Origin of the sequence: Streptomyces sp. NBC_01454 (assembly GCF_036227565.1) — a bacterium.
Taxonomy (GTDB): domain Bacteria; phylum Actinomycetota; class Actinomycetes; order Streptomycetales; family Streptomycetaceae; genus Streptomyces.
The window spans coordinates 3,588,606-3,819,291 of record NZ_CP109460.1 but is presented as its reverse complement, the minus strand read 5'-3'; the positions used below and the strand labels follow the sequence as shown (position 1 = coordinate 3,819,291).

The window sequence follows — 230,686 nt, the reverse complement described above, 5'->3', positions numbered from 1 at the left end:
CGGCGCGGAGACGGGACGGGGAGACGGGGCGCGGAGACGGGACGGGGAGGGTGAGCGGGTCAGATCAGGACCCGGGCCAGTGAGCCGAGCGCCGCGTCCAGTTCCTCGGCGGTGATGGTCAGCGGCGGGGCCAGCCGGATCGTCGAGCCGTGGGTGTCCTTGACCAGGATGCCCTCCTTCATCAGGCGTTCGCTGATCTCCCGGCCGGTGCCGAGCGCGGGGTCGATGTCCACGCCCGCCCACAGACCACGGGCGCGGAAACCGGTGACGCCCTTGCCGGTCAGCGCGGCCAGGCCGGTCCGCAGCCGTTCGCCGAGTTCGGCGGCGCGGCGCTGGAACTCGCCGGTGGCCAGCAGCTCGATCACGGCCGAACCGACCGCGGCCGCCAGGGGGTTGCCGCCGAAGGTCGAGCCGTGCTGGCCGGGGCCGAGCACACCGAGCACCTCGCGGCGGGCGACGACCGCGGAGACCGGGACGATGCCGCCGCCGAGGGCCTTGCCCAGCAGGAGCACATCGGGGACGACGGACTCGTGCTCGACGGCCAGGGTCTTGCCCGTGCGGCCCAGGCCGGACTGGATCTCGTCGGCGATGAGCAGACAGCCGGCCCGGCGGGTCAGTTCGCGCACGCCGGTGAGGTAGCCGTCGTCGGGGATGAGGACGCCGGCCTCGCCCTGGATCGGCTCGATCAGCACCGCGGCCGTGGTCTCGTCCACGGCCGCCTCCAGCGCGGCCAGGTCGTTGTAGGGGACGGTGCGGAAGCCGGGCGCGAAGGGGCCGAAGCCGGCGCGGGCCTCCTCGTCGTCGGAGAAGCCCACGATGGTGGTCGTGCGGCCGTGGAAGTTGCCGCCGGCCACCACGATCGTGGCCCGGTCCGCCGGGACGCCCTTGACGTCGTACGCCCACTTGCGGGCGACCTTGATGCCGCTCTCCACCGCCTCGGCGCCGGTGTTCATCGGCAGCACCATGTCCAGGCCGGTCAGCCCGGCGAGGCCCTCGGCGAAGCCGGCGAGCCGGTCGTTGTGGAACGCGCGGGAGGTCAGGGTCAGTTGATCCAGCTGGCGGTGCGCGGCATCGATCAGGGCCGGGTGCCGGTGGCCGAAGTTCAGCGCCGAGTAGCCGGCCAGCATGTCGAGGTAGCGGCGCCCCTCGACGTCCTCGACCCAGACGCCCTCGGCGCGCGCGACCACCACGGGCAGCGGGTGGTAGTTGTGCGCCAGAACCGGGCCCTCGGCCTGGATCAGCTCCGCGGACGAACGGGGAGCGAGCACCGCGGCGGTACGGGTGGGAGCGGTCATCAGCGGATCTCCTGGGTGCAGCACTTGATGCCACCGCCGGCCTTGTGGAACTCGGACAGGTCGACGGGGACGGGGACGTAGCCCCGGTCGGTGAGCCGGCCGATGAGGCCGGTCGCCTGCGGGGCGATGAACACATGGCGGCCGTCGGAGACGGAGTTGAGCCCGAAGGCCATGGCATCGTCCCGGGTGGCGAGCACCGCACGGGGGAAGAGCCGAGCGAGCACTTCGCGGCAGCCGGGCGAGAAGGCCTCGGGGTAGTACGCGATGTTCTCCTCGTCGAGCACGAAGAGCGCGGTGTCGAGGTGGTAGAAGTGCGGGTCCACCAGCTGGAGGCTGATGGTCGGCACCCCGAAGAACTCCTGTACCTCCTGATGGGCGGCGCGCGTGGTGCGAAATCCGGTGCCGGCCAGCACATAGGGGCCCGCCGGGACCAGATCGCCCTCGCCCTCGCACACCGACTCCGGACGGTAGACGTCGAAGCCGGCGGCCTTGAACCACGTCTCGTACGCGGTGGACTCCGGCCGCCGCTGCGGAGCGTGGAAGAGCGAGCCGAAGACCCGCCCGGCCATGACGAGGGCCGAATTCGCCGCGAACACCATGTCGGGCAGTCCGGGCACCGGCACCACGGCCTCCACCGTGTGCCCGTGCGCGCGGTAGGCGCCTGTCAGCGCCTCCCACTGCCGGGCCGCCAGCACGGTGTCGACCGGCGCGTCCGTGCGCATCCAGGGGTTGATGGCGTACCGCACATCGAAATGCCGGGGCTCGCAGACCAGAAAGCGCCGCGGGCGCGCAACACGACTCGTCGACACAGAAACATCCCTCCGCTCCTGCCCTGACAGACCGTAAAGGGTTGTCACCTGGGGTGTTTCCACGGTACGGAGCCGGGGATTCCGGCAACAAGCGGCAAATGCTGCGCACTGTCGCAGGAATGCTGCGTATCAATGGCTATTTCTGCACGATATCTGCGTCACCCTGATCGAAGGGGCCCCGGGCACCCGCCTCCGGGCTGTCCGGCAGCAGGTGGGACAGCACCATGTAGCTGACCGTCTTGCGGATGAAGGGTTCGGCCCGGATGCGTTCGAGCACCTCCTCGAAGTGCTCGACATCGTTCGCCCGCACATGCAGCAGTGCGTCGGCGCCCCCGGTGACGGTCATCGCCGCGGCGATCTCCGGATGGTTGCGGACGACCTCCGCGAGACGGCGGGGCGGGGCGGCGCTGTCGCAGTACACCTCGACGTACGCCTCGGTCAGCCAGCCCAGCGCGGAGGGCCGGACGGTGGCGCTGAACCCCGTGATCACCTCGTTCTCGCGCAGCCGGTCCACCCGCCGCTTCACCGCGGTGGCCGACAGCCCGATCGCGCCGCCGATCTCCGCGAAACTCGCCCGGCCGTTGTCGATCAGCGCCGCAATGATCTTGCGGTCGAGGTCGTCGAAGGGTGCGGCCTTGTGGGTCACTGGATCTCCCGTTGCATCCGGTCCCGCTGCGTCCTGCCCGGTCCGCCCGGTGGCGGTGGCCTCACGGTAGCGATACCGGCCGCCGGGTACGTGGGTGCACGGCGCCGCCCGGGCCCCGCATGGGATCCTGGTGCGTCATGGATCTGCCGGACGGACGGTGGACGGACGTGCGGCGATGACGAGGGTGCCCCGATGAGACTCTGCTTCCTGGTGGAGGAGCAGTACCGCCACGACGGCATGCCGCTGGACGTGATCCGCCAACTCGGCGCCTGGGGCCACCAGGTGGACGTGCTGTGGCCCGGCCGTTCGCTGATCTCCCTGTCCGAGGCGATACGTGCGGGCAGCCACGACGCCTGGGTCCTCAAGACCGTCTCCGGCGGCCCGGGCCTGACCCTGCTGGAGGCGGCGGCGTCCGCCGGGCTGACGACGGTGAACGACGTCCGGGCGATCCGGGGGGTGCGCGACAAGGCGCTGGCCGCGGTGATCGCCCGCGATACGGGGCTGCCGGTCCCCGTGACGTATGCGGCGGCCCGGCCCGAGGAGTTCGCGGAGATACCCGCGGCGGAGTTCCCGCTCGTGGTCAAGCCCGCGGACGGCAGCTCCGGGCGCGCCGTCCGGCTGGTGGCGACGCCGGAACGGCTGCGGGAGCCCGCGGCGGCCGGTGCGGCCGCCCCGGACGAAAGCGGCGGCGGGCTGCTCATCGCCCAGCCCTACGTCCCCAACTCCGGTACGGACCTGAAGGTCTACAGCGTCGCCGGTGAGCTGTACGCCACCGAACGGTGCTCGCCCCTGCACCCCGCGCACGCCGTCCGCGAACGCCAGGTACCGCTGACCGCCGAGGTCGCCCGGATCGCGGCCCGGATCGGTGAGGTCTTCGGCCTCGACCTCTACGGCGTCGACATCCTGCTCGGGCCCGACGGCCCGGTGGTCGTCGACATCAATGACTTTCCCAGCTTCCGTCAGGTGCCGGACGCGGTCGCCCGGGTGTCCGCCGCGGTGCTGGAACTCGCCCGGCGCGGGGCGGGCGGGCCCGGCGCCGGACGGGCGGCGGGGCAGCCTGTGGGGGCCGCCGCGCAGCCCCCGCGCACCGTGCCGACCGTCCCGCGCCCCGTCCGGCCCGCCGCACCCATCGGCGGCGGCCGGTGAGGGTCGGTCTGCTCACCGCCGACCCCGGCCATCCGCTGCTGGCCGCGGTCACCGCGCTGCTGCCGCCGGAGCACCACGTCGTCCCCCTGGACCCGGGCACCGCCACCGCGGGCCCCGGCCTCTTCCCGCTCGCCGATGTCTATCTGCTCAAGGCGCGCACGCCGCGGGCGCTGGCGCTCGCCGCCTTCCTGGAGGAGCACGGCGCCCCGGTGCTCAACTCCGCGGCGGCGACCGCCCGCTGCCAGGACCGCGTCGCGATGGCCGAGGTGGCCCGCGCGGCCGGGCTGCCGTTCGCCGCCACCACCGCGGTGACCACGGTCGGCCGGCTCGCGGCGGCCGGGGAGCCGGCCACCCCGCTGGTGCTCAAGAGCCGGTTCAGCCGGCGCCACGACCTGGTGGCCCGCGCCGACGGCGCCGCACGGCTGCGGGAGCTGGCCGTGGACTGGGCCGAGGAGCCGGTGGTGGTCCAGGAGTTCACCGCGAACAGCGGCTGGGACCACAAGCTGTGGGTGGTCGACGGCCGGCTCTTCGCCGGGCTGCGCCGCTCGGAGCTGGCCCCGGGCGGCCGCGGACCGACCCGGTCGCTGCCGGCCGGCGAACTGCCCGCGAGCTGGCGGGCCGCCGCGCTGCGGGCCGGCGAGGTCTTCGGCCTGGACGTCTACGGCGTGGACGTCCTGGACGCCGGCGGCGGCGCCCCGCTGCTCGTGGACATCAACGCCTTCCCCGGCATCCGCGGCCAGTCCGGCGCCCCGGAGGCGCTCGCCGGACTCGCCCTGCGCACCGCGGCGACCGGCCCCACGACCACCACGGGCGAAAGAAAACTGCCAGAAGTCAGCGGCAAATAAGCCCGGTTCGGAGCGCATCGAACCGAAGCGGCGTGGAGGCGGAAGCTCCTCCTCCATAAGGCCTAAGCCGCCGATCGCCGGGGTAGCGCTGCCCCCGTCAAGGGGGGCGCGGACCCGGCGCGCCTTCCTTCCGTGCGCAGGGAACTCGCAGGGAACTCGCAGAGAACTCGCAGGGAATGCGCAGGGAAACCGAAGGAAAGCCGAAGGAAAGAGGCCAGCAACGGTGTCGCAGCAGCCATTCGAATTGCCCCCCTTCTACACGCCCCACCCGGCGCGGCTGAACCCGCATCTGGCGGCGGCCCGTACGCACTCCCGGACGTGGGCGCGCCGGATGGGAATGCTGGAGGGCTCCGGCATCTGGGAGCAGCGGGACCTCGACGCCCACGACTACGCCCTGCTGTGTGCCTACACCCACCCGGACTGCGACGCGGACGCGCTCTCGCTGGTCACCGACTGGTACGTCTGGGTCTTCTTCTTCGACGACCACTTCCTGGAGAAGTTCAAGCGGTCGCTGGACCGGGCGGGCGGCAAGGAGTACCTCGACCGGCTGCCGGCGTTCATGCCGATGGACCTGTCCACGCCCGTTCCCGAGCCGGCCAACCCCGTCGAGGCGGGACTCGCCGACCTGTGGGCGCGCACCGTGCCGCACATGTCCATGGACTGGCGGCGGCGGTTCGCCGAGAGCACCGAGCATCTGCTCAACGAATCGCTCTGGGAACTGTCCAACATCGGCATCCACCGGGTGCCCAACCCCGTCGAGTACATCGAGATGCGCCGCAAGGTCGGTGGCGCGCCCTGGTCGGCGGGCCTGGTGGAGTACGCGACCGGCGCCGAGGTCCCCGCCGCCGTCGCCGGGTCCCGGCCGCTGCGGGTGCTGCGGGACACGTTCGCCGACGCCGTCCATCTGCGCAACGACCTCTTCTCCTACCAGCGGGAGACGGAGGAGGAGGGCGAGCTGAGCAATGGCGTCCTGGTGCTGGAGACCTTCCTGCACTGCACCACCCAGGAGGCCGCGGACTCCGTCAACGACCTGATCACCTCGCGGTTGCAGCAGTTCGAGAACACCGTCGTCACCGAACTCCCCGTGCTCTTCGCCGAGCAGGGCCTGGACGCGAAGTCCTGCGCGGACGTGCTGGCGTACGCCAAGGGGCTCCAGGACTGGCAGTCCGGCGGCCACGAATGGCACCTGCGCTCCAGCCGCTACATGAACGGCGGCGGATCCGCGGCCGGCACCGCGCCCACCTGGTCGCCCTTCTCCCTCGGCGGACCGGGCACCTCGGCGGCGGACCTGCGGACCGCCCTGGCCACGGCCGCCGCGCTCCGCCTGCGCAGTACCACCCATGTGCCGCACCCCAAGGTCGGCCCGTCCCGCATCCCCGAGATCCCCATGCCGTTCACCACCACCCTCAGCCCGCATCTGGCGGGCGCCCGGGGCCGGCTCGTCGCATGGGCGCACCGGATGGGCATGCTGCGGCCGCAGCCCGGTGTGCCGCTGTCCGACGTCTGGGACGAGCCCGCGATCATCCGCCACGATCTGGCGCTGTGCGCGGCCGGCCTGCACCCCGACGCCACCCCCGACCAACTCGACCTCGGCTCCGCCTGGCTGGCCTGGGGCACCTACGCGGACGACTACTACCCGCAGGTCTTCGGGCGGCCGCGCGACCTCGCCGCCGCGAAGGTGTGCACCGCGCGGCTGTCGTCCTTCATGCCCCTCGACCTCTCGGCCCCCGCACCGGAGCCGGTCAACGCCCTCGAACGCGGGCTGGCGGACCTGTGGTCCCGTACGGCGGGCCCGATGACCACCGAGGCGCGCCGGGTGTTCCGCGAGGCCGTCGACACGATGACGGCGAGCTGGCTCTGGGAGCTGGACAACCACGTCCAGAACCGGATCCCCGACCCCGTCGACTACATCGAGATGCGCCGGGCGACCTTCGGCTCGGAGCTCACCATGAGCCTGAGCCGCCTCGGCCACGGCCGGCAGGTCCCGCCGGAGGTCTACCGCACCGGCACCCTGCGCGCACTGGAGAACGCCGCCGCCGACTTCGCCTGCCTGCTGAACGACGTCTTCTCGTACCAGAAGGAGATCGAGTACGAGGGGGAGGTCCACAACGGAATCCTGGTCGTGCAGACCTTCTTCGGCTGCGACTACCCGGCCGCGCTGCACATCGTCCATGACCTCATGACCTCGCGCATGAACGAGTTCCGGCACGTCGCCGCCCACCAACTCCCCGTTGTCTGCGACGACTTCGACCTCTCCCCGGCGGCCCGCGCGACGCTTGACGGATACGTCCACGAGCTGGAGAACTGGATGGCCGGCATCCTCACCTGGCACCAGGGCTGCCGCCGCTACCGCGAGCCCGAACTGCGCCACCCGATGGGTTCGCCGGGGTGGCTGGGCGCACCTACCGGGCTGGGCACATCGGCGGCCCGCCTCAGCCGCGCGGCTGTGGGGGTGGGGGTGGGGTAGTCCGGGGGCTGGTCGGTGGGGGCGGCGGGCCGGCGGGGGTGGGGGAGCCACGCCGGTCGGCCGCCGGACGCCTCTCGACATGTCCTGCTGCGTGGTGAATATCCCTTATGAAGTGAATATTCTGATGGGGCGTCGGGAACCCCACATGGCGACATCCCGTAAGGGCCTGACCCGGGCCGTTCGGACCGCCGCCCGTGGCTGACGAGGAGTTCCGACTGTGCGACGCATGCCCGCTTTCCTTGGCGCCCTGGCCCTCACCGGGGCGTTCGTGGCGTTCGGCCCCCATGGCGCCCAGGCCGTGACCGGCATCATCACGTACCACACCCGCCCGGAAAACCGGCCGCACGAGATCCTCGACCCGGGTGACGACCACTGCTACGGAGTGGGGGACGGCTACGGCACGGTGGACAACGACACCCCCACCGACCTCGTCCTGTACAACGGGCGTGACTGCACCGGCTCCGTGGTGACCGTGGTGCCCAGCCGCGACTGGCGCAACGCCCGCTTCGGCAGCCTCCAGCTGAGCTCGGACGGCCCCCGCGAACCGGAGCCCTCCGATGACCCCGGCCCCTCGGACCGCCCGAACCCGTCCGACACCGCCGACCCGTCCGCCCGCCCGGACCCCGCACATCGCGCCGACCCGACGGATGACGACGACCCGTCCGACAACGGGGACCCGTCCGACAGCGGGGACCCCTCTGACGCCGGCGATCCGTCTGACAACGGCGACCCCGCCGACCCCGCCGACAGCGCCGACCCGTCGGACAACCCGGAGAGCCCCGCGAACCCGGAGGACCCGGACGGCACCCGGGGGACGAACAGCGCGCAGGGCCACGGGCAGGCCCAGGGGCACGGCCGGGTCCAGGGGCACGGAAAGGCGTAAGGGCACGGGAGGGCATAGGGGCACGGGCAGGGGCGGTCGGCTGTGTGACGGGGCAGGGGTGCGCGGGCCGATGGCGCCACGGTGCCGTGCGGCCGGCGTCCCCGGCCGTGCGGCTACCGCCCCGCCGTACGGCCCAGGAACTCCCGGAAGCTCCGTGGAGGGCGGCCCGTGAGGCGTTCGACGGTGTCGGTGACGCGGTCTTCGGCGCCGTCGGCGATGGCGCGGTCCAGCCCGGCCAGCAGGGCGGCGAACTCCGGGGGCACGGTGGCGGCCAGGCGCTCCTGGAATTGTGCGGAGGTGAGGGGGCGGTGGCGCACGGGCCTGCCGGTGACCTCGGTGACGAGGGCGGCGATGTCGTCGTAGCCGAGGGCCTGGGGGCCGGTGAGTATCAGGTCGCCGGCGGGGGCCGGTTCGTCGGTGAGGGCGTGGGCGGCCACGGCGGCGATGTCGTCCGCGTCGATGAAGCCGACGCGGCCGGTGCCGGTCGCGGTCAGCAAGACGCCATCGGTGCGGATGCTCTCCGCGTGCGGATGGTCGCCGGTGAAGTTCTGCATGAACCAGGAGGGCCGCAGGACCGCCCACTCGTCGACGTAGTCCGGTAGCGCCGCATGTACCCGGCCCACCCCCGGGCCTTGGGCGGGGAGGGCGGAGGAGCTGAGGAGCACGACGCGGCGCGCACCGGCCGTACGGGCCCGTTCGAGGAACGGCAGCATGACCGCGGCCGGGTCCGGGTCGCCGACGGGCGGGACGAGATAGAGCCGGGCGGCGCCCTGCAGGGCGGCGTCGTGGGTGGCGGGATCGTGCCAGTCGAAGGACACGGCCTCGGCGCCGGCTAGTTCGGGGGCGCGCCGGGCGGCGGCCCGGACGGGGTGGCCGAGTGCGGTGAGCCGGGGCACGAGGCGGCTGCCGGTGTTGCCGGTGGCGCCGGTGACCAGGATGGTCTCGCGGGCTACATCGGTCGGGGGCGGGGTGGTGTGGGGTGGTGTTGTGTGGGTCGGTGTCGTGGGGACTGGTGTCGTGTGGGCCGGGGTGGGGTGGGCCGGGGTGGGGTGGTCGGTCATGAGGCTCCGCCAGGGTGCGGGGTGGGGTGGGGGTGCTGTGCGCCGCCCGGGGAGGGCCGGGTCTTCGCTGCCTCCATGGAGGCCGGTATGCCCAGCGGGTTCCAGTAGTCGCGGTAGCGGGTGATGCGCCCGCCGGCGGCCGTCATCACGACGACGTAGTCCATCTCGTACGGTGCGCCGGTCGCCACGATCCGGCCGGTGGCGCGCATCTCGACGACGATGGTGTCCGGGCGCCCGGTCCGGTGGATCTCGACGTGGGGGAAGGCGTGGAGATCGATGTGATCGGGATAGTCCCGCAGATACGCGGCGATCGCCGCCCTGCCGTCCAGCCGCTTCGGATAGCCGTCCGGGGCGAAGGGGAACTCGAAGACGACATGGTCGTCGCACAGGGCCACCCAGCCGTCGATGTCCTTGTCCAGGAGCAGCCGCAGCCCGTGACGGTAGAGATCCGGCGGGGAGGTGTCCGGCGGGGAGGTGTCCGGCGGGGCCGCCGTGGGTGGCGCCGGCGCTCGGGATGCGGTGGGTGTCGTGTGGTCCTGGTGGGCGGCGTCGTTCATGGGGGTGCCTCGCCTCTACACTGACGGGAATGCAATGCGGACCAGCAGTCCGCTTGCCGTTGTCGAAACTATACGGACTGCCGGTCCGTTTCGTAAAGGGGAGGTCGGGAGGTCGTCATGGCCGAACGCAAGGCGCGCGCGGACGCGCTCCGCAACCGTGAGGCCGTCCTGACGGCGGCCGATGAGCTCTTCGCCCGCAGCGCCAGCCCCCGGAGCGTGTCGATGGACGACATCGCGGCGGCGGCCGGCGTCGGCAAGGGCACCCTCTTCCGCCGCTTCGGCGATCGCACCGGTCTGATCCGGGCGGTGTTCGAGGCGCGGATCGAGCCGCTGCGGCATGCCGTGGAGGAGGGGCCGGCGCCGCTCGGCCCGTCGGCCGCACCGCGTGACCGGGTGCCGGCGCTGCTCGACGCCCTCCTGCGCTTCAAGCTCGACCACCGTCATCTCTCCCTCGCCCTGGAGGAGGCCGGCAGCGGCAGCCCGTACGAGGGGGCGTCCTACGCGTGGTGGCACGGCGTGCTGCGGGAAACGCTGGAGCGGCTGCCGGATGTGGTGGACGGTGCGGCGGACGCTGAGGGGGGCGGTGAGGGGGGCGGTGAGAGCGACGGCGCGGAGAAGGGTGCGGGCGGGGGTGCGGTGGCCGGCCGCGCGGAGGACTGCGACTTCATGGCGCATGCCCTGCTGGCCGCCACCCGCGCCGATCTGGTCGAGTACCTCGCCGGCCAGGGCGGGTTGACGCCCGCGCGGATGCGGGCCCGGCTGGCCGCTTACGTGAGCCGGGTACTCGGCGGAGGGGCACTCGGTGGAGGGCGGGCGGCCTGACGCGGTCCTCCCCGTCCCGAAGTGGTCCTCCCGCCCTGCGGTCATCCCCGGGCGGGGTGGCCGGCCCAGCTGGTCAGCGCGTGGTTCCGCTCGGTGCGGCGGGCGGATACCGACGTGGTCGGTGGCCCAGGCGATATGGCCGTCGGGGCGGACGAGGATCTCCCGCACCCCGTCGAGGTCGGTGCGGTGGTCGTGCCGGGTGACGGTGGGGGGCCCGCGCCTCCCAGCCGCGGCGTACGGCCCGTTCCAGGTCCTCGTCGTCGCCCGCGAGGTCCAGCAGGACGAACCGGGCGGGCGGCAACAACGCTCCGCCCCGCGTCGCCGCCGCACCTGCCACCGTCCGGGCGATGTCGGGCATCCGCCGTCCTGCCAGGGGATCGCCGGAAGGCGGCCGGTAGGCCGGTGGGCCGTTGGGCCTGCGAGCGGACGGCCGACTGAAGCAACGGTGGGCCCGCGGAGGGACGTTGGTCGTGCTCCGGTCTGCCGGACAGCCACGGTGGCCCGCTTCGGCAGGGCGGCCCGCGCGGCAGGGCATCCCGCCCCGGCAGTGCATCCGGCCCCGGCAGGGCATCCCGCCCCGGTAGGGTGCGCGCCCTACCGCTGCACTCGCAGGAGAGCCGCGTCAGCCGGGCGGCATCAGCCCGGACAGCGTCGTCTCCACCAGGCCGCGGGCGTACGACGCGTCCAGCGGGCCCGGCCGGAACACCAGCCGGTACATCATCGGCGCCACGATGTGGTCCATGACCACTTCGGCGTCCGGGGCCTGTTCGCCCCGGTCGGCCGCGCGGGCGAGGATGACGCCCACCTGCTCGGCGGCGTAGGCCGAGCACTGACCCGCATGGCTGCCGTCCGGATCACCGGCGAGCGCGTCACGGATGTAGGCACGGCCCGGGGGCGAGGCCATCTCCTCCAGGAACTGCTCGGCCCAGGCCTCCAGATCGGTGCGCAGCGCTCCGTGATCGGTGGGCTCCGTCTCCGGGCGGAGGCGCTCGACGGCCACGTCGGACAGCAGCTCCTGGAGGTCTCCCCACCGGCGGTAGATCGTCGACGGGGTGACGCCGGCGCGGGCGGCGATCAGGGGAACGGTCAGCGCGGCACGGCCCTGTTCGGCCTCGAGGGCACGCACGGCTGCGTGCACCGATTCCTGGACGCGGGCGCTGCGCCCCCCGGGGCGGGACATCGGCCTGGGGCTCATGGCTCCACCTTACGGCTTAAGGCGAAGGAGTTGCTTCAAGGGGGGCGGGGGCGGCCAGGGAGTGACGGTGGAGACCCGCAGCTCGGGCTCCCCGGTCCGCACCGCGGCACCCACCCCGAGGTGCGGACCGGGGTAACCACCGCCGAAGCGCGGACGGGGCTACCCACTACCGGCGTGCGGGCCCTGGCACCCACCGCCGGGACCGTGTCTGCCGGGCGCGTGTGCGGGCGCATCAGGCGGCCACCGGAACCGGTCGGCCGACGCTGCCGGATGCGGCCTCGTAGGCGCGGCCCACCCGCAGTACCGTGGCCTCGTCGAAGGGCCGGCCCATCAGCTGGAGACCGGCCGGCAGCCCCGTGCCGTCCGGGCTGACGGGCAGGGACAGCGCGGGGATACCGGTGATGTTGGCGGGTGCGCAGAGCCTGACGTAGGCGTCGGAGACGGACTCCACCGAGCCGTCCGGCCACTGCACCGTCTCCTGTCCGGCCCTGACGGCGGGTATCGGCACGCTGGGGGCGGCGACCACATCGACCTGCTGGAACAGCTCGGCCCAGGCCTCGCGCATCAGGGCGCGGGAGCGCTGGGCGCGCAGATGGTCGCCCGCCGGGACGAGCGCGCCGGCCTCCAGCAGGACCCGGACGTCCTCGCCGTAGCGCTCCGGTACCGAGCGCAGCGTCCGCTCATGGGCGGCGGTCGCCTCGGGCACCATGAGCCCCCACTGGGTCGCCTGGAGGTAGCGGACCATCGGGATGTCGATGTCCACGAGTTCGGCTCCCTGCGCCCGCAGTTGGTCGATGGCCGCCCGCACCGAGGCCTCCACGCCGGGGTCCACGCGCTCGAAGTAGTGCTGACGGGGGATGCCTATGCGCAGCCCCGTCAGATCGGTGCTTTCGGGGGACAGGAAGTGCGCCGAGCGAGCCGCCGAAGCGCCGGCGCGGACGGCGGGGCCCGTGGTGTCCGCCGGGCCCGGGTCGCCGGGTGGGCCCTGGCGGCCGAGCAGGGCGGTGAGCACGAGGGCGGCGTCCTCGACCGTGCGGGTCAGCGGGCCGACGTGGTCCAGCGACCACGACAGCGAGGTCACACCCCGCAGCGGCAGCAGACCATAGGTGGGCTTGAGGCCCACCACGCCGTTCAGCGCCGCGGGGACCCGGATGGAGCCGCCGGTGTCCGTGCCGAGGGCGAAGGTGGCGGTTCCCGCGGCCACGGCGACGGCCGAACCGCCGCTCGATCCGCCGGCGACGCGGGTGTGGTCCCGTGCGTTGCGGGTCTGCGGTGTCGTGAGGCCGTAGCCGGATTCATGGGTGTGGGTCTTGCCCACCAGGACGGCACCGGCAGCCGAGAGCCGGGCGGCCACGGCGCTGTCCGTGGCCGGGGGGTGCGGCGCGCCGACTCGCGAACTGGCTGTCGTGGGAAGCCCGTTGGCGTCGATGAGGTCCTTCAGCCCGAACGGGATGCCGTGCAGGGGGCCGCGGTGCCGGCCCGCCACGATCTCCCGTTCCGCCCGCAGGGCCGACCGGCGCGCGGAGTCCGCGGCGAGGGTGACATACGCCCCCAGGCGGTCCTCCACCGCGCCGATCCGGCCGAGCACCGACTCGGTCAGTTCCACGGGGGAGAGCTCTCCCGCCTGGATGGCGGCGGCCGCGGCGGCCAGCGTCAACTCATACGGAAGCACGGGAGGTTCCTCCTGCCTGGTAGAGGGGAGCGGGCGGCGTCTGCCCGAGGTCCAGCTCGCGCAGGACGCCGAGGACGGAGTGGATGTGGTTCGCCGTGGCGGTCACGGCGGCGAGGCGGTCGTCCATCAGGGGGAGTCCGGCGCGGAGCGCCCAGCGGGCGCCTTCCTGCGGGGTGAGTTCTGCGGCGGTCATGCCCAGCCTTTCGGTCGGAGAGGCGGAGAGGCGGAGAGTTGGAGAATCGGAGAGTTGGAGAGGTGTCAGGGCAGGGAGCGGGGCGGCGGTAGTAGCGTCGGTCATCGCAAAAGCTAACTCTTTGCTTTAGTTCACCATAGGCGCTGGTGCGACTTAACGCAAAGGGTTTGCTTTTGCCTGTGGATGGAGAGGTCGGCCCGCCGGCCGCGGCGACTGGCTCAGCGCGACAGGAACTGCTGGCATTGGTACGGCCCGGCCCGTCCGTCCGCGCCGACGACGGTCACCTGCACCTTGTCCGGGCGGGTGCCGTGCAGCAGCACCTCTGCCCGGGCGACGGTGCAGACCAGTTGGCCCGTGCTCTGGTCCTGCGGGGAGCCGGCATAGTGGCCCGGGGCGTTGATGGTGACGTTGCCGCGGCGGGAGGTGGCGCTGAACGCCTGGTCCCGGGTGACCAGATTGGCCAGCCCGGCGGCGCGCTCCTCGGCGGTCGGGCCCGCCAGCAACAGCTTGAAGGCGGCGTTGAGGTCGGTGATCCTGGCATCGGGCCGGGACACCCCGCGGGGGCCGCTGTCGGAGGCGAAGTAGACCCGCATGCCCTGGGAGATCCCGGTGGGAGCCGCGCCGCCGTCCGTGACACCCGTGGGGCGGATACCGCATCCCGTGGCGGAGACGGCGAGCAGGCAGCAGACGGCGAGGGCGCGGGGGCGCGTCATGAGGCGGAGTCCGTACGGAGAGGGAGACGGAGGGTGAAGACCGCGCCGACGCCGGGCGCCGGGGGCGCGATCTCGATGGTGCCGCCGTGCAGACGGGCGTTCTCCAGCGCGATGGCCATCCCCAGGCCGCTGCCCTCGGAGCGGGCGCGGGCGCTGTCGGCCTTGTAGAAACGGTCGAAGACATGGCGGGCGGTCTCGGGGGCCAGCCCCGGGCCGTGGTCGGCGACGGCGACGGTCAGCCAGTCCTCGGCCGCCCGCACGGTGAGGGTCACCGGGGGCGCGCCGTGCCGCAGGGCGTTGCCGACGAGGTTGGCGACGATGACATCCAGACGTCGGCGGTCGGCCCGCGCCCGTATGCCCGGCGGCAGATCGGCCTCGACCCGATCGCTCCAGCCACGGGCCGCCAGCGTGGCGCGCACCGCCTCGGCCAGATCCAGTTCGTGCACGGTGAGTGCCACGGCCCGGGCGTCGAAGCGGGATATCTCGATGAGGTCGTCGACGAGCCGGGCGAGCTTGGCGGTCTCGGCGCTGACCGTACGGGCGGCGTGTGCGGTGTCCGGGGTGAGCTGGTCGGCGTCCTCCTCCAGGACGCTGGAGACCATGGTCATGGCGGCGAGCGGGGTACGCAGCTCATGGGAGACATCGGCGACGAAGCGCCGGGCCAGGGCCTCCTGTTCCCGCAGCTCGCCGACGCTGTGTTCCAGCGCGCCGGCCGTCTCGTTGAAGGTGTGGGCCAGCTCGGCCAGTTCGTCCCGCCCCTTCTCCTCGACCCGGATGGTCAGCTCGCCGGTGGCCAGCCGGCGGGTGGCCCGCGCCAGTCTGCGCACCGGCCGCAGCGCCGTACGGGCCGCGAGCAGGGCGAGCACGGCGGACAGCAGCACCACGGGCACCAGGCCGCCCTGCACGCTGCGCACCAGCTCGGCGGTGTCGCGTTCCTCCTCCGCCAGGGAGACGACCGCGTAGACCTCCACCCCGGAGGGCCGGGCCGCGCTGCCGTGACGAGCCGGTGCGTCGAGGCCGACCGGGGCGCCGAGGGCCAGCCAGGGCTGCCCGCCCTGTTCCACCCGCTGGATCGAGACCCTCGAGTGGCTGCGCACGGCCGCGCGGAGTGCGGGAGTGAGGCGGGTGCGGTCGGCGGACGGGGCGGAGACGGCGGTGATCTCGCGGTACCGGGCGACGACCAGCGAGCCGCGCAATCCGGACGACACCTCGTCGGCGAACCGGGCCAGGGACCGGGGATCGGCGGGGACGTCGAGCTCCGGCGACAGCCGCTCGACGCTGTTGCGGAAGTCGTCGACGGCGGCGCTCTGGGCCCGTTTGAGCACCGCCTCACGCGATTCCCGGTAGGCCAGCGCGGTCGCGGTGACCGCGCTGATCAGGGCGACCACGACGACGGTGACGATGAGCCGGCCGCGCAGGCCGCCGATGCGCGGCAGCCGCACACGGGCCGACGCGGCCCGCCGGCCGCCCGTCTTCGCGGCAGGCTCCGGTGTGGTGCTGTCCCCGGGGCTGGTCCTGGTGGCCCTCGTCATCGCATGCTCACAGCGGTCCGAAGCGATAGCCGAAGCCGCGCACGGTCTGGATGTAGCGGGGCTTGGCGGGGACGTCCTCCAGCTTGGCGCGCAGCCGGCCGACCGCCGCGTCCACCAGCCGGGAGTCGCCCAGGAAGTCGTGCTCCCAGACGAGTTCGAGGAGCTGTTCGCGGCTGAAGACGCGGCCGGGGGCGGCGGACAGTTCCAGCAGCAGCCGCAGCTCGGTGGGCGGGAGGGGGACGGGCGCGTCGTGCTTGGTGACCGTCAGACCGGCCCGGTCGATGACCAGCCCGGCGAAGTCGTCGCTGTCGGTGCGGGCGGCCGGCCCGGCCCGCCGGAGCGCCGCCCGGATCCGGGCCTCCAGCACCCGGCCGGTGATCGGCTTGACCACGTAATCGTCGGCGCCCGCCTCCAGCCCGCTGACCACGTCCAGATCGTCACCGCGCGAGGTGAGCATGATGATCGGCAGCTGGCTCCGGGCACGGATGCGCCGGCAGACCTCGAAGCCGTCGATGCCCGGCAGCATCAGATCGACCACCGCGATCTCGATGCCGCCGCCGCGCGGCCGGGACAGCAGCGTCAGCCCTTCCTCGCCGGTGGCGACGGCGTCGACCACGTGGCCGTGCCGGCGCAGCACCAGCTCCATTCCGTCCCGCACGGACGTGTCGTCCTCGACCAGCAGTACATGAGGCATGTGGCCGAGTATGGGCGACGTCCGCGCAGCTCAGGAGTTATCCACAGGGCGGGGGTGCGGTCCGGTGGCATTGTTACGTTCCCATCATGCGGCCATGGAACGACCACCAACTATCGGCCCGAAATTAGCCGCATGACCCCGCAGACATCCCCCCGCTCCCGAGCCGCGCGCCTCGCGCTGCTGATCGCCGTACCCGCCCTCGCCCTGACCACCGCCTGTGGCGGCACCCAGTCGTCGGACGAGGGCGTCGCCTCCGTCAGCAACGCGCCCTCGACCGACCGGAGCCAGGACGGCTCCGGCTCGTCGAGCTCCGCGGACCGGGGAAAGAGCGCCTTCTACGACGCACAGATGAAGTACGTCCAGTGCATGCGCAAGAACGTCGACAAGGACTTCCCCGACCCCAAGCTGAGCGGCTATCTCGACTGGACGAAGATCAACGAACTCCAGCAGAAGCCGGGCAACGAGGAGATCGCCAAGGGCGGTAAGGGCGGCGTCTGCACCGGCGACATGCTCAAGGCATCGAGGGAGGAGCCGCGCCGCGACGTCCAGAAGGAATACGAGTCGATGCTCGCGCACGCCAAGTGCATGCGCACCCATGGCGTCTCCAAGTTCACCAACCCGCAGCTCCAGGACGGCAATGTCATCCCGGGCGGGGACCCGAACCCCTCCTCGCCCGAGGTCTCCCCCGACTCGCCCGCGTACCAGCAGGCCCGCCAGGCGTGCAAGGACAAGCTCCTCGACGGACTGGACGGCATGCAGTGAGCAATCCCGCGAAGCGCCGCCGGGGCCTGATCGCCCTGGTCGCCGCGGTCACCGCGACCGGGGTGATCGCAGGCGTCATGCTCCTCACTCACAACGGCAACGACGCCGCGGCCGACGGCCGGCGCGCCAAGGGGCCGGCCACCACGACCGAGATCACCCGCACCGATCTGGCGGTGAGCAAGACCGTCGACGGACATCTCGACTACGCACAGCGCCGCGCGGTGAAGTCCCCCGTGGAGGGCACGGTCACCAAGGCCGCCCGGCCGGGGAGGACCGTGTCGCTCGGCCAGCCGCTGTACGAGCGTGACGCCCGGCCGGTGGTCCTCCTCTACGGCGCGACCCCGATGTTCCGCGCGATGAAGGTGGGCGACCGCGGTCCGGACGTCCTCCAACTGGAGCGCAACCTCCGTGACCTGGGCTTCGGCTCCCGGCTGTATGTGGACGTCCGCTATGACGCGGCGACCGAGGCCGCCGTCAAGGCGTGGCAGAAGTCCCTCGGCGTGATCGACGCGAACGGCCGGGTCGGTAAGGGGGACATCGTCTTCCAGCGCGGCCCGGTACGCGTGGTGGCCGCCGAAGCCGCCCTCTCCGACACGGTCGGCCCCTCCGACACGGTCCTGACGGTCGCCTCCACCAAGCCCGTCGTCCGGGCCTCGCTCGATGCCGCCGACCGGGCGCTGGCCACCAACGGCACCAAGGTGGAGGTCGCCATGCCCAGCGGAGGCACCCGGCAGGGGAAGGTCAGCGGCCTGGCCTCGCCCGAGAGCGCGCACTCCGGCGAGGGCGCGGCCGGCGGCGGTTCCGATGCCCCCTCCGCGGGCGAGGACGTCGAGGTCGAGGTCACGCTCGACGGCGGCGCCAAGCCCGGGCAGAAGGACCAGCAGGGCACCCTGAGCGTGAAGTTCGTCAGCGAAAGCCGCAAGAACGTGCTGACGGTTCCGGTCGACGCGGTCGTCGCGCTGCGCGAGGGCGGCTACGGCCTGGAGGTGGTCCAGGGCGCCACGTCCCACATGGTGCCGGTCACCACCGGTCTGTCGGCCGACGGCCGGATCGAGGTCAGCGGACCGGGACTGGCCGAGGGCATGAAGGTCGGAGCGGCCGAGCAATGACCCCAGCCGTGATCGAACTGCGGGCGGCCACGAAGTCCTATCCGGGCGGGGTCCACGCCCTGCGAGGCGTGGACCTGCGGGTGGCGCGGGGCGAACTGCTCGCCATCGTCGGCCCGTCCGGCTCCGGCAAATCCACCCTCCTCAACCTCCTCGGCACCCTCGACCGGGCCACCTCGGGCGAGGTCCGGGTGGCCGGGCACGACGTGAGCCGGCTGTCCGACGCCCAGCTCTCCGCACTCCGCGCCCGCCACATCGGCTTCGTCTTCCAGCACTTCCACCTCGCCCCCGGCCGCACCGCCCAGGACAACGTCGCCGACGGCCTGCTCTACGACGGGACGGGGCTGCGCGAGCGCCGCTCGCGCGCCCGCACGGCCCTGGAAGAGGTGGGGCTCGGCCACCGCACCGGCCACCTCGCCCATCAGCTCTCCGGCGGCGAGAAGCAGCGGGTGGCCATCGCCCGTGCGCTGGTCGGCGAGCCCGATCTGCTGCTCGCCGACGAGCCGACCGGCGCACTGGACTCCGCCTCCGGCGCACGGGTCATGCACCTCCTCCGCGCGCTGCATGCGGCAGGACGGACCGTCTGCGTCATCACCCACGACCACGAGATCGCCGAGTCGCTGCCCCGCCGGATCCGCTTCCGGGACGGCGAGATCGTCGACGACTCCGGTGCCGCTGTCGCCACCGGCTCCCCTCCGGAGCGGGCTCCCCTACCCGGCTCCCCGTCGGAGCACACCGAGGAGGTGACCCCATGAGCGGCCCCACACTGCGGGCGGCCCGGCTCTCCCCGGCCGATGTGCTGCGGGTCGGCGCCGAGGGCCTGCGCAGCCGCCGCACCCGCGTCGTCCTGTCCGCCCTCGGCATCGCGATCGGCATCGCCACCATGGTCGCCGTCGTCGGACTGTCCACCTCCAGCCGCGCCGACCTGCTCGCCCGCCTGGACCGGCTGGGCACCAATCTGCTCACCGCGGAGGCGGGCAAAGACGCCCTCGGCCAGGACGTGAAGCTCCCCAAGAGCGCCGTGGCGATGGTCCAGCGGATCGGCCCCGTCGAACACGCCACCGCCACCGGCGCGGTCAACGCCCGGGTGCGGCGCAGCGACGTCGTACCGGAGGAGCTGGCCTCGGGGGTCACGGTCCAGGCCGCCCGCCCCGACCTGCTCACGGCCCTCAACGCCCGTACGAGCCAGGGGAGCTGGCTCAACCGTGCCAGTGAACGACTGCCCACCGTCGTGCTCGGTTCGGTGGCCGCGGACCGCCTCGGGGTGACCGCGCCCGGCGCGAAGATCCTGCTCAACGACCGGTGGTACGTCGTCACCGGCCTCCTCGCCCCCGTCGAGCTGGTGCCCACCCTGGACCGCGTCGCGCTGGTCGGATACCCCTCCGCCGAACGCTACTTGGGTTTCGACGGCCATCCCACCACGCTCTTCGAGCGCTCCACGGATGCCTCGGTGGAGGCGGTCCGGGGGGTCCTGGCCCGCACGGTCAACCCGGGCGACGAGGGCTCGGTGAAGGTCTCGCGCCCCTCCGACGCGCTGGCCGCCAAGGCCGCCACCGACAAGGGGCTGACGACGCTGATGCTGGGGCTGGGCGCGGTGGCGCTGCTCGTCGGCGGCGTGGGCGTGGCCAACACCATGGTGATCTCGGTGCTGGAGCGCCGCCAGGAGATCGGCCTGCGCCGCGCCCTCGGGGCGACCAGAGGCTCGATCCGCCTCCAGTTCCTCACCGAGTCCCTGCTGTTGTCGGCGCTCGGCGGGCTGGTGGGCGCGGCCCTCGGCGCCGCCGCCACGGTCGCCTTCGCCCGCGCCCAGGGGTGGACCGCGGTCGTACCCCCCTGGTCCCTGGCGGGCGGACTCGGCGCCACCCTGCTGATCGGCGTCATCGCCGGCCTCTATCCGGCCATCCGCGCCTCCCGCCTCCACCCGACGGTGGCACTCAGCGCAACCTGACCCCTGCCGGGGACCCCCGCGGCGCCGCTCCCGCCCATCCGTCAGCGGCGCCGCGGAGGGGTTCGCCGGGATGGTGGGGGAGCACGGCGGACCCGGCTCCCCGTGCACAGCGACGGGTGAGGTGCGGTGACTGACGGTGCACGGCGCCGCTGCTGTCGGCGCCGTGACTGACGGTATGCCGCGCGGAACGCTGTGCGAGAAGCCGCCCGGCAAGTCCGGCGGAACCGGGCGGCACGGCCGGATGCGACACCGCCACCACCCCCCGCCCCGCCAGGCCGAACGGCAGCCGTCCGCGCCCCGACCAGCCCCGACTTCCCTCAACTGACCACTCGTGACCGGGTGAAATTCCGGTCGCCGGGCCCCTCCGCCCCCTCCGGCAGCTGCCGTCGAGGGGGGTAAATCGGTATCCGGAGAGCAACCGCCCAACACTCTTCGTCACGTTTGAGAAGAATATTGGCTTATGTCTGAATTTTCACGCAAATTTCCTTGTTGGACGCAGGTGAGCGTCGTAGCTTGGGAGTTGTCGTAGCCGGTATCGGTTCGACAACAAGGAACACTCTATGAGGAGGCGAAGATGAGCTTCCGTAAGGTCTTCCCGAGAAGGCGCAGGCGCGACCATGACCGCCGTGACCACGGCCGCGGGTACGACGACTGCGGGCGCGGACGCCGCAGGCGGAACGGACGAGACCGGGACCGCGAGCGCGGTTACTGACGCAAACCCCTGAGTTCGAGGCTGGCTCGCGTACCGCGCGGGTCCGCCTCGTCTGTTAGGGGGCCGTGCCACGTGGTCCCGGTCAACAGCCGAAGCAGCAGCGACGAGATGAGTCGCGACCATGCACCTGCGCAGCTCACGCCGGCGCCGAGAGCGCCTCGAAGCGCCTCAACGAGGTGCGGAACCACCACCCGTTGGACGGGGTTCCCCCCTGCCGGACAGGGATCCTGACGACTACGGAGACCGTGCCGACTCCGGTCTCCCGGGGGCCGATACACGGACACGGGGGCGACGGTCCTCGGACACGGACAACGTGTTCCACAGCCTCGTCGTCGACACCTCGATCCGTACCCGGCGGGTGGGCTTCAAGGAGGCCGTACGCCGCTTCTGGCCGCTGACCCGCGGCGACCGGCGCTGGATCGTCCTGGTCTGTCTGAGCGCCATCGTGGCCGCGCTGGCGGAGACCGCGGCCATCCTGCTCTTCGCCGAACTCACCGACAACGCCCTGCAGAAGGGCTCGGTCAGCGCCTTCTGGGGGCCCGCCGGACTGTGGCTCGCGGTGGCCGTCGCCGGCGCGATCGTGGGATATCTGGGCAACTCGCTCGCCGCCTGGACGGCCGAACGCTTCGTGATGCGGCTCAGGGCACGGCTCTTCGCACATCTGCAGAAGCTGCCGCCGCACTTCTTCCAGCGCAACCGCCGGGGTGACCTGGTCGAGCGGATGACCGGCGATGTGGACGCCATCGAGCAACTGGTGGTCACCGGTCTCGTCCAGGCGGTCTCGGCCGGCTTCGCCGTCCTTTTCTATGCCGGTGCCGCGCTCTGGCTGCGCTGGGACCTGGCGCTCGCCACCTTCGCCCTCGCCCCGCTGTTCCTGATCGCCGCCAGCCGTTTCACCAGCCGGGTCAAGGAGGTGTCCCGCCGCGAACGCGTCGCGGACGGCGCGATCACCTCCGTCGTGGAGGAGGGGCTGGTCAACGTCGTCCTGACGCAGGCCTACAACCGGCAGCGCGACGAACAGGCACGGCTCCGCCGGGAGGCGCGCCGCTGGCTGCGGGCCTCGGTGACCAGCGCCCGCCTCAACGAGCTGTACGGGCAGCTGGTCGAGGTCCTCGAAACATTCTGTGTCCTCGCGATCATCGGCCTGGGCGCCTGGGAGATCTCCGCCGGGCGGATGACACTGGGCCAGCTCCTGGCCTTCGCCGCCTTCATCGGCTACCTCTACCCGCCGATCCGCGGACTGGGCCAGCTCGGACTGACGGTCACCGAGGCGACCGCCGGAGCCGAGCGGCTGCTGGAGATCCTCGACGCCCGGCCCGCCGTCACCGACCCGGAGCCCTCCGCCGTCGTGCCGGCGCCGAAGCGCGCGGTCGGCGCGGTCGAGGCCTGCCGGGTCGGCTTCCGCTACCCCGGCAACAAGGACGAAGCCCTCCACGACTTCTCGTTCACCGCGGTACCCGGGGAACTCGTGTGCATCACCGGCCCCAGCGGCGCCGGGAAGTCCACCCTGGCCGCCCTGCTCCTGCGGTTCTACGACCCGGACACCGGCAGCATCCGGCTCGACGGCATCCCCCTGAACCGGCTGCCCCTCGCCCAGATACGCAGCAACATCACCCTGCTGCCCCAGGAGACCCTCGTGCTGCACGACACCGTGGAGGAGAACATCGCCTGCGGGCGCGACGTCACCCACCACGACGTCATCCGCGCCGCCCGGGCCGCCGACGCCCACACCTTCATCACCGCCCTCCCCGACGGCTACGAGACCGTCATCGCCCCCGGCACCTCCCGGCTCTCCGGCGGTCAGCTGCAGCGCATCGCCATCGCCCGCGCCATGCTGCGCAACGCGCCCGTACTCCTCCTCGACGAGCCCACCACCGGCCTGGACACCCTCGCCGCCCAGCGCATCCTCGGGCCGCTGCGGCGCCTCGCCGAAGGCCGCACCACCCTCGTGATCACGCACGATCTGGCCCTTGCTGCGGACGCCGACCGCATCCTGGTCCTGGACAAGGGGCGCCTGGTGGAATCCGGCACCCACGCTCAACTCCTCGCCCAACGCGGCCTGTACGCCACGCTGTTCCACACCCGCCCCCCGCACCACAACGGCACCGTGCACGCCTCACCCACCGTCCGGCCCCTCACCGACGGCGACCGACGGGCCGGGTGACGGGCGGGCAGGGGGACGGCCGGGCCGGGTGACGGACGCTGACGCGTGTCTCCGCCGGAGGAGAGCCGGTGCCTGCCACCCCCGGAGACCCGGCGCCTGCCACCGCAGGAGATGACGCCCCGCGCCGGGACCCGCGGGCACCACCCCCTCCGTCACCCGTGGTACACGGGGTGACACACAGCGCGTCGGTCCCGTCAGGCCCGCCTCCCGGGCCCAAGATGGTCCCGTGAACCAGGAGCGCGCGTGACGAGGCCGGCCGCAGCCGGGAGTGACAGCGCCGCCGGAGCCCGCCACCTTCGCCGGGCGGTCGGGTTCTGGGGGCTGATGTTCATCTCCCTGGGATCGATCATCGGCTCCGGCTGGCTGCTGGGTGCCCTCACCACCGCCGTCATCGCCGGACCGGCGTCACTGGTCTCCTGGGTGCTCGCCTCGGCGATGCTCGCCGTGCTCGCGCTGGCCCACGCGGAGCTGGGCGCCACCTACCCGATTGCGGGCGGCACCGCCCGATTCCCCTTCTTCGCCTTCGGCCCGCTGGTGGGCTTCACGGCGGGCTGGATGTCCTGGCTGCGGTCGGTCCTGATCTCGCCGATCGAAGTCGAGGCCACGCTCTCCTACCTGGACCGCATCGGCTGGGTCCGCGACCGGGTGCAGATGCTGCACCCGAACGGCACCCTCACCGCCGCGGGCCTGGTCATCGGCACCTGCTTCATGCTGCTGTTCACCGTCATCAACGTCCTCGGCGTCCGACTGCTGTCCGGGATCAACTCGGTCACCGCCGTGGTGAAGACCGCGGTACCGCTGCTGACCGTGGTGGTGCTGATGACGCTGTCCTTCCACGGCTCGAACTTCACCGCGGGCGGCGGCTTCGCACCGCACGGGGCGCACGGCGTCTTCGCGGCGCTGCCCGCTGGAGTGGTGTTCGCGCTGCTGGGTTTCGAGCAGGCCATCCAACTCGCCGGTGAGGCACGCGATCCACAGCGCGACGTCTCCCGCGCGGTGATCGTGGCCATGGCGATCGGCACCGGGCTCTACCTCCTGCTGCAGGTCGCCTTCATCGCCGCCCTGGACCCCAGCGTCCTCACCCACAGCTGGGACAACCCGGTGGGCAAGGGCAACTTCGGCCCCTACGCCACCCTCGCCACCGCCATCGGGGCCGGCTGGCTGGCGACCATCCTCTACGTCGACGCCGTGATCTCCCCGGCGGGCACCGGCCTGGTCTACATGGCCGGCGCCGCCCGGCTCACGTACGCCATGGGCCGCGAGCGGGTCCTGCCCCGGCCCCTCACCCAGCTCGGCCGCAGCCGCGTGCCCGTCGTCTCGACGCTCCTGGCCTTCGTGGTCGGCGAGCTGGCCTTCCTGCCCTTCCCCAGCTGGCAGGCCCTGGTCGGCCTGGTCACCTCGGCTGCGGCGATCATGTACGCCTTCGCGCCGGTGTCCCTGCACGCGCTGCGCGCACGCGACGGCGGCCGCCACCGCCCCTACCGCCTGCCCCGCGGCTCCGTCATGGCCCCCGCAGGGTTCGTCTTCGCCAACTTGATTTTCTACTGGTCCGGTTACGAGGCGGACTGGAAACTCGGCCTCGCCGCCCTGCTCGGCTTCGCCGTCCTCGCCCTCACCCGCCGCGGCATCCCGGTGGCCGAACGCAGCGGCCTGCGCGCCAGATCGGCCGTCTGGATCTGGCCCTGGCTGGGCGGCATGGTCCTCATCGGCCGCTTGGGACGCTACGGCGGCATCCGCGCCCTGCCGGCCTGGTGGGACCTGATCATCGTGATCGTCTTCAGCCTCGTCATCTTCTACACCGCCGTGCGTCTCGCGATGCCGCCCGAGGCGGTGGACGCAGCCGTCACACGCGAGGAGGAGGGCGAGTCGGTACCCTCATCGACCACTTCCGGACGCTGAGGGGCCGGTCTCAGGACTTGTAGCGGCTCTCGATCTCCTTCATCACTTCGCACACGATGTCCGTCTCCTGCTGGATGTCGGACAGCCGCTGCCGGCGGTCCTCCTCCGTCAGGTACGCGTCGAAGTCCCGTTCCGCCCGCGCCACACTCTCGTCGGTCCACTCCTTGCACGCGTCGCAGGCCGCCTCGACCCAGTCGTGCTGGAGCTCGATCTCCCTGTTCACTCCCCGCATCCCGGCCCGGAGATCGCCCAGCGGGACGACGAGCCGCGAGAAGTGATGGAACGAGCGCTGGAGGAGATGCAGCCGGCCCGCATCCGTCAGGGCGGCTATTCGCTTACTCCGGTTCAATTCCGAGGAGGGGACGGTGGCGAGCTTGGAGAAGTCGGCGACATGTGTACCGCCGCGCACCTCACGGTTGCGCAAGTTGGCGAGCGGCATCACCGAATACCGGCTTTTCCAATGACGATCCCATGCGTCGTCACCGTCCAGTACCTTTTTGCCGCTGAACTCCTCGACGGCGATCATCGTGACCTGCTCCACGAGGGCCGCGCGCTTCCGCATCGTGCAGGGATGCAGAAAAAGCATGCCCATGGTGCTTTCCAGGCCCGGTAAGTCGACGTTTTCGAAGATGTCGCCCTGATGCCACGGAAGACATAGCGGAGGGGCGTCCTCGTCTACATCGGGGACGCCCCTGTAGGCGTACAGCTCGCCGATGCATGGAATCTGGTCGAGCTGTTCCGCCATGCACGCCTCCGTCAACTTCGAGGCCGGAGCGATGGCCTTCCGTCCTCGGCAATGAATACTTCGTACTCACTCTTGTGGGTACTGCTCCACTCGGGCAGCAGTCGCTCCAACAGAGTAGCCGGTTGTTCGTCTCCTGCCCCCAGTTCGAGCAAATCCACTGCGGTGAGAGGCGTATAGAGATCGAGGGGAGTGACGGTGTACCCGTCAAGGACGGGAAGCGTGATCCACTGAGCGGGATCTGCCACGCCCGCTTCGCCGAGGATCCGGAGAAATGCGACCAGCCCGGCGAGATTATCTCTGTTCTCAGGAGTCACACCGCCGGCTCTACGCCACTTTCGCAACGCCGGCACACTCACCCCGAGCATCCGGGACATCGCCACCCACGAAAGGCCCTGCTCCGTCGACAGTTCACGGAGCATGTCCGCAACCGACAGCGACCGGGCCAGTTCCTGCCGCTTTTCCTGCAGCCACTTCCTGCGGTGGTCCTGGCGTCCCCGCTCGAGCCGCCGGTGGCGCATGCGCAGCCGCTGGCTGTCTTCGCGCCACTGCGCATCCAGTGACTGATAGCTGGTGTAACTCTGTTGCTCCGCGGCCCACTCGGCGCGTGGCCGGATGCTGTCCGCCACGGCCCGCAAGACATCTAAGTCGATGCGCCCTCTTGCCCTCGGATCATTCATGCGGATCCCCCCTGAAATGTTTCCTCGCGCGCTCCGTGATCGATGCCTGGAACAGTTCGCCGGCGGGGCGGTGAAGTCGATCGCAGATCTTGAGGATCTGCTCGGGATCGAACTTCACGGGCTCGCTCGGATCCCAGAAGCTGTCGATGTCGAGAGCGAAGAACCTGCTGTTTTCCGGCTCCGTGCTTTTCTTCCGTCCTACTGCCACGTCCCGGTCGACGATGGTGGTGCCGATGACATCGCCATAGCGAAATCCGGTCCAGTAGTCGTCCTCGAGATGGAAGAGCACATGACCCATGGAGCCCGCCGCATGCCCTCTCGGCAAAAGCCCCTGGCCTGCCAGCAGGGAATCGGATACCCACGTCGGCCAATCAGGATCTTTCGTGGTGTCTCCCGGTACGCGAATCTCATTCACGTAGCGGACGCCGACCCGGCGGACCATGGCCTCCGGAACGCTTTCCGCCAGCGCCGTCAGCGCCACTCCGAGCAACGCGTCAAATTTCTCGAACTGCGAATAGGCGGTCGTATCCACCGTCAGTGCGCTGGCCTTGAGAAGGGCGGAAGCCTCGGAGTCGGCGGTGAGCGCGCGGATGGCCGGCAAGACTTGCGGAGGAATGTCTTCATCGACCTCCTCCAGCTTCACGGCGAGTGCGCGCTCCTGCTGAAGCAGCGGAAAGCTCTGCCGGACACCCTCGGCGAATGCGTCGCGCACTGCGGGCTGGTTGACCCGTGGCTCATAGGAAAGGGTGATCTCAGCTGTCACATAGACCAGTGGTGCGTGGAGGAAGACCTCGCGTCCCGGATACATTGAGAGCGCTCACCCCTTCACCTGCCTAGCTGTCTGAACCGTGCCGGACTAGCCTGTTCCCGTGGCACCAGCACCCCGCATGAGATCGTGTGGCCCACTGCGCCACCGCGGCTGTAACCAGAACTGTAACCAGTTTGGGGTGCCGCTGCACCAGAAGAACGAGACATTCACTCAATCGCAACGTCGAAATCCCGCCACCTGAGATCTCGGCGATCTGTTTCTCCGGGTCCTGCGCGCGGTTCCAACGCCCCTGACCTGCCCTTTCCCGTAGGTGAGGCCGCTTTCGGGACGGTGTTCGCGATTCGAACCCGAGGTCGCCACTTCGTGGTGCACGGGGCACGCGGCGGAGCGTGAGCGAGGGCAGGGGGCGCGGCGGTCCGGCGGAGGAAGCCGTTCCGCGGCGGAGAACCCTCGCTACCGCTTCGGCAGCCGGCGCTGCGCCCACAGTTTGACGTCCTTCCACTCCCTCGGGAGCTCGGCGAAGACGTCCCGGCCGTCGTCCGCCGCCTCCGCCACGAGGGCGGCAAGGTCCGGCGTCCGGCTCAGGAACAGCGGATCGCGGGCCCGTACGGCGGCCCGTACGGCCAGGAACGAGACCGGTGGCTCCGGGACCATGCGGCCGCGGTGGTCGGTGACCTGATCGCCCAGCGGGAACTTCCCGAACATCACCCCGACCGGGCCGTAGAGGTTCTTCAGCGCCCAGTGCGGCCACGCCAGCACCTCCCGGCCGGCGCCGAAGACCGCGATGTTCTCGCAGGCCAGCGCACCGCGGGGGCTGTTCAGCCGGGTCCGGACCCACTCCGCGGCCCGCACCCCGGCACGGAAGACCTCCGCCTCGACATCCGGCGGGTCCCCGGCCGCCTCGTACACCGTCCACGTCGTCAGCCCGTGCTCCACGGAGGGGGCGAGATAGGGGCAGTGGACGGACATCGCCCGCACATAGTCCGTGATCTCCACCGTCGTGGGGCGGGTGGTGCGGCTCTCGACGAGCCGGAGCGCGCCGGCGGCGGGGCGGTGCGCCCCGTCCGTGTCCACGGCGGTCATCGGGCGGCCACGTCCTGCTGTGGGAGAGGGAGGGTGTGCACGGTTCAGCCCTTCGGTCGTTGCGGAGGAACGGGGGTGTCCGGGCGGCCGCCGATCGTTCGGTGGGGCGGCGTTCAGCGCTCCCCGGCGCCGGCCGGGGGGTGGGGCGGCACGGTCAGCAGTGGCTTGAAGTAGTCCTTGGGGTGCGGCTCGCCGATCAGCCGGCCGTCGGCCTCGACCCAGGCGTGGGCCGCGAAGGGATGGGTGCGCACACCGGTGCACCAGGTGGGCCACACGCCGCGGGCCCGGCACAGCAGGGCGGTGGCGAGGGAACGCTGCAGACAGTTCTGCCCCGCACAGCGCAGGCTCACCGAGACGACCTGGTCGCGTGCCCGCTGAGCCTGGCCGGCACCGGCCGGTGCCGCCCCGCGGCGGGCGAATTCGAGGACGGCGCGCAGCCGTGCGGGCTTGAGGCGGGCGAGCGGCCGGGCGACCCCGACGGCCAGCAGCGGCAGCAGCCTGCGCCGCAGGGGGAGCCGGGCCCGCTGGTCCAGCGCCATGGACTGGCTCATGTGGCCACCGTCAGTTCGGCGGTGCGCAGTTGCCCGACCACCGCGGCGACGTCGTGCCGGGCCCGCTGCGGGTCGATGCCGTGGGCGGCGGCGAGGCCGGCGGCGATGGTCTCGGGGGTGTCTCCGTCCAGCAGGCGGTGCAGTACGCGGCTGCCGGTGACATTGAGCTGCCAGTAGCGGCCGGTGCGCTGATGCAGCAGCACCGTGCCGTCGTCGGTGTCCGTCATGGAGACGTCGGGATGGAGCCGCATAGGGGTCAGACCTCCGAAGTGACAGTGCCGTTGCCGGTACGGGGGGTGGTGCCGTGGTCGGCGGCGGTGCGCAGCCAGGTCTCGCAGCCGAGCAGGCTCTCCAGGGCCTGGGCGGTGGTGTTGTCCGGCTGCGGCCGGGCCAGCCGCAGCCGGAGCGCGGCGGTGTCGATCAGACCGCGGGCCGCCAGCGCGGAATCGGCGAACAGGTCCAAAACGGCGGGCAGGTTGCGGCGCAGCCCCCGTCTGATGTCCTCGCCGAACTCGCCTTTGGTGGACCGCGCCCGGATCGCGTCCGGCACGATGCCGTGCATCGCATCGGCCAGCAGGGGCTTGTACCGCCAGGGCCCGGCGTGTTCGTGTGCCGGTACGCGGAGCACGGCGTCGAGGACGGTGTCGTCCAGATACGGCATGTCCAGCTCCACCCCGGACTCGGCGTACAGCCCCGCCAGCAACCGGTAACTGACCGTATTTGAACGGATCATGAGCACCATCGTGTGGGTGGCGAGGTCCTCGGCGAGGGGTCGCGCACGGTCGGCGGCGCGGCGCAGTGCGTCCCGGGCCAGCGCGACGCCGTCGGGAGTCATCCAGGGCGCCGCACGTACGGGGCCCAGGCCCCAGCCCAGCGCGGGGCGCCGCAGGGGCGGGCGGGGCTCGGTCAGCAGCTCGGCCTGGTCGCGCCACCACGAGGGGAGACTTCCCGGCTGCGCGAGCGCGGCGAGCGTCGCCTTCAGCGGCCAGCGTTTCAACGCGCAGTGCGCCCGTACGTGCTGGAGGGCCGTCATCGGATGACGGCGCAGCAACGCGTGCAGATAGGACGGCATCGGGGAGAACAACTCGTCGCCGCCGTGCCCCGCCAGATGCCGGCGGGACCCGCGGTCCGCGAGCAGCCGGGCGCCCCGGCGGATCCGGGCGGTCGCACGCGTCAGCGAGATGGGCTCCTCGGCGGACACCGCGCGCCCGGGGTCGGCGAAGATCTCGGGGAGTTCGTGCTGCGGCACGACGAGGTGCTCGGCACGGTCGAGCAGCCGCGACGCATGCCCGGCGTAGGCCGCGTCGTCGTTGCCCGCGTCGGCCTCGCCCCAACGGAAGGTCAGCAGCCGGGGCGTGTGCCGGGCCGCCAGAAAACACAGGGACGTCGAATCCAGCCCGCCGGACAGATCTGCGCTCAACCGGCCTTCGCGGGGCGCACTGCGGTCCACCACGGAGGTCAGGGCGTCCCGTACCGCCGCTGTTCCGTCGCGCAGCGACCGGTCCGGCTTCGGCGGACGCCACCACACCGCTTCCCGGTCCCGGTTGCCGTCCCACAGCAGACAGTTCTCCGGGGCGAGCGTGCCGATGCCCGACCATGCGCTGCGCGCGTTGGCCGGATAGGGCACCTGCAACCCGCAGGCGACATGCAGCGCCAGCGTTTCCTCGTCCACCGGGGCCCCGGTCATCGCGGCGAGGACATCGGACCGGTCCGCGGCGACCCGCACCCCGTGCACCCGGGTGTGGAAGACGCGGCGCAGCCCGGAGGCGCTGCCCTGGACCCGGACCTCCCCGTTCACCGAGGCCACGAGATGGCAGGACCCGAGCAGCGAGGGAACGGCCCGCTCCACATCGGACATCCGGGAGACGCGGGCGGCGAGCCGCGTCAGCCCGTCATCCGTGACCGGGCACGACCCGAGCACGGCCAGCCGTACCGGCCCCGCCGCGGCCACCCGCACCTGATCGCGGGACCACTCGCCGACCAGCCACGGCCGCCCGGAGGCGTGCGCGAGCACTCCGGCCTGCGCGAACGGCACGAGCGACCGGAGCTCCGCACCGTCGGCGGTGTCCGGCAGGACCACGAACCCAGCACTCAACTGCGCCATCCCCCCGCCGGCCCCCTGGCCGAAGAGCGCGCCGCGCGGAAGCACCGAATGCCTCGACGCCGCGGCGGGCCGGAGCCCTCATGAATGAAGAAGGAGACCGGGCTCCACACAGGCAGGCCCGGCTCCCCCCGTCGGTCACTACTTCCGGCAGACGGTTTACCAGTAGTAGTTGAAGAACCAATCGGGCGACGTGCCATGCCAGTTGCCCAGGGTGTCTTCGGTGAACTCGCCGACCTCGACCAGCATCGGCGGAATGTATTCCGTGGGCGCCTGCTCGGACTGCTCGGGCATTGCCACCTCCGTTTTTTGCCACCAGCAATACGGACTTGTGATTGCGGAACGTAGCACCGGGCCGAACATCGCCTCTGTGATCTGGATCACATGAACTACCCAGTGGAATGCAAGCAGTTCGCAAGAAAACCAGCTCCGTGTATGCGCCACCCACAAAACCGGAAGACGAAAAAAGGCGGGTCCGGCGCGCCGCGGGTACCCCCACGTGAGTGAACGGCGCGGCGCGGCGGTGCCGGCCCCGGACCCGGGCCCCACCTCGCTCGTGCGGCGACCGGGCCTTGCCGCAGTGAGGGCGCACTCCCGGCTCACTCCGCCGGCGCACCGGAATCGGACCGCCGGGCATTCTCACCCCGCTCGTGACCGTCGTGTGCGAGCGCCCGGGAAAGCGCGGCCGCGCCGTACCGGTACGCCCGCGGGTTCAGCACGGCCGATGCCGGTTGCCGCCACGCATCGGGCAGACAATTCCCTCCCCGCACTCCTCCCTCCGGCATCTACCCGGCAGACCCCGCCCCGGCCTCACGACGAGATCGAGCCACCCACCGACAAACCGTCGAACGGGAAAACCCGCAAAACCCGTTCGACGGTTTACCGTGGCCCACTCCAGGAATTCCCGGACGCGCCACCGGAATCGACGATGCCGGAATCCCCCAGGGGGACTGTCAGAAGCGCACCGAGCGATCCCGGGTGACGGTCGGAACGGCGAGCACGGCATCGAACGCCGCGGGGATCGGGACGCGCTGCACCGAACTCTGCATCCGGATCCGGTGCAGCAGTGGCGCCCCTTGAGCGTCCCGCGGTGACCGGCGCAGGTCGGACAGGGTGATCCCGTCGCCCCGTCCGGCGTCGATGAGCGCGGCCTCGACGCTGCCGGGCTCTGGCGGCCCGAGCTGCGCCTCGGCGAGACTGAAGCCGGCGTCGAGGCTGTCGTCGGGATACCTCTCCGGAACTGACCTCACCACCACGGCGCGCCCAGGCCGTCAGCCGGGATGGCCTGGGCTCTCGCCAGAACTTTCTCGTCGAGGGCCCCCACAAGGGCACGCAACTCGCGCGCACTCTTCCTGGGCAGCGCGTGCAGCACGACCTCGAGGTGGCTGCGGAATCCGACGCCGTAACACCCGCACTCAAGGATGCCGCAATCAGACGCTTCGAGTTGGTCCACGAGTTGCCTGACAGGGCCCTGGGCAAGTGCCTTCCAGTGCCAGAACGCTTCTTCCGTGGCTCCGGGCCAGAAGCGGGTGCGTTCCAGCTTACGGAGGTCCGCTTGGCAGGCCCCTGAAAGACGATCAATGAACGGGTACCGCCGCCTCGGACGGTGGAGCGGAACTTCGCCCCGCAGGGCTGACGGGCGCCTACGCGGCATTGCCCTTTCGGTCGTCGGTCATGGAGGCAAGGTACGGAACCACGTGTCAGGCGGCCACCACATTTCCGATGGTGTCCCGTCGTGCGCTGGGCCGGTGTTGATCCCGCCGGGCGACAGACCGCGAAGTGCCTCGTAGAGATCGCTTTGACGGAGCGATCGGCGTCGAGAGCCATGGCCTCCTGATCGCCGGAGACTTTCCGGATCTCCCCAACGGTCCACCCGGCCGGTAGCCGCGCGCCAGCCAGCCATGCGGCGATCATGAAACCTACTCGGCGGGTCGGGCGCCGCGTCGACGGTGAGCTTCTCGATCCAACCGACTTCGGTCCGACTACGCGCACGGATGCGGGGACGACCCCTGCGGACGGAAGCCGGCTACTGCCTCCAGCGGGGGCAGACCTCTGCTGCTCCTCGGCGGTCCGATCGTCCTGCTCGGCGCGATCTCGCGATCTTGGGGTGGGATCCCGGGGGAGCCCTGGGAGCCCTGGAAGCCCGGGGAGCGGCCCGGATGCGCGCTCGGCACCTGCGCCTCACCGGGCTGATGCCCGGAAGGCCACGCAGCAATTCCAGGGACGCTCCGGGCATCGCGCGCGGCCGGCTGTGACGAGCACCGAGACGAGCACCGAGACGAGAGCGGCGACAGAGAACGGCGACGGAGAACGTCGAAGGGCCCCACCGCAAGCGGTGGGGCCCTTCGACGTATTGCCCGGTGAGAGCAATGGCGGAGGATACGAGATTCGAACTCGTGAGGGGTTGCCCCCAACACGCTTTCCAAGCGTGCGCCCTAGGCCACTAGGCGAATCCTCCGCCGCAAACAATACAAGACGTTGGGGAGTGCTCGCGAACATGATCCGCAGGAGGGGGCCCGCGAGGGGGCGGGGTGGGTCGGGGGCGGGGGTACGGGTCGTTTCCCGGGCCGGGGATCCGCTACTGTGGTGCGCAGCCCCTCACGTGGCGCTATCTGACTGAACTCCCCCAGGGCCGGAAGGCAGCAAGGGTAGGTCGGCTCTGGCGGGTGCGTGGGGGGCGCTTGCGTTTGCGGGCCGGTCGGTTGTCAGTGCGGGCCGATATCGTCGTATGCGTGTCGTCCCTCGCGCTGTACCGCCGCTACCGCCCCGAGACCTTCGCCGAGGTCATCGGGCAAGAGCACGTGACTGATCCGCTGCAGCAGGCATTGCGGAACAATCGCGTCAATCACGCCTATCTGTTCAGTGGGCCGCGTGGCTGCGGCAAGACGACGAGCGCGCGGATCCTGGCGCGCTGCCTCAACTGTGAGGAAGGTCCCACCCCCACGCCCTGCGGGACGTGCCAGTCGTGCGTGGACCTGGCCAGGAACGGCCGGGGCTCGATCGATGTGATCGAGATCGACGCGGCGTCGCACGGTGGCGTGGACGACGCCCGTGAGCTGCGGGAGAAGGCCTTCTTCGGGCCGGCGAGCAGCCGGTACAAGATCTACATCATCGATGAGGCGCACATGGTGACCTCGGCGGGCTTCAACGCCCTGCTGAAGGTCGTCGAGGAGCCGCCGGAGCATCTGAAGTTCATCTTCGCGACCACCGAGCCCGAGAAGGTCATCGGGACGATCCGGTCGCGTACGCATCACTACCCCTTCCGTCTGGTGCCGCCCGGGACGCTGCGCGAGTACCTGGCTCAGGTGTGCGGGCAGGAGGACATCCCGGTCGCGGACGGTGTGCTTCCGCTGGTGGTGCGCGCCGGTGCCGGGTCGGTGCGTGACTCGATGTCCGTGATGGACCAGCTGCTCGCCGGTGCCGCATCCGACGGTGTGACCTATGCCATGGCGACGGCGCTGCTGGGCTACACCGACGGGTCGCTGCTGGATTCGATCGTGGAGGCCTTCGCCGCGGGGGACGGGGCGGCGGCCTTCGAGGTCGTGGACCGGGTCATCGAGGGTGGCAACGACCCGCGGCGCTTCGTGGCGGACCTGCTGGAGCGGCTGCGGGATCTGGTGATCCTGGCGGCCGTGCCGGACGCGGGGGAGAAGGGGCTGATCGATGCCCCCGCCGATGTCGTGGAGCGGATGACGGCGCAGGCGTCCGTCTTCGGGGCGGCGGAGCTGAGCCGGGCCGCCGACCTGGTCAATACGGGCCTGACGGAGATGCGCGGGGCGACCTCGCCGCGGCTGCAGCTGGAGCTCATCTGCGCGCGGGTGCTGCTGCCGGCGGCGTACGACGACGAGCGGTCGGTGCAGGCGCGGCTCGACCGGCTGGAGCGGGGTGCCGGTGCCGCGCTGCTGGGCGGAGCCGGTGGTGCGGGCGGCGCTGCGGGCCACGGAGGAGACCTGGGGCCGGGGGCCCCGCCGGTGGTGGCGTCCGGTGGCGGGCCCGCAGCGGGCTATGTGCCGGGGCCGGAGGCGCATCCGGCGATGCCGGCCGCCGGCCCGTCCGGTCCGGCCGCGGCGCGCGCCGCGGTCCGGGGCGCGGCGAGCGGCGGCCAGGGGGGCGGCGTGGCCGCTCCGGGGCCGCAGACGGCAGGAACGGCGGCGTCCGGCGCCCCGGCGGCCGTACCCGGCGGTGAACAGCCGAGCGGCCCCGCGGGGACGCAGCAGGCTGCCCCGGCGGAGGCGCAGCAGCCCCCTGGGCAGGACGACGGCCCTGCGGGTGCGGCCACCCGGCCCGGGGCCTGGCCGGGCGGTACGGCCAAGGGCAACGGCGCCGGCAGCGGAAGCACGGCGGGCGGGTCCGGCGGGGGCGCCGGACGGCAGCCCGGCGGCTGGCCCACGGCCGTGGCACCGGGGCAGGGCGGGGCGCCCGCCGCGTCCGGGCCCCCCGCCGCGTCCGCACCGCCGGCCGGCCCGCCCGCGCCCGCAGCGCAGCAGTCCACCCCGCAGGCCGGTACGGCCCCGGGAGCGGCGCATGGTGCCGCCCAGGTACGGCAGATGTGGCCGGACATCCTGGAAGCGGTGAAGGACCGCCGGCGCTTCACCTGGATCCTGCTGAGCCAGAACGCCCAGGTCTCCGGCTTCGACGGCACGACGCTGCAGATCGGCTTCCCCAACGCCGGCGCCCGCGACAGCTTCGCCAACGGCGGCAGCGAGGACGTCCTCAAGGATGTGCTGGCCGAGCGGTTCCAGCTGCAGTGGCGGGTAGAGGCGATCGTCGACCCGTCGGGCGGCGCCGGCCCGCCGGCCGGTGGTGCCCCCCGCGGCGGCGGTGGCGGCGGCTTCGGCGGCGGAGCGCCCGCCGCCCCGCAGCAGGGCGCCCCGCAACCCCCGCCGCAGCAGGGCGGCCCGGCCGGGCCCCCGTCGTCCGGGGGCGGGTACGGACCGGGCGGTGAAGCAACCGGCGGTGGCGGCGGAGGCGGCAGCCAGGGCGCGCGGATGGCCCGGGAGGCCGTGTCGCCGGCGGCGTCCGCGGGCGGCGGCCAGGGCGGGCCTGTGGCGGAGCCCTCGTACACGCCGCCGGAGCCCCCGCCGACGTCGATCGAGTACGACATGCCGGCCGAGGACGACGCCGATCTCGTCGACTCCGCGCTCAGCGGCCACGACCTGATCGTCCGCGAGCTCGGTGCGACGGTGCTCGAAGAGTTCAACAACGAGTAGACGGCGCCCACAAGCGCCCCGGACCAGCCGCTGAGCAGGTCAGCAGACGTCCACCGGACGTACATCCGTGCTCCTCCCTACGGCGTAGGGCGCGGGGCCCGTGAAACACGTAGGCTCGGGCTACCGCACCAATCGTTGTCGTATGGCAGGAGTCACGTCGTGATCCCCGGTGGTCAGCCCAATATGCAGCAGCTGCTTCAGCAGGCCCAGAAGATGCAGCAGGATCTCGCGGCCGCCCAGCAGGAACTCGCGGAGACACCCGTCGAGGGCTCCGCGGGCGGCGGCCTGGTCAAGGCCACGGTGACCGGCTCCGGTGAGCTCACGGGCCTGGTCATCGACCCCAAGGCGGTCGACACCGACTCCGCGGAGGAGACGGCCGAGACGATCGCCGACCTCATCCTGGCGGCGGTCCGGGACGCCAACGCCAGCGCCCAGCAGCTGCAGCAGCAGAAGCTCGGCCCGCTCGCCCAGGGTCTGGGCGGTGGCGGGATCCCCGGTCTCCCCTTCTGAGGAGTAGCCAACTAGCGTACGCAGCACGGCAGAAGAGAAAGAAGACGTTCCGTGTATGAAGGCGTGGTTCAGGACCTGATCGACGAGCTGGGCAGGCTGCCCGGCGTCGGTCCCAAGAGCGCGCAGCGGATCGCCTTCCACATTCTTCAGGCCGAGCCGACCGATGTCCGCCGGCTCGCGAACGCGCTGATGGAGGTCAAGGCGAAGGTCCGGTTCTGCGGCACCTGCGGCAATGTGGCGCAGGAGGAGCAGTGCCGGGTCTGCCTGGACCCGAGGCGCGATCCGGCGGTCATCTGCGTCGTGGAGGAGCCCAAGGACGTCGTGGCGATCGAGCGGACCCGTGAGTTCCGCGGTCGCTACCACGTCCTCGGTGGGGCGATCAGCCCGATCGAGGGCGTGGGCCCCGACGACCTGCGGATCAGGGAACTGCTGGCCAGGCTCGCGGACGGCACCGTCACCGAGCTGATTTTGGCCACCGACCCGAATCTGGAGGGCGAGGCCACGGCCACCTATCTGGCCCGCATGATCAAACCCATGGGCCTGAGAGTGACGCGACTGGCCAGCGGACTGCCGGTCGGGGGCGATCTGGAGTACGCGGACGAGGTCACGCTCGGGCGGGCCTTCGAAGGGAGGAGACTTCTCGATGTCTGATGCCACGCTGCACAACGCGACACAGGACCCGGACGACTTCGCCGTATCGATCTCCGACTCGATCGAGAGCTTCATCGTTGCGGTGACCGAGGTCGCCAAGGGTGACGAGCCGGACAGCGCGGTGCCCTTCCTGCTGCTGGAGATCTCCCAGCTGCTGCTGACCGGCGGCCGCCTGGGGGCTCACGAGGACTTCGTTCCCGACGAGCGGTACGAGCCGGACATCGGCCCGGAACCGGACGTCGACGAGCTGCGCGAGCGCTTCGCGACCCTGCTCGAACCGGTGGACGTCTACTCCGAGGTCTTCGACCCGTACGTGCCGCGCAGCGAGCCGGTCGCCAGCCGGATCTCCGACGACCTGGCCGACATCATCACCGATCTGCGCCACGGCCTGGCGCACTACCGCGCGGGCCGGGTCAGCGAGGCCCTGTGGTGGTGGCAGTTCTCCTACCTTTCCAACTGGGGCCCGACCGCCTCGGCCGCCCTGCGCGCGCTGCAGTCGCTGGTCGCCCACGTACGCCTCGACCAGCCGCTGGTCGAGCTGGACGGCCTGGACACCGACAGCGACGTCACCGCCGACGAGGAGCGGCTCGCCGAGGAGGCCGGCAAGGTCATGGCGGCCGAGATCGCGGGCCCGCTGGGGCTGCGGGGAAGCTGACCCCGGGGGCGGGCGCCGGGGCCGTGAGCCCCGTCCGCCGTCCGCCGCCAGGTCCGCGCTCCCCGTCCGCCGTCCGCCGCCGGGGCGCACGAGGCGCCTGGCGCCGGCTCTCCCGTGATGCCTCGCGCCGTGGCCGGACCCTGTGAGCTGGGTTACGTTTTCGTGTGTACCGGGCTGGAGCGGGCATGTGCTCGCCGGGCAGGCGCAACGGTGCGCCGTGTGGATACCGCCGTGGGACGCGGAACTCACGAGTTCAGGTGGCCATGGTGATCAAGCCGATCACGGTGGTCAAACAGTGAGTCACGCGTCTCAGGATGCGGTATCAGCAGGGCGGACTCCGCTTGCTCGTTAGACTGAGCCGACCGCAGTACCCCCATTTCCGGGGGTCCGGGAGGAAACTCCCGATGAGACAGTTGCGAGGAGCGCACGTGGGCCTTGTCGTGCAGAAGTACGGCGGCTCATCCGTTGCGGATGCCGAGGGCATCAAGCGCGTTGCCAAGCGAGTCGTCGAGGCCAAGAAGAACGGCAACCAGGTTGTCGTGGTGGTTTCGGCGATGGGCGACACGACGGACGAGCTGATCGATCTCGCGCAGGAAGTGTCCCCGATTCCGTCGGGGCGCGAGTTCGACATGCTGCTGACCGCCGGAGAGCGGATCTCCATGGCCCTGCTGGCGATGGCGATCAAAAACCTCGGTCACGAGGCGCAGTCCTTCACCGGTAGCCAGGCCGGTGTCATCACCGATTCCGTGCACAACAAGGCACGGATCATCGATGTCACGCCGGGCCGTATCAAGACCTCCGTCGACGAGGGCAACATCGCCATCGTCGCCGGCTTCCAGGGCGTGTCCCAGGACAAGAAGGACATCACGACGCTGGGCCGCGGCGGGTCGGACACGACCGCCGTCGCGCTGGCGGCCGCCCTGGACGCCGATGTCTGTGAGATCTACACCGATGTGGACGGTGTCTTCACCTCCGACCCGCGGGTCGTGAAGAAGGCCCGGAAGATCGACTGGATCTCCTTCGAGGACATGCTGGAGCTGGCCAGCTCCGGATCCAAGGTGCTGCTGCACCGCTGCGTCGAGTACGCACGCCGTTACAACATCCCGATCCATGTCCGTTCGTCCTTCTCGGGACTGCAGGGCACGTGGGTCAGCAACGAACCGCAAGGGGACCAGCCGATGGAGCAGGCAATCATCTCGGGCGTCGCACATGACACCTCCGAGGCGAAGGTCACGGTCGTCGGAGTCCCGGACAAGCCGGGCGAGGCCGCGCGCATCTTCCGTGCGATCGCGGACTCCGAGGTCAACATCGACATGGTCGTGCAGAACGTGTCCGCCGCGTCGACCGGTCTGACCGACATCTCCTTCACGCTGCCCAAGACGGAGGGCCGTAAGGCCGTCGCGGCCCTGGAGAAGACCCGTGCGGCGGTCGGCTTCGACTCGCTGCGCTACGACGACCAGATCGCCAAGATCTCCCTGGTCGGCGCCGGTATGAAGACCAACCCGGGCGTCACGGCGACCTTCTTCGAGGCGCTGTCGAACGCGGGCGTGAACATCGAGCTCATCTCGACCTCCGAGATCCGCATCTCGGTCGTCACCCGCGCCGATGACGTGAACGAGGCCGTGCGCGCCGTCCACACCGCCTTCGGACTCGACACCGACAGTGACGAGGCCGTGGTCTATGGCGGCACCGGGCGATGATTCCGGCCGAGGCGGGCCGTCCGTCCCACGCTGACACGGCGGGGGCGGACGCCCGCTCGGCCGCCAGGCCACAGCTCGCCGTCGTCGGTGCCACGGGCACCGTCGGCGGCGTTCTGCTGGGCATCCTCTCCGAGCGGGCCGACATCTGGGGCGAGATCCGGCTGATCGCCTCCCCCCGCTCGGCCGGCCGCAAGCTGACCGTGCGGGGCACGGAGGTCGAGGTCGTCGCGCTGAGCGAGGAGGCCTTCGACGGTATCGACGTGGCGATGTTCGACGTCCCCGACGAGGTCTCCGCGCGCTGGGCGCCGGTCGCGGTGTCCAAGGGCGTGGTGGTCGTGGACAACTCCGGCGCGTTCCGGATGGCCCCGGACGTGCCGCTGGTCGTCCCCGAGGTCAATGCGCACACGGCCCGGGTGCGCCCGCGCGGCATCATCGCCAACCCGAACTGCACGACGCTCTCGATGATCGTCGCGCTGGGGGCGCTGCATGCCGAGTACGGGCTGAGCGAGCTGATCGTCTCCTCCTACCAGGCCGTTTCCGGGGTGGGGAAGGCCGGCATCGACACCTTGCGGGGGCAGCTGTCCGCGGTGTCCGGCACGGAGCTGGGGACCGCACCCGGCGATGTGCGAAGGGCCGCCGGGGACACGCTGGGGCCGTTCCCGGCGCCGATCGCGCTCAATGTGGTGCCCTGGGCCGGCTCGCTCCAGGAGGACGGCTGGTCCTCCGAGGAGCTCAAGATCCGCAACGAGTCCCGCAAGATCCTCGGGCTGCCGGACCTGCCGGTCACCGCGACCTGCGTACGGGTGCCGGTGATCACGACCCACTCGCTGACCGTGCACGCCCGTTTCGAGAACGAGGTCACGGTCCGCGGCGCCCACGAGATCCTGGCCGCGGCGCCCGGAGTGGTCCTGTGCGACGATCCGGGCGAGGACGAGTACCCCACCCCGTCCGATGTCGTCGGTACGGATCCGACCTGGGTCGGGCGGGTGCGCCGTTCGCTGGACGACCCGCGGGCGCTGGAGCTGTTCGTGTGCGGGGACAATCTGCGCAAGGGGGCGGCGCTGAACACCGCGCAGCTGGGGGAGCTGGTGGCGGCGGAGCTGCGGGGGCGGCACTCCCGGAGGTAGGGGAGCGAGTCCGGGCTCGGGCCCTGTGGAGTACGCGACTTGGCGGGATCGGTCGCCGTACGCGGGCCGTCTGGGAGATACTTTGCGGAGCGTGTGAAGATTATGTGAGCGAATCGCCAGCACCCCGCTCTTGATCTGGGCTGACGATCCGTTCGACCATGCGCTCCCCGCCCCACTGCAACCGGCAGTTGGACGGGGTGCGTCATCGTGGCCGCCTTCAGGGGTGGCTCGGGGGATCCGCGGGCCGCAGAGTGAGTTCCGGACGGCGGGGCATGCGCGTCGGGGTAAACAGGGCATTCAGGAAGAGCTGGTACGCATGAGGGCATTTGATGCATCGTCAAAAGCGGTGCCTTGCGCGTACAACCCTTGTGGGGGGAAGCGTGTCCAACAAGCGTGGCAGAGGTACTCGGATTCACCATCGCCCCAGCGGGCGCAGCGGCAGGTGCGGCAGTGTGCCCGCCGCGTTCCCGTGCGGCCGGGAGCATGCCGGTGATCGCTCCCTGGCCCACCGCGCGTCCCGCACAGATCCCTCCTCAACGCGGGGACTCTGACGACGCGATGGCAGCGGGCACCACGGTCGACCACCTCACCGAGACCTATCGCGCGCACTACCGCTCCCTGCTCGGGCTCGCCGCGCTGCTCCTCGACGACACCGCCTCCTGCGAGGACGTCGTCCAGGAGGCCTTCATCCGCGTGCACTCCGCGCGTGGACGGGTGCGCGACCCCGAGAAGACCCTCGCCTACCTCCGGCAGACCGTCGTCAACCTCTCGCGCTCCGCGCTGCGCCGCCGCATCCTCGGGCTCAAGCTGCTCTCCAAGCCGATGCCCGACATGGCGAGCGCCGAGGAGGGCGCGTACGACCTGCTGGAGCGGGACCAGCTGATCCAGGCGATGCGCGGCCTCCAGCGCCGGCAGCGTGAGGTGCTGGTGCTGCGCTATTTCGCCGATATGACCGAGGCGCAGGTCGCCGAGACGCTGGGCATATCGCTCGGCTCCGTCAAGGCCTACGGGTCGCGGGGCATCGCGGCGCTCCGCGTCGCGATGGAGACTCCGGCATGAACGGCACCACGTCCGGCCGGTACGACCCGTTCGACTCGCGCGGCGCGCACGAGGCGAGCCCCCCGCTCACCTCAAACACCCCGATCACCCTGAGAAACCCCGGCACTTCACCTCACCCCACAGATCTCATGCACCACCGCACTCCCCATGGCAACCGGCTCGCCCCGACCGGCCCCCCGCCGCCCGGCGCCCCGTACGGCTCCCCTGACGAGCACCGGCGCCCGGGCTCTCCCGGCGCGGAGGGGCGGCATGGCCCGGGCGGCCTGGCCGTCGCGCGGGGCAGGCCCGGCGAGACGGTGCGGGGGCTGTGTGCGGCGCGTACGGCACAGGGCCCCGGGGGCGGCGGACCCGAGGACGGCCACCGGCGCGGCGCCCCGTGCGGGACAGGCGCGAATTCCGGCCAAGAATCCGGCAACGGCGATGACATCGGTGTCGTGGCCGGCGCACCGGACACCGCCGCCGCACCGCACACGGCAGACACCGGTGGCGCGGCCGACCACTGCGCGTACGACGGACACGGCAGGCGCGCCTACGACGGCGACGAGGGTCACGCCTACGACAGCCGCGGCAGCCGGGCCTACGACGACGATGACACTCATGCCTACGACCGCGCGGCGTTCGACGGCAGCGCCTTCGGAGGCGGCGGCTTCGGAGGCGGGAGCGGCGGCTCCGGCGAGGGGCCCGGCTCCGGCCATCCCACGGGCGGCTTCGGCGGCGAGGACGACCTGCGGCGGCTGCTGCAGTCCCGCGTCGGCGACCTCGAACCGTCACCGGACGCACTGGAGCAGCTGCGCCGCGCCGTGCCCGCCCGCCGGCAGCGCCGCCGCCATGCCGTGGTGGGCGCGGCGGCCGCGCTGCTGCTCGGCGGCACGTCCATCCCCGCCATGGTCCATGTGGCGAACCTCGCCGACAGCTCCGGGGAGCGGCCCGCCAATGCGGCGAGCAGCCAGCACACCCAGGGCAGCGACGAGGGCGCGCACGGCGAGGGCACCGAGCAGGCCGGGCCCCGGCAGCCCGGCGTGGACGGCGGGCTGCCGGGCGCGGACCGGCACGGCGGCAGGGACCGGTCCGCGGGCAAGAACGGCGCGGGCCACGGAGCGGGCGCCGGCACCCCCGCGCCGGACGAGACGATGGACGTCACCTCACCGGTCTGCGGGCGCGAACAGCTCGGCCAGGGCACCAGCACGGTCGGCACGGCGGACTCCGCGGGCCGCATCTACGGCGCGTTCCGGGTGGTCAACACCTCCAGCACCGCCTGCTCCGTGGAGGGCGGCGGCACCGTCGGCGTGGTCGCACGGGGCTCCACGAACCCCGACCGCATCCATGTCGTCGACCACACCTCCGGCGATGAAGCCACCGGTCTGCCCGACCCGGCCACCACCCCTGACCAGCTGGTTCTCAAGCCGGGGGAGTCGTACGAGGTGAAGTTCGCCTGGATCCCGCAATCGGGCGGCGGCACCACCGGCTGCGTCAACCCCGGGCCCTCACCGACTCCCGAACCCACCAAGGACGCCGGCCAGTCCGCGGACACCGGGTCCACGGCGGCGGGCGACGGCGGCGGCCAGGCGGGCGGCGACACGGGCTCCGGCGACAGCGGGGCCGCGGCCGGAGGCATCGTCCTCAGCCACACCCCGGAGGCCGGCGAGCCCGCGGCGGCCGACGCCAAGGTCACGGACGCGTGCGCCGGGACGGTGTACCGGACGGAAGCGCTGGCGGCTCCGCGCTAGGTGGGGGCCGGCGGGGGAAGGGCCAGGTCCCGGTGGGCGGGGCCGGGTGCGGAGGGGGCGGTGCGGCCCGGCCGCGTGGGCCCCGTACCGTTAATGGCGTGTACCGGTTCCTGCTGACCCCGCGGTGGTGGGGAATCAACGTGTTCGCCGTACTGGCGATTCCGCTCTGCATCTTCATGGGGAGCTGGCAGCTGAGCCGCTTCGAGGGCCGCGTCCAGAGCCACCAGCAGCAGGAGAGCCGCTCCGCCCGCGCCAAGGCGGCGGCCGCGCGCCCGGTGGAGCGTCTGCTCCCCGTCGACACGGTGACCTCCGGCCGCCAGGCCAGCGCCCGCGGGCGCTATGACGCCGCCCACCAACTGCTCGTACCGGACCGCACCCTGAAGGACAAGCGCGGCGAGCGGCAGGGCTTCTACGTTCTTGATCTGCTGCGTACGGACGGCGGCAAGGCGCTCCCGGTCGTACGCGGCTGGCTGCCCGGCGACGCCGGTTCGACGGCCGACACGGCGAAGGTGCCCGCGCCGCCCAAGGGCGAGGTGACGGTCACCGGAGCGCTGCAGGCCTCCGAGAACCAGGGCACCGACGGCGTGCAGGCCGGCGGCGGGCTGCCGCAGGGACAGCTCGGCATGATCAGTGCGGCGTCGCTGGTCAACATCGTGCCGTACACGGTCTACGACGCATGGATCACACAGACCGACCCCCGGGCGCCGTTGCGCGCCGTGCCGCCGGCCGCCGCCGAGGGCAGTGGGCTGGACCTCAAGGCCTTCCAGAACCTCGGCTACACCGGCGAGTGGTTCGTCTTCGCGGGCTTCGTGGTCTTCATGTGGTTCCGCCTCTTCCGCCGCGACGCCGAAGCCGCCAAGGACGCGGCGCTGGGCATCGTGCCGGAGGGGGACGGCGGGCCGGACGGCGGGGGAATCGGTGTGGGAGACGGTGCGGGAGCCGGTGCGGGTGTGGCCCCGTCCGGCGCCGGGGCCTCGTCCGAGGCCGAGCAGGGGAGCGACCAGGCTGACAGCCCGGGTGACGGCCCGGGTGACGGCCGGGCCGAGGAGCGGGGCGAGACGGCGCGGGCCGGGCAGGTCTGAGGCCGGGCGACTGTCGCTGCTGCAACGATGTTGCACCTGGTCAGAGGGCGTACCACGGCAGTAGCTGCAATGGGGCTGCCGTGCCACGGTAGGCCGTATGGCAGGCAATCACACTCACCCGCACGGCCATGAGCACGCGCGCCGTGACCACCGCCTCGATGATCACGTGCACGGTGGCCGCCATGATGACGTCGACGCAGGTCGTCGCCCTGGTCCCGAGCAGGCGTCCGGGCCTCAGCCGCCGCACCGTGCCCGTCGCTGGTCGCGGATGCGCCACCGGCTCGCCCACATGGTCACCCCGCACAGCCATGCGTCCACGGACAAGGTCGACGCCGCGATGGAGACCTCGCGCGAGGGCCTGCGCACCCTGTGGCTCTCGCTGGGCATCCTGGGCCTGACCAGCGTGATCCAACTGGTGGTCGTCGCGCTGTCGGGGTCGGTGGCGCTGCTCGGCGACACCATCCACAATGCCGCCGACGCGCTGACCGCCGTGCCGCTGGGCATCGCCTTCGTGCTCGGCAGACGGGCCGCGAACCGCCGCTACACCTATGGCTACGGCCGTGCCGAGGACCTCGCGGGTATCGCCATCGTGCTCACGATCGCCGCCTCCTCGGCGCTGGCCGGCTACGAAGCCGTGGACCGGCTGCTGGACCCCCGCGAGGTCACCCATCTGTGGGCCGTGGCCGCGGCCGCCGTGGTGGGGTTCCTCGGCAACGAGTGGGTGGCTCGCTACCGCATCCGCACCGGCCGCAGGATCGGCTCGGCCGCCCTCGTCGCCGACGGTCTGCACGCCCGTACCGACGGTTTCACCTCGCTCGCCGTCCTTCTCGGCGCGGGCGGCGCGGCCCTCGGGTGGCGGGCGGCCGACCCCCTCATCGGCCTGCTGATCACCGCTGCCATCCTCGTGGTGCTGCGCGACGCGGCCCGGGAGGTCTACCGGCGGCTGATGGACTCCGTCGACCCCGAGATCATCGACGCCGCCGAGGACGCGCTGCGTGGCGTGGACGGTGTCCGCGATATCGGACAGGTCCGGATGCGCTGGATCGGCCATACCCTGCGTGCCGAGGCCGATATCGTCGTCGACTCCCGGCTGACCGTGGTGCAGGCGCATGCATTCGCCGTCGCCGCCGAACACGCCCTCCTCCACGCCGTCCCCCGCCTCACCGCGGCGACCGTCCACACCGACCACACCAGCAACGGCACGGACCCGCATGCGGTGTTGGCTCATCATGGGGAGGGGGTGGGGTGGGGTGAGGTGAACTGAGCTGAGCTGAGCTGGCCGGTTCGGTTGCTTTCCCCCTCCCACCCTCCTCCACCACCACCTGCCCATGGCCGGCTTACGGCCTGGGCCGGCTACGGCCTGGGCCGGCCCAGGCCCAGCCAGGCCCCGGCCAAAGCTCAGTCCCAGCGCAGCCGACCATCCCCGTCGGCAGCTGCCCGAACCGCACCCTCCGACCCCACTCGCCCGCCCCGCAGTCGACGCACGCAGACGCGGGGGCCCCAGCCGAGTCGCTAGTCCTTCGCGCTCACATGGCGCTGGGCGAAGTCGAGTTCCAGGCGGACCTGCTTGATGCGTTCCTCCACGACGAGGGAGCCATGGCCGGCGTCGTAGCGGTAGACCTCGTGGGGATGGCCGCGGCCCTCCAGACGCTTCACGTAGTTCTCCACCTGCTGGATCGGGCACCGCGGGTCGTTGACGCCCGCCGAGATGTACACCGGCGCCCGCACCGCGTCCACATAGGTCAGCGGCGACGACGCCTCGAAGCGCTCCGGGACCTCCTCAGGGGTGCCGCCCAGCAGGGTCCGGTCCATGGCCTTGAGGGCTTCCATCTCGTCGTTGTACGCCGTGACGTAGTCCGCGACCGGGACCGCCGCCAGGCCCACCGCCCAGGCCTCCGGCTGGGTGCCGAGCCCCAGCAGCGTCAGATAGCCGCCCCATGAGCCGCCCGCCAGTACCAGTCGCTCCGGGTCCGACAGACCGGAGGAGACCGCCCACTCGCGTACCGCTGCGATGTCCTCCAGCTCGATCAGTCCGACGCGATGCTTGAGCGCATCCGTCCAGGCGCGGCCATAGCCGGTCGAACCGCGGTAGTTGACGCGGACGACCGCGAAGCCGTGGTCGACCCACGCCGCGGGCGACGAAGCGAAAGCGTCGCTGTCGTGCCAGGTCGGACCACCGTGTATGTCGAACACCGTCGGGAAGGGACCCTCGCCTGCGGGCTGCTGCACCAGCGCATGGATACGGCCGCCCGGGCCCTCCACCCAGACGTCGCGCACCGGGACCGACCCGGGGGCCTTCATACCGGGCGGGTCCAGCACGACCTTGCCGCTCGTCGAGCGCACCTCCGGGGGCTGCGCCGCCGACGACCACAGGAACTCCACCGTGCCGTCCGGGCGGGCCGTCGCACCCGAGACCGTGCCGGCCGGGGTCTCGACCCGGGTCAGCGGACGTCCGGCCGCCGATCCCGCAGCCCCGCCCGGCTCGCCCAGCTCATAGCGCCACAGCTCGCTGCGGGCCTGGTACTCGTGCTCCACCAGCAGGGCGGACCCGTCGGGGCACCAGTCGGCGCCCACATCTCCGGGCAGATCGATCTCCAGGGCGGTCTCCACCCCGGTGAGCGGGTCCCAGATCATCGGCTCCCAACGGCCCCTGCGCTGATGTCCGACCAGCAGCCTGGCGTCCCCGTCGACCGGGGCGAAGCCCATCACGGACAGGCCCAGCTCCTGGGTCCCGCCGTCGGTGTCGTCGAGCTCGGCGACCGTGGAGCCGTCGGGCCTGACGACGCGGATCGCGGAGTGCATCGCATCGCCGTGCTCGGTGTGCTCCAGGGCGATCAGGGAGCCGTCGTGAGAAAGATCGCCGACGCCTGCGGATTCGCGGTGCCGGTAGATCTCCACCGGAGGCTCTCCGGGCCGTACGACATGGACCGTGGAGCCCTCCTCATCCGTGGAGCATCCGACGACCACGGTCCCGTCCCGGCCGATCGCCAGCCCTCCCGAATAGGCGGCGGCGACCCCCGGGGTGGCCGGCTCATCCGGGCCGCCCTCGAAGGGCTGCCGCATCCAGACGCCGAACTCGTCGCCGTCGGTGTCCGAGAACCACCAGATCCACCGGCCGTCCGGCGACAGCGTCCCGTCCGTCGTGCCGTTCGGCCGGTCGGTGACCTGCCGCTGCTCGCCGGTCGACCGGTCCCAGGAGTACAGCTCGAAGGTGCCGGTGGCGTTCGAGACGAACAGGGAACGGGCCGGGGCGTCCTCGGCCCAGTCCGGCAGCCCGATCCGCGGCGCACGGAAGCGCTTCTCCCAGTCCGGCATCGCGTCCACCGCGCCGCCGGAGCCCGCCGCCGACCCCTCCGCTCCCGCTATGGGGCCTGCCGCATCTGTCGCCCCGGGCCCCTGGTGGGTATCGGTCGGCAAAGGCTTCGGGTCGGTGGCGTGAGCTGGGCCTGCGGTCGTCTCGTCAGTCATGAGCCCATTCTGCGCCCGGCGTCGCGGATCCGTCGGCGAGGGTCACCAGGCTGTGGACAACTTCGCCGAATGCGACAACGTACGGGCCCTGACGACGGGCGGGAGGTTCATCGCGCGAGGTGGAACGAGCGCGTCGACGGCGCCACCGGGTACGGGAGCCGCATCGGGCGCGGCCCCGGCACCCGACCGCCGGTCGGTGACCGGAGACCGGTGGCGCGCCCCCGGCGGTGAGGGGACCGACGGTCTCGTGGCACACCACCGGTAACGGGGCGTCAGCGGCCTGTCAGTGCACCTCGCCAGCATGGTGACGCAGGCGATGCCGGACAGCACATTCCTCCGTACATTCCTCCGTAGGTTGGCGATCACGTGTCGAAGACTTTGGGCCGCTCCGTCGCGGCCGGAGCGGCGGGCGGGCGCGCTTCGGGGGACACCGCGGCGGATGCCGCCGCCCGCATCCCGCGCTGGACCGCACCCGGGGCCGGTGCGCCGCCCGCCGTGCCGGCCGCCGACATCGTCCTCCCCCCGCGGCTGACCGCCCGGCTGCAAGCGGTCGCCGAGGAGAGCGCCGCCCCGCTGGACGCCGTGCTGTTGGCCGCCCACCTCAGGGTGGTTGCCGCGCTCACCTCCCGGCAGGAGCCGGTCACCGGGTACGTGCCCGCGGGCGGCGACCCGGCCGCGCCGCACCCGGTCGGCGCGAGCGGGGTGCTGCGAACCACCTGGCGCGAACTCATCGGCCAGGCCGGGCAGGGCTGCCGGCCGCCCGGCACGGAAGGTGGGCCGGGCGGCGGCATCCCGCCGCGTCCCGAGTCCGTCCTCGACCTGTCCGACACCGATCCGGCGGAGGCCCCCGAGGACACCCCGGCGCTGTGGGTGCGTATCGCGGTGCACGCCGGCGGCGTGGTCGTGACGGCCCGGTCCCGTAGCGACGTCATGACCGACGATCAGCTGACCAGGATCGTCGGCTACCACGGCCGGGCCCTGGAGCTGCTGGCCGCGCACCCGGACGCCCCTGCGGGGGAGCGCAGCCTGCTCGCCGAGGATGAACGACACTTCCAGATCTACGGGCTGGCCGGCCCGGCGGAGCCCTCCGACGGACGGCTGTTCGTCGAGCGGTTCGAGGAGCAGGTCCGGCGGACCCCGGATGCGGTCGCGGTCACGCACCGCAGCCGGACCTGGACGTACCGCCGGCTCGACGCCCACGCCCAACGGATCGCGCACGCCCTGCGGGCCGACGGCCTCGCCGACGAGGACGTGGTGGCCGTCGTCATGGAGCGCGGCCTGGAGTGGGCGGCTGCCACCCTCGGCGTGTTCAAGGCCGGCGGCTGCTATCTCCCCGTGCAGCCGGACTTCCCGCCCGCCCGGATCGCCGCCCAACTCGACGGCGTCGACTGCCGGTTCGTGCTGGGGGCCGGTCCCACGGCACCCCCCGCGCCCGACGGCGCCGGCCGGCGCCGGACACTGGACGCCGCCGCCCTGTGCGCCGATGACCCCGCTGCGGGCGGGGGCGTACGCCCGGCCACGGACACCACCGCCGCCCCCGGACGGCGCACGGCACCCGACCGGCTCGCGTACATCTACTTCACCTCGGGCTCCACCGGCACGCCCAAGGGTGTGATGTGCGAGCACGCCGGGCTGCTCAACCACCTGCTGATGAAGGTGACGGACCTCGGCATCGGGCCCGGTGCGGTGGTGGCGCAAACTGCCGCTCAGTCGTTGGACATCTCGCTGTGGCAGCTCGTCGCACCGCTGCTGACCGGCGGCAGCGCCCGCATCGTGGATACCGACGTACTGCTGGACGTGGACCGCTTCCTCACCGAACTCACCGCCGCGCGGGCCACCGTCGTCCAGCTCGTCCCGTCCTACTTCGACGCGCTGATCACGGCCCTGGAACGGCACCCCCGCGACCTTGGCGCGCTACGCGTGGTCTCGGTGACCGGCGAGGAGCTCAAACGGGACCTGGTGCGCCGGTGGTTCGCCTGCCGGCCGGACATCCGGCTGGTCAACGCGTACGGCGCGACAGAGGTCTCGGACGACACCATGCACGAGATCCTCGACCGGGTGCCCGACCGAGGGTTCGTCACGCTCGGCCGGATGCGCCGCAACGTGCGCGGCTACGTCCTCGACGAACAGGGCGGCCTGGCCCCGCTCGGTGCCACCGGGGAGATCGTCTTCTCCGGCGTCGCGGTCGGCCGCGGCTACGTCAACGATCCGGAACGCACCCGGGCGGCCTTCGTCCCCGACCCGTTCCGGCCGGGCCAACGGATGTACCGCACGGGCGACTTCGGGCGCTGGCTGCCCGAGGGCCGGCTGCAGTTCCTCGGCCGCCGCGACCAGCAGGTCAAGATCCGCGGATATCGCATCGAGACCGGTGAGGTCGAGAACGGGCTGTTGGCCGTCGACGGGGTGAAGGACGCGGTGGTCGTCGCCTCCGCCGGCAGCGACCGGCACAAGGTGCTGGTCGCCTTCCTCGTCGGCACCGGCCGCCCCGACACCGGCCGGCTCCGCGACGTCCTCGCCGGCCACCTCCCGGACTATCTGATCCCCACCTACTGCCACTGGCTGGACGCCCTGCCCGTCAGCGAGAACGGCAAGGTCGACCGCAAGGCGCTCACCGAGCTGGCCGGCACCCTCGGCCATGCCGACGCCACCGGCGCCGCCCCCGCCACTCCCACCGAACAGCGCCTCGCGATGGCCTGGGCCGAGGCCCTGAACGCGCCGCTGCAGTGCATCGGGCGGACCGACAACTTCTTCGCACTGGGCGGCACCTCGCTCTCCGCGACCTGGCTCGTGGTCAAACTCGACCGGCTCGTCTCCCTGGCCCGGATCGTCGCCCACCCCGTCCTTGCCGACCTGGCTGCCGTCATCGACGCGGGCGACGGCACCGCACCGGACGACACCGCGGCACCGCTGCTGCGGTCGCTGACCGTCGCGCTCCCGGACCGCACCGCACCGGCCGGGCGCCTGGTCTGCTTCCCCGGCGCCGGCGGGAACGCCGTCAACTTCCTCGCCCTCGCCCGGGAACTCGCCCCCTGCGGAGTCGAGGTGTACGGCGTCGAACTGCCGGGCCACGACTTCGTGCCCGGCCCGCAGGACCTGGTGGACGTGGCGGAGGCCGCCCGCCGGGTGCACCAGGAGCTGCGGCGGCTGCCCGGCGCACCGCTGCTGCTGTGGGGCCAGGGGGAGGGCGCCGCACACGCCCTGGCACTGGCCCGGCTGCTTCAGGACGGTCCCGGCGCCCCCCGCCGGGTCTTCGTCGGCGGCGCCGCCCCCGGCCGGGCGGCCGGACTGCCGGAGCGGATGGAACGGGTCCGCGCCATGAGCGACCAGGAGGTCACCGCGGCCCTGCTCCGCGAGGGCGCCTACGTGGAGTTCGACGGGCTCAAGCCCGAACGGGCCCGGCTGATGGGCCCCGCCTACCGGCACGACGTCCACTCGGCGGGACGCTTCCTGCTGGCCGCCTGGCAGCACCCCGCGGCCCACCGCATCACCGCGCCCCTCGCACTCGTCGTGGCCGCCGGCGCCCCCGACGGCACCCCGCCCGGTGCCCACGCCCACGGGGACTGGCAGCTCCTCTCCGACGACGTCACCCACCACGAACTGGACTCCGGCAGACCGCACTTCCTCCGCACCCGGGCGGCCGACGCCAAGGAGCTGGTGCTGGCCGCGCTGGCCGCGCCGACCGCGCCGGCCTCGCCCGTTCCGGCCCCGGTGCCGTCGCGCCCCGCCCCTCCGTCCCTGTGAGACCCCTTCGTACCCGTGAGGAAACCATGCCCAACGACGATGTGACGGCGCCCCGTGGCGGCGGGCCGGGCGGGCTGACAGGGCGGATCGCGTCCGGCCCGGACGCCCTGCTGCGCGCCGAGGTGCTCGAACCGCAGCTCCGCTTCGAGATCGACGCCCTGCTGCCCGGATACGTCCAGCTGGAGAAGGTGTTGCTGCTGGAGTACCGGCGGCTCGGGCTGATGGACGGCGCACAGGTCGGCGCCGTCGCCGACCTCCTCGACCGCGTCACCCCCGAGGCCATCGAGCAGGAGGCCGGGGAGAGCATGAGCGACATCGCCTTCACCCTGGAGCGCTACGTCTCCCGCCGGCTGGCCGAGGTGCCGCCCGCCTGGCACGTGGACCGCAGCCGCAACGACCTGCAGGCCACCGCCCAGCTGATGTACGGCCGCGGCCGGCTGCTGGACAGCGCCGAGGCGCTGCTGGAGTTCGGCCGCACCGCGCACCGGCTGGCCGTCCGGGGCGCCGGACTGGTGATGCCCGGCTACACCCATCTGCAGCCGGCGCAGGTGATCAGCCCCGGCTTCTACTTCGCCGCGCTGTGCGACCAGGTGCTGCACACCCTGGACCGGCTGGACGCGGTGTACCGCACGGCCAGCGCCTCCCCGATGGGCGCCGGGGCCATGGCCGGACAGGAACTGTCCTGGGACCGGGCCCGGATGGCCCGGCTGCTGGGCTTCACCGAGGTACGCCGGCATGCGCTGCGCGCCGTGGCGCAGCGCGACTGGGCGCTGGAGGCCTGCGCGGAGTTCTCCCTGCTCGGCGTGGCCCTGAGCCGGTTCGTCACCGACCTGATGACCTGGGGCGGCGCCGGCTACGGCTTCGTCGACCTGCCGGACCACTGGTCGGGCATCTCCTCCGCGATGCCGCAGAAGAAGAACTACCCGGTCCTGGAACGCATCCGCGCGCGTACGGCGCACCTGAGCGCCGCCTACACCGACATCGCCACCGGCCAGCGGAACACCCCGTACAGCAACTCCGTAGAGGTCTCCAAAGAGGCCAACGCGGGGGTGCCGGCCGCTTTCGACGCCTTCGGGTCGGTGCTGCGGCTGTTCGGCGCGGTGCTGGAGAACCTGGAGCTCCGGGCGGACCGGATGCGGGCGGCCTGCGAGAGCGAGTACCTGGGCGGCTTCACCCTCGCCAATCTCCTGACCCTGCGCGCCGGGGTGCCCTGGCGCACCTCCCAGGTCGTCGCCGGGCGCTACATCGTGCGGGCCGTCGAGCGCGGACTCTCGCCCGCCGAGCCGGACGGGCCGCTGCTGGATGCCCTGCTGGCCGACGAGGGCCACCGGGCCGACGACGCCGCCGGGCTGCTGGCGCAGGCGATGAGCGTGCCGGGCGGCCTCGCCGCCAAGTGCTCCGACGGCTCGACCGGCCCGGAGGCCGTACGGTCCCTGCTCGCCGACCAGGAGGCCGCCATCGACGTGGTGGCGGAGCGCTGGCGCGCCCGGCGCGCGGACCTCGCGGAGGCGGCGACCGGTCTGGACCGGCTGCTGGCCGGACCGGAGGGGCGGCATTAGTGGCGACGGTCCCTGACGGAGCGGTGCAGGACGTCCTCGGGCGCCGGGAGGCCCCGTACGCGGCGGTGACCGGGATGAGCACCGCGTCCGGCACCTTCGGCGAGCTGCTGCAGGGTGTCCTGCCGGCGGAGAACACCGACTTCCTGGTCACCCTGCCGATCGCCCGCTGGGCCCGGGTGACGTTCCACGGCACGCCCGGCACCGACGCGCTGACGGTGTACCCGGCCCACAAGCGCAAGGCGCTCCGGCTCGCCCGAATGATCACGCAGTCGTCGGCCACGCCGATGGGCGGGGTGCTGACGATCGAGAGCACCCTGCCCGAGGGCAAGGGGCTGGCCAGCTCCTCCGCCGACCTCGTGGCGACGGCGCGCGCGGTGGCCAACGCGCTGGGGGAGCCGATGCCGCCCCGGCGGATCGAGTCGCTGCTGGCCGAGATCGAGCCGACCGACGGCGTCCTCTACCCGGGCATCGTGGCGTTCTACCACCGGCGGGTGGCGCTGCACTCCGAACTGGGGTCGCTGCCGTCGATGACCGTGGTGGGCGCCGACGAGGGCGGCGAGATCGACACCGTCGCCTTCAACCGCATCCCCAAACCGTTCTCGGCCGCCGACCGCGTGGAGTACGCCCGGCTGCTGGAACGGATCAGCACGGCGGTGGCCGGCGCCGACCTCGCCGAGGTGGGCGCGGTGGCCACCCGCAGCGCCCTGATGAACCAAGTGCTGCGTCCCAAACGGACGTTGGAACCGATGATCGAGATGTGCCGGCAGGTCGGCGGGCTCGGTGTGGTGATCGGCCACAGCGGCACGAGCCTCGGGGTGCTGCTGGACACCACCGATCCCTCCTACCCGCAACGGGTGGTGGACGCCGCGAGCGCGTGCTCCGAGCTCGTCGGCAACGTGACGGTCTATCGGACCTTGAGCTTCGACCGATGACGTCCGGAGCGGTGGCGGCCGGGCGCAGGGACGGGAAGAGAGAGCGCACATGCTGAGCCAGAACGTGATCGAGGCCATCGGCCATACGCCGCTGGTGCGCCTGCGGTTGGGTGCCGAGCGGGGCGTCGCGGTCTACGCCAAGCTGGAGATGAACAACCTGTTCGCGATGAAGGACAGGGTGGGCAAGCAGATCATCACCGAGGCGCGCCGGACCGGTGCGCTGGCCGAGGGCGCCCCGATCGTGGAGAGCTCCTCGGGCACCATGGCCCTGGGCGTCGCCCTGGTGGGCACCTCGCTCGGCCATCCGGTGCACATCGTCACCGACCCGCGGATCGACCGGATCACGCTGGCCAAGCTGGAGGCGCTGGGCTGCGAGGTGCACGTGGTGGCTGCGATGGACGACCGCGGCTGGCAGGGCGCCCGGCTGACCCGGCTGCGGGAGATCATGGACCGGAATCCGGGGGCGTTCTGGCCGCGGCAGTACGAGAACCCGGAGAACTCCGCCGCCTACCGGCACCTCGCCGGGGAGCTCCTCGCCGACCTGGAGTCGGTGGATGTCCTGGTCGGCGCGGTGGGCAGCGGCGGCTCGCTGTGCGGCACGTCGCGGGTGCTGCGCGAGTCCCTGCCCCAGCTGTACGTGGTCGGGGTGGACTGCGTCGGCAGCGTGCTGTTCGGCCAGCCCGATCGGCCCAAGCGGCTGCAGAGCGGGCTCGGCAACAGCCTGCACCCGAAGAACCTGGACCACGACCTGATCGACGAGGTCCACTGGCTCAACGACCGTGAGGCGTTCGGGGCCACCCGGGACCTGGCCCGCGAGGAGAAGCTGTTCGCCGGCAACACCTCCGGCTCGGTGTACCGGGTGCTGGGCGCCATGGCCGCCCGGGCCACCCCGGGCTCGACCGTCGTGGGCATCTTCCCGGACCGCGGGGACCGCTACGCCGACACCGTGCACAGCGCCGCGCACTGGGCCGAGCAGAACCTGGAGCGGCTGCCGCTGGCCACGGTGCCGCGGCAGGTGCTCGACGGCACCGAGGTGCACAGCTGGTCGTTCCGCCGCAACCGCGCGGATGCCCCGCGCCCGGCGTTCGTCTTCGTCGAGTCCAACACCACCGGGACCGGGATGCTGGCCCTGCGGATCGCGGCGGAGTCCGGCTACGAGCCGGTCCTCGCGACCGCCGACTCCACCCGCTACGCCGGGCTGGCGGAGACCGGCGCCACGGTCGTGGACTGCGACACCAACGACCCCAACGACACCGACGACCCCGACGCGCTGGTCCGTGCGGTGACCAAGGCGATCGAACCCGGGAGCATCGCCGGGGTGTCCACCACCAGCGAGTTCTACCTGGTGGCGGCGGCCGCGCTGGCCCACGCGGTGGGGCTGCCCGCGGAACGGGCGGAGGCGATAGCCGGCTGCCGGAACAAGGGCGAACTGCGTCGCACCCTGGAGCGGGCCGGCATCGGCCAGCCGGACTTCGCGGTGGTGCAGGACGGGCCGTCCGCCGCCCGGGCGGCCGCCCGCCTCGGCACGCCCTGCGTGGTCAAGCCGGTCGACGACTCCGGCTCGACACGGGTGCGCCGCTGTGACTCCGCGGAGCAGGCGGCGGCGCTCGCCGAGGAGATCGTGGCCGTCCGGACCAACGGGCGCGGCCAGCCGACGGCCGGTCAGGCTTTGGTCGAGGAGTACCTGGACGGCCCCGAATACAGCGTGGAGATGTTCGGGATCGACGGCCGGCACCAGCTCATCGGCATCACCGAGAAGACCGTCACCGGTGCCCCGCACTTCGTGGAGTCCCGGCACCTCGTGCCGGCCGAGCTGCCCGAAGAGGCGGCGCGGGAGATGGCCGAGGCGGTGACGGCCGCACTGGCCGCGACCGGCCTGACCCGCGGGCCGAGCCACACCGAGGTCAAGCGGACCGCGTCCGGCAGCGCCGTCGTCGAGATCAACCCGCGGCTCGCCGGCGGTCTCATCCCCGAGCTCTACCGCCTGGCCACCGGCGTCGACCTGCTCGCCGCACAGGTGGGGTACGCCACCGGCGCCACCCCGGTGCTGCCCGACGGCATCCGGCGGCACGCCGGCATCCAGTTCATCCTGCCCACCGAGGAAGGGGTCCTGGAGCGCGTCACCGGAGTGGCGGAGGCCCGGGCCGTCCCCGGCGTGGAGCGGGTGACCGTCACCGCCGCCGAGGGCCGCCGGGTCGCCCCGCCCACGGACGCGTACGGGCGGATCGGCCACATCGTCGCGGTCGGCGACACCCGGGCCGAGGTCACCGAGGCCCTGGAACGAGCCGCTGCGCTGGTCCGTTTGCACGTGGCCTGACCGTCACGTGTTCGCCCTTCCCGCCCGTGTGGTCGTCTCACCGTGGCGCCTGCGGCGGGCTGGTCCGCCGCAGGCGCCACGGCGCTGTGGGCTGCGGGTACGGGCGTCCGGGGTAGGGGCCCCCGGACTGCTTCGCCATGCCTCCGGGCCGCCTCTCCCACCGGCCCCCACCCTCCCGTGGGTGGGTGAAGAAAAGACCGGTGGGGGCGGGCCCGGTGGTCCCCCGCGGCCAGCGAACGCCGGTCCCTGCGGACAGTGAACGCCGGTCCCTGCGGACAGTGAACAGACGGCCTCCACCCGCACCGGCCGCTTCACTCCCCCTCACGGGAGGGGCCGCGCCGCGGGACACGGTCCGGAGGAGCGGCACCGCCCCCCCCACACACATCCGCGACAGGCGCAACGGCGACCAGCAACCGCGGTGGGACAGCCGCGCACGTGCGGGGCCCGTCGCCGGCGCAATGGCGATTAACCCCTACGGGGGGGCCGGCCGCGCACGTACGGGTGCGGCCGAGCGCAGCGGAACGCCTCAAGTGCCCCACCTACCAACGGGTTTGTTTCCGAAGCCCGATTGACGCGACCTCATTCACATGTAATGTGTGGCTGACAGGTAGAAGTCAGGTGCGACGCGAGTAAGGGGATGGAGTCAGTGGAGAAACAGTCGGTCACTGTGAGGGTGGCGAGCTGGAGCGCGGCGCATCCCTGGCGGGCAATCGTCGGGTGGTTCCTCTTCGTGGCGCTGTGCCTGGCCGCGTCCGCTGTCGCGGGGACGCACAGCGCCACCACGGAGGACTACCGGGTGGGCAAGGCCGGGCAGGCCGAGGCGATCGCGACCCAGGGCGGCCTGCAGCGCCGGCCGGTCGAGCAGATCGTCATCGACTCCCCGTCCGGTGCGCTGAACGAGGCGGCGGCCCGCGCGGCCGCCGCCGACGTCACCGCCCGGATGCACAAGCTGCCGGAGGTTGACGGGGTCGAGAAGCCGGTCCTGTCCAAGAACCACAAGGTCCTCAGGGTCCAGGTGGTCATGAACGGCGAGGAACTCGCGGCGCGCAAGCACGTCGACCCGCTGGTCGCGCAGACCGCGGCGGTACAGAAGAGCCACCCCGGCGTGCGGGTCCAGGAGACCGGCGGCCCGTCCATGAGCAAGGGCCTCGACCAGCAGCGCGGTGACGACCTCGCGTTCTCCGAGATGCTCACCCTGCCGGTCACCGTCATCACCCTGATGATCGCCTTCGGCTCGGTGATCGCGGCCGGTGTCCCCGTCCTGCTGGCGCTCTCCTCGATCGCCGCCGCCATGGGCCTGTCCGCCCTGGCCTCGCATGTGCTGCCGGACGCCGGCGTGGGCAACAACATCATCCTGCTCATCGGCATGGCCGTCGGCGTCGACTACTCGCTCTTCTACCTCAAGCGGGACCGCGAGGAGCGGGCCCGGGCCGGCGGCAGGCTCGGCTCGGAGGCCATCGTGCAGCTGGCCGCGGCGACCGCCGGCCGGGCCATCGTGGTCTCCGGCCTCGCAGTGATCGTCTCGACCGCGACGCTCTACCTCGCCACCGACGTCATCTTCTCCTCGCTGGCGACCGGCACCATCATCGTCGTGCTCGTCGCCATGGCCAGCTCACTGACCGTGCTGCCCGCCCTGCTGACCAAGCTCGGGGCCCGCGCCGAGCGCCGTGACGCCCGCCGCGCGGCCGAGGGCAAGCGGAACCGGGACCACGCCGGCACCGGCAAGGTGTGGAGCACCATGCTGCGGCCCGCCACCCGGCGTCCGGGCATCACCCTGGTGGTCTCGGTGCTCATCATGCTGGGCCTCGCGGCCCCCGCGCTCGGACTGAAGCTGAGCGTGCTGGGCAAGGACACCTTCTCCCGCAAGATCCCCGCGGTGCAGACCTACGACCGGCTGACCGCCGCGTTCCCGGAGATGCTGGTCCAGCACCAGGTCGTGGTGCGGGCCGACGCGGACCGTTCACCGCAGGTGGTGAAGGCGCTGGAGGACCTCACCCGGCGCGCCCAGGCCGACCCGTTGTTCGCCCATGGCGTCCCCTTCACGCTGAGCACCTCGACGGACCACCGCGTCAGCAGCCTGATGCTCTCCGTGCCGATCAAGCCCAGCTCGTCCAAGGCGCTCGACTCGCTCGCCCACCTCCGCGACGACTACCTCCCCGCCACGGTCGGCAAGGTGCCCGGCACCGAGGCGTACGTCACCGGTGACATCGCCCGTGACTCCGACTACCTCGACCACCAGAATTCCAAGCTCCCGCTCGTCGTCGGCTTCCTGCTGCTGGTGACGTTCCTGGTGACGGTGGTGACCTTCCGCTCGGTGGTCATCGGCCTGATCGGCATCGCGCTCAACCTGCTCTCGGCGGCCGCCGCGTTCGGTCTGCTGGTGGTGGTCTTCCAGGGCCAGTGGGCACAGGGCCTCCTCGACTTCCACTCCACCGGCGCGATCGGGTCCCGGGTTCCGCTCTTCCTGTTCGTCATCCTCTTCGGGCTGTCGATGGACTACCAGGTCTTCGTGGTCAGCCGGATCAGGGAGGCGGCGCTGCGCGGCCTGGACACCCGTAAGGCCGTGCTGGACGGAATCGGCAGCTCCGCGGGCGTGGTGACCAGCGCCGCGGTCGTCATGGTCACCGTCTTCGCCAGCTTCGTCTTCCTCAACCTGGTCGAGATGAAGCAGATGGGCTTCGTCCTCGCGGTCGCGGTCCTGCTGGACGCGTTCATCGTGCGCATCATGATCCTTCCGTCGGTGCTGACCCTGCTGGGCAACGCGAGCTGGTGGCCGTCCCGCGGTATGCGCCGGGCGCAGTCCCAACCAACCGGTACGGCTGATTCCACCGTGCGTGATCTTCGCCAAACGCAGGAAACCGGGCGCTTCTGAACCACGGCTGCCGGTCACGGCAGCTATGCGATCGGCCTTCCACCCCCGGGAAGGCCAGGTGCTGGGCCGCTCCCTCCGAGCGGCCCAGCACTCGTTTCCGCGTGACGGTGCCCGAGGGCCATACCTGCACAGGTATGGAAGAACCGACGGGATGGTATTTCCCAGGGGTGTGTCGACGGGCCAGGATTTGGCTCAGTCGAAGACGGGGGTAAAAAGGTGGAGATCCACATACTTGGTTCACTCGCTCTGACTCAGGACACCCAGCGGTGGGGAGTGGCATCGAAGCGGGTGAGTTCCGTGCTCGCCCTGCTCGCCCTGACACCGGGACAGCCGGTCCCCTTCGACCAGCTCGTGGACGAACTGTGGGGTGACGGACGGATCGCCAACGCGAAGAACGCCCTGCAGGCGAACGTCACCCGGCTGCGTAAGCTCCTGGCGTCCATCACGGGAAGGCGAGGCGGCGACCTCGTCCGCACGGTCGGCGGCGGCTACCTGCTCGACGTTCCGGCCGAATCGGTGGACGCGCACCGCTTCCTCACGCTGGCCGACCGGGGCGCTGCCCTGGTCGCGCGGGACGCCGCGCCGGCGGCCGAAGTGCTGGAACAGGCGTTGGGCATGTGGCGGGGGCCGGCGCTGCTGGACATCTGCGAAGGGTTCCGTTGCCGCACCGAGGCGGCGCAGTTGGACGAACGCCGGCTCACCGCCTACGAGGACCTGATCACCGCGAAGCTGGCGGTCGGCGCGGAGCGGGTGTCGGTCCCGGAGCTGCGCCATCTCGCCGTCGAGCACCCCGGTCGGGAGCGCCTCAGCGAGCTGCTGATGCTGGCGCTCTACCGCGACGGCCGGCAGACCGAGGCGCTGGAGGTCTTCCACGGAACGCGCCGGCGCCTGGCGAACGACCTGGGCCTGGAGCCGGGACGCTCGTTGCACGAGATCTACCAGGCGATCCTCAAGCAGGACGAGATCCTCGGGAGCCCGCGTCGGTCCCTGGCGCTCACCGGCTGACCGGTGCCGTGAAAATCCGTGGACGCGCCTGAGAGCCGCGGATAGGATGCGACCCACGGGGCGTAGAGGGCGGTCTGGCGTGCGCCTCAATGTGTGACACATGTGATGCGTGTGTCCGGGGGAGCCAGGGGGGCCGACCTGCAATGCACGTCGAGTTACGGCATGCCCGACTCGTGGCAGGTATTGCGACCGCCAAGAGTATATCCAAGGCGGCTGCACAGCTCAACCTTCCGCAGCCCGCACTCTCGGCCCAACTCCGGCGCATCGAGCGCGAGTTAGGCGGCGACATCTTCGTACGGTCGCACGCCGGCGTGGTCCCGACCCCGCTCGGCGAGCGGCTGATCCCGATGCTCGTCGACCTCGCCCGGCGGGGGGACGCCTTCCTCGCCGAGGTGGCCGCGCAGAGCACCAACACCGTGCGGATCGGCAACGTGGAGTGGACGCCGCCCACGCTGCGCGAGGCGATCGCCGCCTCACTGCCGGCCGCCGAGGTGCAGACCGAGACGGTGGATCCGGCCGACGCGATGGACGCGGTCAGCGAGGGCCTGCTCACGCTGGCGCTGGTGCCCAACGTGTCGAGCCGTCCGCCGGCCGACACCGGAAAGGTCCCGCTCAGCACGGCCGTTGTGGTCCGCGAGCCGGTCTGGCTCGCGCTGCCGCCCGGCCACCGGCTGTCCGGGAAGGAACCGGTCGACGGCACGCAGGTGCACTCGCTCGAGTGGGTGCGCTATGCGCGGGGCCACTGGTTCCACGACGTCGAGGAGGCGGCGTTCGCCGACCTCGTCGACGGCCGCCCCACGTCGGTGCACCGGGTGCGCGGCCACCACGAGGCGATGAGCTGGGTCCGGGACGCCGGAGTGGCCGCGCTCACCACCCCGACCGGCGCCACCAAGGACATCCGTCTGGTGCCGATCGCCGACGCCCACACCTGTGAACTGCTGCTGGTGTGGCGCAGCGAGTCGATCGGCCGGACGACACTGTGGCGGCTGGTCGAGAGCGTGCGCCGCTATTACTGCGAGTACGCGCGCACCATCCCGCGCTACTGGTCCTGGATGACGGGACACCCCGAGGAGTTCCGCGAGGTCGCGCAGTTCCTGTCCGGCAAGCCCCTGCCCCTGCCCAGCGCCGTTTGAGGACGGAACTGCCTGAAGTCGGCGGGAATCCGCGTCAGTTCACGGTCAGCCAGCTGTCAGGCCGTTGCTCCAGCATCGTGCGCATGACTACTGAAGCCACCAGCGCCGTACGGCGTGCCCAGATCAAGGACATCATCTGCGACATCCTGGAGATCGAGCCCGCCGACATGACCGACACCAGTCGGTTCAAGGAGGACCACGAGGCCGACTCGATGGGTGCCATCGAAATCCTCTCCTCCCTCGAGCGTGCCTTCGCGATCGACCTGGACCAGAGCGTGCTGGCCCGGATGGTCAACCTCGATGCCGTGGTCATCGTCGTCGACGAGGCCGTGGCCGCCAAGTAGCCGGCGCTGCCCGCCTCGGGGCCGTCCGGGGCCGGGCGTGAGGGACTGGAGTGCAGGGTGTACGACAACGATCAGCGGCCCCGCCAGGTGGTGATCACCGGACTCGGCCTGGTCACCAGCATCGGCCTCGGGGTCGAGGAGTTCCTGGCCGGCCTGCGGGCCGGCCGCAGCGGGGCCAAGCCCATCACCGCGTTCGACACCGCCGGTTTCGCCCACTCCTTCGGGTGCGAGGTCACCAACTTCGACCCGGCGGAGTGGATCCACGGCGTCGAGCCGGACGAGCTGGGCCGGGCCACCCAGTTCTCCGTTGCGGCGGCCAACATGGCGGTCGCGGACGCCGGGATCGGCCCGGCGGAGCTGCGCGGCCGGCGGGCGATGGTGTCGGTCGGCACCACCGACGCGGAGTCCCGCGACCTGGATGTGCTGGCCGGCGAGCAGCTCGACCGGGGCCCGGAACAGCTCTCCCGGCAGGTGGTGCGGCGTGCGCACGCCAGCCGGCTGTCCTCCAGCATCGTCCGTGAGCTCGGGCTGGTCGACGTCGAGGCGCTGACCATCCCCACCGCCTGTGCGGCCGGCAACTACGCGATCGGCAGCGGCTACGACGCGATCCGGGCCGGCGACGTCGACGTGGCGCTGTGCGGCGGGGCGGACGCGGTGTGCCGCAAGACCTTCGCCGGCTTCTACCGGCTGGGCACCATCGCGCCCGAGGTGTGCCAGCCCTTCGACCGGGACCGCAAGGGCATCCTCACCGGCGAGGGCGCGGGCATCTTGATGATGGAGAGCCTGGAGTCCGCGCAGGCGCGCGGTGCCCGGATCTACGCCGAGGTCCTCGGCTATGGGCTGAACTGCGACGCCCACCACCCCGTGGCGCCGGATCAGGACAGCCTCGCCCGGTGCATGGCGCTGGCCCACCGCAACGCCGGGATCACCGCGGGGGACGTCGACTTCATCTCGGCCCACGGCACCGGCACCAGGGCGAACGACGTGACCGAGGCCGGCGCCATCCGGCAGGTCTTCGACGCGCCGCCCCCGACCGTCTCCATCAAGTCGATGGTGGGGCACAGCATGGGCGCGGCCAGCGCCCTGGGCTCGGCGGCCTGCGCACTGGCCATCGCCGAGGGTTTCATCCCGCCCACGATCAACCACCGGGAGACCGACCCGGACTGCGGCGTCGACTGCGTGCCCAACCACGCGCGGCCGGCCGAACTCTCGGTGGTGCAGAACAACGCGCTCGCCTTCGCGGGCAACAACGCCGTGCTCATCCTGGGACGGCACCGGGAGGCTGTCTGATGTCCGCACTGGTCTTCTCCACCTGGTCGGCGGTGTCCCCGTTCGGGGTGGGCAGCGAGCCGTTCCGTGCCGGGATACGGGCCGGCCGCAGCGCCGTCGCGGACCTCGACCCGCAGACCCACCCCGGGCCGTTCGCGCAGGCTGCGCTGGTGCCGGACTTCAGCGCCGCCGCGTACGTCGGCAAGAAGGGCACCCGCACCATGGACCGGGTCACCGCCATCGCGGTGACCGCCGTCGGCCGGCTGCTGACCGACGGCGGACCGGAACTGATCGCCCGGCCCGAGGAGACCGGGCTGGTCCTGGGCACCGGCTCGGGCAGCGTGCAGAGCATCATGGACTTCACCCGCGACTCGCTCGTCGGGGAACGCCCGTACCACGTCGACCCGGCGCGCTTCCCGAACACGGTGATGAACCGGGCCGCCGGGCAGAGCGCGATCTGGCACGGCATCAAGGGCCCGAACACCACCATCGCCGGCGGCCGGCTGACCGGCCTGACCGCGCTGAGCTACGCCGCCCGGCTGCACCGCGGCGGGCACTGCGCGCGGGTGCTGTGCGGGGCGGCGGAGGAGTACTCCGTGCAGCGGGCCTGGCTGGAGTGGCACGGCCGGGACGGAGACGACCGGCGGACCCCGCTCGGCGAGGGCGGTGCGGTCTTCCTGCTGGAGGCCGCCGAGGACGCCCGGGCCGCCGGGCGGCCCGTGGGTGCCCGCCTGCTGACCACCCGTTTCCGGGCCTTCGGCACACCGGCCGGGGCCCGCGGGGCGCTGGCCGAGTGCATCCGCGACGCCCTGAAGCAGGCCGGGGCGTCGGCCGGGGACGTCCGGCTGGTGGCCCCGGTGGAGACCGGCGGGGTGCTCGCCGGTGTCGAGGAGGCAGCGGTCGGCGACGCGCTGGGCGCCGCGGCCCGGCCCAGGTGGCTGGGCAGCCGGGCGCTGCTGGGCGACACCTCGGCGGCGGCCGCGAGCCTGCAGTTCGCCGCGGTCCTGACGGTGCTCGAAGAGGAAGCCGCCGCACCCGGGGGACTCGCGCTGGTGACGGCGGTCGACCGGGACGGAACGGCCGGCTGCGCGCTGCTCGCCGCCCCGACGAATGAGGAGAAGTGAACGTGGAGACAACTGCCCGCAGGGTCGCGCTGGTCACCGGGGGCTCCCGGGGCATCGGACGGCACGTGGTCACCCGGCTCGCGCGGGACGGTTTCGACGTCGCCTTGTGCTACCGGTCCGACGAGGACGCCGCGCAGTCCGTGGCGAAGGAGGCCGAACAGGAGGGCGCGGCGGTGTTCACCGCCCGCACCGACGTCGCCGACGCCACCGCGGTACGCGGCTTCGTCAAGGCCACCGAAAAGGCGCTCGGCCCACTGCACGCGGTGGTCTCCTGCGCCGGCATCGTCCGGGACAACCCGCTGGTGATGTTGTCCGAGGAGGACTGGGACGCGGTGCTGCGCACCAACCTGGACGGCACCTACCACCTGTGCAAGGCAGCGGTCTTCTCGATGATGAAGCGCCGGGCCGGGACCGTGGTGACGATGTCCTCCGTCGCGGGCGTGTACGGCAACGCGACGCAGACCAACTACTCCGCGTCCAAGGCCGGGATCATCGGGTTCACCAAGGCGCTGGCCAAGGAGTCCGGCCGCTACGGCGTGCGGGCCAACGCCGTCGCGCCCGGCTTCATCGACACCGACATGCTCTCCGGGCTCGCGGAGGAGCACACCCGGACGATGACCGAGCGGATCCCGCTCGGCCGCCTCGGCCGCCCCCAGGAGGTGGCCGACCTGGTGTCGTTCCTGGTCTCCGACCGCGCCTCGTACATCACCGGACAAGTCTTCGGCGTCGACGGCGGCCTGGTCGTCTGAACCGGGCGCGGGCCCCCGCGCGGCCCGCCCCGTCGTACCCAGAAATCGGATGTGGGGTAGCAGCATGCCCAAGAACAAGACACCGCGGTTCTACTTCTCCCTGCGCAGCCCGTACTCCTGGCTGGCTTACGGGGACCTGATGGCACGCCATCCCGAGCTGGTCGACCGGCTGCAGTGGCTGCCGTTCTTCGAGCCGGACGAGGTCAGCGCCCGGCTGCTCCAGGAGCGCGGCGGCACGTTCCCGTACTCGGAGATGTCCCGGGCGAAGAACATGTACGTACTCCAGGACATCGGCCGGATCACCAAGTCCCGTGGCATCACGGTCAATTGGCCGGTGGACAAGGACCCGGTCTGGGAGGTCCCGCACCTGGGCTACCTGGTGGCCGCGCGGGAGGGCCGGGGCCACGACTACATCGCCGCGGTCTACCGGGCCAGATTTGGCGAGGGCCGCAACGTCTGCGACCCGGAGACGATCGCGGACATCGGCCGCGCACTGGGCCTCGACCCCGAGATCATCTCCCATGCCAAGGACGACCAGGACCTGCGTGCCCAGGGTGTGGACATCCTGATGGACGTCTGCAAGGACGGCGTCTTCGGGGTGCCGTTCTTCGTGCGGGGCTTCACCCGGTACTGGGGACTGGACCGCCTCGACGCCTTCGTGGCGCACCTGCGCGACAAGGAGCCGGCGGGGTCCGCGCCGCCCGCCGCCGTCGCCGGCGCGATCGGCATCGGCCGGTCGGCCGACGACGGGCACGCGGGCGGCTGCGGCTGACCGGCCGCCCGCGCGGACCGTCAGTTCTCGGTCAGTGCGCTGTCAGCGCACTCGGACACCATCGAAGACGACGCTGCCCCCTGCCGCCCCGGACAGCCGGCGAGGGGCAGTACGCGTGCGTGGCTCGGGACGGGGTGGCACGGATGCCACCCGCCCGGACCACAGCCGCCCTCCGTGCCTCCGGACGCCGCACCGCGCCCGTGGGGTGACGTCGGCTACGGCGGCACGGACCTGATGAACCTTTCCGAGGGGATTGCAATGACGCGTGTGCCGACGGCCGGCTTGCCGCTCACCGCTGGCCAGAACGACATCTGGTTCGACGAAAAGCTCACCGGCGGCGGTGCCACGTACAACACCGCGATCTACTGGGACATCAAGGGTCCGCTGGACCAGGAACGGTTCGCGGCCGCGCTGGCCCGGCTCGCCGAGGAGTCGGAGTGCCTGCGGGTCCGCTTCTTCGAGGTGGACGGGGAGCCCCGGCAGGTCGTCGAGGAACTCGACCGGCTGCCGCTGACCGTCACCGACGTCTCCGCCGCCGCCGACCCGGTGGCGGCGGCCCGCGAGGCCATCCGTGCCGATCTGCGGGTGCCGTTCACGGTGGGCGGTGAGGTGCCGCTGTTCCGGCTGAGTGTGTTCACGCTCGCCGAGGACCGCACGTTCTTCTGCCTCCTCAACCACCACCTGGTCTCCGACGGCTTCAGCTACGTCATCTACTGGCAGCGGCTCTCCGCGATCTACGAGGCGATGACGGCCGGCACCTCCCTCGACGAGGGCCGGTTCGCGCCGCTGACCACGCTGATCGAGGCCGAGGCGGCCTACGCCGGCTCCCCGCGCCACGAGCGGGACAAGGCGTACTGGGCGGAGCACTTCACCGACGCCCCCGAGCTGGTGACCCTGGCCCGCCGGGACGCCGAACCGGCCCAGTCGTTCCTGCGCGAGGAGACCGTCCTTTCCGAGGAACTCGCCGAGCGGCTGCGGGCGGTGGCCTGGGACGCCAGGGTGACCTGGCAGACCGTGCTGGTCGCCGCGCTCGGCGCGTATACCCAGCGGATGACCGGCGCCACGGACGTGCTGCTGTCGCTGCCGGTCACCGCTCGGGTCGGCGCCACCATGCAGAACATCCCCGGCATGGTCGTGAACTACCTGCCGCTGCGGATGCGGATCAGCCCCGGCACGACCCGGGGCGCGCTGCTGGCCGCCGCGCACAAGGAGGTCACCGGGGCGCTCAAGCACCAGCGCTACCGGGTCAGCAAGGTGCGGCGCGAGATGCGGCTCGGCAGCGACGACCGGCGCCCGTTCGGCCCGTTCCTCAACATGATGCCGCAGATCGAGAAGCTGGCCATCGGGCCCTGCGAGGCGGTCCTGTACAGCCCGTCGACCGGGCTGGTGGACGACCTGGAGTTCACCGTCGCGGACAAGGGCGCGGCCGGCGTCGGCGTCGACCTCAGCGCCAACGAGAGCCGCTACGACCGCGACGAGGTCCGCGGGCACCTGGCGCGGTTCATCGGCTACCTCGGCCGCTTCGTGACCGCCGGCGCCGACGACCGGCTGGGCGCACTGGAGCTGCTGGCGCCCGGCGAGGACGAGCGGCTCACCCGGGTGCTCACCGGCCCGGAGCGGCGCGAGCCCTACCTCGGCGTCGTCGAGCGGGTACGCGCCCGGGCCGCCGAACGGCCCACCGCCGTCGCGGTGACCGACGACACCGGCAGCCTCACCTACGCCCAGCTCACCGGCCGCGCCAGCGCGCTCTCCCGGCGGCTCGGCGGGACCGGTCTGGTGGCCGTACTGGCCGAGCCCGGGCGGGACTTCGTCGTCACCGAGCTGGGCGTGCTGGGCGCCGGACGCGCCTTCCTGCCCCTCGACGCGCGCTCGCCGCACGCCCGGCTGACCGCGTTGCTGGCCGACAGCGGCGCGACCTGCCTGGTGGCCGACCCCGCCAACCGGGAGCTGGCCGGGCGGTTGGCCGGCGAGGCCGGACGGGAGATCGACCTGCTGGTCCTGGACGGCGCCGAGGACGCACCGGACGCCGTGGCCCCGGTCGTCGGCGGGCCCGCGGACCTGGCGTACGTCATCTTCACCTCCGGGTCCACGGGCAAGCCCAAGGGCGCGATGGTGCAGCGCGGCGGGATGATCAACCACCTGCTGGCCAAGGTCGAAGAGCTCTCCCTCACCCGCGCGGACAGCCTGGTGCACAACGCCCCGGTCACCTTCGACATCACGGTGTGGCAGACGCTGACCACCCTGCTGGTCGGCGGGCGCGTCCGGGTGGTGAGCCGGGAGACCGCGGCCGACCCGGACGCCCTGTTCGGCGTCATCGGCGACGAGAGCCTGACCGTGCTGGAGGTGGTCCCGTCCCTGCTGCGCGCCACCCTCGACGCCTGGGACACCACCGGCCACGCCCCACGGTTGCCCGGTCTGCGCTGGATGATCTCCAACGGTGAGGCGCTCGCCCCCGAGCTGTGCGACCGCTGGTTCGCCGGCTACCCGGCGATCCCGTTGGTCAACATGTACGGGCCCACCGAGTGCTCGGACGACGTGACGCACGCCTACGTCCGCCACGGCGACGTCCTGGACGGGGTGTTCGTCCCGATCGGCCGACCGCTGCGCAACACCCTGCTGTACGTCCTGGGCGACGAACTGCGGCCGGTGCCGCAGGGCGTGCCCGGTGAACTCTTCATCGGTGGCGCCGGGGTGGGCCGCGGCTACCTCGCCGACCCGCGCCGCACCGCCACCACCTTCGTGCCCGATCCGTTCGTGGGCGGCGGGGCGCGGATGTACCGGACCGGCGACCGGGTGGTGCTGCGCGCCGACGGGCAGCTGGACTTCATCGAGCGCCGCGACCACCAGGTCAAGATCCGCGGCCACCGGATCGAGCTGGGCGAGATCGAGACCGCGCTGCGGGCCCTGCCGGGCGTCTCGGACGCGGTGGTGATCGCGGGCGATGACCAGGCCGGACACAAGCGGCTGCTCGGCTACTTCGTGCCCGAGCACGACGGCCCCGACACCGTGGCGGTCCGCGACGGACTGGCCCGCGTGCTGCCCGGCTACATGGTCCCGGCGGCCCTGGTGCCCCTGGACCGGCTGCCGCTGACCGCGCACGGCAAGGTCGACCGCAAGGCCCTGCCCACCCCCGACTTCGCGGCCCCGGCCCCGGCCCCGTCCTCGGCCGCCTCCTCGGTCCCCGAGGCCCTGCGCGGCCCGGCGGAGGAGACCATCGGGCGGGTGCTGGCCGAGGTGCTCGGACTGCCGTCGGTCGGCCGGGACGACAGCTTCTTCGCCCTGGGCGGCGACAGCATCAGCTCCATCCAGGTGGTCAGCCGGGCCCGCAGGGCCGGTCTGGTCATCACCTCCCGTGACGTGTTCCTGCACCGCACCCCGGCGGCGATCGCGGCGGCCGCCCAGCCGGTCGAGGCGCGGACGCCGGTGGCCGCACAGGACGGCGTCGGCGAGATCGAGCTGACCCCGATCGTCGACCAGCTGCGCGAGGATCTCGGCGAACTGCCCGACCCCACCCGCGAGTTCGCCCAGTACGTCACCGTCGCCGTGCCCGCCGGGACCGACCCCGAGCGGCTCACCACGGCCCTGCAGGCGCTGATGGATGCCCACGACACCCTGCGGATGCGGCTGGTGGCCCCGGCTCCCGGACTGTGGTCCCTGGAGGTGCTGCCCGCCGGTGCGGTGCGCGCCGCGGACGCCGTCAGCCGGGTGGACGTCTCCGGGGCCGACGACGACCCGCTGCCCGCACAGCTGGCCGCCGCCCGCGGCCGGCTGAGCCCCGAGGGCGGGCTGATGCTGCAGGCGGTCCTCCTCGACGCGGGCCCCGACCGGCCCGGCCGGCTGCTGCTGGTCGTCCACCACCTGGCCGTGGACGGGGTGTCCTGGCGCATCCTGCTGCCCGACCTGCAGGCCGCCTGGAGCGACGTGGCCGCCGGCCGCACGGTGCGGCTCGACCCGGTCGCCACGTCCTACCGCGGCTGGGCCAAGGCGCTCTCGGAACAGGCCCGCACCGCGCAGCGGGTCGGCGAACTGGCCCACTGGACCGCGCAGGTGGCCGGCGACGCCCCGGCGCTCGGCGCGCGCCTGCTGGACCCGTCCCGGGACACCTGCGCCACCGCCGGCGAGGTGCGGATCGAGCTGTCGCCCGAGCGGACCGCCGCGCTGCTCACCACCGTCCCGGCGGTCTTCCACGCCGAGGTGAACGAGGTCCTGCTGACCGGCCTGGCACTGGCGGTCGCCGACTGGCGGCGCGGGCGCGGGGCGCCCGCCGCCCGGACCGTGATCGAGCTGGAGGGGCACGGCCGTGAGCCGGTCGCCGGCGAGCTCGACCTCTCCCGCACCGTCGGATGGTTCACCAGCGTCTTCCCGGTCGCCTTGGACCTCGGCGACCTCGGCGACCTCGGCGACCTCGACCGCAACGAGCTGCGGGACGCCGGGCCCGGCTTCGGCACCGCGCTCAAGCGCATCAAGGAGCAGTTGCGCGCCGTCCCCGGCCACGGCATCGGCTACGGCCTGCTGCGGCACCTGAACCCGCAGGCCGCCCGGGTGCTCGCGCGGCACGCCGTTCCGCAGATCGGCTTCAACTACCTGGGCCGGTTCACCGTCGGCACCGGGGAGGCCTGGCAGATGGCGGCCGGCGCCTCCGGCCAGACCGCACACCCGGACACCCCGCTGCGTTACCCGGTCGAGGTCGTCTCCGTCACCGAGGACCGCCCCGGAGGGCCGGTGCTCGCGGCCACCTGGACGTACGCCGGCGGGCTGCTGGCGGAGGACGACGTCCGGGAGATCGCCGAGGGCTGGTTCCGCGCCCTGGAGCAGCTCGCCGAGCACGCGCGGAAGCCCGGTGCCGGCGGCCGGACCCCGTCCGAATTCCCGCTGGTCACCGTGGCCCAGAGCGAGATCGAGGACTACGAGCGCGAGGTCGAGGGGCTGACGGACATCCTGCCGCTGTCCCCGCTGCAGCGCGGCCTGCTGTTCCAGGCCGAGTTCGACCGGCACGGGATGGACGCCTACACCCTGCAGGTCCTCATGGACATCGCCGGGCCGCTGGACAAGGCCGCCCTGCGCCGCGCGGTGGCCGCGCTGCTGGAGCGCAACGACGCCCTGCGGGCCTGCTTCCGCGACCGTGACGCCGGCGACCCCGTCCAGCTGATCCCCGGATCCGTCGAACTGCCCTGGTCCGAGGTCGACCTGACCGGGCTCGCGGAGGACGAGCGGGAGGCCGAGGCCGTCCGGCTGACCGACCAGGAGTGGCTGCGCCGCTTCGACGTGGCCGAGCCGCCGCTGACCCGTTTCACGGTGTACGAGCTGGGCCCGGACCGCTACCGGGTGGTGTGGACCGCGCACCACATCCTCGTCGACGGCTGGTCCCTGTCGGCCGTGCTGGCGCACGAGCTGGTCGTCCTGTGGTCCAACGGCGCGGACGCCTCCGCGCTGCCGCCGGTCGCCTCCGTCCGCGGATACCTGCAGTGGTCCGGGGAGCAGGACAAGGAGGCCGCACGGACGGCCTGGCGGCAGGAACTGGCCGGGGTGGCCGAGCCCACCCGGCTCGGCCCCGCCGACCGCGCCCGCGTCGAGACGCTGCCGGAGACCTGGACCGTCGAACTGCCCGAGGAGCTGACGGCCGCGCTGACCTCGTGGGCCCACGCCCGCGGCCTGACCATGAACACGGTGGCCCAGGGCGCCTGGGCGGTGGCCCTCGGCCGGCTGACCGGCCGCGGCGACGTCACCTTCGGCGCAGTCGTCTCCGGGCGCCCCGCCGAGCTGGCGGGCGTGGAGCAGATGGTCGGCTCGTTCATGCACACGCTGCCGGTGCGGGTGACCCTCACCCCGCAGACCACCCTGGAAGAGATGCTGGTCGACCTGCAGGCGCGCCGGCTCGCGCTGGAACCGCACCAGCACCTGGGGCTGGCCGAGGTGCAGCAGGGCGCCGGCCTCGGCGAACTCTTCGACACCGTGGTGAGCTTCCACAACTACCCCACCGGTGTGCTCGACGGCATCGGCGAGCGCATCCCCGGCCTGTCCATGCTGGCGTGGCAGGCCCGGGTGATCGCCGAATACCCGCTGGCGCTCGGGGTGTTCCCCGGCGAGCGGATGCGCCTGGAGGCGCAGTACCGCTCCGACGTGTTCGACGCCCCGCAGGTCGAGACGGTCGTCCAGCGGTTCGTCCATGTCCTGCGGGCCCTGGTCGCCGCCCCCGGCGCACGGCTGGGCTCGGTCGACGCGCTGGGCGACGACGAGCGCCGACAGCTGCTCGGCGCCTGGGCCGGCAGCACCGCGCCGGCCGCCTCGCGTCCCGCCACCGAGGTCTTCGAGGAGCACGCCGCCCGGACCCCCGACGCCACCGCCGTGGTGTACGGGGACGGCGGTGAGGAGTTGGCCTACCGGGACCTCAATGCCCGCGCCAACCGGCTCGCCCGGCTGCTGATCGACCGCGGGGTCGGCCCCGAGGACGTGGTCGCGGTGGCCCTGCCGCGGTCGGCCACGATGGTGGTGGCCGCGCTCGCGGTCCTCAAGGCCGGCGCCGCCTACCTCCCGGTCGACTCCGCGTACCCCGCGGACCGGATCGCGTACATGCTGGACGACGCCCGTCCGGTGGCCCTGCTGACCACTGAGGAGATCCTGGGCCGGCTGCCCGACGGGAGGGACGCGGTGGCGGTGGACGCCGCCGGCACCGTCGCGGAACTGGCGCAGTGCTCCGGCGACGATGTCACCGACGCCGAGCGCCGCGCCCCGCTGGACGCCCGCCACCCCGCCTACGTCATCTACACCTCCGGATCCACCGGGCGCCCCAAGGGCGTCGTCGTGGAGCACACCGGCATGCTGGCGATGGTCGCGAGCCTGGTGGAGCGGTTCGGCCTGGACAGCGAGACCCGGGTGCTGCAGTTCGCCTCGTTCAGCTTCGACGCGTCGGTCTGGGAGATCATGCTGGCGCTGCTCAACGGCGGCACGCTGGTGATCGCCGACGAGGAGTGCCGCACCCCGGGCCGGCCGCTGGTCGACCTGATCCACCACGCCCGGGTCAACCTGGCCGGCCTGCCGCCGGTGGTCGTCAACGGCCTCCCCGAGGGCAGCACGCTCCCGGCCGACCTGCGCCTGGCGGTCGCCGGTGAGGCCGTGCCCGCCGAGACCGTCGAGCGCTGGGCCTCCCACGTGCGGCTGTACAACGGCTACGGCCCGACCGAGGCCGTGGTCAGCTCGACGGTCAGCGGCCCGCTGGCCGGCTCCGGCCGGCCGCCGATCGGCCGCCCCACCTCCGCGCACCGCGTCTACGTCCTCGACCGTGACCTGGCGCCGGCCGCGGTGGGCGTGACCGGGGAGCTGTATGTGGCGGGCGGCCTCGCCCGCGGCTACCTGGACCGCACCGGGCTGACCGCCCAGCGGTTCGTGGCCGACCCGTACGGCGCACCGGGCGAGCGGATGTACCGCACCGGCGACCTGGTGCGGTGGCTGGAGGACGGCGAACTCGACTACGTCGGCCGCGCCGACGACCAGGTCCAGCTACGCGGCTTCCGCATCGAGCTCGGCGAGATCTCCTCGGCCCTGCTCGCCCAGGAGGGCGTCGCCCAGGCCGTGGTGGACGTGCGCGAGGAAGCGGGCGGCGACCGCCGGCTGGTGGCGTACGTGGTCCTCACGGACAAGGAAGCGGTCGCCGACGGGCTGCGCGAGCAGCTCGCCGGGGCGCTGCCCGACTACATGGTCCCCGCCGCCGTGGTGGCGCTCCCCGACATGCCGCTCACGCCGCAGGGCAAGCTGGACCGCAAGGCGCTGCCCGCGCCGGAGCTGCACACCGCGCCGCGGGGCCGGGAGCCGCGCAACCCGGCGGAGGCGATCCTCTGCGGCCTGTTCGCCGATGTGCTCGGCCTGGACCGGGTCACCATCGACGACGACTTCTTCGACCTCGGCGGCCACTCGCTGCTGGCTACCCGGCTGGTCAGCCGGGCCCGCGCGGCACTGGGCGTCGAGCTGCCGATCCGCGCCCTGTTCGAGGCGCGGACCGTGGCCGCCCTGGCCGGTCAGCTGGACTCCGCCGACGCCGCCCGCCCGGCGCTGGTACCGGCCCGCGTCCAGGACGGTGACCGCGGCCGGCCGCTGTCCTTCGCCCAGCAGCGGCTGTGGTTCCTCAACCGCCGCGAGGGCAGGGCCACCGGCACCTACAACTCGCCGATGACCTTCCGGCTCACCGGGCGGCTGCATGCCGACGCCCTGCGGGAGGCACTGCGCGACGTCGCGGGCCGGCACCAGGTGCTGCGCACCGTGATCCCGGAGCACGACGGCCGGCCCGCGCTGCGGGTGCTGGACGCAGCCGCCGGCGGCCCGGCGCTGAAGGTCCGGTCGCTGCCGGCGGACGGCCTGGCCGCCGCCCTCGCCGCCGAGTACGACCTCGGCTTCGACCTGACCGTCGAACCGCCGCTGCGGGTACGGCTGTTCACCCTCGGCAAGGACGAACACGTCCTGCTGCTGGTCCTCCACCACATCGCCTTCGACGGCTGGTCGATGGCGCCGCTGCTGGGCGACCTGTCTGCCGCCTACCGGGCGCGCTGCGCCGGCCGGGCGCCCGAGTGGGCACCGCTCCCGGTGCAGTACGCGGACTACGCGGTCTGGGAGCGGGAGCTGCTCGGCTCCCCGGACGATGCCACCAGCCACGTCTCCCGGCAGCTGGCGTACTGGAAGGAAACGCTGGCCCGGCTGCCCGAGGAGCTGGCCCTGCCGACCGACTTCCCGCGGCCGGCGGTGAGCGGCAACGCGGGCGGTGAGTTGATGTTCGGGCTGGACGCCGGGCTCTACGCCACGCTGGTGGCGATCGCCCGCCGGGCCGGCGTCACCGAATTCATGGTGCTGCAGGCCGCGTTCGCGGCCCTGCTCACCCGGCTCGGCGCGGGCACCGACGTCCCGCTGGGCACCTCGGTGGCCGGCCGGACCGACGACGCCCTGGGTGACCTGGTCGGCTTCTTCGTCAACTCCCTGGTGCTGCGCACCGACACCGCGGGCGACCCGACGTTCACCGAGCTGCTGGCCCGGGTCCGGGAGACCGACCTGGCCGCCTACTCGCACCAAGACGTGCCGTTCGAGCAGATCGTCGACGCCCTCAACCCGGCCCGCTCGCTGGCCCGGCACCCGCTGTTCCAGGTCATGCTGACGCTGCAGAACAACGAGGACGCGCCGCTGGTGCTGCCCGGTCTGACGGTGCGCCCCGAGTTCGTCCCGTCCGGCCGGATCAAGGTCGACCTGTCCCTGCAGCTGCTGGAGTGGCCCGAGGACGGCTCCATGCGGGGTCTGCTCGGCTACAGCACCGACCTGTTCACCCGGGCCGCCGCCGAGCGCGTCGTGGCGGGCTTCACCCGGCTGCTGGCGGCGGTGGCCGCCGACCCGGACATCCGGCTGAGCCGGGTGGACGTCCTGGGCGAGGAGGAACGGGAGCGGGTGCTCGGCGCCTGGAACGCCACCGCCCGTGAGGTGCCGGAGGCCACCCTGCCGGAGCTGTTCGCCGCCCAGGCGGCCCGCACCCCGGACGCCACCGCGGTCCACGCCGAGTCCGGGTCCCTCAGCTACGCGGAGCTCGACGCCCGGTCGAACCGGCTGGCCCGCCACCTGATCGAAGCCGGCGCCGGCCCGGAGACGACCGTGGCGGTCGCCCTGCCCCGGTCCCCCGAGGCGGTCGTCGCCGTGCTCGGTGTGCTCAAGTCCGGCGCGGCCTACCTGCCGGTCGAGACCGACGAGCCCGTCGAGCGGGTCAAGCGGATGTTCGCCGAGGCCGCGCCGCTGCGGGTGGTCACCACCGCCGGTCTGGTCCGCCGGATGCTCGCCGCCGGGACACCGCCGGTGGCGCTCGACGGGCCCGCGGTGACCGGGACGTCGGCGGATCCGCTGACCGCGGCGGACCGGCGGCACCCGCTGCTCCCCGCGCACCCGGCCTATGTGATCTACACCGCCGGCGCGGGCGGCCGCCCCCGGGGCACGGTCGTCGAGCACCGGGCGGTGGTCAACTACCTCGCCTGGGCCCGGGAGACCTACCGCTCCGCGTCCGGCGACGCGCTGCTGACCACCTCGCTGTCCTTCGACGTCTCGATAACCGGGCTGTTCCTGCCGCTGACCACGGGCGGCACGGTGCGCCTCGGCGAACTGGCCGAGGGTGACGCCGTGGCCGGGGCGGGCGCCGCGTTCTTCAAGGGCACCCCGAGCCACCTGGCGGTGCTCGACGTGCTGCCCGACGGCTGCTCGCCGACCGGTGAACTGGTCCTCGCCGACGAGCCGGTGGCGGCCGACCAGCTGGACGAGTGGCGCAAGGCCCACCCCCAGGTGCGGGTGCTGACCGAGTTCGGCCCGACAGAGGCCACGGTGGGCGCCGTCGCCGGGGCCGTGGAGCCCGGCCAGGAGACCGGCACCGGCACCCTGCCGCTGGGCCGGCCGATCGCAAACGTCCGGGCGTATGTGCTCAACCCCTGGCTGGGGCCGGTCGGACCCGGTGTGACCGGTGAGCTCTACCTCGCCGGTGCGGGCCTGGCCCGCGGCTACGCCGGCAGCCCGGCGCCCACCGCCGAACGGTTCGTCGCCTGCCCCTACGGCCCGGCCGGGTCCCGGATGTTCCGTACCGGTGACCTGGTGAAGTGGGATGCGAACGGCAGCCTGCGGTACGTGGGCCGGTCGGACGACCAGGTGCGCATCCGCGGCTACCGGGTCGGTCTCGGCGAGATCGAGTCCGTGCTGTCGCGGGAGGCCGCCGTGGAGCGGGCGGTGGTCGTGGCCCGCGAGGACCGCCGGGGCGACGTCCGGCTGGTGGCCTATGTGGTGCCCGGCGAGGGAGCCACGGTGGACACCGCCGCACTCGCCCGGTCCGCCGCCACGTCGCTCGCCGCCTACCTGGTGCCGTCCGCCTTCGTGGCGCTCGACGCCCTCCCACTGACCGCCGATGGCCGGGTGGACCGCGCCGCGCTGCCCGCGCCGGAGGCGGCGAAGGAGGCGCCCGGGACCGCGCCGCGCGACGGGACCGAGGCGGCGCTGCACGGCGTGGTCGCCGAGGTGCTGGGCCTGCCCCGGTTCGGCGTCGAGCAAAACTTCTTCGACGTCGGCATGGACAGCATGAAGTCGCTGAGGCTGGTCAGCGGGGCGCGGAACGCCGGTTTGGAGATCACCGTCGCCGATGTCTTCGTACACCAGAACGTGGCCGCCCTCGCCGAGGTCTGCCGCCCCGGGCCGCTCGCCTCCGCACCCGCGACCACCGCGGCGACCGCGGGTACGGCCGGGACGCCGGAGCCGCACAGCGGTGCGGAGGTGATGGCCGGGGCGCTCGGCGCCTCCGCGGAGCTGGAGCTGTCCGACCCGTTCAGCGCGATGCTGTGCATCAGGCCGACCGGCAGCCGCCCCCCGGTGTTCTGCATCCACGGCGGTGTCGGGTTCAGCCTGCCCTACCTGCCGCTCGCCCGGCACCTCGGTGCCGAGCACCCGATCTACGGCATCCAGGCCCCCTGCGTGGTGGACTACGCGCCGCTGCCCGCCTCCGTCGAGGAGGCCGCCGCCGACTACCTGCAGATGATCAAGAAGGTGCGGCCGGAGGGCCCGTACCACCTGCTCGGCTGGTCGTTCGGCGGCACCATCGCCTACGAGATGGCGGTGCAGCTGCGGGCCGCCGGCGAGGAGGTCGGGGTGCTGTCCGTCCTGGACGCCTATCCGCGCACCGGGGTGCCCGACGACCGCGAGGAACAGTCGCTCTTCGCCTGGCTGCTGGAGGGCATCGGCCACGACCGCGCCGAGTTCGGCGACCGGGACCTGAGCGTCCAGGACATCTTCGAGACCCTGCGCCGCGACCACAGCCCGTTGGCGGAGATGGGGGAGCGCCGGATGGCCCGGATGGTCGACCTGATGGCCCACCACCAGACGCTCAAGTCGCTGTACGCGCCCGGTCGTTATGACGGCAGGATGCAGCTCTTCGTCTCCGAGTCGCCGCTCTCCGACGGCGAGCGGACGCACAAGGTCGGGCTGTGGAAGCCGGTCTTCGACGGGCCGATGGACGTCCACCACGTCGCCTGCACCCACGACGAGATGATGAGCCGCGGGCCGCTGAACGAGATCGGCCCGGCCGTCACCGCCGAACTGGACCGCTGGCACGCCGAGCACGAAGGCGGGCGGTCATGACGACGGCGGTGGCACCCCGGCCCGCTCCCGCGGCGGCGCTCCTCACGGAGGTCGCCGCGGTGACCGGGCGCCGGCTGCGGCACCTGCGGCGGGCGCCCGCCCGGGTGCTGGGCGTCGCGCTCAGCCCGCTGGTCAGCATGGTCATGCTCGGCTACCTGTTCCGCGACTCCATCAGCCTGCCGGCCGGCGGCTCGTACGGGGAGTACGTGTTCGCCGGCGGCGCGGTCCAGGTCGCCCTGGCCTGTGTGGGGCCGACCGCGGTCTCCGTGGCGCTGGACCTCCAGGGCGGGATGACCGACCGGTTCCGGTCGCTGCCGATCAGCCGGTCCGCGGTGCTCTTCGGGCACACCCTGGCCGACCTCCTGGTCGGGCTGCTGGGGCTGACCGTCGTCACCGGCGCCGGGCTGCTGCTCGGCTGGCGCCCGAACTCCGGGCCGCTGCGGGTCCTGGCGGGCTTCGCGCTGATCGCGGTGTTCGTCTACGCCATGCTCTGGCTGGGCGTGCTGTTCGCGTTGACCCTGCGCAACGTGGAGACGATCAGCGTGATCACGCCGTTCGTGGTGATCGTGCTGCCCTTCCTGTCGAACGCGTTCCTGGCCCCGCAGAACATCCCGTCGCTGATCCGGCCGGTCGCGGAGTGGAACCCGGTCAGCGCCGTGATCGCCTGCTGCCGCCGGTTGTGGGGTAACCCCGCGACGGCCGGCGGCACCTTCCCAGCCGACCACCCGTGGGTGGTGGCCGGGGTGTCACTGGGCCTGCTCCTCGCCCTCTGCTCCCTGGTGAGTCTCCGCCGATACCGCACCGCAGGCGCCTGATCCGCAGTCCTGGAGGAAGACAGCACATGAAGCCCCAACTACGGTCGACCGCGGACGACCTGGCCACGGTGGACCTCACCGATCCGCAGACGTTCCTCGACGTGGACCTCGCGGACATGTGGCGCAGGTTCCGGGCCGAGCACCCCGTCTTCTGGCACCGGGCCACCGATCGTGGCCCCGGGTTCTGGGTGATCTCCACCTACGAGGACGTGGTCACCCTCTACCGCGACAACAAGCAGTTCACCTCCGAGCGCGGCAACGTCCTGGCGACCCTGCTGCAGGGGGAGGACTCCGCCTCGCGCAAGATGCTCGCCGTCACCGACGGCGCCCGGCACCGCGAGATCCGCAACCTGATGCTCAAGTCCTTCTCACCCCGGGTGCTGGAGCCGGTGGTGGCCGGTGTGCACGAGCGGACCCGGGCGCTGGTCGCCGGGGCCCTCGCCCACGGCGAACTGGACTTCGTCACCGATGTGGCCGACCACATCCCCATCAACACCATCGGCGACCTCATGGACGTCCCGCAGGGGGACCGCGAGCAGCTCGTCGCCTGGAACACCCAGACGCTCTCCCGGCACAGCGCCGACGACAGCGAGATGGAGGAGTGGATGGCGCGCAACGAGATCCTCCTCTACTTCTCCGACCTCGCCGCCCGCCGCCGGCGCCACCCCGGCGACGACGTGATCAGCGCGCTGGCCACCGCCACCCTCGACGGCGAGCTGCTCAGCGAGGACGAGATCGTCTTCAACTGCTACAGCCTGATCCTGGGCGGCGACGAGTCCAGCCGGATGTCCTCCGTCGGCGGACTGATCGCCCTGTCCGAACACCCCGACCAGTGGCGGGCGTTGAAGTCCGGCGCGGTCGACGTGGACAGCGCCACCGAGGAGGTGCTGCGCTGGACCACCCCCGCCATGCACTTCGGGCGCCGGGCGCTGGTGGACGTCCCGCTGCGGGACGTGACCATCAAGGCCGGTGACGTGGTCAGCCTGTGGAACAGCTCGGCGAACTTCGACGAGACCGTCTTCACCGACCCGCACGTCTTCGACCTGGCCCGCACGTCCAACAAGCACGTCGCCTTCGGACACGGCCCGCACTTCTGCCTCGGCGCCTTCCTCGGCCGCGTCCATGTGAACGCCATGCTCGACGCGCTGCGTACCCAGGTCGCGGACATCCACCTGGCCGGCCCGCCCAAGCGGCTCTTCTCGAACTTCGTCAACGGCTACAGCGGACTGCGGGTCGCGCTCACCGCCGAGCCGGCTGTGGAGGGGAGCGTCGCATGAGTGTCGACACCATCGGCATCGGTGCCATCCACTGCCTGCTGTCCGACACCAAGGTGCCGGTCGAGGAGCTCCCCGAATTCGGGATGCTGGACGCCGACACCGCCGCGTTCGCGCGCGGCAGCGGCGTACGGACCGTCAGCGTTTTCGACGAGACCGAGCAGGCGCCGCTCGCCGCCCGGGCCTGCCAGGAGCTGTACGCCGCACACCCCGGCGAACCGGACGCCCTGCTGCTGGTGGGCCCCCGCGCGCCGGACGTGCTGCTCGGCTCGGACGTCTGCCGGGTGCAGAGCGAAGCCAAACTGACCTCCGCGTTCGCCTTCACCGTCGACGGCCTGGGCTGCACCGGGTCCAGCGCGGCGTGGGCCCTGGCCCGGGACCTGCTGCGTGCCGACCCGGCCCGTGAGCAGATCGTGATCGCGCACGCCAGCCGCCCCACCGGGGTGGACCGGATCCGCTTCCCGGTCACCGTCATCGGCGACGCCGCCTACGCGATGACCCTGGTCCGCGGCGGCCGGCCGGTACTGCGGGCGCACCGCCAGGAGACCGACGGCAGCTTCCACGACCTCTTCCGCGTCGACTACAAGGACGCTCCCTGGTACGAGTGGCGTGAGGTGTGCCAGGACCCTTCGCGCTACCGCTTCGGACTGGCCACCCTCAGCTCCCGCAAGCTCGGCGCGCTGGTGGAGCAGGTCCTCGCGGACGCCGGAGTGAGCCGCGACCGGGTCAAGACCACGCTGATGCAGAACGTCACCGCCGCCGCCTACGACTTCTACGCCACCCTGCTCGGCCTGACCATTCACCCGGTCTGCGGCGAAAACCTCGCCGAATACGGGCACTTGGGCGCCATGGACGTGGTGCTGAACCTCGACGCCCTGCTGACCGGCGGCGGACTGCAGCAGGGCGACCTGGTGCTGGTGCTCAACAACAGCCCGGTGGCCGCCTGGGCGGTGACCCTGTGGGAGGTCTGAGCAGCAGCCCCGCACCCACCCGGACCGCGCCCCCCGACCACGGAGACAACTGATGGACTTTGCACCCACGCCGGAACAGCAGGCGCTGCGCGACAAGGTCGTCCGGTTCGCCCGGGAGAACCTCGGCGCCAGGGCGGCCGAACACGACCGCAACGCCACCTTTGACGAGGCCGGCTGGCAGGCCTGCGCCGACTTCGGCGTCCTGGGCTGGCCGATCAGGAAGGAGTACGGCGGCGGCGGGCTGGATCCGCTGACCGCGATCATGGCCTACGAGGCGCTCGGCGAGGGCTGCGTGGACAACGGCCTGGTCTTCGCGATCAACAACCACCTCTTCGCCTGCGCCGTCTACCTCGCCGACCACGGCACCGAGGAGCAGCGCCGGCGCTGGTTGCCCTCGCTGTGCGACGGTTCGCTGGTCGGCGCACACGCCCTCTCGGAGCCGGAGGCCGGCTCCGACATGCTCTCGCTCACCACCACCGCCGAGCGCGACGGCGACACCTACGTGCTGAACGGGACGAAGAAGTTCATCAGCAACGGGCCGCGCGCCGACCTGTTCATCGTCTTCGCCCGCACCGCCACGGACGGTGCCCCGCAGCGCGCCGTCACCGCCTTCGTCGTGCCGGCGGACACCCCCGGACTCACCGCCCGGGACATCCCCAAGGCGGGCCTGCGCGGCACCCTGATGGGCGAGATCGCCTTCGAGGGCTGCGTGGTCGGCGAGGACCAGCGGCTGGGCGCCGAGGGCGCCGGGTACCAGCTGTTCACCGCCACCATGGAGTGGGAACGCGGCTTCATGTTCGCCAGCCAGGTCGGGGTGATGAGCCGGCTGCTGGACCGCTGCGTCTCGCACGCCGCGAGCCGCCGCCAGTTCGGCCGCGCCATCGGCTCGTTCCAGTCCGTCTCGAACAAGATCGCCGACATGCGGGTCCGGCTGGAGCTGTCCCGGCTGATGCTCTACAAGGTCGGCTGGCTGCGCTCCCAGGGCCGGCTCGCGATGCACGAGGCCTCGATGCTCAAGCTCTACGTCAGCGAGAGCCTGAAGACCACCGCCCTGGACGCCATGCAGATCCACGGCGCCCGGGGCTACACCGAGGAGCTCGGCATCGAGCGCGAGGTGCGCGACGTGCTGGCCGGCACGATCTACGGCGGCACCTCGGACATCCAGCGGTCCATCATCGCCGGCCTGCTGGGCCTGCCCACCGCGGCGTAAGGACGAGAGGCAGCCGACATGCACTCCTACCAACTCGACCTCGACGAACCGGTCTCGGGGGCACACCTCGATGAGCTGAACCGACGGGTCTACTACATCTCCGAGGCCATCACCGGCTTCCGGCTGGTCGCCGCCGAGGGCCCCGGCGGGGACGAGGTCGGCGCCGTCGTGGTGACCACCGAGCACCCCGTCGACGCCGAGGCGCTGGGCAAGAAGCTCCGGCACGTCGTCGACACCGAGGTACGTCCCCAACTGCGCACGCCCCCCAAGGTGCTGTGGCGTTCGCCCTCCGACCGCGTCCCGCGCCCCGACACGTTCGCCGGGCTGCTGGCCGACGGCGTGGTGCACGAGATCGGCCCGGGGCAGGTGGCGCTCGGCGCCCCGGCCCTGGCGGCGCTGGACGCGCTGGACGGACTGCTGCACGACATCATCCGCGCGGAGTTCGGCGCGCGGGAGTACCGCTACCCGACGCTGTTGCCGGTCACCGCGCTGCACCGCAGCGGCTACCTCTCCTCGTTCCCGCAGCACATGATGTTCGCCGCCCGGCTCGACGGGGACGTCGACACCTACCGTGCCTTCGCCGAGGAGGTCGGGGCGCGGGAGACCATCGGGGACCGGGTGCTGCACCGCTGCGCGCCGGTGGACCGGGTCCTGCCGCCCACGATGTGCTACCACACCTTCGACCAGTTCGCCGGCGCCACCCTGCCGGACGAGAACACCGTGGTCACCGCCAAGGGCGGCTCTTTTCGGCACGAGTCCCGCTACCACCGCACGCTGGAGCGGCTCGCGGACTTCACCATCCGCGAGACGGTCTTCCTCGGCACGGCGGAGTTCGTCCGCGAGGCCCGCGACCGGTTCCGCCGACGCGCCGTCGAACTGGTCGAACGGCTCGATCTGGCCGGCCGGTGCGAGGTGGCGAGCGACCCGTTCTTCGCCGGGGCGGCGACCGCCGCGCAGGTCTCCTCGCAGCGGCTGCTGGAGCTCAAGCACGAACTCCACCTGGACGTGGGCCCCGGGGACAGCATCTCGGTCGGCTCGTTCAACCTGCACGAAAAGCACTTCGGTGACGCCTTCGGCATCAAGGGCCCCGACGGCGGCACGGTCCACTCCGCCTGCGTCGGGTTCGGCCTGGAGCGGCTCACCTACGCCCTGCTGTGCCAGTACGGATGGGACGTCGACGACTGGCCGGCGCCGCTCGCCGAGCGGTGCCGGACCACACCACCCCGCACACCACAACCGCCCGAGGGAATGTGATGACTGAGACCAGCCAGATCCGGCGCGTGGGAGTACTCGGTGCCGGCACGATGGGCATCGGCGGTGCCCATGCCTTCGCGGCGGCCGGGCTGTCGGTGGTGCTCGTGGACACCACCGACGAGGCCCTGGACCGGGCCCGCGAGCTGATCGGGGAGAACGCCCGGCTGTACGGGATGCTCGACCGCAAGCTCGCCGCCGACACCCCCGACGAGGTGCTCGCCCGCATCGAGTTCCGCACCGGCCTCGAGGGGCTCGCGGACGCCGACTTCGTCGTCGAGAACGTCACCGAGAACTGGGACATCAAGGAGAAGCTCTACCGGGAGATGGACGCTGTCGCCCCGGAGCACTGTGTCTTCGGCGTGAACACCTCGGCCATCCCGATCACCAAGATGGCCTCGGTGACCACACGCCAGGACCGGGTGGTCGGGACCCATCTGATGAACCCGGTGCCGCTGAAGAAGCTCGTCGAGGTGATCCGGGGGTTTCACACCTCGCCGGAGACGATCGAGCTGACCCGCGGGCTGTTCTGGACGATCGGCCAGGACATCGTGGTGGTCGAGGACTCCTCGGGCTTCGTCACCAACCGCGTCGCGATGCTCAGCGTCAACGAGGCGATCCTCCTGCTGCAGGACAACGTCGCGCAGGCCGGCGACATCGACCGGCTCTTCCGGCAGTGCCTGGGCCACCAGATGGGCCCGCTGGAGACGGCAGACCTGATCGGCCTGGACACCGTCATGTACTCGTTGGAGGTCCTCCTGGACAACTTCAACGACTCCAAGTTCGCCCCGGCGCCGCTCCTGCGCAAGCTGGTCGCCGCCGGCCGACTCGGCCGCAAGAGCGGCCACGGCTTCTATTCGTACGAGCCGGCCATCGCCGGGAACAAGGCAGGTGCCTGATGACAGACGACATCGTCAAGACCGTCCGCGGCTTCATCTCCGAGCATGTCCGGGACACCGAACTCACCGACGACCACGACATCTTCGCGACCGGCAGCGTCAGCTCGCTGTTCGCCGTGCAGCTGGTGATGTGGGTCGAGCGGACCTTCGGGGTCGCGGTGCAGCCCACCGACCTGGACATCGAGAACTTCCGCACGGTGAACGACGTGGCGCGCTTCGTGGTGTCCCGTCAGTCGGCCACTCCCGCGTAGCACGGAGGTTTCAGGGCGCGGTCAGTGCGGTGTCAGCGGGCCTCGACACGATGTTTCGCGTCGAGGCCCGCTGTGGCCTTCCCCTCAGATCTGGAGAGCGCGACGTGACGAACCCCTTTGACGACCAGGACGGCACGTTCCTCGTACTCGTCAACGGCGAGGGCCAGCACAGCCTGTGGCCCGCCTTCGCCGAGGTGCCGGACGGATGGACGGTGTCCTTGGGCGAGAGCAGCCGGGAAGCCGCCCTGGCCCATGTGGAGGAGCACTGGACCGATCTGCGGCCCAGCAGCCTCCGCGAGCCCGCCGCCGGCCACGGCGCCTGACCGCGTCCCGGCCGGCCGGCGAGAGACGTGGAAACCGCGATCCGGGCCGAGGGCCTGCGCAAGCGCTTCAAGGACCACCAGGCCCTCGACGGCGTTGACCTCTCCGTTGCGACGGGCACCGTCCTGGGACTGCTGGGCCCGAACGGAGCCGGCAAGACCACCACGGTACGGGTGCTCAGCACCCTGCTCGCACCGGACGGCGGCCGCGCCGAGGTGGCCGGCTTCGACGTGGCCCGGCAGCCCGCCGAGGTCCGCCGGCGGATCGGCCTGGCCGGCCAGTACGCGGCCGTCGACGGCCTGCTCACCGGCCGGGAGAACCTCGTGCTGATCGGCGTGCTGCTCCACCTGGGCCGGCGGGCCGCCCGGCAGCGCGCCGAGGAACTCCTCGCGCGCTTCGACCTGACCGGCGCCGCCGACCGGCCCACCCGCACCTACTCCGGCGGTATGCGCCGTCGGCTCGACCTGGCGGCCTGCCTGGTCGCCGCGCCCTCGGTGCTCTTCCTTGACGAGCCCACCACCGGTCTGGACCCGGTGAGCCGGATGTCGCTGTGGAGCGCCGTGCGCGAACTGGTGGCGGACGGGGTGACCGTCCTGCTGACCACTCAATACCTGGAAGAGGCCGATTACCTGGCCGACCGCATCGCGGTCGTCGACACCGGACGGGTCATCGCCGAGGGCACACCGGACGACCTCAAGCGATCCGTCGGCCCGGACCGGCTGGAGATCCGCGTGGTGGGCGACGGCGCGGTCGGCCACGCCCTCACGGCCCTGGGCACGGACGCGGCCGAAGAGCCCGCCGTGGACCCGGGAAAGGGCGTCATCTCCCTGCGGCTCGTCGACGGAATGGGCACTATCGCCGCCGCCGCGACCGCACTCGAAAAGGCCGGCGTGACCGTCGCGGATTTCGCCGTGCGCCGGCCCACTCTCGACGACGCCTTCGCCGAACTCACCGGGCGGAGCGTGGGCTGATCCGGCCGGCTCCGGCCGGTACGGAAGGTGATTCCCCCCGTCGGCTGCCCCGGTGGGGTGGACGCCATACAAAGTAACTACGGGGACGACGGGGGAACCGTAATGCAGAGAATTCATTTCACGGCACCGGATCTGGGGAGAACCCGCCTGCGGACCACCGCAGGACCGGAAATCGAGGCGGGCCTGGCCCGTGAATTGTTCGCCCGCGGCGCCGGCCACGTGTACGCACGGTGGCGCCGCCAGGTGTACCGCCGGCTGCGGGCCAGGGCGGGCGCCCAGCCGTCGGTGGCATCGACCCCGGCCGACTTCTGGCGGGCCGCGGTGGCCCCGTACTGGAGCCGGGTGCTGGCCTACTGCGAGGCCGAGTGCGACGCCCGCGGCCGGATGCTGATGGCGGGCGGGGTGGAGCAGCTGCTCGCCGGCCTGGGGCGCCGGGCTCACTGGAACGGCCAGGTTCTGGAGCTCCCCGACGGCCTGGACGAGGACATTCATCTCGGTGGCAGGGGCCTGGTGCTCAGCCCCTCGGTCTTCCTCGGCCACCGCCCCGCCCGGCTCTTCCACGGCGACCGGCAGCGCGGGACGGAACGGCCGGGCGGCCCCGCCGCCCCGGCCGTCCTGGTGTTCGCCGCGCCGCCGGACGCCGAGCAGTCCGGCGTCCTGTGGGGCGAGACCGTTGTCTCCTCGCAGGCGCTCGGCGCCTTGGTGGGCCGGACCCGGGCGGCGGCCCTGCGCGAGCTGCGGGCGTCGTGCACCACCGGGCAGCTCGCCGACCGGCTGGGCATCTCCGCGCCCTGCGCCAGCCAGCACACCGCCGTACTCCGGGAGTCCGGGCTGATCACCACCCTGCGGGTGCGCAACACCGTGCTGCACTCGGTGACCCCGCTGGGGATGGCGCTGCTGGACGGCAAGGTCGTGGATCCCGCGGTCATCGCTGCCGCCCGGTCCCTCGGGCCGGCGCCGGCCGTGCCGTCGCCGGCCGGCGCCTGAGCGGCGTCCGCAACCGCGCACAGCCGCCGCCCGGCCGGGCGGCGGCTACCGGTCCTCCGGGCCCACCGGCCATGCCCGGTACTTCCGCCTGCCGTAGACCAGTGGCTGCCGGTCCGGGTACGGGGTGACCCGCAGGATGTCGCCGAAGACCACGAGGTGGTCCCCGCTGCGGTGCCGGTCGCTCACCCGGCAGTCCGCGATGGCGTGCGCGTCGTGGAACAGGTGCGGCCCTGCCGCGTACGGATCGTCCGCGTCGTGCTGCCAGCGCACCCGGTCGAACCGGTCGGGCGCGCCCGAGGCGAACAGCTCGGCGACCTGCCGTGCCGCCCCGTGCAGCAGGTTCACCGCGAAGTGGCCGGAGTTCAGGGCGGCTTCCAGGGTCGGGCTGCCGATCCGCAGGCAGACCAGCAGGGTCGGTGGGGCCAGCGTGACGCTGCACACCGAGGAGATGGTCATCCCGCGGGGGGTGCCGGCGTGGTCGACGGCGGTGAGCACGGCGACCCCGGTGGGGAAGCCGCTCATCATGGCGCGCTGGCCCTCGGCGACGGCCGCCGCCGGAAGCGGGGCGGTCGGCTGCGCGGGGTCGGTCAGCTGGGTCAGTTCGGTCATGGGGGACGCTCCTGGGACGACGGACACGGCGCCGTACCGGCCACGGGGGCCCGGCACGGCGCCGGCGGGCTCAGTGGCGCATGTGAGTGAAGTACTCGTACTGCGACGGGAGCTGGTCGATGAGGGTCGCGGCCCGGTCGTGCACCGCCTGGAACTCCTTCTGCGCTGCTGTCTCGTCGGCCAGCGCGAGGGCGGGGGAGGGCTTGAGGTCGATGCCGCCCATCCCGAGCAGGATGCACATGTAGGAGTACGGCGGCAGCCCGTGGTAGTACGGGAAGACCGACTCGCTGTCCGGCAGCTGGTGCTTCCAGTGCTCGATCCGCTCGGCCAGGCCGTCCGGCAGCGGACGGGTCTTGGTGTCCTTCCAGTACTGCGTGTCGTTGCGGGCGGCGGCCGCGTAGTGCAGTGCCAGGAACTCGCGGACACCGTCCATCACGTTGGCGACGGAGCTGTTGTAGCTGCCGCGCTGCACCTCGTTCCAGTCCGGACCGGGGAAGTTCTTGACCAGCTGCTCCGCGGCGTGGTGGATGAAGAAGATGCCGGTGGACTCCAGCGGCTCGACGAAGCCGCTGGTCAGGCCGATGCCCACGCAGTTGTTGACCCAGGAGCGGTTGCTGCGACCGATGCGCATCTTGATGTGGTTGGCCTCGACCTCGGCGGCCGACGGACCGACGAACTCCCGCAGGGTGCGCTCGGCCTCGTCCGCGGAGAGGTAGTCGCTGGCGTAGACGTAGCCGGTGCCGATCCGGCCGTAGAGCGGGATGGTCCAGGTCCACCCCGCGTCCTGGGCGGTGGCGGTGGTGCAGGGCCGGATGCCCCTCTTCTCCATGTCCTGCGGCACCTGCAGCGCGACCGCGCTGTCGTTGGGCAGGGTGTCCTGGTAGGAGATGAAGGGCTCCTGCAGGGCCTTGTTGAGCAACAGTCCGCGGAAGCCCGTGCAGTCGATGAAGAGGTCACCCTCCAGCTCGCCGTGCTCGGCGGTCACCACGCTCTTGATCCAACCGCGCTCGTCGAGGGTGACGTCCTTGACGTCGTCGACGAGGTGCTTGGCGCCGCGGTCCACCGTGTACGTGGTGAGGTACTTGGCCAGCAGCGCGGCCTCGAAGTGGTACGCGTACGGGAACTGGGTCTTGCCCTGGTGCTCCGACATCGTCAGGCCCTCGGGCTCGGCCGCGCGCTCGTCGTACGGCTGGGAGAGCATCGCGCCGTTGAGGTGGCGCGGGCTGCGCTCCGCGTCGCAGATGTTGGCCATCACGAAGCAGTCTGCGTCGAAGCGGTCGGTGCGGCCGTTCTTCAGCCACCAGTCGGTCAGCGGGAAGCCGTCGACCGACCGCATCTGTTCGAACGGGTGGTAGAAGTGGTGGCCGGGCTTCCGCCAGTTCTCGAAGCGGACCGCGAGCTTGTACGTGGCGTTGCACGCCGGCATCCAGTCGGATTCCTTGAGACCGAGGAACTCGAAGAAGTGCCGGATGTCGCTGAAGGTGGCCTCACCGACACCAATGGTGCCGACCTTTCCGGATTCGACGAGGGTGATGTCGATCCGGTCACCGAATGCTGCCTTGAGATACGACGCGGTCATCCAGCCGGCTGTACCGCCACCCACGATCACGACTCTATTGAGCATTGGGAAACTCCAATTCCGCGACAAGACGGTGTTGAGAGGCTTCAACGCCATAAGAGCGAGCGTAGGTTTCACAAGACTTCGCCCACCACGTTGTTAAGTGGTGGGCGAAGTTCGCAGGTGATGTGGGCGAGTTATTTTCGGGTCAGGTCATTCCCGGGTGCCGACCGCCGCCGAGGGCCGGGTGCGAAGCGCCATCCTGGCCGACAACAGGGTGGCTCCCAGGGTCAGGACGAGCGCGAACGCGACCACGGTGATCACGATCGAGGGCGGCCCGGCGGGCAGGGCCCGGTCGAGCACCGCGTAGCTGAGCGGAACCAGCGTCGCGGCCGCGACCAGCAGGCCCAGCGCGATCCCGGCGAACGCGGTGAGCAGTGCCTCCACCGTCATCATCCGCATGACCTGGGCGCGGGTGGCGCCGATGAGCCGCTGGAGGGTGAACTCCCGGCGCCGCTCGGCGGTCGCCATCACCAGGGTGTTCACCAGGGCGATGACCGCATAGCCGACGACCATGGCGACCAGGAGGTAGGCCACCCAGGTCTGGGTGTCGTTCTGCTTGACCTGGGCGGTGACCAGCGACGACCGGTCGACCGCGTGCAGTCCGGGTGTCCCCGAGCCGGGGCCGGTGAGCTCGGCGGCCAGCCGCGCGGCGTCGGTGCCGGGCCTGGCGGATACCAGCACCTGCGGCACCACGCCCTTGGTGGTGTGCGCGGTGACGACCGTGGCGGGCATCAACACGGTGCCGTAGCCGCGCCGTTCGCCGACCGTGGCCACCAGCCGGGGCTCGACCTTGGTGCCGTCGCCCATGCGCATCGGGATCCGCTCACCGAGCCGGTGCCCCCCGGCTGCCGACTCGGGCAATGCCACGGTGTCGCCGCGCAGCCCGGCGAGGCTGCCGCTCACCGCGCGGACCGCGGTGGTCCGCTCGATGCCCTCCGGCGAGACGCCGTTGATCTGCACCGGCGTGCCCTTCGGCTTCTGGCCCTTGCCGTTGTAGCCGGCCCACTCGGCCTTCGACGGTTCCAGGAAGCCGGAGCTGGGCACGTAGGCGGACGCCGCCGCCACCCCGGGCCGTTGTGCGACCCGGTCCACCAGGGAGTCCGGCACCCCGCCGGTCGCCGAGGTGAGCACCAGGTCGGCCCGGAGGTTGTCCTTGAACGCCTGCTGGGCGCCCTCGCTCTGCGTGGTCTGGAGGTAGATCAGCGCGGTGGCCAGGCCGGTGGCGAGCATGACCGGCATGACCGCGCCGGCCAGCCGGACCGCGCGGGCCTTGGCGTTGAGGAGGGCCAGCTGCCCGGCGAAGCCGGTGACCGCCCGCAGCGGCCAGTGCAGCAGCGCTGTCATCAGCTTGGTCAGGCCGGGCCCCAGCAGGCCGAACGCCGCGGCCCACAGCATCGCCGCGGGCGTCGCCGCGCTGCCGGCCTTCGCCCCGTCCATCTGCGCCGTGACCAGGGCGAGCGCAGCGCCGCCGGCCAGGCAGAGCAGGGCCACGAGCAGCCGGATCCAGTTCAACCAGCGCCGCTGCACCGACGCTTCGGCCAGCGCCTCGGTCGGGCGGGTGCGGGCGGCACCGCGGGCTGCGATGTACGCCGCCCCGAGGGCGGTCAGCAGCGCCGCGCCGCCGCCCGCGATCATCGGAAGCCAGCCGGCCCGGTACATCACCACATCCGGCACCACACCGCCGTCCACGAACCGGCCCAGCAGCCACTTGCCCAGTGGCGGTCCGGGCAGGCAGGCCAGCGCGGTGGCGAAGACGGCGACGGTGAAGGTCTCGGCCAGGACCATCCGCCGGACCTGACCCGGTGTCGAGCCGATCGCGCGCAGCAGCGCCATCTGCCGTTGCCGCTGCTGGAGCGACAGGCCGAGCGTGCTGGCCACCACGAAGACCGTGACCATCGCGCCCAGTCCGCCGAAGACCGCGGACATCGACACCAGGTTCTTGCCGCGGGTGACGACGTCGGGGAACTCGGCCCGGCCCCGCTCGTCGCCGGTCAGCACCGCGACCGGCGCGCCCTTGAAGGCACCTGCGAGCGCGGACCGCACCTGCTCGGGATCCGTGCCGGGGTCGGTGAGCACCCCGATGGAGTCGACCTTGCCCCGCTGGGGCGCGTACCGCGCCGCGTCGGTGTCGGAGAGGAACACCGTCGCGGCCTCGCCGGGCCCGTCCACCAGCGCGGTCACCTCGTACGGGTGGACGGAGCCGTGGACGCCGAGGGCGATCCGGTCGCCGACGCCGGCCCCGGCCTTCGCGGCCAGCCGGGAGTCCACCGCCAGCTGCCCCGCAGCGGTCGGCGCGCTGCCCTTGACCAGGCGGTACGGCCCGAGCCGGGCGGAGGCCCAGCCGTGGCCGGTGGCGGTGGCGCCGCCCTTGCCGCCCTTCGGGACCAGGGCGACGGGCATCGAGAGGTCGGGCACCGCGGCCCGGACGCCGGGCACCGCCGCGGCCTTGCGCACATCGGAGGCGGCCGGCCGGACCCGCTCCTGGAAGACCTTGTTCGACCCGGGGTAGTTCTGGTCCCCGGTGAGGACGACCTGCGCGGCCCCGAGCCGTTGCGGCGCGGCCAGTCCGCGCAGCCCGGTCTCCAGCAGTCCGCCGCATGCGATCACGATCGAGGCGCCGAAGAACAGGGCGATGAAGGAGGCGATGAAGCCGCCCTTGTGGAACCGCAGGGAGCGCAGCGCGAGGCCGATCATCGGGCCGCTCCGTGCTGGCGCCCTGTGCTGCCGCCCTGTGCCGTCTGCTCGTCGGCCCAGGCGCCGAGGTGGGTCATGCGCTCGGCGACCAGGTCCGCGGTCGGGCGCTCCAGGGCGTCGACGATCCGGCCGTCGGCGAGGAAGAGGGTGCGGTCCGCGTGCGCGGCGGCCACCGGGTCGTGGGTGACCATCACGATGGTCTGCCCGGCCCATTGGACGGCCTCCCGCAGCAGGGTGAGGACGTCCCGGGCGGTGCGGGTGTCCAGGGCGCCGGTCGGCTCGTCACCGAAGACCACGGCGGGCCTGGTGACCAGGGCGCGGGCGATCGCCACGCGCTGCTGCTGGCCGCCGGAGAGCTCGCCGGGGCGGTGCTTTTGACGTGCGGCGAGGCCGACGCGCTCGATGACCTCGTCGACCTCGGATGCCTTGGCGCGGCGACCCGCGAGCCGTAAGGGAAGGGTGACGTTGTCCCGCACGCTCAGCGAGGGCATCAGGTTGAACGCCTGGAAGACGAAACCGACGCGCTCGCGCCGGAGTTTGGTCAACTCCCGCTCCTTGAGCCGGGACAGCTCCACGCCGTCCAGCTGGACCGTGCCGGAGGTCGGCCGGTCCAGCCCCGCGGCACAGTGCAGGAAGGTGCTCTTGCCGGATCCGGAGGGGCCCATCACCGCGGTGAAGGTGCCCCGTCGCAGGCCGATGCTGACCCCGTCCAGCGCGGCCACCTTGTTCTTGCCGCCGCCGTAGACCTTGTACACGGAGTCCAGATGGACGACGGCGTCAGCCGGCCCGCCCTGTGTTCGGTTCATGGGCTTCCCAATCAGATGTCGGTTCTGTGGAAGTGCGGGTGCGACGTCCGCTCCGTGCGGAGAGCGGACCGGGACGAGCGAGCACGCCCTTGATCTGCGCGAGCGGGTCACCGGGCGGACGGAGCACTGCCTGGGCGACGGCCAGGTGCAGTCGTGCGGCGGTCACGAGGAGCCGGGCGGCGAGGGGAAGCAGGACGAGGGCGACGGCCCCGACGGCCAGCGCTCCGGGCAGGGTGTCGATCGCGAGGAGGGCGTGACCCTGTCCTGCCGATCCGCCGGAGACGGTCACGGCCCAGTACCACAGCGGCAGGGTGAGGAGGCCGAGCAGCACCAGCCAGACGACGAGGGCGAGGAGGTCCAGCAACAGCAGGGGAGGGAAGAGGAGGATGAGGTAGGCGCAGTCCCGGACGATCGCGGGATCGGCGCAGCGGGCCTTGAGGCGGGCGGTCAGACCCGGCTCCGTGACCTCCTGGTAGCGGTACGGGATCGGCCGGTCGATCAGCAGCGCGCGACCCCGTTCGACCTGCGCACAGCCGCGGATCACCCACGCCGAGCCGACGACCAGCGGCACCGTGACGGTGAATTGGCTCAGCACCACCCCGCCCAGGAAGGCCGCCGTGGCCACCGCGAAGAGCACGCCGCCGGCCACGAGGTAGCTTGCGAGGTAGCCGGCAGCGAGCCAGGGAGCCGCCGATAAGGGCAGTGTGAGCAGTGAGCCGGGGAGACGCAGCCGGCCCGGGGGCAGACTGATCACTCGATCCTCCGCAGCATCTCGTCGATCGACCCCACCCGGGCCTTCAGCTCGGCCAACTCGGCCTGCAAGGACTCCTGTCGGGCCACCGCTTCCTCGGCGAGCTTGCGGTAGGAGGCCATGGCGACGGCGTCGGCGCGGTGGCGTTGCAGTCTGAAGTGCGAGACCACCGCCGCCGTGATTCCTCCGACGACGATCAAGACGATGGCGATGGCGACGATGGCGCCGGTCATGTCCGGGTCCCCCTCATAACGTTCTAACCCTTCTCATCGGTCGGCCCGTCCGCCTCGTGTGCCTGTTCCTCGTCCGCCCGGAGGACGTCCAGGATCGTCTGCACGTTGAGCTGCACCTCGAACGGAGCCAGCTCGAAGTACTTCAGAGCCTTCCCGTCGTCGGAGAGTTCCAGACTGCCCACGACCAGGCCGGCCTTCTCCAGGCGTTCGAGGTGCATGTAGAGCAGGGGGCGGGACATGCCCAGCTGGCGGGCCAGTTCACTGACGTACATCCGGCCGTCGGCGAGCCCCGCGATGGCCCGGAGACGCTGCGCGTGGCCCACCGCGGCGAGAAAGGTGAGCAGCTCCTCGCTGTTCAACGTCCACCTCCCCGAATGCCGGACTGTATGTGTAAGTCAAATCTTTCACATGGCGAGAAAGGCTGTCAAACCCCTCCGGGGCCCGCGCGGAAGCCCCGCGCGCAGGTCCGCGGCGGGGCGCGGGCGGGCGTGGTCGGGGGCGTCGCCGGGGTGGTGGCGGCGGTGCCCGCGGGGGGGGGCGTGCTCCGAGGCGTCCGGTCCGCGGTTCCGGGGGCGCTTGCGGAGGCGCCGGTGAGGTCCCGGAGCAGCCGCACCGGGCGCCCGACGCCCTACAAGCGCGTCCCGGTGGCCGCCCAGGAGGTCGCCCCCGGGCCGCCCCCCGGGCCCGTCTCAAGGGTCACCGCACACGCCAGCACGAGGCCGCTCCCCACCAGCCAACGCCCCGCGAACTCCCTCGGGGCACCAGCTCTTTCGGGCGGCGGAGCGGCCAGGACGCGGGCGCGGAGGGTGCCGTCGGGCAGCAGTGAGACCAGTGCCCCGTCGAAGCCGAGCCAGCTCCCGGTGACCGGGAACCACGCCTTGTAGACGGCCTCCTTGGCGCAGAACAGCAGCCGGTCCCAGTGCACGCCGGGCTCCCGCCGGGCGAGCCCGGCGAGCCGCGCCCGCTCCTCGGGCAGCCCGATGTGCCGCAGGACGCCGTCCGGCAGTGGCTCATGGGGCTCCGCGTCGATGCCGAGGGTGAGCACCTGGGAGCGGCGCGCCACGGCCGCGGCCCGGTAGCCGGCGCAGTGGGTCATGCTGCCGACGACGCCGTCCGGCCACCGCGGGGCGCCCCGGACGCCCGGTAGCAGCGGCACCGGCGGCAGGCCCAATACGCCGAGGGCGCGACGCGCGCAGTGCCGCACCGTGGTGAACTCACGCCGGCGGGCCTCGCCGGCCCCGACCAGCGCGGCCCGCTCCCCGGGGAACAGGCGGGCGTCGGCAGGGTCCCCGAAGGACTCGACGGCCGCGACGGCCCCAGGAAACATCTCGTCGATCACGTGGCCGCCTTGCACTGGGGGACAGCGGGGCCCGCGGGCACGGGGGCTCCTACCGGGGAGCGGAGGTGAACTCGGGCGCCTCCCGTGCGGACGCGCCGGCCCGCTCCTGATCGTGCGGGGCGGGCACCGGCTCGACCGCGTCCGGCCCGAGGAGCCGGAGCATCGGCCGGGTCATCATGGTCGTGATCAGCGCGACGATGGTGAGGATGCTGAGCAGCCGCTGGTCGATGATGCCGGCCTGGTAGCCGATCTGCAGGATGACCAGTTCCGTCAGACCGCGGGAGTTGAGCAGCCAGCCGAGCGCCAGGGCCGGCCGCACCCGCATTCCGGTGAGGACGGCGGACAGCGTGGGCCCGAGCACCTTGGTGACGACGCCCAGCACCAGCAGCGTCACCAGGGCCAGCGCCGACGACCGGTCGAAGTGCAGCGACCCCAGGTCGATGCTCAGCCCGAAGCCGAAGAAGAAGAACGGGAGCAGCACGGTCTTGGCCGTACTGGAGAGCCGGTCGGCGACCCGGGCCGCCCGCGCGCTGCCCACCGGCCAGGCCAGCCCGACCAGCAGCGCCCCGATCAGCTGGTGCACCCCGACGATCGTCGTCAGCGTGGACGTCGCGGCGATCCCGACGGCGAGCAGCACCATCGTGGTCGCATCGCCCTCACCGCCGGCGCCGCCCTCACCGGCCGCCGACCGGGACCGCACCCAGCGGGCCAGGCCCAGCCGCAGCGGCCCCAGGAACACCACGGTGATGCCCGCGGCGATCAGCGCGTTCCACAGCACGCCGGCCGGGCTGCTCCCGTGCAGCCCCGCCAGGATTCCGGTGAGCACCAGCCACACCGCACCGTCCCCGACCGCCGCCGCGAAGAGGCTCAACTGCCCCTGCCGGGTCCCGGTGATGCCCAGGTCGGTCAGGATGCGGGCCAGCACCGGGAACGCGGTGACGCTCAGCGCACACCCCACGAACAGCACGAACGCCATGGGGTCGGCGCTCCGCCCCAGGAAGTCGTGCACCAGCGGCACGGCCGCCGCGGTCCCCGCCGCGAACGGCAGCAGCAACGAGGACTTGCTCACCAGCAGCGCCTGCGGCCCGTTGCCCCGCAGCCGCATCCCGGTCAGCTCCCGCCCGACCCCGAACATGAAGAAGATCAGGCCGATCTGGGCCAGACCGTCCAGCATCGGCAGGGTGTCCTTCGGGAACAGCCAGTGCCCGGCCACCGGCGCGTACCGTCCCAGCAGCGTCGGCCCCAGCGCGATCCCGGCACAGATCTCACCGATCACCCGCGGCTGGCCCAGCCGGTCGGCCAGCAGCCCGCCCAGGTAGGCGACGACGAGGATGACCGCCACCGCGAGGAAGAAGTGCCCGGTCTTGTCGAGCCCGTGCGCCGCTTCCAGGGTCCCCTTGCCCGACGCCTGGCCCGTCACCGCGTCCGTCGCCGCCCAGAGGATCACCGCCAGGGGCGCCACCACCATCAACGCGGCCGCGGCGAACCGCCCCTTGCCGAACCCGACTTCCGCTCGCACTTCCGTACCCCCGTGTCCCGTGACCTTCGCTCGCGGACACCGGCGGTTCTGCCGGCGGTCCTTCCGGCGCCGCCTACCGGCTTCCGGTCCTCTCCTCCCGCTCCTCGGCGCACGCCTCCCGCACCAGCGCGTACGGCGGCGCGTCGGCCAGGTAGAAGTGCCCGCCGGGCACCATCCGCCGGACGAAGGGGCCCTCGGTGAGCCGTGCCCACTCCCCGGCCTGCGCAGGCGTCACCCGGGGGTCGCTCTCGCCGGCCACCGCGGTGACCGGACACGCCAGCGGTACGCCCACCCGGTGCCCGTAGGCACCCAGCATCCGGAAGTCGCCCTTCACGTACGGCAGGATCAGCTCGCGGAACATCGGGTTGTCCAGCAGCTCGGTGTCGGTGCCGCCGAGCTCCACCAGCGTCGCGACGACCGTCTCGTCGTTCATCGCCGCCGCCTTGGCATCCCGTCGCACCAGGTGTGCGGCACGGGCGCCCGACACGAACAGGTGCGTCGGCCCCCCTCCCGAGGCCTCCAGCGCGCGGGCCGTCTCGTAGGCCACCACGGCGCCCATGCTGTGTCCGAACAGCGCCGTGGGCCGGTCCATCAGCGGCCGGACCGCCTCCGCGATCTCCTCCGCCATCGCCACCAGGTCCGTGGCCACCGGCTCCCCGAACCGGTCCGCGCGCCCCGGGTAGCAGACCGCGTGCACCTCGAACTCGGGCAGCCCCTTGCGCCACTCCCGGAAGAAGAACGACGAGCCGCCCGCGTGCGGGAAGCAGATCAGCCGCTGAGCGGCGAACGGCCGGTTCTCACTGCATTCCGTCCAGGCCATGGACAGCCTCCCGCCCGTCACCGCCGACCACTCTCGGCTCCGCCACCACAGACACCGCCCATTGGACCAAGTACCTGCTGACAGCCTGCTGACAGCACCCCGAGGCCGCCGCGTCACGGAGGTACGTCCCGCGACGCGCCTCGGTGGCCGGCAGCGCGTCGTGCCACTGCGGTGACCTCGTTCGTGCCGGCGGGACGCTTCGGCCACGCCCTAGTTCAGGAACAGTCCCCAGGCGCCGTCGAGTGACCAGGTCTGCCAGCTCATGGCCGGCAACGCGGCGAGGGAGATCAGCCCCATCATCAGGTTCTGCCCCTGCTCCGCCCAGTCGTGGATCATCAGCACGAGGTAGATCAGGTTGAGCACGGCCCCGGCGACCAGGGCTATCGGTGTCAGGAAGCCCACGATCAGCCCGAGGCCGAGAGCGAGTTCCGCGTAGGCGACGAGAGATGCCATCAGTCGTGGGTGGGGCTTCACGACGCGGTCGAAGCTCCTGCGCACCGCGGGCCACCGGTGATCCGCCGCGATGCCGGCCGCCCAGGTGATGCCGCCACCGGCGAACCAGGTCTTCTTGTCCTTGTGGCGCCAGCTCTCCAGCCACCACAGCCCGAGGCCGATACGGAGGACGGCGAACCACTCGGCACCGCTGAGCCAGATCGTGTGCATGCTGCCCCCTCGCCTCACCCATTGACTGACGATGTGTCAGTTCAGCGGACACCGTGCGATCACGCAAGGGGTGGAGTTCCCGGCCGCGCCTTGTCGTCGAAGGGGGCAGCCCATAACCTCAGAACTGATGGACCGTCAGAAATCGTTCCGGAGTGTGAGGGTGTGACGCGCCGGCGGGCAGTTGGGGGTACAGCGTGAGCAGCAGCAGCGGCACGGCGGAGCTACCCAAGGTCATCAGCGTGGACGATCACGTGATCGAGCCCGCGCACCTCTTCGAGACCTGGCTTCCGAAGAAGTACCGCGACAAGGGGCCGAAGCCCTTCACCGCCGGCATCGGGGAGCTGGCGTACGTCGGGGGGAAGTACCGGTTCACCACGGATCCCGAGGGCCAGCTCACGGACTGGTGGCAGTACGAGGGGCTGATCTTCCCGTACAAGCGCATCATCGCCGCCGTGGGCTTCTCGCGCGACGAGATGACGCTGGACGGGATCACCCGGGAGCAGATGCGCCGCGGATGCTGGGACCCCAAGGCCCGGCTGGCGGACATGGACCTCAACCACGTGGAGGCGTCGCTCTGCTTTCCCACGTTTCCGCGCTTCTGCGGCCAGACGTTCGCCGAGGCCGAGGACAAGGAGGTCGGGCTCGCCTGCGTCCGGGCCTACAACGACTGGATGGTGGAGGAGTGGTGCGGGGACAGCGGCGGCCGGCTGATTCCGCTGTGCCTCATCCCGCTGTGGGACATCGACCTCGCCGTCGCCGAGATCAGGCGCAACGCGGCGCGCGGCGTACGGGCGGTGACCTTCAGCGAGATCCCTACGTATCTGGGGCTGCCGTCCATCCATTGCGGGTACTGGGATCCGTTCTTCGCCGCGTGCGAGGAGACCGGCACCGTCGTGAACATGCACATCGGGTCGTCGTCACAGATGCCGGCGGCCTCGCCGGACGCACCTCCGGCGGTGCAGGCCTCACTGAGCTTCAACAACGCCATGGCGTCGATGATGGACTTCCTGTTCAGTGGCGTCCTGGTGAAGTTCCCACGGCTGAAGCTCGCCTACAGCGAAGGGCAGATGGGCTGGATTCCGTACGCCCTGGAGCGCGCCGACGACGTCTGGGAGCAGCACCGGGCGTGGGGCGGGGTGAAGGACCTGATCCCCGAGCCGCCGTCGTCGTACTACTACCGGCAGATCTTCTGCTGCTTCTTCCGGGACAAGCACGGCGTCGAGGCGATCGAGACCGTGGGCGTCAACAATGCGACGTTCGAGACCGACTACCCCCACGTCGACTCGACCTGGCCGCACACGAAGCAGGTGGCCGCCGAGCACGTGACGGGCCTCCCGGAGGACGTGACCTACAAAATCCTGCGCGGAAATGCGATCCGCATGCTGGAACTGCCCTTCGATCAAGGGTGATCGGCCGGGCGGGGCGCGGGGCCCCGTCCGGCGTCGCGTCCAGGGGGAGGTCTGTCCGTCACCATGCCCACCCGATCTCCCGGAAGAAACGCACCTCGGATCGGCGAGTCCGGTACCGGCGCACGACATAGAAATGCCCGACCGCTGGCGACGGGGGATGCACCAGCGATCGGGCTGGGGGCAACACTAACAAGGCTGCTTGTGCGGCGGGAGCCAACTTCCCAACTGCAATGACGTGTTGTGACCGGGATCACGCGGCGTGGCCCCTCGGGGGTCGGAAACAGGGGCCGAGGGGTCGTACAGGGGGCGGCGATCGGAATCATTCCGTCCGGTACCGGCGCAAACCGGCCTCGGCCGTGTCTCGGCCCGGTTACCCGCCGCACAGGGGCGCGTACGAGAGACGGGGCAGGTATTCGTGCCATTTCTCCGGTGTCAGCACGCCCCGGGTGGTCGAGCAGATGCGGCGGATCGCCTCGTCGGAGTCCAGGTCCCACAGCCGCACGGAATCGGCGCCGCTCGACACCCCGAGCAGGTGGGTCGTGGGGCTGAACGACAGGAAACTGCCGGTCTTGGCGTCGGGGCTCATCGATGGGCCGAGGGGAGCGGCCCTGGAGGGGCGGGTGACGTTCCAGAGCTGGACCCGGTCGTCGTTGCCGCCGCTGGCCAGGGTGCGGCCGTCCGGGCTGAACGTCAGCGACACGATGGCTTCGGTGTGGCCCTTGAGGGTGGAGAGCCCGGTGGCTTTGCGGGGGTCGGTGACGTTCCAGAGCCGGACGGTGTTGTCGTCGCTGCCGCTGGCCAGGGTGTGGCCGTCCGGACTGTAGGCGAGCATGTTGACGGGTCCCAGGTGCCCCTTGAGGGGTGCGCCGAGCGGGGCGGCATGCCGCGGGTCGGCCACCCTCCAGAGCCGGACCGTGGCATCCGCGCTGCCGCTGGCGAGCGTGCGGCCGTCCGGACTGAAGACGAGGGAGTTGACGTAGCCCGTGTGGCCGGCGAGCGGCGCGCCGAGCGGACGCATGCGGGACGGGGCGCTGACGTCCCACAGCTGAAGGGTGCGGTCGTCGTGGGCGGTTGCCAGCGTGCGCCCGTCCGGGCTGTAGGCCAGCGCGCCGGCGCCCGCATAGCGCGTCCGCAGCGCGACGGGCGGCCCGCAGGGGCCGGGCCGGGCCGGGTCGGTGACATTCCACAGCCGCACCGCGTGGTCTCCCGTCAGCACCGCGAGCGTGTGGCCGTCGGGGGAGAAGGCCATTGACCGCACGCCACCCTTCCCGGGTGTGAACGGTGCGCCCAGCAGGACGGGCCGGTGGGGAGCCCGCACATTCCACAGCCGCACCCGGCCGTCGCGCGCGGCCGTGGCGAGCACCCGCCCGTCCGGGCGGAACGCCCCGATGCGGCCGATCATGTCCGACGCCGGTATCGACCACAGGCGGGCCTTGTTGTCGCCACTCCCGGTGGCGAGGGTGCGTCCGTCGGGGCTGAAGCTCACGGCGTACATCTCGCCGCTGCTGCCCGCGAGCGGCTCGCCGACCTGCGACGGGTACGCCGGATTGCGGACGTTCCACACGCTCGCGGTGCTGTCCGCGCTGCCGGCGGCGAGCATCGTTCCGTCGGGGCTGAAGGACACCGACCACACGGGGCCGGTGTGGCCGGTCAGGGGCGCACCGAGCGGTTTCGCGCGCCGTGGCGCGGCCACGTCCCAGAGCCGGATGGTGTCGTCCGCGCTGCCGCTGGCGAGGGTGCGGCCGTCGGGGCTGAAGGCCACGGAGTGCACGGTGCCCCCGTGGCCCGTCAACACCCGGTCGACCGGTGTCGGATGACGCCGATCGGCCATGTCCCACAGCCTGATCGTGTCGTCGTCGCCACCGGCCGCCAGCGTCCGTCCGTCGGGGCTGAACGCCACGGAGCGCACGGCGTCGGTGGGGCCGGTCAGGACGGCGAGCGGCCTCGGCCGGTGCGGGCCGCTCATGTCCCACAGGCGGACCGTGTGGTCTTCGTCGGCGGCGGCCAGCGTGCGTCCGTCCGGGCTGAAGGCGAGCAGGTAGACCGAGCCGCCGTGGCCGGCCAGGGGCGCGCCGACCGGGCGCGGGTGGCCGGGGTCCCGCACGTCCCACAGCCGGATCGTGCCGTCGTCCGAAGCGCTGGCGAGGGTGTGTCCGTCCGGGCTGAAGACCGCGGTGCTCACCCAGCTCGTGTGGCCGGTCAGGGGCTTGCCCAGGGGTTCGGGGCGAGCCGGGTCCGCCACGTCCCACAGCCTGACGGTGCGGTCGTAGCTCGCGGTGGCCAGGATCCGACCGTTCGGGCTGAACGAGGTGAGGTAGACGGCGCCGGTGTGGCCGAGAAGCGGCGTGGCCAGCGGCGCGTTCACCGTCGAGATCAACCGGTTGTCGGTGCCCGTGTCGTCCGGCCGCAAATGGTGTGCCACCAGGTCGAGCCGGGCGGACAACGACGGATCCGTGTACTGGGCGCGATCGGCTTCGGCGAGCACCTGCGCGAACACCGCGTCGTCCCGCTGCCGCCACGCGACCACCGCCGCCCCGGCGGCCACCACCGCCAGGACGGCCAGTGCCGCCACCGCACCGCGGCTGATCCGGACCGTGCGCCTGCGCAGCCTGACCGAAGCGGCCAGGAATTCCACCGTGCTCCGGGTCAAAAAGGTGTCACCGGCGGACTGTGCCCAGGTGCGGGCCTGTTCCAGCCGCGAACCCCGGTAGAGCAGCGAGGTGTCGCGGTGCGAGCCCTCCCAGGCCCTGCCGTCCTCCTCCAGCCGCTGGCGCAGCAGGTTGCCGTTCCGGTCCTCGTCGATCCAGTCGCGCAGACGGGGCCAGGCGTGCAGCAGCGCTTCATGGGTGATCTCCACGGCCTCCGCGTCGAGGGTCACCAGCCGGGCGTGCACCAGCGCTTCGAGCGATTCCGCCGTCTTGCGGGGGTCCGTGGACTCCTCCGCCAGTTGGCGCCGCGTCCCCCGCCTGCGGGTGGCCTGGGTGTCTTCGCTCAGCCGGACCAGTCGGAGCAGGAGCAGTCTCGCGGCCGTGCGTGCGGCCGGGTCGAGGCCGGACCAGGCCCGCTCGGCGGTCGCCGCCACCGCTCCCTGGATGCCGCCCGCCGCGCGGTAGCCGGCCAGCGTCAGCCGTCCGGCCTTGCGCCGCTGCCAGGTGGCGAGCAGGGCGTGGGAGAGGAGCGGCAGCGCCCCCGCGTCGTGCGCGCCGCTGATTCCGTCGGCGCTCACCTCCCGGACGATCAGCTCCGCCAGCCCCGGTTCGAGTTCCAGTCCCACCGCCTTGGCCGGACCGGTCACCGCTTCGCGCAACTCCGCGGCGGTCAGCGGCCCGAGCACCATGTGCCGGTGCTGCAGCGCATCGGCCAGTTCGGGATAGCCCAGACACTGCTCGTAGAAGTCGGCGCGGATGCCGAGGATGACGAGGACGGGGGCCGGGTCACCCGGGCCGGCGGGCGTGCACGCGGCGTGCAGGAGCTGGATGAACGTGCGCCTGCTCGCCTCGTCGGAGCAGAGTGTGAAGGTCTCCTCGAACTGATCCACGAGGAGGACCGGACGGGCCCCGGAGGACGTGGCGCGTCGCCCCCATGCCGCGGCGGCCTCCCGCACCGCCTGCGCGCGGTGCGGGGTACGGGACTCCTTCCCCGCTGGTTCCCGCGCGGCGGTGGCGACGGGTGCCAGCTCCGGTATCCGGCGGGTCAGCTCCGCGAGCGGATCGGCGCCCGGCACCAGCCGCACGACCTCCCTGGCCCGGCCGTTCCCGTCGCCCAGGGCGCCGCTTCGCACGGCGGGCACCAGGCCGGCGTTCAACAGCGAGGACTTCCCCGCCCCCGAGGCGCCCACGAGCATGACCAGACCGCCCGACTCCTGCGCCGCGCGGAGCTGGGCAACGAGGGCAGCGGTACTCCGCTCCCGTCCGAAGAACCACCGGGCGTCGTGCTGACGGTAGGCGGCCAGCCCCCGGTAGGGGCACACACCGGGCACGGCGGGGGCCTCGGCCGGGATGCGCGCCTCGTCCTCCGCGGAGGACGCGGCACGGTCGCCGACCGCGCGCTCCCACAACAGCTGCCACTGCGCCAGGTCGTAGAGGCCCGCGGACACCGGCGCGGGTCGCACACGCCGTGCCTGGGGGATCAGGACGTGCAGCACCGCGGCGAGGGCGGCGAACTGGGCAGGCACGTTCCTGGCCCGCCGCCAGTCGCTGATCCGCTGCACGGACACCCGCACCGGCCGCCCTCGTTCGTCGACCCGTTGAAGCCGGACGACCGCTTCGGCCACCTTCTTGAGGGGAGGGTTGCCGGCCTCCTTGTACAGCAGCGCGAGACGTTCCGCGAAGGCCGTGCGTGCCCCTGAGTCGGAACTCAAGGTCTCCACTCCTTACTTCCCCCCGCGCCTGGACATCCGGACCGGAAAACTCACCTTATCTGGCTGACCTGCGACGATGCCGTCGGCCCGATGCCGGAAGCTCCTCGGGGGGAGCCACACCTGACAGGATCACGACGCAGCAGCGCAACAATGCGGCGTCGCCCTCACAGGCCACAGCCCGGCGCTCGGAAAGACAACCCCTGGGGCGAGGTCTCGTAGCTTCCGCCGGAGTGACGCCGGCGGTCACGGTCCCGGCGCAGGAGCGTGCGACCCCGTGGCGCGCCGGTCCCGCCCGGGGACTGCCGCCGCGCCGACCACGGGTCCCGCCATGCTCGATCCGCGCCGGTACGGGGGGCGCGGATCGGCGCAGCCGCGCCCTTCGGTACCGGTCCCCACGAGGGGAGGGACCGGCACCGAACGGCGCGGCGTGGGGGAGGACGTGCGGTCCCGGACGCCGTGGCGGTCAAGTGCTCCTCGGACGGGCGGCGTTGTCTCCGCCTGCCGGCTGTGGCGCGGATCACTTCGATGTCGTGCCCGGCGCGCGAGGAAAAGCCCCTGAAGGAGCGTCAGCGGGTGGCGCTCGCGGGCGCGCATGTCACGTTCCGCTCCCCGCCTTCTTCCAGACCTTCTCCCCGGCCTTCTCCCCCACCCGAGCGGAGAACGCATCAGGCCCGGTTTCCGTTTCCGGAAACCGGGCCTGATCTGCTACTTCTCAGTCGGGGTGGCGGGATTTGAACCCACGACCTCTTCGTCCCGAACTAAGTACGGACAACGTCGTGACCAGGCGGTTTCTGCTCCGGTGCAGGTCAGGGCGTTGTTTTGCGTTGGTCTCGGGCAGTGGCCGGTGGACCGCTTTTCTTGATCCACTCCCCGCTCACTCCCCGGGGAGTCACTGGCGAAGACGCCCTCTCAGCGGACCGAAGAGCCTGCCGTCAGCCGCACAGAACCTGAAGTGCACGGCTCAGTCAGAAGTGGAGCATCGACAGCACTTCACTACTTCGGACGCCGATGTCCACGCTCGGCACGGACTCGCCCGGGCGGATCCAGCCTGCCTGCGTAGCAGCGGAGACGGCGTCTGCCTCAGCCACATCCGCAGCGGCGTTCAGTTCCTCGCGAGCCCCGCCATAGGGTGCTCCTGCCGCTGCCCCCGCCGCTTGCGACGCTTTGAAGGCAGCCTTCAGAGCAAGCTCAAGCGCGGCGCCGGCATGGTCGGTGTCGGCTGCAACGAGTTGACCCATCTGGGAGGCCTGCGCGGCGGCCGCGGCCGCATTCCTGGCGCAACGCGATTCTGCTGCTGCGTCGGCGGAGTTCTCGGCGAACACCGCAAGGGCTTGAGCTGCCACACGAGCAGCGTGGGCGGCTTTCCAGACTGCGTCTGCGTGACCGTCGGATGCGTGCTGCTCGACGTACCGGCTGAGTGCCGCCGCCCGAGCCGCAGCGCTCTCCGCGCGCGCGGCATGGCCCTTCCTGAGGGCCGCAGCCGCTGCCTGCTGTTCGCCTTCGTTGCGCTCAGTCATCGGCCTACTCCCTGTCTGTCATCGGACAGCCCGCTGAATGCCGGTACCCCGCGCGCAGGCGCATTTGCCGAAGGGGTCGACGAGGCGTCTGGCAGGGTGGCAGCTCGCCGCTCAATAGGCCAGAGATTCACGGGTGTTCAGCGTGTTTCACTGGAAGGAATCAGGAGTTCCGCTGTTGCGGGGGGAGCAGGAGGTCCCGTTGAGGGTGATGTTCACCCGTGACGCTGCCGCTGACTCCGAGGTCTTCGCGTGCGGCATCGTGGAATGCGTTGATCGTTGCGAAGACAATGCGGTTTCGATCTCGCCACTCGGCCAGGGTGCCGGTGACCTTGCCGTTTGCCTGCCAGTCCAGCTGCAGGGCCACCTCGTTCAGCTTGTGTGCTGCCTCAATGACGTTGTCGCCGGCGAGGAGCATGATGCGTTCGAAGACGCGACCCCTGAGGCGGGCCGCATCATGCAACTCGGCGAGTATCTCGCGGTCGGTCTGGTCGCTCTCACGGAGGCCTTCCCTGGCCTCGTAGAGCTGCACAGACAGGAAGATGCACGCGCGCACAACATCTATGTAGTTCTCGTAGGCCGCCAGCTTCCGTTCGTCCCAGCGAACGGAGCGTTCGTGTTTCTTGCGGCTGCGCTCCATGAACCACGTGGTCAGGTGAGTGCTCAATGCGCCGAGCAGCACAGCTGCGATCGTGATGAGCTGGCCGCCCGTGTCCACCGGTTCCCCCTGGTCAGCCGTACTCCTGAAGATGACTGCACGATCGTACGGGCGTCTGCGTTGGGGCGGGGGAGGAACCCTGAAACAGGGGGGTGTCACTCCCGGTCACGGTCGTTTGCGGCTCAACGAAGCGGTCTGTGACGCTGTGACCGGTGTGACAGGCCCCAATGTTTCAGCATCTGATGATGGACTTCCTGTTCAGCGGCGTGCAGTTCGTTCTTGGGGAGCACCCCCGCGTGTGCGGGGAGCAGTACCACCGGGGTGGTGGCGACTGTCGTGGTTCGGGACCATCCCCGCGGACGCGGGGAGCAGCCGGGGTAGGCCTTGCCACCCCCGCCGAGACCGGGACCATCTCCGCGGACGCGGGGAGCAGCGGTCTTAGCCGGACGACCCGACCCGCGGTGCGGGACCATCCCCGCGCGTGCGGGGAGCAGGACATCGTCACCGAGTGGGACACCGACACCACGGGACCCTCCCCGCGCGTGCGGGGAGCAGAGCCCCAGAGAGTCCCGGTCCCCGCCGTCGGTGGGACCATCCCCGCGGACGCGGGGAGCAGGGGTCGAACTCCACGGCGCGGGGATTGGCGCCGGGATCATCCCCGCGGACGCGGGGAGCAGCGGGACTTCGGCAACTCCACCCAGGGCGTCCTGGGACCATCCCCGCGTGTGCGGGGAGCAGGCCGGCGCCCTGGGCGGTCGGATCGACGCGGTGGGACCATCCACCGCGGGCGCGGGGAAACAGATCACGACCAGGTTATTCCTGTTGAGGTGGACGGGACCATCCCCGCGGGCACGGGGAGCAGCCGGCCGCACGCAACTCCGGTCACTGTGCAGGGGGACCATCCCGCAGGCGCGGGGAGCAGTTGCCCGACCCGAGCCCGCCCAGGGCAAGGCTGGGAACATCCCCGCGGGCGCGGGGAGCAGATCACCGCCGAGGTCGCCGAGGTCGCCAAGGCGGGACCATCCCCGCGGGCGCGGGGAGCAGCCGGTCTACAACCCCGACACCGGCCAGAACGAGGGACCATCCCCGCGGGCGCGGGGAGCAGGAAGTGCAGGACATTCGGATGAGCGCGGCGCAGGGACCATCCCCGCGGGCGCGGGGAGCAGCGCCCAGGACTATGCGCGGCGGCTCAACCCCAGGGACCATCCCCGCGGACGCGGGGAGCAGGGCAAGGCCGGCATCGTCAGGCAGCTGGAGCGGGGACCATCCCCGCGGACGCGGGGAGCAGTCGACTTCGAGAACGGGGGTGCTCGTGCTGGTGGGACCATCCCCGCGGACGCGGGGAGCAGTCTTCGTGACCTGCATCGTTACACGCGCACGACACGGTTTTGAACCACTTTCACCAACTCCGACATTCAGGGCATCCACGTCGTTCCAGTTCGTCTGGGCGCTCTTAACCGCGCACTGCCGGCGTGGAGCTCTGGCGATCCCCGCGGGCGCGGGGAGCAGACCTCGTCGAGCCGCGTGAACTCGTCGAAGCTGGGACCATCCCCGCGCGTGCAGGGAGCAGACGATGGGCGCGTTTCTGTCTCTGCGGTCGGCGGGACCATCCCCGCACGTGCGGGGAGCAGTCGGCGCCGGTCGCCTGGGCGGTGAGGATGGCGGGAACATCCCCGCGGGTGCGGGGAGCAGTGCAGGACCTTGAAGCGAACGGACGGCTCGGGGGGACCATCCCGGCGGACGCGGGGAGCAGGCGCCGCTCCTCATCGCGATGCCGTCGGCGTTGGGACCATCCCCGCGGGCGCGGGGAGCAGACCGCCACCCGGCAGAGCGCCGCAGCCGTCCAGGGACCATCCCCGCGGACGCGGGGAGCAGCCATCAAGCCCGAGTTCTTCACATCGCTCACCGGGACCATCCCCGCGGACGCGGGGAGCAGTCAGGGTCGAGATCGAGGTAGGTCTCGTAGTCGGGAACATCCCCGCGGGCGCGGGGAGCAGTTGAGGAGCTGCGGGCCCGGGAGCTGGAACTGGGGACCATCCCCGCGGGTGCGGGGAGCAGAACTTCAAGGGCGACCTCTCGTACTGCGCCGAGGGACCATCCCCGCGCATGCGGGGAGCAGACACCCGAACCGCCCCCGCCACCAGACGAAGAGGGACCATCCCCGCGCATGCGGGGAGCAGCCTGTGCCAGCGCGCGGCAGCTTGCCTCGGGCGGGACCATCCCCGCGCATGCGGGGAGCAGAGGCTCTGGACGAGTCCGATCTCTACCCCGACGGGACCATCCCCGCGCATGCGGGGAGCAGAGGCTCTGGACGAGTCCGATCTCTACCCCGACGGGACCATCCCCGCGCATGCGGGGAGCAGACTTCGTGACCTGCATCGTTACACGCGCACGACACGGATTTGAACCACTTCCACCGACTCCGGCATTCATGACATTCACGTTGTTCCAGTCCAGTTGGGCGCTCTCAACAGCGCACTGCCAGCGTGGAGCTCGAGCGATCCCCGCGGGCGCGGGGAGCAAGCGGCGATCGTGACGTGCCTGGTGCTGGACCTCGGACCATCCCCGCGGACGCGGGGAGCAGGACGGCCGAGGCGAGGCCGACCACCAAGCCGCGGGAACATCCCCGCGGCCGCGGGGAGCAGGTCGGGTCGCTCTTCTCGACCGATCCCCAGATGGGAACATCCCCGCGGGTGCGGGGAGCAGGTGAGGACAACGTTCGCAGCCTGAAGCCAGACGGGACCAACCCCGCGGGCGCGGGGAGCAGACAACACGGACTCATGGCAACCGCACCGACGCGGGACCATCCCCGCGGGCGCGGGGAGCAGCGGTGCACCGTGCGAGGGTCGGCGTGCATCGAAGGACCATCCCCGCGCGTGCGGGGAGCAGGCCAGCAAGCAAGCCGCCATCACCGCCCACCAGGGACCATCCCCGCGCGTGCGGGGAGCAGTCTTCGTGACCTGCATCGTTACACGCGCACAACGCGGATTTGAACCACTTTCACCAACTCCGGAATCCATGACATTCACGTCGTTCCAGCTCAGCTGGGCGCTCTTAACGGCGCACCGCCGGCGTGGAGCTCGGGCGATCCCCGCGGGCGCGGGCAGCAGTCGCGGATGACGGCGGCCGCGGCCACCTTGTCGGGACCATCCCCGCGGGCGCGGGGAGCAGTCGTCGAGGACGCCGCCGCCGTAGGTGCGGATGGGGCCATCCCCGCGGATGCGGGGAGCAGGAACGACCGATCGGGATGCCGGGGAAGGTGGAGGGAACATCCCCGCGGGTGCGGGGAGCAGTCTTCGTGACCTGCATCGTTACACGCGCACAACGCGGATTTGAACCACTTTCACCAACTCCAACATTCATGACATTCGCGTCGTTCCATTTCAGCTGGGCGCCTTTAACGGCGCACCGCCGGCGTGGAGCTCGGGCGATCCCCGCGGGCGCGGGGAGCAGGCGGAGAGGACCGTGCTGATCCCACACCGGATGGGGCCATCCCCGCGCGGGCGGGGAACAGCTCGTCCACCAGGAGCAGTCCCTGGCCGGACCGGGAACATCCCCGCGGGCGCGGGGAGCAGGCTACTTGCGCATGCTGACGCCAGCCTCCGCAGGGTCCACCCCCGCGCGTGCGGGGAGCAGGTGAGCAGCCGACGCGCTCCTGTGCGCGCGGTGGGTTCATCCCCGCGGGCACGGGGAGCAGGGGCGCCCGTGGTCGGTTGCCTACCCGGCCGGGGGAACATCCCCGCGGGCGCGGGGAGCAGGGCGATCCACGACACGAACCACTGCAGGTGGTTGGGAACATCCCCGCGGGAGCGGGGAGCAGTGGGGCCTGGAGCTCGCGATGGACCTGAGCCGGGGACCATCCCCGCGCGTGCGGGGAGCAGGTCACCTCGCTCCACTCGTTGCGCCGGACGATGGGACCATCCCCGTAGGCGCGGGGAGCAGCCCGCACTCTTCGAGCGGGGCAGCGTGACGGTGGGACCATCCCCGCGGGCACGGGGAGCAGAGCAGTTTGGCGGTCGGATCGTAGCGATTGCCGGGACCATCCCCGCACATGCGGCGAGCAGATGCTCGAGAGGATTCCACCTGGCATCGTGACGGGACCATCCCCGCGCGGGCGGGGAGCAGCCCAACGTGGCGACAGGCATCTTCGCCTTCCAGGGACCATCCCCGCGCGGGTGGGGAGCAGAACGCGTCGACCTCCGGCCGTCGGCGGTCGGAGGGGCCCCGCGGGCGCGGGGAGCAGCACGGGGTTGCGACATACGTACGCCACACCGCGGGAACATCCCGGGCGCGGGAGCAGTGCACCAGGGCCACGGACAGGCGTTGCGCGACGGGAACATCCCGGCGGGCGCGGGGAGCAGCCGGGACCTCGGCCAGCGTGGCGCTGTTCCCCGGGAACATCCCCGCGGGTGCGGGGAGCAGCCGCTGACCTGTCTGCGGCGGACGCGACGACGGACGTTACCGCAGAAGCAGCAGGCCGGTGGAGTAGGCACGGGCTTTGCCGATGCCAGCAGCGAGGGTGGAGGTCAGGGCGGTCGGGTCGGTGACGGTGAGTTGGCCGGCGATTTCGGCGCGGGCGACTTTGAGGTTGCGGCGTTTGGGGTGTGCTGAGCCGATGGTGGGGAGCATGCGTACGGCAAGTTTGGTGGAGTCGGTGGTGGCGCCGATGCGGGTGATGCCGTTGGGGGCGGTCGGGGGTTGCCCAGGGGCTTGTAGGCGGTCGGTGAACCACTTGCTGACGTGGGTGGGGGTCTTGTGGGCCAAGCGGCGGGAGCGTCCGTCGGGGGTTTTGTTGCCGGGGCGGTGGTGGATGGGGTTGACGACGGTGCGGAAGCCGTAGGTGTCGCCGGCGCGGATGGTCATGTCGACGGGGAGGGTTTTGGGCTTGTCGACGAGGGCATCGGTGGGGATTTGTGACCAGTCGGCGGGTGTGCGGTGTTGGACGACAAGAACGAGGCGATCGTTCTTGAGGTCGACGGTCCAGGTGGAGAGGACGCCCATCGCGGCGCGGGGGCCCTGCTCTTCGATGGGAACCCAGCCGTAGAAGCCGCACATGACGGTGCGGTGCATCTCGTGGACGTCGAGCATCGATTTGAGGGCGAAGGGGTGCTGGGTGTCGAACTGGAGGATGCTGTGGTGGGCGACGAATCGGGCGTCCTGGGGGGTGTTGTTGTCGGTCACGGCAGCAAGTCCTCGAGGCTAATCGTGTTGGTGGTGGTGATGGGGGTGCGGGTTTCCCAGCGGGGGGCGTGGGTGCGGAGCGCGTAGTCGACGGGCTGGTCGTTGAGGCGGGTGGCGCCTGGGGTGTGTGGTTCGGCTTCGATCCAGGCCGTCAGCCTCGTCGGCGGCAAGGGAGCGGTGCGGTGGGGCTGGGTGGGGTCGTAGGCGGCGGGGTTGGGTGTGGGGCTGGCGGCGGTGAGGGCCTCGAGGATCGTTCCGGGGTGTACGCCGGCAGCGATGCTGCCGGTTGGGGGGCAGGATTTGCGGCCGAGCCAGAGAAGTCGCTCGGGGGCTTCGAGGGCCGCGGCCAGGTCCTGAAGGAGGTCGTGGTCGGGGTGTTCGAGGGCGGCGAGGAATACCGCGTCGGACAGGTACCAGCGGGTGGACAGCACTGCTGAGCGGTCGACAGCCCCGGCGACCAGTGCCCCGCCGCGGGTGGGGGCGATGCCTTTGGGGGCCCCGTACCAGCCGGTGAGCGCCACGGCGACGTCGTGGCCGAAGGGGTGGGTGCTGGTCGTTTCGTCAAGGTCGGGGAGTTTGGATGCGTGCTTCGCTGCGCGGGTGGGGTCGGTGATGAGGTCTCGGGGGCGAAGGGGATATGAGCCGGCCCCGGTGACGTGGTAGTCGCTGATCATCGTGCCAGGCCGGTCAATACGGACGCCGTAGCGGAGTTCAGCCAGTTTGCCGAGGGGGGCGGTGCGGTCGAGGCCGAGGGCAGCGGCGCACAGTCCGATGACACCGGACTTGGTGGGGTGGCTGTGGGTGTCGCGGCGGTCGAACCTGGAGGAGTCACCCCAGGCTTGGAGCGGGCCTGCCAGGCGCAAGAGGAGTGTGTGGATGGTGGCCATGGGTGATGGGGCACGGTCCGGTGGTTGATGCCGGGGCGCGCCTTTCCTCCTTCGGGCAGTCGGGGCTGGGCTTCCCCACTGAGCGGGGAGCGGGGGTGTGCGCCATCCACGGGGCTTGTGGGCGAGGGCGGGGTCGTCCCTACGGAGGCAGGGAGGTGTGATGACTAGTTGGTGGGCAGCTCGTCGATGCGGTTGACGGGGATTCCCGTCAGTTTTCCGGCCTGGGTGAGCTCGTCGATCAGCTCGTCGATGTCGAGGTCGTAGGAGAGGATGCGGCCGGGGTTGGCGTCGTCGCGGCGGCTTGTGATGAGCCGGTGGTGGGCGAGGAGGCGCTTGGCTGCGGCGATGGTTGCGGTCCCGTCGACTTTCTCGTCGATGGCCTTGCAGAAGGCTCCGCTGTAGTTGAAGGGGCGCTTGCCGTCGAAGACGAGGGTGATGGACGGGAGGGCGCCTGTGCTCGCCGTGGAGTTCCTCTTTGCCTGCGGCATCGCGTTGACGAAGGCGTCGATCAGTTCCTTCTCAGCTGCCTGAGCTGCGGTTTCGCAGGATTCTGGGGCCATGCCGGCGGCTGCGAGGCTGAGGCGGAGCTTGCGGCGGTCGAGGACGGTGTGGCGGTAGAAGACGCCGGAGATCAGTGCCTGGTAGCCCGTCATGCCGGCGCCTGCGTTGTCGGCGGCGTCGAGGTAGTCGAGAGCGGTGGCGTTCTCCTTGCGGATGAGCTTGGCGTCGTCGGCTGCGGCGTAGAAGTCGTCGGTCTGCTCTGCGGCGTGGACGGTGAAGGTGTGGGCGGTCTGGATGGCGCCGTCGACATTCGGGGAGTCGGCGATCTCGGCGAGGAAGCGGCCGTAGAGGGCGATGTCGATGGCGTCGCGGGGGGCGAGGGCGGTGAGGACCTGGGCGCGGAGGTCGCCGGGGAGGGGCGGGAACTTGGTTCCTTCCGTCTCCTTGGAGTCGGTGGCCTCGGGGGTCTCATCGGGGTCGGTCTTCTTCTTCCGGCCCTTGGCCGGCTTCTTGGCTGCTTCTTCGGCCTGGGTGAACTCGGCGTACCACGGGGTGAGGGTGTCGCGGTGGGTGTTGATGAGGACTGCGATGTGGTGGTCCGCGTCCTGGGGGGCGAAGAGAAGGACTTGGGTGAGGTCCCTGGTGGTGTCCTTGTCGCCGAACTTCAGGCCGGTCGCGGTCAGGACGGCGCGCGCGTAGTTCATCGCTTCGGTGCGGTCCCAGCCGTGGGTGGTGGCGAGCTGGTTGCGGGTGAGGCGGCCCCATTCGCGGGTGCGGACGCCCATGGTGTAGCCGGCGAGGTGTCCTTCGCCGGTGTTGGCGCGGTCGCGGGCATGGGTGCGGTCGGCGCGGCGTTCGGCCTGGGAGGTGATGAGGTTGCGGGCCTCGCCGCCGTAGACGATCTCCTTGGGCATTCCGTTTTCGTCGCGGACGGGGAGGACGGCGACGAGGGGGATGAGCGCGTGCATGGACAGGTATTGGTGTCCAGCGAAGGTCGCGGGGATGGTGGTGGTCACTTTGCGGCTCCGTTCTCGGTGGTCTTGGCCTTGTTGGACGTGTAGGTGGGGGTGAAGAAGTCGGCCCCCCACTGGTCTGCGATCGGGTCGGGGTCGGTCAGCCAGGCGGTGAGGTCGTCGGCGAGCCGTTGCCAGTTGGGGGCGGCGGCGTCGCAGGAGCGGAGGCGTTCGACGGCGTGTTGGAGGTGGCGCCAGGGGATGCGGCGGGAGGAGGCGAGGAGGCGGTGCATGATGCGGACGGCGCCTTCGTTCTTGCGTCCTCGGCCGGCGGCGGTGCCGATGCGGGCGCAGGCGGCGCCCATGGTGCCGAGGCCCGGCATGGCTTTGTCGCGGGTGGAGCCGCGGTGGTAAACGGCGAAGAGGAAGGCGACCTGGCGGTAGACGTCGCGCTGGTCGCGCGTGGCGTCGGGGCCCGAGAAGCTGGCGGCGATCATGCCGGGTACGGTGCGGGCCTTGGGGCGGCGGAGGTCGGCCAGGGGGCCGTTCTGGTTGCCTCGGACGAGGCTGGTGAGCCAGTCGGAGAGCTGCTTGGCGGGGGCCCGCTCGTCTTCGGATTCCGCGCTCGGCGGGGCGAGGGGCTCGTCGAGGTCGAACAGGGCGGGCGGTTCGTCAGGCATGGGCGGCCTCCTTGAGCACGAGGGGGGCTGTCTTGTTGGTGAGGACCGTTTGCAGGCGCTTGGTGGCTTCTGCTCTCGCCTGCCGGGCGGTCGCGGACGAGGGCATGGAGCGCAGCCGTTCGGCCAGTACGCGTCGGCTCGTGGTGGTGATGGCTCGTGCGTAGGTGGTGAGGGCCTCTGATGCCGTGGTGCCGTTGGCGACGTCGTCCATGAGGGTGTGGAAGAGGTCGCCAGCTTCGGCGTAGAGGAGTGGGGAGCCGTTGAAGCGGGCGAGCTGGGCCGGCTTGTCGGCTGGTTTGGGGTTGGGGTAAGCGATCTCGCGGGCGGTGCTCGCGGCGGCGTAGAGGGCCTTGGCGGCGTGTTCGGCGACTTGGGAGCCGGTGGTGGAGGCGTGGTGGAGTGCCGCCTGGCGTGCGGGGATGAGGGGGAAGGTGTCGCTGAGCCAGCACATGGCCTTGGTCTGGCGGGCGACGATGCCGACGGCCCACAGGCTGGTGCGGTAGTTGCCGAGTTGGGCGAGGCGGCTGTAGAGGTCGGTGCCCTTCTCCTTCGGTGCGACGGCCGCGTAGAGGGCGTGGGCCTCGCGCCATAGGGCTCGCGTCTCGCTGGCCTTGAGGAAGGTGCGGTAGGTCGTGCCGTCCTTGGTGGCTTTCTCCTCCACGATGGCGTCTTGCAGATGCTGGGCGGGGAGGTCCTTGAGGAGCTCGCCGGCGGCGACCAGGACCCGGTCGACGGCGATCGTTCCGTCTTCGCGGTCGACGGGGTGCAGGAGGATGGAGCGGCCGAGGACGGTGTGCAGGTCGGCAGGGCCGTCGACGGCTCGCATCGCCTTGTCCTTGGTGCCGGTGAAGGCGCGCCGGGGGCGGCCGTCGGTCCAGGAGTAGTTCAGGTTCCCCTGCTTGTCTTTCGGGGTGGGGGTGAGGTTTAGGCGCAGGGTGTCGGCGAGGGTGTCGCCGCAGGCCAGGACCCTTACACGGGCGTTGAGTCGGCCGACTGCCTGGTTGGGCAGGGCGGGGCCGAGCCAGTCTGCTTTGGCTTTTGCCTTTCCGCCGAGCCCGTAGGCGTGCTGGGTGAGCATCGCTCGGAAGGCCTGGTCTACGGGCAGGGGCTGTGCGGCGTGCAGGTGCCGGTGGTCGAAGAGCTGGTTGTAGTCCGCGGCGTGCTCGATCACGAGCTGAGCGGGGCCGACGCCATGGGAGTTCATCCAGGGGGCGAGGAGCCTGTTCTGGCCCAGGGGCCGCTTGGGGTGGAACAGGTCCCACCTGTCGGCAGGGTCCTCGGCCAGCCGCGCGGCGGCCGGGGCCAGTGAGGTCTGGCCCTCTACCCAGTCGCACCACTCGTCCTCGTCGGCGGGGCAGTGCTCAAACGCGTGGATGATGCCGAGCAGGTATTCGATGATCGCGATGGTCTCGCCGGGCGTCGAGCCGCAAATCGCCTTGATCCGGTCGGCTTCGGTCAGAACTTGGACCAGATTCATCAGTTGCGGTTGGACTCGGTCGGTTGTCAGTGCCGGGATGCATGCTGTGGTCCGCGGGTCCCAGGGACGTCGTGCTGTCTGCACCCTCCACCTCCTTCCGTTTTAAAGAGAAGTATTCGTTGGACTCATGTAGCGTCGGCGCCAAAACCGTACAGCAGCAAAGGAGTTGGGGTGGATCGAACTCAAAAGAATGCTCCGAAGCCGTGGCTGTGGGTCGTCGGCAAGACCGACCTCCGCCGAGCCAGCCGCGCGACGGGCGGTCCCCTGTGGAATCCGCTGTTCGCCCACATGCTGGATACCGCGGCCTGCGCGGAGGCCCTGTGGGACCACTACCTGCCGCCCTTCACCCGCACCAGGCTCGCCGAAGCCTTCGGCGGCGGAGAGGAGGCTCTGGCGAAGAAGGTGGTGATGGTCCTCGCCGCCCTGCACGACCTGGGCAAGGCCGCACCCTGTTTCCTCCGCATGGTCGGCGACTCCTACCGGGGCGAAGACCCCGAACTCGACCAGGCCAGCCAGGACTGGCGACGGCAGGCCCGCGCCGCGGGCCTGCCCCTCCCCGATGACGCCCAGATGGCCGGAGCGCCGTGGGCGCGGCACGAACACATCACCGCCGAAGCTCTTCCGCGGATCCTGGGCTGCGAGTGCCGGCGCCGATGCGGCGGGGCCGGCCGCTACAACAACGCTGCGAAGGGCCTGCACGCTGCCGCGGACATCCTCGGCGGGCACCACGGGCACATCCCGAACCCGGCGACGGTGCAAAGCGCCTACCCGGCCACGGCCGCCGAGACGGCCGGCGACGGCTGGGAGCCGGTGCACCAGGACCTGGTCGACGCGGTGCTGGAGACCATCGGGATCGGCCGCGACGAGTTCGCAGCAGTGCTGCGGCCGCAGCGGCCCTCGGCGATACCCCTGGCTCTCGGGCTGATCGTGATCTCTGACTGGCTCGCCTCCGACGAGACCCGGTTCCCCTACCGCCGGCTCGGCACCGCTTGCTCCGGCTGGTGGAAGACCGCACGGGATCAGGCCCACCAGGCGATCGACGACCTGCGTCTCAAGGCGTGGCCGACGGCGCCCGGCGGCTGGCCCGAGCTATTCCCCGACACCCCGACGCCGCGTCCGTTCCAGGCCGCCGGACTCGCCGCACTCCCGACGACGGGCCCGGTGATGATGCTCGTCGAATCGGACACCGGATCGGGCAAGACCAAGCTCGCGCTCGCCGCGGCGCACCACGTGGCACAGGTGACCGGCGCCGGTGGGGTGTATCAAGCCATGCCCACCCGAGCCTCAGCCGGTCAAGTCGCTGGCGTGTTGGAGGACTTCCTGCGCTTCGCTCTGCCACCGGGCGTGAAAGCGCCCCTCGCGGTAGTTCACGGGACCGCCAAGGCGGACAGCAGAGTCCACGCGCTGCTCGACGCCGGCGAGAAGGCAAAAGCAGAGGCCGAGACCGACCTGTTCGATCTGACGTCATTCATGGGGCTGGCCATGAGCGGGGAGTCCGAGCCAGAACGAGGGAGCGCGGTGCTGGACGAGTGGTACCTGCGCCGGTGGCTCGGGCTGGTGTCCCCGTTCGCGGTGGGAACCGTTGACCAGATCGTGCTGGGGTCGCAGCGCTCCAAGCACTGGGCGGTGCGGTTGTTTGGGCTGTGCACGAAGACCGTCATCATCGACGAAGCCCACGCCTATGAGCTATATCAACAGCGCCTGCTGGATGCCGCCGTCGCGTGGCTGGCGGATGCCGGCACGTCGGTGGTGGTGCTGTCCGCCACGTTGCCAACGGTGATCCGCACTTCGCTGACCGAGGCCTGGTGCAAGGGGCACCGGGTGAAGGCAACCGACAGTGGGGCAGCCGGCCCGATCACCGTCATCGACGCCCAAGGCTTCGTGACCCGCACCGGTCCCACGGAGGCGGTGCCGTCATTGTGGACAGCAATTGACCTGCAGCCGGATCCCGGCCCCGAGGCTCTGGCCGAGGACATCATCTCCCGAGTAGAGCACGGAGGCGTACTGGCCGTGCTGCGTACGCGGGTTGATCCCTGCGTGGAGCTCTTCGAACTGGTCCGGAAGAAGACCGCCGCGCGCGGCTGGGACCCGCACGAGGTGGTGCTCCTGCACAGTCGCTTCATGCCCCGGGACAGGCAGCCTCTGGAACAAACGATCGAGGGAAAGCTCGGCCCGAATCCCGACAACAAGGCGAAGCCGAATCCCAGCCGCCCCAAGCGAATGATCGTCATCGCCACCCAGGTCATCGAGCAGTCCCTGGACATCGACTTCGATCTCCTGATCACCGACCTCGCCCCCACCGACCTCCTGATCCAGCGCCGCGGACGCGTCCACCGGCACAAGCCAAATGACGAACAGCGCCCCAGCTGGTGCTGGCACGAGCAGCTGCTCCACGACGGCACGCCACTGCACATGCCGAAGATGCAGGTGCTGTGGAAGCCGGGCATCGACGGCCTGCCCGTCGTCGAGCCCCCGGAGAAGGGAAGGACGGCCCCGGCGAACCTGGACGGACTCGTCTACAGCCCCTATCCGCTCCTGGCCAGCTGGCGCGTCATCAAGCACAAGCAAGGCGCGAACGGCCTCACGATCCTCAACACCCCAGCGGATAGCGCGGAGCTGATCGAAGCCGTCTACGGCGAGCGGCAGATCTCCGCCGGGACGGCAGGCCAGCTGCTGGACCGTGCCTGGGCCGCGTGGCAAGCCAACCTCACCGACGAGGACCAGGAAGCCCAAGCCCGCATCATCGCCCCCTACGACGCGGACGGCACGCCGGTCAGGATGAGTCAACTGGCAAGCGGCGAAGACATCGGGGACGGAGAAACCGAAGGGGCCGGGCTGCGGGGCATCAAGGCCCTTTCACGACTCGGCGAACCGACGATCAACGCGATCGCGCTCTACCAGCAGCCCGACGACACCCTCACCTACGACCCCAAGGGACAGCAGGCCACCGACCTGCGATACCGAGGCGCCCAACGAACCATGAGGGAGAAGACGCTCTACCGAAAGCAGCAGACCGACCTCATGCTCAACACATTGCCGATACCGGCACACTGGTTCACCGGAAAGAAGTCCCTCCCCCCACCCCGGACCTGGCCCATCCTTGACCACCCGCCAGTACGCCGGTCCCCGGTAGCCATCCTGGCTCCGGACGGCACGTGCCTCAGCGGACCACTGGGCATCCGATACAGCCCCATGACTGGACTCGAACAGATCTAGCATCAAGCAGCCCCCAGTGCGTCGCAGCACCCTGGCCTCCGACCACACCTGACTGACAAGTAAACTCCAGCCCCGCAGTCAGAAACGACTGATCCCCATGTCAATGGGGATGGACCAGAATACTTCTCATTCGGTCCATGTTCCTCGCACCCGCGGGGATGATCCCGAGTACATCCGCATCAAGCGGGAGCGCCGCGTCTGCTCCCCGCGCCCGCGGGGATGGTCCCGCCGAGGTCATTTCGTACGATGCGCAAAGCAACTGCTCCCCGCACGCGCGGGGATGGTCCCTCGGGCCGGTTTCCTGGGGCCGGTCTCCCATGCTGCTCCCCGCGCCCGCGGGGATGGTCCCGAGCTGCTGAACCACTGGCTCGAACGCGCTAACTGCTCCTCGCGCCCGCGGGGATGTTCCCGTGCCCTTCGGCTGGTACACGCGGTCCGATAACCGATCCCCACGCCCGCGGGGATCGCCCGAGCTCCAGGCTGGCGGTGCGCGGTTAAGAGCGCCCAGCTGAAATGGAACGACGCGAATGTCATGAATGCCGGAGTTGGTGAAAGTGGTTCAAAAACGTGTCGCTCGCGTGTAACGATGCAGGTCACGAAGACTGCTCCCCGCACGCGCGGGGATGGACCCCACTACAAGTCCAGCAAGAACACCGACGTCATCTGCTCCCCGCACGCGCGGGGATGGACCCCAGGCCCTGGGCGCGGTCCGCATCACCGCCGCCTGCTCCTCGCACGCGCGGGGATGGACCCCCCGGAAGCCGTGCACCGATGGCTGTTGATGACTGCTCCCCGCACGCGCGGGGATGGACCCGACAAATGGATCACCCTGGAGAGCGGCGAAAGCTGCTCCCCGCACGCGCGGGGATGGACCCGCGCAGACGAGCGACAAGGCCCTGGCCAAGCACTGCTCCCCGCACGCGCGGGGATGGACCCCACATCGAGCACGTCTCCCACTGGGCCGCCCACTGCTCCCCGCACGCGCGGGGATGGACCCGAGTGGTGGCTCGGCCGCCCGACCTGCCACCGCTGCTCCCCGCACCCGCGGGGATGGCCCCCCCCGGCCAGGTGCCGCAACAAGGGGTGGTGGCCTGCTCCCCGCACGCGCGGGGATGGACCCCGCTTCGGAGTGCTCTTGGGTATCCCTGTGAGTCTGCTCCCCGCACGCGCGGGGATGGACCCCCGCACTCCTCGACCCGAAAATCAAGGGGCACTGCTCCCCGCACGCGCGGGGATGGACCCACGGCGCTGACCAAGGCCGACAACCTGGCCAGCTGCTTCCCGCACGCGCGGGGATGGACCCGATGGATGGGCTGCCGGTCTCGAGGAGGCGGCCTGCCCCCCGCACACGCGGGGATGGACCCTCCTTGGCCGGGCGGTGCAGCTGGTGAATGGCCTGCTCCCCGCACGCGCGGGGATGGTCCCGCGTCGAGCACAACACCGGCGAGGTTACCCGGCTGCTCCCCGCGCCCGCGGGGATGGTCCCGTACGCAACACGGTCCCCATCACTGACCGGGAACGGGATCCGCACGTGCCGTGCTGCCGTCGACGCGCACCTTCGAGGGCGGGGCCGAACGGGTGAGCGCGGTTCCCAGTCGGCGCGATATCGTGGAGCGCCTGATGACCGCTGATTTCCATGATCTGGCAGGAGTGCCCCGCGTGGCTGAGGACCCGATCGCGCAGAGCGAGATCTCCGCTCTCACCCGTCGTTTCGAGCAGGGTCAGGAGACCGCAGACCGTGAGTTCGGGATCGTCAAGTCGGATCTCACCGCGGTGCGGCTCCAGGTGGGGAACCTGGACCAAAAGGTGGGCGGCCTGGACGAGAAGGTGAGCCAGCTCGCCGAAGAGATGCGAGGCTTGAACGCCAAGATCGACCGAAACCAGGCCCAGATCGTCGAGCTACTGACCGCCCTGGTCGGCAAGGATCCGAACGAGAACTGATCATCTTTTCGTGGTCGGTACGGGCGTCACCGCGTACCGGATGACGAGCTGATCCCAACGGATACAGAATGCTGCCCGGACCTCGCAGGTCCGGGCAGCATTTTCGTTGGCCAGACGGTGCGGGCTGGCCGCGGTGGAGGTGTTGGTGCAGCGGGGTGCGAGGCGGCCGGGTGTAGGCGCACCGGGCTGGTGTGCCCGAGTTCGACGGCGGCGGCCACCACACCCCGCCCCGGACGGATGCTGAGGGGCGGCGCCCTGAGTGGTCTGTGCATACCGTCGAGTCATGCGATCGCTCTGGCAGGGAACGGTCTCCTTCGGCCTGGTCGCACTGCCCGTGAACCTGTTCGCGGCAACCGAAGACCACGGCCCTGGCCTCCATCTCGTGCATGCCGCCGACGGCGGTCGCATCCGCCACCGTCGGGTGTGCGAGCTGGACGGCCGTGAAGTCGGGCCGGAGGAGACCGCCCGCGGCTGGGAGGCACCCGATGGCCGCACAGTGGTCATCCAAGACGCCGACCTGGAAGCTCTACCGCTGCCCACAAAGCGAGTGATCGATGTCCTGGGTTTCGTCGACGACGCTGAGGTCGACCCACTGCTGTACGCCCGCCCGTACTGGGTGGGCGCCCACGGCCCCGGAGCCCAGCGACCGTATGCCCTGCTGGTCGAAGCCCTGGCCCGGTCCGGCCGGCTCGCGGTGTGCAAGGTGGCCTTGAGGTCCCGGGAGCGGCTGGCCGTCCTGCGGCCGCGGACCGGGATCCTGGTGCTGCACACGCTGCACTGGCCTGAGGAGATCCGTGACCCCGGCGACCTGTCCAGCCCGGCACCGACTACCGAGCGGGAGCTGGAGATCGCCGAGCTGCTGATGACCGAGATGGCGGGTGTCGACCTCGGCGAGCTGCGCGACGACTATGCCCAGGCGCTGAACCTCCTTGTGGACACCCTCGCCGCCGGCCACAGGGCAGAGCCGCTGCTTGAGCCGCAGCCGCCGGTGGACCTGATGGCCGCGCTGGAGGAATCCGTGCGCGACACCCGGCGCGCCCGCAACGGGAGCCACGGTTAGCAGAATTCCCGCGAAGCGTCTATTCCGCTTTTGTTCGATTTCTTTCAATCCGCGTAATTGGCGCATCTCGCATGCGGCGCAGGGTGGCGAACCCTGGCGAATCCCATGGGCGCAGGAAAGCGGCCGTTATGCGCGGGCACATGCCATAAGAATGTTCATCGGATGGCTGTGGCGTGGTGCCCCATCCGGCTGCCCCGATGCCGGGCAGCTCCCGTTCTGCCTGACACGAGCGCAAAGGAGCGCGGCGCACACCGAAGCCGAAGTGTGCGTTGACCTGCAATGATTCACTTTCTGACACAGGCTTGGCCCGAGTACATCGCCGGTCTCGGCGTCGCAACGACCATCTGGATCGTCACCCAGGCCGCCACGGCGGTGCGGCGCCGGCGCCGACGGCGCCCCGCGTCCGAACTGCCGCAGATCCCTGACCAGAGCAGCGAGTAGCTATTTCTTGTTTCCGTTTTCCAGTTTCCGGAGCAGTAACTTTGATGTCTTCAGAGAAAGTCGTCCGAGAGACGACAAAGAGCGTCATCCGGCAGACGACACCGCCCGAACATCCCGAAGCAGAATCCAATCGCCATTACGCCTGGCAGCACCTGCGAACCCTGCAGCCTCCGCCAGAGGACGAGTGGGCCGGCGAGCTGGCCAGAACCGTCACCACACTCCGCACCAGCGGGCTCCTGAGCGACGTGGCGGCCAAGTACGACCACGTCACCCGGCTCATCGAGCGCCACGCTGCGGACGAGGCCACGGAGACGGACCTGCTCGCCGCGCTCCTGGTGCTTCGGACGCTGCGCGACAAGCTGCAGCTCGATGAGGGACGCATCATCGGCGCGGTGCGCGCCAAGAAGGTCACATGGGCGCGGGTGGCCACCGCGCTGGAGATGCGCACCCGCCAGTCCGCCGAGCGCCGTTACCTGCAACTGCGCACCGACCTCGACGACTCCTACGGCGACTCCCTGAACCAGGCCGATCGCGTGGATTACTACCGGTCCCAGCGCGACCGCCGCGCCGAGGCCCTGTGGGCCGACCGGCACCAGGACGAGATCGTCGCCCTGGCCGCCCGGCTCCTGGCCGTCCCCGATCTGCAGCAGCGCGCCGACCGGTCCGCCAACGCGGCGAGCGCCAACGCTCGGGCTGCCGAACTCGCCGAGAAGGCCGGCACGCCCCTTCCGGCGCCCGTCCGTATGCCCTGGCCTGGCCTGCTCGCAGAGTGCCTGAGGGACCGCACCGACGCGGCTTCGCCGACCCCCGCGGAGCAGAAGCGGATGCACATGCTCTTCGGCCTCATCGGACACGCCGTCGACCCCAGTTATATCGACCTGAGCGACCACGACGACATCGTCCGCGACATCCGTCAGCTCTACCGCGACGCCGGCCCCGCCGCCCCCCGCGTCCGCTACGAGCGCCGGCCGAGCCACAGGAGGTAGGAGCGCAGCGACAGTGGAAGACCTGCCGCGCGGGCCCTGCTGCAGTGCGGTTGCCGGATCTTCCCGAGCGCTGGGCCTTGGTCGACGGTCTGTGCAAGCTGTGCCGGGAGGGGGCTCAGGACCTCCCCGCGGGGGCGCCGGGGATATTCAATCCCCTCGACAGCCCACGAGTTGGCCAAGAGCAGCCCGCCTGAGGGTCAGAAGTGGGCATGGACACCTGTTGTTCACCGCTTGCTTCTACCCGCATAGACCCCGCGCTGGTGACATGGCGTCAAGTGCCTGGGATTCCGCCGGGCCCAACCACGGAGACCCCCCATGCGATCGACACACCGACTCGCCTCCGCGGCCACCGCCATCGCGCTGACCGCCGCAGGACTCATCCTCACCACCGGCAGCGCCCACGCCGCCACCTGCTCCCAGTCCCACCTGCCGCTGCCCGACGCCACCTGCCAGCCCGGTGCCTACAACCCCAACGTCACCCAGTCCACGATCAAATCGACGATCTGCGTGCCAGGCTGGACCAAGACCGTCCGACCGCCGGTCTCCTACACCACCCCGCTGAAAATCAAGCAGATCGGCGAGTACGGCTACTCCGACACCAACACCGCCGACTACGAGGAAGACCACCTCGTCCCCCTCGAACTGGGCGGCGCACCCCGCGACCCGAAGAACCTGTGGCCAGAGCCCCGCTACGGCAAGCAGCCGGCCGCCAGCAAGGACTCCGTGGAGAACAAGCTGAAGGTTGCCGTGTGCAACGGCACCGTCAAACTCGACGCCGCGCGCAGCGCCATTGCCACCGACTGGACCACCGCCCTGGCCAAGGTCGGCATCCGCTGACACCCGCCCCGATCACGCCAGCGCCCACGCGGCCGTGGTCGACGAACGCGAACAGCGGATGGGGGTCGAACATCTTCGTCCAGGTCGTGACGGCGCCCTCCTGTGCGTGATGGCCAAGGCGTTCGCCTGGATGGATCGCTACACGCTCGCCACGAAACTGGTGAACGAGCTCGTTGAGGCCGCCGACGAGAAGCAGCTGAACAAGACCATCGCCCGCTACGGCCGCGTCGAACTTTGGTGTATTGACGGGTGGCCTACAAGGCTCGGGTGAGCAGGCCCCGACGGTGTATCGGCCGTTCGCTTGACTCGGCACCATTGGAGCTCGGTGCCGCAGTCAAGAGAGGGGAATCATGACGAGCGACCAGAAAGCTCTGGCTCAGCGGGGGGATGTCCTGTCGATCTATGCGGAGTTTCTGACGGGCTCACCTACCTGTGTAGACGTCTGGGAGTGGCTGGATCGGGCGAAGGCCGCCGGCGAGCCCCGCTCGACCGAGAGCACCCTCCTCCTGCAGGAGCTCCTGGACCATCTGACCGCCCCCGGCATGGACCCGGATTGGCATGAAGTTGGCACGCACGCTGTCTTCCAGATCCGGGTCTTCGGGGGACCCAACAACACGGGAATCATCACCGCGGCGGCAACCGTTGCAGGGATGACCGTGACCGCCGCGGTTCTACCTTTCCTGCAATCGCTCGCCACACAGGCCGGCCAGCGAGCGTTCGAAGCAGCACGGGCGACCAGCCGCCGCATGATTAGCCGGTATGCAGCCGATGCCCCTGCCATCCACCGGAGGGCGCAGGTGGTCGTCGAAGAGACGGCTGCTGGTCTGCGCTTCATCGTGCCACCGCGTCTCCCCGACACTGCGTTAGCTGCCCTGGCCTCAACCGATCTCGAAGCCCTAGCGGCCCCTGCCGAGGCCAGCGGAACCGTGACCATCTACTGGGACGAGGAAGCGGAGCAGTGGCGACGCCACGTCACCAATGGCTGAGCAGGTGGTGTGGCGGGCCAGCCGGGCACTACTGCCCTGCTGGCCCGCCGTCATCGAAGAGGTGCGCGTCACCTCGGGACAATGGCGCCGGGGGCAGTGTGTACCCGCAGCCGCACGAGCCCTACCGCGAGACCTCGCCCGCTCACCGTGGTGCACCGGATGGAAGCCATCCGCGGCGTCTTCCTCTCCGACCAGGTCACACCCGGGATCCGGGAGTGACCAGCTCCCGCACCGACCAGGCCTCGCCGACGGGCACCACGCCAGACACGGCGCCGTACCGTCGTTACCAGAGAGAGCCGAACCAGGTCGGGGTAATGATGAAGGACCAGCACAGCCAGGCGGGCCGCCTGCGAGTACACACCGGTGCTGAACCTCCTGACGAGGCGGAGATGGGGCAGACCGGGGCGCGGTCAGCTGAGCTGCGATCCGCGCTTGACGGCATCCGCAGCATCCGCAACCTCACCAACCTCGGATCCGACCCGGGTGCGCGCCCCGCCGAGTGGGAGCAGCGCCGGCTGCTGCGCACGGTGAGCCTGCTGCTGGAAGCCGAAGGCCTTCCCCCGTCGGCCGTCGACCGGGCCGGCGAGCCGGTGCGGACCGGATACCGCACCAGCGAAGGCGACCAGGCCGGGCAGGTCCAGGTGCGCTGGGTGGGACCGCGGGGGAGTGGCGCCCGCTACCAGGAACAGGAGCAGCTCCAGCGCTGCCAGGCGGTGCTGCGCAGCTGGGGCTTCGAGACTGTGGAGGTCCGTGGCCCCGGCGGCCGCCGCTACCTGGAGGTCGAGGCCGGGCTTGGTTGAAGGCGGTCCACGAGAACGCCTCCGATGCGCGGCACCGCCTCTAACAGGCCCGTCTCACAGTTCCCGGGGGACGCGGCTGCGTTGATGTCCTTCGACGACACTGCCACGAGCTCGCAGCGGCCGGCGGTGACGAGTCCGTCGGCGTGGGAGTTGGCACGCTCGCGAGCGGCGGTGAAGCCAGGTGGTCGGCGGCGTGGCCCCCCGCGGGGCTTCACCATGCGCCCCCTGGTTTGCTTCCCGCGCCCTCTGCCGTACGCCGGCTCTGACAGGCTGCCGCCGAACGATGCAAAGAAGTCCCCGCACCACTCCGGGGTGCGGGGACTTCTGCTGGCCGGGCTGCGGAGCCGCCCGGAGCTCGTTCGTCAGGCCGGATTTTGGTGCTTTTCCTTCATCTCCACGGCGCCGGAAGATGCATTGATATGGACGAGCACGCTTGATCGCTCGCAGGTGACCATGATGCGCCAAACGGCATGCCAGTTCGAGCCTTTTTGCACAGCCATCAATTCGCCCACTTCGACCTTTTGGCATCCTGGCACAGAACTCTTGGCGAGCTTGAGTGCCTTTTGCTTGTTGATGTGAGTGGGAGGGACCGAGACATCGGATGCTTTGCGCGTCGAGAGTTGAGACACGTGCCCCGTGCGATCGATCTGGACGTCCAGTCGCATAGGCATGAGTACGGCATCTCGATGCCTCCGCCAACTAACGAGCCAGCCCAGGGCGGCCTTGTCGCCGACTGGCGAGATTTCGATTTCACTGTCTCGAATAGCCCACGGGAAATGCGCCTCGGCGTATATGGTAGCAGTCTGCTTCGCCTGCATCGAATTTGTGACCTGCGCTGGCGCTCCGGGTACTGGAAAACCGGACGGCTTCCCACTGTTCGACATGTCCAGGCTGGCCGTGATCTCATTGCGTTCTGGCCAATTTATTTGGACGAACCCCACTGGCAGACTCGCCATGACAGTTCCACTGTCAGAATCTGGGGAGGATGAGAATTGCACGTTGCCAACCGCGTAGTGATTTCCGAATGCCTCGTGGACGGCCTTGGCAACGGCATTGCGCTGATCGCCGGCCGCTGCCCCTACCGCCTCAGTAGCTTTCACAGAATGCGGCTGGATAGAGGTCACCCAGACTGCCCCAAGAATCACAGAGAAGGTCACGCACGTGATTGCTGCCCCCAGGCCACGAATTCGCCAGGGGGGCGCGTCGCTTTTCTGAAATCGCACGATAAGGAACGCTATAAACGCACCCAGCAAGCTACCAGTAGAATTAGATACGAAGTCGCTGGTGTCGCATGCTCTTCCGATGGCGGGCAGCGCGCCTTGCGTGGTCTCGATCACGGCTGAGAGGGCCACTCCGCAGGCGAAGGGGGGAAGGAACCTGCGCGCTACGAGTACGCCCATGAAGCCCACTGGCGCGAACATGAGGCAGTTCAATATGCCCTGCTCGGTACCGAAGGGTTCGAGGAGCTTGAGATTTACAACGCACCTGCCTGACCCTTGGCTGCCGCCCGTGGTCCACAGCGTCAAGAGACTCACACTCAGCATCGAAGTGCACCAGAGCGCCAGTGAAAGCGGGCGATCCGTTCTCTTCTTCGAGGCGAGAAGGACCACCATAAAGAAGACCAGGCAAATAGCGGTGGCGGTAAGGGTGAATGCTGTATGGCCTTTGAAGACGGCTTCAAGCATGGACAGCTCCCCTGGGATGGTTCTGTGAACGTGCGGCGCCCCCCGGCGATTTCCGCAAGGGGGCGCGTTAGGCATCACGGCGCAGTCCCGTGAAACCTTGAGCTGGCCGACTAACCCTCAATGAGAATGGTCCGTACCAGCATGAAAAACGTCAGCACTTCCTGGTGGGAGGGGTCTGATAAGTGGTTCCACCGGAAAGGAGAAGGCCAACGTCAGGGCTGCAAGACGCTGAAGGGGACCAATGCGCCGAGGCGATCAGCGAAGTGCTGCAAGTCTTGGTCCCACTCCAGTGGTTTGAACCACTCCGGAGATAGCCGACCTTGCAGGAAACGGAACCGCCTGCCGTCTTGTCGTATGAGACGTCGATGTAGGTTCCCTTGCTCGTCGAGTTCATGAGCAGAACGCCATTACCGAGCGACGTACACACGTCCCAGTTCGTGATGTACCCGTCGTGCGGGCAGCTGTAGGACGAGGCGGACGCCTTAGCCATTCCCGGCTTTGCCTCTGCGGCACTTGCGCTGGCGGCGGTCATGAAAGGCACAAGAGTAACGACAGACGCAATGGCAGCTGCCACGCGATAGCGCGAGTTCACAATTCCCCCCGATTCTTTACACCGTCTTTACGGCGGGCATGATTCTAACACGTGTTCGATCTTGCTGTGGGAGTAATTTCGGCCATCACGTGTCTCGTTGTGACTGAGTTCTTCAGACGGCCCGGATGCCGGCCAGGTCGCCCTGCTTGCCTCCCCTTCGATCAGCCCTGTGACGCGACCGGGGGCCGACCGTCATGCGGCCGGCACCCGGGGTGCTCCGTGAGGTCCTGGGCTTGTCAGCCCTCGAAGTAGTTGGACTTGTCCGAGTCGTTGAACACCTGGCGGCCCAGGGTGATGGGGGCACCTGGTGGGTGCTGACCTGCGGCGCGAAGCCGCCGGTGCTCGGCGCCGTGTGGTGGCGGTGGTCTGCGCGGCCATGGCCGGTCTCCCTTGTCATCGGTGATTTCGATGCGCGGCACCGCCTGCCTCCTCGGTGATCGGTCTTAGGGGGACAGGCGCAGGTGCCAGCCAGCCGGGCCCTGGCCGTCGCCTGCGGGGACGAGGGCTGGGGTATAGGTCTCAGGGGCCGGGCGGCCGGCCTTGTCCCAGGCTGTGAGCCAGTCCCGCAGGGCGAAAAGCGAGGGGGAGTTCGAGCTGTCGGCGAGGATCACGCCGTCCTGCTGGATCACTGCGGCGCTCTCGTTTGTGGAGTGGCCGATGGCCCACAGGTCCGGTCGGAGCCCGGCCATCGTGAGCTGTGGGTTGCCCAGGGCGGCGGCGAAGGTGCGCCAGCTGGGCCAGTCGACGTCAACGTCTCCGCCCTCGTACGGCTCGGTGTGCTCGGCGTTCAGGAGCCTGTCCAGGGCGGTGCGGGCACCGGTGTGCAGCCGGTCGTCCTGTGCGCGCCAGGCGAGGGAGATCCAGGAGGGGCCGGGGACGCGGTGCTCCCAGTCCACCCACCGGCCGGGAAGGTCGAGGTCGCCCTTGGGGGAGGCGGTCGCCTCGATATACCCCCCGGTGAACACCGCCTCCACCACGGGCTCGCCGTCGCGGACGCGGACCTTGGCGACCACCGTCATGTTGGGCACGTCGGCGATCGGCAGCGGCGCGACGATCAGTCCGTCGTCGGCGACCTGGTCCGTCCATGCTTTCGGCAGCAGCGGTGGGGTGCACCAGGCCACCACCCGGTCGTACGGGGCTCGCTCAAGGAAGCCGGCTGTGCCGTCGGCAGTGTGGCACCGGATGTTCTCCAGGCCCCGTTCGTGGTGGATGACGTTGGCCCAGCGGGTCAGGTAGTGGTCGATGTCGAGGCTGGTCACTTCACCTTCGGGGCCGACGAGTTGGGAGATGAGCCCGCCGGAGTAGCCGGAGCCTGTGCCGTACTCGGCGACGCGCATGTGCTGTCGGAGGTCGAGGGTCGTGAGTTCGCGGTGGATGACGACGGGGTTGGAGCGGTGCGGGGTGGGCCCGCGGCCCTCGTGGTGGGTGTAGTGGCGCTCGGGGACTTGCTCGGCGGCCAAGGCGACGGTGTTCACGGTTCGGCTCCTTACTGGGTTGGGTACGCGTATGCGACAACTGGCCCGGACGGGTGAAGGACACGGCGCCGGAGGGCGGGGCTGGGGTCAGACCGTCAGGGCGGTGTGGTGGTGCCAGCCGGCCTCGGTGTACTCGCCCACCGGGCCGTCTTCGGGCAGTTCGGCCCAGGCGTGGTATTCCACCGGCGGCGGGGCGAACCGCACTCCCACGCACCAGTGCAGGCGGCGCCCGAGAAGGGCGGCGGCCAGGACCGCGCCGAGCGAGGTCTCCATGCAGGCAGCGCGTCCCGGCCACAGCCGGCTGGTGTGCCGCGCCGCTTCGACCAGAGCCTCCGCCTGCGCTGCGGTCAGCGGGCGGCGTCCTGCCCGCCGGGCCCAGCGCACGGTGCGGAGGGTGTGGCGGAAGGGCAGCCGCAGCAGCACCAGGGCCAGTGCGAGGCCGGCCGCTGCAGCGCAGCGTTCGAGGAAGGTGCCGATGCGGATGGTGGAGTACGCCTCCATGCTCGTCATCGCCACCACCTGCACCAGTGGCGACCGCGGCGCGGAGATTCCGTGGCGGCGAGGCCCTGCGCGGTGAGCGCGGCGGCGACAGTACGGACGTCTGCGGCGGCCTGCTCGAAGCCGATGCCGTAGCGGGTGGCGTACTGCCGGGCGGCCTCTGCTTCGGTGGCGCCCGCCAGCAGGAGCATCACGGCGGCGGACGCGGTCGGGGTCAGGTGCGTCCAGCGTCCGGTGCGCTCGTCCAGGAGGGCGCCGCCCTCGTCGGTGAGGACCGGATGGGTGCTCTCACGCAGTCGCCACATGGGAGTTCACCTCCCACCAGGCCGGGGCGGTCTCCAGCTGCCGCAGCCACACTTCGGCGGCGACAGCGAGGTGCAGGGCGCCCTGGGCGGTGGGCTGTCCGAGCGCGGCCCGCTGGAGCATCGAGGTCACCGGCGTCTCGGTGACCAGGCCGGCTGCGGCCAGCCGCGAGGAGGGGCCGAGCAAATCCCGTAACACGGAGGCGTGTTCGCGCAGGCCGGCGTAGGCGAGGGCGTTGAAGCCGCCCTTCGTCACCCGCGACAGAACGAAGGGCGGCAGCACGCCGGCCTGGGCGAACGCTTCACCCAGCAGCGGTTTGTAGCGGCCCGGGGCGCCGCGCTGATCGGCAGGCACGGCCAGGCAGGCCCGGATGACCTCGTTGTCCAGGAACGGGGCGGCGACCTCGATGCCGCGCCCGGCGAACGCGATGTCACGCCATCCGGTGGTGTCCGACCCGACCCGCGCGAGGTCCTGGCGGTCCGCCCATGCCGCCAGCCGGGCGGGTCCGTCGGTCAGTTCGGCGGCGACATCGAGGGCGCTCGCGAGGCGGTCGCGGACATCGGGGCTCATCCAGTCGGCGGTTGCCAGCAGCGGCGTCCAGGCCACCGGCCGCTCTGCCTGCGGCACCCACGGGCGCGAAGGACGCCGAAGTTCGGCAGCTGTCTGCCGCCAGGCCCCGGCCAGGCCCGTACGGGCTGCCGGGCGGGCCCGCCGCAGCAGGGCCAGGGCGGAGGTGTGCCGCAGCCGGGCGTGGGCCTGCGCGTGTTGCCAGGCGCGGCGGTGCTGCCGCTCGCGCAGCAGGTCGGCCAGATACGCCGAAGGCGCGGACAGTACCGCGTCCCCGGCCGCCCCGGTCAGATGCACGCCCGCGGGCTGACGTGCGGCGACGGTGTCCAGGACGGTGCGCTTGATGGCGGCCGTCACCACGTACGCGTTCGGGACGTCGGTGACCGGCAGCGCCGAGAGGTCCTCAAGGCCGGCGTAGTAGACGGTGTCCGGGCTCCCGGGCACCGTACGGTGGGCGAGGCCCGGCACCGCGGCCGCGGTGCGGACCGCGTAGGCCAGGTCGTCGTCCCGCAGGCGTGCGTCGGCGAACGTCACCGCGGTCACTGGCCCGCGCTGGGCGGCCAGGCAGGCCAGAGCGGTGGAGTCCAGCCCCGCCAGATCCGCGCTGACCGGCCGGCCGTCACACCGTGTGCCGACGGCCTCGGTGAGTGCGGCCCGCACCGTCGGCGCGGCATCGCGCAGATCCACCAGCTCGTACTCGGCCGGCTCGTACCGAACGGCGCACGCGCCTTCCGGGGTGATCAGCAGCAGGTGCCCGGTCGGCACCCGGCTCACCGACCGGAACAGGCTCCACTGCCCCAGGACATCCGGCTGGGCCAGGGCCAGGTGGGCTGCCAGCGCAGTGGGATCGGGCGGAGCCCCGTCCAGCGCCGCTAAAGCTGCGGCGGAGGTCGACCACCATGTCCCGGCGCCGTCGGTCCGCCAGTACACCGGGTGCTGACCGGCCAGGTCACCGATCACCGCCAGCACCTCGCCGCTGCGGGCGATCGTCAGGTAGGAGCCGGGCCAGCGGGTCAGCGCTCGCCATTCTTTCGCCCGCGCCACCGGCAGGGCACGCTCCAACTGGTCTTTGTCGGCTCCGCATTCGCCGATCACCGCGAGCGCGACGGGGCCTTGGCCCACGGCGCGGACCCGTGCCCCCGGCCACCCGACCGCCCATGCTCCGTCCAGACCCGGCACCGCCCGGCCCCCGGCTGGCAGCCGGTCGTGCCCGGTGCCGCCGTACCATCCCGCGCTCCACCTCATCGGGCCTCTCCCATCTACGCGTTCGTCGAAAGGCGGAGGCGCCGGGCCGCCCCTTCCCGTGCCCCAGCACAGGAACGGACAGGCCCGGCGCCTCCTGGTGCCGGGGCCGGCCGTGGCGCTCATTGCCTGCCGGCCCCGGCAGTCCGCGGACTCAGGCGTTCTTGTACTGGGTGTCGTCGGCGGTGTCGAAGGTGTTGGTGCCCAGCGTCACCTCGACGACGTCGCCGGCGTCCAGGACGACCGGCGTGCTGTAGACGGGGGTGGTGTTCTGCTCCATGATCGAAACCTCCAGGTTTTGTGTCCCCCGCGCCCTCCAGTGGGCGCGAGGCAGACGGCCGTACCGGGCGGAACGGCAGGGCCGGGGAAACCGCTTTGGCCCCCGCCGCTCGGCCTGATGAACAGTCAACCCATGGCACGGGTAGGGCGGTACGGTGGCGGGCAGGGCAAGCGGTATATCGGGTATACGGGCAGGTGCTCCCATGGCCACGCGCACGCCAAACCAGCAGCTCAAAGGGCTCGTCGCCGAGTCCGGCTTGACCTATGCAGCCGTGGCCAAGGCGGTGCGCGCGGTGGCCGCCGAATGCGGCACGTCTTTACGGACCAACAAGTCGACCGTCGAGCACTGGATCGCCGGCGTTACCCCCCAGGGCGACACCGGCCGTTACCTCGCCGTCGCGTTGTCCAGGCGCCTCGGCCGCCTGCTCACCCCGGCCGACCTCGGATTAGCTGAGCCTGAGGAGGATGACAGCATCGGGCTGGCCCTCGGGGCCGACCCGATCGACGCCCTGCTGCCGATGTGGAGGTTCGAGTTGGACCGGCGCCGTTTCCTCACATCCTCCGCGTACTCGGTGGCCGCCGCTGCTCTGCCCCTGACCTACGTGCAGGAGATCGCCGACCGCACCGCTGCGGCCCGCTCCGGTCAGGCCGTCGGCATGGCCGAAGTCGCCGCCGTGCGCGACATGGTGCGCGTCTTCTCCGAGATGGACGAACGCCACGGCGGTCAACACGGCCGCAGCGCGCTCGTGCAGTACCTGCGCGACGACGTCGCCCCCCTGTGCCGGGGGCGCTTCCGCACAGGGGAAATCCGCCAGCACATGCTCTCCGCCGCCTCCCGCGGCGTGCACCTGCTGGGCTGGAAGTCCTACGACGCAGGCCAGCAAGGACTCGCGCAGCGCTATTACCTTCAGTCCTACGCACTCGCCGTCGAATCCGACGTCACCGGGCACGACGGGTTCGTGATGCGCACGATGGCCATGCAAGGGCTCAAGCTGCACCGGCCCGAACACTGCCTCGGCCTGGCCGAGACAGGACTCAATCGCGCCAAGGGCAAAGTCGATACCCAGACGGAATCCCTCTTCCGTGTCGTCCACGCCCACACCCTGGCCAAGGCCGGACAGCGCACGACCGCCCTCGCCGAAGCCGAGCGCGCGAGCGCCCTGCTGACCGCCGGCCCCGGCGACGCAGTGCCGTTCTGGGCCCTGGCCTGGGGACCTCCGGCCGCCTCGGTGTACTCGCGCAACGCCAAGGTCTACGAAACGCTCGGCGATCACCGGACCGCCGCCGAGCAGTACGGCCACGCCGCCGCCGCCCGCCCCGCCGGTACCTACGCGAGGATCGTCGCCCTGGACCTGGTCGCCGGCGCCGAAATGCAGCTCAAGCGCGGCCAGATCGAGCAAGCGTGCGCCACCTGGAACCGGGCCCTGGACCACATGGACGGCGTACGGTCCGTTCGCACCCGTAAGGCCGTCACCCGCATGCGCGGCGACCTCGCCCGCTTCCGCACCCGCGGCGTACGCTGCACAGCCGAACTAGACGAACGCGCCATCGACTTCCTCGCCAGCGCCTGACGTGAGCTACCCAGTCCCGCCGATCGAGCCCGATGGCGGACAACCACATCGACAGCATGGTGCTCGCCCTGCGCCCCGGCGTGCTCCTGGCCCGGCACGACGGCATCCGGGACCTGATGCCCGAACCGCTGCGCTCGTGGCGCTACATCGTGCCGCCGGAGCCGGACGCGGGCGCGTTCCCGGTCCACGACGACTACGAGGACCTGGTCCTCACCAGCCCCTGCATCGACCTCAACGTGCTCTCTGCGACGAACGCACGAGGAGTGCACCGGCCTGGCCAAGCTCCTGGAGACCGAGGGCCTCGACGTGGCGCCCGTACGCCACCGGCACAGGGGGTTGTTCGGGGGTGGGTTCCACTGCTTCACCCACACACCGCGCCGGCGGCTTCGAGGACTACCTGTCGTGACCCGCCCGGGCGTGCTGCTGCTGGAACAGGCCGTCACCTGATGGTGACGGCCTCCAGCATTCATCCCAGGGCCATCGACGCCGTCCCACTGGAATGGCAGGCGTTTTGCACGCCGTCAGCAGCTGGCGGTGGAGCGGTGTGCGATCTGGGCGCGGTAAGGGGCCGGGCTGGTCAGACGGCAGTGAGGTGCCCTCGACCAGCGTGCCTCGGCCATCGTGCCGGGCAGGTTCAACAGCCAGCTGGCTCTGCTCGGCGGTCTCGATCGTCATCCACGAGTCCGGGCCGTCCTCGACTCGCCCGCTCTTCCCTATCAGCCACGCCCTGCCGGAGCGGATCGCCGCCCAGCAGCCGGGGCTGCGCAGTGGGGCGGCTGTAGGATCGAGCCGCAATGGCAAAGATGTTCGATTTTCCGCGTGACCTGGTGGACGCCCAGCTGGAGCTGCGCAGCGTGCAGTCGGAGCTGTCCGCCCTGTACAAGCGCTTGCCGTGGTCGGTGGTGCCTCTGCCGAGGTGGACGCATACCAGGGAGGGCGGCCGCTACTGCGAGTCCAAGCGCCCGGACTCCTCAGGCTGGACCGACGAGGAAAAGCAGCAGGTCAGCGACTTGCGTGCTCGTCAGATGCAGCTCGTCACCCATATCTTCGTCCACGGCTTCTGGGCCTCGTGCCCGGACCCGGTCACCGCGCGCTCCGCACTCAAGCACGTCTCGGAACCGGCACCGTCGAACCGAGATGAATGACAAGGGCGACTTCACGCCCGACGTCTCGCGCCCCCAGGCAGACGTCACGCTCCCGAATGGCCAGCACCTGCAGGCGGCGGTGGTCCGCCGGCGCCGGGACCGCTCGGGCGTGTGGTGGTACGACCTGGAAATCGAGCTGCCCGACCGAGTCGACCGCCGCCACGGGCCGGCCCTGACATCGCGCACGGTCACCTTCTGCGCCCCGTACCCCGTCGTCCAGCGGATTGAGGGGGAGGACTACAGCAGCCTCGATCTCCCGCCGCCCGAGGAGCGCAAGCGCTGGCGCCTGTCCCCGCCGCCCCCCGGCGATTCCTGGGCTGACGCCTGCCTCCACCGCCCCGACTGCGCGCAGGCGCAGTCGTCGGGTGGCATGGTGACCGACCAGGAGGCGCTGGAGGCACTCGCCGGGCCGGACGTCACCGTGTCGTGTCTGGTGTGTCGCCCCGACACCGTCCTGCAGCACGGTCGCTGATAGGACGGGCCCCCGTATCAGGGTGCGAGGCAGCTCCTGGCGTACCGCGGTGGCGCGGTTCCCGGGACGCTGATCTCTTCGCTGCTGCGCAGCGGGGGTGAGGGATAGCGTGTCCGTGGACTCTACGGAAGGCGGGCGCGTGATCATGTCTCCCTCGGATGTGCTGACCACCCTAGGGGCCCGCTATGTGCGTAATGCGCCGCTGTCGCTGGCGAAGGCCCAGATGGCAGAGCACTGGCTCAACCCGCGCCTTCGAGAACACCCTCGGCGCCGGGTCGTCCGGTCTGCGGCTGGGGACGCCTTCGCCGTCGACACCAAGGACCTGATTCAGCGGTACCTCTACCTCTTCGGGGTGTGGGAGCCGCACATGTCCCACTGGCTGGAGACCCGACTGGAGCCGGGCGACGTCTTTGTGGACGTCGGGGCCAACATCGGCGTCTTTTCCGTGCTCGGCTCCCGCCTCGTCGGCAGCACCGGCAGCGTGGTGGCGATCGAAGCGTCCCCCACCTTCCACCGCCGGGTGCTTCAGCATGCAGAGCTCAACCACTGCGAGAACATCCGCGCGGCCAATGTGGCGGTCTCCGACGAGCGCAAGACACTGACCTTCGTGCTGGCCAGCTCGAACAACATGGGTGCCAACTCGATCGTCCCGTACGACGGGTCGGCAGAGTCCAGCTTCGAGATGGAGGCGTTCTCCATAGCCGACGTTCTGACGCCGGACGAGGTCGCCAGGGCCCGTGTGATCAAGATTGACGTCGAGGGTGCAGAGGGGAGCGTCGTCCGCGGCCTGGAGCCGCTACTCGGCGAGCTTCGGACGGATGTCGAGATCGCCCTGGAGATCACCCCGGACCGGATGGAACTGCTCGGCGACTCGGCCGAGGAGCTGCTGGAGACCATGCGCAAGCACGGCTTCCACATGTACCGACTCCCCACCGACTACTCGCCTGTCAGCTACCCCCGCGCGATCCGCCACCCCGTGCCTCCCATTCGTTGGCGAGATCGGATCCTGGGGGAGACGGAGCTGATCTTCTCGCGAGTCGATGCCGAGATGCTGCGCTGACCTGCCTGACCTGGTTCTCTGGGATCCGGCCAACCGCGAGCCACGATCCGGCAGGATCGGGCTGCAGATCGGAATGAGCTGACGACAGGAGGAGCCAGAGCCAGGGGCGAATCGCCGGAGCGAAACCCCAGCCCCGCCGCTGCCGCACGTCAGCTGACGCGAAGTGGCCCGGTCCCTGACGGATCAGGAACCGGGCCACAGGGCAGCATCAAGCTGTCCGAGGTCGCCGTTCTCAGCAGGGCAGTTACCGCGTCAGCCGATCACCAACGCAACGGGTAGAGTTGCCCACCCGCGCACTCCGGGCACCGAACGCGCCGGGTGTGCCGGCATGGGTAGCAGCCGTCGAAGCCGAAGCACTCGGGGCACCAGACTTCCCGGTGGCCGGCGCAGAGGCCGCAGATTTCCGAGTGGCCGGCGCGGAGGGCGGCCTGCCGGGTGGCCCCTCCACCGACTCGGTTCAGACTCGTCGGCGTGGCCATCAGAACGACTCCGGGGGGAGCTTCGGGCCTTCTTCTTCGGGATCCTGGCCCTCCTCCTTATCCCGCAGAATGGGAAGCCGCCCCCCACGGCTTTCTGCGACGAGCAGCACGTCGACAAGAGCCTCACGCATCCGCCTCAGGGCGAACCGCAGCGATTGTGCGTCGGCGTGCGGATCCTCCAATACCGCCATTGCGGCGTCCAGGACTTGCTCGGCTGCGTCGGTCTGAACCTTCTCGATATTGTCCGCCAGTCGCGCCACGTTGCTGTTGGCGTCGTCAGTGCTGAGGTAGCAGCGATTGCCACTGGGGCTGTGCCACGTCAGCAGCCGCAGACTGTCCGTGGTCGCAGCAGCCTTTGGCCACGCCTGTGGGCCGTTCTCGTCCTCGTGACTGGTCACGCTGCCTCCAACTTGGGCGCCGGTGCCCGATCGTCGAAGTGCACCTCGGCGTTGAACCCCGGAAGGACGATGCGAGCGAGCTCGACGACGCGGGCCTCGGCATCGAGGGAGACCCGCTCGATCTCCATGACCGGTGCACCGGATCCGATGGCCAGGGTCCTCGTCTCTTCCGGGCTCGGGAGACGAGAGGCCACACGCGTTCGCGTCTCGGCGATATGAACGCCTACCTGCGCGAGTGCCTCCCGTACGTCCTCGCCGGTCGGGGTAGCGTCGTGTACGGAGATATCGATCGTGCCGACCGAGTGGGGCACGTAGATCAACGTCAGGCTGCAGGGGTCAGTTCGGTAGTGCCCCTGGTAGCGGTACTCGGCCAGGGCACTGCCGACTGGCAGCCCGAGAAGCGCGGCCTGGTCGTCACTGGCGTTCACGTTCCGCTGGCTGACACTGACCTGCAGCGCGGCATTCGTGTCGGCGATGCGGTCCGCCGTGCGGCTTCCGGCGCTGTAGGCGATGAGCCCCGACTGATGCCGGACGAAGTTCCCACGTCCGTGAAGACGGATCAGCAGCCCCTCGTTCTCGATCTGGGCCAGAGCGATCCGGACCGTGGGCCGGCTGGCCCGGTACTGCTCCATCAATGCGGTCTCCGGAGGGATCGGAGTACCAGGGGCGTAGGTGCCGCGCTTGATGCTGCGGCGCAGGTCATTCGCGATGTGCACGTGACGGTTCTGGGCCATCGGCAGTCACCACCTTCTGGCTGCCCGGACCACGGTCAGCCGAGTCTTGGAGTGCATGTTCAGGACCTCGCCCGTGGTGAAGCGCAATGCCTTGTCCTGGGCGTGCAACTCGATGAGGTTCAGGACCTGGAACGCCTGGCCGCCGATGTGCAGGACGTCGCCGGGGCGGATCGTGCCGGACGTGACTTCGGTCGTCTGGCCGACGACTCCGGCCTTGGGGGGCGTCATGCCGTCTCCCCCCTCGCCGTTCCGCCGACCTGAGAGGGAACAGGGCGCAGGTGGCACGCGCCGGGCGGGTGGGACAGTGCGGTCGATTCATCGCAGGTCTCGTGCTGACCGATCCGGCAGGCTGCCGAGTGATACACGTGAACGCGGCGCTGAACAGCGGTCACCGTTCACCCCCATCCGTTGCGCCGAGTTGTCTGTATCCCTTGCCGTCTGGTCAGTGGTGCAACACGGCAGATAGCGTTGAACACGCTGATTAGCTCCCTAAAGCTGAAGGCCATGCCCCCGGACACTCGTGTGTCGCGGGGGTCTTTCTGATGGAGGCGTGGGCGGTGAGGCCGTTCTTTTTGCTGACGAGCCCCCACCTGCCGCCCCAGCCGGCGACCATCCCCAGAAGCTCGTAGAGCTGATTCCAGTCCTCGGCCGGCAGTGGCCTTCTGACCTCCATCTCCACGACGACGTACTCGCCGTGGTCGTACCGATGTGGGCTGAATCCGGCGGCGCTGAGGCTCGCCATCAGTTCGTCTGCTCGTGCATCTGCAGTGCACAAGGGCGTTCCTCCGGTGCCGCTGGATCCCACTAACTTACCTAGACGTCCAGCCTATAGCTAGACGTCTAGATTAGAGGTAGTGGTCTAGATTTTCCATATGCGAGAGCAGGCGTCTTACCTTCGGATCGCCGACGACCTCCGTCGGCGCATTGCCGATCAAGAGTGGGCTTCGGGCGAGCAGCTGCCGTCGCGAGCGGCGCTCGCTCGGGAATTCGGCGTCAGCGGCGCGATCATCCGGCGGGCTCAGGAAGCCCTCATCACGGATGGAGTGCTGGAGGGCCGTGCAGGCTCAGGAACGTACGTAGCCGCGCAACGGAAGCGCTGCCGCATGGCCCGCTTCCAGACGACATATCAGGCGGGAGCGGGCTACAGGGGACCTGACCTGGGAGTGCTTGGCGAGGGGGAAACCTGGGAAGGGCGCAGCGATGTCATGACGCCAGCTCCGGCGGAGATCGCTGCGCGCCTCGGCGTCGACGAGGGCGCCTACTGCGTCCGGACGGCCTATGAGCACCTGGTTGACGACAAGCCCGTGTACCTGACGACGAGTTGGGAGCCGTACGACGTCACGAAGGGCTCACTCGTGGTACTGCCTGACGGCGGCCCGCTGGCCGGCGCCGGTGTGGTGCGGCGCATGGCCGAACTCGGCATCTCGGTCACACGCACACAGGAGCGCTCCGAGCCAGGAACGACGAACGCCGAGGAGGCGCACCTCCTCGGCGTTCAGCGCGGCACGCCCTGCACTCGCATCGAGCGGTCCTTCTACAGCGATGACGGGCGGGCCGTTGAGACAGCGGACATCGTCGTCCCGTCCGTGCTCTGTGAGATCGTGTACGAGCTTCCTGTCAATCGGAGCTGACCGGGTATCGCCACTGGAAGTAGTCGAGGGCGCGGGCTCGCGCTTCCACGACGGCCATGCGGGCATCACGCTCGCTGGCATCCACGTGCGCGTCCTGGCCGGTCGCCTGCCCCTCCCACTTGCGGTAGAGAAGCCCGACCTCGGAGGAGAACCAGCCGCGGGCAACAGAGTTGAGGGCCAGGAGGAGGCCCGTGTCCTCGGAGGCCGGAAGGGCCATCCATCCGCCGAGCGCCAGGAGTAGATCCCGCCGGACGAACAGGGTCGCAGGGTGTACCGAGGCTCGGTAGCTGTGCTCGGCCCAGTAGTCGATGACAGTCTGACGCTCGATGGGTCCGGGCTCGGGGTCTCCGGGGAACCCCACGGTTGAACCGTCCGGCATCAGATCCAGTACGCGGGACGTCGCCCACCCGATGGTGGGGTCCGCTTCGAGCGCCGCCAGGTCCCGCGCGAGCGCGCCCGGGGGGAGTTGGTCATCGGCGTCCAGGACCTTCACATACTCGCCATCGGCGTTGGCGAGCGCCATCATGCGTGCGACGCCGGGCCCGCCATGGCGTCCCTGACGGAAGGTGATCCGCTCGTCGTCAGGCACGTGCGGGCGGACCTGTTCTGTCTGGCCGTCTTCCTGGATCAGCCAGTGCCAATCCCACCCCTCAGGTAGCTCCTGGTCACACAGAGACTTGTATGCATCGGGGAGAAAGTGCGCCGAGGGGGCGTGAACGGCCGTGACGATAATGATGCGCCGGCTCACGGCTCACCACCTTTCCAAGTGAGTCGTGAAGAGCATTTCTGTGCGGTCCCCGGGAAACGTGACGTCCGACAACTCGACGACGCGGTCTTTGGTGTCGTACTGCGTCTTGCGGAGCACAAGCACCGCGGTGCCCGGCGGCAGGCCGAGCTCCTCGGCTTCCTCGGAGGTAGGGGGGCGGGCGGTGATGCGCTCCTCGATGCGGTCGATCTCGATGCCCACGGTGTGGAGCTGGTTCATCGTGCCGCCCGGCCACGGCTCCTTCGTCTCGTCCAGGAGATCCGGGTTGGACTCGACGAGGCTTCGAATCAAGTACGAGGTCACCAGGCTGAAGGGCTCGCGTTCGGCGCTGTACCGAGTCCGGTAGGTGCGCTCCACGAGCGGTGTGCCCTCGGCGACACCCATCGCCTTACTGACTTCCTTGGCGGCCTTGATGTCGCGGTAGGTGGCGTGGAAGACGAGGTCGTTGATTTCCAAGCCCGTGTCGTGCTCAGTCGCGCCTGTTTCGAGGCGTTGCTCCTCGGGAGCGAGGGCACGTTCCTTCTCCCACTGGTGTCGCGCGTTGTCGCGGAGGACGGGGGTGCGTGGCCGGCGCACGAACGTGCCGATGCCGTGGCGCTTCTCAATAAGCCCCTCGGCCTGGAGCACGCGCAGGGCCTGTTGGACCGTTGGCCCGCTCCGGCCGCTGCTCTTGACGAGGTCGGCCTCGGAGGGCAGGCGATCGCCAGGGCCGTACTGGCCTGCGCGAATCTGCTCGCGAAGGTTGTCCGCAATCTTCTCGTAGGCCTTCGCCATCCGAACTCACCGTCCTGTCGTTCTCTGCCACTCAGCATACGGCTCCTAAAGAGGTCTTGACGAGTGGTGGTGTCGTACCCCATAGTCATGGGAACTCCTAAAGAGGTCTTGAGATCAAGACCTCTTTAGGAGAGGAGTGCCCGAAGGAAAGCCCGAGGGGGTGAGTACGGAGGAAGCACCTGTGGATTCAGAACTCAACAGCGTGACAACTCGACGGGGCGAGACTCCCTGTCCCCGTGACGGCCGGGTGAGGACCGTCCGGCGGCCACTTCCTGCGCGTCAGCTCTGGAGAACGGTCCCGGGGATCACCCTCCATTCCTGGAGGTCAGTCCCGGGGGCGCCACCTGATTCGCGCCGCCCTGCTTGCGTCAGAGCAGTGACGATGACGCGCCCGAACCTCCGGCTCGGGGCCGCGTCTGCCGTGCCAACGGCAGACGCGGCGAAGCCCGGATTCCCCTACTTCCCATGAGGAGACCTTGATGTACCTCGCTGTTGGGGACGTCGTTCGGGACCGCAGAGACCTGGCCCTCGGGATAGTTGCCCGCGTCTACAACGTGGACCGTCGCATCGTCCTGACGGTGCCGGGCAGCGTCCCGCGCGCCGTCTTCTCCGAGGACCTGGACGTTGTCAGCCGCTACACGCCACCGACGACGAACCGCCTCCGCTTGATGGGCACATTCTTCTTCCTTCTGGCGCTGCTCGCCGCGTACGTCGCGGCCCACTCCGTCCACGCGCTGGGCGGAAACGGCCTGTTGATGGTGCTGGCAGCCCTCGGCGGCTACGAGCTCTTCGAGATCGGCTTCCGCTGGTACCAGAGGCTGACCGGTCCCCGACGCTTTCGCGTCTGATCCCACCAAGCACTTCAGCCGGCCGCGGCGGCCGACGGGTCAAATCAGCCCGCCGCGCTGGCTCCCCCATCCCGACCAGGAGCCAGGAGAGATACATGCGTATTTATATCGGCCACCAGGAGGCCGCGACCGCTGCCGAGTTCGTCGAGCTGGCCGGTGGCATTGCCGCCGACCTTCCCGACGAACTGCAGGACCTGCTCTTCAGTGAGGACAGCACGGACGACTTCCGGAATCTGTTCCTGGGCTGGCCCGGCGAGTCCGACGAGGACCGCAAGGCCCGCGAACTCGCCGCCAAGGACGTCCTCGGCGAGCTCCTGGAGGCCGGCCGAGGCGACGAGATTGAGCGGGTGAACGCCGCGTACGCGGCTCAGCTCGTCTGCGTCGCGAACCTTCGGAACCAGACCAAGAGCGCGCGCCTGAGCAGGATGCGGAAGGCGGCCTGAGCGTGACGACAGCGCAGACCGTCGAAGCGCACCCATTGAGCCAAAGCGAGAGACTGCTGCTCTGGGGTGTGATCCTCGCGGGAGCGGGGGTGGGAGCTCTCGGGCTCGCGTCCTCGTACAACTCCGTCGGCAGAGCCGCCTCGTCATGGGGGTTCTCGGAGCCGTGGATGCTTCCGATCGGAATCGACATCGCGATCCCTGTTTTCACGGCGGCCCGGCTACTGCTGATCCGGCTCGGCATGCCGCTTGCGTGGGTGCACTTCGCTCCGTGGGCGCTGACTCTCGTCACGTGCTGGCTGAACGTCGCTGCCGGCGACTCCGTCTCCGCGAAGATCGCGCATGGGTCCATGCCGCTGATCTGGGTGGGGCTGAGCGAGATCGCCGCGCATGTCTACGCGGTACGGATCGGCGTCGCGACCGGGAAGCGCATGGAGCGCATCCGGCGGTCCCGGTGGTTCATCGCTCCCTGGACGACGACGATGCTGTGGCGACGCATGGTCCTGTGGGAGCTGACCGACTATCGCAAGGCCCTGAGCCTGGAGAAGGATCGACTCCTCCTCCGTGCCGAGTTCCGTCAGGCCTACGGGTCGGGCTGGCGCTGGAAGGCGCCGCGCCGGGATCTCGTACTCCTCAAATTGGGTGCGTTGACGCCCGGCGGGATGGCCCCGCCCGACGAGAAGGACGAGCAAGAGTCGGGCGATGAGCTGGGGCCCCGGCAGGAAACGCCCAGGCGCCGCCGCCCCGCACGCCAGGACAGGAACAACCCGCGCATGACGTGGGAGCAGGCGCTCGACAAAGCCCGTTTGGAGACGGCCGGTTGGCCGTACGGGCGTCTGGACGCCGAGCCGATCCGCAAGGCCATCGGATGCAGTCAGGAGCGCTCCCGACAGCTTCGGGACGTCCTCCGGACGGAGCGCGAGCCAGAGGAAACCGCCAGCTTGGGCGCTTGATCCGGACCGGCTCGCTCGCTTTCAGCACAGGGCCCGCCCGCTGCTTTGGCGGGTAGGGGCGGGCCCTGGCCATACCTCCCGTACAGGAAGGAAGTGCCAGTGAATCACGAGGACAACGACGGCTCGGAGCGCGAGCTTTTCGCGCATCTGGAGAAGGAGATGAAGGACGCCGCCTCCGGCGGGTCCGCGTTCGACTTCATCAACCGTTGGTCAGGGAAGCCGGACTCCGGCACAGAGCCCGACCCTGAGCCGACCGAGGCCGACCCGAGCAAGGTCGTGAACGTCGACCGCGCTGGCGGTCCGTCGGGCCCGACCCTGATGGACCGGGTGAGTGGCGCGAAGCGTCGGCCAGTCATCCCCAAGTGGACGCGCTCGGTTGATGAGTTCAAGCAGGCGGGTCAGGGAGTCCTGAAGTACGCGTGGCACATCGCCTCATATCACGCGATCCGCACGCCGTGGTACGCGACGAGGCTCATGCTGCAGTCTCCGCTCGGCGCCGCCCGCTTCGTGGGCGAGAGTCTGCGGTGGATGAAGGACGCGGAGGGCGACGTCTTCCGCAAGGAGGCGGCCGCACACGCGGACATCGACCGCTATCTGAAGCTCTCCCGGCAGCGTGACCGGCGCGTCCGCTGGCGGACGGCCGTCGGGGTCGCCGCCTCGATCATGGGCGTGACCACCGTGCTTGCCGTGTACGTCCTGGCCCCGGACTGGCTCCTCGCCACGGTCGGCGTCTCAGCGGCGCTCGCCCTCGGCTGGCTCGGCCAGCCTGCGGATGCTCCGGTTGTCCACAGGTCTGTGGAGATCCCCAAGGCCACGAAGCTCACCAGTGACATCGTGCTCCGTGCGCTGGGATCGCTCGGCATCCCGGCCATCAATCAGGCGCAGTCCCGGGGCGAGGACGGCTTCAACTTCACCTCGCCGATCACGCGGGACGGCCCCGGCTGGCTGGCCGAAGGCGACCTTCCGTACGGCGTGACGGTGACGGACGTGGCCGACCGTCGGGAGAAGCTCGCGTCGGGCCTGCGCCGGCCGCTCGGCTGTGTCTGGCCTGAGTCGGTGCCCGACGAGCACACCGGCCGACTCCGGCTCTGGGTCGGCGATCAGGACATGTCGCAGACGACCACTGCGAAGTGGCCGCTCGCCACGTCGGGCGGCGTGGACCTCTTCAAGCCCGTCAAGTGGGGGACTGACCAGCGGGGACGCTGGGTCGGCATCACCCTGATGTTCATCGCGGGCATCATCGGCGCCATCCCGCGCATGGGCAAGACATTCCTCCTGCGCCTCCTTCTCCTGATCGCGGCACTCGACGTCCGAGCCGAGATCCACACGTACGACCTGAAGGGGACCGGCGATCTCGACAGCGTCGGCGATCGAGTGGCCTACCGGCACCGGGCTGGCGAGGAGATTGAGGACATCGAGTACGCCATTGCAGACATGCGCGAGCTGCAGGGCGAGCTTCGCCGCCGCGCGAAAGTGATCCGCTCGTTGCCGCGCGACCTCTGCCCGGAATCGAAGGTGACCACGGAGCTCGCCTCCCGGAGGTCGCTCGGCCTGCACCCGATCGCCATCGGCGTCGACGAGTGTCAGATCTGGTTCGAGCACTCCAAATACGGTGCGGAGTTCAAGGAAATCTGCACCGACCTGGTCAAGCGCGGACCGGCGACCGGCATCGTCCTTCTCCTGGCCACGCAGCGCCCCGACAAGGACTCCATTCCGACCGCGATCAGCGCCAACGCCTCGGCCCGGTGGTGCCTCAAAGTCATGGGCCAGATCGAGAACGACATGGTGCTCGGCACCGGCTCCTACAAGCGTGGCGTCCGCGCCAACATGTTCGCCTGGGGCGACAAGGGCATCTGCTACTTCCTTGGCGAGGGAGCCGACGCCCGCATCGTCCGCTCGGCCTTCATCGACGCCGTGGAAGCGGACCGCATCGCCCTCCGCGCGCGTGGTCTGCGCGAGCGCGCCGGTACCCTCGCCGGCCACGCGCTCGGCGAGCTGCCGGACGTCGAGCCGGTCCACGCGAGCGACGTCCTCAGCGACGTCCTGGCCGTCGTTCCCGCTGAGGAGCCGAAGGTCTGGTCCGAGACACTCCTTGGCCGGCTCGCTGAGCTCCGCCCCGAGATCTACGGGGAATGGACGCTCGAACAGCTCGCCGCCGGGCTCAAGCCGCACGGTATCCGTACCGGCCAGGTCTGGGGTACGGCCGAGGACGGCAAGGGCGTCAACCGGCGTGGCATCAAGCGCGCCGATCTCCTCAAGGCGGTCGCAGAACGTGACGGAAGCGCCGAAGCCGCGTAGTAGATCCGCCCGCTAGACCTAGCGGCCGCCCCCGCTAGGTCTAGCACCCCTGCTAGCTCCACGCGCGGCTTCTGACCTGCGAACTAGTTCCTAGCGCCATCTCTCCAGCACTTCCCGAATCCTGCCCTGAGGGGGGTTTTCCACGATGCACGCATTCTCGTACCTGCCCGGCCTTCTCTTCATCACGCTCTGTTACGCGGCTGTCTGTGCGGCAAGCCCGTTCGGCTCCTGCCGCAAGTGCAAGGGGTGGGGTTCGAAGGTCAAGGTCAGCCGCTTCTCCGGCCGTCTCAAGCGGGGAAGGTCCTGCCGTCGCTGCGACGGCTACGGGTACCGCCTGCGCATAGGCCGGCGCGCCTACAACGCCTTCTCCCGCCTGCGCCGTGAAGGCACCCGCTGATGCGCGCGCTCCTTCGGCTCGTCCTGCTCGGCGCCGCGCTAGCGCTGCTGCTCACCTCCTATCCCACCCGATGACCACGAATGGAGACCCAGTGGTTCTCTCCGTTTCGCTCCTTCTCCTCTTCGGCCTCTTCCTCGCCGTGCTGATCAAGTTCAAGGCGGTCGGGCCCGGCTCTGCCTTCGTCGGCGTGATGTTCGGCTACTACCTCGCCGCCAGCCCGGCCAGCCCCGCCATCGACGAACTCATGGCGTCGCTCGGCCACTTCCTCGGCAGCTTTTGACCCTCAGCTCCGCCCGACACCGACCTCAGGGGAACTCACATGACTCACACGAACTCCTCGGCCCCGCCCCGCATATCGCTCATGGCCTCCGGCGAGCTCCGCGACGCACTGACCGCGATCGAGGAAGGCAAGGGCCCTGCCGCCATCGCCGCCTTGATGGCCATCGACACCGAGTCCTGGCACGCCATCGAGCACCGGCTTGCCGGTGTGATCGGCAGCGACCTGCGTGAACTCCTTTTCGCTGCCGCTGAGCCTCCCGCCAGCAAGCCGAAGTTGGTCTGACGCTTCCCTGTGCTGCCCGTCCGGCACCGGTTGGAGGGGCCGCGCAGAGGGACGGACAGCCCGGCCCCGTTCACCCGTGGAGGACTTCATGCCCAAGCCCGCGCTCGCGTGGTTCCTCAGTCTGTCCGACAGCGTCCACGCGCTTGGCGCTGCTGCTCGTGAGTACCGCATGGCACACCAGGCTGCGCAGTCCAGCGCCTGGTCCTACGACCTGGCGCGCCTCTGCCCTCAAGCCGGCGCAATGAGCGTCGCTGGCCGCGACTACATCCGCCCGCACGATGACTCGGTCATGAGGGTCAAGGCCCTCCACGACCGTGTAGAGACCGAGGCCAAGAACCTGTACGAGAACGCCTCCCTGGCCTACGCGTACGGCACGGCCGCCGCCGTGAACGCCGTGCTCAGGGGGAAGCAGCCCACACATGTCGAACTCGGCCGCCGGGACGGCATGTACGAGATCCGAGCTGGCCTGCTGCCCGACTTCCAAGGCGCGCTCGACCAGTACATCGGCGGCCCGAACCTCGTCACTCTCCGAGAGATCGTCACCGAGCATCAGCGGGCCGACCTCGCTGTCCGAGACTTCGCCTTCTACGAGGACCTGTCGGACTACAAGAGCACGGAACTGACCGACGCCTCCGAATACGCCGCCGGTCTGGCTGCCGCCGCGTACCAGTACGGCGAAGCGGTCGAGCGCGCCCTCCACTACGTACTCATCGGCGCCAAGACGCCCCGCACCACTGAGGAAGCCAGTTGATCGCTGATCCGCACCGCCCTCTGCCCGACGACGCCTACGCCAGCGCTCCGACCATCTGCCAGGAGCTCTGCCTGATCGCGGAGGCCACTGACTCGCGTCCGTCCGACGTCAGCAAGGACCGCGAGTTCCGGCTTCGCAAGGCCGCGCTCCTGGACCGCGTCGCGCTGCGGGAACTCGCTCATGGCGATGCCCGCGCCGCGGCCGACGCCGACGAGGCCGCGACGGTCGCTGCCGAGTGGCTCATCGAGTACGACATCCGGCACCGCGGCTTGAGCCGCAAGGGGCAGGACCTGGTCCTCTCCGAGGACTACCGGAACTACGTCCGTACCGAGTACCTGGCCTGGATTCGCTCACAGGCCGCATGAATGTGCCCGGAGCAGCGGCCGACGGGTCAACGAAGCCCGCTGCTCCGGTCCTCCCATCCCAACCAGGAATCAGGAGGTGTCCTCAGGATGCCCTACAACTCCCCTGGCTCGCTGCGTCACGCCGCACTCGCTGCGGCCGAGCGCGGCTGGCGCATCTTCCCCCTCGTCCCGGGTGCCAAGCGCCCGGCCGTCCGCTCGTGGGAACAGCGCGCCACGACCGACACGGACCGTATCGCCCGCTGCTGGACTTCGGGCGCGTACAACATCGGCATCGCGACGGGCCCGTCACGGCTCGTTGTCGTCGACCTGGACGTGCCTAAGCACGACCAGGACGTGCCGCCCGCTGGCACGCCGGCGACCGTGACGAGCGGCGCTGACGCCCTGGCCGAGCTCGCCGAGCAGCACGGCCAGCCGTGGCCCGGCGACACGTACACCATCCGCACGGCCAGCGGCGGCACCCACCTCTACTTCGAGACCCCGGAGAGCATGAGCCTGCGGAACACTGCTGGGACCCTCGGCTGGAAGATCGACACGCGCGCGGGCGGCGGCTACGTAGTCGGCACCGGCAGCATGGTTGCCGACACCGCGTACACGCTCGCAAGCAATGCCGATGTGGCCCCGCTTCCCGAGTGGTTGAAGAAGCTCCTCGCACCGGCCCCGCTGCCGCCTCAGCGTCCCGTCCGCGTGCCGTTGATTGCGGAAGGCCGTCGGGGCGCGTATTTGACCTTCGTCGTCAACGCCGAGCGTGAGCGGGTCACGGGCGCCCCCGAGGGGCACCGCAACAACGCCCTCTACGAAGCCTCGATCGCCCTCGGGCAGCTCGTCGCGGGCGGTGAGCTCTGCACGGCCTTCGTCACTGAGCACCTGACCCAGGCTGCGCTCCTCGTCGGCCTCGGCGAGATCGAGGCCCGTCGCACCATCGCCTCCGGCTTCCGCGCCGGTGCCAAGCGCCCGCGGACGTTCGAGCAGGGGAGTGCGGCATGAATCTCGACATCCAGGAGACGTACTTCGGCTGGGCCGAACTGCAGCACACGCAGGGCTGCGCTCGCCCGGCATGGACCGCCGAGGTGCGCGAGGGCAGCGCCTATCGCGCGTCGTACGGGAGCGCGACCGTCCGGCACGAGTGCGTCAACGAAGACTGCGACCACGGCAGCTCCTACTCGCGTACGACGGTGCGCCTGATCTGTGCTTCGTGCCATGCGGCCCACCTGGTCTGCGGCGAGACCCGCAGCATGCACCACACAACGACGAGGACGACCGGCATCGGCGAGATTCCTCGCCGAAAGGCCGGCCTGTACGTCTGGCCCGGTGAGCCCTGGTTCGACGAGGAGCCGCATCAGTGGCTCGTGACGCTGGACAAGCCGCACCGGATCGCGCCCACGGACGCTGTCGGGGAGATCCACCAGGTGCGCGGCGCACGCGGTGGCACGCAGTACGCCGCGTGCGCGGTGCCCGGCATGGATGGCCAGTACGGCAGTGCCTACGGTCGTGACCGCATTCGGTGGAGCCGTGCGGAGGAAGGACTCCGCTCTCTCGCCGCTGCAGCGAAGTGGATCGCGGCACAGCACAACGACGTCGAGGACGGCACGGCGTGACCCAGAACGACCACTACGGCACGAACGCTCCGTTCCAGGTACAGCCGACCGGACCGGAACCTCACCCTCTCCAGCCCGCACAGCAGCGCATCCGCACGGCGTGGACTGCGGACGAACTGATGAGCATGGAGTTCCCGGAGCCCAAGTGGGCCGTCCCCGGGCTCCTCTCCGAGGGTGTCAACCTCCTGGCCGGTCCGCCGAAGGTAGGCAAGTCCTGGCTCTCCCTCGGTCTGGCCCTCTCGGTCGCGGCTGGCGGACAGGCCATGGACAGCGTCCCGGTAGAGGGCGGGCCGGTCCTGTACCTCGCCCTTGAGGACACTCCGCGCCGGCTGCAGACCCGCATGCGGAAGGTCCTCGGGGGCGACCGGGCACCTTCCACGCTCACCCTGGCGACGTCGTGTCCGCCGCTGCCGCAGGGCGGGGCCGAGCAGATCGCCCAGTGGTGCGCACGGAACCCGGAGGCCCGGATGATCGTGATCGACGTCTTCGCGAAGATGCGCGGGACGTCGGCACCGGGCTCCTCGGCGTACGACGCCGACTACGCGGCCGTCGGCCACGCGAAGAGGATCGCGGACTATTACGGAATCGCGATGGTCCTGGTCCACCACGTCCGCAAGGCCGGCTCGGACGACTTCCTCGCCGAGGTCTCCGGCACGAACGGCCTCGCCGGCGCCGCGGACGCGACGCTCGTCCTCAAGCGCTCGCGCGGCCAGGCGGACGGCGTCCTGCACGTCACCGGCCGCGATGTCGACGAGGCCGAGTATGCGCTCCGCTTCTACGCGGAAGCGGGTACGTGGCAGCTCCTCGAAGGCCCCGCCGCCGACCACACGATCAGCGACAGTCGCGCGACGATCCTGCGGTACGTCCGCGAGAACCCCGGAGCCGCACCGAAGCAGATCGCCGAGGGGACCGGGCTCGTGTCTGACCTCGTACGGCAGACCTGCTCGCGCATGGCGAAGGATGTCCAGCTCATCCGCAAGGACGGCGGGTACGTCGTACCGAGCGAGAACGGGGGACAGGGATGACGAGTCACACCAGTCACAGTGTCACCGCAGTCACTGTCACGGACGGCCCGCCGCTGCCGCACCTGTACCGGCCGGCGGAGGTTGCTGAGGCTCTCGGTGTCTCCGAGTGGTGGGTGAAGGAGCAGGCCCGAAAGGGCCGCATTCCCTTCACCCGCCTCGGCGGCGGCTACCGCTTCACCGCCGATCACTACGCCGAGATCATCAGCGTCTTCGAAGAGCGCCCGCGCCGCGCTTCTGCACCTGCTCCTGAACCAGTTCCCGCTCAGGTCCCGCGTCGTCTGAAGGCGAGCCTCGCAGGGGCCACCCGACTGAGGTCCAAGAGTCCTCGCCGTGCCAAGCCCGCCTTCGCAGCGGCCTGAACCGAGAGCAGGGAGAAGAGAGTTGGGCTTCGGAGAGAAGCGGGGCACTTGGTATCGCGGGCGGTACTGGATTGGACCGGGTGTCCTTCGGACCGTGCAGGATGCCGACGGCAGGACAGTGCGCTTCACGACCAAGCGGGAAGCCGCAAAGGCAGCGAACGACCTCGAAGCGAAGGTCAGGGAAGGGAAGTGGAGGGACCCTAACACCGGGAAGGAGACCTTCGGCGAGTACGTGAACCGCTGGTATGAGGCGCAGGAACTCGCAGCCTCCACCATGCAGAACTACAAGCGACACATCGAGGAGCACCTTCTCCCGGCATTCGAGGAGAAGACGATCTCGGACATAGATCGCGCGGACATCGCGAACTGGGAGAGGAAGGAGCGCGAACTCTCCTACGCCGCATCGAGCATCAAGACGTGGCGGGGGACGCTCCACACGATCCTTGCCGATGCGGTCGAGGAAGGGCTCCGCGACGAGAACCCAGCGACGAAACGTAGGGGACGTGGAAAGCGGGCGGGAAGATCGCGCAACCGCGCTCCGGAGAAGGCGGTGACGGATGCCCTCGGCATCCTGCTCATCTCCGAGCGAGCCGCCCTCCTGGCGGGGCGGGACGACGAGTTCGTGGCGATGGTCCTCAAGGGCTACACCGGCATGCGCTGGGGCGAGATCGTGGGCCTGGAGAAGAGGTTCGTGCGAGCCCAGACGCTCCGGATCGAGTGGCAGCTCTACGAGCTCGACTCCGGGGAGTTGCACCGATGCCCGCCCAAGGAGGACTCGTATCGGGACATCGACGTGATGCCGTGGCTGCTCGATCTGGTTGCTGGGCACATCACCCGCAGCAAGCCGCAGCCGTGTCCCTGCCACGGGCTCACGTACGTTTTCCGTGGCCTGCGTGAGTCCAACCACTCCGTGCGCCAGACCGGGCCCAAGCTCGTAGACGTGGCCCGTCTGGCGGGAGTGTCTACGGGCACGGTGTCCAACGTGCTCAACCGGCCGGCGACGGTCGCGGAAGAGACCCGGGTCAAGGTCGTCACGGCGATGTCGGAGCTCGGCTACGTCCGAAGCGGTCCCGCCGGCGCTCCCGCACCGCATTGGAGGCGCAATGGGTTCGCCACGTGGCTGTTCCAACCTGCCTCTACGGGGTGGTACCCGAAGAAGGCGCCGCAAGAAGCGCATTCGGTACCGGTGAGTGCAGGCCCGTGGCCGGGGCTCCCCGTCCGCGGCAGGAACGCATCCGGACGGGCCGAGGCGTGCTGGCTCCCAATCGCCAAGGGCCTTACGCCACACGGCCTCCGGCACACCCACAAGACCGTCATGGAGGACCTGGGGACGCCACCGAAGCTCATGGACGAGCGCCTCGGGCACGAGGACGGTTCCGTTCAGGCCCGGTACACACACATCACGGCAGGGATGCGTCGGCGCCTTCTGGAGGCGCTCACCGAACAGTGGGAGGAGGCGCTCGATGCGAGGCTTGCTCTGAATCCGCGGTCGGCGGTCGGGGCGCTCGATGAGTTGCTGAGGAAGCGTCTGCAGTAGGCGCGACAAAGGGCCGTTCTCCCTCGGGAGGACGGCCCCTTTTTTTGCGTTGTGCGGCCGAGGCTGAGCTGACTCGGCGCAGAGGCCACGTGGGCCGCTCACTCCCCGCCTCACTCCCGGGAGTGGGATTTCCATGATCCACTCCCCGCTCACTCCCAGATGCGACCCGGGAAGTAAGTCAGGTCCGGTTTCCCTAAACGGAAACCGGACCTGACTTGGTGTTCCTTCAGTCGGGGTGGCGGGATTTGAACCCACGACCTCTTCGTCCCGAACGAAGCGCGCTGCCAAGCTGCGCTACACCCCGAAGCAACGAGCTCTACTTTAGCGGACCGATCCCCTTAGGTGAAATCCGGTTCCCGCGGAGCCGGGGAGCGGGCCTGACCTGGTCGATCCCGATGACGATCAAGGGGAGGAGGCAGCCGGCCAGTCCGATGGTGAGCGCGAGGGCGGCGCCGGGCGGCGGGGCTCCGGCGGTGGCGGGGAAGGCGAGGGCGAAGGCGAGGTAGAGCAGGGGGTAGGCCGGCCATTGCCAGGCGCAGGCCGCGCGGAAGCCGCGGGGCGCCGTCAGCAGGAGCCAGTCGGCGAGGGCGGCCAAAGGGATGACGGCGTAGAGGAGCTGGTGCGCGAGGGCTTGGGGGACGGTGGGGGCGGTGGCGTGCGGCAGGGCGAAGGCCGTGGAGTCGGCGGCGGGGAAGGCGTAGTGGAGGACGGCGGGGAGGAAGAGGAAGGGGAGCAGCGCGCCGGTGAGACGCGGGCTCACCGCGCGGCGGCCGGTCCAGGCGCGGTGGGCCGAGCCGGCGAAGACCAGAGCGGCGGCGAGGTGTGCCTGCACGGGAAAGCGGGCGAGGAGCGCGGCCGGGGCGGTGGCGCCGGCGGCCGCGAGGAACGGGCCGGTCAGGGCGGCCACGCTGAGGAGGACACGGAAGGCGGCCGCCCGGGGGCGGCGGATCCTGGGGGCGACGGCCGCCGCCGGGGTACGGGCGGCGGCGCCGGCGGGGCCGGTGGCGTGACGCGTGGACTGCGAGGTCCGGGTGGGGTCGGACATTCCTCCACGTTACGGCGATGATCAGCGAGCGGGGGAGCCCCCGTCCGGCAAAACTCCGGTCCGGGGGAGCCCGTGGCAGGCCCTTCGCCCTCCGGAGGAAGGGCCGGAACGAGCAGGGGCGTGGATTCCCGGGCCCCGGACGGCGTCAGCGCCCCGGCGGACCGCGTCAGCGCCCCGACCGCCTCAGTCCCCCGACCGTGTCAGCCCGTACGGCGTCACTTGCCCGCGCCGCTCGCGTTCACCGACCGCCCACGCCGCTCTGACCTTGGCCGATCCCGGCGTCGTCCTACCTCCCCCGGCCCTCAGGCCCGCTCCGTCAGCGTCAGCAGGGTGGCCTCCGGGGGGCAGGCGAAGCGGACCGGGGTGTAGCGGTTGGTGCCGCAGCCGGCGGAGACGTGGAGGTAGGAGGTGTGGCCGCCGGCGGTGTGGGTGGATAGGCCCTTCACCCGGTCGGTGTCGATGTCGCAATTGGTGACAAGGGCCCCGTAGAAGGGGATGCAGAGCTGGCCGCCGTGGGTGTGGCCGGCCAGGACCAGCGGGTAGCCGTCCGCGGTGAAGGCGTCCAGGGAGCGCAGATAGGGGGCGTGGACGACGGCCAGGGAGAGGTCGGCGCCGGATTCCGGGCCGCCGGCGACCTCGGCGTAGTGGTCACGCTTGATGTGCGGGTCGTCCAGGCCGGTCAGGGCGATCTCGATGCCCTCCAGCTTGAGGCGGCCGCGGGAATTGGACAGGCCGACCCAGCCGGCCGCGTCGAACGCGTCGCGCAGGTCCTCCCACGGGTTGTGGACCGCCCCCACGACGGGCGCGTTGCCGTTGAGACCGTGCCGCCCCCTGACCCGCTCGACCAGATAGCGCGCGGGGTTGCGCAGCTTGGGGCCGTAGTAGTCGTTGGAGCCGAAGACGTAGGCGCCGGGGAACTCCATCAGCGGGCCCAGCGCGTCCAGCGTCTCGGGGACGCCTTCCGTGTCGGAGAGGTTGTCGCCCGTGTTGACGACGAAGTCGGGGCGCAGCCCGGCGAGCGACTGCAGCCAGCGCTGCTTCTTGCGCTGTCCGCTGACCATGTGGATGTCGGAGACCTGCAGGACGCGCAACGGCCGCATGCCACGGGGCAGTACGGGCACGGTCACGCGCCGCAGGCGGAAGGAGCGGACTTCGAAGCCGGCGGCGTAGGTCAGGCCGGCTGCGCCGACTGCGGTCAGGGCCAGGGGTACTCCGTATCGCGCGCGCATGGTTCCATCGTCGCAGAGTGACGGGGGTGGGCGCAGCGCACGGGCGGGGAGGGGTCCGCCGGGTGGGGGTAGGGCGGTCGCCCGGCGGGAAAAGGCGCGGCGGTTGTCGGTGGGTGGGGGCATACTCGACGGCATGACCACGCTCAAGTCCAAGTTGCGGGATGACCTCACCGTCGCGATCAAGGCGCGCGATGAGCTGCGGTCCTCCACCCTCCGCCTCACGCTGACCGCGATCCAGAAGGAGGAGGTCGCGGGCACCGTCGCACGCGAGCTGTCCGACGACGAGGTCGAGAAGATCATCGCGCGGGAGGCGAAGAAGCGCCGGGAGGCCGCGGACGCCTTTTCCCAGGCCGGCCGCGCCGAGCAGGCCGAGCGGGAGCGCGCCGAGGGCGAGGTGCTCGCGGAGTATCTGCCCCAGCAGCTGACCGACGACGAGCTGGAGCGGCTGGTCGCGGCCGCCGTGGCGGAGGCCAAGGGCGGCGGCGCCGAGGGGCCGCGGGCGATGGGTGCCGTCATGAAGATCGTCAACCCCCAGGTGGCCGGCCGCGCCGAGGGTGGCCGGGTGGCCGCGGTGGTGAAGAAGCTGCTGGCCGGCTGAGCGGCCGCGGCGGTTCCGCCGGAAAGCCGAGGGGCGCCCCCGTGGTGGGGGCGCCCCTCGCTGCGTGCCGTACGCCAACCGGCGTCGGCGCCTGTCCTACGGGCCAACCGGCCGTCTACCAGCCGCCGTTACCGCCGCCCAGAATGTCCGGGAAGCCGGGGATGTGCCAGCCGCCGCCCGGCTTCTTGCCGTGGCCGCCCTGGCCGGGCTTGTGCTTGCCGGGGCCCTTGTCGCCGTCGTCGCCCTGGCTCTTGTCCTTGACGGGATCGTCGATCGGGACGGTGGGCAGGGCGGGCGCCGGCCGGCCGTCCAGGGCGCCGGTCATCGCGTCCCGCCAGATGGGGCCGGGGGTGTCGGCGCCGTAGACCTTGTCGTGGGGGACGCCGCCGATGGTGATGTCGTACATCTTGCGCTTGTGCTGCGGGTCGCCGACCCAGACCGCACCGGCCGCGTTCGGGGTGTAGCCGACGAACCAGGCGGCGTAGCGGCTGTCGCTGGTGCCGGTCTTGCCGGCGCTGTCCCGGCCGTGGAGACCGGCCTCCTTGCCGGTGCCGTCCTCGACCACGCCCTTGAGCAGGGTGTTTATCGTGTCCGCGGTCTTCTTGGACATCGCGCTGCGGCAGCTGGTCTGCGGGACCTTCATCGCCCGGCCCCGCGCATCGGTGATCGACTCGATGGCGACGGGGGAGCAGTACTCACCGCCGTTGGCGAAGGCGGCGTAGCCGGCGGCCATGGTCAGCGGGGACATCTCCTGCACACCGAGGGTCATCGACGGCACCTGCTGGAGCGGCTTGCCGTCCGCCCGCTCGATGCCCATCTTCTGCGCCATCTTCACCGCGGGGCAGATGCCCATGTCGCTGATCAGCTGCACGAAGTAGGTGTTGACCGACTTCGCGGTCGCCTCCTTCATGCCGTACGGGCCGACCTCTTCCTTGTTCTCGTTCTGCGTGGTGTCGGTGCCCTGCCACTCGCCGTCGCAGGTCTGGACCGGGCTCGGGTACGGCATCCGGTACGGCGAGGGGTACTCCTGCTCGGGGCTGGTCCCCTGCTCCAGCGCGGCCGCCGCGATCACCGGCTTGAAGGTCGAGCCGGGCTGGTAGCCGGCGCCCCCGCCCATGCGGTGATCGACCGAGAGGTTGATCACGGTCTGGTGTGCACCGAAGCCGTAGGGGCGCGACTGGCCCATGCCGAGGATCTTGCCGGTGCCCGGCTCGACGATGCTGGCGGCACCGGCGACCGGGTCGTCGTCGTAGACGTGCTCGCCGAGCGAGGCCTGGATCGACTTCTGGGTCTGGGGATCGAGGGTGGTGCGGATGGTCATGCCGCCCTCGTTCCAGCGCTGCGCACGGATCTTCCGGGTCTTCCCGAAGGACTTGTCGCCGAGGAAGGTCTTGCGGATGTAGTCGCAGAAGAAGCCGGCGCCGTCGGTGGCGGTGATGCAGCCGTTCTTGGGGCGGCTGACCGCCAGCTTGATCGGCTTCTTGGCGGCCGCGTCGGCCTGCGCCTGGGTGATGTCCTTGAGGTCGGCCATCCGCTGCAGGACGGTGTTCCGCCGCCGGGTGGCCTCCTGCGGGTCGTTGAGCGGGTCATAGCGGCTGGGCGACTGGACGAGGCCGGCCAGCAGCGCCGACTCCTGCAGATTCAGGTCCTTGGCGTGCTTGCTGAAGTAACGCTGGGCGGCCGCCTCGACGCCGTAGGCCTGCTGCCCGAAGAACGTGATGTTGAGGTAGTTCTGCAGGATCTTGCGCTTGCCGAGCTCTTTCTCGACCTGGATCGCGTACTTGAGCTCTTTGATCTTGCGGCCGATGGTCTGCTGGGTGGCCTGCGCGACCTTGTCCGGGTCGTCGCCCGCCTCCTCGATGAAGACGTTCTTCACATACTGCTGGGTCAGCGTCGAGGCGCCCTGGGAGACACCGCCCGACTGGGCGTTCTTGTTGACCGCCCGCAGGATGCCCTTCAGGTCGATGGCACCGTGCTGGTAGAAGCGCGCGTCCTCGATCGCCACGATCGCCTTCTGGATGTACGGCGACATGTCCTTGATGCCGACGACCGTGCGGTCACGGGAGTAGACCTTGGCGATTTCACCGCCGTCGGCGTCCAGAATCCTGGTCCGCTGGCTGAGCGGTGGGGTCTTGAGGTTCGCCGGGATGCCGTCGAAGCCCTCGACGGTTCCCTTGGCGGTGAGGCCGAGCGCCCCGGCCGCCGGGAGCGCGAGACCGGCGAGTACCGCTCCGGCCAGGACGCTGACACCGAGGAACTTGGCGGCCTGCTGCGTCTTGGACAGACCTCCGCCATCGCGCTTCTTAGGCATGAGGGCACCCTACGTTCTCAATCCGCCGGACAGGGGTGCACCTGTTCGTTTAGCCTGTTCTCGGCTGCCCAGCTGAACGGTTACGCGTGAGTTCGTCAACCCCCACTCCTCGCGGACCGCATCTCCACGTGTCCCCGTATGACGGTAAATCTCCCGTGTCAGGGCGGTGAACTGTCCCGCCTTGGGCGCAAAGTGAGGTATGCCCTGCGGTCACTCCGTTGGGTGATCTGCCGCATACGCATAGTCCGTTCGGGCCATTCAAGATTGGGCCCGAAGGGGGTGTTGCGCCCTGCCTGCCTTCCGTAACGTCCTCAACTGGCAACGGTGAATATGCCGCTTGCCGCCGTGGGGGAGCCTCGATTCGGGAGAGGACGGCGCCAGCATGAGCTGGGTAACCGACTGGAGTGCACAGGCAGCCTGCCGCACTACCGATCCGGATGAACTGTTCGTTCAGGGAGCGGCGCAGAACCGCGCCAAGGCGGTGTGCACCGGATGCCCGGTGCGCACGGAGTGCCTGGCCGACGCCCTGGACAACCGGGTGGAGTTCGGAGTGTGGGGCGGGATGACCGAACGCGAGCGGAGGGCGCTGCTGCGTCGCCGCCCGACCGTGACGTCATGGCGCCGGCTGCTGGAGACAGCGCGTACGGAGTACGAGCGCAGCACGGGCATCCTGTCCGTGGACTGTGAGGACGAGATGTTCGACGAGTTCGCCGCGGTCGGGTAGCGGCGCCGGCCGGGAAACCGGGAAACCGGGAGCACCGGGAGAACGGGGAGAGCCGGTTGAACTTGGCCGAGAACGTTCGGCTGATGGCTCGGTCCGGTCGTTGGGCCCGGTGGTGGGCGAGCGGTTGAAGGGGTGGGTGGCTGAGCCGGCGTACGTACGGCTCAGTCGTCGGCGTCGTTGAGCCCTCGATGTCGTTGAGGCAGCGGCGTTGAGTCGTCGCTGTCGTTCAGTCGTCGGCGCCGTTCAGTCGTCGGCGCCGTTCAGTCATCGGTGTCCGTGAGGTTCAGCGCCAGACGGTCGCCGATGGCACGCAGTCCCGCGAGGTCATGGACGTCGCCGGGCAGCGCGGCGACCTCCGTCACCGGAACCTCGGGATGCAGCGCGGTGAAGCGGTCCCGCGTGCGCCGTTCGCGTGCGAGTACCTGCATGCGTTCCGCGTGCAGTCGGAGCAGCCCGGCGGCCAGTTGCGCTGCCGAGGCCGAGGTGGGTGTCACATGCTCCGCCGCGGCGGGGGAGGGGCCGCCGGCGGTACGTGGTCCAGCCTTCCCGCCGTCGAGATCCACAATGCCCTCGGCTTCAAGATTATTTTCTGCGTGGGCGGCGGACGGTGTGGGGGTGTCCCCGGCGTCCGCGCCATCCGCATGGGTGTCCTCGGCCCGCTGGTCCGTCAGTGCCTCCGCGGCGGCCAGTGCGCGCTCGGCGCTGAGTTGGGACGCGCCGCTGCCGTGCACGCGGTTCAGCACCAGGCCGGCCAGCGGCATCTGCTCTGCGGCCAGCCGCTCGACGAAGTACGCCGCCTCGCGCAGCGCGTCCCGCTCCGGCGCGGCGACCACGAGGAACGCGGTGCCGGGAGCCTGCAGCAGCCGGTACGTCGCGTCCGCGCGGGTGCGAAAGCCGCCGAACATGGTGTCCATGGCGGCCACGAACGTCTGTACATCCCGCAGGAGTTGGCCGCCCATGAGCTTGCTGAGGGTGCCGGTCATCATCGACATGCCGACGTTGAGGAACTTCATGCCGGCCCGGCCGCCGACCTTCGCCGGGGCCATCAGCACCCGGATGAACTTGCCGTCCAGGAAGGAGCCGAGGCGCTTGGGAGCGTCCAGGAAGTCCAGCGCGGAGCGGCTCGGCGGGGTGTCGACGATGATCAGATCCCACTCGTCGTTCGCGCGGAGCTGGCCGAGCTTCTCCATGGCCATGTACTCCTGCGTGCCCGCGAAACCGGCCGACAGGGACTGGTAGAAGGGGTTCTCCAGGATCGCGCGGGACCGGTCGGCGTCCGCATGGCCCTCGACGATCTCGTCGAAGGTGCGCTTCATGTCCAGCATCATCGCGTGGAGTTCGCCGCCCGTGGACTCGTCGACGCCCTTGACCTGGCGCGGGACGTTGTCCAGCTCGGAGATGCCCATGGACTGGGCCAGCCGCCGGGCCGGGTCGATGGTCAGCACGACGACCCTGCGGCCGCGCTCGGCGGCGCGCACGCCCAGCGCCGCGGCGGTCGTCGTCTTGCCGACACCGCCCGAGCCGCAGCACACCACGATGCGGGTGTGCGGGTCGTCGATCAGGGCATCGACCTCGAGCCGCGGGGCCGAGGCGTCCAGCGTCGTGGTGTCCGCGGTCATATGGGCCCCTGTTTCCGCAGGTCTCTCGCCAGGTGGTAGAGCCCGGCGAGGTCCACTCCCTCGGGGAGCAGCTCCAACTCGTAGGTGGGCAGGCCGATTGCGGTCAGTTCGGCGTACTCGGCGCGCTCCAGCTCCACCCGCTCGGCGTGTTCGCGCGCCTGCTCCAGCAGGGGGTCGATCAGCCGGTCCGCCAGCCCGCCGCGGCGGGCGCCGCCCAGACCGGCCTGGGAGAGTGCCTTGGCGACGCCCGCACGGGCGCCGCGGGCGGCGATGTCGAGGTCGCCGTTGTCCAGCAGCGCCGGGCGGGTCATGTTGATGACGATGCCGCCCACGGGGATGCCGGCGGCGCGCAGCTCCGCGACGCCGTCCGCGGTCTCCTGGACCGGCATCTCCTCCAGGAGCGTCACCAGATGCACCGCGGTCTCCGGTGATTTGAGGACGCGCATCACGGCCTGCGCCTGATTGTGGATCGGCCCGATCTTCGCCAGGCCGGCCACCTCGTCGTTGACGTTCAGGAAGCGGGTGATGCGGCCGGTCGGCGGGGCGTCCATCACCACGGCGTCGTAGACGAACCTGCCGTTCTTGTCCTTGCGGCGGACGGCCTCGCACGCCTTGCCGGTCAGCAGGACGTCCCGCAGGCCCGGCGCGATGGTCGTGGCGAAGTCGATCGCGCCGAGCTTCTTCAGCGCCCGGCCCGCGCTGCCGAGCTTGTAGAACATCTGGAGGTAGTCCAGAAGGGCGCGTTCGGCATCGATGGCGAGGGCGTGGACCTCGCCGCCCGCGCGTCTGCCGCCGCCCCGGGGTGCCTCGCCACCGGACCCGGTCCCGGCGGCGACCCGGAGCGCCGCGCCGTCCGACGCCGGAGCCACCGCGATCTTGCGTTCCTCGTAGGGAAGCGCTTCTGTTTCGAACAGCTGGGCAATGCCCTGCCGGCCCTCGACCTCGACCAGGAGGGTACGGCGTCCCTCGGTGGCCAGGGCGAGGGCGAGGGCGGCGGCGACCGTGGTCTTGCCGGTGCCGCCCTTGCCGCTGACGACATGGAGCCTGCTCACGCCAAGGAGCCTAACCAGTCTGCGTCCCGACTACGCCCGGGATGGCGCCTGGGACACCCCGGAGATCCGGCCGCGGTGCGTCGGGGACGGGTCAGGGATGTGCCGTAGGGGTCGGGTGACGGGCTCGCGGACACCGCGTGGGACGGGCGGGGACGGGCCGCGGCACACGGCGTCCACCGCCGCCGTGGACAGGTATTACGCTCGCCCCATGACCAAGTGGGAATACGCAACCGTGCCGCTCCTCGTGCACGCGACGAAGCAGATTCTGGACACCTGGGGCGAGGACGGCTGGGAGCTGGTCCAGGTCGTTCCGGGCCCCAACAACCCCGAGCAGCTGGTGGCCTACCTGAAGCGGGAGAAGCAGGCGTGAGCGCGGTGGAGGAGAAGATCGCGGCGCTCGGTCTGACGCTGCCGCAGGTCGTGCCCCCGCTGGCCGCCTACCAGCCCGCCGTGCGCTCCGGCGCCTATGTGCACACCTCCGGCCAGCTGCCGATGGTCGACGGCGCGCTGCCGGCCACCGGCAAGGTCGGCGCCGAGGTCGGCGCGGAGCAGGCCAAGGAACTCGCCGCGACCTGTGCGCTCAACGCGCTGGCCGCCGTGAAGTCCGTCGTCGGCGACCTCGACAAGATCCAGCGCGTGGTCAAGGTCGTCGGTTTCGTCGCCTCCGCGCCGGACTTCACCGGTCAGCCGGGCGTGCTCAACGGCGCCAGCGAGCTGCTGGGCGAGATCCTCGGCGACAAGGGCGTGCACGCCCGGTCCGCGGTGGGCGTGGCGGTGCTGCCGCTCGACTCGCCCGTCGAGGTCGAGATCCAGGTGGAGATCGCCGAATAGTCCCGTCATGGGGGCGGTGACGTCCGCCCCGTGTGCCGTGCCCCGGAGGGCCCCGCGTCAGCAGGGGCCCTCCGGCGCGAAAGTGGCCCTCGAACATCCGCGCGCGAGCGCATAGCATCCGGCCATGGCGTCCACGACCAACGGCCAGTGGTACCCGCCGGAGTGGCCGGACCGCATCCGGGCACTCGCGAACGGCGAGCTGACCCCTGCCGAGCCCCGCAGGGCCGCGACCGTTCTGCTGCTGCGGGACTCCGCCGCCGGCGGCCCCGCCGTCCACATGCTGCGCAGACGCACCTCCATGGCCTTCGCCGGGGGCGCGTACGCCTATCCGGGCGGGTCCGTCGATCCGCGGGACGCACGCCCGGTGGCCTGGGCCGGTCCCTCGCGCGCCCAGTGGGCGGTCCGTATGGGCGTCGATCCGGCCACCGCACAGACCATCGTCTGCGCCGCGGTCCGCGAGACGTTCGAGGAGACGGGCGTGCTGCTCGCCGGCGCCTCGGCCGACACGGTCGTCGCCGACACCAGGGGCGAGGACTGGGAGGCGGACCGCGCCGCCCTCATCGCCCACGAGCTGTCCTTCGCCGACTTCCTGGGCCGCCGCGGACTGGTCCTGCGCTCCGACCTGCTGGGCGCCTGGGCCCGCTGGATCACCCCGGAGTTCGAGCCGCGGCGCTACGACACCTGGTTCTTCGTCGCGGAGCTCCCCGAGGGCCAGCGGACCCTCCCCCAAGGACCGGAGGCAAGCCCCCAGACCTCACGCCCTTCGACACCGAGCGCCTCCACCGAGGCGGATCTCGCGGTCTGGATCCGGCCACAGGAGGCGGCCGACGGCTACGACCGCGGCGAGCTGCTGATGATGCCGCCGACCATCGCGACGCTGCGCGGGCTCCAGCCGTACGCCACCGCCGCCGACGCGCTGGCAGCCGCCAAGGCCCAGGACCTGACGCCGGTGCTGGCGCGGGCCCGGATCGTGGGCGACGAGATCGAGCTGAGCTGGCCGGGGCACGACGAATTCACCAAGCACATCACGCAGACGGACACGGGATCCGGTGCTCTTGGGGGCCCCGACGGCCCCTCGGACCGCCCCGGCCCTTCGGGAGGGACCCCCGCATGACCGAACCGACCGCTCTTCCCGGCCGGCCGCGTGGCGGGGCCCTCTCCGGGCAGGCCACCGCGCGCGCCCACTGTGTGCTGGCCCCGAACCCCTCGCCGATGACGCTGGACGGCACCAACACCTGGATCGTCGCCGAACCGGACTCCGACCTCGCCGTCGTCATCGACCCCGGGCCGCTCGACGAGGGCCACCTCCAGGCCGTCATCGACACCGCCGAGCAGGCCGGCAAGCGCATCGCACTGACCCTGCTGACCCACGGTCACCCGGACCACGCCGACGGCGCCGCCCGCTTCGCCGAGCTGACCCGTTCGGCCGTGCGGGCGCTCGACCCGACGCTGCGCCTGGGCGGGGAGGGGCTCGACGCGGGCGATGTCATCACCACCGGAGGCTTGGAGCTGCGGGTGGTGCCCACCCCGGGCCACACCGCGGACTCGCTCTCCTTCCACCTCCCGGCCGATCGCGCGGTCCTCACCGGCGACACGGTCCTGGGGCGCGGCACCACGATGGTCGCCCACCCCGACGGACGGCTGGGCGACTATCTCGACTCGCTGCGCCGGCTGCGCGCGCTCACCGTCGACGACGGGGTGGCGACGGTCCTGCCGGGCCACGGACCGGTGCTGAACGACGCCCAGGGGGCCGTGGAGTTCTATCTGGCGCACCGCGCGCACCGGCTCGCCCAGGTGGAGACCGCCGTCGAGGCCGGCCACCACACGCCCGGGGAGATCGTCGCGAGCGTGTACGCCGATGTCGACCGCTCCCTGTGGCCGGCCGCAGAGCTGTCGGTCCGGGCACAGCTGGACTACCTGGGCGAACACGGACTGATCGACGGCTGACGCCCCGGTCGGCGGCAGCCCCCCGGCGGCGAGGCGCCGTCAGTGGTCCCCCGGACGGGGCGCCTTCGCCCCGTGGACGGCCAGGTATGCGCCGGCCAGCCAGGGGGCGAGGCCGGCGAGCAGCTCGTCCAGCAGCTCCGGGTGGGCGGCGGGCGTCCGGGCGGCGCGGGCGGCGGCGCGCATCTGCCCGGCCCACGCCGGGTAGTAGCGGCCGAAGACCTCCGCGGACTCGGTGAGGTCACTGGTCCAGCCGCCCCAGCGCGGCATGACCAGGGTGAACCCGGTGCGCACGAGCCGCCGCGCCACGCCCCGGGTCAGCCGGGTACGCGCGGCCTCCGTGGTGGCCGCGGCGGCCCGCTCGCGCAGTCGTGGCAGGTCGCGGAAGAGAGCGCCGTTGGTCTCGCGGGCGAGGAGCGAGGTGGGGCGGTAGCGGGGCAGCCGGGCGGCGAGATCCGGGCCGCCGAGCGGGGTGCACAGGCAGGCCACGAACCACCCCAGGTCGTGGCGCTCCAGCTCGCTCAGCAGCCGGGCCGCGCTGAACAGCAGGATGCCCACACCGTTGATCTGCGGAAAGGCGGTGTCGAGGTCCTCCTCGACGGCGCGGGCGGCGGCGTGATCGGCGTCGGTGGGCTCCGCCCGCAGGGCGAGCAGCGCATCGAGGTCGGAGACCCCGGGGACGGCGGTGCCGCGCGGGACGCTGCCGAAGAGATAGCTGCTGTGCAGGCGCTCCGGGCCGAAATGCGCGCCGAGCCGGTCACCGAGCCCCGCCACGACGGGCGCGAACCGCGCGGACACGCGGTCCAGGGAGCCTTCCCGTACGAAGTAGCCGTCCTCGTCCAGTCCGGTGCCGTGGGTCATGGGCGCCACTATGGCGAAGCGGCCGGCGGCGCCGCGAGCGGTTAACGGTCCCGGGGCGGGCAGGGCGGACGCGCGGTACCGGGGCCGCCGCGCGTCCTGACGGCCCCGGTGCGCGGTTCGGCAATGACGAAGGGCCCCGCCGGAGCGGGGCCCTTCCAGGCAGTCCGTGCGCCGGGTCAGCGCGAGCGCTTGGCCAGCCGCTCGACGTCCAGCAGGATCACGGCGCGCGCCTCCAGGCGCAGCCAGCCGCGGCCCGCGAAGTCCGCGAGCGCCTTGTTGACCGTCTCGCGGGAGGCGCCCACCAGCTGGGCCAGCTCCTCCTGCGTCAGGTCGTGCACGACATGGATGCCCTCCTCGGACTGCACACCGAAGCGGCGCGACAGGTCGAGCAGGGCGCGGGCCACCCGGCCCGGCACATCCGAGAAGACCAGGTCGGACATCTGGTCGTTGGTCTTGCGCAGCCGGCGGGCGACCGCCCGCAGCAGCGCCGTGGCAACCTCCGGGCGGGCATTCAGCCAGGGCTGGAGGTCGCCGTGCCCCAGACCGAGGAGCTTGACCTCGGTGAGGGCGGAAGCGGTGGCTGTGCGCGGGCCCGGGTCGAAGAGCGAGAGCTCTCCGATCAGCTCCCCGGGGCCGAGGACGGCGAGCATGTTCTCCCGGCCGTCGGGGGAGGTGCGGTGCAGCTTCACCTTGCCCTCGGTGACCACGTACAGGCGGTCGCCGGGGTCCCCTTCGTGGAACAGGGCGTCGCCGCGGGCGAGCGTGACCTCTCCCATTGAGGCGCGCAGCTCGGCCGCCTGCTCGTCATCGAGCGCCGCGAAGAGCGGTGCGCGCCGCAGAACGTCGTCCACGAGATCTCTCCTTGTCGACATGCTCCGGGGGACTGTGGTCCCCATCATGCCGGAATGCAAAACAGTGCGATCAATCACAAGTTTGCCGGACCGGTGCCCCGAGCCATAAGGCAGGGGGCCGATTGGAGTCACGAATACCGGCGATCAAGCCGGATGTCGGTGGCTGGCCTTAGTCTGGCCGAGTGTCCAATACGCCGGTGAGAGCAGAGGACTGGGGGGCCGGTCGAGTGAGCGCAGGACGTGATTCCGCTGTGGGCGAACAGTCGTCCGGTCGCGCCTCGGATTCGGATGAACGTAACAAATCAACCTCCGGCGACGCGTCCGTCCGGAAGCCCGCCGTCCGGATGCCCGGCGCGTCGCGACCGTCGGCGCAGGACACCACCGCACCGACCGCCGCCGAGAAGAGCCCGGTAGGCAAGAGCTCGGCAGGGAAGAAGGCCGCCGTGAACGAAACCCCCGAGAAGCCGGCGGCCGCCAAGAAGGCCGTGGCGAAGACGACCGCAGCCAAGAAGACCGCAGCCAAGAAGACCGCAGCCAAGAAGACCGCAGCGAAGAAGGCCGTGGCGAAGAAGACCGCGGCCGGGACATCCGCCCCCGCCAAGAAGGTGACGGCGAAGTCGGCTGCCAAGACGGCCGCCGGGAAGCCCCCCGCCAAGAAGACCCCCGCGCGCAAGCCCGAGTCCCGGGTCGCCATGGTGCGGCGGGCCCGCCGGATCAACCGTGAGCTCGCCGAGCTGTATCCGTACGCCCACCCCGAGCTGGACTTCACCAACCCCTTCGAGCTGCTGGTCGCCACGGTCCTGTCCGCGCAGACCACCGACCTGAGGGTCAACCAGACCACCCCGCGGCTGTTCGCGGTCTGCCCGACGCCCGAGGACATGGCCGCCATGGACCCGGAGCGGCTGGAGGAGCTGATCCGCCCGACCGGCTTCTTCCGGGCCAAGGCGAAATCGCTGCTGGGCCTGTCCGCGGCGCTGCGCGACCGCTTCGGCGGCGAGGTGCCGGGCCGCCTGGAGGACCTCGTCACCCTCCCCGGGGTCGGCCGCAAGACCGCCAATGTGGTGCTGGGCAACGCCTTCGGCGTCCCCGGCATCACCGTCGACACCCACTTCGGCCGCCTCGCCCGCCGCTTCGGCTGGACCACCGCGGAGGACGCCGAGAAGGTCGAGGCGGACGTCGCCGAGATCTTCCCCAAGAGCGAGTGGACGATGCTCTCGCACCGCGTCGTCTTCCACGGCCGCCGCGTCTGCCACTCCCGCAAGCCCGCCTGCGGCGCCTGCGCCATCGCCCCGCTGTGCCCCGCGTACGGCGAGGGCGAGACGGACCCGGAGAAGGCGAAGAAGCTGCTGAAGTATGAGCTGGGTGGCCGGCCGGGGCAGCGGCTGAAGCCGCCGGCCGACTATCCGGGGCAGCCCGCGCCCCCGATGGCGCCCCCGGCGGCCGCCCCGTGAGGGCAGCCGTCCAGAGGTGACCGACGATCCACGCCAGGCCTGAGGGGGCGCGTATGAGAAGTGCACGGGAGCAGCGGTACGACGAGGAGGCGGGCATGCGTGACGCGGCGTCCGGTCCGGAGGTCCCGGTCTCCGCCGACGGCCTGCCCGACTGGCTGGCCCCGGTGGCCCGCGCGGCCGCCACGGTCCAGCCGCGCCAGCTCAGCCACTTTCTGCCGCCGGAGAGCGGCGGCCGGCAGTCCGCGGTGCTGATCCTCTTCGGCCACGGCCCCCGCGGCCCCGAGCTGCTCCTGATGGAGCGCGCCGGCACCCTGCGCTCCCATGCGGGTCAGCCCTCCTTCCCCGGCGGCGCCCTCGACCCGCAGGACGGTGACGCCGACGGGCCCGGCCCGGTGCGGGCGGCACTGCGCGAGGCCCGGGAGGAGACCGGCCTCGATCCGTCCGGGGTGCAGGTCTTCGGGGTGCTGCCGCGGCTCTACATCCCCGTCAGCGGCTTCGTGGTGACACCCGTGTTGGGGTGGTGGCGCCGGCCGAGCCCCGTCGGCGCGGTCGACCAGGCGGAGACCGCACGGGTGTTCACGGTTCCCGTGGCGGATCTCACGGACCCGGCGCATCGTGTGACGACGCGCCATCCCAGCGGCCACACCGGGCCCGCATTCCTTGTCGAGAATGCTCTGGTCTGGGGCTTTACGGCCGGAGTGATCGACCGGATCCTGCATTACGCGGGCTGGGAGATTCCGTGGGACCGTGACAAGGCGGTCCCACTCGACTGGCGCTCGTGAGACGGTGTCCGGCGTGAACGTCCTGGACATCCTGCTGCTGGTCGCGGCCGTGTGGTTCGCGATCGTCGGCTATCGGCAAGGTTTTGTCGTCGGCATCCTGTCCGTGATCGGCTTCCTCGGAGGCGGCCTGATCGCGGTCTATCTGCTGCCCGTGATCTGGAACGAGGTCACCGGCGATGCCACACCCGGTACCTTCGCGGCCATCGCGGCGGTCGCCATCGTCATCGTGTGCGCATCCGTGGGCCAGGCGCTCACCACCCATCTGGGCAACAAGCTGCGCCGCCACATCACCTGGTCGCCGGCCAGAGCCCTGGACGCGACCGGCGGCGCGCTGGTCAACGTCCTGGCGATGCTGCTGGTCGCCTGGCTGATCGGCTCGGCGCTGGCCGGTACGTCCCTGCCGACGCTCGGCAAGGAGGTCCGCAACTCCAAGGTGCTGCTGGGCGTGTCCCGGGTGATGCCCCAGCAGGCCAGCACGTGGTTCGCCGACTTCTCCTCGGTCCTCGCCCAGAACGGCTTCCCGCAGGTCTTCACGCCGTTCTCCAACGAGCCGATCAACAATGTGCCCGCGCCCGACCCGCAGCTGGTCACCAGCCCGGTGGCGGCGCAGGCCCGGCGCAGCATCGTCAAGGTCGTCGGTACGGCTCCCGGTTGCGGCAAGGTCCTCGAGGGCAGCGGCTTCGTCTTCGGCCGGCACCGCGTGATGACGAACGCCCATGTCGTCGGCGGGGTGCGCCAGCCGACCGTCCAGGTGGGCGGCGAAGGCCGCACGTACGACGCCAGGGTCGTGCTCTACGACTGGCAGCGCGACATCGCGGTCCTGGACGTGCCGCAGCTGAACGCCCCGGCACTACGGTTCGCCGGCCCGGACGCGCGCAGCGGCAACAGCGCTATCGTCGCCGGCTTCCCGGAGAACGGTGGCTATGACGTCCGCGCCGCCCGTATCCGCGGCCGTATCCAGGCGAACGGCCCGGACATCTACCACCGCGCCACGGTCCGCCGCGATGTCTACTCCCTCTACGCCACGGTCCGGCAGGGCAACTCCGGCGGCCCGCTGCTCACCCCGAAGGGTGAGGTCTACGGCGTCGTCTTCGCGAAGTCGCTGGACGACTCGCACACCGGTTATGCCCTGACCGCGGACGAGATCCGTGCGGACATCGCCAAGGGGCGTACGGCCGAGCAGCAGGTCGACAGCCAGGGCTGCGCGATCTGAGTCCGCGGGGGCGGCAGGCCGGGCGCGGTGCTTTCCGCGCCCGCCGGCGGGCCGGGGGTGTGTCAGGTGCGGGGATGGCGTAGTCGCGCGCTCATCCAGCGCGCTCTGCGGCGCAGGATCCGCGGGATGCCCATCGGGTGCGCCGGGTCGGGGGACGGTCCGGACCCGAGGTCCGGGGTTCCCCTGTCCTGAGTACCCACTGCAGCGGCACTGCTGCGGCGGTTGCGTGCCACGTCACGGTAGTCGTGCGTCCAGCCCATACTTTCGACTCTGCCCCTGGCCCAAGGTCGGTAACCGCCTCGGGGACGGCCAATTGGCCTATGCGCCGGGCAATTGGCTGTTCGTCATACGAGCGTTCGAGAGCGGGGTGCGGGTGCCCCGTTCAGCCGTGCGGTCCGCCCGCCCGGCGGGGCGCGGAAGTAGGGACGAACCGGGCGGAACGGGGGCCTCAACGGTGCGGCCCGGGGCGTGTGTTGCCCCGGGCCGCACGCCGTACGCGGCTCGTCAGCGGTCCGGTTCCGGGTCCTTCAGCCAGTTGATCAGCTCCGTGGAGAACGCCACCGGGTCCTCCTCGTGCGGGAAGTGCCCCAGGCCGTCGAACAGCCGCCAGCGGTAGGGCGCCTCGACGTACTGACCGGAGCCGGCCGCGCTGCGGGTGCGCATCACCGGGTCCAGAGAACCGTGCAGATGCAGCGTCGGCACGCGGACCGGCCGCTTCATCCGGCGGTTGAACTGGATCCCGTCGGGGCGGGCCAGCGACCGCACCATCCAGCGGTAGGGCTCGATCGAGCAGTGTGCCGTCGAGGGGATGCTCATCGCCCGCCGGTAGACCGCGAGCGCGTCCTCGTCCGGCTGCCGGGGACCGGACCAGTCGCGGATCATCCGGCCCACCAGCTCCGCGTCATCCGCCGTCAGCCGGCGCTCCGGCAGCCAGGGCCGCTGGAAGTTCCAGATGTGCGAACTCCGGGCGCTCTGCCGGACGTCGGCGAGCATCGCCGAGCGCCAGCGGCGCGGATGCGGCATCGAGGCCACGGCCAGCCGGCGCACCAGCTTGGGCCGCATCACCGCCGCCGTCCACGCGAGATAGCCGCCCAGGTCGTGCCCGACGAGCGCGGCGTCCGGTTCCCCCAGGGACCGTATGACGCCGGTGATGTCCAGGGCGAGGTTCGCCGGGTCGTAGCCGCGTGGGGTGCGGTCGCTGCCGCCGACCCCCCGCAGGTCCATGGCCACCGCGCGGAAGCCCGCCTCGGCCAGCGCCGGGAGCTGGTGCCGCCAGGTCCACCAGAACTGCGGGAAGCCGTGCAGGAGCAGCACCAGCGGGCCGTCGCCCATCTCCGCGATGTGGAAGCGGGCGCCGTTGGCCGCGACGTCACGGTGGGACACCGCTTTCCCGCCGGGGACGTCGAGCCGGACGACCGAGGCGGTGCTGTCAGGGGCTGTCATACCGATGAGCGTGTCACAGACTCCAGCATCGGGTGTTCCACCGGCGCCACACGCGGGTGCGGCTTGGCCTTCTGGAGCACCGCCGCGGTCTCCTTGGCGGAGCTGATGGAGCGCTCCGGCTTCTTGATCTTCTTCATCTTCGCCACCGCGAGGAGGGCCAGCAGCCCGGCGACGACCAGGAAGGCGCCGCCGACGATCAGGAAGGACCAGGCGAGCCCGAGGCCGAGGTTGTGGATGCCGTACGCCGCCGCGAAGCTCAGCACCGGCAGCGCGAACAGCGCCAGCGCGCCCGCCACCGTGAACGCGGCACCGCCGATGCCCGCCCGCTTGGCGTCCTGCCGGAACTCCGCCTTGGCCAGCGCGATCTCGTCGTGCAGCAGCGCGGACATCTCGGCCGTGGCCGTGGCCATCAGCTGTCCGAGGCTGCGTTCCGTGCCGTTGTCGGCTGCGCTCATCGCCGTCTCCCTCTTCTCGTCACCCGGAAGCAAAGCCTCTCAGATCATGCCGGACCATCGTCTCCGGCGTGCGTGCCGGAGGCCAGTTCGGCAAGCCGCCGGTGTTCGGCGGCCTTGGCTTCGTGGATGGCGGCCATCCGCAGGTGGTAGTCGGGCTTGTCGAGTTCGTAGATGTCCGGGATGCCGTCCTGGTCCTCGTCCCGCTCCTCGTCCTCGCACAGTTTCTTGTACTTGGTGTTGCGGACCTTGAGGAGGATGCCGGCGAAGACGGCCGCCAGCAGCGAGCCGATCAGCACCGATGCCTTGATCTCGTCGGTCAGGACCGGGTTTTTGGAGAAGGCGAGTTCGCCGATGAGCAGGGAGACGGTGAAGCCGATACCGGCCAGGGAGGCGACGGCGAAGACATCCGGCCACTTGAGGTCGGGGTTGAGCTGGGCCTTGGTGAAGCGGGCGGTGCACCAGGTGCCGCCGAAGATGCCGAACGTCTTGCCCACCACCAGGCCCAGCACCACGCCGAGCGTCTCCGGCCGGGTGAAGACGTCGTGGACCGCGCCGCCGGACAGGGACACGCCCGCGGAGAACAGGGCGAACAGCGGTACCGCGAAGCCGGCCGAGAGCGGGCGGACCAGATGCTCGATGTGCTCGCCGGGGGAGTGGGCCTCGCCCTCGCGCCGGGTGCAGCGCAGCATCAGGCCCATCGCGACGCCGGCGATGGTGGCATGCACCCCGCTGTTCTCCATCAGGGCCCAGATGACCAGGGCGAGCGGGACATAGACGTACCAGCCCCGGACGCCCTTGCGCAGCAGCAGGTAGAAGAGCACCAGGCCGGCGACGGAGAGCCCGAGCGCCACGAAGTTGATCGTCGAGGTGAAGAAGACCGCGATGATCAGGATCGCGAAGAGATCGTCGACGACCGCGAGGGTCAGCAGAAAGGCGCGCAGCGCGGCGGGCAGGGACGTGCCGATCACGGCCAGGACGGCGAGGGCGAAGGCGATGTCGGTGGCGGTGGGGACCGCCCAGCCCTGCAGTGAACCGCCGCCGAGACTGCTGACCGCGAAGTAGACGACCGCGGGCGTCACCATGCCGCAGATCGCGGCGATCACGGGGAGCGCGGCGGCCCGTCGGTCGCGCAGCTCACCGGCGACCAGTTCGCGCTTGAGCTCGATGCCGGCCACGAAGAAGAAGATCGCGAGCAGCCCGTTGCCGGCCCAGTGCTGGACGGACAGATCCAGGCCCACTGCGGACGGGCCGAGGTGGAAGTTGCGGACCGCCTCATAGCTGGCGCCGAGGGTGTTTGCCCAGATCAGAGCGGCTACGGCCGCGGCCAGGAGAAGGATGCCGCCGACGGTTTCGGTACGCAGAGCTTCCGCGAGGTAGTTCCGCTCGGGCAGGGACATGCGTCCCAGGAATATGGAGCGGCGGTTGTTGGGCGCACTCACGGGGGTGACCTCCGGCCTTCGGCAGCTGTGTACGGCTGTTGCAGTTGCCGACCAGACTTCCCGGCGCACCCAGAGTTTCTTGGCGTTTCGTTGACGCGGTTCCTACCTTACCGGGTGGGTGCGGGGCGCTGTCCGCTGGCCTCACTTTACGGGCAAAACGACCGCTCGGCCCTCCGGTGAACGGGCCGTGGCCGGTCGCCGGCCCGACGGATCCGGGCGCCGGAGGACGTGCGGCGGAACGGCCTGCCGGGTCGCCGGGTACGACGACGGGGGCGTCCGGCCGCACCGGCCGCACGCCCCCGTCATCCGTTCCGCTCAGTCCTCGCTTGCCGCGCTCGGCAGCTTCGCCTGGATCAGGTCCATGACCGAGGAGTCGGTCAGCGTGGTGACATCACCGAGGTCACGGTTCTCCGCGACATCGCGCAGCAGCCGCCGCATGATCTTGCCGGAGCGGGTCTTGGGCAGCTCCGCCACCGGCATGATCCGCTTGGGCTTGGCGATCGGGCCGAGCTGCTGGGAGACATGGGCGCGCAGCTCCTCGACCAGGCCCTCGTCCTCCGCCGCACCGCCGCGCAGGATGACGAAGGCGCAGATGGCCTGGGTGGTCTGCGGGTCGGTGGCGCCGACGACCGCGGCCTCGGCCACCTTCGGGTGCGAGACCAGCGCCGACTCCACCTCCGTGGTGGAGATGTTGTGGCCGGACACCAGCATCACGTCATCCACCCGGCCGAGCAGCCAGATGTCGCCGTCCGTGTCCTTCTTGGCGCCGTCGCCGGCGAAATACTTGCCCTCGAAGCGGGACCAGTACGTGTCGAGGTAGCGCTGGTCGTCGCCCCAGATCGTGCGGAGCATGGCCGGCCAGGGCTCGGTCAGCACGAGGTAGCCGCCGGCGCCGTCGGGGACCTCACGGGCGTCGTCGTCCACGACGGTCGCGGCGATACCGGGCAGCGGCACCTGGGCCGAGCCGGGCTTGGTCGTCGTGACGCCCGGCAGGGGGCTGAGCATCATCCCGCCGGTCTCGGTCTGCCACCAGGTGTCGACGATCGGCGTCGCATCGGCCCCGATGTGCTTGCGGTACCACATCCATGCCTCGGGGTTGATCGGTTCGCCCACCGACCCCAGGATGCGCAGCGACGACAGATCGAACTTCGCCGGGATGTCATCGCCCCACTTCATGCAGGCACGGATCGCGGTCGGCGCGGTGTAGAGGACCGTCACGCCGTACTTCTGCACGATCTCCCACCAGCGGCCCTGGTGCGGGCTGTCGGGCGTGCCCTCGTAGAGCACCTCGGTGGCGCCGTTGGAGAGCGGGCCGTAGGTGATGTACGAGTGGCCGGTCACCCAGCCGACGTCGGCGGTGCACCAGAAGACGTCGGTCTCCGGCTTGAGGTCGAACACCGCGTGGTGGGTGTACGAGACCTGGGTGAGGTAGCCGCCGGTGGTGTGCAGGATGCCCTTGGGCTTACCCGTCGTGCCGGAGGTGTACAGGATGAACAGCGGGTGCTCGGCGTCGAAGGCCTCGGGCGTGTGCTGGTCGCTCTGCCGCTCGACGAGGTCGTGCCACCACACATCGCGGCCCTCGTGCCAGGCGACGTCCTCCTGGCCCGTGCGGCGAACGACCAGCACGCTGCGGACGTTCTCGGTGCCGGGCCTGGTCAGCGCCTCGTCGACGGCGGGCTTGAGGGCGGACGGCTTGCCGCGGCGGTAGCCGCCGTCGGCAGTGATCACGACGCGGGCGTCGGCGTCGTTGATGCGGGTGGCCAGCGCGTCCGCGGAGAAGCCGCCGAAGACGACGGAGTGCGGGGCGCCCAGACGGGCGCAGGCCAGCATGGAGATGACCGCTTCCGGGATCATCGGTAGATAGATGGCGACCCGGTCGCCGCTGCGCACACCGAGCTCGGTCAGCGCATGGGCGGCCTTGGAGACCTCGCGCTGGAGCTCGGCGTAGGTGATCGTGCGGGTGTCGCCCGGCTCGCCCTCGAAGTGGAGCGCGACCCGGTCGCCCAGGCCGTTCTCCACATGGCGGTCCACGCAGTTGTAGGCGACATTGAGCTTGCCGTCGGCGAACCACTTCGCGAAGGGCGCGTGGGACCAGTCGAGGGTCTGGGTGGGCGCGGTGTCCCACGACAGTCGCTCGGCCTGCTCGGCCCAGAAGCCCAGCCGGTCTGCCGCGGCCTGCTCGTACGCGGCAGCCGTGACGTTGGCGTGCGCGGCCAGATCAGCGGGCGGTGCGAACCGCCGCTCCTCCTTGAGCAGGTTGGCAAGGCTTTCGTTGCTCACAACATCTCCCATTCCCAGGGCGTCCGAAGTGTCCCCAGGTCCTAGCTCATCAGCCCGTGCCTGGCCTGACAAGGGCTGTGGACAATTATTGGTGTAGACCACTGTACGGACGGCCCTTTTCCGGGCTGTCGAGGGGATGTTGCGCAGGTCAGGCCGTCACCGGCACCGGCTCGCCGCGGACGGCGCCGAAACGACCGGTGGCCTCGTCGAGCACGTAGGCCTGGGCCTCGCCGACGTGGAAATACATGCCGTGCAGGGCGAGCGAGCCCTCGGCCACCCGGCGGGCCACGCACGGGTGTGCCCGGAGGTGGTCGAGCTGCTGCATGACGTTGACGAGCGCCAGCCGCTCCTGATCATCATTCACCGGACGCTCGTGCAGGGCGACTTCTCCCCGCCCCAGTCGCCCGATGCGCTGCATACGTGCCAGGCTCGGCCGGCCGTGCCGCAGCCAGCGGGCGAGCGGGGTCGGTTCGGCCTCCTCCGGGGCGGCGGCGCCCAGCAGCGCTCCCATGGCGCCACAACCCGAGTGCCCGCACACCGTGATCGAGCCGACCCGCAGCACCTCCACCGCGTATTCGACCGCCGCCCCGACGGAGTCGCAGGAGGCGTCCGAGCCCGGCGGCGGCATCAGATTGCCGACATTGCGCACGGTGAACAGGTCGCCCGGACCGCTGGAGGTGATCATGCTCGTGACCAGCCGGGAGTCGGCGCAGGTCAAAAACAGCTGGGTGGGCCGCTGGCCCTCGCGCGCCAGCCGGGCCAGCTCCTCGCGGACGAGCGGGGCCGTATGGCGCTGGAAGGCGCTGACCCCGCCCAGGAGTTGGCTGCCGCTGTCCGCCGGCTCCGCCGCCCTGTCCGGGGCGGGCCGGGTGCAGTGGTGGTGGCGCCAGGGCGTCCACGGCCGGCAGGAGTGCGCGCCGGCCGCCTTGGCGGGCGGCCGGCCCGAGCGGCCCCCGAGGGTCACCCGGCCGCCGTGCGCCCGATGGGCGGTGGACCACGACTGCAGCGCCTCGTAGGCGGCATGGTCCATGAACGAGCCGCACAGCTCGACGACGACCTCGGCGTGCGCCGGCACCCGGGCCAGCGCCCGGGTCAGCCGCGGCACCGCCAGAAACGTCAACTGCCCGCTGACGTACACCCGGTAGCCGTCGGGTTCCTCCGTCACCGTGACCCGGGTGCGGGTCAGCCGGCGCAGCGCCAGGAAGACCGCGACGGCGATGCCCGCCGCCACCCCCTGGAGCACACCGAGGAGGATCACACCGCCCAATGTGGCGGCGTACACAGGGAATTCGCGGTGCCGCCGCACATGCCGGATGTGCGCGAAGCTCACCATCTGCACGCCGACGACCATCACCAGCGCGGCGAGCGCCGCCAGCGGGATCGCCTCCAGCGCGGCGGCCAGCAGGCCCGCGCACAGCAGTACCCACACGCCGTGCAGCACGGTGGCGCGCCGGGTGACCGCGCCGGCCCGCACATTGGCCGAGCCGCGCATCGCGCCCCCGGAGACCGGCAGCCCGCCCAGCAGCCCCGAGACGACATTGGCCGCCCCCTGGCCGGCCAGCTCGCGGTTGAGCCGCGCACGCCCCGCCGGCGGGCCGGGGCGCTCGGCCGCCAGCCGGTCGACGGCCAGCGCCGAGAGCATCGATTCCATGCCGGCGACCAGGGTGACAGTCAGGACCGCGGCGGCCAGGGCCGGCACGGATGCGTCCGGCAGCGCGGGCAGCTCGGGCACCCGCCAGGACGGCAGCTCGACGCGCGCCACCGACGTGCCCGCGCTCACCGCCGTCGCCGCGAGCACGGCGGCCAGCGGCGCCGGCAGCACCCGCGCCCACCGCCCGGCGCGGCCCGGGAGGCGCCCCCAGCCGAGGAGTACCGCCACGGTGACGGCGCCGATCAGCAGCGCGACGGCGTGCGGATGCGCCAACTGGCCGGGCAGCGCCGCGGCGTTGTCGAGCGCCGAGCCGTCGGGGCTGCCGCCGAGCACCACATGGAGCTGTCCCACGGCGATGGTGACCCCGATGCCGGCCAGCAGGCCGTGCACGATCGCCGGGCTGACGGCCGATGTCGCCCGGGCCGCGCGCAGCGCCCCCAGGGCGAGTTGGGCGAGACCGGCCAGGACCGTGACGGCGCAGGTGGCGCGCCAGCCGTAGCGCTGGACCAGGTCGGCGGTGACCGCCAGGAGGCCGGTCGCCGCGCCGGTCACCTGGAGCGGGGCGCCACCGAGCAGACCGGCGACGAGACCGCCGGCGACGGCGGCGACCAGGCCGGCCTGGAGCGGGGCGCCGGTGGCCAGGGCGACGCCCAGGGACAGCGGGACGGCGAGCAGGAAGACCACGACCGAGGCGGAGATGTCCCGCCGCCAGACGGCGGGGCCGGCCCGCTCCGTACGGGAGGTGGGCTCGGCCGCCGCCCGGGGCCCGGGAGGGATCTCGGGGTGGTGCTGGGTGCGCGGCGGCTGCGGCGGCGACTTCTCCATCTGCGACATTCCCGTCTCCTCCGGGGCGACGCGGTCGCGCGGGGCGCGATCGTGGGGCGGCGGTGTACTGCGGCGGGACGCGAGCCGGCCGGCGGCCGTCGCTGTGGAGTGACGGTCCGGTGACTCTCAAGCATCGGTAAATGAACCGTAATGGCAGGTAAAGGTCAGGAGAAGACTTTGCGGGCAAACGCCGCAATCCTTCCCTCCATCAGGTGAATATGATGACTAATCACTTGCACCTTTAGTGCCTTTTCTTGGTGTATGGAAGCTTGCACGCAATTATCCGATTAATCACTCGGAAGGTGCGCACAGGCACCGGGAATGGGGTGGCCGATGACGGCCGCAGCAAGGGTGACGGCGTCAAAAGTCACGGCATCCATAGCGACGCTGGTCGCGCTGGCGGCGATGGCCGGCTGCTCCGTGGCGATACAGAACGGGCCGCCCCAGGGGACCAGGAAGGGGCGGGCGGTGCCCAAGGCGCCCACCCGGACGCTCCGGCTGATCGGCGACGGCTCCACGGCGTACACCGGCGCACAGCCCCACCAGCCCAGGCCGCGCCGGCTCCCCCCGGGGAAGCGCCCCCCGCAGTTCGTGGTGTTCTCCTGGGACGGTGCCGGCGAGGACGGCCAGAAGCTGTTCTCGCACTTCCGGGCGGTCGGCAAGAAGTACGGCGCGGCCATGACCTACTTCCTCAGCGGCGTCTACATGCTCCCCGCCGACCGCAGGGAGCTGTACGAGCCGCCCCGGCACAAGGCCGGCACCTCGGACATCGGCTTCAACGACATCCAGGGCGTCAGGAACACCGTGTCCCAGATGCGCGCCGCCTGGCTGGAGGGCAATGAGATCGGCACCCACTTCAACGGCCACTTCTGCGGCCCGCACGGCGGTGTCGGCACCTGGTCGCCGGACGAGTGGATCAGCGAGATCGAGCAGGCCGAGGCGTTCGTGCAGCACTGGAAGACCAACGCGGGCCTGGCCGCCGAACCGCCGCTGCCGTTCGACTACTCCCGGGAGCTGGTCGGCGGCCGCGCTCCCTGCCTGGAGGGGCAGCGCAACCTGATCCCCGCGGCCAAGGAGATGGGTTTTCGCTACGACGCCAGCTCGGTGGGCGGCCGGCAGACCTGGCCACGGCGGATCGACGGTATCTGGGACTTCCCGCTCCAGGAGATCCCGTTCCCTGGGCGGGGCCTCGAGACGCTCTCGATGGACTACAACTTCCTCGCCAATCAGTCCGGCACCACGGAGGGCAACCCGCAGAGGCACGCCGCATGGGGCCGGCAGATGCGTGACGGCCTCCTTGCGGCTTTCGACCGCGCCTACCGCGGCAACCGCGCCCCGCTGTTCGTCGGCAACCACTTCGAGTCCTGGAACGGCGGCACGTACATGAAGGCCGTGGAGCAGGCCATCAAGGAGATCTGCCCCCGTCAGGGAGTCCGGTGCGTCAGCTTCAAGCAGCTCACCGACTGGCTGGACGTCCAGGATCCGGAGGTGCTGGCGAAGCTGCGGGCGCTGCCGGTGGGCCGGGCGCCGGGCGGAGGGTGGGCGGCGTACCTCTCCAGTGGTTCCCCGGGGCCGTCCGCACCGGCTCCGTCCGTACCGACCAGCAAACCGGCCGAGCCGCCCGCGCCCGCCCACGCCGCCTGGCAGGTCAGGCGGGCTGTGGGGTAGCCGCCCCCTCGAAGAGCACGAAGGAGGGGTCGACCTGGGCCGCCAGATCGACCCCGGTCTTCGCATTGCCCCAGCTCTCCGCGTTCTTCAGGTGGAAGTGCACCATCTGGCGCGTATAGCGCTCCCAGTCCCGGTCCCCGTAGGCGGCGTCGGCCGTGTCGTGCAGCGTCCGCAGGGCGGCGCGGTTGGCCTCTTCCAGGCGGGCGAAGCGGGCCGGGCGGCCCTTCTCCATGGCGCGTACCCAGTCGGAGTGGCCGACGGTCACCAGCAGGTCGTCGCCCACCTCGTCGCGCAGGAACGCCAGATCCTCGGGGCCCTGCACCTTGTTTCCCACGACCTTCAGGGGGACGCCGAAGTCCCGGGCGTACTCGCTGTACTGGCGGTAGACGGCGACGCCCTTCCGGGTCGGCTCGGCGACCAGGAAGGTCATGTCGAAGCGGGTGAACATCCCGGAGGCGAAGGAGTCGGAGCCGGCCGTCATGTCGACGACGACGTACTCCTCGCGCCCGTCCACCAGGTGGTTCAGGCACAGCTCCACCGCGCCGACCTTGGAGTGGTAGCAGGCCACGCCCAGATCGGACTCGGTGAACGGGCCCGTCGCCATCAGCCGGACGGCGCTGTCGTCGAGCTCCACCGGCCTGGCGCACGCGTCGTAGACGGGGTTGGACCCACCCACCCGCAGCAGCCGCGAGCCCTCACCGGGCGGGGTGGTCTTGATCATGGATTCGGAGGACGGGATCCGGGGGTTGCTGCCGCGCAAGTAGTCCTTGATCAGTGGGAGATGGGCGCCCATCGCGGGCAGCGCGGCGGCCTCCGTCTCGTCGAGTCCGAGGGCGGCGCCCAGATGCTGGTTGATGTCGGCGTCCACCGCGATCACGGGGACCCGGGCGGCGGCGAGATGCCGGATGAACAGGGAGGACAGCGTGGTCTTGCCACTGCCGCCCTTGCCTACGAAAGCGATCTTCATGTTCACCAAGGGTAATCTTGGCATGGCCCTGAGTGAGAGCGCCGCGTGAGGAAGACCACTCCTTCGAGGGGTATGGCCAGGTGGTGCGTAGGGTCGTGGTCATGGCTGGAATCTCCCGGGGGACCTCCCCCGCACCTCCCCGAGCGAGCGATGATCCGCTCGTGACCCTGGCCTCGCTCCCGGGAGTCGCCGACTCCGTGGAATCGGTGCGCAAGGGCGTGGACCGCGTCTACGGGCACCGGGTCATGCGACGCCGCAGCAACGAGGTCGCCTCCGAGGCGGCGCTGCGCGGAGCGCGCGGTTCCGCGGCTCTTTCGGGGGCCGACTGGGCGCTCGAAGAGGTCCGGCGCCGCACCGACTTCGGCGTCGAGGGCGAGCCGCGGACGGTCGGCGCGGCCCTGCGGCTGACGGCCGAGTCCGGCCAGCTGCTCAGCGTGTGGCGGCAGTCCCCCCTGCGGGTGCTGGCGCGGCTCCATCTGGTGGCGGCCGGCGGCGAGTCGGCGGACGAGACGGTGGGACGGCCCCGGCTGGCCGGCGAACCGGTCGACGAGCCGCTCGTCGAGCTGGCGCTGCCGGACGCCGACGAGGTCGCCGGGCGGCTCGACGGGCTGGCGCGGATGCTGCTCGCGGGCACCCGGGCGCCTGCCCTGGTGACCGCGGCGGTCGTGCACGGCGAGCTGCTCGCGCTGCGGCCGTTCGTCTCCTGCAACGGGCTGGTCGCGCGGGCCGCCGAGCGGATCGTGCTGGTCGGGAGCGGGCTGGACCCGAAGTCGATCTGTCCCGCCGAGGTCGGGCACGCCGAACTGGGCCGCGCGGCGTATGTCGCCGCCCTGGAGGGCTACGTCTCGGGCACCCCGGAGGGCGTCGCGGCGTGGATCGCGCACTGCGGACGTGCGGTGGAACTCGGCGTCCGGGAGAGCACCGCGGTCTGTGAGGCGCTGCAGCGCGGCGCGGCATAACGCCAGCGGGCGGAAAGCCCGGCGCGGTACCCGGGAATTCCGGAAGTATTGCTTCATTCGCCCCTGAACAGGGTTGCGGCGGTACCAATGGGTGGTACCGCCGCTGGCATGTCCGCCGGGTTACCAGTGCGTGCTCGAAAATGTGCCCATCAGGTCGGAATCTTTGTCCGGTTACCTGGTGCGGCTGGCCCGTAATCGACGGGTCGGCGTCGCGTGGGTGCCTGGCTTTCATGCATCGGTCCGTGGGCCACTTCCTGCGTTAAAGGTGTTCCTCTCGGATGTCCTTGGTCTCGCGGGCCGTTAAGTCCTTTGTACTCCTCGGGTGAGTCAAGCGGAACCCTGCTTCGCAGATCTTTACGTTTGACGTCAAACGCGGTCGGCGCCGGCCAGCGGACCACGGGCAATAGAGCTGAGGCGGGGCTTTGTGGTTTTCCGGCGGCTCGTGTACCAGACAAGCGTCGCGGTGGCGACGGCCGCGCCCGCCGCGGCCATGACGGCGAGCGCCGGCCGGGAGGGCATCGACAGCGTGGGCAGTCGCTGCTTGAGCGGGACCGGGCGGTTGAAGGAGAGAACCGGCCAACCGCGCGCGGCCGCCTCGCGGCGCAGCGCCCGGTCCGGATTGACCGCACACGGGTGACCCACCGCCGAGAGCATCGGGACATCGGTTGCCGAATCGCTGTACGCATAACAGCGCGCGAGGTCGTAGCCCTCGGATTCGGCGAGTTCCCGGACGGCCTCCGCCTTGGTCGGGCCATAGGCGTAGTACTCCACCTCGCCGGTGAAGCGGCCGTCCTCGCCGACGACCATGCGGGTGGCCACCACCCGGTCCGCGCCCAGGAGTTCACCGATCGGTTCGACGACCTCGGCGCCCGAGGTGGACACGATCACGACATCCCGGCCCGCGGCGTGATGCTCCTCGATGAGCGAGGCCGCCTCGTCGTAAATGATGGGGTCGATCAGATCGTGCAGCGTCTCGGCGACGATCTCCCGCACCTGTGCCACGTCCCAGCCGCGGCACAGTGAGGAGAGATACTCCCGCATTCGCTCCATCTGATCGTGGTCGGCGCCGCCCGCCAGGAACACGAACTGGGCGTACGCGGTGCGTAGTACGGCCCGCCGATTGATCAGGCCGCCTTGGTAGAACGACTTGCTGAAGGTCAGCGTGCTCGACTTTGCAATGACGGTCTTGTCCAGGTCGAAGAACGCGGCAGTACGGGGACTCGAGTGAGGCACGGAGTGGTTTTCCACGGGGCGAGCATAGGCGCCCACCATTCGGCGTAAGGTGTGGCGCGTGGGTTTGCCTGAGAAGGCTCTCGGGTACACCATGGAAGTCACGGATCGTTCGCGACCGTGCTAACCCGGTCCGGCTCCTCCCCCCCGAGTCGGCCGTGGGGACGACCCCCGCTCTCCCCCCCGGCGGGGGTCGTCGCATGTCCGGACGCATTTCCCGTCATCGGACGCAGATCCGCTTCTCTCCCTGCTCATGCGGCGACCGGGGTCACGACGCTCACGATCCATTACTCACCGTAGTTGCCGGGATGCTCTGCGGAACGCCCTCTTGACCCCCGGAAGCAGCCGTTCCTCGCCGGAATAGGTGACAGGGATATACACAGCCGTGGCGTTGTCCACAGATTTTCTTCAAGATCCACAAGATTTTCCCGATCGCTGCACCGTGAAAGTCCGCGAGTTCGCGGATGTGCGAGCTGCGTAGCGATAGGGGGACGGAACGTGGCCGGATTCATGTCATCGGAACGGCTGGCGGGAAGCGGTGGGGAGCACAGCGGGCCGCTGATCGTCACCGAGGACGAAAAACTCCTCGACGATCTTGTGCGGCTGTGTGCGGCGGCCGGCGCACTGCCCGAGGTGGCGCACGGGCTGCCGGCCCGCAGAGGGGAGTGGGAGGCACCGCCCCTGGTGATCGTCGGCGCGGACTGCGCCCGCCGGTTACGCGGCGCCGGACGCCGGGCGGGCGTCCTGCTGGCGGGCCGCGACGCGGACGATCCGGACCTGTGGCGCCAAGCCGTCGCTCTCGGGGCGGAGCGCGTACTCGCACTGCCCGACGGCGAGCGCTGGCTGGTGGACCGGATCGCCGACGCCGTCGAGGGCGTCGGGCCGCCCGCTCTGACCGTCGGCGTCATCGGCGGCCGCGGTGGCGCCGGAGCGAGCACCCTGGCCGGTGCGTTGGCACTCACCGCGGCCCGGACGGGCCGGCGCACCCTGCTCGTCGACGGCGATCCACTGGGCGGCGGGCTGGACGTCCTGCTGGGCGGAGAGAAGGAAAAGGGCCTGCGCTGGCCCGCCTTCGCCGAATCGCGCGGGCGGGTGGCCTGCGGCGCCCTGGCCGAGTCGCTGCCGCGGCTGCACTCGCTGCGGGTCCTCAGCTGGGACCGGGACTCCGATGTCGTCATCCCGCCGCCGGCCATGCGCGCGGTCATGGCGGCGGCGCGGCGGCGCGGCGGGGTCGTGGTGGTGGACCTGCCGCGCAGGGTCGACGAGGCGGCGGCAGAGGCCCTGTCCCAGGTGGACCTGGGACTGCTGCTCGTCCCTACGGAGCTGCGCGCGGTCGCGGCCGCCCAGCGGGTGGCCCTCGGTGTGCAGCAGGTGCTCGGCGATCTGCGGGTGGTGGCTTGTGAAACCCCCGGACGCCATGGGCACGCCCTGCCGCCGGACGAGATCGCCGGCCTGATGGGGCTTCCGCTGGCCGGTGAAGTGCCGTGGGAGGCGGGGCTGTCGGCGGAGCTCGCCCGCGGGGTGCCGCCGGGGGCGCAGCCGCGCGGTCCGCTGGCGCGGTTCTGTGCGGGGTTCTGGGAGCGGGTGGCGGAGAGCGGGGACGGCGGTGGGCCGGGCGCCGGTGCGGGGCCGGAGCGGGAGCAGGCGCCCTGCCGGGGCGGAGGCCGGACATGAGCCGGGACCTGCTGGAGGCGGTGCGCCGACGGCTCGCCGAGGACGGGGCGGATCCGACGCCGGCGCGGGTGGCGTTGGCGCTGCGCGAGCAGGGGCGGCTCCTGGGGGACGCCGAGGTGCTGGGCGTGGTGGCCGTGCTGCGCTCGGAGATGGTGGGCAGCGGCCCGCTGGAGCCGCTTCTGGCCGCGCCCGATGTCACGGACGTCCTGGTCACGGCGCCGGACGAGGTGTGGGTCGACCGCGGCGGCGGACTGGAGCGCACGGACGTCCGCTTCCGGGACGCAGCGCAGGTGCGCAGACTCGCCCAGCGGCTGGCGGCGGTGGCGGGCCGGCGGCTGGACGATGCCCGGCCATGGGTGGATGCCCGGCTGCCGGACGGCACCCGGCTGCACGCCGTGCTGCCCCCGGTGGCGGTCGCCGGGACCTGTCTGTCGCTGCGGGTACTGCGACCACGGGCCTTCGGCCTCGCGGAGCTGGTGGCGGCCGGCACGGTCCCGCCGGGCGGCGACCGGCTGCTCCGCGCGCTCCTGGCGGCCCGGCTGTCCTTTCTGATCAGCGGCGGTACGGGCGCGGGCAAGACCACCTTGCTCAGCACCCTCCTCGGCCTGGTCGGCCCGGACGAACGGATCGTCCTGGCCGAGGACTCGGCGGAGCTGCGTCCGGACCACCCCCATGTGGTGCGGCTGGAGACCCGGCCCGCCAATCAGGAGGGCGTCGGCCGCGTGACGCTGCGGGACCTCGTACGGCAGGCGCTGCGGATGCGCCCGGACCGGCTGGTGGTCGGCGAGGTACGCGGCCCCGAGGTCACGGACTGCTGGCGGCCCTCAACACGGGGCACGAGGGAGGCTGCGGCACGGTCCATGCCAACGCCGCATCCGACGTCCCGGCGCGTCTGGAGGCCCTCGGCTCGACCGCGGGTCTGGACCGCGCCGCGCTGCACAGCCAGCTGGCGGCCGCGGTCTCCGTCGTCCTGCATCTCGTACGCGACCGGAACGGCCGGCGCCGGATCGCCGAAATCCATGTCCTGGAGCGGGACCGCGACGGCTTCGTGGTGACCGTACCGGCCGCCGTCCGGAGCCCCGCCGGCTTCCAGGAGGCGGCCGGCTGGGGGCGGTTGACGTGGTTGTGCGAGCGGGGCGGGGGCGGGCTCCGGTGAGCGCGGCCGGCGGGGCGGCGCTGATGGCCGCGGCGCTCTGCGCGGGAGCCGCGGGCCGGCTGGCACGGGGCCGGCCGGACGACGTACGACGGCGGGCCCGGGCGCTGTTCGGGTCCCCTGGAGAGAGGGATGCGGCAGTGGGGTGGCGGGCCCGGCTGCGGGGCCAGGGGGTGCGGACGTGGTGCGAACAGCGGGTGGTCGAGGGTGATGCGGGGCGGCGATGGCGTTTGGGGCCCCTGGGGGACGTCGGGCGGGAGCTGTGGTGTCTGCCGGCCGGGCTGGTGCTGGGGGTGCTGGGCGGGTCCGTGCTTCCGCCGGTGGCTTCCGTGGCGGCGGCGTTCCTCGTCCGGCGGTGGCTGGTCGCCCGCGGAGCGGTGCGGGCGCGCGACCGGCGGGCTGCCGCGGTGATCACGCTGTGCACGGCGGTGGCGGGGGAGTTGCGGGCCGGGCGGCAGCCCGCCCAGGCCCTGCTCGCCGCGGGCGCGCCGGGGCTGGGAGCGGCGGGCTCGGGGGTGACCGCGGCAGCGCGGTACGGCGGGGATGTCCCCCAGGCGTTGCGTGCGGCGGGGCGACTGCCGGGGGCCGAGGGGCTGATCGGCATGGCCGCGTGCTGGCAGGTGGCGGTGGAGGGCGGCGCGGGACTGGCCTGCGGGCTGGAGCGGATCGCGTCCGGTCTCCGTGCCCAGCGCGAGCAACGCGACGAACTGCGGGCCCAGTTGGCGGGCCCCCGGGCCACCGCGCTGATGCTCGCCCTGCTGCCCGGCGGCGGGCTCCTGATGGGCAGCGCACTCGGCGCCGACCCGCTGAGGGTGCTGCTGCACACCCCTGCCGGGTGGGGCTGTCTGGTGATCGGCGGCCTCCTGGAATGGGGCGGAGTGGTCTGGACGGCCCGGATCGTCGCGGCCGCGGAAGGTACTTGAGGAGGGGGAGGAGATGAGCGCAGAAGTTGTCCACAGGCTGGGGATGACGGTTGCGGCAGTGACGGCGATGCTCTGCGCCGCGGCACTGCTGCGGGAGACACGCCGTGGGCGGGCCGTGAGGCGACGGGTCTCGGCGGTCTGGGCGGTCACCCGTCCCGACCGATACGGGGCGGACGGACCCCGGCCCGGTGCGCCGACCCGTCCCCCGTGGCGCAGCCGGGCCGCGACGGTGAAGGGCGCGGCCCACGGCCGGCTGAGCGAGTGGGCCGGACCTGCGGGAGCGGCCGTCCTGATGTTCATCCTCGTCGGTGGCGCGAGCGGAGTCCTGGCAGGGCTCGCCGTGGGCTGGGGAGCGCACCGCGCGCTGACCCGCCAACGAGGTGCGGAGTCGGCGCGGTTGGCAGCAGCGGAGGTGCGGGCGGCACTGGCGCCGGCCGGCGATCTGCTGGCGGCCTGCCTCGCGGCGGGAGCCGGGCCGCGGGAATCGGCCGAGGCGGTGGGCCGGTCGCTCGACGGGCCGGTGGCGGAGCGGCTGCGGCAGGTGGCGGCGGAACTGCGCCTGGGCGGTGAACCGGCGGCCGTATGGCCGCGGCTGGCCGAACTCCCCGGTGCGGAAGGGCTGGCGCGCTCTATGGAGCGGGCCGGGATATCCGGGGTGCCGGCCGTCGAGTCGGCCTCCCGGACCGCCGCCGAACTCCGTGCGGAACAGGCCCGGTCGGCCCTCGCCCGGGCCCGGCGGGCCGGGGTGCTGGTCACCGTGCCGCTGTCGGCGTGCTTCCTGCCGGCGTTCCTGGTGCTCGGAGTGACGCCGGTACTGATCGGGCTGGCGAGTGGGCTGCTGGGGCGTAACTGAGCGGACGGTGTGGCGAGTGCGAAGGAGGACGTGACCGGGCCGGGCCGGGTCCGGCGACGAGCGCGGATGCGGCCGCAGCAGGAGGCGCCGTTCCACTGGCTGGGCCGCAGGCGAACGCCTCCTCAACAGGTCAACAGGTCAACAGCTCATCGGCAGGCGACAGGCCATCAGCAGGCGACAACGGCTCAGCAGAAGACATTCATCAGCAGACGACGTCCCAAGGGGGATGGACATGGTGCGCAGTGGAGTGGTCCGGAGCGGAATGGCCGGGTGTGGAGTGGCCCGGAGCGGAGTGGTCGGGAGCGGAGTGGTCCGACGGTGGTGGGCGCGGTTGCGCACGATCGGGGCCGATGACCGGGGGATGACCACGGCCGAGTACGCCGTGGGGACGCTCGCGGCGTGTGCCCTGGCGGCGGTGCTCTACAAGGTCGTGACGAGTGGACCGGTGCAGGCGCTGCTGCGGTCGGTGATCGAGCGGGCGATCAATGTCCAGTTCTGAGGGCAGCGCCCCGCGCCCCCGGGCTCGGGGCGCCCCGCCGAGGACCCGCGACGCCGGATTCGTGACGGCGGAGACCGCGGTGGTCCTCCCCGTGCTGGTCGCCGTGGTGGCGGCGCTGATCTGGGGACTGATGGCGGCCTGCGCCCGAATCGAGTGCGTGGACGCGGCACGGGCCGGGGCCCGCGCCGCGGCGCGATCGGAACCACCGTCGGCGGTGATCTCGGCGGCGCGGGGCGCGGCCCCTCGGGGCGCGCGCGTGGTGCTGGCGGGGGAGGGCGATCTGGTGCGCGTACGGGTCGAGGCCCAGCTGCCCGGTGTGGCGCGGCTGACGGTGCGGGTCCGAGGGGAGGCGGTGGCTCTTGCGGAGGAAACGGTGCGGTGACGAGGGCTCGGCGACGGTCTGGACGGTTGTCGCGGCGGCGGCGCTGTGTGCGGTCTTCGTCGCCCTGATGGGAGTGGGCCAGGCCGTCGCGGCGCGACACCGGGCAGGCGGCGCCGCGGACCTGGCGGCGCTGGCCGCAGCGGATCGGGCCCTGCAGGGACCGGCTGTTGCCTGCGCGGCGGCGCGCCGGGTCGCGGCGGCGCAGCACGCCCTCCTGGTGCGCTGCGCGGTGGACGGCCAGATCGCCGATGTCTCAGCCGAGGCGGGCAGTCCCCCGCTCACCTCCCGGGTACGTGCCCGGGCCGGCCCGGCGGGGCAACCGCCCGCGGGGCGGGCCGGGGGAGGGCATCCCGCGGGTCCGGATGCCGCGGCCGGTGTCCCCACGGCGCTCGCGGGCCGCCCACAGCCTGCTGCGGGCCGCCCACAGCGCGCCGCACGACACCCTCAACGCCGCCTACGACCCCCGCTGGGTCTCCCGCGACCCCTGCCAGCCCTCCTGCACCCCCTGCAACGCCCGCCGCGCTTCCTGCGGCACCCCCTACGCCCCCTTCGGCGCCCCGCGCAGCAGTTCGCCCAGCAGCCGAACGGCTCCCCGTTTGTGGAGCGGGTCATTGCCGTTGCCGCACTTGGGGGACTGGATGCAGGAAGGGCAGCCGGCCTCGCATTCGCAGGCGGCGATGGCGTCACGGGTAGCGGTGAGCCAGTCGGCGGCTGTGTGGAAGGCGCGCTCGGCGAATCCGGCGCCGCCCGGGTGGCCGTCGTAGACGAAGACGGTCGGCAGCAGGGTGTCCGGGTGCAGCGGCACGGAGACACCGCCGATGTCCCAGCGGTCGCACGTGGCGAAGAGCGGCAGCATGCCGATGGAGGCGTGTTCCGCGGCGTGCAGGGCGCCGCCCAGCTGCTCGGGATTGACGCGGGCGGCGTCGAGCTGGTCCTCGGTGACCGTCCACCACACCGCACGGGTGCGCAGCGTACGGGGCGGCAGATCGAGCTTGGTCTCGCCCAGCACCTCGCCGGTGATCAGTTTCCGGCGCAGAAAGGAGACGACCTGATTGGTGACCTCGACGGAGCCGAAGCACAGCCGGGCATCGCCCCAGGGAATCTCGGTGTCGGTCTCCAGGACGGAGATGGCGGTGGTGTCGCGGGCGGTCGTGGAATAGGGCGGGTTGGCCTCCTCGACGAGCGCCACATCGTCGTCCAGGTCGAGCTGTTGGACGACATAGCTGCGCCCCTGGTGGAGGTGGACCGCGCCGTCGTGGACGGTGGTGTGCGCGGCGGCGGCATCCACGGTGCCCAGCAGCCGCCCGGTGCCGGCCTCCACGACCTGCACCGGCGAGCCGCCCTGACCGCGGATGTCGGCGAGGTCGGCGGCCCGCTCGCGGCGCGTCCAGTGCCAGGCCCGGGCGCGCCGGCGCAGCAGACCCGCGGCCTCCAGTTGGGGCATCAGCCCGGCGGCCGCGGTGCCGAAGAGAGCGAAGTCGCCTTCGGTGAGCGGGATTTCGGAGGCGGCTGCGCACAGGTGCGGGGCGAGCACGTACGGGTTGTCGGGATCGAGGACGGTGCTCTCCACGGGCTGGTCGAAGAGCGCCTCGGGATGGTGGACCAGGTAGGTGTCCAGCGGGTCGTCGCGGGCCACGAGCACGGCGAGCGCGCCCTGTCCGGAGCGGCCCGCCCGCCCGGCCTGCTGCCACAGCGAGGCCCGGGTCCCCGGGTAGCCGGCGATGACCACGGCGTCCAGTCCGGAGACGTCCACGCCCAGTTCGAGCGCGGTGGTGGCGGCCAGTCCGAGCAGATCGCCGTTGTGCAGCGCGCGTTCCAGGGCGCGGCGCTCCTCGGGCAGGTAGCCGCCCCGGTACGCGGCGACCCGTCCGGGCAGCGAACGGTCCACCTCCGCGAGCCGCTCCTGCGCGATCAGGGCGATCAGCTCGGCGCCGCGCCGGGAGCGGACGAACGCGACGGTACGCACGCCCTGGACGGCGAGATCGGTGAGCAGGTCCGCGGTCTCGGCGGTGGCGGTGCGGCGGACCGGGGCGCCCTGCTCGCCGTGCAGTTCGGTCAGCGGCGGCTCCCACAACGCGAAGACCAACTCGCCGCGCGGCGAGGTGTCCTGCGTGATTTCCACCACGGGCAGACCGGTGAGCCGGGTCGCGGCCGGCCCGGGCTCGGCGGCGGTCGCGGAGGCCAGCAGGAACACCGGATCGGAGCCGTAGCGGGCGCAGAGCCGGCGCAGCCGGCGGACGATCTGTGCGACATGCGAGCCGAAGACGCCGCGGTAGCTGTGGCATTCGTCGATGACGACATAGCGCAGCGCGCGCAGGAAGGAGGACCAGCGCGGGTGCGACGGCAGGATGCCGCTGTGCAGCATGTCGGGGTTGGTCAGCACGTAGTTGGCGTACTGGCGGACCCATTCGCGCTCCTCGACGGGGGTGTCACCGTCGTAGACCGCGGGCCGGACGGCCGTGCCCAGCGGGGTGGCCAGATCGCGTACGGCGCGCCGCTGATCAGCCGCCAGCGCCTTCGTGGGGGCCAGATACAGAGCCGTGGCCCCCCTCCCGTTCGGGGCCTCCGAACCGTCCAGGAGCGTGGAGAGGACCGGCGCGAGATACGCCAGCGACTTCCCCGACGCGGTCCCGGTGGCGACGACGACCGACTCGCCGCGCACCGCGTGTTCGGATGTCCGTGCCTGGTGGGCCCAGGGACGATCGATTCCGGCCGAGCGGATGGCGTCGATCACTTCCGGCCGGATCTGTTCGGGCCAGTCGGCATGGCTGCCGATGCGCGGGGGCAAGTGCTCCGTATGAGTGATGCGCGCAGCGCGGGTCGCGCCCCGGGCGAGACGTTCGAGAATCATGCCTGGGGAAGGGCGCGCGCCCGCATCCGGCGGGAGTGGATTGGAGGCCATCGGCACCGAGTGTGTCACCGGAGTGACGGACAATGCTCAAAGGGCGTCGTGCACGCCTGCCGGTAAGTGATTGAATGCCATCGCGGCTGCCAGATCCGCCCCTACCGTCGGTGGGGAGGCCCCAGGGGGGCGACCGCTCGATAGCAAGGTGCTGGAGGATCCGTGGACCTGTCCCTGTCGACCCGGACCGTTGGCGACCGTACGGTCGTCGAGGTCGGTGGCGAGATTGATGTATACACCGCGCCCAAGCTGCGTGAGCAGCTGGTCGAGCTTGTGAACGACGGAAGCTACCACCTCGTGGTGGACATGGAACGTGTCGACTTCCTGGACTCCACTGGGCTCGGCGTGCTGGTCGGCGGACTCAAGCGGGTGCGTGCCCATGAGGGCTCGCTGCGCCTGGTCTGCAACCAGGAGCGCATTCTCAAGATCTTCCGTATCACCGGTCTGACCAAGGTGTTCCCGATTCACACCTCGGTCGAGGAAGCCGTCTCCGCTACCGACTGACGGTTTCACCGGACCCCCGCGCCCTCAGGCGCGGGGGGAGGAAGCAGTGGGGGGTACCGGACGTCGTGTCCGGCCCCCTGCGTCGCACGCCCGCATAACGAGGGGGATGGCATGGCCACCGTCGAACTTCGATTCAGCGCCCTTCCCGAGCATGTCCGCACCGCGCGTCTGGTCGCGGCTGCCGTGGCACGGCGCGCCGGGGTGGACGAGGCCGTGCTGGACGAGGTGCGGCTCGCCGTCGGCGAGGCGTGCAGCCGCGCCGTGGGGCTGCACGAGAGCCACGACATCAACTCGCCGGTGCGGGTCCTGCTGATCGAGGACGAGAAGAAGTTCTCGATCGAGGTGGGCGACGGAGTGAACGGCGACTCCGGCGCGCACGAAACCGGTGGGGCTCAGGGTGCCGCGGAGAGCGACGCCGAGGGCGAGGACGAGATGGGCCTCGCGGTCATCAGCGGGCTGGTCGACGACGTCGAGGTCACCGCCGGCAAGGAAGGCGGAATGATCCGCATGACCTGGCCCACGACGACAGCGGTCCTGCCGCAGGGCGGCTAGCACCGCCGTGGCGGACCCGCACCGGCCCGCAGCGCCGGAGTCGCCTGGAGCGCTGCGGACGGCCTTCAGAGCCGTCCGGCGGGCCGCCTTCTTCCCGAGCCCGCGAGCGCGCAGCAGAGGCCGTCACGGCTGCCACCCACTTCTGCGCCCCGGGCCGGGCTGACTGATCGTGCCCGTGCCCGTGCCCGTGCCCGTACTCCGCACGCCGCGGCCCAAGTGCCTCGTCAGGTGCCTCCTGCCGTCCCACGAGCGGGCCCCCGCGCACCACGGGCGACTGGCCCCGTCCCGACCGCGGTACGAGCCCCCATGCAGCCCCGACACGCTCTGAGCCCCGGCCCCGGCCCCGGCCCTCGCCCCTTGCCGCGGCCCAGGTTCTCTCCCCGGCCACAGGGCCCGGCCGTCGCCCTGCGGGCCGCACGCCCCGCCGTCATGAGCCCGCTCACCCTCCCGAGGGCAGCCCGCGGTCATGAGCCCACCACCCTCCTGGGCCCACCACCCTCCTGGGCCCACCACCCTCCTGGGCCCACCACCCTCATGAGCCCACCACCCTCCTGGGCCCGCCCCCTCGCCAGGCGTCACGCCGTCCTCATGCGATGCGATCCGGACTTGATCTGATGTTCCTTCACCGGCTGCCGGGAGGCGGTGGGCGCGTGGGTGGGCCACCCGTTCAGCCGTAGACGGGCGGATCAATTCTCTCCGGTGTCACGCCGGCCTCCCTCGGCCCGGGTTCCCGGGCGGCATCCTTGAGCAGCGGCGATCAGTACACAGGGCATGAATGATCAGTACGACAGAGAGATCATCGGGCGGCGGTCAGTGAATTCACCGCATTCCTTCGTCCGGGCGAATTCTGAGCGGCGTCGACCTTTTGATCTTCGCCGCTACCGGCGAATTCCCTTTGACGCGCACTGTTTTGATCAACCGTGGCTCCCTACAATCCGTCCACATCTTGCTCAGGACGCCTGAGCGTGCTTCCGCGCGCCCATGTGCCAAACGTCAAGGAGGACGAATGGCGGGGCCTTACACCCCTCAGTTGCTTGACACCCCCACTTTTCTGGCCGGGCCGTCTCTTACGACGGGCAACCGCGGCATCGTGCTGGCGATCGCCGTGGTCGCCCTGGCGGCACTGGCTGTCGCGGCGGTACTGGTCCGCCAAGTGCTCGCGGCCGGTGAGGGAACCGACAGTATGAAGAAGATCGCGGCGGCCGTGCAGGAAGGCGCAAATGCCTACCTGGCGCGCCAGTTGCGGACCCTCGGCGTATTCGCCGTCGTGGTGTTCTTCCTGCTCATGCTGCTTCCCGCGGACAATTGGACGCAGCGCGCCGGACGCAGCGCCTTCTTCTTGATCGGCGCCGGATTCTCGGCGGCCACCGGCTATATCGGCATGTGGCTCGCGGTGCGCAGCAATGTGCGCGTGGCCGCGGCCGCCCGGGAAGCCACTCCGGGTGAGGGGGACAACGGGAAAAAGGATCTTACGGCCGTCTCCCACAAGGCGATGAAGATCGCATTCCGTACCGGTGGCGTCGTCGGCATGTTCACCGTGGGGCTGGGCCTGCTCGGCGCGTCGTGCGTGGTGCTCGTCTACGCGGTCGACGCGCCCAAGGTGCTGGAGGGCTTCGGTCTCGGCGCCGCGCTGATCGCGATGTTCATGAGGGTCGGCGGCGGCATCTTCACCAAGGCCGCGGACGTCGGCGCGGACCTCGTCGGCAAGGTCGAGCAGGGCATCCCCGAGGACGACCCACGCAACGCCGCGACCATCGCGGACAACGTGGGCGACAACGTCGGTGACTGCGCCGGTATGGCCGCCGACCTCTTCGAGTCGTACGCGGTGACCCTCGTCGCCGCCCTCATCCTGGGCATGGCCGCCTTCGGTGACGCCGGGCTCGCCTTCCCGCTGCTGGTCCCGGCGATCGGCGTGCTCACCGCGATGGTCGGCATCTTCGTCGTCGCGCCGCGGCGCCGCGACCGCAGCGGCATGACGGCGATCAACCGCGGGTTCTTCGTCTCCGCGGGCATCTCGCTGGTCCTGGTGGCCGTCGCGGTGTTCACCTACCTGCCGTCCAGTTACGCGGACCTGACCGGTGTCACCGACACCGACATCCTGAGCCGGACCGGCGACCCGCGGATGCTCGCGCTGGTGGCCGTCGCCATCGGCATCGTGCTGGCCGCGCTGATCCAGCAGCTGACCGGCTACTTCACCGAGACCAGCCGGCGTCCCGTGCGGGACATCGGGAAGACCTCGCTGACCGGCCCGGCCACGGTCGTGCTCTCCGGCATCTCGCTCGGCCTGGAGTCGGCCGTCTACTCGGCGGTGCTGATCGGACTGGCCGTCTACGGGGCCTACCTGCTGGGCGGGGCCTCCATCATGCTGGCGCTGTTCGCGGTGGCGCTGGCCGGCACCGGCCTGCTGACCACCGTCGGCGTGATCGTGGCGATGGACACCTTCGGCCCGGTCTCCGACAACGCCCAGGGCATCGCGGAGATGTCCGGGGACGTCACCGGTGACGGCGCGCAGGTCCTGACCGACCTGGACGCGGTCGGCAACACCACCAAGGCCATCACCAAGGGCATCGCGATCGCGACGGCCGTACTGGCCGCGGCCGCGCTCTTCGGCTCCTACCGGGACGCGATCGCCACCGCCGTCCACGAGGTCGGCACCGCCGCCACCGGCATGGGCCTGAGCCTGGACATCTCGCAGCCCAACAACCTGGTCGGGCTGATCCTCGGCGCCTCGGTCGTCTTCCTGTTCTCGGGGCTGGCGATCAACGCGGTGTCGCGGTCGGCGGGAGCGGTCGTCTACGAGGTGCGCCGGCAGTTCCGCGAGCACCCCGGGATCATGGACTACACCGAGACGCCCGAGTACGGACGGGTCGTCGACATTTGCACCAAGGACGCGTTGCGTGAGCTCGCCACTCCCGGGCTGCTGGCGGTGCTCACCCCCATCGCGGTCGGTTTCGCGCTCGGTGTCGGCGCGCTCGGCTCGTTCCTGGCCGGTGCGATCGGCACCGGCACGCTGATGGCGGTCTTCCTCGCCAACTCCGGTGGTGCGTGGGACAACGCCAAGAAGCTCGTCGAGGACGGCCACCACGGCGGCAAGGGCAGTGAGGCGCACGCCGCGACGGTCATCGGGGACACCGTGGGTGACCCGTTCAAGGACACCGCGGGCCCGGCGATCAACCCGCTGCTGAAGGTCATGAACCTGGTGGCGCTGCTGATCGCGCCGGCTGTGGTGAAGTTCTCCTACGGGCAGGACAAGAGCGACGGCGTGCGGCTCGTGGTCGCGCTGCTGGCGATCGCCGTCATCATCGGCGCGGTCTACGTCTCCAAGCGGCGCGGAATCGCCGTGGGTGACGAAGGCAACTCCGAAGACCCGGAAGGCATCGCCAAATCGGCCAAGACGGTGGTGGCTTCCTAGCCGGAAAGGACCACCGGAAGGGCGCGCGGACCGCTCAACTGGGCGGGTGGACGGCGTTTTTTACCGACGCCGGCCACCCGCCTTCCGTGTGCCCGGGTGGCCCTGCGGCGCTTGGTGCAAATGGCTGCAATGAGGACGGGCCGCGATGGCCGACCCGATGCCCAGGCCCTTTGGACGTGTATGTTCCGGGGCCGAGAGCCATGGAAGGGACCAATCCGGTGAACAAGAAGCTTGTGGCTGCACTGTCCGGCGGTGCGGCACTGGTGCTCGCGCTGACCGGCTGCAGCGACGACAGCAACAAGAAGCTCAACGACTGGGCGAAGAGTTTCTGCGACCCTGCGCAGGCTCAGTTCAAGCAGATCCAGGACGCCAACGGCGCCATGCAGACGGCCGACAACGGCAACACGGACTCCAAGAAGGTCCAGCAGACCGACTCGGCGGCGTTCCAGAAGATTTCCCAGGCGTACGCCTCGCTGGCCAAGTCCCTGGAGAAGGCCGGGCCGCCGCCCACCGATCAGGGCAAGCAGGCCCAGCAGAACGCGGTCAAGGAGCTCAACTCGCTGTCCAAGGGATACGCGGACCTCCAGAAGCAGGTCAACAAACTGGACACCTCGGACAAGCTCAAGTTCGCGGACGGTCTGCGCGACCTGTCCAACGGCATCAACAAGCTCAACAAGCAGAGCGAGGCCGCCTTCAAGAACCTCGAGGCCGGCGACGTCGGTACGGCGATGGCCAACCAGAAGGGCTGTCAGAACCCGGCCGCGTCCGGCTCCCCGGCCCCCACGCAGTCCAAGAAGTCCTAGCGGCCGGGGACGGCAGGGAAGGCCGAAGCGGCGGCGGACCGCGGTGCACGCGGCCCCGCCACGGCCCGGGACGGCCCGGCGACGCGCCCGGAAGGGACGTGGCGCCGGGCCGTCGCCGATTGTCGGTGGCAGGGCCGACAATGGGGGCGTGAGTACGCACCTCCCCACCGCAGATGCCCAGGACCCCGAGAGCACCGCCCGCACCGCCCGGCTGCGCGAGGCGCTGCTGGCCGCCGACTTCACCGCCGACGGGCTGCTGGAGCTGCTCGGCGCCCCGGCCTATGCCGCGCTGGCGCGCAGCGAGACCGTCCCCGCGCTGCGGGCGACGCGCGGCGACGGTCCGCTGGAGACTCTGGTGCGGCTGTTCCTGCTGCAGCGCCCGGTGGCGCTGCCGCGGGCACAGGCCGCACTGCCGGTCGCGGACTGCCTCGCCGACGGCTGGCTGGTGCGGGACGGCGACGAGCTGCGCGCCAGTGTGGACGTCCGTCCGTACGGCGGTCCCGAGGGGCAGGACTGGTGGATCGTCTCCGATCTGGGGTGTGCGGTCGGCGGCGCCGGCGGCATCCGGGGTGCCGGGGACGCGGACCGCTCGGAGCTGGTGCTCGGCGTCGGCGGCGCCTCCACGACCCTCGCCGGCATCACCGTGCGCCGCCCGGTCGCCAGGGCCCTCGATCTCGGTACGGGCTCCGGCATCCAGGCACTGCACGCCGCGCAGCACGCGACGCGGGTCACCGCCACCGACCTCAACCCCCGGGCGCTGCGGGTCGCCGCGCTGACGCTGGCGCTCTCCGGGGCCCGGCCGGCGGATCTGCGGGAGGGCTCGCTGTTCGAGCCCGTCGGGGAGGAGACCTACGACCTGATCGTGTCCAACCCCCCGTTCGTGATCTCGCCGGGGGCCCGGCTGACGTACCGCGACGGCGGCATGGGCGGCGACGACCTGTGCCGCACGCTCGTCCAGCAGTCGGCCGCGCGGCTCAACGACGGCGGGTACTGCCAGCTGCTGGCCAACTGGCAGCACGTGGCGGGCGAGGAGTGGCAGGACCGGCTGCGCTCCTGGGTGCCGCGCGGCTGCGACGCCTGGATCGTGCAGCGCGAGGTGCAGGACATCACCCAGTACGCCGAGCTGTGGCTGCGGGACGCGGGGGACCACCGCGCCGATGACGAGACGTACACCGCGCGGTACGACGCCTGGCTCGACGAGTTCGAGGCGCACAAGACCAGGGCCGTCGGCTTCGGCTGGATCACGCTGCGCAAGTCCGGGGCGGAGACCCCCTCGATCACGGTCGAGGAATGGCCGCATCCGGTCGAGCAGCCCCTGGGGGAGTCGGTCGTGGAACACTTCGCCCGCCGGGACTATCTGCGGGACACGGACGACGCGGCGCTGCTGGCCGCCCATTTCCGGCTCGCGGACGGGGTGGTGCAGGAGCAGGTCGGGCTGCCCGGGGCGGAGGACCCGGAGCATGTGGTGCTGCGTCAGAACCGCGGTATGCGGCGGGCGACGAAGGTGGACACGGTCGGCGCGGGGTTCGCCGGGGTGTGTGACGGCTCGCTGCCCGCCGGACGGATTCTGGACGCCATCGCCCAACTCGTCGGCGAGGACCCGGTCCTGCTGCGCGACCGCACCCCGGCATCGATCCGGATGCTGGTCGAGCAGGGGTTTCTGGAGCCGGTGGCGGCGAGCGGCTGACCGGGGCGAGGAAGGGGCGGCGCGGGACACGCGGAAGCCGTTCATCCGGCGTTCGCCAGGTGGCCGCCCCGGCGTGCCACGCTCCCCGCATGGAGAGTGGACCCGAGGCATTCGCCGGTGCGGCGTTCGCGCTGTTCGGCGGTGGACTGCTGGCATGGACGGGCGTGTGCCTGCGGACCGGTGTGCCGGTCGCCGACGGAGTCAGCCGTCCGGTCGCCACCGCGACGGCGCTGCTGTGCGGGGTGGCGTTCCTCGCCACGGGCTGCTGGCTGCTGGCGGCTCTCTAGCCGCCTGCCGGGCCCCCGCCGTCGTGCGACGGCCTCACCCTCCACAGCTCTGACGAGGCACGACGTTCACTTCAGGCCAGTTCTGTCGTAGTTGGCCGATCTGTGGCGGTACGCGGGAACTTTCCGGTGCTGCCGCTCATGTTCCTCAGTGAAGAAGGTCTCAGCAAGCCGGTCGGCCCATGGCCACCACCGGCAGGCGTACCGACCCCATCAGTGAGGAACTCAGATGAACCGTGCACTCCGCTACACCGCCGTCGGCGTCATCGCCGTCTCCCTGCTCGCCGGCGGCTCCGCCGCGGCCTTCGCCGCGCCGCAGGACCTCCACACGCCCGCCTCGGTCGTGGCCGCCGCGCCGGCCGCCGCCAGCCTGACGGCCAAGGCGAGCACGACCACGGTCAACGCCTGGCAGGAGTTCCGGATCTCCGGCGCCGCCAAGGGCATCAAGGCCGGCACCAAGGTCACCGTCCAGCAGAAGCAGGGCGCCAAGTGGGTCGCGCTGCCCGCGCAGTCGCCGGTCAACTCCAAGGGCGCCTACTCGGTGCGGGTCAAGCTCGGCATCAAGGGCGTCAACCAGCTCCGCATCGGCGCCGGCAGCACCGTCTCGCCGGTGGTCAAGGTCACCGTCCGCTGACCTCGGACGGTCCGGTCGCCGGACCGTCCCCCGGCCGCTCCGGCGGCCGCGCCCCTATCCGACGAGATTGCGGGCGACCATCCACACCGCGGCAATGCCGAGCACCACGGCATTGCCGCGGCCGGTCACCCGCGGCCGGTACGTGCGCCCGCCGAGCCCCGCGATCAGCCAGCGTGCGACGGCGTACGCCGCCACCGGCGCGCCCAGCGTCAGGAGCACGGCGTTGTCGTGGAAGGCCGTCACCACCTCGCCGTGCATCAGGTCGTACGCCATCCGCGTCCCGCCGCACAGCGGGCACAGCAGCCCGGTGGCCCATTTGAACGGGCAGGGGAGCAGCAACTGCCCCGGCCGGTGCGGATCGGTGTGCCAGAGATAGCCGGCGGCGGGGACGCCCAGGCCGAGCGCGAGCGACGCGCTGCGCAGAGTGCGCCGGCGGACCGCCGCCCCCGTGGGTCCCGCGGACTCGGCGGGACCCCACAGCTCCTTCGGACTCACACGCTCAGCGACCTGGCGTAGTTGACCTGGTTGAGCACGAACATGACCTGCTCGCGGGACTGCACCGGGATCATCGTGGAGTGGTGCCGGCCGCCGCTGTTCACCGTGACCTGCACAAACCCGGTCGTCACCCGCTCCTTCATCAGCAGGAAGAGCAGACCGAGCAGACAGAAGAGGAAGAAGACGATGGCGAGCACGACCGCGTGCGTCGGCATCCGCTCCTCCGTCCGCGACATATCGGTCGCCGTCCACACCGCGCCCTTCAGCGGCATCGGCCCGGCGGGCGTCATGATCATGTCGCCGCTGACCGCGATGTCGCCGAGCGACAGCATCATCCCGCCGGGCTGCGCTCCGCCCTGGTGGCCGCCCGGCGCCGGCTGCGGCGGGGCGGCCGGCGGGAAGCCCGGTGCGGGTGGCTGCTGCGCGCCCTCGTGCGGAGCGCCGTAGCCGGGCGGCGGCTGCGAGGGGGTCTGCGGATAGCCGTATGCGGGCTCCCCGGGGCGGCCGCCCTGCGGGAAGCCGTAGCCGGAGCCGGCGGGCGCGCCGCCGTCCGGTGCGGCGTAAGGGTTCTGGCCGGGCGGCTGTTCCGGCGGCGGTCCGGGGTACTGGTGCGCCATGAGTGGTCCCCCCGAGGGTGCGTGACGACGGCTGTACTCGGCTCGAACGGCGAGCCGTGCCGTGTCCATCCTGCCAGCCCGCTCACATGCTGTATCAAGGCAATGACGGCATTCGGCGCCGCCCTGTGACGGTTCGCCGCTCGCGGACAGTACGGAGACCGGCGCCGGGCGACCGGCGAACCGTCGGGGATCCGTCACCGTGTGAGATCACCGGTGGTGCCGCGGACCGCGGTCCGCGGGAGTCGTCCGAGGTGGACGCAGCAATGCGGCGCGGGCCCGCCATGATCCACCGGTCCCGTTCCCGGCCCGCGGGGAACGCCTGGTGCGGTCCGGGCGGCATGAAGGCATGTAGTCGGGTTACCGTTCGAGTGGCGTTGCGGGGTTTTTCCGTTTGACACGGGGCCGGGAGGTACCGTCACACTCCGCAGCGTCAAGCGTCACCGCAGTGCGCCCCCAACGTCCGACCGGGGGGTATTCCCAGCGTCGACCGGAGAGAAGAGCGAAGTTGTCCCCGACCAGCGAGACCACAGGCGGCGGCCGCCGACTCGTCATCGTCGAGTCGCCTGCCAAGGCGAAGACGATCAAGGGCTATCTCGGCCCTGGCTACGTGGTCGAGGCCAGCGTCGGGCACATCCGTGACCTGCCCAACGGCGCCGCAGAGGTCCCGGCGAAGTACAAGGGCGAGCCCTGGGCCCGTCTCGGCGTGAATGTCGACGCCGACTTCCAGCCGATCTATGTCGTCAACAGCGATAAGAAGGACCAGGTCAAGAAGCTCAAGGAGCTGCTGGCCGAGTCCGATGAGCTCTATCTCGCCACAGATGAGGACCGCGAGGGCGAGGCCATCGCCTGGCACCTCCAGGAGATCCTCAAGCCCAAGGTCCCCGTCCACCGGATGGTCTTCCACGAGATCACCAAGGACGCGATCCGCGAGGCCGTGGCCAATCCGCGCGATCTGAACCAGAAGCTGGTCGACGCCCAGGAGACCCGCCGGATCCTCGACCGCCTCTACGGCTACGAGGTCTCGCCGGTCCTGTGGAAGAAGGTCATGCCCCGGCTGTCGGCCGGCCGGGTGCAGTCCGTCGCGACCCGTCTCGTCGTCGAGCGGGAGCGCGAGCGCATCGCGTTCCGCTCCGCCGAGTACTGGGACCTGACCGGCACTTTCGCCACCGGCCGGGCCGGTGACGTCAGCGACCCGTCGGTGCTGACCGCCCGCCTCAACACCGTCGACGGCCGCCGTATCGCCCAGGGCCGTGACTTCGGTCCCAACGGGCAGCTCAAGAATGATGTGCTCCATCTGGACGAGGCGAACGCCCGCGCGCTCGCCGCCGCCCTGGAGCACACCGACTTCGCGGTGCGCTCGGTCGAGTCCAAGCCCTACCGCCGCTCGCCGTACGCCCCGTTCCGGACGACCACCCTCCAGCAGGAGGCCAGCCGCAAGCTCGGCTTCGGCGCCAAGGCCACCATGCAGGTGGCGCAGAAGCTGTACGAGAACGGCTTCATCACCTATATGCGTACGGACTCCACCACGCTCTCGGACACCGCGGTCACCGCGGCCCGGGCGCAGGTGACGCAGCTGTACGGCGCGAGCTACCTCCCCGACAAGCCGCGCACCTACGCGGGCAAGGTCAAGAACGCCCAGGAGGCGCACGAGGCGATCCGCCCCTCCGGCGACCGCTTCCGCACCCCGGCCGAGACCGGTCTGAGCGGCGACCAGTTCAGGCTCTACGAGCTGATCTGGAAGCGGACCGTGGCCTCGCAGATGAAGGACGCGACCGGCAACTCCGTCACCGTCAAGATCGGCGGCCGCTCCGCCGACGGCCGGGACGCCGAGTTCAGCGCGTCCGGCAAGACCATCACCTTCCACGGCTTCCTCAAGGCCTATGTGGAGGGCGCCGACGACCCGAACGCGGAGCTCGACGACCGCGAGCGCCGGCTGCCGCAGGTCGCCGAGGGCGATGCGCTGGCCGCGCAGGGGATCACCGCCGACGGGCACGCCACCAAGCCGCCCGCCCGCTACACCGAGGCCACGCTGGTCAAGGAGCTCGAAGAGCGCGAGATCGGCCGTCCGTCGACCTATGCGTCGATCATCGGCACGATCCTCGACCGCGGCTATGTCTTCAAGAAGGGCACCGCGCTCGTCCCGTCGTTCCTGTCCTTCGCGGTGGTCAACCTCCTGGAGAAGCACTTCGGTCGGCTGGTCGACTACGACTTCACCGCCAGGATGGAGGACGACCTCGACCGCATCGCGCGCGGTGAGGCCCAGTCCGTGCCGTGGCTGCGGCGTTTCTACTACGGCGAGGGCCACGGCGAGGGGGGTGCCGCGGACGCCGGTAACGGCGACGGCGACCACCTCGGCGGCCTGAAGGAACTGGTCGAGGACCTGGGCGCGATCGACGCCCGGGAGATCTCGTCCTTCGCGGTCAGTGACGACATCAAGCTGCGGGTCGGCCGCTACGGCCCGTACGTCGAGCGCGGGGAGAAGGACGCCGAGGGCCACCAGCGCGCCGACGTCCCCGACGACCTGGCGCCCGACGAGCTGACGGTGGAGTACGCGGAGGAGCTGCTCGCCAAGCCGAGCGGCGACTTCGAGCTGGGCATGGACCCGGACAGCGGCCACCAGATCGTCGCCAAGGACGGCCGCTACGGCCCGTACGTCACCGAGATCCTGCCCGAGGGCACCCCGAAGACCGGCAAGAACGCGGTCAAGCCGCGCACCGCCTCGCTCTTCAAGTCGATGTCCCTGGACACCGTGAGCCTGTCGGACGCGCTCAAGCTGATGTCGCTGCCGCGCGTCGTCGGCAAGGACCCCGAGGGCGTCGAGATCACCGCGCAGAACGGCCGCTACGGCCCGTATCTGAAGAAGGGCACCGACTCGCGCTCCCTGGAGGGCGAGGAGCAGCTCTTCACGATCACGCTCGACGAGGCGCTGGCGATCTACGCCCAGCCCAAGCAGCGCGGGCGGGCCGCCGCCAAGCCGCCGCTGAAGGAGCTGGGCACGGACCCGGTCAGTGGCAAGCCGGTGGTGGTCAAGGACGGTCGTTTCGGTGCGTATGTCACCGACGGCGAGACCAACGCGACCCTGCGGCGGGACGACGAGGTCGAGACGATCACCGCCGAGCGCGGCTATGAGCTGCTGGCGGAGAAGCGCGCCAAGGGGCCGGCGAAGAAGACCGCCAAGAAGGCGCCGGCCAAGAAGGCGCCGGCCAAGAAGGCGCCGGCCAAGAAGACGGCCGCGAAGAAGACGACGGCCAAGAAGACCGCGGCGAAGAAGACCACCACGGCGAAGAAGACGACCGCCAAGAAGGCCACCGCGAAGACCGCGGCGGCGAAGAAGGCGGCGGCGCCGGCCGAGGACTAGCCACCGCGCGGCCGGGCCCGGCCCGGCCGGCTCGGCGGCAACCCGCAGGACAGAGGCGGACCCGACGGATTCCTTCCGTCGGGTCCGCCCATTTGTTCGGGTGGGCGCTCGACGGCGTGGGGTGTCCCGATAGGCTGGCGAGATGACGCGTGCCGAGCAGCCAACGGTCGTGACCCCCACTTCAGGCGCCCTAGCGGCGGATTCCCGCGAGCGCGCCGTGCGAGCCCTGCTTCGCTTCCCCCCACTGAAGCGATTGTGGAGCGCCCAGTTCGTCGGGGGTATCGGCGATGCCCTGTCCATGCTTGTCCTCGTACTCCTCGCCCTGCAGGCGGCGCTGTACGTACCGCTGGGCGGCGAGCCCGTCTTCGGCGGTGGTTATCGGGGTGCCGCTCTCGCGGTCACCGTGGTCTTCGCCGCGCGGATGCTGTCGACGTTGCTCTTCGGGGCCGTCCTGCTGGGCCCGCTGTCCGCGCTCACCGCGCCCTCGGGGCCGCTGGACCGGCGCTGGACGATGATCGGCGCGGATCTGCTGAGGCTCGCGCTGCTGGTCATCGCGCCCCTGTGGATCAACTGGACGCCGGACGACGCACTGGCCTGGCTGCTGGTGACGGTCTTCGTCATCGGCGTCGCCGAACGCTTCTGGACCGTTGCACGGGAGAGCGCGGCCCCCGGGCTGCTGCCCGCGCCGCCCCCCGAGGGTGCCGCCGTCCGGCCGCTCCCGGACAACATGGACGCCCTGCGCCGCCTCTCGCTGCGCACCGGCTTCGTCTCGCTGCCGATCGCGGCCGCCGCGCTCGTGGTCGTCACCCTCGTCAGCAAGCTGCTGGGCACCGGCATCGACTGGTTCCACCTGCACCAGGCCGCGCTCGGCTCGTATGTCGCCGCCGGTCTGTTCGCCGCCTCCGTATCGATCCTCTACTTCATCGAACTCCCCGGTGTGCCGACGCCGCGGCCGCGCTCCCCCCTGGAGGGGCTGCGCCGCCCGCGGACCACGGGAGCGAAGACCGGACAGCCGGCCCCGGGTGAGAACGCCGAGCCGGGCACGGCCCCGGCGGCCGCCGACAAGGGCCGCACCGGCGTGATCCCGCTGCTGGTGACGACCTGCGCCGCGGTGGCCGCCGCGATCGCCGCCGCCGTCGCGCTCGCCGTCCTGCACGGCTACGACCTGGCCGGCGGACCGGCCACCTTCGCGCTGCTGGTGCTCGCGCTGACCGGCGGGACGGTGATCGGCATCCGCGCCGCCCACCGTGTGCTGCCCGCCCTCTCCCGGCGCCGGCTGCTCGCCCTGGCGGTGGCCGCCACCGGCCTCGCGCTGCTGGCCATGGGGCTGGTCCCGGACCCGACGACGGTGCTGGTGCTCGCGCTGCTGGCCGGTGTCTGCGCCGGCATAGCCGCCAATACGGGGCACGTCCTGCTGGAGCAGGAGTCCGAGGAGTCCCGCACCGCCCGCACCACCGAGCATCTGCACGCCGTCGTCCGGCTCTCGGTCGCGGTGGCCGCCATCGTGGCGCCGCTGCTCGCGGCCGTCATCGGCCCGCACCACCTCGGAGACGGCACCTTCAACTTCGCCTACGGCGGTGCGGCCTACACCCTGATGCTGGCCGGCGCGCTGCTGCTGCCGGTCGCCGCCCTGGTGCTCGGCAAGGTCGACGACCGGCAGGGCGTGCCGCTGCGGCGCGACCTGCGCGAGGCGCTGCGCGGCGGCGACCCGGCCCAGGCGCCCGCCCCCACCGGCTTCTTCCTCGCCCTCGAAGGCGGCGACGGCGCCGGCAAGTCCACCCAGGTCGAGGCGCTCGCGGAGTGGATCCGCAGCAAGGGCCACGAGGTCGTGGTGACCCGCGAGCCGGGCGCCACCGCGATCGGCAAGCGCCTGCGCTCGATCATCCTGGACGTCTCGACGTCCGGGCTCTCGGACCGTGCGGAGGCGCTGATGTTCGCCGCCGACCGGGCCGAGCACGTCAACAGCGTCATCCGGCCCGCCCTGGAGCGCGGCGCGGTCGTCCTCACCGACCGGTACATCGACTCCTCGGTCGCCTACCAGGGCGCCGGGCGCAACCTCGCGCCCACGGAGATCGCCCGCATCTCGCGCTGGGCCACGGACGGCCTCGTCCCCCATCTGACGGTGCTGCTCGACATCTCCCCGGAGACCGCACGGGAGCGCTTCACCGAGGCACCGGACCGGCTGGAGTCCGAGCCCGCCGAGTTCCACCAGCGGGTGCGGGCAGGCTTCCTGACGCTGGCCGCCGCCGACCCCGCGCGCTATCTGGTCGTCGACGCCGGCCAGGAGCCGGAAGCCGTCACCACCGTCGTGCGGCACCGCCTCGACCAGGTCCTCCCGCTGTCCGAGGCCGAGATCCAGGCGCAGGCCGAGGCCCGTAAGGCCGCCGAGGAGGAGGCCCGCCGCAAGGCCGAGGAGGAGGCCGCGCGCAAGGCGGAGGAAGAGCGCCTGGAGCGCGAGCGCCAGGAGCAGCTCGCCAAGCTGCGCGCCGACGAAGAGGAGCGCAAGCGCCGCGAAGCCGAGGAGGCCAGGGCGCGCGAGGAGGCCCGGCAGGCCGAAGAGGCCCGCAAGCGCGCCGACGAGGCCCGGCAGGCCGCGGAGGCGGAGCGGCAGCGCCGCGAGGCGGAGGAGCGCGCCCGCGAGGCCGAGCAGGAGCGCCTGCGCAGGCAGCACGAGGAAGAGGCGCGGCTGCGCAAGGAGGCCGAGGAGCGCCGCCTGGAGAAGCAGCGCAAGGCCGAGGCAGCCCTGGTCCGTGCCGAGGAGGCACGGCGGGCGGCCGCGGAGGCGGCGGCCGCGGCGGAGGCCAAGGCGGCGGCCGAAGCGGCGGCCGAGGCCCGGGCCGCGAACGAGGCGGCGGACGCTCCCACCGCGGAGACGCCGGTCGCGGATCTGCGCAAGCGGCTGGCGGAGAGCGCGCCCGAGGAGCCTGCGGCGTCCGGTTCCGGCGCGGACACCGAGCGGACCGAGGTCGTGTCGTGGCCCGAGGCGCAGGGCGGACACCCGTCCGGTGCGGCGGACGAGACGGCTGTGCTGCCCTCCGTGCGGGACACCCGGGACGCCCGGGACGCCCGGGACGCCCGGGACGCCCGGCACGACCGCGGGGCCGGCACGGACGCGGAGGAGACCGCCGTCCTGCCGCCCGTACGGGACGCCGGTGGAAGCGGCACCGCCGGCCGGCTCCGGCACGACCGGGAGGGCGACCCCGCCGACCGCGTGCCGTCGTGGATGTTCCGCAAGGAGACGCCGGGAACACCGGAGACCGGGCACGCCACGGCATCGGGACGGCGGTCCGGCTCCCCGGCCGAGTCGCGCGTCGAGCGCACCCGCGAACTCCCGCAGATCGACCCGGCAACGGGTCACCCCGTCGAGCCTCCGCAGCGCAGCCGCCCCCGCCCCGAATGGGCGGAGGAGACCCCGCTGGACGATCTGCCGACGCTCGCCGACGAGCTGCTGGGCGAGCACGACGACGAAACGGACAGCGGCTCGGGCGGCGGCGCGGGCGACAACGGCCGCCGCGGCGGCCGGGGACGGCGCCGCTAGCACCGGCCCGGAAGCGCTCACCCACGGCCGTGGCCGCAGCCCGAAAGCTGCGGCCACGGCCGTTTCCGCTCCTGCGCACGTGTCCGCCGGGCCGTCCGGCGCCGGGTTCCGGAGCCGTTTGTCAGTGGGGTGCACCACAATGGGTCGGGCGCGGAGCAATGCGTGGTGTGCGCGGCCGGGCGCGGGCGCACTCCGCACACCACGAGCGGTACGGAACGGACAGGAACGGCGGGCAGCGATGACGGTATGGGACGACGTGGTCGGCCAGGACCGGGTGACGGTGCAGCTGGCCGCGGCCGCGCACGATGCGGACGCCCTCATCACCGCGGAGCACGCCGCGGCCGCGGCCGGGGCCGGGCGCGGTGCGCGGCCGGCGCCGTCCGCCGGCGGGAGCGGTGCCTCCCAGATGACCCACGCCTGGCTGTTCACGGGCCCGCCGGGCTCCGGCCGGGCCACCGCGGCCCGTGCCTTCGCCGCCGCCCTGCAGTGCGTCAGCCCGGACCGCGCGGGAGAGTACGGCGCCCCCGGCTGCGGCTTCTGCGACGGCTGCCACACCGCCCTGGTCGGCACGCACGCCGATGTCGAGATCGTCCGTACGGACCTGCTGTCGATCGGCGTCAAGGAGACCCGTGACCTGGTCCGGCGGTCCTCCCTCTCGCCGGCCGGCGGCCGCTGGCAGGTGATCGTCCTGGAGGACGCCGACCGCCTCACCGAAGGCGCCGGCAACGTCCTCCTCAAGGCCGTGGAGGAGCCCGCCCCCCGTACGGTCTGGCTGCTCTGCGCCCCCTCCGTCGAGGACGTCCTCCCCACCATCCGCTCCCGCTGCCGCCATCTCTCCCTGTGCACGCCGCCGGTCGACGCCGTCGCCGAGGTCCTCGTCCGCCGGGACGGCATCGAGCCGGCGGCCGCCGCCCGGGCCGCCCGCGCCACCCAGGGGCACATCGGCCGGGCCCGCCGTCTCGCCACCGATGAGCGGGCCCGCGCCCGCCGGACGGCCGTGCTCAAACTCCCGCTCCGCATCGACGACATCGGCGGCTGCCTCAAGGCCGCCCAGGAGCTGATCGACGCCGCGGGTGAGGATGCCAAGCAGGTGGCCGAGGACGTCGACACCAAGGAGACCGAGGAGCTGCGCGCCGCGCTCGGCGCCGCCTCGGGAACCGGCGGCCGGCTGCCGCGCGGCACGGCCGGTGCCATGAAGGAGCTCCAGGACCGACAGAAGCGCCGCTCGACCCGCACCCAGCGCGACAGCCTCGACCTGGCCCTGGTCGACCTCACCGGCTTCTACCGCGACGTCCTCACCCTCCAGCTGGGCGCCTCGGTGGCGCTGGCCAACGACGAGGTGCGCGACAGCATCCAGCGCATCGCCACGACCTCGACCCCCGAACGCACCCTCCGCCGGATAGAAGCCGTCATCGCCTGCCGCGAGGCCCTGGACCGCAACGTGGCCCCGCTCCTCGCGGTCGAGGCCATGACGGCGGCCCTCCGCGCCGGCTGACCGGCACCGCACGAGCGGGGCCCGCCACCCCGACCCCACCCCTCCCGCCGATCCCCACCCTTCCCGCCCCCGGAACCGCACACACAACGTCCCCACCCGGATACTCTCCGTTGAGGAGCCGTCACCCTCACCCACCCCACCCACCGGCTCCCCGCCCGACACCCCCACCGCCCCGCACTCCACCTCCAAGGACCGCACCGCACCGCACTCCAGATTCCACGGACCGAGACCAAGGGACACCGCCCATGGCCACCAGCCGTCTGCTCCGCACCTCCGCCGCTGTTCTCGCGGCCACCGCTCTGCTGATCTCCGGCTGCTCCTCGGGGAGTTCGTCCCCCGACGGCGAGACGTCCGCGGGCGGCACCACGGAAGCCGGCGCCCAGCGCCCCGCCGCCGACGCCACCCTTGCGCCCCTTGCGTCCTCCACGCCCGGCAACCTCCGCCCGTACTACGACCAGAAGCTGAGCTGGCGCCCCTGCGGAGTGTCCGGATTCGAGTGCGCCACGATGAAGGCCCCCCTGGACTACGCCAAACCCGACACCGGCAACGACCTCAAGCTCGCGGTGGCCCGCAAGAAAGCCACCGGCCCCGGCAGCCGGATCGGCTCCCTGATGGTCAACCCGGGCGGCCCCGGCGCTTCCGCTATCGACTACCTCCAGCAGTACGCACCCCAGCCCGCCGCCGTCCGCGCCCGCTACGACATGGTGGCGATGGACCCGCGCGGCGTGGCCCGCAGCGCACCGGTCGAGTGCCTGTCCAACAAGCAGATGGACCGCTACACCGAGGTCGACCAGACCCCGGACTCCTCGGCCGAGACCACCAAGCTCGTCAACGCCTACCGCGCGTTCGCCAAGGGCTGCGCATCCCGCTCCGGCAAGCTGCTCCCGCACGTCTCCACCATCGAGGCCGCCCGCGACATGGACGTCCTGCGCGCCGTCCTGGGCGATGCGAAGCTCTACTACGTGGGCGCCTCCTACGGCACCATGCTCGGCGCCACCTACGCCGGCCTCTACCCCTCCCGCGTCGGCCGCATGGTCCTCGACGGCGCCATGGACCCGGAGCTCGACTCCCGCGCCACCAACCTCGAGCAGACCGCCGGCTTCAACACCGCCTTCACGTCGTTCGCCGCGGACTGCATCAAGCAAAAGGACTGCCCGCTCGGCACGAAGAGCACCACGGACGCCGGCCGCCAGCTGTCCGCCCTCTTCAAGAAGCTGGACGCCCACCCGGCGGCGACGGGCCAGGAACGCAAGCTCACCGAATCCCTCGCCACCACAGGCGTCATCGCCGCCATGTACGACCAACGGGCCTGGCCGGTCCTGCGTGAGTACCTGGCCCAGGCCAAGGCCGGCGACGGCCGCGGGCTGCTCACCCTCTCCGACAGCTACTACGAGCGCGACCCGAACGGCACCTACAGCAACCAGATGTACGCCAACCCCGCCGTCAACTGCATCGACCTCGCGCCCGCCTTCCGCAGCCCCGCCCAGGTCCGCGCCGCCGTGCCGGGCTTCCGCAAGGCCTCCCCGGTCTTCGGCGAAAGCTTCGCCTGGGCCGCCATGAACTGCGCGTACTGGCCGGTCAAGCCCACCGGCACGGCCCACCGCATCGAGGCCAAGGGCGCCGCCCCGATCCTCGTCGTCGGCACCACCCGCGACCCGGCCACCCCCTACGTCTGGGCCAAGGCCCTTGCCCGCCAGCTCTCCAGCGCCACCCTCCTCACCTACGAGGGCGACGGCCACACCGCCTACGGCCGCGGCAGCGACTGCATCGACACCACGATCAACACCTACCTCCTCGACGGCACCGTCCCCCCGAAGGGCAAACGCTGCAAGTGATCCGCACCACACCCCTCACACACCTTCCGGCCAACCTCTGACCAGCCCCTAAACCGGTGACAATGCACCCCTCAACGATGTGTAGACTGGGCCGCGCACCACGCCGCCTTAGCTCAGTTGGCCAGAGCAACGCACTCGTAATGCGTAGGTCTCGGGTTCGAATCCCGAAGGCGGCTCATCTTGAAACCCCAGGTCGGAATCACTCTGACCTGGGGTTTTCTCGTTCAGCGGATGTGGCGACGGCGCCGGGAGCGGTCTGCGCGGGTGGCGGCGGTCTCAGTTCTGGTCTCAGAGGTGGCTTCCTGCCGAGGGAGGAAGGTGTTCTCCATGCGGGTCATCGCGCCCTTCGACAGGTGCGATCGCCCCTTCACGTAGCGGCGGGTCTGGCTGATCTGGGTGTGCCGCAGGATCTCCATGATCGTGGGCATGTCCACGCCCAGCTACGACCTTGTGCTCCTGTCGCGGCACAGCGTCGCTACCGGCTCGCCTGCGGCTCGGCGCGGGCATCCACGGATTCGGCCGCATCGCCGTCCAACTGCGGGACGAGAGCTTCGATTCGGGATGCCCTGCGGGTTTCTCTCGGGAGTGGTTGGCTCAGGCTGTGTTCGTCGAGGTGTCGCGGCTCCAGAAGGTTGGCAGCCGCCGGCACAACACCGAGCGGTCCTCGGGTCATGGGGCCCGCGGCCCTGAGCCCCAGTCCTCGAAGGAGTCGTGGGACTGATCGATGGGGCGCCAAGCGGGATCGAGCGGTTCGTCGCGGCCGGTGGGCGGACGTGGGCCAAGCCTTGTCGGTCGCAGGCGCCGAAGTCCTCATAGTTGCGCTGTGCGTCGATGAGTGAGGTCGGATTGGCTCCGCCCGCCATCGCCGGCCAGCAGATCTCGAAGGAGCCGGGCATGTCGTCAAGGATGAGATGCCCGCAACATGGACACGGGCATCGGCTATTCATCGGCGCAGTGTGGACGATGGCCCACCCGCCCCACCACCGGGTTATCGAGCCCGGGCCATTGATGTGCGTGACGATGCGTGTGCGGACAGGGCAGCACACTCTGGATCCAAGCGTCACGAGCTGCAGCGGTGTTGAGCTCCTGACGCGGTACCGGGCGGCAAAGCCGATGAGTTCAACAGCTACGTGGAGAAGACCAACGTCCAGCCGCTCGGTGCAGGCGGCAGCATGACGTCCACGACGGTGACATCGGGCGCGCGGTCGTGGAACAGGGCCAGTCCGGCGTGGCCGTCGGAGGCGGTGCGGACCCCGTATCCGTGCAGTTCCAGGGAGAGTTGGGTGGCTTCCCGCAGCAGCGGATCATCCTCGATGAGCAGCACGTCAGTCATCGCCGGCAGTTCCTAGGACTCGGGGACGGGCAGCCGCACCGCGCTCAGATCGCCCGCCCCGTCGTGCCCGCCGGGCGGGAGACGGTCGGAGTGGACGGCGGCGCGGGTGTAGTAGGAGACGTTCTCCCGGCGCTCCAGACGGCTGAGTTCGATGGTGGCCGGATAGCCGGTGCCGGTGCACTTGGGAAGACACAAGGTGCCGGACAGCCGCCCGGTGGCCACGGCCTTCTTCGCGTCCCACTGCTTCCAGTGGAGGCCCTGGGCCGAGGTGAATTCGGAGAGCACCAGGTGCGCGGGGCTGCGCTCGGCGCGGCCCTGGTCCGCGTTCTCCTCGCCGTAGTGGTTGATGACGTACGGGGCGCTGCCGGCGCGGGCGGCCTTCGCGGGGTGCTGCGCGGTGGCGGCGTCGGCCGACTGGGCGGTGGCGAACGTGCCGAGGACGGCGACGGCGGCGAGTCCGGCGCCGAAGGCCGTCTTCATGCGCTGCGACCTGCTCGTGCTGAGGTTCATGGCTTCTGCTCCGGTTCGTGGGGGTCGTTCGGCCGGTTCAGAAGCTATGGGGGGTGCTTCTCGGTGGTCTGTCAGCCGTGTAACAGCCGTCCATCGGCGGCTGTCACACGATCCACATAGGGCGATCCGTGGCCGGCAACGTCCTCCCCCGGGCGGGGAGTTGTGGAACGGGGCAGGTCAGGGGCGGCGGGGGAGTGGGCAGTTCGGGAATCGCTGCGGGGTCGCCGGGGGGAATCGGGGCGGGCAGTACGGGATCACCGAACGGCAGAAACCCTCAGCGCTTCATGGCGTGTTCCTGGAGGGAGCGGACGCCGACGTCTCCGCGGGACATGGCCTCGATGCCCTGGACGGCCGCGGCCAGCGCCTGGACGGTCGTGAGGCACGGTACGGACCGGGCCACGGCGGCGGTGCGGATCTCGTATCCGTCGAGACGGCCATCGGCGCCGTAGGGGGTGTTGACGATGAGGTCGATCTCGCCGTCGTGGATGAGCTGAACGATCGTCCGCTCGCCCCCGGGGCCTTCGCCCTCGCTGAGCTTGCGGACCACGGTGGCGTCGATGCCGTTGCGGCGCAGGACTTCGGCGGTGCCGGAGGTGGCGAGCAGCTCGAAGCCGTGGGTGAGGAGTTCCCGGGCCGGGAAGATCATCGAACGCTTGTCCCGGTTGGCGACCGAGATGAAGGCGCGGCCCTTGGCGGGCAGCGGACCGTAGGCGCCGGTCTGTGACTTGGCGTAGGCGGTGCCGAAGACGGAGTCGATGCCCATGACCTCGCCGGTGGAGCGCATCTCCGGGCCGAGGATTGTGTCGACGCCGCGGCCGTGGATGTCGCGGAACCGCGACCAGGGCATGACGGCTTCCTTGACGGAGATCGGCGCGTCCAGCGGCAGGGTGCCGCCGTCGCCGGTGGCGGGGAGCATGCCCTCGGCGCGCAGTTCGGCGACGGTCGCGCCCAGGGAGATCCGGGCGGCGGCCTTGGCCAGCGGCACCGCGGTCGCCTTCGAGGTGAAGGGGACGGTGCGTGAGGCGCGGGGGTTGGCCTCCAGGACGTAGAGGATGTCGCCGGCCATCGCGAACTGGATGTTGATCAGGCCGCGGACGCCAACACCCTTGGCGATGGCCTCCGTTGAGGCGCGCAGGCGCTTGATGTCGTAGCCGCCCAGGGTGATGGGGGGCAGGGCGCAGGCGGAGTCGCCGGAGTGGATGCCGGCCTCCTCGATGTGCTCCATGACGCCGCCGAGGTAGAGCTCGTGGCCGTCGTAGAGCGCGTCGACGTCGATCTCGATCGCGTCGTCGAGGAACCGGTCGACCAGGACCGGGCGGGTGGGGCTGATCTCGGTGGACTCCGCGATGTAGGTGCAGAGGCGGGCCTCGTCGTAGACGATCTCCATGCCGCGGCCGCCGAGCACGTACGAGGGGCGGACGAGGACGGGGTAGCCGATCTTGTCGGCGATCTCCTTGGCCCGGTCGAAGGTGGTGGCGGTGCCGTGCTCGGGGGCGGGCAGCCCGGCCTCGGCGAGCACTTGGCCGAAGGCGCCGCGGTCCTCGGCGGCGTGGATCGCCTCCGGCGGGGTGCCGACGATCGGTACGCCGTTGTCCTTGAGGGCTTGGGCCAGGCCGAGTGGGGTCTGGCCGCCGAGCTGGACGATGACGCCGGCGACCGGGCCGGCCTGGGTCTCGGCGTGCACGATCTCCAGGACGTCCTCAAGCGTCAGCGGCTCGAAGTAGAGGCGGTCGGAGGTGTCGTAGTCGGTGGAGACGGTTTCGGGGTTGCAGTTGACCATCACCGTCTCGTAGCCGGCGTCGCTCAGCGCGAAGGAGGCGTGGACGCAGGAGTAGTCGAACTCGATGCCCTGGCCGATGCGGTTGGGACCGGAGCCGAGGATGATCACGGCCGGCTTCTCGCGGGGCGCGACCTCGCTCTCCTCGTCGTAGGAGGAGTAGAAGTACGGCGTCTTCGCGGCGAATTCGGCGGCACAGGTGTCGACCGTCTTGTAGACCGGACGGACACCCAGCGCGTGGCGCACCTCGCGGACGACGTCCTCACGCAGCCCGCGGACCGCCGCGATCTGGGCATCGGAGAAACCGTGCCGCTTCGCATCCGCAAGGATCTCCGGGTGGAGCTTCTCGGCGGCCGCGATCTCGTCCGCGATCTCCTTGATCAGGAAGAGCTGGTCGACGAACCACGGGTCGATCTTCGTGGCATCGAAGACCTCCTCGGGGCTCGCCCCGGCACGGATGGCCTGCATGACGGTGTTGATCCGGCCATCGGTGGGGACCTGGGCCTTGACCAGCAGCTCGGCCTGGTCACCGGGCTCGCCGACGAAGTCGAACTGGCTGCCCTTCTTCTCCAGCGAGCGCAGGGCCTTGTTCAGCGCCTCGGGGAAGTTGCGGCCGATCGCCATGGCCTCGCCGACCGACTTCATGGTCGTGGTCAGCGTCGCATCGGCGGCCGGGAACTTCTCGAAAGCGAACCGCGGCACCTTGACGACGACGTAGTCAAGCGTCGGCTCGAAGGAGGCCGGGGTCTTCTCGGTGATGTCGTTGGGGATCTCATCCAGCGTGTAGCCCACCGCGAGGCGCGCGGCGATCTTCGCGATCGGGAAGCCGGTGGCCTTCGATGCCAACGCCGACGAGCGCGAGACCCGCGGGTTCATCTCGATGACGATGACCCGGCCGTCCTCGGGATTGACCGCGAACTGGATGTTGCAGCCGCCGGTGTCGACCCCCACCTCACGGATCACCGCGATCCCGATGTCCCGCAGCGTCTGATACTCCCGGTCGGTCAGCGTCATCGCCGGCGCCACCGTGATCGAGTCACCGGTGTGCACACCCATCGGGTCGAAGTTCTCGATGGAGCACACGACCACGACGTTGTCATGCTTGTCGCGCATCAGCTCCAGCTCGTACTCCTTCCACCCCAGGATCGACTCCTCCAACAGCACCTCGGTCGTCGGGGACAGCGTCAGGCCCTGGCCGGCGATGCGGCGCAGTTCCTCCTCGTCGTGGGCGAAGCCGGAGCCGGCGCCGCCCATGGTGAAGGAGGGACGGACCACGACGGGGTAGCCGCCGAGGGTCTCGACGCCCGCCAGGACGTCGTCCATGGAGTGGCAGATCACCGAGCGGGCGGACTCACCGTGCCCGATCTTGGCGTGGACGGCCGCGACGACCTCCTTGAACAGATCGCGGTCCTCCCCCTTGTTGATCGCCTCGACGTTGGCGCCGATCAGCTCGACGCCGTACTTATCGAGGGTGCCCGACGCGTGCAGCGAGATCGCCGTGTTCAACGCCGTCTGCCCGCCCAACGTGGGCAGCAGCGCGTCCGGGCGCTCCTTGGCGATGATCTTCTCGACGAAGTCCGGGGTGATCGGCTCGACGTAGGTGGCGTCGGCGATCTCCGGGTCGGTCATGATCGTCGCCGGGTTGGAGTTCACCAGGATGACCCGCAGGCCCTCGGCCTTCAGGACCCGGCAGGCCTGCGTGCCGGAGTAGTCGAACTCGGCGGCCTGGCCGATGACGATCGGACCGGAGCCGATGACCAGGACGGACTGGATATCGGTGCGCTTAGGCACGCTGGCCCTCCATCAGGGAAACGAAGCGGTCGAAGAGGTACGCGGCGTCATGCGGACCCGCGGCGGCTTCGGGGTGGTACTGAACACTGAACGCCGGCTGGTCAAGGAGGTGCAGACCCTCCACCACGTCATCGTTCAAGCAGACATGGGAGACCTCGGCACGGCCGAAGGGCGTCTCGGAGACCCTGTCGAGCGGGGCGTCGACGGCGAAACCGTGATTGTGCGCGGTGACCTCCACCTTGCCCGTCGTACGGTCCTGCACCGGCTGATTGATCCCCCGATGCCCGTACTTCAGCTTGAACGTCCCAAAACCCAACGCACGGCCCAGGATCTGGTTGCCGAAGCAGATACCGAACAGCGGCGTCTTCCGCTCCAGGACGGCCTTGATCACGGTGAGGTCGACCGTGGCCGGGTCGCCGGGACCGTTGGAGAGGAACACCCCGTCCGGATGCACCGAATAGACATCCTCGACAGTGGCCGTCGCGGGCAGCACATGCACCTCAATACCGCGCTCCGCCATCCGGTGCGGCGTCATGCCCTTGATCCCCAGATCGATCGCGGCGACCGTGAACCTCTTCGTGCCGATCGCCGGAACGACATACGCCTCCTTCGTGGCGACCTCGGCGCACAGGTCGGCGCCCACCATCTCCGGGGCCCGGCGCACCCGTTCCAGCAGGGTGGATTCGTCCGCGAGGGAGTCGCCGGAGAAGATGCCGACCCGCATCGCGCCGCGCTCGCGCAGATGGCGGGTCAGCGCACGCGTGTCGATGCCGCTGATCCCCACCACACCCTGCGCGACAAGCTCGTCGTCCAGCGAGCGCCGTGCACGCCAGCTCGAGGTGGTCCGGGCCGGGTCGCGCACCACATAGCCCGCGACCCAGATCCGCTGCGACTCGGGGTCCTCGTCGTTCACCCCGGTGTTGCCGATGTGCGGAGCGGTCATCACGACGACCTGACGGTGGTACGAGGGGTCGGTCAGCGTCTCCTGGTAGCCGGTCATGCCGGTGTTGAACACGGCTTCGCCGAGGGTCTGCCCCACGGCTCCGTAGGCGCGGCCGCGGAAGCTGCGGCCGTCCTCCAGGACGAGTACGGCGGGAGCCCGGACGGCCCCCCGGGTGGAGAGCGTCACCTGGGTCACCGGTCCAGTCCGCAGGCCTGGCGGCGTCCGGCGACCGGAGCGGTCACCTCGGCCGAGCACTCGAGGCGGAACTCGGCGGCCGTCCTCAGCACGGCCTTCTCGACGTCCCCGCTGGTCGTGCCCCGGAACCGGAACCGCGCCCCCACGTGCTCGTATCCGCCGATGCGCGGCAGGACATGCCCCACGGGCGGGACGACGGAGGCGTAGGGGCCCTCGTCCGGGTCCGGCCCGGCCGGGAGGTCCCAGGAGACCACCCGGCACGGGGCCGGCACGGGGAGCGGGACGAGCAGCCAGCCGCCGGTGTGCCAATGGGACGGTACGGGCAGGTCGGGACGGTTGCCGAGCTGGATGTCGGCCGCTGCGGCCATCAGGTCGATGCCGTGCACCTCCCGCCACACGAAGGGAATCTCGGCGCCGCCGACGCGGTAGCCCGCCTCCAGGAAGTGCAGCACGGGAGCGCCGTCCGGGGACCGGCCGGCGAACAGCTCCAGGTGGAAGACCCAGGGCTCGGTGCTCAGCGCACCGGCCGCGCGGGCGGTGAACTCACCTATGAGATCCAGGAGGTGGGGGTCGTCGATCTCGACCGATCCGAGGGCCTCGCCCTCGGTGAAGTCCACGCAGGTGTTGACGTACCGGGACGCCCGCCAGGGGCCGAGGGCCTCGCCCGTCCACAGGCCGTCGATGTGCAGCACCGGGTCGGCGCAGTACGTCTGCACCAGGCGCGGCTCCGGCGGCAGGGTGCGCAGCAGTGGCAGATCCGCCGCGGAGTCCAGGCGTACGACGCCGCGGCTGGCCGTGCCGCGGCGGGGTTTGACCACGACGGGCCAGCCGTGGGTCTGCGCGAAGGTCTCCACGGCGGCCTCGTCAGGCGCGTCCGCGAAGGCGGGAGCCGGGATGCCCGCCTCCGCGATCACGCGGTTCATGGTCAGCTTGTCGCGGAACCGGGCCAGCCGGTCCGGGGTCTGCCCGGCGCAGCCGAGCTTCTCGCGCACCAGTGCCGCGGTGTCCAGGTCGCCCTCGTTGAGGGCCAGTACGCGCTGCGGCCGGCCGAACCGCGCGCTCAGGTGGGCGACGGCCGGCCACACGCCGTCGAAGTCGTCGGTGGCGGGGACCATGCGGACCGCGGCCGCGCCGGCCGGTACGGAGGGCAGCCCCAGGTTGGTCGTCACATAGGTGACGTCGTACGCCTCGTGGTCGAGGTAGTTCTCGTAGCGCGCGTACCCGTCGCGCCACCGGTGGATGACGAGGAGGTGGTCCTTCATGCCTGCCCCGCCTCCGGCGCCGTGAGCGCGCTCTTCCTGGCCAGCTGCGTCCGGCTGTGGACGCTGCCCACCGCGTACGTCGCCGACACCACGGCGGCGCGGGCCGAGCCGAGCGCCTCGCGGGCCGCGTCGAGGTCGCCCTCGGGCAGCCGGGCCACGACGTCGGTGGCGCAGTCGATGAGGTGCAGGGCGGCGCGGGTGAGCGGCTGGTCCGCCGCGAACTCCTTCTCGACCAGGCGGCGGACGTTCCTCAACTGGGTGACGGAGTCGGCCGGGGCGGCGGGGGGCGCCGAGGCAGCGGCAGCGATCGTTCTCACGGGCACTCTCTTCTCATCCATATCCGTGGGACTGGTCATCGTTCGGCGAGCACCCGGGCGCGAAGCCCGAGTGCTCGCAGCAATTCATCGCGGCGTCGGACCTCCGCCGGGAGGCCGTGCGAGATCAGCTCGTCTCGAAGCGGATCCGGGCGTTGGCCGTCTCGCACTTGGCGACCGCGTCCTCGGCGTCGCGCCCGGAGGCGATGACGTACCCGGAGACGCAGTCCGCGACGGTGAGCAGCGGCGGCACGGTGTCGCCCTCGCTCTTGGCGATGACGGCCGCCACGTCGACGTCCATGAACTCGTCCAGGTAGGGGAGGAAGACCTGGGCCACCTCGCCCCGGGGGACGTGGCGGATGACGTCGGCAGCGTCCTCGGGGACGTCGAGGGCGGTGATCCGGCCCGGCTCGGGGGTGAAGAAGCGGACCGCGGCGCCACCCAGCGGCTCCGGCGAGGTCTGCGGCAGTTCGTCGATGCCGAGCGGGACGGTGAGGAACATGCGGTTCAGGTTCAGTCCGAAGGCTCGCCGTACGAGCTCGGGGGCGCCGCTGCCCGCGAGCCGGGCGTGCGACTCCAGGACCCGCGGCCCGTGCTTCGTCAGGACGAACTCGCTGTGCGAGGGGCCCTCGGTGAGTCCCACGGCGTCGAGGAACTTGGGGGTCAGCTCGCGCAGCGCCTCGAGCTGGGGGACGGCGACCCGGCTGGGGGTGCTGACCTCCCACTCCACGTACTTCTCGTTCATCCGGTACTCGGAGTAGCCGATCGTCAGGTGCCGGCCCTCGTGCGAGAAGGAGTCGACGCTGACGACGGGGCCGTCGAGGTACTCCTCGGCGATGACGCCCGAGATCTCCGCCGCCTGCAGCGCGCTCCACGCGGCCTCGGCGTCGTCCGCGTTCTCGACGGGGTGGATGTGCAGGCTCGCCACGCCGTCGACGGGCTTGACGATGACGGTCCCGCCGACCTCGGCCTGGAACGCGGCGATCTCCGCGGCGCTGTGCACCATGCGGTAGAGGACCGGGCTCAGGTGGTGCTTGGCGAGGAGTTCGCGGGTGAGCGCCTTGTCCTTGAGGGCGCGGGCCGTGGCCTCGCTCACGCCGGGCAGGCCGAGGGCGTCCACGACGAAGCCGGTGGACTCGGCCGCGGGCTCGGTGGTGGTCAGGACCCGGTCGAAGGGGCGCTCGTCGTGCAGCGGCTTGAGGGTGTCGAGGAGGGCCTGGCCGTCGGCGATGGGTGCGTGCACGATGCGTTCGCAGTGCACGGCTATCGCCGGGTCGTAGGCGCCTTCCTCGTGCACGAGGACCACGTCGATGCCGAGTTCCTTGGCGCCGGCGATGGGTGCCGGCCTGCCGCCGATGACCGCTACGCGGAACTTGCCTGCCATGGTGCGTCCTTTTCGGTGAGGGGGTGTGTCAGGGGTGGGAACGGGGTGCGCCGGGGCCTGCCGTCAGGCGGCGTAGCAGCGGCGCAGCCAACGCGCCGTGGCGTTGGGGGCCGGGAGGAACGCCTTGCGGCGGTGGAGCACCCGGTAGTTGTCGAAGATCATGAACTCACCCGGCTGCAGGACGAGTTCGGTGGACGGAGCGGTGCCCAGCGCGCCGGACCAGCGCTCCAGTGCCGCGGCCGCGGCGTCGGTGCAGCCGACCGTGGTGCCGCGGTCGTAGCGGGCGCGGTGGTGGCGGCCGTCCGGACCGGGTTCCAGCACGGAGGTCTTCGTCAGGGGCGCCGTCGACTGCTGGTCGTTGGAGGCGGGCGCCCCGACCTGGAACTCCTGGGCCAGCAGCGCGAGCCGGGTGTCCTCGTCGAGCCGTACGACGACATCGTCGAGCGCGACCAGTTCGGTCGGCACACGCTCCTCGTTGCGGACGGTGTAGAAGCTCAGGTACGGCGGTGCGTACAGCCGGGGGTCCGAGCCGGGCGGGCTGAAGGGCTGGTGGGGGTTGTCGGAGTGCCAGAAGAACTCCGAGTCCGCGCCCCAGGAACTGGTCGTGCCGGAGGCCTCCGGATTGGGCACGACGTTGCGGATGAGACGCCCGTCGTTCTCGTAGGTCACGGCGAACGGTGTGCACCCGAGCAGCCGCAGCAGCCCGAGGTGGAGCGCGTTCGTGACGGCGAGCCGGGACTCGTCCCCGAATCCGGAGACCGGGGTCTCGGGGAAGTCCTGGGTGGGCAGGTTGGTGAGGGTCAGCGCATGACTGCCCCCGGCGGTGAACACCTGGATTCCGTGCAGGGTCTCGCCCGGCAGGTAGCGGCGCAGGGCGTAGGCACCGATCCTGGCGAGGATCGCGTCGTCAAGATCCGAGTCCAGGCGGGTTTCGGAGACCCGTTCCGAAATCTCCTTGCCCAACAGTTCCCGGGCGCTGTCCTCGACGTGGAACCGGGTGAGCTGGAGCAAGCTGGTCATGAATTTCTCCGATCAATAAGTTGCACGCCGTTGTGCGCGACTCAGCGATCTGCCGAAGGAATCCAGTAGGTCGCTGCACTCCGGTTCCATCGGCGGGCCATCGGGTCCCGTACGAGCCGGCCCAGCAGGCCTGCCGGAGTGATGAAGAGGATGTAGACGAGCAGGAGCACGAAGGTGCGCATGGCGTTCCGATCTGTGGGGCGGGCCGGGGGCCGGCGCCGGTTGCGGGCTGCGTCAGTCCAGCGGGATCTCGTCACGCCAGTCGGACTCCTCCGACCAGGCGGGCTGGGCGCTCTTCTCCAGGAGGAAGTTGCCGAGCGCGAGCAGGTCGATGTTGGTGCGCATGAAGCAGGTGTAGGCGTCGTGCGGGGTGTTGACGATCGGCTCGCCGCGCACGTTGAACGAGGTGTTGACCAGGACGGGGCAGCCGGTGCGGGCCTTGAAGGCGGTCAGCAGCCGGTGGTAGGCCGGGTTGCTGTGCTCGGTGACCGTCTGCACGCGGGCCGAACTGTCGACGTGGGTGACCGCGGGGATGGTGGAGCGCGGCACCTTCAGCAGGTCGAGGCCGGCGGCGCCGGTCTCCTGCTCCGCGAGGCGCTGGGCCGCCGCCACCTGGGAGACCACGAGCATGTACGGGCTCTTCTGCGGCAGGTCGAAGTAGTCCTTGGCGTCCTCCTCCAGGACGGCGGGCGCGAAGGGCCGGAAGGACTCCCGGAACTTGATCTTGAGGTTCATCGCCGACTGCATGGCGGGGTTCCGCGGGTCGCCCACGATGGAGCGCGCGCCCAGGGCCCGGGGGCCGAACTCCATGCGCCCCTGGAAGAAACCGGCGATCTTGCCCTCGGCCAGCTGTTCGGCGACCGCCTTGGCCAGCGTGTCGCTGTCCAGGTGCTGGTAGGGGATGTCGTGGGCGTCGAGGTACGCGGCGATCTCCGCGTCGTCGAAGCCGGGGCCGAGCAGGGAGCCGCTCATGGCGTCCTGTCCGCTCCCGGTGTGCTCGCGCCGGGCCCCGCGCTCCATCGCCACGGCCTGGGCGGCGCCGAGCGCCCCGCCGGCGTCGCCGGCGGCGGGCTGGATCCACACCTCGTCGAAGATGCCCGCGTCGATCACCTTGCCGTTGGCGACGCAGTTGAGCGCGACCCCGCCGGCCAGGCAGAGCCGGGACTCACCGGTGCGCTCCCGCGCGGAGCGGGCCAGCCGGAGCACGGCTTCCTCGGTGACCTCCTGCACGGAGGCGGCGAGGTCGAATTCCCGCTCGGTGAGCGCGGCTTCGGGGGTGCGCCGGGGGCCGCCGAAGAGCTTTTCGAAGCCCTTGCCGGTCATCACCTGGCCGCGCATGTACTCGAAGTAGCGCATGTCCAGGCGGAAGGAGCCGTCCGGCTTGATGTCGATGAGGCGCTCGCGGATGAGGTCGGCGTAGCGCGGCGTGCCGTACGGGGCCAGGCCCATCAGCTTGTACTCGCCGGAGTCGACCTTGAAGCCGCAGAAGTAGGTGAACGCGGAGTAGAGCAGCCCGAGGGAGTGCGGGAAGCGCAGCTCCGACACCGGCTCCAGCTCGGTGCCCCGGCCGTGCCACAGCGTGGTCGTGGCCCACTCGCCCACGCCGTCGATGCACAGCACGGCCGCGGACTCGTACGGGCTCGGGAAGAACGCCGAGGCGGCGTGCGACTCGTGGTGGCGGCGCACGGACAGCTCCGGGACCCGCCCCCGGCCGAGTGCGGCGAATTCCTCGCGGACGGTGTCCGCGGTGTGCAGCTTGCCGCCGCGTGAGAGCCATGCGGGGAGGGTGTCGCGGAAGGAGGCGAAGCCCATGGGCGCCGCTCCCTTGAAGGTGGAGAGCACCCGCTTGAACTTCAGCCGCGGGTCCTCGTAGTAGGCGATCGCGGAGACGTCGTCGAGGCTCACCCCGTACTCGTCCAGGCAGTACTCCACCGCCTGGGCCGGGAAGGCGGGGTCGTGCCGACGCCTGCTGAAACGTTCCTCCTGAGCGGCCGCAACGGGCACGCCGTCGGCGACGAGTGCCGCCGCGCTGTCGTGGTAGTAGGCCGCGATGCCGAGAACCAGGTCAGTCACTGGTGTTGTCCCTCGCCGTGGTCGGGGTCACGCCGATGCGTGACCGGGTACGCGTACCGCTGTGTGCGGTCGCTCCTGGGATGGGCCGGCCGGGGTGGTTCACCGGCGCCTGCGCGCGGACCTGCCGCGGCGGGCCGCCCTGCGGGCCCCCATGCCGCTCGGTGGGTTCAGGGACCGGTAACCGGCCCTGACCCGCTCCCAGACCTCCGTGCGCGCGCCGGGTCCCGGGGTGTCGGGCAGGGCGGCCATCAGGGTGTCGATCGCGTCGGCCGCCCATGCGGAGTGCCCGGTGGCGACGTTGTCGATGGTGTTGTGGATGTCCACGAAGCGTGTGTTGAAGCCGTACGTCTTCAGGGCCATGCGGGCCCTGCGGTACGTCCCGCCCACCCCCGACAGCTCCATGGCCAGGTTGAGGCCCAGCACTTCGGGCAGGAAGGTGCGCGGGAAGCGGCCCACGCACAGCCAGTACACCGGCAGTTCGAACGAGGCGTCGTGGAAGCCGGGCCACCGTGCGAACTCCGGGGAGGCGGTGGGCGGCAGTTCGACGTCCATCTCCTTGAGGACCTCGCGGTAGATCAAGGGGTGGTTCAGCTTCGGCTCGCCGTTGCCGAGCTCGTCCCAGTAGGTCTCGAAGAGCGAGTGGCCGATCTCCGACGCGGCCTGCTCGTAGTCGGTGAAACCCTGGAGCCAGCTGCCGTCGATGAGGGTGAGCGGCGCCGTCTGCACGGTGTCCTCGACCACGGCCTCCCGGGTCGGCAGCGGGATCTCCGCGTTCTCCTCGAACTCCGCGCCGTGCCGGTCGTGCTGGGTCTGCAGCCAGGGCCGCAGCCCCTCGCGCCCCCAGGCGTCCGGCAGGAGCATCGTTCCGGTGTCCATCCCGTGCCGGGAGCGCGCCAGCCAGCCCGCCGTGTAGTCCAGGGCCCAGGCGCGCAGCGCGGGGGTGTCGGTGCGCCCCATCAGCAGGTGGTAGGCGTCCCGCAGATCGGCCGGGGCCCGTCCGGCGGACGGTGCGCCCGCCCGCAGCGCGGCGGCCACCGCGGTCAGCGCTCCGCCGGCCGCCGGGGCGGCGGCGGGGGACCGGGTCTGCGGTGCGGCTGCGCTCTCCGGCTCCGCCACCGCAGGCAGCGAGTCGATCCAGCGGCGGATGACCGTCAGGTCCTCCGGCGAGAACACCCGGAACATCGGCCCGCGCTCGCCGACCAGGCCGCGCACCAGGGAACTGGCGCCGGAGCGGCCGGGCTTGACGAGCCGGCTGCGGGCCAGGACACCGAGCAGCGGACCCGCGTCGGTGCGGCAGTCGGCCAGCCAGGCGCTCAGCGGCCGCCCCTCCAGCTCGAATCCGTGGTGATACACGGCCCCTTCGCGGGAGCGCAGCCGCATCAGCTCGGCCATGTCGTACGCCGGGTCCTTGGACGCCGTCAGCTCCGCGTGGAGCAGCTCCGCCCAGTCCCGCAGCTCGGCCAGGGCCCAGTCGAAGCCCAGCCGGACCGCGTCGGCGGCGGCCGGCCCGCCGTCGGCGATCAGTTCGTCCACCGCCGCACGGCACATCAGGGGCGGCGGCTCGCCCTCCTGGCCCCGGCCGTCGGAGAGGTCGAGGGCGGCCCAGTCCGCCTCCGTGGGCAGCGCCCGGGCGACCAGGGCGAGCGGCGGCAGCAGCCCGACGGTGCGCAGGCACAGGTCGGCGCCGAGGATCTCGCCGCGGAAGTCCTCCGGGCGGCGGCTCATCGCCAGCAGCAGCGCGGGGAAGCGGAACGTGCGGTCCCCGATGCGCTGGTCGCCGGTGAGCCGGGCCCTGGGTACCGCGTTCTCCGAGAGCCGCAGATGGCGCAGGAGCCCCAGGTACGCATGGCCCCGGGAGGCACCCGGATGTCCGGCGCCCACATCGGAGGCGTACAGCGCCAGGGTCCGCAGGACGGCCGGCTCGTCCGCGTTGCCGGGGGCGCTGAGCCATTGCAGCCACGCCCCCGAGACCAGGGCGAGCGGGGCGCAGCCGAGCACCGCCCGGCGGACGAGGGCCTGCCGGGCGCCGTCCGCGCCGTCACCGGTGACGGGTGTGTGCTCCGCGTTCCCGGCCACGTCGAGCGCCCGGAAGCGGGCACTCTCGGTGCGCGCCCAGTCGGCGGCCCGGCGGACGGCCGCGTCGAGGTCCGTCTCCGCACCGGCGGCGGGCCGGCGCAGCTCGGCGCGGACCTCGTCGGTGAACCGGCCCCCGGGGATGGCCGCCTCCGGGTCGGCGGCGTACGCGTACACCGTCCGTGCGGTGTCGTCGTCCTGCGCCGGCTGGCGCCGCGTGGCCGTGCCGGCTGCCTGATGGCCTTGCATCCTTCTCCTTTCCTCTGCTTCGTGGACCATCCGGCGCGCGGTGCTGCCGCCGGCCGTACCGGTCAGAACATGGGGTAGATGGAGGCGTCGTTCTTGCGCTTGGCGCGCTTGTTGCGCCGGAACAGCGCGTTGGCGATCTTTCGCACGAAGGACATTTCAGTAACTCCTCTGCGGGTAAAGCACAATGGGGGTCAGGACAGTCCGATGGTGTCTGCCATGATTTTGGCGACGACGTCGTATCCGTGGTCCGTGTAGTGCGCCCGGTCGACGAATATCCAGTCGTTCTGGCTGACCGCGTCGGCGACGACGGGATTCAGGTCGTGGTATCCCACGCCGAGCTTTTCGCAGCCGGTCCGGAGGGTTTCGGAGAATTCCCGGGCGACCTCCGGCGTCGAGATGTCGCCGTAGAGCGCTTCCCAGGTACCGAGCTTGGAGATCCGGTCGATCTCGTCGAAGAGCAGCTTTTCCTGGGGGGCCGGGGTGTCGCGCATCCACTGGGCCATGGGCTGCAGGACGTACGTCACGCGGGTGTGGGGGCCCGCGAGCCTGCGCCAGCTGTCCAGGTGGCGCAGGGTGAGGTCGGCCGCCGACGCGATGACCTGCGGGATGTCACGGCGGACGTCGTCGTGGGTGGAGATGGTGCGCCGCCGCTCGGCGCGCCGGCCGAAGGGCTTGGCGGCCTTGCGGTTGCTCTCGCGCAGCTCCTCCATCTTCTCGAAGTACTCGCCGCAGAACCAGAATGCGCCGTGGTCGCCCTGCTGCCATTCGGGCAGCCTGCCGACGGTCAGATCGTTGAGCCCCGAGAAAATGACGATCTCTTCGATCTCGGGCAGCAGATGCCGGTACAGCGTGAAGAGCAGGAGTTCCTGCGTGGAGTTGTAGCAGCGGCCACCGAAATTGAGCCACGGGGCGGAGGGGGCGTGCTTGCTCCACAATTGGGAGGCCAGCGTGGTGGCGTCACTGGTGGCGCCGATACCGAGCACGGTGGAACTGCCGGCGATCAGCCGGACCGGACCCGCCGGAACATTCTCCGCCGCCGAGGCCGTGGCGCCGCCGGGGCCGTGCGAGATACGGAATCCGGCCCGGTCCGTGTTGATGGTCGCGGACCGGTATTCCGCCTGGTGGAAATACATGAGGTACGGCAGATAGCGCGCCTCGCCGCGGTCGTCGAACCGCGCGTACTCCTGGTGCTGCGGAGTCAGTTCGTCGCGGTGCAGTTTCACGGGAAAGCTCCTCGGATCGTGTGCGGACATTCCTCCGGACCGGCGCACGGCGGCGCGCACGGACCTGGGTGGTCCGTGGCGTGTACGCGGTGAAAGAAGGAACGGAGAAACGGAGGTGGAGAAGAATTCAGGACGCCGGAGAAAAGGGCCGGCGGCACGCTCAGGTGCCGAGGAGCGGGCCGCGGTGCAGCTTGTGCTGGGCGGCCTGCGCCAGCGGCCGCACCACCATCCGGTCGACGTTGACGTGCTGCGGGAGCCCCACGACGAGCGACACGCACTGCGCCACGTCGTCCGCGCTCAGCGGCGCGTCGACGTTCTCGTAGAGCGCGGCCGCCCCGGCGGCGTCGCCGCGCAGCCGGTTGAGGGCGAACTCCTCGGTGTGGACCATCCCGGGCGCCACCTCGATGACCCGGACCGGCGCTCCGCACAGTTCGAGCCGCAGTGTCTCGCTGAGGGCGTGCTCGGCGTGCTTGGCGGCGCTGTAGCCGCCCCCGCCCTCGTAGTTGGTGAACGCGGCCGTGGAGGTGATGGTCACGACCGTGCCGCCGCCCGCCCGCAGCAGGGGCAGCAGGGCCTGCGTCATCCGCAGGGTGCCCAGCACGTTGACGGAGAACATGTGCGCCCAGTCGTCCGGCGCGGCGAGTGCCACCTGCTCCGCGCCGAGGGCGCCGCCCGCGTTGTTGACCAGGACGTCACAGGAGTCCAGACCGGCGGCGAACTGCCGCACGGCGTCGTCGTCCGTGATGTCCAGGGGGTGCGCCTGCGCGCCGGTCTCCGCCGCGAGCGCGGCCAGCCGGTCCGCGCGCCGGGCGACGGCCACGACGTCGAAACCGTCCTTGGTCAACCGGCGGACCGTTGCCGCACCGATTCCGCTGCTCGCACCGGTCACCACTACCTTGCCGGGCACCCGACACCTCCGCCTTTTCCCTTTAGGTCAATTCCGAAACCTCTATTCGATGTGCGACGCATTACCGAGTGGATGGCGGGTACCCGAAGGTTTCCGGCCATGTATTCGTTCCGCTGCACATGTGAATCCTTCACGAATGCAGCCGTCAGCAGAAGTAATTCCCGGCGGCTGGATCGCGCATTGCGGGAACCCGACCGTGGGGCATAACGCCATGAAACGGCCACAGCGGGGCAACGCAAGAGGCCGGACCGCTCCGGTGGTGCGGAGCGGTCCGGCCTCGGACGTACGGTGCTGCCCGGCTGCCTCAGGCGGGACCGGAGGTGTCGAGGGCGAGGGTGACGGCCAGCGCCCCGAGCACGGTGCCCATCATGTAGCGCTGCGCCTTCAGCCAGGACGGGCGGCGGGTGAGGAAGACCGCGATGGCCCCCGCGCCGAGCACGATGATGAAGTTCACGCCGATGCTCACCACGATCTGGATGGTCCCCAGCGCGAGCCCCTGGAAGAGCACATGCCCCGACTTCGGGTTCACGAACTGCGGGATGAGCGAGAGGTACATGACGGCGATCTTGGGGTTGAGCAGGTTCGTCATCAGCCCCATCATGAACAGCCGGCGGGGCGAGTCGTGCGGCACGTCCTCGGGGGTGAAGACGCTGACCCCGCCGGGCTTGAGGGCCTTCCACGCCAGCCACAGCAGGTACGCGGCGCCGGCCAGCTTGATGGCCGCGTAGAGCTCGGGGACGGCGATGAAGATCACCGAGAGTCCGAGGTTGGCGGCGATCAGGTAGATCATGAAGCCCACCGCGACGCCGCCGAGGGAGACGATCCCGGCCCGGCGCCCCTGGGTGATGCTCCGGGACACCAGATAGATCATGTTCGGTCCGGGGGTCAGCACCATGCCGAGCGCGACCACCACCACGCCCAGGATTCCGCTCAGTTGAAGCATGTCTTCTTCCCTCTCCGGTGTATCCGCTGTAGTGCCTGGTCCGCCGTTGCCGCTCTGCTTCAGGGCGCCTTCAGGCGCGCCACTTCGGAGAGGTCGTGGACGAGATCGTGAATGAAGTGCTCGGTGCACAGCTCGACGCTGAGCCCCGGGGCGCCCGAACGCGGGTCCCTGCCGCCCCAGTCGGCGCTGGTGAAGGTCTCGAACCGGCAGGCCAGCGACTCCGCGGCCCAGCCGAGTTCCGGTGCCACCTGCCGGGGGTCCTCCTCGCTGTAGCGCGTGAGCAGGTCCGGCTCGCTGCGCTTGCGGCCCGGTTCGCGGGACCGGCGCACCGGCGGCAGGCGGAGCATCGCGATCAGCCGCCGGTGGAAGAGCACGCACATGTCCCGTGCGTGACAGCCGTATTCGAGCGGCGACCAGCCGAGCGGGCCGGTCTTCTGCCGGCTCAGGTGCGGGTCGTCCAGGATCGTGCGCCACTGCCCGGCGCACGCCCGCAGGACGGCCGGTACCTCGCGACGGTGGAAGGCCTCGCTGGTGAACCCGCACCGTTCGCACCGAACCGACGTCAGCGACATGCGGCCTCTAGTTCCTGACGGGGTCACGTGGTCCCTTCCTTGGCGGGTGCGGCCGTGCGGGTCGGAGCACAATCGAGCATATTGATCTGACTATCTCGGCGCAAGATTTATATTGCACCGAGGGCAATGTTCTGCTACCTCTGAGACCATGAGGCGGGAAGCAGGGGCGGTCGGGAACGGCGCGGGTGAGGAGAGAGTCGTGAAGGACTATGTGCAGGCGGCGGACGCGGTGGCCGCGGACATCGCGGCGGGCCGGCTGCGGGCGGGCGACCGCCTGCCACCGCAGCGCGACTTCGCCCGGCAGCACGGCATCGCCGCCTCCACGGCCGCCCGCGTCTATCAGGAACTGGCCCGTCGGGGGCACACGGTCGGCGAGGTGGGCCGCGGCACCTTCGTGCGCGCCACCGCCCACCCGGTCGCGCCCGCGCTGAGCGAGCCCGCGGACGGCCGGATCGATCTGGAGCTGAACTATCCGGTGGTGCCCGAGCAGGCCGGGCTGCTCGGGGCCGGACTGGCCGGGCTGGCGGCGCCGGACGTGCTCGAGACCGTGCTGCGGCCGGTCGGTGCAATCGGTACACCGGCCACCCGTGAACTTTCGGCCGATCTGCTCGCCCGCGGCGGCTGGCGCCCGGACCCGGCCCAGGTGCTGTTCGCCGGCAACGGCCGGCAGGCGATCTCGGCCGCGGTCTCCGCGCTGGTCCCGCCGGGGGCACGGCTGGGCATCGAGGAACTCACCTACCCCGGGCTCAAGGTCATCGCCGCCCGGCTCGGGATCACCCTGGTGCCGCTGGCCATGGACGAGGACGGGCTGGTGCCGGAGGCCGTCCGGGCCGCCCACCGCAGCGCACCGCTGCACGCCGTCTACGTCCAGCCGACTCTGCACAATCCGTTGTCCCTCACGATGAGCGAGCGGCGCCGGGGCGAACTTGCCGGCGTATTGCGGGAGTTGGACCTCTACGCGGTCGAGGACACCATCTGGGCGTTCCTCTACGACGACCGTCCGCCGCTCGCCGCCCTGGCGCCCGAGCACACGGTGGTGATCGACAGCCTGTCCAAGCGGCTGTCCCCCGGGCTGACCCTCGGCTTCGCCGTGGCCCCGCCCGCGGTCGCCGCCGGCCTCACCTCGGCCCTGCGCTCCGGCGGGTGGACGCCCATGCGCTTCGCGCTGGAGGCCGCGGCCCGCTGGCAGGCGGAGGGTGCGGTGCAGGCCCTGGTGGCGGGCAAGAAGCAGGAGGCGGCCCGCCGGCAGGAGGTGGCCGAGCGACATCTGGGCACCTTCCCGGTCCGCAGCGATCCGCGCTCGTACTACTGCTGGTGGGAGCTGCCGCGCCCCTGGCGGGCCGACATGTTCGTGGCCGCCGCGGCGCGGCACGGGATCGCGGTGACCCCCGCCGCGGCCTTCACGGTCGGCCAGTACCGCGCCCCCAACGCGATCCGTCTGGGGCTCGCCTCACCGCGGATCGAGGTGCTCTCGCAGGCGCTCGCCGTGCTCGCGGATCTCGCCCGCTCCGCCCCGGACGAGCTCGTCTCCGACTGAGCGGCGGCGAGGGGCCGTTGGGCGCGGTCCGGGCGGCGTGACCGGGCCGCGCGCGGGGCGGCCGCAGGTGGGTGGGGGCGTGGGTGCGGGCGTGGGTGCGGGCCGGCCACCGACTGCTCACGCCCCGCACCCGGCGGCCGCATTCACACCCGTACCGTCCTGCGCTGTCCGTTCGGGCAGGGCCGCCGTCTCCGCGCCGACCGCCGCACCCGACCGGTGTACTCTGCACCCATCCGTCACGAGGACGGCGTTCGGTCCGCGGACCGGCGTACGCACCGCACCGGTCCGGAAATCCGGGTCGTCCTCAGAATTGCAGCCGGCCCGAGGGGGCGGGCTGTTTCTTCGGCATGCCTGGAGTTTATCCCCAGGCGGAATCGCTGTACCGCTGCGCATCTCCGGCGGTGTCGGCGATTGCCTGAGTCTGCCGGGCGTCATCCGTCGAGACCGCAATGCCGACTAACGGCAGCAGAACCAGGGCGAGAGTGGAAATCAGGGCGGGTGCGGGCTTGGTGGCTATCGACATGAGGACATCCCCGTTCATTTATGTGTGTTTTGTCTGTTTAAGGAAAAACTTCCCGGGTCGGGCAGTGTCGCTGTCCATGATTCGGGCGGACGAGCGGCTGAACAGCCGGTGGATCCGAGATGGCTGGTCGCGTCATTGACCAGGACTTTCCTTG

General features: G+C 71.2%; 188 protein-coding genes, 3 tRNA genes, 1 other RNA gene, 4 pseudogenes and 2 CRISPR repeat arrays. Of the genes and pseudogenes, 105 read left to right on the top strand and 91 right to left on the bottom strand.

The genetic code is table 11. The features are described 5' to 3' along the window. Positions 1 to 59 precede the first annotated feature (59 nt). The 3 genes from rocD to OIU81_RS16695 all read right to left on the bottom strand — a co-directional run bounded on the left by rocD (position 60) and on the right by OIU81_RS16695 (position 2,750). Positions 60 to 1,295: an ornithine--oxo-acid transaminase gene (rocD, locus tag OIU81_RS16705; RefSeq protein ID WP_329148644.1), complete on the bottom strand. Its 1,236-nt coding sequence runs from the start codon at positions 1,293 to 1,295 to the stop codon at positions 60 to 62. After that, entirely contained in the window at positions 1,295 to 2,104 is an 810-nt protein-coding gene (gene ddaH, locus OIU81_RS16700) for a dimethylargininase (RefSeq protein ID WP_329148642.1), read from the bottom strand. Before ddaH ends, rocD begins: the two co-directional genes overlap by 1 nt. A 136-nt stretch (positions 2,105 to 2,240) precedes the next feature. Next, positions 2,241 to 2,750: an Lrp/AsnC family transcriptional regulator gene (locus OIU81_RS16695; protein WP_329148641.1), complete on the bottom strand. Its 510-nt coding sequence runs from the start codon at positions 2,748 to 2,750 to the stop codon at positions 2,241 to 2,243. 192 nt (positions 2,751 to 2,942) lie between these two features. On the opposite strand from OIU81_RS16695, the gene OIU81_RS16690 reads away from it, so the two are divergent. The 4 genes from OIU81_RS16690 to OIU81_RS16675 all read left to right on the top strand — a co-directional run bounded on the left by OIU81_RS16690 (position 2,943) and on the right by OIU81_RS16675 (position 8,091). After that, positions 2,943 to 3,896, top strand: a complete 954-nt coding sequence (locus OIU81_RS16690; RefSeq protein WP_329148638.1) for an ATP-grasp domain-containing protein — start codon at positions 2,943 to 2,945, stop codon at positions 3,894 to 3,896. Then, on the top strand, positions 3,893 to 4,741 hold the full coding sequence (locus OIU81_RS16685) for an ATP-grasp domain-containing protein (RefSeq protein WP_329148635.1): 849 nt from the start codon (positions 3,893 to 3,895) through the stop codon (positions 4,739 to 4,741). The genes OIU81_RS16690 and OIU81_RS16685 overlap by 4 nt, the downstream gene beginning before the upstream one ends. A gap of 223 nt (positions 4,742 to 4,964) precedes the next feature. After that, complete coding sequence (locus OIU81_RS16680) at positions 4,965 to 7,208, top strand: terpene synthase family protein (RefSeq protein WP_329148633.1); 2,244 nt, start codon at positions 4,965 to 4,967, stop codon at positions 7,206 to 7,208. Positions 7,209 to 7,434: 226 nt separating this feature from the next. After that, entirely contained in the window at positions 7,435 to 8,091 is a 657-nt protein-coding gene (locus OIU81_RS16675; protein WP_329148630.1) for a chitin-binding protein, read from the top strand. Between the two features lie 113 nt (positions 8,092 to 8,204). Here the strand turns inward: OIU81_RS16675 and OIU81_RS16670 are convergent, their stop codons facing one another. Beyond that, on the bottom strand, positions 8,205 to 9,152 hold the full coding sequence (locus OIU81_RS16670; protein ID WP_329148628.1) for an NAD(P)H-binding protein: 948 nt from the start codon (positions 9,150 to 9,152) through the stop codon (positions 8,205 to 8,207). Continuing rightward, entirely contained in the window at positions 9,149 to 9,583 is a 435-nt protein-coding gene (locus OIU81_RS16665; RefSeq protein WP_443074146.1) for a nuclear transport factor 2 family protein, read from the bottom strand. The genes OIU81_RS16670 and OIU81_RS16665 overlap by 4 nt, the downstream gene beginning before the upstream one ends. A gap of 243 nt (positions 9,584 to 9,826) precedes the next feature. On the opposite strand from OIU81_RS16665, the gene OIU81_RS16660 reads away from it, so the two are divergent. Continuing rightward, positions 9,827 to 10,531, top strand: a complete 705-nt coding sequence (locus OIU81_RS16660; RefSeq protein ID WP_329148624.1) for a TetR/AcrR family transcriptional regulator — start codon at positions 9,827 to 9,829, stop codon at positions 10,529 to 10,531. A gap of 622 nt (positions 10,532 to 11,153) precedes the next feature. On the opposite strand, the gene OIU81_RS16655 is transcribed toward OIU81_RS16660, so the two are convergent. From OIU81_RS16655 to OIU81_RS16630, 6 genes are all read right to left on the bottom strand, one after another. Further along, on the bottom strand, positions 11,154 to 11,726 hold the full coding sequence (locus OIU81_RS16655; protein WP_329148622.1) for a TetR/AcrR family transcriptional regulator: 573 nt from the start codon (positions 11,724 to 11,726) through the stop codon (positions 11,154 to 11,156). Between the two features lie 232 nt (positions 11,727 to 11,958). After that, the gene (locus tag OIU81_RS16650) at positions 11,959 to 13,398 is read right to left on the bottom strand and encodes an amidase (RefSeq protein WP_329148620.1); all 1,440 of its coding nucleotides are present in this window, start codon (positions 13,396 to 13,398) and stop codon (positions 11,959 to 11,961) included. Next, complete coding sequence (locus OIU81_RS16645; RefSeq protein WP_329148618.1) at positions 13,385 to 13,591, bottom strand: hypothetical protein; 207 nt, start codon at positions 13,589 to 13,591, stop codon at positions 13,385 to 13,387. The genes OIU81_RS16650 and OIU81_RS16645 overlap by 14 nt, the downstream gene beginning before the upstream one ends. A gap of 218 nt (positions 13,592 to 13,809) precedes the next feature. Further along, a complete protein-coding gene (locus tag OIU81_RS16640; protein WP_329148616.1) occupies positions 13,810 to 14,304 on the bottom strand; it encodes a hypothetical protein in 495 nt (164 codons plus the stop codon). After that, positions 14,301 to 15,836 (bottom strand): HAMP domain-containing sensor histidine kinase, encoded by a 1,536-nt coding sequence (locus OIU81_RS16635; protein ID WP_329148614.1) that lies wholly within the window; start codon positions 15,834 to 15,836, stop codon positions 14,301 to 14,303. The genes OIU81_RS16640 and OIU81_RS16635 overlap by 4 nt, the downstream gene beginning before the upstream one ends. 7 nt (positions 15,837 to 15,843) lie before the next feature. Then, the gene (locus OIU81_RS16630; protein WP_329148612.1) at positions 15,844 to 16,530 is read right to left on the bottom strand and encodes a response regulator transcription factor; all 687 of its coding nucleotides are present in this window, start codon (positions 16,528 to 16,530) and stop codon (positions 15,844 to 15,846) included. Between the two features lie 132 nt (positions 16,531 to 16,662). Here OIU81_RS16630 and OIU81_RS16625 point away from each other — a divergent pair, with 132 nt between their 5' ends. The 6 genes from OIU81_RS16625 to OIU81_RS16600 all read left to right on the top strand — a co-directional run bounded on the left by OIU81_RS16625 (position 16,663) and on the right by OIU81_RS16600 (position 25,121). Next, positions 16,663 to 17,292, top strand: coding sequence for a hypothetical protein (locus tag OIU81_RS16625; RefSeq protein WP_329148610.1), 630 nt, complete (start codon positions 16,663 to 16,665; stop codon positions 17,290 to 17,292). Further along, positions 17,289 to 18,401 (top strand): efflux RND transporter periplasmic adaptor subunit, encoded by a 1,113-nt coding sequence (locus tag OIU81_RS16620; RefSeq protein WP_329148608.1) that lies wholly within the window; start codon positions 17,289 to 17,291, stop codon positions 18,399 to 18,401. The genes OIU81_RS16625 and OIU81_RS16620 overlap by 4 nt, the downstream gene beginning before the upstream one ends. Continuing rightward, positions 18,398 to 19,153: an ABC transporter ATP-binding protein gene (locus OIU81_RS16615; RefSeq protein ID WP_329148607.1), complete on the top strand. Its 756-nt coding sequence runs from the start codon at positions 18,398 to 18,400 to the stop codon at positions 19,151 to 19,153. The genes OIU81_RS16620 and OIU81_RS16615 overlap by 4 nt, the downstream gene beginning before the upstream one ends. Next, complete coding sequence (locus OIU81_RS16610; RefSeq protein WP_329148605.1) at positions 19,150 to 20,346, top strand: ABC transporter permease; 1,197 nt, start codon at positions 19,150 to 19,152, stop codon at positions 20,344 to 20,346. The genes OIU81_RS16615 and OIU81_RS16610 overlap by 4 nt, the downstream gene beginning before the upstream one ends. A 1,025-nt stretch (positions 20,347 to 21,371) precedes the next feature. Beyond that, positions 21,372 to 23,222 (top strand): ABC transporter ATP-binding protein, encoded by a 1,851-nt coding sequence (locus tag OIU81_RS16605; protein WP_443073999.1) that lies wholly within the window; start codon positions 21,372 to 21,374, stop codon positions 23,220 to 23,222. A 243-nt stretch (positions 23,223 to 23,465) separates the two neighbouring features. Further along, the gene (locus OIU81_RS16600; RefSeq protein ID WP_329148603.1) at positions 23,466 to 25,121 is read left to right on the top strand and encodes an APC family permease; all 1,656 of its coding nucleotides are present in this window, start codon (positions 23,466 to 23,468) and stop codon (positions 25,119 to 25,121) included. A 10-nt stretch (positions 25,122 to 25,131) separates the two neighbouring features. Here OIU81_RS16600 and OIU81_RS16595 read toward each other — a convergent pair whose 3' ends face one another. The 10 genes from OIU81_RS16595 to OIU81_RS16550 all read right to left on the bottom strand — a co-directional run bounded on the left by OIU81_RS16595 (position 25,132) and on the right by OIU81_RS16550 (position 33,505). Continuing rightward, the gene (locus OIU81_RS16595; protein ID WP_329148601.1) at positions 25,132 to 25,866 is read right to left on the bottom strand and encodes a hypothetical protein; all 735 of its coding nucleotides are present in this window, start codon (positions 25,864 to 25,866) and stop codon (positions 25,132 to 25,134) included. An 11-nt stretch (positions 25,867 to 25,877) separates the two neighbouring features. Beyond that, positions 25,878 to 26,492, bottom strand: a complete 615-nt coding sequence (locus tag OIU81_RS16590) for a hypothetical protein (protein ID WP_329148598.1) — start codon at positions 26,490 to 26,492, stop codon at positions 25,878 to 25,880. Positions 26,493 to 26,535: 43 nt separating this feature from the next. Beyond that, complete coding sequence (locus OIU81_RS16585) at positions 26,536 to 27,351, bottom strand: TIGR04255 family protein (protein WP_329148596.1); 816 nt, start codon at positions 27,349 to 27,351, stop codon at positions 26,536 to 26,538. Between the two features lie 414 nt (positions 27,352 to 27,765). Further along, positions 27,766 to 28,395 carry a hypothetical protein gene (locus OIU81_RS16580; RefSeq protein ID WP_329148594.1) on the bottom strand — a complete coding sequence of 210 codons (630 nt, stop codon included), beginning with the start codon at positions 28,393 to 28,395 and terminating at the stop codon, positions 27,766 to 27,768. A gap of 113 nt (positions 28,396 to 28,508) precedes the next feature. Continuing rightward, positions 28,509 to 28,946: a lasso peptide biosynthesis B2 protein gene (locus OIU81_RS16575; protein ID WP_329148591.1), complete on the bottom strand. Its 438-nt coding sequence runs from the start codon at positions 28,944 to 28,946 to the stop codon at positions 28,509 to 28,511. Further along, positions 28,943 to 29,197, bottom strand: a complete 255-nt coding sequence (locus tag OIU81_RS16570) for a lasso peptide biosynthesis PqqD family chaperone (protein ID WP_329148589.1) — start codon at positions 29,195 to 29,197, stop codon at positions 28,943 to 28,945. The genes OIU81_RS16575 and OIU81_RS16570 overlap by 4 nt, the downstream gene beginning before the upstream one ends. A 5-nt stretch (positions 29,198 to 29,202) precedes the next feature. Next, positions 29,203 to 31,026, bottom strand: coding sequence for a lasso peptide isopeptide bond-forming cyclase (locus OIU81_RS16565; RefSeq protein ID WP_329155185.1), 1,824 nt, complete (start codon positions 31,024 to 31,026; stop codon positions 29,203 to 29,205). A 180-nt stretch (positions 31,027 to 31,206) separates the two neighbouring features. After that, complete coding sequence (locus OIU81_RS16560; protein ID WP_329148588.1) at positions 31,207 to 31,341, bottom strand: lasso RiPP family leader peptide-containing protein; 135 nt, start codon at positions 31,339 to 31,341, stop codon at positions 31,207 to 31,209. 659 nt (positions 31,342 to 32,000) lie between these two features. Further along, positions 32,001 to 32,300, bottom strand: coding sequence for a hypothetical protein (locus tag OIU81_RS16555; protein WP_329148586.1), 300 nt, complete (start codon positions 32,298 to 32,300; stop codon positions 32,001 to 32,003). 1,117 nt (positions 32,301 to 33,417) lie between these two features. Then, positions 33,418 to 33,505, bottom strand: a tRNA-Ser gene (locus OIU81_RS16550). A gap of 131 nt (positions 33,506 to 33,636) precedes the next feature. On the opposite strand from OIU81_RS16550, the gene ffs reads away from it, so the two are divergent. The 10 genes from ffs (at position 33,637) to OIU81_RS16500 (ending at position 44,768) form a co-directional block, all read left to right on the top strand. After that, positions 33,637 to 33,735, top strand: an RNA gene (gene ffs, locus OIU81_RS16545) — signal recognition particle sRNA small type. Positions 33,736 to 33,779: 44 nt separating this feature from the next. Further along, positions 33,780 to 36,257 (top strand): DNA polymerase III subunit gamma and tau, encoded by a 2,478-nt coding sequence (locus OIU81_RS16540; RefSeq protein WP_329148584.1) that lies wholly within the window; start codon positions 33,780 to 33,782, stop codon positions 36,255 to 36,257. Positions 36,258 to 36,416: 159 nt separating this feature from the next. Beyond that, the gene (locus OIU81_RS16535) at positions 36,417 to 36,767 is read left to right on the top strand and encodes a YbaB/EbfC family nucleoid-associated protein (RefSeq protein WP_329148582.1); all 351 of its coding nucleotides are present in this window, start codon (positions 36,417 to 36,419) and stop codon (positions 36,765 to 36,767) included. A gap of 51 nt (positions 36,768 to 36,818) precedes the next feature. Continuing rightward, the gene (gene recR, locus OIU81_RS16530) at positions 36,819 to 37,418 is read left to right on the top strand and encodes a recombination mediator RecR (RefSeq protein WP_018089931.1); all 600 of its coding nucleotides are present in this window, start codon (positions 36,819 to 36,821) and stop codon (positions 37,416 to 37,418) included. Continuing rightward, positions 37,411 to 38,073, top strand: a complete 663-nt coding sequence (locus OIU81_RS16525) for a DUF5063 domain-containing protein (protein WP_329148579.1) — start codon at positions 37,411 to 37,413, stop codon at positions 38,071 to 38,073. Before recR ends, OIU81_RS16525 begins: the two co-directional genes overlap by 8 nt. A gap of 428 nt (positions 38,074 to 38,501) precedes the next feature. After that, positions 38,502 to 39,773, top strand: coding sequence for an aspartate kinase (locus OIU81_RS16520; RefSeq protein ID WP_093484354.1), 1,272 nt, complete (start codon positions 38,502 to 38,504; stop codon positions 39,771 to 39,773). Next, complete coding sequence (locus OIU81_RS16515; protein WP_329148574.1) at positions 39,770 to 40,900, top strand: aspartate-semialdehyde dehydrogenase; 1,131 nt, start codon at positions 39,770 to 39,772, stop codon at positions 40,898 to 40,900. Before OIU81_RS16520 ends, OIU81_RS16515 begins: the two co-directional genes overlap by 4 nt. Positions 40,901 to 41,293: 393 nt before the next feature. After that, positions 41,294 to 41,959: a SigE family RNA polymerase sigma factor gene (locus tag OIU81_RS16510; protein ID WP_443073998.1), complete on the top strand. Its 666-nt coding sequence runs from the start codon at positions 41,294 to 41,296 to the stop codon at positions 41,957 to 41,959. Beyond that, entirely contained in the window at positions 41,956 to 43,686 is a 1,731-nt protein-coding gene (locus tag OIU81_RS16505) for a hypothetical protein (RefSeq protein WP_329148570.1), read from the top strand. The genes OIU81_RS16510 and OIU81_RS16505 overlap by 4 nt, the downstream gene beginning before the upstream one ends. A gap of 98 nt (positions 43,687 to 43,784) precedes the next feature. Then, entirely contained in the window at positions 43,785 to 44,768 is a 984-nt protein-coding gene (locus OIU81_RS16500) for an SURF1 family protein (RefSeq protein WP_329148568.1), read from the top strand. Between the two features lie 40 nt (positions 44,769 to 44,808). On the opposite strand, the gene OIU81_RS42350 is transcribed toward OIU81_RS16500, so the two are convergent. Then, positions 44,809 to 45,057: a hypothetical protein gene (locus tag OIU81_RS42350; protein WP_443074188.1), complete on the bottom strand. Its 249-nt coding sequence runs from the start codon at positions 45,055 to 45,057 to the stop codon at positions 44,809 to 44,811. Here OIU81_RS42350 and OIU81_RS16495 point away from each other — a divergent pair. After that, positions 45,037 to 46,032, top strand: a complete 996-nt coding sequence (locus OIU81_RS16495) for a cation diffusion facilitator family transporter (protein ID WP_443074145.1) — start codon at positions 45,037 to 45,039, stop codon at positions 46,030 to 46,032. The two genes, OIU81_RS42350 and OIU81_RS16495, sit on opposite strands and share 21 nt — an antisense overlap. A 248-nt stretch (positions 46,033 to 46,280) precedes the next feature. Here the strand turns inward: OIU81_RS16495 and OIU81_RS16490 are convergent, their stop codons facing one another. Continuing rightward, positions 46,281 to 48,083, bottom strand: coding sequence for a S9 family peptidase (locus OIU81_RS16490; protein WP_329155183.1), 1,803 nt, complete (start codon positions 48,081 to 48,083; stop codon positions 46,281 to 46,283). A gap of 519 nt (positions 48,084 to 48,602) precedes the next feature. Here OIU81_RS16490 and OIU81_RS16485 point away from each other — a divergent pair. The 23 genes from OIU81_RS16485 to OIU81_RS16375 all read left to right on the top strand — a co-directional run bounded on the left by OIU81_RS16485 (position 48,603) and on the right by OIU81_RS16375 (position 87,132). Next, positions 48,603 to 51,977, top strand: a complete 3,375-nt coding sequence (locus tag OIU81_RS16485) for a non-ribosomal peptide synthetase family protein (protein WP_329148563.1) — start codon at positions 48,603 to 48,605, stop codon at positions 51,975 to 51,977. Positions 51,978 to 52,003: 26 nt separating this feature from the next. Then, positions 52,004 to 53,536 carry an argininosuccinate lyase gene (locus OIU81_RS16480; protein ID WP_329148561.1) on the top strand — a complete coding sequence of 511 codons (1,533 nt, stop codon included), beginning with the start codon at positions 52,004 to 52,006 and terminating at the stop codon, positions 53,534 to 53,536. Then, positions 53,536 to 54,468: a GHMP family kinase ATP-binding protein gene (locus OIU81_RS16475; protein ID WP_329148559.1), complete on the top strand. Its 933-nt coding sequence runs from the start codon at positions 53,536 to 53,538 to the stop codon at positions 54,466 to 54,468. The genes OIU81_RS16480 and OIU81_RS16475 overlap by 1 nt, the downstream gene beginning before the upstream one ends. 49 nt (positions 54,469 to 54,517) lie before the next feature. Next, on the top strand, positions 54,518 to 56,785 hold the full coding sequence (locus OIU81_RS16470; protein ID WP_329148557.1) for a pyridoxal-phosphate dependent enzyme: 2,268 nt from the start codon (positions 54,518 to 54,520) through the stop codon (positions 56,783 to 56,785). A gap of 637 nt (positions 56,786 to 57,422) precedes the next feature. After that, positions 57,423 to 59,657: an MMPL family transporter gene (locus OIU81_RS16465; protein WP_329148555.1), complete on the top strand. Its 2,235-nt coding sequence runs from the start codon at positions 57,423 to 57,425 to the stop codon at positions 59,655 to 59,657. A gap of 288 nt (positions 59,658 to 59,945) precedes the next feature. Beyond that, the gene (locus OIU81_RS16460) at positions 59,946 to 60,662 is read left to right on the top strand and encodes an AfsR/SARP family transcriptional regulator (RefSeq protein ID WP_329148553.1); all 717 of its coding nucleotides are present in this window, start codon (positions 59,946 to 59,948) and stop codon (positions 60,660 to 60,662) included. 89 nt (positions 60,663 to 60,751) lie between these two features. Next, the gene (locus OIU81_RS16455; protein WP_329148551.1) at positions 60,752 to 61,795 is read left to right on the top strand and encodes a LysR family transcriptional regulator; all 1,044 of its coding nucleotides are present in this window, start codon (positions 60,752 to 60,754) and stop codon (positions 61,793 to 61,795) included. Positions 61,796 to 61,878: 83 nt separating this feature from the next. Continuing rightward, a complete protein-coding gene (locus OIU81_RS16450) occupies positions 61,879 to 62,139 on the top strand; it encodes an acyl carrier protein (RefSeq protein ID WP_329148549.1) in 261 nt (86 codons plus the stop codon). Between the two features lie 57 nt (positions 62,140 to 62,196). Further along, positions 62,197 to 63,429, top strand: coding sequence for a beta-ketoacyl-[acyl-carrier-protein] synthase family protein (locus tag OIU81_RS16445; RefSeq protein WP_329148548.1), 1,233 nt, complete (start codon positions 62,197 to 62,199; stop codon positions 63,427 to 63,429). Further along, positions 63,429 to 64,532 carry a beta-ketoacyl synthase N-terminal-like domain-containing protein gene (locus tag OIU81_RS16440; RefSeq protein ID WP_329148546.1) on the top strand — a complete coding sequence of 368 codons (1,104 nt, stop codon included), beginning with the start codon at positions 63,429 to 63,431 and terminating at the stop codon, positions 64,530 to 64,532. The genes OIU81_RS16445 and OIU81_RS16440 overlap by 1 nt, the downstream gene beginning before the upstream one ends. 2 nt (positions 64,533 to 64,534) lie before the next feature. After that, positions 64,535 to 65,281: a 3-oxoacyl-[acyl-carrier-protein] reductase gene (gene fabG, locus OIU81_RS16435; RefSeq protein ID WP_329148545.1), complete on the top strand. Its 747-nt coding sequence runs from the start codon at positions 64,535 to 64,537 to the stop codon at positions 65,279 to 65,281. A gap of 64 nt (positions 65,282 to 65,345) precedes the next feature. Further along, positions 65,346 to 66,053: a 2-hydroxychromene-2-carboxylate isomerase gene (locus OIU81_RS16430; protein ID WP_329148543.1), complete on the top strand. Its 708-nt coding sequence runs from the start codon at positions 65,346 to 65,348 to the stop codon at positions 66,051 to 66,053. Between the two features lie 258 nt (positions 66,054 to 66,311). Then, positions 66,312 to 78,182, top strand: coding sequence for a non-ribosomal peptide synthetase (locus OIU81_RS16425; protein WP_329148541.1), 11,871 nt, complete (start codon positions 66,312 to 66,314; stop codon positions 78,180 to 78,182). Then, positions 78,179 to 78,997: an ABC transporter permease gene (locus OIU81_RS16420; protein WP_329148539.1), complete on the top strand. Its 819-nt coding sequence runs from the start codon at positions 78,179 to 78,181 to the stop codon at positions 78,995 to 78,997. The genes OIU81_RS16425 and OIU81_RS16420 overlap by 4 nt, the downstream gene beginning before the upstream one ends. A gap of 26 nt (positions 78,998 to 79,023) precedes the next feature. After that, a complete protein-coding gene (locus tag OIU81_RS16415) occupies positions 79,024 to 80,274 on the top strand; it encodes a cytochrome P450 (protein ID WP_329148537.1) in 1,251 nt (416 codons plus the stop codon). Further along, on the top strand, positions 80,271 to 81,242 hold the full coding sequence (locus OIU81_RS16410; RefSeq protein ID WP_329148534.1) for a 3-oxoacyl-[acyl-carrier-protein] synthase III C-terminal domain-containing protein: 972 nt from the start codon (positions 80,271 to 80,273) through the stop codon (positions 81,240 to 81,242). Before OIU81_RS16415 ends, OIU81_RS16410 begins: the two co-directional genes overlap by 4 nt. A gap of 52 nt (positions 81,243 to 81,294) precedes the next feature. After that, positions 81,295 to 82,452: an acyl-CoA dehydrogenase family protein gene (locus OIU81_RS16405; RefSeq protein ID WP_329148532.1), complete on the top strand. Its 1,158-nt coding sequence runs from the start codon at positions 81,295 to 81,297 to the stop codon at positions 82,450 to 82,452. Between the two features lie 18 nt (positions 82,453 to 82,470). Then, complete coding sequence (locus OIU81_RS16400; RefSeq protein ID WP_329148530.1) at positions 82,471 to 83,706, top strand: hypothetical protein; 1,236 nt, start codon at positions 82,471 to 82,473, stop codon at positions 83,704 to 83,706. Beyond that, a complete protein-coding gene (locus OIU81_RS16395) occupies positions 83,706 to 84,602 on the top strand; it encodes a 3-hydroxyacyl-CoA dehydrogenase family protein (protein ID WP_329148529.1) in 897 nt (298 codons plus the stop codon). Before OIU81_RS16400 ends, OIU81_RS16395 begins: the two co-directional genes overlap by 1 nt. Next, positions 84,602 to 84,853, top strand: coding sequence for an acyl carrier protein (locus OIU81_RS16390; protein ID WP_329148527.1), 252 nt, complete (start codon positions 84,602 to 84,604; stop codon positions 84,851 to 84,853). Before OIU81_RS16395 ends, OIU81_RS16390 begins: the two co-directional genes overlap by 1 nt. Before the next feature lie 50 nt (positions 84,854 to 84,903). Beyond that, the gene (locus OIU81_RS16385) at positions 84,904 to 85,176 is read left to right on the top strand and encodes an MbtH family protein (RefSeq protein WP_329148525.1); all 273 of its coding nucleotides are present in this window, start codon (positions 84,904 to 84,906) and stop codon (positions 85,174 to 85,176) included. Between the two features lie 27 nt (positions 85,177 to 85,203). Then, on the top strand, positions 85,204 to 86,145 hold the full coding sequence (locus OIU81_RS16380; protein WP_329148524.1) for an ATP-binding cassette domain-containing protein: 942 nt from the start codon (positions 85,204 to 85,206) through the stop codon (positions 86,143 to 86,145). A gap of 102 nt (positions 86,146 to 86,247) precedes the next feature. Continuing rightward, complete coding sequence (locus OIU81_RS16375) at positions 86,248 to 87,132, top strand: ArsR/SmtB family transcription factor (RefSeq protein ID WP_329148521.1); 885 nt, start codon at positions 86,248 to 86,250, stop codon at positions 87,130 to 87,132. Positions 87,133 to 87,177: 45 nt separating this feature from the next. On the opposite strand, the gene OIU81_RS16370 is transcribed toward OIU81_RS16375, so the two are convergent. From OIU81_RS16370 to OIU81_RS16320, 11 genes are all read right to left on the bottom strand, one after another. After that, a complete protein-coding gene (locus OIU81_RS16370) occupies positions 87,178 to 87,741 on the bottom strand; it encodes a flavin reductase family protein (RefSeq protein ID WP_329148519.1) in 564 nt (187 codons plus the stop codon). Between the two features lie 70 nt (positions 87,742 to 87,811). Then, entirely contained in the window at positions 87,812 to 89,365 is a 1,554-nt protein-coding gene (locus OIU81_RS16365) for a tryptophan halogenase family protein (RefSeq protein ID WP_329148518.1), read from the bottom strand. 147 nt (positions 89,366 to 89,512) lie between these two features. Then, positions 89,513 to 92,056, bottom strand: coding sequence for an FtsX-like permease family protein (locus OIU81_RS16360; RefSeq protein WP_329148516.1), 2,544 nt, complete (start codon positions 92,054 to 92,056; stop codon positions 89,513 to 89,515). Next, the gene (locus OIU81_RS16355; protein ID WP_329148514.1) at positions 92,053 to 92,862 is read right to left on the bottom strand and encodes an ABC transporter ATP-binding protein; all 810 of its coding nucleotides are present in this window, start codon (positions 92,860 to 92,862) and stop codon (positions 92,053 to 92,055) included. Before OIU81_RS16355 ends, OIU81_RS16360 begins: the two co-directional genes overlap by 4 nt. Further along, positions 92,834 to 93,616 (bottom strand): sensor domain-containing protein, encoded by a 783-nt coding sequence (locus OIU81_RS16350; RefSeq protein ID WP_329148512.1) that lies wholly within the window; start codon positions 93,614 to 93,616, stop codon positions 92,834 to 92,836. Before OIU81_RS16350 ends, OIU81_RS16355 begins: the two co-directional genes overlap by 29 nt. After that, positions 93,613 to 93,846 (bottom strand): hypothetical protein, encoded by a 234-nt coding sequence (locus OIU81_RS16345; protein WP_329148510.1) that lies wholly within the window; start codon positions 93,844 to 93,846, stop codon positions 93,613 to 93,615. Before OIU81_RS16345 ends, OIU81_RS16350 begins: the two co-directional genes overlap by 4 nt. A gap of 23 nt (positions 93,847 to 93,869) precedes the next feature. Then, positions 93,870 to 94,205, bottom strand: a complete 336-nt coding sequence (locus OIU81_RS16340; RefSeq protein ID WP_329148508.1) for an ArsR/SmtB family transcription factor — start codon at positions 94,203 to 94,205, stop codon at positions 93,870 to 93,872. Between the two features lie 269 nt (positions 94,206 to 94,474). Continuing rightward, positions 94,475 to 95,185, bottom strand: a complete 711-nt coding sequence (locus tag OIU81_RS16335) for a 4'-phosphopantetheinyl transferase family protein (RefSeq protein WP_329148506.1) — start codon at positions 95,183 to 95,185, stop codon at positions 94,475 to 94,477. A gap of 49 nt (positions 95,186 to 95,234) precedes the next feature. Then, entirely contained in the window at positions 95,235 to 96,704 is a 1,470-nt protein-coding gene (locus OIU81_RS16330) for a cation:proton antiporter (protein ID WP_329148503.1), read from the bottom strand. A 73-nt stretch (positions 96,705 to 96,777) separates the two neighbouring features. Continuing rightward, the gene (locus OIU81_RS16325; protein ID WP_329148502.1) at positions 96,778 to 97,524 is read right to left on the bottom strand and encodes a thioesterase II family protein; all 747 of its coding nucleotides are present in this window, start codon (positions 97,522 to 97,524) and stop codon (positions 96,778 to 96,780) included. Between the two features lie 210 nt (positions 97,525 to 97,734). Then, complete coding sequence (locus OIU81_RS16320) at positions 97,735 to 98,187, bottom strand: DoxX family protein (RefSeq protein WP_329148500.1); 453 nt, start codon at positions 98,185 to 98,187, stop codon at positions 97,735 to 97,737. Between the two features lie 194 nt (positions 98,188 to 98,381). On the opposite strand from OIU81_RS16320, the gene OIU81_RS16315 reads away from it, so the two are divergent. Continuing rightward, entirely contained in the window at positions 98,382 to 99,596 is a 1,215-nt protein-coding gene (locus tag OIU81_RS16315; protein WP_329148497.1) for an amidohydrolase family protein, read from the top strand. A 370-nt stretch (positions 99,597 to 99,966) separates the two neighbouring features. Here the strand turns inward: OIU81_RS16315 and OIU81_RS16310 are convergent, their stop codons facing one another. The 8 genes from OIU81_RS16310 to OIU81_RS16275 all read right to left on the bottom strand — a co-directional run bounded on the left by OIU81_RS16310 (position 99,967) and on the right by OIU81_RS16275 (position 115,891). Continuing rightward, the gene (locus tag OIU81_RS16310; RefSeq protein ID WP_329148495.1) at positions 99,967 to 103,965 is read right to left on the bottom strand and encodes an nSTAND1 domain-containing NTPase; all 3,999 of its coding nucleotides are present in this window, start codon (positions 103,963 to 103,965) and stop codon (positions 99,967 to 99,969) included. A gap of 956 nt (positions 103,966 to 104,921) precedes the next feature. Beyond that, complete coding sequence (locus OIU81_RS16305; RefSeq protein WP_329148493.1) at positions 104,922 to 105,473, bottom strand: hypothetical protein; 552 nt, start codon at positions 105,471 to 105,473, stop codon at positions 104,922 to 104,924. A gap of 160 nt (positions 105,474 to 105,633) precedes the next feature. Next, a complete protein-coding gene (locus OIU81_RS16300) occupies positions 105,634 to 106,188 on the bottom strand; it encodes a hypothetical protein (RefSeq protein WP_329148491.1) in 555 nt (184 codons plus the stop codon). An 893-nt stretch (positions 106,189 to 107,081) separates the two neighbouring features. Continuing rightward, positions 107,082 to 107,477: direct repeats of the CRISPR family, unit length 29 nt; unit sequence GGGACCATCCCCGCGGACGCGGGGAGCAG. A gap of 3,109 nt (positions 107,478 to 110,586) precedes the next feature. After that, positions 110,587 to 111,309 (bottom strand): type I-E CRISPR-associated protein Cas6/Cse3/CasE, encoded by a 723-nt coding sequence (locus OIU81_RS16295; protein WP_329148489.1) that lies wholly within the window; start codon positions 111,307 to 111,309, stop codon positions 110,587 to 110,589. Further along, positions 111,306 to 112,196, bottom strand: a complete 891-nt coding sequence (gene cas5e, locus OIU81_RS16290; protein ID WP_329148488.1) for a type I-E CRISPR-associated protein Cas5/CasD — start codon at positions 112,194 to 112,196, stop codon at positions 111,306 to 111,308. Before cas5e ends, OIU81_RS16295 begins: the two co-directional genes overlap by 4 nt. A 164-nt stretch (positions 112,197 to 112,360) precedes the next feature. After that, positions 112,361 to 113,713: a type I-E CRISPR-associated protein Cas7/Cse4/CasC gene (locus OIU81_RS16285; protein WP_329148487.1), complete on the bottom strand. Its 1,353-nt coding sequence runs from the start codon at positions 113,711 to 113,713 to the stop codon at positions 112,361 to 112,363. Beyond that, entirely contained in the window at positions 113,710 to 114,330 is a 621-nt protein-coding gene (casB, locus tag OIU81_RS16280; protein WP_329148485.1) for a type I-E CRISPR-associated protein Cse2/CasB, read from the bottom strand. The genes OIU81_RS16285 and casB overlap by 4 nt, the downstream gene beginning before the upstream one ends. Further along, on the bottom strand, positions 114,323 to 115,891 hold the full coding sequence (locus OIU81_RS16275; RefSeq protein WP_329148484.1) for a type I-E CRISPR-associated protein Cse1/CasA: 1,569 nt from the start codon (positions 115,889 to 115,891) through the stop codon (positions 114,323 to 114,325). Before OIU81_RS16275 ends, casB begins: the two co-directional genes overlap by 8 nt. A gap of 87 nt (positions 115,892 to 115,978) precedes the next feature. On the opposite strand from OIU81_RS16275, the gene cas3 reads away from it, so the two are divergent. From cas3 to OIU81_RS16230, 9 genes and pseudogenes are all read left to right on the top strand, one after another. Then, on the top strand, positions 115,979 to 119,023 hold the full coding sequence (gene cas3 / locus OIU81_RS16270) for a CRISPR-associated helicase Cas3' (RefSeq protein ID WP_329148483.1): 3,045 nt from the start codon (positions 115,979 to 115,981) through the stop codon (positions 119,021 to 119,023). Between the two features lie 601 nt (positions 119,024 to 119,624). Beyond that, positions 119,625 to 120,509: a CRISPR direct-repeat array (repeat unit 29 nt; unit sequence CTGCTCCCCGCACGCGCGGGGATGGACCC). Between the two features lie 50 nt (positions 120,510 to 120,559). Continuing rightward, complete coding sequence (locus tag OIU81_RS16265) at positions 120,560 to 120,964, top strand: hypothetical protein (protein WP_329148481.1); 405 nt, start codon at positions 120,560 to 120,562, stop codon at positions 120,962 to 120,964. A gap of 283 nt (positions 120,965 to 121,247) precedes the next feature. Then, positions 121,248 to 122,024 (top strand): non-homologous end joining protein Ku, encoded by a 777-nt coding sequence (ku, locus tag OIU81_RS16260; RefSeq protein ID WP_329148479.1) that lies wholly within the window; start codon positions 121,248 to 121,250, stop codon positions 122,022 to 122,024. Between the two features lie 279 nt (positions 122,025 to 122,303). Then, positions 122,304 to 122,465 (top strand): hypothetical protein, encoded by a 162-nt coding sequence (locus OIU81_RS16255; RefSeq protein WP_329148477.1) that lies wholly within the window; start codon positions 122,304 to 122,306, stop codon positions 122,463 to 122,465. Between the two features lie 44 nt (positions 122,466 to 122,509). Further along, the gene (locus OIU81_RS16250; RefSeq protein WP_329148475.1) at positions 122,510 to 123,451 is read left to right on the top strand and encodes a hypothetical protein; all 942 of its coding nucleotides are present in this window, start codon (positions 122,510 to 122,512) and stop codon (positions 123,449 to 123,451) included. A gap of 315 nt (positions 123,452 to 123,766) precedes the next feature. Beyond that, entirely contained in the window at positions 123,767 to 124,288 is a 522-nt protein-coding gene (locus tag OIU81_RS16245; RefSeq protein WP_329148473.1) for a hypothetical protein, read from the top strand. 136 nt (positions 124,289 to 124,424) lie between these two features. Next, positions 124,425 to 124,535, top strand: a pseudogene (locus OIU81_RS16240) (IS21-like element helper ATPase IstB); the annotation flags it as partial. A gap of 103 nt (positions 124,536 to 124,638) precedes the next feature. After that, positions 124,639 to 125,274 carry a hypothetical protein gene (locus tag OIU81_RS16235; RefSeq protein ID WP_329148471.1) on the top strand — a complete coding sequence of 212 codons (636 nt, stop codon included), beginning with the start codon at positions 124,639 to 124,641 and terminating at the stop codon, positions 125,272 to 125,274. Between the two features lie 389 nt (positions 125,275 to 125,663). Continuing rightward, the gene (locus tag OIU81_RS16230) at positions 125,664 to 126,074 is read left to right on the top strand and encodes a hypothetical protein (protein ID WP_329148469.1); all 411 of its coding nucleotides are present in this window, start codon (positions 125,664 to 125,666) and stop codon (positions 126,072 to 126,074) included. A 362-nt stretch (positions 126,075 to 126,436) separates the two neighbouring features. Here OIU81_RS16230 and OIU81_RS16225 read toward each other — a convergent pair whose 3' ends face one another. From OIU81_RS16225 to OIU81_RS16195, 7 genes are all read right to left on the bottom strand, one after another. Further along, positions 126,437 to 127,759, bottom strand: a complete 1,323-nt coding sequence (locus tag OIU81_RS16225; protein WP_329148466.1) for a VanZ family protein — start codon at positions 127,757 to 127,759, stop codon at positions 126,437 to 126,439. 828 nt (positions 127,760 to 128,587) lie between these two features. After that, positions 128,588 to 128,770, bottom strand: coding sequence for a hypothetical protein (locus OIU81_RS16220; protein ID WP_329148464.1), 183 nt, complete (start codon positions 128,768 to 128,770; stop codon positions 128,588 to 128,590). 24 nt (positions 128,771 to 128,794) lie between these two features. After that, on the bottom strand, positions 128,795 to 129,826 hold the full coding sequence (locus OIU81_RS16215) for a protein-L-isoaspartate(D-aspartate) O-methyltransferase (protein WP_329148462.1): 1,032 nt from the start codon (positions 129,824 to 129,826) through the stop codon (positions 128,795 to 128,797). 87 nt (positions 129,827 to 129,913) lie between these two features. Further along, positions 129,914 to 130,336 (bottom strand): lasso peptide biosynthesis B2 protein, encoded by a 423-nt coding sequence (locus OIU81_RS16210; protein ID WP_329148460.1) that lies wholly within the window; start codon positions 130,334 to 130,336, stop codon positions 129,914 to 129,916. Then, entirely contained in the window at positions 130,333 to 130,629 is a 297-nt protein-coding gene (locus OIU81_RS16205; RefSeq protein WP_329148458.1) for a PqqD family peptide modification chaperone, read from the bottom strand. The genes OIU81_RS16210 and OIU81_RS16205 overlap by 4 nt, the downstream gene beginning before the upstream one ends. Next, the gene (locus OIU81_RS16200) at positions 130,613 to 132,439 is read right to left on the bottom strand and encodes an albusnodin/ikarugamycin family macrolactam cyclase (protein ID WP_329148456.1); all 1,827 of its coding nucleotides are present in this window, start codon (positions 132,437 to 132,439) and stop codon (positions 130,613 to 130,615) included. The genes OIU81_RS16205 and OIU81_RS16200 overlap by 17 nt, the downstream gene beginning before the upstream one ends. 151 nt (positions 132,440 to 132,590) lie before the next feature. Further along, entirely contained in the window at positions 132,591 to 132,716 is a 126-nt protein-coding gene (locus tag OIU81_RS16195) for a lasso RiPP family leader peptide-containing protein (RefSeq protein ID WP_329148453.1), read from the bottom strand. A 202-nt stretch (positions 132,717 to 132,918) separates the two neighbouring features. Between OIU81_RS16195 and OIU81_RS16190 the strand changes: the two genes are divergently transcribed. The 4 genes from OIU81_RS16190 (at position 132,919) to OIU81_RS16175 (ending at position 136,963) form a co-directional block, all read left to right on the top strand. Then, entirely contained in the window at positions 132,919 to 134,286 is a 1,368-nt protein-coding gene (locus tag OIU81_RS16190) for a hypothetical protein (protein WP_329148451.1), read from the top strand. Between the two features lie 794 nt (positions 134,287 to 135,080). Continuing rightward, entirely contained in the window at positions 135,081 to 135,431 is a 351-nt protein-coding gene (locus OIU81_RS16185; protein WP_329148450.1) for a hypothetical protein, read from the top strand. Next, a complete protein-coding gene (locus OIU81_RS16180) occupies positions 135,424 to 135,903 on the top strand; it encodes a DUF6233 domain-containing protein (protein WP_329148448.1) in 480 nt (159 codons plus the stop codon). Before OIU81_RS16185 ends, OIU81_RS16180 begins: the two co-directional genes overlap by 8 nt. Positions 135,904 to 136,048: 145 nt before the next feature. Further along, the gene (locus OIU81_RS16175; RefSeq protein ID WP_329148446.1) at positions 136,049 to 136,963 is read left to right on the top strand and encodes an FkbM family methyltransferase; all 915 of its coding nucleotides are present in this window, start codon (positions 136,049 to 136,051) and stop codon (positions 136,961 to 136,963) included. Positions 136,964 to 137,441: 478 nt separating this feature from the next. Here OIU81_RS16175 and OIU81_RS16170 read toward each other — a convergent pair whose 3' ends face one another. The 4 genes from OIU81_RS16170 to OIU81_RS16155 form a co-directional block, all read right to left on the bottom strand. Continuing rightward, a complete protein-coding gene (locus OIU81_RS16170) occupies positions 137,442 to 137,840 on the bottom strand; it encodes a hypothetical protein (RefSeq protein WP_329148444.1) in 399 nt (132 codons plus the stop codon). Continuing rightward, positions 137,837 to 138,574 (bottom strand): GntR family transcriptional regulator, encoded by a 738-nt coding sequence (locus tag OIU81_RS16165; protein ID WP_329148442.1) that lies wholly within the window; start codon positions 138,572 to 138,574, stop codon positions 137,837 to 137,839. Before OIU81_RS16165 ends, OIU81_RS16170 begins: the two co-directional genes overlap by 4 nt. 6 nt (positions 138,575 to 138,580) lie before the next feature. Further along, positions 138,581 to 138,802, bottom strand: a complete 222-nt coding sequence (locus tag OIU81_RS16160) for a hypothetical protein (RefSeq protein ID WP_329148440.1) — start codon at positions 138,800 to 138,802, stop codon at positions 138,581 to 138,583. Between the two features lie 253 nt (positions 138,803 to 139,055). Continuing rightward, positions 139,056 to 139,316, bottom strand: a complete 261-nt coding sequence (locus OIU81_RS16155; protein ID WP_329148438.1) for a hypothetical protein — start codon at positions 139,314 to 139,316, stop codon at positions 139,056 to 139,058. Between the two features lie 130 nt (positions 139,317 to 139,446). Between OIU81_RS16155 and OIU81_RS16150 the strand changes: the two genes are divergently transcribed. Next, positions 139,447 to 140,205 carry a GntR family transcriptional regulator gene (locus OIU81_RS16150; protein ID WP_329148436.1) on the top strand — a complete coding sequence of 253 codons (759 nt, stop codon included), beginning with the start codon at positions 139,447 to 139,449 and terminating at the stop codon, positions 140,203 to 140,205. Here OIU81_RS16150 and OIU81_RS16145 read toward each other — a convergent pair. Together OIU81_RS16145 and OIU81_RS16140 are read right to left on the bottom strand one after the other, a co-directional pair. Beyond that, positions 140,192 to 140,953, bottom strand: coding sequence for a glycosyltransferase family 2 protein (locus OIU81_RS16145; protein ID WP_329148433.1), 762 nt, complete (start codon positions 140,951 to 140,953; stop codon positions 140,192 to 140,194). The genes OIU81_RS16150 and OIU81_RS16145 overlap by 14 nt on opposite strands. A gap of 3 nt (positions 140,954 to 140,956) precedes the next feature. Then, a complete protein-coding gene (locus OIU81_RS16140) occupies positions 140,957 to 141,745 on the bottom strand; it encodes a GntR family transcriptional regulator (RefSeq protein ID WP_329148431.1) in 789 nt (262 codons plus the stop codon). 479 nt (positions 141,746 to 142,224) lie between these two features. Here OIU81_RS16140 and OIU81_RS16135 point away from each other — a divergent pair, with 479 nt between their 5' ends. The 14 genes from OIU81_RS16135 to OIU81_RS16070 all read left to right on the top strand — a co-directional run bounded on the left by OIU81_RS16135 (position 142,225) and on the right by OIU81_RS16070 (position 152,875). Next, entirely contained in the window at positions 142,225 to 142,593 is a 369-nt protein-coding gene (locus OIU81_RS16135) for a hypothetical protein (protein ID WP_329148429.1), read from the top strand. A gap of 95 nt (positions 142,594 to 142,688) precedes the next feature. Continuing rightward, complete coding sequence (locus OIU81_RS16130; RefSeq protein WP_329148427.1) at positions 142,689 to 143,036, top strand: hypothetical protein; 348 nt, start codon at positions 142,689 to 142,691, stop codon at positions 143,034 to 143,036. 2 nt (positions 143,037 to 143,038) lie between these two features. Further along, positions 143,039 to 143,986: a DUF2637 domain-containing protein gene (locus tag OIU81_RS16125; RefSeq protein WP_329148425.1), complete on the top strand. Its 948-nt coding sequence runs from the start codon at positions 143,039 to 143,041 to the stop codon at positions 143,984 to 143,986. Positions 143,987 to 144,085: 99 nt separating this feature from the next. After that, on the top strand, positions 144,086 to 146,284 hold the full coding sequence (locus OIU81_RS16120; RefSeq protein WP_329148423.1) for a cell division protein FtsK: 2,199 nt from the start codon (positions 144,086 to 144,088) through the stop codon (positions 146,282 to 146,284). Positions 146,285 to 146,429: 145 nt separating this feature from the next. After that, a complete protein-coding gene (locus OIU81_RS16115; protein ID WP_329148421.1) occupies positions 146,430 to 146,681 on the top strand; it encodes a hypothetical protein in 252 nt (83 codons plus the stop codon). Positions 146,682 to 146,772: 91 nt separating this feature from the next. Then, entirely contained in the window at positions 146,773 to 146,961 is a 189-nt protein-coding gene (locus tag OIU81_RS16110) for a hypothetical protein (RefSeq protein ID WP_329148420.1), read from the top strand. A 39-nt stretch (positions 146,962 to 147,000) separates the two neighbouring features. Then, positions 147,001 to 147,243 carry a hypothetical protein gene (locus tag OIU81_RS16105; RefSeq protein WP_329148418.1) on the top strand — a complete coding sequence of 81 codons (243 nt, stop codon included), beginning with the start codon at positions 147,001 to 147,003 and terminating at the stop codon, positions 147,241 to 147,243. Between the two features lie 88 nt (positions 147,244 to 147,331). Beyond that, positions 147,332 to 147,994 (top strand): hypothetical protein, encoded by a 663-nt coding sequence (locus OIU81_RS16100; protein WP_329148416.1) that lies wholly within the window; start codon positions 147,332 to 147,334, stop codon positions 147,992 to 147,994. Next, entirely contained in the window at positions 147,991 to 148,359 is a 369-nt protein-coding gene (locus OIU81_RS16095; protein WP_329148415.1) for a hypothetical protein, read from the top strand. Before OIU81_RS16100 ends, OIU81_RS16095 begins: the two co-directional genes overlap by 4 nt. An 87-nt stretch (positions 148,360 to 148,446) precedes the next feature. Continuing rightward, positions 148,447 to 149,343, top strand: a complete 897-nt coding sequence (locus tag OIU81_RS16090; RefSeq protein WP_329148414.1) for a bifunctional DNA primase/polymerase — start codon at positions 148,447 to 148,449, stop codon at positions 149,341 to 149,343. After that, positions 149,340 to 149,954 carry a hypothetical protein gene (locus OIU81_RS16085; protein ID WP_329148412.1) on the top strand — a complete coding sequence of 205 codons (615 nt, stop codon included), beginning with the start codon at positions 149,340 to 149,342 and terminating at the stop codon, positions 149,952 to 149,954. Before OIU81_RS16090 ends, OIU81_RS16085 begins: the two co-directional genes overlap by 4 nt. Next, entirely contained in the window at positions 149,951 to 150,979 is a 1,029-nt protein-coding gene (locus tag OIU81_RS16080) for an AAA family ATPase (protein ID WP_329148410.1), read from the top strand. The genes OIU81_RS16085 and OIU81_RS16080 overlap by 4 nt, the downstream gene beginning before the upstream one ends. Further along, positions 150,976 to 151,338: a helix-turn-helix domain-containing protein gene (locus tag OIU81_RS16075; RefSeq protein WP_329148408.1), complete on the top strand. Its 363-nt coding sequence runs from the start codon at positions 150,976 to 150,978 to the stop codon at positions 151,336 to 151,338. The genes OIU81_RS16080 and OIU81_RS16075 overlap by 4 nt, the downstream gene beginning before the upstream one ends. A 22-nt stretch (positions 151,339 to 151,360) precedes the next feature. Then, positions 151,361 to 152,875, top strand: a complete 1,515-nt coding sequence (locus tag OIU81_RS16070; protein ID WP_329148406.1) for a tyrosine-type recombinase/integrase — start codon at positions 151,361 to 151,363, stop codon at positions 152,873 to 152,875. 230 nt (positions 152,876 to 153,105) lie between these two features. Here OIU81_RS16070 and OIU81_RS16065 read toward each other — a convergent pair. The 3 genes from OIU81_RS16065 to OIU81_RS16055 all read right to left on the bottom strand — a co-directional run bounded on the left by OIU81_RS16065 (position 153,106) and on the right by OIU81_RS16055 (position 155,149). Beyond that, positions 153,106 to 153,179 (bottom strand) — tRNA-Pro (locus OIU81_RS16065). A 12-nt stretch (positions 153,180 to 153,191) separates the two neighbouring features. After that, complete coding sequence (locus OIU81_RS16060) at positions 153,192 to 153,920, bottom strand: integral membrane regulator (RefSeq protein WP_329148405.1); 729 nt, start codon at positions 153,918 to 153,920, stop codon at positions 153,192 to 153,194. Positions 153,921 to 154,222: 302 nt separating this feature from the next. Continuing rightward, complete coding sequence (locus OIU81_RS16055) at positions 154,223 to 155,149, bottom strand: metallophosphoesterase (protein WP_329148403.1); 927 nt, start codon at positions 155,147 to 155,149, stop codon at positions 154,223 to 154,225. 133 nt (positions 155,150 to 155,282) lie between these two features. On the opposite strand from OIU81_RS16055, the gene OIU81_RS16050 reads away from it, so the two are divergent. Continuing rightward, positions 155,283 to 155,747, top strand: coding sequence for a GatB/YqeY domain-containing protein (locus OIU81_RS16050; protein WP_329148401.1), 465 nt, complete (start codon positions 155,283 to 155,285; stop codon positions 155,745 to 155,747). Positions 155,748 to 155,862: 115 nt separating this feature from the next. Here the strand turns inward: OIU81_RS16050 and OIU81_RS16045 are convergent, their stop codons facing one another. Further along, complete coding sequence (locus OIU81_RS16045) at positions 155,863 to 158,058, bottom strand: transglycosylase domain-containing protein (RefSeq protein WP_329148399.1); 2,196 nt, start codon at positions 158,056 to 158,058, stop codon at positions 155,863 to 155,865. A 382-nt stretch (positions 158,059 to 158,440) separates the two neighbouring features. Between OIU81_RS16045 and OIU81_RS16040 the strand changes: the two genes are divergently transcribed. Next, complete coding sequence (locus OIU81_RS16040; protein ID WP_006604173.1) at positions 158,441 to 158,782, top strand: WhiB family transcriptional regulator; 342 nt, start codon at positions 158,441 to 158,443, stop codon at positions 158,780 to 158,782. Between the two features lie 260 nt (positions 158,783 to 159,042). Here the strand turns inward: OIU81_RS16040 and OIU81_RS16035 are convergent, their stop codons facing one another. Both OIU81_RS16035 and OIU81_RS16030 read right to left on the bottom strand, forming a co-directional pair. Next, the gene (locus tag OIU81_RS16035) at positions 159,043 to 160,401 is read right to left on the bottom strand and encodes an ArsA family ATPase (protein ID WP_329148396.1); all 1,359 of its coding nucleotides are present in this window, start codon (positions 160,399 to 160,401) and stop codon (positions 159,043 to 159,045) included. Further along, entirely contained in the window at positions 160,398 to 161,453 is a 1,056-nt protein-coding gene (locus OIU81_RS16030) for an ArsA-related P-loop ATPase (RefSeq protein WP_329148394.1), read from the bottom strand. The genes OIU81_RS16035 and OIU81_RS16030 overlap by 4 nt, the downstream gene beginning before the upstream one ends. A gap of 208 nt (positions 161,454 to 161,661) precedes the next feature. Here OIU81_RS16030 and OIU81_RS16025 point away from each other — a divergent pair, with 208 nt between their 5' ends. The 4 genes from OIU81_RS16025 to OIU81_RS16010 all read left to right on the top strand — a co-directional run bounded on the left by OIU81_RS16025 (position 161,662) and on the right by OIU81_RS16010 (position 164,231). After that, on the top strand, positions 161,662 to 161,823 hold the full coding sequence (locus OIU81_RS16025; protein ID WP_003975360.1) for a DUF4177 domain-containing protein: 162 nt from the start codon (positions 161,662 to 161,664) through the stop codon (positions 161,821 to 161,823). Continuing rightward, positions 161,820 to 162,284 (top strand): RidA family protein, encoded by a 465-nt coding sequence (locus tag OIU81_RS16020; RefSeq protein WP_329148391.1) that lies wholly within the window; start codon positions 161,820 to 161,822, stop codon positions 162,282 to 162,284. The genes OIU81_RS16025 and OIU81_RS16020 overlap by 4 nt, the downstream gene beginning before the upstream one ends. A gap of 124 nt (positions 162,285 to 162,408) precedes the next feature. Next, entirely contained in the window at positions 162,409 to 163,398 is a 990-nt protein-coding gene (locus tag OIU81_RS16015) for an NUDIX hydrolase (protein ID WP_329148389.1), read from the top strand. Beyond that, positions 163,395 to 164,231, top strand: coding sequence for an MBL fold metallo-hydrolase (locus OIU81_RS16010; RefSeq protein ID WP_329148387.1), 837 nt, complete (start codon positions 163,395 to 163,397; stop codon positions 164,229 to 164,231). Before OIU81_RS16015 ends, OIU81_RS16010 begins: the two co-directional genes overlap by 4 nt. A gap of 39 nt (positions 164,232 to 164,270) precedes the next feature. Here OIU81_RS16010 and OIU81_RS16005 read toward each other — a convergent pair whose 3' ends face one another. Further along, positions 164,271 to 165,089 (bottom strand): nucleotidyltransferase domain-containing protein, encoded by an 819-nt coding sequence (locus OIU81_RS16005; protein ID WP_329148386.1) that lies wholly within the window; start codon positions 165,087 to 165,089, stop codon positions 164,271 to 164,273. 176 nt (positions 165,090 to 165,265) lie between these two features. Further along, complete coding sequence (locus tag OIU81_RS16000; protein WP_006604164.1) at positions 165,266 to 165,940, bottom strand: Crp/Fnr family transcriptional regulator; 675 nt, start codon at positions 165,938 to 165,940, stop codon at positions 165,266 to 165,268. A gap of 182 nt (positions 165,941 to 166,122) precedes the next feature. Between OIU81_RS16000 and nth the strand changes: the two genes are divergently transcribed. Genes nth through OIU81_RS15985 form a run of 3 tightly spaced genes read left to right on the top strand, consistent with a single transcriptional unit; the run spans position 166,123 to position 169,386 of the window. After that, positions 166,123 to 167,391: an endonuclease III gene (nth, locus tag OIU81_RS15995; protein ID WP_329148384.1), complete on the top strand. Its 1,269-nt coding sequence runs from the start codon at positions 166,123 to 166,125 to the stop codon at positions 167,389 to 167,391. Positions 167,392 to 167,444: 53 nt separating this feature from the next. Beyond that, entirely contained in the window at positions 167,445 to 168,173 is a 729-nt protein-coding gene (locus OIU81_RS15990; RefSeq protein ID WP_329148382.1) for an NUDIX hydrolase, read from the top strand. 13 nt (positions 168,174 to 168,186) lie between these two features. Then, positions 168,187 to 169,386 (top strand): MarP family serine protease, encoded by a 1,200-nt coding sequence (locus tag OIU81_RS15985; protein ID WP_329148380.1) that lies wholly within the window; start codon positions 168,187 to 168,189, stop codon positions 169,384 to 169,386. 62 nt (positions 169,387 to 169,448) lie between these two features. On the opposite strand, the gene OIU81_RS15980 is transcribed toward OIU81_RS15985, so the two are convergent. The 6 genes from OIU81_RS15980 to OIU81_RS15955 all read right to left on the bottom strand — a co-directional run bounded on the left by OIU81_RS15980 (position 169,449) and on the right by OIU81_RS15955 (position 177,488). Then, a complete protein-coding gene (locus OIU81_RS15980; protein WP_078568661.1) occupies positions 169,449 to 169,646 on the bottom strand; it encodes a hypothetical protein in 198 nt (65 codons plus the stop codon). 244 nt (positions 169,647 to 169,890) lie between these two features. Further along, positions 169,891 to 170,829, bottom strand: coding sequence for an alpha/beta fold hydrolase (locus OIU81_RS15975; RefSeq protein WP_329148376.1), 939 nt, complete (start codon positions 170,827 to 170,829; stop codon positions 169,891 to 169,893). Continuing rightward, a complete protein-coding gene (locus OIU81_RS15970; RefSeq protein ID WP_329148374.1) occupies positions 170,826 to 171,284 on the bottom strand; it encodes a phage holin family protein in 459 nt (152 codons plus the stop codon). The genes OIU81_RS15975 and OIU81_RS15970 overlap by 4 nt, the downstream gene beginning before the upstream one ends. A gap of 44 nt (positions 171,285 to 171,328) precedes the next feature. Then, complete coding sequence (nhaA, locus tag OIU81_RS15965; protein WP_443073997.1) at positions 171,329 to 172,723, bottom strand: Na+/H+ antiporter NhaA; 1,395 nt, start codon at positions 172,721 to 172,723, stop codon at positions 171,329 to 171,331. Positions 172,724 to 173,038: 315 nt separating this feature from the next. After that, a complete protein-coding gene (gene acs, locus OIU81_RS15960) occupies positions 173,039 to 175,003 on the bottom strand; it encodes an acetate--CoA ligase (protein ID WP_329148372.1) in 1,965 nt (654 codons plus the stop codon). Between the two features lie 148 nt (positions 175,004 to 175,151). Beyond that, a complete protein-coding gene (locus tag OIU81_RS15955) occupies positions 175,152 to 177,488 on the bottom strand; it encodes a SulP family inorganic anion transporter (RefSeq protein ID WP_329148370.1) in 2,337 nt (778 codons plus the stop codon). A 324-nt stretch (positions 177,489 to 177,812) separates the two neighbouring features. On the opposite strand from OIU81_RS15955, the gene OIU81_RS15950 reads away from it, so the two are divergent. After that, positions 177,813 to 179,147, top strand: coding sequence for a hypothetical protein (locus OIU81_RS15950; RefSeq protein WP_329148369.1), 1,335 nt, complete (start codon positions 177,813 to 177,815; stop codon positions 179,145 to 179,147). Here OIU81_RS15950 and OIU81_RS15945 read toward each other — a convergent pair. Continuing rightward, entirely contained in the window at positions 179,128 to 180,114 is a 987-nt protein-coding gene (locus OIU81_RS15945; protein ID WP_329148367.1) for an ATP-binding protein, read from the bottom strand. The genes OIU81_RS15950 and OIU81_RS15945 overlap by 20 nt on opposite strands. A gap of 101 nt (positions 180,115 to 180,215) precedes the next feature. On the opposite strand from OIU81_RS15945, the gene OIU81_RS15940 reads away from it, so the two are divergent. Continuing rightward, positions 180,216 to 181,073, top strand: a complete 858-nt coding sequence (locus tag OIU81_RS15940) for an oxidoreductase (RefSeq protein ID WP_329148365.1) — start codon at positions 180,216 to 180,218, stop codon at positions 181,071 to 181,073. Positions 181,074 to 181,439: 366 nt separating this feature from the next. On the opposite strand, the gene OIU81_RS15935 is transcribed toward OIU81_RS15940, so the two are convergent. Then, on the bottom strand, positions 181,440 to 182,345 hold the full coding sequence (locus OIU81_RS15935; RefSeq protein WP_329148364.1) for an HAD family hydrolase: 906 nt from the start codon (positions 182,343 to 182,345) through the stop codon (positions 181,440 to 181,442). Positions 182,346 to 182,813: 468 nt separating this feature from the next. On the opposite strand from OIU81_RS15935, the gene ssd reads away from it, so the two are divergent. From ssd to OIU81_RS15900, 7 genes and pseudogenes are all read left to right on the top strand, one after another. Continuing rightward, positions 182,814 to 183,977, top strand: a complete 1,164-nt coding sequence (gene ssd / locus OIU81_RS15930; RefSeq protein WP_329148362.1) for a septum site-determining protein Ssd — start codon at positions 182,814 to 182,816, stop codon at positions 183,975 to 183,977. Then, positions 183,974 to 185,133 (top strand): annotated as a pseudogene (locus OIU81_RS15925) (TadA family conjugal transfer-associated ATPase). Before ssd ends, OIU81_RS15925 begins: the two are co-directional and overlap by 4 nt. Positions 185,134 to 185,156: 23 nt before the next feature. Next, positions 185,157 to 186,053 carry a type II secretion system F family protein gene (locus tag OIU81_RS15920; RefSeq protein ID WP_329155180.1) on the top strand — a complete coding sequence of 299 codons (897 nt, stop codon included), beginning with the start codon at positions 185,157 to 185,159 and terminating at the stop codon, positions 186,051 to 186,053. 13 nt (positions 186,054 to 186,066) lie between these two features. Then, positions 186,067 to 186,906, top strand: coding sequence for a type II secretion system F family protein (locus OIU81_RS15915; protein ID WP_329148360.1), 840 nt, complete (start codon positions 186,067 to 186,069; stop codon positions 186,904 to 186,906). A gap of 292 nt (positions 186,907 to 187,198) precedes the next feature. After that, positions 187,199 to 187,405 carry a DUF4244 domain-containing protein gene (locus tag OIU81_RS15910; protein ID WP_443074144.1) on the top strand — a complete coding sequence of 69 codons (207 nt, stop codon included), beginning with the start codon at positions 187,199 to 187,201 and terminating at the stop codon, positions 187,403 to 187,405. Further along, positions 187,392 to 187,787 (top strand): TadE family type IV pilus minor pilin, encoded by a 396-nt coding sequence (locus tag OIU81_RS15905; RefSeq protein ID WP_329148356.1) that lies wholly within the window; start codon positions 187,392 to 187,394, stop codon positions 187,785 to 187,787. Before OIU81_RS15910 ends, OIU81_RS15905 begins: the two co-directional genes overlap by 14 nt. Continuing rightward, a pseudogene (locus tag OIU81_RS15900) lies at positions 187,765 to 188,085 on the top strand (Rv3654c family TadE-like protein); the annotation flags it as partial. The gene OIU81_RS15905 and the pseudogene OIU81_RS15900, both read left to right, overlap by 23 nt. 240 nt (positions 188,086 to 188,325) lie before the next feature. Here OIU81_RS15900 and OIU81_RS15895 read toward each other — a convergent pair. After that, a complete protein-coding gene (locus OIU81_RS15895; protein ID WP_329148354.1) occupies positions 188,326 to 190,689 on the bottom strand; it encodes a DEAD/DEAH box helicase in 2,364 nt (787 codons plus the stop codon). Positions 190,690 to 190,851: 162 nt separating this feature from the next. Between OIU81_RS15895 and bldG the strand changes: the two genes are divergently transcribed. From bldG to OIU81_RS15860, 7 genes are all read left to right on the top strand, one after another. After that, complete coding sequence (gene bldG / locus OIU81_RS15890) at positions 190,852 to 191,193, top strand: anti-sigma factor antagonist BldG (protein WP_018089983.1); 342 nt, start codon at positions 190,852 to 190,854, stop codon at positions 191,191 to 191,193. Positions 191,194 to 191,304: 111 nt separating this feature from the next. Then, complete coding sequence (locus OIU81_RS15885) at positions 191,305 to 191,745, top strand: ATP-binding protein (RefSeq protein WP_329148352.1); 441 nt, start codon at positions 191,305 to 191,307, stop codon at positions 191,743 to 191,745. 1,006 nt (positions 191,746 to 192,751) lie between these two features. Continuing rightward, on the top strand, positions 192,752 to 195,157 hold the full coding sequence (locus tag OIU81_RS15880) for a sodium-translocating pyrophosphatase (protein ID WP_329148351.1): 2,406 nt from the start codon (positions 192,752 to 192,754) through the stop codon (positions 195,155 to 195,157). Between the two features lie 218 nt (positions 195,158 to 195,375). Next, positions 195,376 to 195,960, top strand: coding sequence for a small secreted protein (locus OIU81_RS15875; RefSeq protein WP_329148349.1), 585 nt, complete (start codon positions 195,376 to 195,378; stop codon positions 195,958 to 195,960). Between the two features lie 148 nt (positions 195,961 to 196,108). Continuing rightward, positions 196,109 to 197,647: a DUF7059 domain-containing protein gene (locus OIU81_RS15870; RefSeq protein WP_329148347.1), complete on the top strand. Its 1,539-nt coding sequence runs from the start codon at positions 196,109 to 196,111 to the stop codon at positions 197,645 to 197,647. An 89-nt stretch (positions 197,648 to 197,736) separates the two neighbouring features. Continuing rightward, positions 197,737 to 197,934, top strand: a complete 198-nt coding sequence (locus tag OIU81_RS15865) for a hypothetical protein (protein ID WP_329148345.1) — start codon at positions 197,737 to 197,739, stop codon at positions 197,932 to 197,934. A gap of 226 nt (positions 197,935 to 198,160) precedes the next feature. Continuing rightward, the gene (locus OIU81_RS15860) at positions 198,161 to 198,565 is read left to right on the top strand and encodes a hypothetical protein (protein WP_329148343.1); all 405 of its coding nucleotides are present in this window, start codon (positions 198,161 to 198,163) and stop codon (positions 198,563 to 198,565) included. Positions 198,566 to 198,619: 54 nt separating this feature from the next. On the opposite strand, the gene OIU81_RS15855 is transcribed toward OIU81_RS15860, so the two are convergent. Both OIU81_RS15855 and OIU81_RS15850 read right to left on the bottom strand, forming a co-directional pair. Beyond that, a complete protein-coding gene (locus OIU81_RS15855; protein WP_329148341.1) occupies positions 198,620 to 199,060 on the bottom strand; it encodes a DUF2752 domain-containing protein in 441 nt (146 codons plus the stop codon). Next, positions 199,057 to 199,677, bottom strand: a complete 621-nt coding sequence (locus OIU81_RS15850) for a hypothetical protein (RefSeq protein WP_329148339.1) — start codon at positions 199,675 to 199,677, stop codon at positions 199,057 to 199,059. The genes OIU81_RS15855 and OIU81_RS15850 overlap by 4 nt, the downstream gene beginning before the upstream one ends. 505 nt (positions 199,678 to 200,182) lie before the next feature. Here OIU81_RS15850 and topA point away from each other — a divergent pair. The 5 genes from topA (at position 200,183) to OIU81_RS15825 (ending at position 210,079) form a co-directional block, all read left to right on the top strand. Beyond that, entirely contained in the window at positions 200,183 to 203,035 is a 2,853-nt protein-coding gene (gene topA / locus OIU81_RS15845) for a type I DNA topoisomerase (RefSeq protein WP_329148337.1), read from the top strand. A 142-nt stretch (positions 203,036 to 203,177) separates the two neighbouring features. Continuing rightward, on the top strand, positions 203,178 to 206,573 hold the full coding sequence (gene tmk / locus OIU81_RS15840) for a dTMP kinase (protein ID WP_329148335.1): 3,396 nt from the start codon (positions 203,178 to 203,180) through the stop codon (positions 206,571 to 206,573). 238 nt (positions 206,574 to 206,811) lie between these two features. After that, positions 206,812 to 208,068 carry a DNA polymerase III subunit delta' gene (locus OIU81_RS15835; RefSeq protein ID WP_329148333.1) on the top strand — a complete coding sequence of 419 codons (1,257 nt, stop codon included), beginning with the start codon at positions 206,812 to 206,814 and terminating at the stop codon, positions 208,066 to 208,068. Between the two features lie 245 nt (positions 208,069 to 208,313). Further along, on the top strand, positions 208,314 to 209,903 hold the full coding sequence (locus tag OIU81_RS15830; RefSeq protein ID WP_329148331.1) for an alpha/beta hydrolase: 1,590 nt from the start codon (positions 208,314 to 208,316) through the stop codon (positions 209,901 to 209,903). A gap of 102 nt (positions 209,904 to 210,005) precedes the next feature. Continuing rightward, positions 210,006 to 210,079: transfer RNA gene (locus tag OIU81_RS15825), tRNA-Thr, on the top strand. A gap of 48 nt (positions 210,080 to 210,127) precedes the next feature. Here OIU81_RS15825 and OIU81_RS15820 read toward each other — a convergent pair. From OIU81_RS15820 to OIU81_RS15745, 16 genes and pseudogenes are all read right to left on the bottom strand, one after another. After that, positions 210,128 to 210,343 (bottom strand): annotated as a pseudogene (locus tag OIU81_RS15820) (tyrosine-type recombinase/integrase); the annotation flags it as partial. After that, positions 210,344 to 210,799: a CPCC family cysteine-rich protein gene (locus OIU81_RS15815; protein WP_329148226.1), complete on the bottom strand. Its 456-nt coding sequence runs from the start codon at positions 210,797 to 210,799 to the stop codon at positions 210,344 to 210,346. A gap of 230 nt (positions 210,800 to 211,029) precedes the next feature. Next, positions 211,030 to 211,236 carry a response regulator transcription factor gene (locus OIU81_RS15810; RefSeq protein WP_329148224.1) on the bottom strand — a complete coding sequence of 69 codons (207 nt, stop codon included), beginning with the start codon at positions 211,234 to 211,236 and terminating at the stop codon, positions 211,030 to 211,032. 12 nt (positions 211,237 to 211,248) lie between these two features. Further along, the gene (locus OIU81_RS15805) at positions 211,249 to 211,746 is read right to left on the bottom strand and encodes a hypothetical protein (protein WP_329148222.1); all 498 of its coding nucleotides are present in this window, start codon (positions 211,744 to 211,746) and stop codon (positions 211,249 to 211,251) included. 274 nt (positions 211,747 to 212,020) lie between these two features. After that, on the bottom strand, positions 212,021 to 215,314 hold the full coding sequence (carB, locus tag OIU81_RS15800; RefSeq protein WP_329148220.1) for a carbamoyl-phosphate synthase large subunit: 3,294 nt from the start codon (positions 215,312 to 215,314) through the stop codon (positions 212,021 to 212,023). Next, positions 215,307 to 216,443, bottom strand: coding sequence for a glutamine-hydrolyzing carbamoyl-phosphate synthase small subunit (gene carA / locus OIU81_RS15795; protein WP_329155179.1), 1,137 nt, complete (start codon positions 216,441 to 216,443; stop codon positions 215,307 to 215,309). Before carA ends, carB begins: the two co-directional genes overlap by 8 nt. 5 nt (positions 216,444 to 216,448) lie before the next feature. Further along, on the bottom strand, positions 216,449 to 217,714 hold the full coding sequence (locus OIU81_RS15790) for an ATP-grasp domain-containing protein (protein ID WP_329148218.1): 1,266 nt from the start codon (positions 217,712 to 217,714) through the stop codon (positions 216,449 to 216,451). Continuing rightward, positions 217,711 to 218,031, bottom strand: coding sequence for a hypothetical protein (locus OIU81_RS15785; RefSeq protein ID WP_329148216.1), 321 nt, complete (start codon positions 218,029 to 218,031; stop codon positions 217,711 to 217,713). Before OIU81_RS15785 ends, OIU81_RS15790 begins: the two co-directional genes overlap by 4 nt. Before the next feature lie 124 nt (positions 218,032 to 218,155). Continuing rightward, positions 218,156 to 219,412, bottom strand: coding sequence for an ATP-grasp domain-containing protein (locus OIU81_RS15780; protein WP_329148214.1), 1,257 nt, complete (start codon positions 219,410 to 219,412; stop codon positions 218,156 to 218,158). Positions 219,413 to 219,475: 63 nt separating this feature from the next. Next, positions 219,476 to 220,432: a TauD/TfdA family dioxygenase gene (locus OIU81_RS15775; protein ID WP_329148212.1), complete on the bottom strand. Its 957-nt coding sequence runs from the start codon at positions 220,430 to 220,432 to the stop codon at positions 219,476 to 219,478. A 234-nt stretch (positions 220,433 to 220,666) separates the two neighbouring features. Beyond that, positions 220,667 to 222,505 (bottom strand): carbamoyltransferase family protein, encoded by a 1,839-nt coding sequence (locus tag OIU81_RS15770; RefSeq protein ID WP_329148210.1) that lies wholly within the window; start codon positions 222,503 to 222,505, stop codon positions 220,667 to 220,669. 99 nt (positions 222,506 to 222,604) lie between these two features. Continuing rightward, positions 222,605 to 224,827 (bottom strand): iron-containing redox enzyme family protein, encoded by a 2,223-nt coding sequence (locus OIU81_RS15765; RefSeq protein WP_329148206.1) that lies wholly within the window; start codon positions 224,825 to 224,827, stop codon positions 222,605 to 222,607. A gap of 191 nt (positions 224,828 to 225,018) precedes the next feature. After that, positions 225,019 to 226,050 carry an Inducer of phenazine A gene (locus tag OIU81_RS15760; RefSeq protein ID WP_329148204.1) on the bottom strand — a complete coding sequence of 344 codons (1,032 nt, stop codon included), beginning with the start codon at positions 226,048 to 226,050 and terminating at the stop codon, positions 225,019 to 225,021. A gap of 160 nt (positions 226,051 to 226,210) precedes the next feature. After that, positions 226,211 to 226,957, bottom strand: a complete 747-nt coding sequence (locus tag OIU81_RS15755; RefSeq protein WP_329148202.1) for an SDR family oxidoreductase — start codon at positions 226,955 to 226,957, stop codon at positions 226,211 to 226,213. 304 nt (positions 226,958 to 227,261) lie between these two features. Further along, a complete protein-coding gene (locus tag OIU81_RS15750) occupies positions 227,262 to 227,900 on the bottom strand; it encodes a LysE family translocator (protein ID WP_329148200.1) in 639 nt (212 codons plus the stop codon). Between the two features lie 59 nt (positions 227,901 to 227,959). Continuing rightward, entirely contained in the window at positions 227,960 to 228,472 is a 513-nt protein-coding gene (locus OIU81_RS15745) for a hypothetical protein (RefSeq protein WP_329148198.1), read from the bottom strand. A gap of 199 nt (positions 228,473 to 228,671) precedes the next feature. Between OIU81_RS15745 and OIU81_RS15740 the strand changes: the two genes are divergently transcribed. Then, entirely contained in the window at positions 228,672 to 230,009 is a 1,338-nt protein-coding gene (locus tag OIU81_RS15740) for an aminotransferase-like domain-containing protein (RefSeq protein WP_329148196.1), read from the top strand. Between the two features lie 358 nt (positions 230,010 to 230,367). Here the strand turns inward: OIU81_RS15740 and OIU81_RS15735 are convergent, their stop codons facing one another. Further along, positions 230,368 to 230,532: a hypothetical protein gene (locus tag OIU81_RS15735; RefSeq protein WP_329148194.1), complete on the bottom strand. Its 165-nt coding sequence runs from the start codon at positions 230,530 to 230,532 to the stop codon at positions 230,368 to 230,370. Positions 230,533 to 230,686: the final 154 nt, after the last annotated feature.

What these genes read in the sequence shown, in the direction of transcription:
- OIU81_RS16595 (WP_329148601.1), bottom strand. Translation starts at nt 25,866, where the DNA reads ATGGCGGAACAGCTCGACCAGATTCCATGCATCGGCGAGCTGTACGCC.
- OIU81_RS16465 (WP_329148555.1), top strand. Translation starts at nt 57,423, where the DNA reads ATGGAGTCAGTGGAGAAACAGTCGGTCACTGTGAGGGTGGCGAGCTGG.
- OIU81_RS15750 (WP_329148200.1), bottom strand. Translation starts at nt 227,900, where the DNA reads ATGCTTCAACTGAGCGGAATCCTGGGCGTGGTGGTGGTCGCGCTCGGC.
- OIU81_RS16670 (WP_329148628.1), bottom strand. Translation starts at nt 9,152, where the DNA reads ATGACCGACCACCCCACCCCGGCCCACCCCACCCCGGCCCACACGACA.
- OIU81_RS15805 (WP_329148222.1), bottom strand. Translation starts at nt 211,746, where the DNA reads ATGAACCTCAGCACGAGCAGGTCGCAGCGCATGAAGACGGCCTTCGGC.
- OIU81_RS16360 (WP_329148516.1), bottom strand. Translation starts at nt 92,056, where the DNA reads ATGATCGGCCTCGCGCTGCGCTCCCTGCGGTTCCACAAGGGCGGCTTC.
- OIU81_RS15815 (WP_329148226.1), bottom strand. Translation starts at nt 210,799, where the DNA reads ATGCCCGGCTCCTTCGAGATCTGCTGGCCGGCGATGGCGGGCGGAGCC.
- OIU81_RS15850 (WP_329148339.1), bottom strand. Translation starts at nt 199,677, where the DNA reads ATGGCGCACCAGTACCCCGGACCGCCGCCGGAACAGCCGCCCGGCCAG.
- OIU81_RS16180 (WP_329148448.1), top strand. Translation starts at nt 135,424, where the DNA reads ATGAATGACAAGGGCGACTTCACGCCCGACGTCTCGCGCCCCCAGGCA.
- OIU81_RS16450 (WP_329148549.1), top strand. Translation starts at nt 61,879, where the DNA reads ATGACTACTGAAGCCACCAGCGCCGTACGGCGTGCCCAGATCAAGGAC.
- OIU81_RS15990 (WP_329148382.1), top strand. Translation starts at nt 167,445, where the DNA reads ATGAGAAGTGCACGGGAGCAGCGGTACGACGAGGAGGCGGGCATGCGT.
- OIU81_RS15980 (WP_078568661.1), bottom strand. Translation starts at nt 169,646, where the DNA reads ATGGGCTGGACGCACGACTACCGTGACGTGGCACGCAACCGCCGCAGC.
- casB (WP_329148485.1), bottom strand. Translation starts at nt 114,330, where the DNA reads ATGCCTGACGAACCGCCCGCCCTGTTCGACCTCGACGAGCCCCTCGCC.
- OIU81_RS16130 (WP_329148427.1), top strand. Translation starts at nt 142,689, where the DNA reads ATGCGTATTTATATCGGCCACCAGGAGGCCGCGACCGCTGCCGAGTTC.
- OIU81_RS16625 (WP_329148610.1), top strand. Translation starts at nt 16,663, where the DNA reads ATGACCCCGCAGACATCCCCCCGCTCCCGAGCCGCGCGCCTCGCGCTG.
- OIU81_RS16010 (WP_329148387.1), top strand. Translation starts at nt 163,395, where the DNA reads ATGACCGAACCGACCGCTCTTCCCGGCCGGCCGCGTGGCGGGGCCCTC.
- OIU81_RS16305 (WP_329148493.1), bottom strand. Translation starts at nt 105,473, where the DNA reads ATGACTGAGCGCAACGAAGGCGAACAGCAGGCAGCGGCTGCGGCCCTC.
- OIU81_RS15745 (WP_329148198.1), bottom strand. Translation starts at nt 228,472, where the DNA reads ATGTCGCTGACGTCGGTTCGGTGCGAACGGTGCGGGTTCACCAGCGAG.
- OIU81_RS15915 (WP_329148360.1), top strand. Translation starts at nt 186,067, where the DNA reads ATGAGCGCAGAAGTTGTCCACAGGCTGGGGATGACGGTTGCGGCAGTG.
- OIU81_RS16225 (WP_329148466.1), bottom strand. Translation starts at nt 127,759, where the DNA reads ATGCTTGAAGCCGTCTTCAAAGGCCATACAGCATTCACCCTTACCGCC.
- OIU81_RS15950 (WP_329148369.1), top strand. Translation starts at nt 177,813, where the DNA reads ATGACGGCCGCAGCAAGGGTGACGGCGTCAAAAGTCACGGCATCCATA.
- OIU81_RS16455 (WP_329148551.1), top strand. Translation starts at nt 60,752, where the DNA reads ATGTGTGACACATGTGATGCGTGTGTCCGGGGGAGCCAGGGGGGCCGA.
- OIU81_RS16185 (WP_329148450.1), top strand. Translation starts at nt 135,081, where the DNA reads ATGGCAAAGATGTTCGATTTTCCGCGTGACCTGGTGGACGCCCAGCTG.
- OIU81_RS15955 (WP_329148370.1), bottom strand. Translation starts at nt 177,488, where the DNA reads ATGTCGCAGATGGAGAAGTCGCCGCCGCAGCCGCCGCGCACCCAGCAC.
- OIU81_RS16490 (WP_329155183.1), bottom strand. Translation starts at nt 48,083, where the DNA reads ATGCCGGACTGGGAGAAGCGCTTCCGTGCGCCGCGGATCGGGCTGCCG.
- OIU81_RS15765 (WP_329148206.1), bottom strand. Translation starts at nt 224,827, where the DNA reads ATGCAAGGCCATCAGGCAGCCGGCACGGCCACGCGGCGCCAGCCGGCG.
- OIU81_RS16320 (WP_329148500.1), bottom strand. Translation starts at nt 98,187, where the DNA reads ATGCACACGATCTGGCTCAGCGGTGCCGAGTGGTTCGCCGTCCTCCGT.
- OIU81_RS16165 (WP_329148442.1), bottom strand. Translation starts at nt 138,574, where the DNA reads ATGGCCCAGAACCGTCACGTGCACATCGCGAATGACCTGCGCCGCAGC.
- OIU81_RS16150 (WP_329148436.1), top strand. Translation starts at nt 139,447, where the DNA reads ATGCGAGAGCAGGCGTCTTACCTTCGGATCGCCGACGACCTCCGTCGG.
- OIU81_RS16235 (WP_329148471.1), top strand. Translation starts at nt 124,639, where the DNA reads ATGACGAGCGACCAGAAAGCTCTGGCTCAGCGGGGGGATGTCCTGTCG.
- OIU81_RS16505 (WP_329148570.1), top strand. Translation starts at nt 41,956, where the DNA reads ATGAACGGCACCACGTCCGGCCGGTACGACCCGTTCGACTCGCGCGGC.
- OIU81_RS16025 (WP_003975360.1), top strand. Translation starts at nt 161,662, where the DNA reads ATGACCAAGTGGGAATACGCAACCGTGCCGCTCCTCGTGCACGCGACG.
- OIU81_RS16160 (WP_329148440.1), bottom strand. Translation starts at nt 138,802, where the DNA reads ATGACGCCCCCCAAGGCCGGAGTCGTCGGCCAGACGACCGAAGTCACG.
- OIU81_RS15835 (WP_329148333.1), top strand. Translation starts at nt 206,812, where the DNA reads ATGACGGTATGGGACGACGTGGTCGGCCAGGACCGGGTGACGGTGCAG.
- OIU81_RS15790 (WP_329148218.1), bottom strand. Translation starts at nt 217,714, where the DNA reads ATGAAGGACCACCTCCTCGTCATCCACCGGTGGCGCGACGGGTACGCG.
- OIU81_RS16410 (WP_329148534.1), top strand. Translation starts at nt 80,271, where the DNA reads ATGAGTGTCGACACCATCGGCATCGGTGCCATCCACTGCCTGCTGTCC.
- OIU81_RS16390 (WP_329148527.1), top strand. Translation starts at nt 84,602, where the DNA reads ATGACAGACGACATCGTCAAGACCGTCCGCGGCTTCATCTCCGAGCAT.
- OIU81_RS16085 (WP_329148412.1), top strand. Translation starts at nt 149,340, where the DNA reads ATGAATCTCGACATCCAGGAGACGTACTTCGGCTGGGCCGAACTGCAG.
- OIU81_RS16200 (WP_329148456.1), bottom strand. Translation starts at nt 132,439, where the DNA reads ATGAGGTGGAGCGCGGGATGGTACGGCGGCACCGGGCACGACCGGCTG.
- cas5e (WP_329148488.1), bottom strand. Translation starts at nt 112,196, where the DNA reads ATGGCCACCATCCACACACTCCTCTTGCGCCTGGCAGGCCCGCTCCAA.
- OIU81_RS16105 (WP_329148418.1), top strand. Translation starts at nt 147,001, where the DNA reads ATGACTCACACGAACTCCTCGGCCCCGCCCCGCATATCGCTCATGGCC.
- tmk (WP_329148335.1), top strand. Translation starts at nt 203,178, where the DNA reads ATGACGCGTGCCGAGCAGCCAACGGTCGTGACCCCCACTTCAGGCGCC.
- OIU81_RS16470 (WP_329148557.1), top strand. Translation starts at nt 54,518, where the DNA reads ATGCTGAGCCAGAACGTGATCGAGGCCATCGGCCATACGCCGCTGGTG.
- OIU81_RS16175 (WP_329148446.1), top strand. Translation starts at nt 136,049, where the DNA reads ATGTCTCCCTCGGATGTGCTGACCACCCTAGGGGCCCGCTATGTGCGT.
- OIU81_RS16090 (WP_329148414.1), top strand. Translation starts at nt 148,447, where the DNA reads ATGCCCTACAACTCCCCTGGCTCGCTGCGTCACGCCGCACTCGCTGCG.
- OIU81_RS16100 (WP_329148416.1), top strand. Translation starts at nt 147,332, where the DNA reads ATGCCCAAGCCCGCGCTCGCGTGGTTCCTCAGTCTGTCCGACAGCGTC.
- ku (WP_329148479.1), top strand. Translation starts at nt 121,248, where the DNA reads ATGCGATCGCTCTGGCAGGGAACGGTCTCCTTCGGCCTGGTCGCACTG.
- OIU81_RS16050 (WP_329148401.1), top strand. Translation starts at nt 155,283, where the DNA reads ATGACCACGCTCAAGTCCAAGTTGCGGGATGACCTCACCGTCGCGATC.
- OIU81_RS16040 (WP_006604173.1), top strand. Translation starts at nt 158,441, where the DNA reads ATGAGCTGGGTAACCGACTGGAGTGCACAGGCAGCCTGCCGCACTACC.
- OIU81_RS15945 (WP_329148367.1), bottom strand. Translation starts at nt 180,114, where the DNA reads ATGAAGATCGCTTTCGTAGGCAAGGGCGGCAGTGGCAAGACCACGCTG.
- OIU81_RS16660 (WP_329148624.1), top strand. Translation starts at nt 9,827, where the DNA reads ATGGCCGAACGCAAGGCGCGCGCGGACGCGCTCCGCAACCGTGAGGCC.
- OIU81_RS16370 (WP_329148519.1), bottom strand. Translation starts at nt 87,741, where the DNA reads ATGACCGAACTGACCCAGCTGACCGACCCCGCGCAGCCGACCGCCCCG.
- OIU81_RS15920 (WP_329155180.1), top strand. Translation starts at nt 185,157, where the DNA reads ATGGCCGCGGCGCTCTGCGCGGGAGCCGCGGGCCGGCTGGCACGGGGC.
- OIU81_RS16560 (WP_329148588.1), bottom strand. Translation starts at nt 31,341, where the DNA reads ATGCCCGAGCAGTCCGAGCAGGCGCCCACGGAATACATTCCGCCGATG.
- OIU81_RS16675 (WP_329148630.1), top strand. Translation starts at nt 7,435, where the DNA reads ATGCCCGCTTTCCTTGGCGCCCTGGCCCTCACCGGGGCGTTCGTGGCG.
- OIU81_RS16615 (WP_329148607.1), top strand. Translation starts at nt 18,398, where the DNA reads ATGACCCCAGCCGTGATCGAACTGCGGGCGGCCACGAAGTCCTATCCG.
- OIU81_RS16355 (WP_329148514.1), bottom strand. Translation starts at nt 92,862, where the DNA reads ATGAACCGAACACAGGGCGGGCCGGCTGACGCCGTCGTCCATCTGGAC.
- OIU81_RS16345 (WP_329148510.1), bottom strand. Translation starts at nt 93,846, where the DNA reads ATGACCGGCGCCATCGTCGCCATCGCCATCGTCTTGATCGTCGTCGGA.
- OIU81_RS16230 (WP_329148469.1), top strand. Translation starts at nt 125,664, where the DNA reads ATGGGGCAGACCGGGGCGCGGTCAGCTGAGCTGCGATCCGCGCTTGAC.
- OIU81_RS16405 (WP_329148532.1), top strand. Translation starts at nt 81,295, where the DNA reads ATGGACTTTGCACCCACGCCGGAACAGCAGGCGCTGCGCGACAAGGTC.
- OIU81_RS16430 (WP_329148543.1), top strand. Translation starts at nt 65,346, where the DNA reads ATGCCCAAGAACAAGACACCGCGGTTCTACTTCTCCCTGCGCAGCCCG.
- OIU81_RS15780 (WP_329148214.1), bottom strand. Translation starts at nt 219,412, where the DNA reads ATGGCAGGCAAGTTCCGCGTAGCGGTCATCGGCGGCAGGCCGGCACCC.
- OIU81_RS16005 (WP_329148386.1), bottom strand. Translation starts at nt 165,089, where the DNA reads ATGACCCACGGCACCGGACTGGACGAGGACGGCTACTTCGTACGGGAA.
- OIU81_RS16115 (WP_329148421.1), top strand. Translation starts at nt 146,430, where the DNA reads ATGCACGCATTCTCGTACCTGCCCGGCCTTCTCTTCATCACGCTCTGT.
- OIU81_RS16585 (WP_329148596.1), bottom strand. Translation starts at nt 27,351, where the DNA reads ATGTATCCGGGACGCGAGGTCTTCCTCCACGCACCACTGGTCTATGTG.
- OIU81_RS16515 (WP_329148574.1), top strand. Translation starts at nt 39,770, where the DNA reads ATGATTCCGGCCGAGGCGGGCCGTCCGTCCCACGCTGACACGGCGGGG.
- rocD (WP_329148644.1), bottom strand. Translation starts at nt 1,295, where the DNA reads ATGACCGCTCCCACCCGTACCGCCGCGGTGCTCGCTCCCCGTTCGTCC.
- ssd (WP_329148362.1), top strand. Translation starts at nt 182,814, where the DNA reads ATGTCATCGGAACGGCTGGCGGGAAGCGGTGGGGAGCACAGCGGGCCG.
- OIU81_RS16140 (WP_329148431.1), bottom strand. Translation starts at nt 141,745, where the DNA reads ATGGCGAAGGCCTACGAGAAGATTGCGGACAACCTTCGCGAGCAGATT.
- OIU81_RS16210 (WP_329148460.1), bottom strand. Translation starts at nt 130,336, where the DNA reads ATGACGAGCATGGAGGCGTACTCCACCATCCGCATCGGCACCTTCCTC.
- OIU81_RS15905 (WP_329148356.1), top strand. Translation starts at nt 187,392, where the DNA reads ATGTCCAGTTCTGAGGGCAGCGCCCCGCGCCCCCGGGCTCGGGGCGCC.
- OIU81_RS16420 (WP_329148539.1), top strand. Translation starts at nt 78,179, where the DNA reads ATGACGACGGCGGTGGCACCCCGGCCCGCTCCCGCGGCGGCGCTCCTC.
- OIU81_RS15860 (WP_329148343.1), top strand. Translation starts at nt 198,161, where the DNA reads ATGAACCGTGCACTCCGCTACACCGCCGTCGGCGTCATCGCCGTCTCC.
- OIU81_RS15885 (WP_329148352.1), top strand. Translation starts at nt 191,305, where the DNA reads ATGGCCACCGTCGAACTTCGATTCAGCGCCCTTCCCGAGCATGTCCGC.
- OIU81_RS16495 (WP_443074145.1), top strand. Translation starts at nt 45,037, where the DNA reads ATGCGCCACCGGCTCGCCCACATGGTCACCCCGCACAGCCATGCGTCC.
- OIU81_RS16060 (WP_329148405.1), bottom strand. Translation starts at nt 153,920, where the DNA reads ATGTCCGACCCCACCCGGACCTCGCAGTCCACGCGTCACGCCACCGGC.
- OIU81_RS16480 (WP_329148561.1), top strand. Translation starts at nt 52,004, where the DNA reads ATGCCCAACGACGATGTGACGGCGCCCCGTGGCGGCGGGCCGGGCGGG.
- OIU81_RS16075 (WP_329148408.1), top strand. Translation starts at nt 150,976, where the DNA reads ATGACGAGTCACACCAGTCACAGTGTCACCGCAGTCACTGTCACGGAC.
- OIU81_RS16415 (WP_329148537.1), top strand. Translation starts at nt 79,024, where the DNA reads ATGAAGCCCCAACTACGGTCGACCGCGGACGACCTGGCCACGGTGGAC.
- OIU81_RS16135 (WP_329148429.1), top strand. Translation starts at nt 142,225, where the DNA reads ATGTACCTCGCTGTTGGGGACGTCGTTCGGGACCGCAGAGACCTGGCC.
- OIU81_RS16635 (WP_329148614.1), bottom strand. Translation starts at nt 15,836, where the DNA reads ATGACGAGGGCCACCAGGACCAGCCCCGGGGACAGCACCACACCGGAG.
- OIU81_RS16645 (WP_329148618.1), bottom strand. Translation starts at nt 13,591, where the DNA reads ATGACCGCCGCAGAACTCACCCCGCAGGAAGGCGCCCGCTGGGCGCTC.
- OIU81_RS16045 (WP_329148399.1), bottom strand. Translation starts at nt 158,058, where the DNA reads ATGCCTAAGAAGCGCGATGGCGGAGGTCTGTCCAAGACGCAGCAGGCC.
- OIU81_RS16250 (WP_329148475.1), top strand. Translation starts at nt 122,510, where the DNA reads ATGTCTTCAGAGAAAGTCGTCCGAGAGACGACAAAGAGCGTCATCCGG.
- OIU81_RS16245 (WP_329148473.1), top strand. Translation starts at nt 123,767, where the DNA reads ATGCGATCGACACACCGACTCGCCTCCGCGGCCACCGCCATCGCGCTG.
- OIU81_RS16195 (WP_329148453.1), bottom strand. Translation starts at nt 132,716, where the DNA reads ATGGAGCAGAACACCACCCCCGTCTACAGCACGCCGGTCGTCCTGGAC.
- OIU81_RS15895 (WP_329148354.1), bottom strand. Translation starts at nt 190,689, where the DNA reads ATGGCCTCCAATCCACTCCCGCCGGATGCGGGCGCGCGCCCTTCCCCA.
- OIU81_RS15830 (WP_329148331.1), top strand. Translation starts at nt 208,314, where the DNA reads ATGGCCACCAGCCGTCTGCTCCGCACCTCCGCCGCTGTTCTCGCGGCC.
- OIU81_RS15880 (WP_329148351.1), top strand. Translation starts at nt 192,752, where the DNA reads ATGGCGGGGCCTTACACCCCTCAGTTGCTTGACACCCCCACTTTTCTG.
- OIU81_RS16575 (WP_329148591.1), bottom strand. Translation starts at nt 28,946, where the DNA reads ATGAGCCAGTCCATGGCGCTGGACCAGCGGGCCCGGCTCCCCCTGCGG.
- OIU81_RS16325 (WP_329148502.1), bottom strand. Translation starts at nt 97,524, where the DNA reads ATGGCCTGGACGGAATGCAGTGAGAACCGGCCGTTCGCCGCTCAGCGG.
- OIU81_RS16425 (WP_329148541.1), top strand. Translation starts at nt 66,312, where the DNA reads ATGACGCGTGTGCCGACGGCCGGCTTGCCGCTCACCGCTGGCCAGAAC.
- OIU81_RS16395 (WP_329148529.1), top strand. Translation starts at nt 83,706, where the DNA reads ATGACTGAGACCAGCCAGATCCGGCGCGTGGGAGTACTCGGTGCCGGC.
- OIU81_RS16630 (WP_329148612.1), bottom strand. Translation starts at nt 16,530, where the DNA reads ATGCCTCATGTACTGCTGGTCGAGGACGACACGTCCGTGCGGGACGGA.
- OIU81_RS16690 (WP_329148638.1), top strand. Translation starts at nt 2,943, where the DNA reads ATGAGACTCTGCTTCCTGGTGGAGGAGCAGTACCGCCACGACGGCATG.
- OIU81_RS15970 (WP_329148374.1), bottom strand. Translation starts at nt 171,284, where the DNA reads ATGAGCGCAGCCGACAACGGCACGGAACGCAGCCTCGGACAGCTGATG.
- OIU81_RS16400 (WP_329148530.1), top strand. Translation starts at nt 82,471, where the DNA reads ATGCACTCCTACCAACTCGACCTCGACGAACCGGTCTCGGGGGCACAC.
- OIU81_RS16155 (WP_329148438.1), bottom strand. Translation starts at nt 139,316, where the DNA reads ATGGCGAGCCTCAGCGCCGCCGGATTCAGCCCACATCGGTACGACCAC.
- OIU81_RS15865 (WP_329148345.1), top strand. Translation starts at nt 197,737, where the DNA reads ATGGAGAGTGGACCCGAGGCATTCGCCGGTGCGGCGTTCGCGCTGTTC.
- OIU81_RS16375 (WP_329148521.1), top strand. Translation starts at nt 86,248, where the DNA reads ATGCAGAGAATTCATTTCACGGCACCGGATCTGGGGAGAACCCGCCTG.
- OIU81_RS15975 (WP_329148376.1), bottom strand. Translation starts at nt 170,829, where the DNA reads ATGACAGCCCCTGACAGCACCGCCTCGGTCGTCCGGCTCGACGTCCCC.
- OIU81_RS16385 (WP_329148525.1), top strand. Translation starts at nt 84,904, where the DNA reads ATGTTTCGCGTCGAGGCCCGCTGTGGCCTTCCCCTCAGATCTGGAGAG.
- OIU81_RS15735 (WP_329148194.1), bottom strand. Translation starts at nt 230,532, where the DNA reads ATGTCGATAGCCACCAAGCCCGCACCCGCCCTGATTTCCACTCTCGCC.
- OIU81_RS16440 (WP_329148546.1), top strand. Translation starts at nt 63,429, where the DNA reads ATGTCCGCACTGGTCTTCTCCACCTGGTCGGCGGTGTCCCCGTTCGGG.
- OIU81_RS16570 (WP_329148589.1), bottom strand. Translation starts at nt 29,197, where the DNA reads ATGCGGCTCCATCCCGACGTCTCCATGACGGACACCGACGACGGCACG.
- OIU81_RS16255 (WP_329148477.1), top strand. Translation starts at nt 122,304, where the DNA reads ATGATTCACTTTCTGACACAGGCTTGGCCCGAGTACATCGCCGGTCTC.
- OIU81_RS16015 (WP_329148389.1), top strand. Translation starts at nt 162,409, where the DNA reads ATGGCGTCCACGACCAACGGCCAGTGGTACCCGCCGGAGTGGCCGGAC.
- OIU81_RS15940 (WP_329148365.1), top strand. Translation starts at nt 180,216, where the DNA reads ATGGCTGGAATCTCCCGGGGGACCTCCCCCGCACCTCCCCGAGCGAGC.
- OIU81_RS16035 (WP_329148396.1), bottom strand. Translation starts at nt 160,401, where the DNA reads ATGACCGCGGACACCACGACGCTGGACGCCTCGGCCCCGCGGCTCGAG.
- OIU81_RS15810 (WP_329148224.1), bottom strand. Translation starts at nt 211,236, where the DNA reads ATGACTGACGTGCTGCTCATCGAGGATGATCCGCTGCTGCGGGAAGCC.
- OIU81_RS16525 (WP_329148579.1), top strand. Translation starts at nt 37,411, where the DNA reads ATGTCTGATGCCACGCTGCACAACGCGACACAGGACCCGGACGACTTC.
- OIU81_RS15775 (WP_329148212.1), bottom strand. Translation starts at nt 220,432, where the DNA reads ATGACCAGCTTGCTCCAGCTCACCCGGTTCCACGTCGAGGACAGCGCC.
- OIU81_RS16655 (WP_329148622.1), bottom strand. Translation starts at nt 11,726, where the DNA reads ATGAGCCCCAGGCCGATGTCCCGCCCCGGGGGGCGCAGCGCCCGCGTC.
- OIU81_RS16365 (WP_329148518.1), bottom strand. Translation starts at nt 89,365, where the DNA reads ATGCTCAATAGAGTCGTGATCGTGGGTGGCGGTACAGCCGGCTGGATG.
- OIU81_RS16580 (WP_329148594.1), bottom strand. Translation starts at nt 28,395, where the DNA reads ATGACCGCCGTGGACACGGACGGGGCGCACCGCCCCGCCGCCGGCGCG.
- OIU81_RS16640 (WP_329148616.1), bottom strand. Translation starts at nt 14,304, where the DNA reads ATGACGCGCCCCCGCGCCCTCGCCGTCTGCTGCCTGCTCGCCGTCTCC.
- OIU81_RS16610 (WP_329148605.1), top strand. Translation starts at nt 19,150, where the DNA reads ATGAGCGGCCCCACACTGCGGGCGGCCCGGCTCTCCCCGGCCGATGTG.
- OIU81_RS16055 (WP_329148403.1), bottom strand. Translation starts at nt 155,149, where the DNA reads ATGCGCGCGCGATACGGAGTACCCCTGGCCCTGACCGCAGTCGGCGCA.
- OIU81_RS15935 (WP_329148364.1), bottom strand. Translation starts at nt 182,345, where the DNA reads ATGGTGGGCGCCTATGCTCGCCCCGTGGAAAACCACTCCGTGCCTCAC.
- OIU81_RS16190 (WP_329148451.1), top strand. Translation starts at nt 132,919, where the DNA reads ATGGCCACGCGCACGCCAAACCAGCAGCTCAAAGGGCTCGTCGCCGAG.
- OIU81_RS16205 (WP_329148458.1), bottom strand. Translation starts at nt 130,629, where the DNA reads ATGTGGCGACTGCGTGAGAGCACCCATCCGGTCCTCACCGACGAGGGC.